This is a genomic window from Microbacterium imperiale (assembly GCF_017876655.1).
GTDB lineage: Bacteria > Actinomycetota > Actinomycetes > Actinomycetales > Microbacteriaceae > Microbacterium > Microbacterium imperiale.
Map to the genome: position 1 here is coordinate 2550489 of NZ_JAGIOK010000001.1, position 225432 is coordinate 2775920.

Genomic DNA, 225432 nt, shown 5'->3' on the forward strand with positions numbered 1-225432 from the left:
CGTGGACGCCGGATGCAGCACGAGCGAGCGCACGTCCCCGAGGTGCGTCATGGGGGTGAACAGGCGCACGGCGTCGGTGAAGGCCGCGGCGGCGGCGCGCCCGCCGGCCAGGGTGAACGAGAACAGCGCACCCTGACCGCGGGGCAGCAAGCGGACGGCGACGTCGTGATCGGGGTGCGAGGGCAGACCGCTGTAATCCACGCCGACGACTTGGGGGCGGCCCTCGAGCCACGCAGCCAGCTGCGCCGCCGTCGCCGACTGGCGCTCGACGCGCAGCGACAGCGTCTCGATGCCCTGCAGCAGCAGGAAGGCGTTGAGGGGCGACGGCGCGGGACCGAAGCGCATCGCGACGCGACGGGCGGCGCTGAGGAAAGCCCGCTCACCGGAGCGCTCGACGAAGGTGCGCCCGTCGGCGCCGCGCTCGCCGGCGATCTGGCGGAACCGTCCGGGCACCGCATCCCAGGGGAAGCGCCCGCCGTCGACGACGACACCGCCGAGGGCCGTGCCGTGCCCAGCGAGGAACTTCGACGCCGAGTGCACGACGATGTCGGCCCCCAGCTCGAGCGGTCGCAGCAGGTACGGCGTCGCGAGCGTCGAGTCGACGATGAGGGGGATGCCGTGGCGGTGGGCGATCGCCGCGACGGCGGGCACATCGAGCACGCCGCCCCGCGGATTCGCGATGGACTCCGCGACGAGGGCCCGGGTGCGCGGTCCGATCGCCGCTTCCCAGGCGTCGGGATCGCGCGGGTCGGCCACGAAGTCCGTCGTGATGCCGAGACGGCCGAGGTCGGAGCGCAGGAGCTCGCGCGTGCCCTCGTAGATGCCCGACGCCGCGACGACGTGGTCGCCCGCCTCGAGGATCGTCAGCAGCGCCGTCGTGGTCGCGGCCTGGCCGCTGCCCACCAGCAGCGCGCCGACGCCGCCCTCGAGGTCGGCGATGCGGCGCTCCGCCGCGGCGGCGGTCGGGTTGCCGACGCGGGTGTAGCTGTAGCCGGTCTCGGGGTCGGCGAAGCGCGCCTCGCCGTCGCCGAGGTCGTCGAACTCGAAGCCCGCGGTCAGGTAGATGGGCGTCGCGCGGGCGCCGTGCGCGTCGAAGCCGCGGGCGCCGGCGTGCAGCTGACGCGTCGCGAAGGCGAGGGGCGCGTCGGGGGTCTCGGGTGCGGACATGGCCGAAACTGTACGGCTCAAGCCGCGCGACACGGGGCGTCGTCGTCACGGAGGGTCACGCGGGCCGGGGCCCCGCGGCATCCGTGTGTCGTCGTGTGTCGTGATGTGTGCTCGCGTTTCCGCGTGTTTCGCCGGGGGAGGACGCCTGCGCGGGCGCTGATGACCATGGGAGCATGTCCCCCCTGGTGAGCGTCGACGACCTCGCCGCCGAGCTGGCGGCCGGGCTGCCGGTGCGTCTGCTCGACGTGCGTTGGCGGCTCGACCGCACCGAGGGGCGGCCCGATTACCTCTCGGGTCACCTGCCGGGCGCGGTCTACGTCGACCTCGAGCGCGAGCTCGCCCGCCCGGGCCGACCGGAACAGGGCCGGCATCCGCTGCCCGTGCGCGCCGACCTCGAAGCCGCGGTCCGTCGCTGGGGTGTGCAGCCGGGCGACCGGCTCGTCGCGTACGACGACAACGACGGCGTCGCCGCCGCGCGGGCCTGGTGGCTGCTGCGGCGGCACGGCCTCGATGTCCGCGTGCTCGACGGCGGTTTCCGTGCGTGGATCGCCTCGGGACGGCGTCTCGAGCGCAGCGACCGAGCCGCGACGAGCGGGCTCATCCGGCTCGGCGAGGCGCGCGGCGGCTGGGCCGACATCGACGAGGCCGCAGTGGCTCCGCGTCGCGGAGTGCTGCTCGACGTCCGTGCGCCGCAGCACTACCGCGGTCAGGTGGCCGGGCTCGACCCCGTGGCGGGCCACATCCCCGGCGCGATCAACCTGCCGACCGTCACGCACATCGGCCCGAACGGGCTGCTCCGCGGCGCGGAGGAGATCCGCGCCGCTCTCGCGACGGTGGGCATCGGGCGCGACACCGAGGTCGTCGTGACGTGCAGCTCGGGCATTGCCTCGGCACACACCGCGCTGGCATTCGCCGTCGCGGACTATCCCCGGGTGCGGGTGTTCGCCGGATCGTGGAGCCAGTGGTCGCGGGACCGGGGCCGCCCCGTCGCGACGGGACCCGCCCCGGCGGCGGCGATCGGGGTGGTCTGAGCGGTCGCTCAGGCCTCGATGGCGGACCGCTCGCTGAGGCGGTGCCAGGTGCGGTTGTGGTAGACGAGGGCGTCGCCGTGGCCGCCCGGCTCGACGTCGCGCTCGACGTGGGACTGCAGCGCGTGGCCGGCGATCACGATCGAGCCGCCCGCGTCCATGCGGGAGACGACGGCGCAGCGCACCCATGCCCGCACGCCCCGGTAGACGGGCTCGCCGGTGGTCAGCCGCGACCAGGCCGTCGTGTCGGCGAAGCGGTCGACGCCGCTCGTAGCCCCGAGCTTGGCGAGCGGCAGGTCTTCGGCATCGAGGAGGTGGACGACGACCGTCTCGGCGTTCGACAGCACGGCCGAGGCCGACGACTGCGCCGACACCGAGAACACGAGCAGGGGCGGGTCGGCGCTCACCGACGACACCGACGTCGCCGTGAGGGCGACGGGACCGTCGCCGGCATCCGCCGTGATGACGGCCACCCCGCCGGGGTGTCCGCGGAACAGGGTCTTGAACTCGTCGGCGGACAGCGAGGCGCCCAGGTGACGAGAGGGGTGCTCTGCGGAGGGGTCGAGGTTCGGCTGCGACATGATCACGACGTTAGTAACCCGCGAGGGCCGCGACATGTTCCGTGACCGCTCGAGACGGCCGATGACGGCATGTGACGGCCGCCTCGAGCGCGAGGTCTCAACCGCCGACGCGGCGCGTCGCGGCATCCAGGCCCTGCGACAGATCGGCGATGAGGTCGGCGACCGTCTCGATGCCGATCGACAGGCGGATGAGGCCGTCGCCGATGCCGAGGCGCTCGCGTTCTTCGGCGGGGAACGACACGTGCGTCGTGGTCGCGGGATGCAGCGCCATCGAGCGGACGTCGCCGATGTTGGTCATGCGGCTGAAGACCTGCAGGGCGTCGACGAACGCCTCGGCGGCGTCGCGGCCGCCCCGCACGGTGAAGGCGAAGACCGAGCCGGCGTGGCCGCCGAAGCGTGCCCGCGCGATGTCGTGGAACGGGTTGTCCGGCAAGCCGGCGAAGTCGACGCTCTCGACCGCCGGGTGCGCGTCCAGCCACTCCGCCACCGCCGCCGCGTTGGCGAGGTGGCGCTCCATGCGCAGCGACAGCGTCTCGATGCCCTGCTGCAGCAGGAACGAGTTCATCGGAGACAGTGCGGCGCCGAGGTCGTTGACGATCCCGAACCGCAGGTACGCCTCGAGCGCGCGCTCGCCGTACGCCTCGACGTACGACGGCTTGCCGCCCGCCCCCGGGTCGGTGAGCCCCGGGAACGCGCGCGACGAGCCCGCCCAGTCGAAGCGGCCGCCGTCGACGATCGCGCCCGACAGTGCGGCGCCGTGACCGGAGAGGAACTTCGTCGACGAGTGGATGACGACGTCGGCGCCGAGCTCGAGCGGACGGATGAGGTACGGGGTCGCGACGGTGTTGTCGACGATCAACGGGATGCCGTGGCGTCGCGCGATCCGTCCGACGGCGACGACGTCGACGAGGTCGTTCTTCGGGTTCGGGATCGTCTCGATGAAGATGGCCTTCGTGTCGGGACCGATCGCCGCGTCCCACTCGGCCTCGTCGCGGGCATCGCGCACGTAGTCGCTCGAGACCCCCAGGCGCGCGAAGGTCCGGTCGAAGAGGATGCGCGTGCCGCTGTAGATGCTCGCGGTCGAGACGATGCGCTCGCCGGCCCCGGCGAGGCCGAGGAGCACCGCGGTGATGGCGGCCTGCCCCGAGCCGACGACGATGGCGCCGGCGCCGCCCTCGAGCGAGGCGATCCTCCGCTCGGCGACCTGGTGGGTCGGGTTGAGGTTGCGCGAGTACAGCTGTCCGTCGTCGGCTCCGGTGAAGCGCGCCTCGGCCTGCGCGAACGAATCGAAGCGGTAGGCCGCGGTGAGGTACACCGGCGTGATCCGGGCCCCGTGGCCCGGCTCGTCGATCTCGCCCGCGTGGACCTGGCGCGTGTCGAATCCGAACCCCTGCCAGTCGTAGCGCGGCGGCAGGATCTCGTGCGTCGGATCGTCGAGCGGCGGGGTCACTCCCTCAGGCTAGGGCGCTGCGGGGGTGGCATCCGATCGGGGCGTCACACGACGACAAACGCCGTGCTCGACACCCGCCGCCGCGTCGCTTAGGGTGGTCGCGTGCGAACCTGTCGCTGTTGCCGCTGAGTGCCCGTCCCGGGCACCCCTCCGACGACCCCGACAGCACCGCGCCTCTGAGCGCGCGGACATCCTGAGGACACCCTCGTGCGTTACGCAGACAACATCGCCGAACTCGTCGGCAACACTCCGCTCGTCCGCCTGAACCGCGTGACCGGCGACATCGCCGCGACCGTGCTGGCGAAGATCGAATACTTCAATCCCGGCAGCTCCTCGAAGGATCGGATCGCGTCGCGCATCATCGACGCCGCCGAACGCGACGGCCTGCTGCGCGCCGGCGGCACGATCGTCGAGCCGACGAGCGGCAACACCGGTGTCGGGCTCGCCCTCGTCGCGCAGCAGCGCGGCTACCGCATGGTGTTCGTCGTGCCCGACAAGTTCGCCGGCGAGAAGGTCGCGGTGCTCAAGGCATACGGCGCCGAGATCGTCATGACGCCGACTAGCGTGCCCCCGGAGCACCCGGACTCGTACTACAGCGTCTCGGATCGCCTGGCGCGCGAGATCCCGGGCGCCTTCAAGCCGAACCAGTTCGACAACGCGAACGGTCCGCGCGCGCACTACGAGACGACGGGCCCTGAGATCTGGCGCGACACCGACGGGCGGGTCACCCACTTCGTCGCGGGCGTCGGCACCGGCGGCACCATCACCGGCACCGGCCGGTACCTGCGCGAGGCTTCGGGCGGAGCGGTGACGATCGTCGGCGCCGACCCGGAGGGGTCGATCTACAGCGGCGACGTCGGCCCCTACCTCGTCGAGGGCGTCGGCGAGGACTTCTGGCCCGGGACCTTCGACCCCGCGGTCGTCGACCGCTACGAGCGCGTCGGCGACCGCGAGTCCTTCGCGATGGCGCGCCGACTCGCTCGCGAGGAGGGGCTGTTCGTCGGCGGATCGTCGGGCATGGCCGTCGTCGCGGCGCTGCGCACGGCTCGCGGGCTCGGCCCCGACGACGTCGTGGTGGTGCTGCTGCCCGATCACGGCCGCGGTTACCTGTCGAAGATCTTCGACGACGACTGGATGCGCGCCCGCGGCTTCGCCGACCTCCTGACCGATCCGTCCGCCACCGACCTGCCCGTCACCGACCCGAGGAACGACGCATGAGCACCCACGATGCCGCCCACGGACTCGCGAGCCTCGCGGTCCACGCCGGCCAGCAGTTCGACCCCACGACCGGCGCCGTCATCCCGCCCGTCCACTTCTCGACCACGTTCGCACAGGACGGCATCGGCGGTCTGCGCGGCGGCTACGAGTACGGCCGGTCGGGCAACCCGACGCGCACGGCCCTGCAGCAGCAGCTCGCGGCGCTCGAGGGTGGGGCCCACGGCTTCTCGTTCGCGTCCGGGCTCGCCGCCGAGGACGTGCTGCTGCGCGTAGCGCTGCAGCCGGGCGACGAGGTGCTGCTCGGCAACGACGTCTACGGCGGCACGCACCGGCTGATCGCCCGCGTGCTCGCCCCGTGGGGCATCGGGCTCCGCGTCGTCGACATGAGCGACCTCGACGCCGTGCGGGCAGCCGTGAACGAGCGCGCGCCCAAGGTGCTGTGGGTCGAGACCCCGTCGAACCCCCTGCTGCGCATCACCGACATCGCGGGCCTCGCCGCGATCGGTCACGAGGCGGGGTCGCTCGTCGTGGTCGACAACACCTTCGCCACGCCCGCCCTGCAGCGACCGCTCGCCCTCGGCGCCGACGTCGTCGTGCACTCGACGACGAAGTATCTCGGCGGGCACTCCGACGTCGTCGGCGGCGCGCTCATCCTCGACGACGACGCGCTGGCCGAGCAGATCGGGTTCCTGCAGTACGCCGCCGGCGCGGTCTCGGGTCCCATGGACGCGTGGCTCACGACGCGCGGCATCAAGACGCTCGACGTGCGGATGCAGCGCCACAGCGAGAACGCCGGGGCCATCGCGGCGTTCCTCGAGGGGCACGACCGCGTTGCCCGGGTGTACTACCCGGGTCTGGCCGCGCACCCGGGGCACGAGCTCGCCGCGCGGCAGATGACGCGCTTCGGCGGCATGCTCTCGCTCGCGCTGGAGTCGGGTGAGGCGGCCCGCCGCTTCGCCGAGTCGACCCACCTGTTCCAGCTCGCCGAGTCGCTGGGCGGCGTCGAGTCGCTCGTGAACTATCCCGACGCCATGACGCACGCGTCGGTCCGCGGCACCGAGGCCGCGGTGCCCGTCGAGGTCGTGCGGCTGTCGGTGGGCATCGAGGACGTCGACGACCTGCTCGCCGACGTCGAGCAGGCGCTGCGCTGACGCGACCCGCTCCGTCGGTCGCGCCCTCGCCCGCTCAGCCGCGTCGGAAGAGGCGACGGCGGCGGGGCGGGTCGGCGCGGGAGTCGGATGCCGCGGCCGCGGCGGCATCCGCTCGTCTCGCCCGCCACGCAGCGATCTCGGCCTCGACGTCGCGCGTCGGGGTGACGACCGGAGGCCCGCCGAGGAGCTGACGCCGCGCCTCGATCACGCGACGGTTGAAGTCCGAGACGTACTCGCGGACGTCCTCCTCGCGCGTGAACGCGTCGGCGCGCTCGGCGAACTCGGCGTGCTCGGTACGCAGCATGAGCGCGGGCGGTCCCAGGCCGGTGAGCTGTTCGGTGCGGATCTTGCGCCGGATCCACCAGTCGGGATCGTGCTCGTCGCCCAGCCCCTCGATGGGCTTGCCGGCGCCGGGCAGGTTGTCGAAGTCGCCCCGTCGGATCGCCTGCTGGATGGACGTCTCGATGTAGGCCGCGCGTTCGCGCGGACCGGGCGGGGTGGCGGGGGCGTCGTCGCTCATGTCGTTCTCCTCCTCCAGGTTACGGTCGGACGCGGACGACGGCGCCGCTGTGCGACGCGAGAGAATGGAGCAATGCCCGCCGCCGATGCCGCTCCCGAGTCGTGGTGGCGGCGCGAGGCGGGCGAGCTCGGGCGCAGCCTGACCCGGTTCGGCCCCGCACCGGGCCCGCGCTGGCATCTGGGGCTGCAGGCCGCGACCGCGATGGCGGTGCCCGTCGTCGTCCTGTCGGCGTTGGGGCGGGAGAGCGTCGCCCTCCTGGCCGCGACGGGAGCCTTCGCGACGCTCTACGGCGGACGCCTCGCGCCGCGCGAGCGGATCGTCGTGGTCCCGATCGTCGCCGCCGTGCTGTGGGTGTGCGCGGCAGCGGGGGTGCTCGCGGGCGTGCTCGGGCCGGTCGTGGTGGCGGCAGGTCTCGTGGTGGTCGCCGTCGCGGCATCCGTCCTCGTCTTCGCGCTCTCGGTGGGGCCGCCGGGGCCGCTGTTCCCGGTCCTCATCTACGGGCTGTCGGCCCACGTGACGGCGCCGTCGGGGTCGCACCGCGGCGTCGATCCGGTGCTGTACCTCGGTGTCGTCGCGGCGTCGCTCGTGTTCGCCTGGGTCGTGACGGCGGTTCCGGCGCTGCGGCCGGGCCATCGCCGCACGCCGCCGCGCCGGCTCTCGGCACTCTTCCCGCGCGTGCACCGTGACGCCGCGACCCGCACGCTCGTCGTGCGGGCTGCCGTCGTCGCGATCGCCGGGACGGCGGCGTCGGTCGTCGTCGATCCCGAGCGCGCGTACTGGATCGTCGGTGCCGCGATCGCCGTGCTGGGGGTGAGTGTGAGTCGCCGCGTGGCGCTCTCGCGCGGCATCCACCGGGCCGTCGGGACCGCCGCGGGCGCGGGCGCCTACCTCGCGGTGGCGTTCGTGCCGCTGCCGGGGATCGTGCTGGGCCTGGTCCTCGGAGCGCTGCAGTTCGTCATCGAGCTCGTCGTCGTGCGGCACTACGCGCTCGCGCTGGTGTTCATCACCCCGCTCGTGCTGCTCATCCTGGGGGCGGCGGGCGGGAGCGGTCCCGAGCTGGCGGTCGAGCGCGTCGTCGACACCGCGGTCGGCGCCGCCCTCGGAACGCTCAGCAGTCTGATCGTGGTCCCGGGCAGGACGCCGCGCGCCGTGCAGTGAGCCGGTGGAGATACCGGGTATGTATATACTCGCGAATTGCATACCCGGTAGGGGAAAGGACAACATGTCGGTGCGATTGAGCCTGCTGGCGATCCTGGATCAGGGCCCGTGCTACGGGTATCAGCTGCGGGCGGAGTTCGACCGTCGCACCGGATCGACGTGGCCGCTCAATGTCGGGCAGATCTACAACACCCTCGATCGCCTGGAGCGCGACGGCCTCGTCGAGAAGGGCGCGGTCGACGAGCAGGGGCACGTGTACTGGCAGATCACGGATGCCGGTCGTGCCGAGGTGTCGTCGTGGCTGCGCTCACCCGTCGAGCGCCCCGCGGGCACGCGCGACGAGCTGGCCATCAAGCTCGCGGTGGCCGCGACGCTGCCGGGGGTCGACGTCGCCGACGTGATCCAGGCGCAGCGTCGCGCCTCGCTCGCCCAGGTGGCGGAGCTGCGCGCCGCGGTCTACCCGGGCGCGGATGCCGACGGCCCCGAGCAGCTCGCCTGGTCACTCGTCGTCGACTCGATGGTCTTCGCGGTCGAGGCGGAACTGCGGTGGCTCGAGCACGTCGAGCGGCGGCTGGAGCAGCGCCCCGAGCGCGCCCTGGGGCTCGAGCTGTCGACCGTCCGGCCCAAGCGCGGCCGGCCTGCTCGCAGCGCTGCGTGAGAGCCGTTCTCAGGCGACTGCCAGGAAACCGCCGCGATCCGCATGAGGGCGCGGATCGCCGCTTCGGGAATCGGGGCTTTTCCGCCCTTTTCGCGGTCATCGTCCAATCCGCATCCGGGGGGCGTCCCGGATAGTCCCACGTGCCGCAACCCTGCGGACGTGATGGAAGGAAGAGACATGCGTACGAACCTGAAGCGAGCAACGTTCTTCGGCACGGCGGGCCTCGGCGTCGCCGCGATCGCCACCGCCGGATTCGCTCTGCCCGCGTCGGCCGACGACAGCACGACCGTCGACTCGTCCACCACCGACACGAACACCTCGACCGACGTGTCGTCGTCGTTCGACGCGCTGTCGACGTTCATCGACGGCGTCCTCGACGCCAACGGCAACGCGGTCGGCGAGAACGCCGCCATCGGCAACCTCGGTCTCGACGGCGGCCTCGTCAACGGCCCGCTCATCAGCGACGTCGGCAACGGCGCGCTCCTGTCGGGCAACGACACCCCGATCGCCTCGGGCAACGAGACGAACGCCCCGATCGGCTCGGGCAACGACACCGCCGTGGACGCTCCGATCGGCTCGGGCAACGAGGTCGGCAACGGCAGCGGCAACGGCAACGAGGTCGGCTCGGGCAACGAGGCCGGCAACGGCAACGAGGCGGGCACCGGCAACCAGGCCGACACCGACCTCGGCAACGGCACCGACGTGGGCACGGGCGACGTCAGCACCGGCGACCTCACGAGCGGCATCGAGAACACCGTCGACAACACGGTCGACAACCTCGTCGGCGACGTCACGTCCGACGTCGACGACCTCGTGGGCGGCATCCTCGGCGACCGCTGATCCACGTCGCGGCGCTCGTCTCCGAGCGTCGCTCCGACTCCGCACGGGCGGCATCGACTACGGTCGGTGCCGCCCGTCGGCGTGCCAGGGGGCGGAGGTCGCCCGCTAGCCTGGCGAGATGAGCGAAGAGGCGCACGGCCGGATGCGCGTGGGCGTGCGGGATGTCGCTGCGGCGGCCGGCGTGTCGACGCAAACCGTCTCGCGCGTGCTCAACGATCATCCGCACATCCGCCCCGAGACGCGTGAGCGCGTCGTCGCCGCGATGGCCGAACTCGGATACCGCGTCAACAACGCCGCCCGCAGTCTCGGGACGGCGACGACGCGCACCATCGGGGTGCTGGCCTCTGACACCGACCTGTTCGGCCCCGCCGCGGGCATCGCCGCGCTCGAGCGCGCGGCCCGATCGGCGGGGAGGTGGATCGCCACGGCGTACGCCGACGGCGTCGACGCCGCGAGCGTCACCGAGGCCGCGGAGCACCTGCTGGCCCAGGGCGTCGACGGCATCGTCCTCGTCGCGCCGCACACCACCGCGATCGAGGCGCTGGGCGTCGCGCGCCCGGGCGTGCCGATCGTGTCGCTCCACGGCGCCGCAACAGTGGCCGGCGGCGCGCAGCGGCAAGCCGAGGGTGCCGCGCTGGCCGTCGAGCACCTCGTCGCGCTCGGACACCGTCGTATCGGGCGGGTGTCGGGTCCGTCGGAATGGCTCGAGGCGATCGCCCGCGACCGCGGCACGGCCGACGCTCTCGCGCGTCACGGCCTGAGCGCAGCGGGCCGGTGGGCGGGGGACTGGTCCGCCGGGTCGGGCGCGGCTCTCGCGGCCCCGGTCGCCGACGCGCTGCGAGGCACCGACCCGCCGACGGCTTTCGTCGTCGCGAACGACCAGATGGCCCTCGGCCTGATGTCGGGTCTCGACGCGCTCGGGGTGTCGGTGCCGGGCGACGTCAGCGTGGTGGGATTCGACGACCACCCGGATGCCGCCTTCTACCGGCCTGCGCTGACGACCGTGCGCCTCGACATCGCGGGCGAGGCGCGGCGATGCGTCGCGGTATTGCTGGGCGAGCCCCGTCCCGCAGACCCGGAGGCGCCGCGCCTCGTGGTCCGATCGTCGACCCGATCGCACTGAGCCGGAGTGCGTCGAGCGGAGGAGTGGTGCTCGACCGGGTGTTACCGGTAACATGATCGCACCGCGGCTCGACCAATGGAGGCATCCGTGACCAACAGCGCCACTCGCGACGACATCGTCGCCGGTCGCACCAGTCTGGGCATCGAGTTCGGCTCGACGCGTATCAAGGCGTGCCTCATCGGGCCCGACCCGACCGACGTCATCGCGACGGGATCTCACGCGTGGGAGAACCGCTTCGAAGACCGGCGGTGGACATACTCCCTCGACGACGTGTGGTCGGGGCTGCAGGCGGCCTACGCCGATCTCGTCGCCGAGGTGCGAGCACGCTACGACGTGACGCCCGAGACCTTCGGGGCGATCGGCGTCTCGGCGATGATGCACGGCTACCTCGCTTTCGACGAGGCCGATGATCTGCTGGTGCCGTTCCGTACGTGGCGCAACACGAGCACGGGTCCGGCCGCGGCCGAGCTCAGCACGCTGCTGGGCATCAACATCCCCCTGCGCTGGTCGATCGCGCACCTGCACCAGGCGGTGCTCGATGCCGAGCCGCACGTCGGCGACATCCGATTCGTCACGACCCTCGCCGGCTACGTCCACAGCCGCCTGACGGGCGAGAAGGTGCTCGGTGTCGGCGACGCGTCGGGCATGTTCCCCATCGACCCCGCGACGCGCGACTACGACCAGCGCCGCGTCGACCTCTTCGACGCCCACGCGGCGGGCCGGCTGCCCGCCGACCTGCGCTCGCTGCTGCCGGCCGTGCGCGTGGCCGGAGAAGCCGCCGGGACGCTGACGTCCGCGGGCGCGGCCCTGCTCGATCCGTCCGGTGTGCTGCGTCCCGGCGTCCCGTTCTGCCCGCCCGAGGGCGATGCGGGAACCGGCATGGTCGCGACCGCCGCGGTCGCCCCGCGCACCGGCAACGTCAGCGCCGGCACGAGCATCTTCGCGATGGTCGTGCTCGAGCGTCCGCTGCAGAGCATGCACCACGAGATCGACGTCGTCACGACCCCCGCGGGCGACCTCGTCGCGATGGTGCACTGCAACAACGGCGCCAGTGAGCTGGCCGCGTGGGCGGGTATGTTCGAGCGGTTCTCGGCCGCCGCGGGCTTCCCGCTCGAGCCCGACGCCGTCTACGAGGCGCTCTTCCGCGAGGCTCTCGCCGCCGAGGCGGACGCCGGCGGGCTGCTGGCCTACAACCACCTGGCCGGTGAACCGATCGCCGGCACCGACGAGGGGCGTCCGCTCTTCGTGCGCACGCCCGACAGTCGCTTCACCCTCGGCAATGCGATCCGCGCGCAGCTGTACGGGGTCTTCGGCACGCTCGCCCTGGGCATGCGCGTGCTCGACGCCGAGGGCGTCGCGCTCGACCGCATGTTCGCGCACGGCGGGATGTTCCGCACCGCCGGCGTCGCGCAGCGATTCCTCGCCGCAGCCCTGGGTGCACCCGTCGCGGTCGGTGAGACCGCCTCGGAGGGCGGGGCCTGGGGCATCGCCGTCCTCGCCGCCTACCTCGGCCACAGCGCCGAGCTCGACCTCGACGCCTACCTGCAGCAGCGCGTGTTCGCTGCGGCATCCGTCGACGTCGCCGAACCCGACGCAGCGGATGCCGCCGGCTTCGCCGCCTACCTCGACCGATACGACGCCGGCCTCGCGATCGAACGCGCCGCCGTCGCCGCCCTCTCGTAACCCGGAAGAAGAAATCATGACCCTCTCCACCTCGCTCGAGCAGTACACCGTCTGGTTCGTCACCGGCAGTCAGAACCTCTACGGCGATGAGACCCTCCGTCAGGTCGCCGAGCAGTCCCAGCAGGTCGTCGCCGGTCTCGCGGGCCTGCCCGTCCGCGTCGAGTGGAAGCCGGTGCTCAAGGACTCCGAGTCGATCCGCCGCCTGGCGCTCGACGCCAACGCCGACGACTCGGTCATCGGCGTCATCGCGTGGATGCACACCTTCAGCCCGGCGAAGATGTGGATCACCGGCCTGGACGCGCTGCGCAAGCCGCTGCTGCACCTGCACACGCAGGCGAACGTCGAGCTGCCCTGGGCCGACATCGACTTCGACTTCATGAACCTCAATCAGGCCGCCCACGGCGACCGCGAGTTCGGCTACATCCAGACGCGTCTCGGCGTTCCCCGCAAGACCGTCGTGGGCCACGTGTCGAACCCCGCCGTGGTGCAGCAGATCGAAGACTGGGAGCGGGCGGCCGCGGGCTGGCAGGCCGTCCGCACCCTCAAGCTCGCCCGGTTCGGTGACAACATGCGCTACGTCGCGGTCACCGAGGGCGACAAGACCGAGGCCGAGCTCCAGTTCGGCGTGCAGGTCAACACCTGGGGCGTCAACGAGCTGGCGGATGCCGTCGCCGCAGCGACCGAGGAACAGATCGACGCCCTCGTGGCCGAATACCTCGACGCGTACGACGTCGCCGACGAGCTGCGGCCCGGGGGCGAGCGCCACCAGTCCCTGCGCGACGGCGCGGCGATCGAGGTCGGCCTGCGCTCGTTCCTCGAGGAGGGCGGCTTCGGTGCCTTCACGACCTCGTTCGAAGACCTCGGTGCACTCACGCAGCTGCCGGGCCTCGCGGTCCAGCGCCTCATGGCCGAGGGTTACGGCTTCGGCGCGGAAGGTGACTGGAAGACGGCCATCCTCGTGCGCGTCGCCAACGTCATGGGCGCGGGTCTCCCCGGCGGCGCGAGCCTCATGGAGGACTACACGTACGACCTCGTTCCCGGCTCCGAGCGCATCCTCGGCGCCCACATGCTCGAGGTCTCGCCGTCGCTGACGACCGCGAAGCCGCGCCTGGAGATCCACCCGCTCGGTATCGGCGGAAAGGACGACCCGGTCCGCCTCGTCTTCACGGCCGACCCCGGACCGGCACTCGTGGTCGCCCTCAGCGACATGCGCGACCGCTTCCGCCTGACGGCGAACGTCGTCGAGAACGTCGAGGCGCCCGACCTGCCCAAGCTGCCGGTCGGCCGCGCGATCTGGAAGCCGGCCCCGGACTTCGCGACGTCGGCCGCGTGCTGGCTCGCCGCCGGCGCTGCGCACCACACCGTCATGACCACCGCGGTCGGCATCGAGGTGTTCCGCGATTTCGCCGAGATCGCCGGCACCGAGCTCGTCGTCATCGACGAGGACACGACGGTGCGAGGATTCCAGAAGGAGCTCCGCTGGAACCAGGCCTATTACCGCCTCGCGCGGGGCCTGTGAGCTCCATCCACCAGAACCGAGAGGGGACGCCCGTGGCGGCATCCGGAACGTCGTACGTGCTGCGCGCGGGCGAGGCAGAGGCGATCATCGCCAGTGTGGGGGCGTCGCTGCGCTCGTATCGGGTCGGCGGACGCGACCTCACCGTGCCCTACGGTGAGGACGAGGTGCGGCCCGGCTACCGCGGGGCGACCCTCGCGCCCTGGCCGAACCGCGTCGTCGACGGCGAGTACGAGGTGGCGGGCACCCGCTACAAGCTGGCGCTCACCGAGCCCCAGCGGCACCACGCTCTGCACGGACTCGTCGCCTGGCTCGACTTCGAGGCGGTGGTCGTGGCCGCCGACCACGTGACCCTCGCGGCGACCGTGGTCGCGCAGACCGCGTACCCCTGGACGCTGCGCGTCGAGACGACTTATCGCCTCGGGGCGGACGGGCTGACCCAGACGGTGCGGGCCACCAACGAGAGCGCGGATGCCGCCCCCTTCGGCACCGGCCCGCATCCGTACCTCGTGGCGGGTTCGTCGCCGCTGGACGAATGGTCGCTCGAGCTGCCCGCCGAGCGCGTCCTCGAGGTCACGCCCGACCGGCTCTCGCCGATCGCGCTGGCCGACGTCGCGGGGTCGGAGCGGTTCGACTTCCGCCGGCCGCGGACGCTCGGCGCCGTCGAGATCGACCACGCGTTCACCGACGTGTCGCGATCGGACTCCGGTGAGGCGACGGTGCGGGTGACCGACCCGAGCGGCACGGGCGTGGCGATCTCGTGGGGCGAGGCGTGCGGCTGGGTGCAGGTGCACACCGCCGACCTGCCGGGAGGTCCCGAGCAGCCGGGTCACCGTGCCGGGCTGGCGGTCGAGCCGATGACGTGCGCTCCGGATGCGTTCAACGCGAGCCGTTACGACTACGACGCGGGGCTGATCTTCATCGAGCCGGGAGGCTCGAGCGAGGCCTCCTGGCGAATCAGCCCGCTGTAAGGCGGGAGCCGGGCGTCAGTGCCCGTGCTCGGTCGAGAAGAGCGGGTGGTCCGAGTGGTCGGGCGCGGCACGCCCGGCCTCGGTAGCGCCCAGGGCGGGCGTGACGAGCCCGGCGACGATGACGCAGCCGGCGATCATGCCGAGGACGCTGGTGCGTTGGACGGTGCGGCCCTCGGCTGAGCCGGCCGGGTGGGCGGCGTCGTCCGCGCCGGAGCGCGCGCGCCGGACGACGAACGCCGAGGCGACGCCGTACGCGAGGTGGAGCAGCACGGCCACGCCGACAGCGTGGACGCTGATGCGCACCGGGTCGACCGCGAGAGCGAGACCCGACGCGACGGTTCCGATCACGGCGATCGCCATGCCGGTGCGCGGAGCGACGAGGCGGCCGCGGGTCAGGGCGGCGACGCCCCAACCCAGGGCGGCCGCCCCGACGACTGCCGCGAGGACACCGACGCCGCGATCAGCGACGCCGGTGCCCTGCGTGATCATGCCCGCGCCCACGCCGAGCTGAAGCAGGCCAGCCCCCCACGCGGCGAGCGTGGGCCAGGAGCGGGTGAGCGCGGCGGTGTTCATCAGGCGACGGCGTGGCGACGGTTGTCGACGGCGCGGTCGGTGCCGAGGCCGACACCCAGCAGCACGAGGGCGCTGGCGAGGTGCAGGAAGTGGTCGGCGGTGTTCAGGGCCAGCACGTTGGCGGCGCTGTCCTGGATGAAGAAGCCGACGATGCCGAGCAGCAGGTAGGCGGCGCCGACCGTGATGTTGACGCTCTTCGCGGCGCGGACGCCCGACAGGCCGCCGATGAGCAGCGCGGCACCGATCAGGAGGTGCGCGATGTTGTGCAGCGGGTTGACCTCGAAGATGCCGAGCAGCAGGCCACCCTCGGTGGCGATGAACTCGACGCCGGCGGTCACGGTGAAGCCGAGGAGGCCGACGAGGATGTAGACGGCGCCGAAGATGATGGCGACGAGGCGGTTCGGTGATGTACGCATGAGGATTCCCTCCCATTGGGCGACGGGTGTCGCGGTGCTGCGGTTGTTCGGTGGAGATCGCAGATCGGTTTGCCCTGCGGCATCCGGTCTGAGGTGTTCGATTTCGGTCGCTCTCTCGGGAGGCTACGGTCAGCGAGTTCACGGCTCACAGGCGTTGTGCTGCGCATGCTGGGGTGGTATGGGAAGTCGCCCTGCTGTGCGGAGAGGGTGCCCCATAGGATTGAGGGGAGGTGAGGAGGGGCAGCGGTGGCCAGCCGTCAAGCGCGCATCAAGAGCTCGGAGATCGTCGCCGAAGGGCTCTACATCGCCTCCGCCGCGACGCGCCTCGCGTTGAAGAACGCGATCCTCGTGCACATCCTCGCCGAGGGGCAGGACTTCGACGCCGACCACTTCCTCGACGACGCCCGGCGTGCGCTCATCGCGCTCGCGGAAGAGGCTGAAGCCGACGCGGAACGCACGAATCGCGAGCGCAAGGCCGCGAGCGGACGCTACAGCGATTCGGGCGGCACGCACGACTACCGCAGCCGCGACGTGGCGAATCTGCGTCGCCGCCGCCGGCAGTCGCTGCGGATCGCGAAGGAGCTGCGCGAGCGCGCCGACGACGAGGGCGAACTCCGCAAGCTCATCGCCGACGCCCGCGAAGCGGCGTGGAGCGAGGTCGCCGGGAACATCGATCGCACCCTGCGCATCGAGGCGGCGCGCCCCGACCTCGAGCCGGACTACGAGCGCATGCGCACAGCGCGGATGCAGGCGCTGCGGATGGTCGATCTGCCGCGTCTGCGGTCGCAGCGGCGCGGGGCCCAGCGGCGCGTCCGCGCCGAAAGAGCATCCGAAACGGATGCCGTCGACGTGATCGATTGACCGGTTGAGGCCTCGATTCGCGCTTCCTGCGGGAGTGGGCTATTCTTGACGACGGCCCACGAGAGATCGCAGGCCCTGCGCCCGTAGCTCAATGGATAGAGCATCTGACTACGGATCAGAAGGTTAGGGGTTCGAGTCCCTTCGGGCGCACACTGTGTTGAGACAGTGAAAAGAAGCCTCCGCTCTGCGGGGGCTTCTTTGTTTCTCCGTCGTACTTGCATCGACTTTGTCGTGGAGGTGCGCTCGGCCGTCGCGTAGCGTGACGATGTGACCGAACGAACCTGGGCCGGAACGCACACCTTCGCCGCTGAAGCGGTGCTCGAGCCCTCAACCATCGTCGAGGCGCAGGAGCTCGTCGCGGGCCATCGCCGCATCCGCTCCTTGGGGACGCGGCACTCCTTCAACGATCTCGCCGACACCGACGGGGTGCTGCTCGCCCTCACCGCGATCGAGCCGGCGATCGAGATCGACGAGGCGGCGCGCACCGTCACCGTCGGTGCCGGCACCCGCTACGCCGTCGTGGCGCGTCACCTCGCCGACCGTGGTTGGGCACTGCACAACATGGGGTCGCTGCCGCACATCTCTGTCGGCGGAGCGACGGCCACGTCGACGCACGGCTCGGGTGACCGCAACGGCTCGCTCGCGACGGCCGTGCGCGCGCTCGAGTTCATCGCGCCGGACGGCTCGCTGCGGCGCGTCGCCGCGGGCGACCCGGACTTCGCGGGCAGCGTCGTGCACCTCGGGGCGCTCGGGCCGGTCACGCGCATCACGCTCGCGATCGAACCGACCTACCGTGTGCGCCAGGACACCTACGTCGGTCTGGCGTGGGACGACCTCTTCGAGCGGTTCGACGAGCTGACGGCATCCGGCTACAGCGTCAGCGTGTTCACGCGGTGGAACACGCCGGACGTCGGCGAGGTCTGGGTCAAGGAGCGCCTCGACGAGTCGTCAGCGCCCGAGATGGCGCCGACGGTGCTCGGCGCACGCCGGGTGTCGGAGAAGGCCGACTCGCCCGCGGCGGACGGGCTCGACAACACGACGGAGCAGGGCGGTGTGCCGGGGGAGTGGTGCGAGCGGCTGCCGCACTTCCGTATCGACGCCACGCCATCGAACGGCGACGAGATCCAGACCGAGTACTGGGTCGCGCGAGAGGTGGCGGTCGAGGCGATCGCGGCCGTGCGGGCGATCGCGGATCGGGTGGAGCCCGCGCTTCTCGTGAGCGAGCTGCGCACGGTGGCTGCCGACGAGCTCTGGCTGTCGCCGGGGTACGGCCGCGACAGCGTGTGCATCCACTTCACATGGAAGAACCGGCCGGATGCCGTCGCCACCGCGATCGGCCACGTCGAACGAGCCCTCGCGCCGTTCGATCCCCGCCCGCACTGGGGCAAGGTCTTCGCGATGCCGGTGGGCGAGTCGCTGCCGCGACTGCACGCCTTCCGCGATCTCGTCGCGCGCATGGACCCCGACCGGAAGTTCTGGGGCCCGTACCTCGGGCGCGTGCTGGGGATCTGAGCGCGGCTCAGGTGAAGGGGCGCGACGCCTCGATGATGCGCGCGACGTCCACGGCGGTGCGCGTCCACGGCGAGATGCGCCCGTCGTGGCGCGGCGGCACGCTCTCGACCACGCGCGCCAGGGCGCGTTCGGCTTCGTCGACCGCCGTCGCGGCGTCGGGGTCTCCGATGGGCCGTGCGACGGCACGGCCGGTCGCGCGCACCGCCTCGGCGAGCTGAGCGCGGCGCGGGGCGGCTTCGTCGCTGAGGGGCAGCGCCGCAACGCCACCGGCCAACTCGAGCGTCTGGCGCACGGTGTTCTCGAGGGCGCGCATCCGTCGGTCGTTCTCCTCTTCGACGCCCCGGCGGCGCCGAGCGAGGGGGTGCGCCTTGCGGCTGCGCGCGGCCTCCCGGACGTCCGCCGAGACCGCGTCGAGGATCTCGGTGAGATAGCGCTGACCCTCGGGGTCGGGCGCTGACCCGTCGGCGATGGCCGTCGCCAGCATGTCGAGCCGGTCGGCGACGGCATCCCGCAGCTGCGAGAGCCGCGTGGACGCTCGCCGCAGGTACAGCGGCGGGACGACCGCGAGGTTCACGGCGATCCCGACGACGACCCCGAACGCCATCGTGACGAGGTACGACACCGAGAACCCGCCGGCATCGTTGGCCCCGAGCAGCAGGACGAAGAGCGCTGCGATCGCGATCCAGTCACGACCGGTGCCGAGCGCGCGGATGCCGCCGATTGCGACGCCCACAGCGACGACGATCGCGACGCCGAGGATGCGCGGGCTCGGCCCGGTGACGATCCACAGGCCACCCAACCCGATCGCGATGCCGATCGCGAGTCCCGCGACGGCCTGTAGGCCGGCCTTCGCGGAGTCGGCGATCGTCGGGTACATGCTGACGAGAACGCCGAGCGGCGCGTAGTAGGAGTACTCGTCGTGGGCGAAGGGTACGAGCGGCGCGAGATACCAGGCGATGGCGGCGGCGAAGGCCGCCTTCGCCGCCAGCAGCAGCCGTGACACGGCGAATGCTTCGCCGCCCGCGGTGCGTGCCGCGATGGCCAGGGAGGCGACTCGAGGATGGGGCGCGTGATTCATCTCGGGCGACGATAGGCGTCGCGTCGGCGCAGGGCACTGCCCTTGACGTCCGCGCTCGGCGTGTTCCCGGGGCGAGACGTAGCCTGACAGGGTGAGCGCATACGTTTCGGCGTTCGAGCTGTTCTCCATCGGAGTAGGACCCTCGAGCTCCCATACCGTCGGACCGCTGCGTGCGGCCCGAGCCTTCGTCGAGCGCCTGAGCGCGTCCGGCCGTCTCGAGGACGTGGCGCGGGTGACGTGCGTGCTCTACGGCTCGCTCGGCGCGACCGGGATCGGGCACGGCACCCCCGACGCGATCGTGGCCGGGCTGCAGGGTCACGCGCCCGAGACCGTCGACCCGGATGCCGTCCGCGCGGCCTGGTCGGCGTGGGTCGATGGCGCGCCGCTGCTGCTGGGCGGACGGCACGCGGTGGCGTTCTCGCGCGCCGATGTCTCGTTCGAGCCCCGTACGCGGCTGCCCCAGCATCCGAACGCGATGACCCTCACCGCCTGGGACAGCATCGGGGCGCCGGTGGCCCGCGAGACGTACTTCTCGGTCGGCGGCGGGTTCATCCGTCGCGAGGGTGAGGTCGAGGGTGAGGGGCTTCGCGCGGCCGCCTGGCCGTTCGCGTTCGGTAGCGCGGCCGAGCTGCTCGAGCTGTGCGAGCGGGAGGAGCTGTCGATTGCGGGGCTCGCGCGGCGCAACGAAGAGGCGCTGCGTCCCGAAAGCGAGGTAGCGGCGGGGCTCGATGCCATCTGGGATGCGATGGCGGGATGCATCGACGCGGGGCTGCACGCCGACGGCACGCTGCCGGGCATGTTGCGCGTGCGGCGCCGAGCCGGCGCGATGCGCGAGCAGCTCGAGGCCGCCGAGTCCGCGGGAGGGCGGGAGCTGCCCGGCGAGTGGCTGGGCGCGTTCGCGCTCGCCGTCAACGAGGAGAACGCCGCGGGCGGGCGCGTCGTCACGGCTCCGACGAACGGGGCTGCCGGCATCCTTCCGGCCGTCGCGATGTACTGGTGGCGGTTCGCGGCGGAGTCGATGCTCGCGCCCGAGGATCTCGACCGTCGGCGCGGAATCCGCAGGTTCCTGCTCACGGCGACCGCGCTCGGCTCGCTGTTCAAGGCGAACGCGTCGATCTCGGGCGCCGAGGGCGGGTGCCAGGCCGAGGTGGGCTCGGCGTGCGCGATGGCGGCGGGGGGATTGACCGCTGTCATGGGCGGCGACAACGCGCAGATCGAGAACGCCGCCGAGATCGCGATGGAGCATCACCTCGGCCTCACGTGCGACCCCGTGGGCGGTCTCGTGCAGATCCCCTGCATCGAGCGGAACGCCATCGCGGCATCCACGGCGGTGACCGCGGCGCGGCTCGCTCTGCGGGGTGACGGACGCCATTACGTGTCGCTGGATGCCGTCGTCGAGACGATGCGGCAGACCGGGATCGACATGTCGCACAAGTACAAGGAGACGAGCGAAGGCGGGCTCGCGGTCAACGTCGTCGAGTGCTGAACGCCGGTGGTGGGTGGAGTGTTCGCCGTGCGAGAACCGTTGGCACTCTCAGGGGTCGAGTGCTAATCTGGATGCAGTTGAGCCGCTAAGGCTCAACTTTCGAGATCTCAACACAGACATTCAGAGAAGGGAAGAACCGATGGCTACGTACGACCCGTTCCGCGACCTCGACCGCATCGCCTCGAGCCTCTTCGACGCGCGCCGCGGTCCGCGCCGCATGCCGATGGACCTCTACCGTGATGGCGACCACTACGTCATGACGGCCGACCTGCCGGGCATCGACCCGGGTTCGGTCGACATCGACGTCGACGGCCAGCTGCTGACGATCCGCGCCGAGCGCACCCTGGCGAGCGGCGACGGGGTGAAGTGGATCACCCGTGAGCGTGAGGCGGCGAGCTTCCTGCGCCAGCTGAACCTCGGCCAGGGTGTCGACACCGAGGGCATCGCCGCGACCTACAACAACGGCGTGCTGACCGTGACGATCCCCGTCAGCGAGAAGGCCAAGCCGCGCAAGGTCGCGGTCACGACCGACTCCGCCGCGCCGGTGGTGCCGATCGAGAACTGAGCGCAGCGCCGACCGCAGCGCAGCCGGTGAACCTGGCGGCGTGACCGACCGGATCGACCGCGCACCGATGGCCGCAGCTCCTCCTCGGGGCTGCGGCCATCGTCGTTCGTGCGGGCTCTGATCCGGCGCGGTCACCGCAGGGTGGGGTATCGGGCCGCGGGGCCACGTCGGGCCGCGCTGACGCGTCGGGCCGCGCTGACGCGTCGGGCCGCCTGGCGCAGACCGATCAGAAGGGTGGCGGATCGTCGGGCGGCGAGCTCAGAAGGGTGGCGGCTCGTCGACGAGGTGGCCGGTTCGCGCGCCCGGTGGTGGGTCGGGTTCGGGTGTGAAGCAGACGGCAGGGATCGGCACGTCTTCGCGGTAGATCCGCCCGCCGGGGGAGGTCCATTCCAGGAGCCCGCCGCCGAGCTGTCTGACTTTCCAGTCGGTGAATTGCTTCATCGAGTGGTGTCTCTGGCAGAGGTGGGCGAGGTTGTAAATGTGGGTATGTCCGCCGAGGGCGTGGTCGATGGTGTGGTCGATCTCGCAGCGGATCGCAGCGCGACGGCATCCGGGGAACCGGCAGTGCTGGTCGCGCGCTTGCAGCAGGCGCCGCATCGAGGCGGTGGACCGATAGGTATCGATCTCGGCCGGGGTGCGGGTGACGGGGTCGATGAAGAGCCGATCCCAGGAGGCGGTCTGCCCGGCGAGTTCGCGGGCCGTGTCGGCGTCGACCAGCCCGGCCCCGACGGCTCCGGCGGGACCGTGGTCGGTTCCGGTGAGGGTGTCTGCGGTGACGACGACCTGCACGCGCGCCCGGATCGCGCCCAGTGGTCCCGGGCCGTCGGTGCCGTAGGTGGGATCGACCACCGGGGCGCCCCCGAGCACCAGATCAGCGAGAGCGTCGGCGCGGAGCTGATCCATGGTCCGCGCATCCGGCTCCTCAGGCTGCCCGGGCGCCGCTGCGTCGCCGAACGCGGCCCCCGCGGCATCCGTCCCGGCGGCTCGGGCGTCCTTCACGGACTGGCCCATCTGCGTGAGCCGGTCGAGCATCCCCGCGGCGATCACGGTCGGCAAGGTCGCGATGAGATCCGACATCCCGTCCGCCCCGGGGAGCACCCGCACGCACCGCCCGGCGGCGGCGTCCCGGTGTCGCTCGGTGAACTCCCGCGGATGCATCCGCTGCGCTAGAGCTCTCAGCGGCTCACGCACCCGCACCGCGATGTCACGCTCGCAGATCTCGATCGCAGCTTCCTCGAACGCCGGTCGAACCTCCGCCGGCACCACGCACCCCGCTTTGACGATCACCTCGACGTGATCCCGGGTGATCCGTCGGGTCTCCCACGCCGTGAACACGGCGGGGTAGTCGTCGACGATGGCCATTGCATGGTCGATGTCGTGCTGCAATCGCCGGTCCGACCGCCCCGCCAGCCCGGCCGCTTCCGCAGCGACCGAGCGCAACTCCATGTCCGAGGCCATGCCCCGCACACCGTCGACGTGCGCAACCCGCAACGCCGACCGGCCGACCTCAGCCAAGGCTCGCACCAGTGCGACATCCCCGGCGTGAGCAGCATCCAACGCCTCAGCGAACGCCCCGAGCGCACCGGCATGAGGACTCAGCCCCACACCGTCACTGCCACCCATCGTTGCCATATGTCGATGATCCCATCGGCCACCGACATCCGAACCGCGATCGAGCGCGTTCGTGCACAACTCGGCACGGCCCGCTGATGGGGAGGAGGCCCTCGTCAGGACGTGCGGCGCAGTTTCGTGGTGAGCTGCTCGAGCTGTTCCAGCTCTTCGGTGCTCAGGACCGACATGCGCTCGGCGATCGACCGCCCGTGCGCCGCGGCGAGTCGGCGGAAAGCCGCCACCCCGTCGGGAGTCGCGGTGATCATCGCACCGCGCCCGTCGGTCGGATCGCCGCACTTGGTGATCAGGCCCCGCGCGACCATGCGGTCCACGAGGCGCGAGACGCTCGGCTGGCTGATCAGCATGTTGGCCGTGACATCGCGCAGTCGTGCCCGGTTGCCGGGTCCACGCGTGACGGTCAGCAGCACGTCGTACTCGGCCTGGCTGAGCTCATCGCTGGCGAAGTCGTTGCTGATGTCGTCGAAGATCTCGTGCTGCGCGCGGAAGAGGCTCTCCCATGCGGCCACGGCACGACGACGATCGCTCATGGCCACAACTTTAACGCCCGCCTAAGCTGGGCGGCATGATGCGGCGCACGCGAAGGGCGCTTGCGAGCGCCACGGCGGTCCTGATGGCGAGCCTTCTGGGGGCGGCTCTGCCCGCGGCGGCATCCGCGGCTCCGCCGGTGCTCTCGTCCGTCTCGGGCGAGACGTCCGACGACCTCGACGCCTTCGAGTTCGACTCGCTGACGGTCGACTACTACCTGGAGCGCGATGCCGACGGCACGGCGCGCATGCGGGTGGTCGAGCGGTTCGTCGCCGATTTCCCCGAGGCGGACCAGAACCGCGGGATGCGCCGCCTGCTCCCCGAGTCGTACAACGGCCAGCCGCTGCACCCGACCCTCGTGTCGGTCACCGACGAGAACGGCGATGCCCGCCCCGTCGAGACCGACAACGACGACGGCACGCTCGGCATCCTCACGCGCGGCGCCGAGTACCTTCACGGCCGCAACACCTTCGTCTTCACCTACGACCTCGAGAACGTCGTGTGGGACTTCGACGACACGGGGCTCGAGTTCTACTGGGACGTCAACGGCACGGACTGGGCGCAGCCCTTCCGGCAGGTCACGGCGACCCTGCACCTCGACCCGCCCTTGGTCGAGAGCCTGTCGGGAAGCCAGTCCTGCTATGTCGGGGCATCGGGTGAGACGCGACGCTGCGCCGACCTGACGGTGTCGGCGGACGGCGCCACCGTCTCCGCATCCAGTCGCGATCTCGCGCCGCACGAGACCCTGACCCTCTCGGTCGGCTTCGACGCGGGTGCGTTCGAGACGTTCGACACCGGGTATCTCGCCTCGCCGTTCGGGTGGCTGCAGGCGGGCTCCCTCGCGGCTCTGGTGGGGGCGACCGGATGGGCGTTGCGCAGCCGCCGGCGCTCGCTCGGCGACGAACCCGGGCGCCCGACGGTCATCGCCGAGTACGAGCCTCCCCATGACATCGATGCGCTCGAGTCGGCCGTGCTGCTCGGCAAAACCTCGGCGGCGATCCCCGCCGAGGTGCTCGAACAGGCGATCCTCGGCTCGATCCGCATCCTCGACGGCGATCCCGGTCGGTGGGGAAAGGGCAAGCTCCGGGCGGAACTCGTCGACCCCGATCGGGCCGACGAGAATGGACGGATGCTGCTGCGCGCCCTCTTCCCGCAGCTGCGGCCGGGCGAGGTCTACAGCTTCGGCTCGTCCGACACGCGGTTGTCGTCGACGGCGCAGGGCATCCTGAAGTCGGCGGGAGAGCGCCTGACGAGCCTCGGCATGTACCGTCCGGTGCGACCCGGCACGCGGGGCTGGCCCATCGCGATCTGGGCCGTCGCGGCGGTGCTCACGATCCTCTTCGGCATCCTCGCGCTCCTCGGCTTCGTCCATCCGGCGCTCCCCGTCATCGGGATCGTCGTGGCGGCATCGTCGTTCTTCGTGGTGCTGATCGCCCTGGCCCGCACCCCGCTCTCGGCGACGGGGGCCGAGACGCGCGATCATCTGCGCGGCGTGGAGCAGTTCATCCGCTGGGCGGAGGCCGACCGCATCCGCGCACTGCAGTCCCCGTCCGGTGCGGAGCGCGTCGCGATCGATACGGATGACCCGCGCCAGATGCTGCGCCTCTACGAACGGCTTCTCCCGTACGCCGTCGTGTTCGGGCAGGAGAAGCAGTGGGCGCAGCACCTCACCGCGCTGTACGCCGCCGCGGGCGTCACCGCGCCGGTCTGGTACGCCGGGACGGGAGGGTTCGACGCGTCGTCGTTCGCTGCCGGGATCGGAACGCTCTCGTCGAGCGCCGCGTCGTCGTCATCGACCTCGGGTGGCTCGAGCGGCGGAGGCGCCGCGGGCGGCGGCGGAGGCGGCGGCGGAGGAGGCGGAGCCTGATCGTCGCAGCGCCCGGGCGCAGTTGAGGGTCCGACCGAGAGGCATTTCGGTCGGACCCTCGTCCCTTTGCACCAAGAGTTTCCTGCAATCACATGCCGGTGGCCGCCACAGCAAAACAGCTACCGTGCGAGCACTCTATAACGACGAGATAACGACGAGCAAGGGTTTTCCGTTATCTCTTCGTGATCATCGGATATCGGTGTCCGCTAGGGGGACGAAGCAGCGATGATGATGGAATGACCACCGAATCAGCCCCCGCCGTCCCGGTTCGCGCGGATCGGCCCGCGCTGCGCGTCGACGCCTGGGAGCCGACGAGGCAGACGCTGCACATGTGGCTGCAGATCGTCGGCAAGACGCGCATGGTCAACGCGGCGCCGCTGAACCACTACTGGCACGTCACGCTGCTGCCGTCGTCGCGGGGTCTGACGACCGGCGTCGTCCCGGCTCCGACCGGGCCGTTCGAGATCGAGTTCGACTTCTGCGACCACGTGCTGAAGCTGCGCACCGTCGATGGCCGGCACCGGACGATCGCCCTCGAGAGCATGACCGTCGCGGACTTCTACGCGCGGTTCATCGCGGCGGCGTCCGAGCTCGGCATCCCCGTCGACATCCACGCCGCCCCGAACGAGGTCGACCCGGCCATCCCGTTCGCCGACGACGTCGAGCACGCCACCTACGTCGGTGAGCACGCCAACGCCTTCTGGCGGCAGCTGAACGACGCGCACACCGAGCTGCAGCACCACCGGGCCGGCTTCACCGGCAAGTCCAGCCCCGTGCACTTCTTCTGGGGTGCACTCGATCTCGCCGTGACGCGCTTCTCGGGCCGCGATGCGCCGACCCACCCCGGCGGCGTTCCGAACTGCCCGGACTACGTCATGGCCGAGAGCTACCGCGCCGAGCTGTGCAGCGCGGGCTTCTGGCCCGGCGGGGGCATCGAGGGCGCGTACTACACCTACGCCTATCCCGCCCCCGACGGGTACCGCGAGGCGCCCGTGCCCGAGGGGGCGCGGTACGACGACGCCCTCGGCGAGTTCCTCCTCCCGTACGAGGTGGTGCGCACCGCCGACGACCCGCACGCCCTCGTGCAGGCCTTCCTCGACGCGACGTTCCGCGCCGCGCGGCATCCGGGCGACGGGTGGGGGAGCGGTGTCGCGGAATGACGCCGTGAACGCTCCTCGAGACCGGGGACCCGGTCCCTTCGTCGTCACGCTCGTCGTCGACCTGCCCATCGCTAAGCCCGACGCCCTCGACGTCATCGCGTTCGTCTCTGACGGGGCGATCGAGAACGCCGGCACGGCCGATCCGCGGGTCGGGCTGGGGCGCGGCACGTGGGCCGAGGTGCAGATCCCGAAGTTCGCCGACCCCCCGCCGCTCGCGGTCGACGTCTGGTCGGAGGTGTCGTGGGATGCCGCCGCGACCGAGGCTGCGCGTCTGGCCGACGCTCTGCGCCGCGTGGGGTGGACGGTGCGCAGTCCGCGCGCCGACGAGGTCTGACGTGGGCGCCGTCCCGCCGCGACTCAGGCCGCGACGGCGAAGAGCCCGGCGATCCCGAGGCCGTAGAGGACGAGCACCGTCAACGAGTCGACGCCCATGCCGATGACCTTCTTCGCGGGCCGGAAGATGAGCCCGACGATGTAGACCAGGGTGAGCAGCGCGCCGAGAGCGGTGAGGTAGATGTCGGCGCCGTTCGCCTGCGGCAGCACCGCCTGGCCCGAGATCAGCGTCGCGACGAGGAACAGCACCGGCAGGAAGGCGTTGCCGCCGAAGATGTCGCTCATCGCGAGGTTGTCGTCGCCCTGGCGGATGGCCTGCAGTCCCGTCGAGATCTCGGGCAGCGCGGTCGCGAGGGCGAGGATGGTCGCTCCGAACAGCACACCCGACAGGCCGATCTCGTCGGCGATGGCATCGCCGGCCCGCTCGAGCACGACGCCCGCGCCGAGGGTAGCGAGGGCTGAGACGACGAAGACGGTGACCACCGCCGCCGTCGACATCGTGTGGTGCGGCGGTCGCGGCTTCGCGCGTCGGTGCCCGGTGGCGTGCGGGGCGCCGTCGGGCGCGACGCCGTTCTCGTGCCACGGCAGGTGGTGGCCGGCCCGCTGCACGAGGAACAGCCCGGCGAGCCACAGAGCCGCGATCAGGACCACGTCGGGGCTCAGCCGCGCGACGATCAGGTCGCCCGGCAGCTGGCTTCCGGCCATCACCACGGTGAGCACGGCGACGACGACGGCCGCCTCGAGGACGAGCACGAGCGACGCCGCCCGATACGTCAGCGGGCGCACGCCCCGTCCGCGCCTGCCGAACGCGTCGAGGATCACCAGCACGACGGTCTGCAGGGCGATGCCACCGAGGATGTTGCCGACGGCGACCTCGAGATTGCCGGATGCCGCCGCGCTCACGGTGATCGCGATCTCGGGCAGGTTGGTGGCGACGGCGAGGATGATGAGGCCGCCGAACGCACTGCCGATGTGCCAGCGCGCGTCGAGCACGTCCGTGGTCTTGGACAGCTGGATGCCGGCGACCCAGACCACCGCCGCGGCAGCGGCGAAGATCAGGACGAGCACGCCGAACGGAAGAGCGGACATCGGGTCAGCGCAGCCAGCTGGAGCGCCCGAAGCGCTCCCACCGCTCGACGACGCGCACGTCGCCATCGGGTGCGGGCTCGAGCACCGTCGTGCCGCCGATGATCACGTGCTCCACACGCGACTCGACCGCGAGCGGGTCGCCCGACCAGATGACGATGTCGCCGTCACGGCCCGGCTCGAGTGCACCGACGCGCTCGTCGAGACGCAGGATCGAGGCCGGGTTCGTCGTGAGCGCTTCGAGGGCGACGGTCGCCGGCAGCCCCTCGCGCACCGCGAGAATGGCCTGCAGGCGGATCTGGTCGATCGGCACGACCGGGTGGTCCGTCGTGATGGCCACCGTGACGCCGGCCTCGGCGATGAGGGCGAGGGCCCCGATCGCCCGGTCGCGCAGCTCGACCTTCGAACGGGACGTCAGCATCGGCCCGAAGATGACGGGGATGTTCTTCTCGGCGAGCACGTCGGCGATCTTGTGACCCTCGGTGCCGTGGTTGACGACCAGGCGATAGCCGAACTCCTCGGCCAGTCGGATGGCCGTGACGATGTCGTCGTGGCGGTGGCTGTGCTGGTCCCACAGCAGCGTGCCGTCGAGCACCTGCGCGAGCGTCTCTTTGCCGAGGTCGCGCTCGAACGGCTCGCCCTTCGCGGCGGCGGCATCCCGTTTCGCCACGTAGTTCTGCGCGGCCACGAACGCTTCGCGCAGGACGGACGCGACGCCCAAGCGCGTCGACGGCGTCTGCTTCTTGTCGCCGTAGACCCGCTTGGGGTTCTCGCCGAGAGCGGACTTGACCGACACGTTCTCGGCGATGACCTGTTCGTCGACGGTCCGGCCGCCCCACGTCTTGATCGCCACCGTGCGGCCGCCGATCGGGTTTCCCGACCCCGGCTTGATGACGACGGAGGTGACCCCGCCGCGCAACGCATCGCGGAATCCGACCTCGTCGATGTCGATGCCGTCCAGGGCGCGGAAGCGCGCACCGTTGGGGTCGGTCATCTCGTTGGTGTCGTTGCCCGACCAGCCCTCGCCGTCCTCGTGGACACCGAGGTGCCCGTGGGCCTCGACGAAGCCGGGCAGCACCCAGCGACCGCCGGCGTCGACGATCTCGGCGCCGTCGGGAACGGCGATGTCACTGTCGCCGACGGCGGTGATGACACCGTCCTCGACGATCACGGTGCCCTGCTCGATGACGGGTGCGGACACGGGAACGATGCGGCCGTTCACGACGGCGAGGATGCGGGCCATGCTTTCGACCCTACGTCGGCGTCGTCGGAGGACGGCGATACACCGGCGGGAATGACGGAGCAACCGTGAAGACAGACGGAGCGTCGGCTGCGTACCGTGACGACACCAGCGAAACAGGAAGGGGAAACCATGAGCCTCAACAACAACATGCCCATCGTCCCGCCGGGAACCGTGGCCGGGGCAGCCGATGACGCCACGCCGACCAAGCAGGTCGACGGCGAAGAGGTCCTCGACGACGACATGGACGACGCGCAGGTCTCGAGCATCAACGCCGACCGCGCCGCGACGCAGACCGACGGGGACTGAACGCCGAGACGCCCGGCCCCGACTCCGCGGAAGCGGAACGGGTGCCGGGCGTCTCGAGCTCGGTCGGCCGGAGCCGGATCAGTACCAGCCCACCGACTGCGAGTGACCCCAGGCGCCGCACGGCGACCCGTAGCGGCCCGAGATGTAACCGAGGCCCCAGCGCACCTGCGTGACCGCGCTGGTCTGCCAGTCGCCGCCGGCCGATGCCATCTTGCTGCCGGGGAGCGCCTGCGGGATGCCGAAAGCGCCGCTGCCGCTGTTGTAGGCCTGGTAGTTCCAGCCCGACTCCTTGTTCCACAGCGAGACGAGGCACGAGAACTGGTCCTGGCCCCAGCCGTAGTCGCCGAGCATGTTGCTGGCGGCCTGCTGCGCGGCACCCGGCGAGTTGTCGCCGGTCGAGGCGACAGCGGAACCGGATGCTGCCGGCGCGGACGACCGCGCGCTGCTCGAGCTCGACGTGGCGGCTGCTTCGGCCTCAGCCTCGGCCTCGGCGGCGGCGGCCGCTTCTGCCTCGGCGCGGGCCGCGGCCTCGGCGGCGGCGGCCTCTTCCGCGGCGATGCGGGCGGCTTCCTCCTCGGCGGCCTTCTGCGCCTTCGCGGCGTCGAGACGGCCGCGCAGATCGGCGGTCTCGGCCTGGACGTCAGCGGTCGCCTCGGTGAGCTTGTCGGTGAGGTCGGGCAGGAGCAGCGTCGGGATCACGTCGGCGTCCTGCAGGCCGGCGATGCGGTCGCGCAGCTGCGCCGTGTCGACGGTGGTGTCGCCGTCGACCGGCAGTGCGGCAGCCGACACATCGGCCGTCACGGTGGCCGCCTCGAGAACCGAGGCCTCCGCCGCGGCGACGGCGTCGGTCGTCGCCTGCTCGATCGCGCTGAGGGGCTTCGCGGGCGAAGCCACGGTGGCGGTCACGAGCGCCGCGCGCTGCATGACGGGCGCGGACGAGGCGGCGATGGGAACCGTCGCGGATGCCGTCGTGCCGACCATCGCGGTGACCCCGAGCGCGACGCCCAGGGTCAGGGCGGCGGGCCGGATGACACGGCGTGCGTTGCGGGGCGTGCGCCGCAGGTCGCGGCGGGTGGGCTGGCTCGACGAAGAAGTCATACGAACAGGGGCAGTCCTTCGATGTTGCGGGCACCGTGGAACAACGGCGGGCGTCGCGGGCAGACGCACAAAACTCCCCGAGTCTGCGCCCCGAGCCTGGACGAGTCCCGGGCGGCACCTGAACGTAACCTGGGAGCCGCGGCGGTCCAGACCCTCGGTGCAGGGCGTTAATCTGGCCCAGAACGCGGGAGTCCGGACGCTGCCCGCACCGCTGCGCCGAGGAGGATCCATGGCCGAGATCGAGAGCTTCACGCTGGACCACACCGCCGTGATCGCGCCCTACGTGCGCCGCATCGGCGTCGAGCACGGCCCCGGCGGCGGCACCATCACCAACTTCGACGTGCGTCTCGTGCAGCCGAACGCGGGGGAGATCCCGACCGCCGGCATCCACACGATCGAGCACATGCTCGCCGGCCTGCTGCGCGACCGCATCGACGGCGTCATCGACATCTCGCCCTTCGGCTGCCGCACCGGCTTCCACCTGCTGATGTGGGGCGAGCCCGAGATCGCCGACGTCGTCGCCGCGATGACCGGCAGCCTGCGGTTCATCGCCGAAGAGGCGGTCGAAGCCGACATTCCCGGCGTCTCGGCTCTCGAGTGCGGCAACTATCGCGACCACTCCCTGCACTCGGCACGCGAGTGGTCGCGGACCGTGCTCGATCAGGGCATCAGCCTCGACGCCTTCGCGCGCGTCGGCGTCTGAGTCCGACCTCGTTCCCGTGGTCTCCGTCCGGCAGCAGCGTGCGGTCCGTGCGACCGCTTCGGCGTCTCTCGCGACGTTCGTCGCGCTGCTGTCGCACGTCGCGGCCGGCGGTCCGCCGCCGTCCGTACTCGGGATCGCCCTGCCCTGGGCGCTTTCGCTGATCGTCTGCCTGGGCCTCGCGGGACGCCGCCTGTCGGTCGTGCGGGTGGGTGCCGCCGTCGCCGCGGCGCAGGCCGTCTTCCACGTGCTCTTCGTGCTCGGTGTCGTGCCGCTCGCGTCGGCGGGGCCGGCCTCCGGGGGCGCGGGACTCGCGGCGCACGCCGGACATATGCCCGTGGCGGCATCCTCTCTCGCGTCGGTTCCCACCTCAGCGGTGGTCGTCCCGGATGCCTCGATGCTCGGCGCGCACGTCATCGCCGCCGTCGTGACCACTCTCGTGCTCCATCGCGGGGAGCTGCTGCTCGTCGGTCTCGGCGAACTCGCCCGACGCGTGGCACGGCGGTTGCGCGCTGCCGGCCGCGACGTCGTGCCGCCGACCGCCGTCTCACCGCGCCGGCGCGGCTTCGCGTCGAGCACCAGTGCGCCGCGACCGCGGCCTCTCATCGCGTCACCGGCGCGCCGCGGCCCGCCCTCACTCCTCGCTCTCTGACGCCCCGGCGCCCGTCGGGGCGTTCCGTCGTGCGCGCATCATACCCGCCGGCACCCCGACACCGAGGAGTCCCATGTCCATCACCGATGCGCGCCCGACGGGCGACGCCGTACCCGACCCCGCCGGAGATGCCGGCGGCACGCCGTCCCACGAGCACGCGCCGCCGCGGCCGAGGCGCCCCTGGCTGATGCCGCTGCTGCTGCGCGTCCACTTCTATGCCGGCATCCTCGTCGGTCCGTTCATCCTCATCGCCGCCGTGAGCGGTGCACTGTACGTCGTCACGCCGCAGATCGAGCGCGTCGTCTACGCCCACGAGCTGCGGGCTCCGGTTTCGGAGACATCGCTCACGCTGGGCGAGCAGGTGCGGATCGCCCAGGACCATATCGGCGATGCCGCGACGCTCGCCGCCGTCCGCCCCGCACCGGGACCCGGCGACACGACGCGGGTGATGTTCGCCCAGGAGGGTCTCGGTCCCAGCGAGACGCGCGCCGTCTTCATCGACCCGGGAACGGGTGAGATCCGCGGCGATCAGACCGTGTACGGCACCAGTGGCGCGCTGCCCCTGCGCACGTGGGTCGATCAGCTGCACCGCAGCCTCAACCTCGGCGAGCCCGGGCGCCTGTACAGCGAACTCGCCGCCTCGTGGCTCGGCGTCGTGGTGCTGGCGGGGCTCGGCCTCTGGATCGCCCGGTTCCGCACCACCCGAGCCAAGCGCGACCTCCTGCGTCCGCGACGCGGCGCGACGGGATACCGCCGGCTCTTCGGCTGGCACGCCTCACTGGGCGTGTGGCTCGTGATCGGTGCCGTGTTCCTGTCGGCCTCGGGTATCACGTGGTCGACGTACGGCGGCGCGAACGTCTCGAGCCTGCGAGCCGCGCTGTCGTGGCAGGCGCCCGCGCTCGAGACCGCCCTGGGGGGCGATGCTGCCGCAGGCGACCCGCATGCCGATCATGGCGTGGTCGCGGCCCCCACTGCCGCGGTCGCGCCCGAGGCGTTCGACGACGTGCTCGCAGTGGCCCGCACCGAGAACGTCGACGTCGGCCTGGTGGAGATCCGTCCCCCCTCGGCCGCCGGGCAGGCCTGGGTCGTGCAGGAGATCCAGCGCAGCTTCCCGACCCAGGTGGACGCGGTGTCGATCGACGGCGAGACGCTCGCGGTGGTCGATCGCGTCGACTTCGCGGACTACCCCGTCATGGCGAAGCTGGCGCGCTGGGCCGTGGACCTCCACATGGGGACGATGTTCGGCCTCGTCAATCAGATCGTGCTGTTCATCGTGGCCTCCGGCATCGCCGCCATGGTGGTGCTGGGCTATGCGATGTGGTGGAAGCGCCGCCCGACCCGCGACGCCGCTCGCGGTGCCGGATCAGCGCCCGCGGAAGCGCTGCCGCAGGCGCCGCTCTGGGGGATCGCGCTGGTGGTCGCCGTCGCGATCGGGGTCGGATTCCTGCTGCCGCTGCTGGGCATCACTCTCGCCGCGTTCGTGATCGGCGACGCCGTCGTTCAGGCCGTGCGCCACCGTCGGCACTCGGTTACGAGACCGCGTCCGACGCGCTAAACTGTGGTCAGACCACATCGGCGGTGGGCTTCGTTCTCGGGGAACTCCCAGAGTAAAGTCGTCGTCGAGTACTTCGGCCACGAACCCGGGGAACAGGAGATCACCATGGCGACCAGCCCCGCCGAGAAGATCGTCGACGCAGTCGGCGGCCCAGGAAACATCGAGAGTCTGACGCACTGCGCGACGCGTCTGCGATTCCAACTGCGCGATTCTTCGAACGTCGATCAGTCGACCGTCGAAGCGATCCCCGGCGTCATGGGCGCCGTCCCGCAGGCCGGGAACCGCTATCAGGTCGTCATCGGCGGCGCGGTGCAGAACGTCTACAACGACATCAACGCCCTGCCCGCGATGAGCGGAGCCGGTGGCGGCGCGGTCGACGAGGACGACGTCGACTCGGTCAAGGCGCGCGAGCGCGCGAAGGGCCCGCGCGGCAAGGTCGCCTGGCTCGACTCGCTCTTCGAGTTCCTCTCCGACTCGTTCCGCCCGATCCTCGGGGCGCTGCTGGGGGCGTCGCTGTTCATCACCTTCATGGCGCTGATGGCGACCCTCGGCGTCATCCCCGCCTGGAACGCCCCCGGCGTGACGCTCGAGCCCTCGTGGCAGTTCGTCAACCTGATGTGGCAGTGCGTCTTCATCTTCCTGCCGCTGATGGTCGCCTACAACGCCGCGAAGAAGGTCGGCGCCGACCCGTGGGTCGGCTTCGCCATCATGGCCGTCGTGATGCTGCCGGGCTTCACCGGCCTCGCCGACCAGGAGGGCGCTCGGCAGCTGACCTTCCTCGGCTCGGACATCACCACGATCCCGGTGTTCGGCCTTCCGCTGACGATCTTCAGCTACGACTCGCAGGTGTTCCCGCCGCTGCTCATGGCGGGCGTGCTCGGCCTGCTCTGGAAGGGTCTGCGCAAGGTCATCCCCGAGAACATCCAGCTGATCTTCGTCCCGTTCCTCGCGATGCTGATCATGATCCCGCTCACCGCGTTCCTGATCGGACCCATCGGCGTCTACGCCGGTGCAGCGCTGGCCAACCTGCTGAGCTCGATCAACACCTTCTCGCCGTTCATCTTCGCGATCGTGATCCCGCTGGCCTACCCGTTCATGGTGCCGCTCGGCCTGCACTGGCCGATCAATGCCATCATGCTGCTGAACATCCAGACCCTCGGCTACGACTTCATCCAGGGCCCCATGGGCGCGTGGAACTTCGCGTGCTTCGGCGCGACCGCCGGTGTGCTCTGGATCGCCTGGCGCGCCCGTGACAAGCAGATGCGCCAGACCGCGACGGGCGCCCTGGCGGCCGGTCTGCTCGGCGGTATCTCCGAGCCCTCGCTGTACGGCATCCACCTGCGGTTCAAGCGCATCTACCCGCGGATGCTGGTCGGCTGCCTCGTCGGCGGTCTCATCATCGGCATCGGCGGTGGCGTGAAGACGCAGGCGTTCGTGTTCACCTCGCTGCTGACGATCCCCGCCTTCGACTCGGTGATCCTCTACGGCATCGCCGTCCTGTCGTCGTTCGTCGTGGCGATGGTCCTCGTCATCATCAGCGACTACCGCACCCCCGAGCAGCGCGCCGAGTTCGAGGCCCAGCGCGACAAGGCCGAGGCGAAGCTCCAGGCTGCGGGCGCTCCGGCCGCCGCCGCGACGTCCGCTGCCGCCGCCGGCTCGGCGACGGAGACTCCGGCCGCGACCTCGCAGGGCACCGCGACCGCGACGCTCGAGAAGCCCGGGGCGACCGATGAGGTCTCGACGGCGATCGAGATCGCCTCGCCGCTCGACGGCACGGCGGTGGCGCTGTCGGAGGTCCCCGACCCCGTCTTCGGCGGCGGTGTGATGGGCCCCGGCGTCGCGATCGAGCCGACCGGCAACACCGTGGTCTCGCCCGGTGCCGGCACGGTCGCCGCGGCGCAGCCCACCGGCCACGCGTTCGGGCTCGAGCTCGACAACGGCGTGGAGCTGCTGATCCACGTCGGCATCGACACCGTCAACCTGAAGGGCGAGGGCTTCGAGGTCCACGTCAAGGCCGGAGACCGCGTCGAGCAGGGCACCCCGCTCGTCACCTTCGACCGCTCGGTCATCGAGAAGGCGGGCTACCCGCTGATCACCCCGGTGATCGTCCTCAACGGCGACGCGTTCGCCACGGTCGACCCGGTGGGCCTGGGCGCCACCACCGCGGGCTCGCCCCTGCTGGTCGTCGAGAAGTAACCCGCTGACGCCGACGCGCCGGCGCCCGCCCCCGAGGTCCTCGGGGTGACGGGCCCGGCGCGTCGGCGTTTCGGCGTGCGGAGGCAGACGGCTTCAGTCGCGTCGGCGCAGCAGCAGGATGCCGTCGGTGCGGTGCGCCGGTTCGGCGTCGGCTGTCGCAGCGGAGCTGCGCTCGCGGATCTCCTCGCGCTCGACCTCCCACACCTGCGGGTCGAGCTCGAGCGCCGCCCGCTCCTGCGCCGGGGTCGCGAAGGGCGGGTGCTCGTGGCCGCCGGGCGCGGTGCCCAGGTGCGACACGACGAGCAGGCGACCCCCGGGCGCGACGTGACGCATCGCGGCCCGCAGCAGGGTGATCCGCGAGAACTCCGGGTCCCAGGAGTGCAGGAAGCTGGCCGTGACGAGGTCGAACGCGCCGAGATCGGCGTCGTCGAGCTCTCCGGCGATGAAGGTCGCCTCGACGGCCGTGTTCCGGGCGGCATCGCGCGCCCGGGCGATCGCCGTCGCCGAGAGATCGACGCCCGTGACCGACCACCCGCATGCCGCGAGCCACAGCGCGTCGCCGCCCTCGCCGCAGCCGAGATCGAGAGCGGTGCCCGCGCGCAGGGCACGGCTCTCCTCCAGCTCGGTGATGACGGACGCGGTGGTCTCGTTCACGCGCCCCGACCACACCCGATCGGTCTCGGCGTACCGCGCCTCCCAGTCGGCGGCATGCCCGCGCCGACGCTCGACCGCGGCGGCCGCGTCAGCCCCCACGAGTGCGCCGTTCACGGCGGCCCCGGCCATCGAGCCGGCCCCCATCGACAGCGGGACGTTGCCCATTGGGGTGACGACGTTGCCCGCGGCCCACACGCGCGGGTGGCTCGTCGCGCCGACGGCGTCGGCGGCGATGAAGGACCCGACCGGCCCCTCCGCGCGAGCGAGGCCGAGGTCGGCGAGGAAGCCGTCGTGGGGCTCGAGGGTGCCGCCGGTGAAGATCGCGTCGATCGCGATCCGCTCGCCATCAGCGGTCACGACGGCGTCGATCTCCGCGCCGTCACCCACGACCTCGACGACGGGCTCGGTCACGATCCGGATGCCGCGCGCGTGCAGGCGCTCGCGCACCTCGTCACCCGGATCGCCGAGCGCGGCCGTGAAGGCGACGATCTCGGGGCTCCACTGCCGCACCAGTTCGATCTGGTGCAGGCTCAGCGGCGAGGTCGCCAGCACGCCGATCCGACGGTCGCGGACCTCCCAGCCGTGGCAGTAGGGGCAGTGCAGCACCGTGCGGCCCCACCGCTCGGCGAGGCCGGGGATCGGTGGCAGGCGGTCCGTCACGCCGGTCGCCGCGATGAGGGCGCGCGTGGTGATGCTCGTGCCGTCCGCGAGGAAGACCTCGAGGCCGCCGTCCACCTCGGCGACGCGGTCGACGTGCGCCGCGCGGAACGCGACGCCGTACGCCTCGGCCTCTTGGCGTCCCCGGCGGCGCAGGTCGGCGGGTGAGAGGCCGTCGAAGCCGACGACGGCGTGCATGTGCTCGGCGAAGCGGTTGCGCGGGCTCGCGGAGTCGAGCACGAGGGTGCGGCGGCGGGCGCGCCCGAGCATCTGGGCGGCGCTCAGGCCCGCGGGCCCGCCACCGACGATGACGACGTCTTGATCGAAGGTCTGCATGGGAACAGCATCCGTGCCGGCGTGCAGGAGTAGCAAACCAGTTTGCGGAAATGGCAAGATGGGGTCATGACAGGTCTCGAACAGATCGGCCCGCGCCTGCGCGCGGCACGGCAGGAGCGCGGTCTCACCCTCGACGAGCTCGCGACGCGCGCGGGCATGTCGGCGAGCACCCTGTCACGGCTCGAATCGGGCAAGCGGCAAGCGAGCCTCGAGCTGCTGCTGCCGCTCACCCGGCAGCTCGGCATCCGCATCGACGACCTCGTCCCCGACGAGCGCCCCGACCCGCGGGTGCGGCGGCCATCGGTCACGCGGCACGGCCACATCGTGGCGCCGCTCACGCGCGAGAGCTCGCCCGTGCAGACCTACAAGGTGACCTTTCCGCCGCTCGACGCGGCCCCGGCCCCGCGGGTGCACGAGGGATTCGAGTGGTTCTACGTGCTGAGCGGCCGGGTGCGGCTGGTGCTCGGCGAGCAGGAGCTCGAGCTCGGGGCGGGCGAGGCGGCGGAGTTCGACACCCGCGTCCCGCACTCCATCAGCGCCCTGGGCTCGCGCCCGGCCGAGCTCATCAGCATCTTCAACTCCGCCGGCGAGCGGATGCACACCCGCGTCGCCGCCGACTGACCCCGCCGCCGCGTCGACTCGACGGAAAGGGCGGATGCCGGAACTCCGACATCCGCCCTTCTCGGCGACTCGATCAGACGCGCCAGGCCTGGCGGTGCGCCTGGTAGTAGGCCAGGAGGGACCGGGTCGAGGCGTCCTGCGCCGCGAGCGCGTCGTCGTCGCCCTCGATCGCCGGGGCGATCTGCAGGGCCAGCTGCTTGCCCAGCTCGACGCCCCACTGGTCGAAGGAGTTGATGCCCCAGATCGTGCCCTGCGTGAACGTGATGTGCTCGTACAGCGCGATCAGCTCGCCGAGCACCGTCGGCGTGAGCGCGGGCGCGAAGATCGACGTCGTGGGCCGGTTGCCGGGGAAGGTCCGCGCGGCGACGAGCGCCCCGGTGGTGCCCTCGGCCTCGACCTCGGCGGCGGTCTTGCCGAAGGCGAGCGCCTTGGTCTGCGCGAGGAAGTTCGCCAGGAACAGGCCGTGCACATCGCGGCCGCCGTCGGTGAGCGGATAGGCCGGGTTGACGAAGGCGATGAAGTCGGCGGGGATCAGCCGCGTGCCCTGGTGGATGAGCTGGTAGAAGGCGTGCTGGCCGTTGGTGCCGGGCTCGCCCCAGAAGACCTCGCCGGTGTCGGAGGTCACGGGGGTGCCGTCCCAGCGGACCGACTTGCCGTTCGACTCCATGGTCAGCTGCTGCAGGTAGGCCGCGAAGCGGTGCAGCTGCTGCGCATAGGGCAGGACGGCGTGCGTCTGGGCGCCGAGGAAGTTCGTGTACCAGACGTTGAGCAGACCCATGAGGACGGGCACGTTCTTCTCGAGCGGGGTGGATGCCACGTGCTCGTCGACCGCGTGGAAACCCGCCAGCAGCTCGCGGAACGCGTCGGGTCCGAGCTCGATGGCCAGCGACAGGCCGATCGCCGAGTCGACGGAATAGCGGCCGCCCACCCAGTCCCAGAAGCCGAACGCGTTGGCGGGGTCGATGCCGAACGCCTCGACCTTGTCGAGGGCCGTCGAGACGGCGACGAAGTGGTGCGCGACGGCATCCGTCTTCTTCGCCTCGCTGTCGTCGATCGCACCGGCCTGCTGCAGGCCCGCCCACAGCCAGTCGCGGGCGAGGCGCGCGTTGGTCAGGGTCTCGAGGGTCGTGAAGGTCTTCGACGCGACGATGAACAGCGTCGTCTCGGGGTCGAGGTCGGCGGTCTTGTTCGCGATGTCGAACGGGTCGATGTTCGAGACGAACCGCGCCTGGATGCCGGCGGTGGCGTAGGGGCGCAGCGCCTCGGAGATCATGACCGGTCCGAGGTCGGAGCCGCCGATGCCGATGTTCACGACGTGCGTGACCTTCTTGCCGGTGACGCCGGTCCACTCGCCGGAGCGCACGCGGTCGGCGAAGGCCGACATCTTCTCGAGCACCTGCTGGACGTCGGCGTCGACCTGCTGGCCGTCCACCACGAGCGCGGGCGTGGCACCGGCCGGGCGGCGCAGCGCGGTGTGCAGCACGGCGCGGTCCTCGGTGGTGTTGATGTGCTCGCCCGCGAGCATCGCGGCGTAGCGCTCGGCGACGCCCGTCTGCTCGGCCAGGCGCACGAGGGCGGCGACGATCTCGTCCGTGACGAGGTTCTTCGACAGGTCGACGTGCAGGTCGGCCAGCGGCAGGCTGAGGCGGTCGACCCGGCCCGGGTCGGCGTCGAACCAGCCGCGCAGGTCGGGGGTGAATCCGTTCTTCAGCGACTCGAGGTCGGCCCAGGCGGCGGTGGAGGTGGCATCGATGGGAGCAGCGGTCACGCTCTCACGCTAGCCGCGGAGCCGTGCCCCCGTCCACGCGACGCGGCGGGAGAAGTCTCGAGCGGCGCCTCGGTCGACTCCTGCGCCGGTTCGGCGGCGATCCGGCCGTCGGCGAGGCGGCAGACGGCGTCGACCGCGCCCAGCTCGGCGAGGTCGTGGGTCACGACGATCACGGCGACGCCCGCGCGCGCCACGGTCGACAGAGCGGATGCCGCCGCTTCGCGCGACGCGGCGTCGAGACCGCTCATCGGCTCGTCGAGCAGCAGCAGGTCGGCGTCCTGCGCGAGTGCCTGTGCCAGGTAGGCCCGCTGACGCTGCCCGCCCGACAGGACTCCGAGCGGGCGGCGGGCGAGGGCGCTGAGTCCGACGGTCTCGATGGCTTCGGCGACGCGGGCGCGGTCACTGCGGCGCAGCGGCAGGAAGGGGCCGCGGTCTCGCCACCGTCCCATCGAGACGAGATCGGTGACCGTGAGCGGCAGCCGCGCGCCGTCGTTCGTCGACTGGGGCACGAGGCCCACGCGTGTGCCCGCGGGTCGCCGCACGGTGCCGGAGGTCGGAGGAAGGAGCCCCGCCGAGACCGCGAGCAGCGTCGACTTCCCCGAGCCGTTGGCCCCGACGACGGCGAGGATCTCGCCGCGAACGGCATCCAGGTCCACGCCGCGCAACGCCTCATGGCCCTCGAACGAGACGCGGATGTCGCGGAGTTCGAGCACGCGGTCATGCGGCGAGGAGGTGGCGGTGGGGGAGGGCATCCCTCGATTATTGCAAATGAAAACGGTTCTCAAAGTCATGTACAGTCGTCGATCGTGTCCCTCCTGCTCGATCCGTTCTCCGTCGCGTTCGTCCAGCGTGCCCTGCTCGGCGGCGCCCTCGTGGCGATCGTCTGCGGCATCGTCGGCACCTGGGTCGTCCTGCGCGGGATGGCGTTCCTCGGCGAGGCGATGGCCCACGGCATGCTGCCCGGCGTCGCCGTGGCGACGCTCACGGGCTTCCCGCCGATGGTCGGGGCAGCGCTGAGCGCGGCCGTCATGTCCGTCGGTGTCGGCGCCCTGCAACGGCGCGGCCGGCTCTCGGCCGACACCAGCATCGGGCTGCTCTTCGTGGCCAGCCTGTCGCTCGGCGTCATCGTCATCTCGGCATCGAGGAGCTTCGCCACCGATGCCTCCGCCATCCTCTTCGGCGAGATCCTCGCCATCGGGACGGGTGATCTCGCGGCCCTCGCTGTGGCGCTGCTCGTCACCGTCGTCGTCGCCACGCTCGGTCACCGCTCGTTCGTCGCGCTCACCGTCGACCCGCGTCAGGCGCAGCTGCTCGGCCTCCGCCCGCGAGCGGCCCATTTCGTGCTGGTCGGGCTCGTGACGCTCGCCGTCGTCTCCGCCTACCAGGCCGTCGGATCGCTCCTGGTCGTCGGGATGCTGCTCGGGCCCGCCGTGGCCGCCGGACGCTGGACCCGCCGGATCGTGCCCACGATGGCGCTCGCCGCCGTCATCGGCACGCTTTCGGTCGCCGTCGGCCTGCTGCTGTCGTGGCATCTGGCGACCGCGGCCGGCGCCACCGTCGCCTTCACCGCAATCTGCTCGGGCGCCCTCTCGACCGGCCTGCACGCCCTGGTCTTCGCCGTGCGCCGTCGCGTCGCCCCCGTCTCCGTCATCCCGAACACCCCGGAAAGGACCGCATGACCCCCCGTGCACCTCTCGCCCTCATCGCCGTGACCGCCGGCGCCCTGCTGCTGGCCGGTTGCCAGGCCACCCCCGCCGCCGACGCCGGCGCGACCCCGGACCCCGACTCGACGGCGCTCGGCGACGGCCACGGCGCGATCGCCGGTGCCCGCGAGCTCGCCGAGCCTGCGCTGCACCTGACGAGCATCGCGGCCGACGGCACCGTTCACCACCTCGACCTGATCGACGAGCAGTCCGAGACGCTCGGGCAGATCGCCCCGGCCGACGCGCTCGACAGCGAGGGGCGCTTCCTCTTCGCCGGTCGCGAGGGCGAGGTGTCGATCGTCGACAGCGGCGTGTGGACGTGGAATCACATCGACCACTTCCACTACTACGAGGCGCCCGCGCGTCTGCTCGGCGAGCTGGAGGGCTCCGGCACGCCGCGCACGGTGACGAGCGACCTGGGTGCCGGCGTCTTCTTCGACGACGGCGAGAGCGGCGGCGAGGCCGTGCTGCTCGACTTCGAGGCGTTGAAGCAGGGCGAGATCGTCGAGAGCTTCCGACTCGAGCTCGACGCGCCCGGGGCATTCGTCGTGCCGCTGCCGCAGGGCGCTCTCGTCGCCGATCCCGTCGCCGGCGAGCTGCGCCACGTCGATGCCGTCGGCGAGGAGCAGGAGACGGTGGCCTGCGTGGAGCCGTCCGGATCGATCGCGACGAACGTCGGCGTCGTCGTCGGGTGCGCCGACGGTGCCGTGCTCGCCCTGACCGACGGCGAGGGCACGACGTTCGAGCGCATCGCCTACCCGGCCGACGCGCCTACTCGCGCGGTGACCTTCTCGGCTCGTGAGGGGCGCCCCACCGTCGCCGGTCGCACCGACGGTTCGCACTTCTGGCTGCTCGACACGCGCAACCGGTCATGGGCCGTGCACGACGCCGGTGAGCCCATCGTCCGTGTCACCGCGGTCGACGACGCCGACGAGACGGTGGTGGCGCTCGCCGCCGACGGCTCCGTCCTCGTCCTCTCGGGCGCGTCCGGCGAGGTCATCGCCCGTAGCGCGCCCCTCGTGGCCGCCTCCCTCGCCGACCCGGCCCTCGCCGGGGGCGTCGACCTGGTCGCCGACCAGCGCCGCACCTACCTCAACGGCCCCGCGGAGCGGACGCTGTTCGAGCTCGATCCGGCCGACGGCGCACGCGTGGCCCGCACGTTCACGACCGAGCACGAGCCGGTCCTGTTCACGGAGACGGGCCGATGAGGCGCGCCGCATCCGTCGTCGCCGTCCTCGTCGCCGGTGTGCTGTCGCTCGCCGCGTGCAGCGGACCCGGCGACGATCGCCCCACCGTCGTCGTGACGACGAACATCCTCGGTGACATCGTCGAGACGCTCGCCGGGGACGAGCTCGAGGTCGTCACCTTCATGCCCCGCGACGCCGATCCGCACTCGTTCGAGCTGTCGGCGCGGGATGCCGCGACGATGCGCGCCGCCGATCTCGTGGTCTCGAACGGTCTCGGCCTCGAGGAGGGGGTGCAGCACCACGTCGACGCGTCGGACGCTGACGGCGTCGCCCAGTTCGTCGCCGGCGACCACGTCGAGGAACTCGGCTACCTCGATTCGGATGCCGTCGACCCGCACTTCTGGACCGACCCCACGCAGACGGCGCGCGTCGTCGAGGCGCTCGCGCCCGTGCTCGCCGAGCTGGCCGGTGGCGACGCGGCCTCGGTGACGGATGCCGCTGCCGCGTACCTCGACGGGCTCGAGGCCGTCGATGCGGACTTCGCCGCGGGACTCGGGGCGATCCCCGCCGAGCACCGGGCTCTCGTGACGAACCATCACGTGTTCGGTTACCTGGCCCGCCGGTACGACGTCCGCATCCTCGGTGCCGCGGTCCCCGGCGGCACGACGCTCGCCGCGCCCAGCGCTTCGGACCTGCAAGAGCTCGTCGATGCGATCGACGCCGCGGGGGTTCAGACGATCTTCGCCGACTCGTCTCAGCCCGACCGGCTCATGCGCGTGCTCGCCGACGAGGCGGGTCGCGATGTGGCGGTCGTCCCGCTGCTGACGGAGTCGCTGGCGCCGATCGGACAACCCGGCGACACCTACCTCGACATGATGCGCGAGAACCTGCAGCGCATCTCCGACGGCCTCACCCGATGAGGCATTTCCCTGGAAAGGAACAACACCCCATGAAGAGAACCCTGCAGATCGGTGCCCTCGTCGGCGCCGCGGCCCTGGTGCTGGCGGGATGCTCGTCGTCGCCGGCGCCGGCATCGAGCCCGTCCGCCGAGGCCACCGCGGCCGCCGAGGGCCCCCGCGTGGCACTCGGCTACGAAGGCGGCGTGCTCGTGCTCGGCGGCGAAGAGCTCGAGGTGCTCGGCGACTTCGAGTCCGAGGACTTCATCCGCCTCAACTCCGCCGGTGACGGTCGTCACGTGATGGTCACGACCTCCGAGGGCTTCCAGCTGCTCGACGTCCAGAAGCCCGAGCTCACCGACCTGCTCGTTCCCGCCGCGACCGCCGGCCACGTGGTCGTCCACGGCGGCAAGACGGTGCTGTACGACGACGCGACGAGCGACACGACGATCTTCGACACGGCCGACCTCGCCGCGCTCGACGGCTCGCTGCCCGACGCGGAGGTGCTGCCGGGCGTGGAGGCGCACCACGGCGTCTCGGTCGAGCTCGAGGACGGCACCCTGCTGACCACGGTCGGCGGCGAGAGCGGCCGTACCGGCATCCGCGTCCTCGACGCCGAGCGCAACGAGATCGGCGTCAACGCCGAGTGCCCCGGTGTGCACGGTGAGGGCACCGCCGAGGGCGAGCGCGTCGTCTTCGGCTGCGAGAACGGTGTCCTCATCTACGCGGACGGCGAGATCACCAAGGTCAGCTCGCCCGACACGTACGGACGCATCGGCAACGCCTACGTCGCCGAGAACAGCCCGCTCGTCGTGATGGACTACAAGGACGACCCCGACGCCGAGGGCTACCTGCTGCGCAACATCGCCCTGGTCGACACCGAGGCCGAGACGCTGACGAAGGTCGCGCTGCCCGACGGCGTCGAGTACACCTTCCGCGGCGTCGCTCGCGGCCCCGCCGGCGAAGCGGTGCTCATCGGCACCGACGGCTCGCTGCACTGGATCGACCCGGCCTCGGGCGAGATCACGAAGTCGCTTCCCGTCATCGACGCGTGGGAGGGTCCGGCCGAGTGGCAGGCTCCGCACCCCGCGGTGAAGGTCGCGGGCGACATCGCCTACGTCACCGACCCGGCCAACAGCCAGCTCGTGGCCGTCGACCTCACCTCGGGCGAGGTCGTCCAGACCGTCGAGCTGCCGCAGGTCCCGAACGAGATCGCCGCGGTCTCCTGACCCCCGCCGCCGCATCCGTCCTCCGCGATCCCGCTTCCCTGCGGATCCCGGAGACGGATGCGGCGGCCTCGCCGTTCCCGGCGCGAGCATGGCCGCATCGCCCGCGTCGGGACCGGCGGCTAGCCTGAACCCGTGCCGGCCGTCACCACTCCGCAGCGGACGTACCGCTACCTGCGGCTGACTCTCGCCGGCGCCCCCGTCGCCCTGCTGCTGGCGGTCGCGTTCGCGATACCGGATGTCGGGGTGCTGCCCACAGTCAGCCATTACTTCTACACCCCCGCCCGCACCGTCTTCTCGGCCTCGCTCGTCGCCGCGGCCGCCTGTCTGCTCGCGCTGTCGGGCCGCGGCCCGGCACGCGTGCTGCTCGACCTCGCTGCGCTGCTCGCCCCGCTCGTCGCCATCGTCCCGACACCGGTCGCGGCGGGCGAGGTGCCCGGGCTCATCGTCGAGTGCGCCGCGCCGTGCGTTCCGTCGCCCTTCGCCGACGACCTCGGCAACGCCCTGCTCACCTACCTCGTCATGGCCGCGATCGTCGTCGTCGTCGGGGTGGTCCTCGCGCTGCGCGGCGACGTGGCGCTGCGGGCGGTCGCTCCCACTCTCGCCATCGCGGTCGTCGTCCTCGCGGCGGTGTCGGGGGTGTGGGCACTGGCTCCCGGGGCCCTCGTCGCGTATGTGCACCTCGTCGCCGCATTCGCCTTCTTCGGACTCATCGCGGCCGTCGCCCTGGTCGAGGCGCTGCGCCCGTCGCCCGAGCATCCGCCGCGCCCGGCGGTGCGTCGCGCCTACCTCGTCATCGCCGTCGCCCTCCCGGTCGACCTGATCGCGACCGTCGCGCTCGGCGCGGGCACCGACGCACCGGTCGTGTTCGTCGGCGAGGTCATCGCCCTGCTGCTGTTCGTCGCGTTCTGGCTGCTGCAGACGGTGCAGAAGTGGTCGGTGCCCGATCCGTCGCTGCGGGGCTGACGGTGTTCCCGACCGGTCTTCTGAGTGTCGGCGGCGAGGTCTAATCTTCGCTGCATGACCGGTGAACCGCTCAGCGCGACGGAGCGAACGCGCATGCGTGCCTTCTTCCAGGTGCTGGGCAACACCCTCGTGGCGAACGTGACCTCGAGCTTCCTGTGGTTCGCCCTCACGTTCTGGGCCTATCTCGAAACCGAGAACGTGCTGGCGACCTCGATCATCGGCGGCTCGTACATGCTGCTGGTCGCCGCCTTCGGCGTCGTGTTCGGCGCGCTCGTGGATCACATGAAGAAGAAGGCCGTGATGGTGCTCTCGAGCGCCATCACCCTCGGCACCTACCTCGGAGCGGGGGCGGTATACCTCGCGTTCCCCGAGTCGCAGCTGATCGATTGGGGCCGGCCCTGGTTCTGGTGCTTCGCCGGGCTGATCCTCATCGGCGGCGTGGTGGAGAACCTCCGCAACATTGCGCTGTCGACGACGGTCACCCTCCTTGTCCCGGCCGATCGTCGCGACCGGGCGAACGGGCTCGTCGGCACCGTGCAGGGCGTCGCCTTCATGGTGACGAGCGTCTTCTCCGGCCTCTCGGTCGGCCTGCTCGGGATGGGATGGACGGTGGTCATCGCCGTCGTGGCGACGGCGGTCGCCCTGACCCACCTGCTGTTCGTGACCATCCCCGAGCGCGGGATCGTGTCGAGCGGCGACACGGCCACACCGGCGCTGACCTTCCGAGGCGTGATCCCCGCCGTGCGGCGGGTGCCAGGGCTGCTCGCCCTCATCCTGTTCACGACCATCAACAATCTGGTCGGCGGCGTCTTCATGGCGCTCATGGACCCCTACGGGCTGACCCTGTTCAGCGTCGAGATCTGGGGCGTCGTCCTGGCGGTGACCGGGACGGGCTTCATCGTGGGCGGCGCGCTCGTCGCGGCGCGCGGTCTGGGTCCCAACCCGGTGCGGACGCTGCTGCTGGTCAACGTCGGTGTCGCAGTGCTCGGCATGACCTTCGCGATTCGCGAGTGGTGGTGGCTGTACGCGCTCGGCATCTTCGTCTTCATGATGATCATGCCGATCGCCGAGGCGGCCGAGCAGACGATCATCCAGCGCGTGGTCCCCTTCCACACGCAAGGACGCGTGTTCGGTTTCGCCGCGTCCGTCGAGTCCGCCGCATCACCGATCTCGGCGTACCTGATCGGCCCCATCGCGCAGTTCGGTCTGATCCCGTTCATGCGCACGGACGCCGGCGAGCGCAGCTTCGGCTGGCTTCTCGGCGGGGGAGAGGCCCGCGGCATCGCGCTCGCGTTCGTCGCCGCGAGCGCCGTGCTGCTCGTTCTCGTCCTCGTGGCGTTCGCGTCGCCGCAGTACCGCCGCCTCTCGCGCGCTTACGCGGAAGCGACACCGCCCGAGCCGGACCGCGACGATGCCGGCGGAGCTGCCCAGACGCAAGAAGGGCCGGCCGACTCAGAATCGTCGACCGGCCCTGTCATCCCTTGCACCAGAGATCACACCGCGCAGTTGGGGGGAACTGCGTGAAACGAAGTTATAACGGACAGATAACGCCCCGCAATCGGAACGGGGTTCTCATCGAACCCGCATAGGGATCTTCCAGCATCAGCGTGAGCTCAGCCGATGCCGGGGCGCAGGCTCACGGAGCCCGCGGACACCCGCACATCGACGCGGTGGGAAGACGTGGAGTCCTCGGTCAGCCCGCTCGTGAAGCTGCCGGCATCCCGCCGCGCTTCGACCGCGTAGCTACCGCGCGGCAGCGTCAGATCGACGGCGCCCGCCTCGGCGTCGACGGTGACGGATGCCGGCGGGGTTCCCGTCAGCGAACCCGACACCCGTCCCGCGCTGAGCGAGACCGCGGCATCCGTCACTCCGTCGAGCTCGATCGACGCCCGTCCGGCCGACACCGTGGTCTCGAGCGTCGTCGCCGAGCCGACCGCGTCGAGCGATCCCGCGTCGACGCGCAGGTCGAGCGCACCGAAGTCGCCCTCGACCCGCATCTGCCCGGCACCGACCTGCAGCTGGGCGTCGACACCGGCGAGGTCCTGGGGCAGCACGAGCGTGGCCCGCGAGGTGTCGCCCCACGTGTTCCAGCCGTTCCACCAGTCGCGGTCGGAGTCCACGACGAGCACGTCGTCGTTGCGGCCGAGCTCCCAGGCCTCGGCGCCCCGTACTCCGGTGACCGTCAGCGTCGCCTCGTCGACGTCGCCGAACGAGATCTCGACGTCGGCGGCCGACGTGTCGACCTCGAGCGCCGTCACGCCGCTCGTCGGGGCGGTCAGCGTCGACGTCTCGACGGCGCCGCTCGAGACGGTGGAGAGGACGCTCGTGCCCATCGCTCCCAGGATCAGCGCTCCGCCGCCCACCGCGGTGAGGATCGCGATGGCCCGTGCGCCGGGGGCGGGTCGCCGTCCGCCGGCGAGGGGTCGGTCGGTCGGCGGCGCGGGCGGGGTCGTCGGCGGGGTGAGTGTCGTGCTCATCGCACTGCTCCGTTCTGCGGCTGCGAGCCGCCGTGTTCGAGGTGGACGAGCGCGGCGAGCACGCGGCGGTTGCCGTGCTCGTCCTGCTCGAGGTCGAGCTTCTGGAAGAGCGAGGTGATGTACTTCTCGACGCTCGCTTCGCTGAGGAACATCGCGGCGGCGATCGCCTGGTTGCTGCGGCCCTCCGCGATCAGCGCGAGCACGGTGCGCTCGCGCTCGGTCAGGCGGGCGAGGCGCTCGTCGCGCGAACGCCGCGTCAGCAGCTGCGCGACGACCTCCGGGTCGAGGACGGTCGCGCCCTGCCCGATGCGCTCGACGGTGGCGACGAACTCCGCGACGTCGGCGACCCGGTCCTTCAGCAGGTACCCGAGCGCCGCCCCGTGCGAGGTGATGAGCTCGCTCGCGTAGCGCTCCTCGACGTACTGGCTGAGCACGAGGATGGGCAGCTCGGGATTCTCGGCGCGCAGGGCGAGCGCGGCGCGGATGCCCTCGTCGGTGAAGGTGGGCGGCAGTCGCACGTCGAGGATGCACAGGTCGGGCCGGCTGTCGGCGACGACCGTTCCCAGGCCGTCGGCGTGCGCGACCGCCGCGACGATGTCGTGACCGGAGTCGGCCAGCAGGCGCACAAGGCCCTCGCGCAGCAGCGCGGAGTCTTCGCAGATCAGGATGCGCACGGGACGCTCACCTCCAGGGCGGTGGGGCCGCCGGCGGGGCTGTCGAGGCGCGTCGTGCCTCCCGCGGCGGTGATGCGGTTGATGATGCCGTCGAGGCCGCCGCCGGCGATGACGCGAGCCCCGCCGACGCCGTTGTCCTCGACGCGCGCCCACAGGGTGTGGTCGTCGCGGTGGCGGACCACGACGCGGCATTCGGCGGCACGCGAGTGCTTCGCGGCGTTGGTCAGCGACTCGGCGATCGCGAAGTAGACGGCGGCCTCGGCGGTGCGGCTGCACCGCTCGTCGACGCGGACGTCGATGCTCACCGGCACGTGAGACCGGGCGGCGAGGGCCGACAACGCCGCATCCAGCCCCCGGTCGTCGAGCACCGAGGCGTGGATGCCGCGGGCGAGCTGGCGCAGCTCGGTGATGGCCGCCTTCGTCGAGGTGTGCGCCTCGGCGAGCAGCTGCTTGGCGGCATCCGGGTCATCGTCGATCTTCTGCTGTGCGAGCCCCAGGGTCATGCCCACCGAGACCAGGCGGGGCTGGACGCCGTCGTGCAGATCGCGCTCGATGCGCGTGCGCTCGACCTCGCTCGCGCGGACGGCGCCCTCGCGCTGCACACCGGCGGTGCGCGCCTCTTCGGCCAGCTGCGCCTCGCGCGAGGGCACGAGGACGGCCCGGACGAGGATGCCGTGCAGCAGGGCGATGCCCACGAGCAGGGCGGCCGAGATCACCACGGTCAGGGCGCCGGCGAGGACCGTTCCCTCGACCGGCACGCGCACCCACGTGTTCGCGATCGTCACGGGGCCGTTGGCGTAGAGCGGGCCGAACAGCAGCGCGACGCCCGCGGCGAGGAACGAGAAGAGCGTGACGGCGATGAGGCCGAGCACGGTCGAGATGGCCGCATGGGCGACACCGCGCCACATCTGTCCGTCGATGAACTGCAGCCAGACGGTGCGCAACCAGCCGCCGAAGCCGGGTCGGCCGCTGCTGCGCAGCGGGAGCGCCGGCAGGCCGAGGTCGTACAGTCCGTCGACGCGGGCGTACTCGAGCCAGCCCAGCAGCCACAGCCCGTAGACGAAGCCCAGCAGCAGCGGCAGGCCGATCCCGATCACGGGCACGAGCCCGAGGCCGGTGGCCATCAGGGTGAGAAGCACGGTGAACGCCGCGACACCGGCGAACCCGACGGCGACGAGTTGGGCCAGCGCGGCGAGTGGACGCAGCAGGCGCACGGAGCGCGAAGGCGGGGCTGGGGAATCGACGGCGGTGGTCATGCCTCCACGCTAGGACCGCCGCCCCTCGACCACAGGCGAGCCGGCCCGAGACTCGCGTTCGGGTTAACCCCCGGCCGGGCGCGCGGGCGGCGTCGAGCGCCGTCGGCCAGGATGGAACGATGAGTTCCCCCGACATCCGCCTCATCGCCGTCGACATGGACGGCACGCTCCTCGACGCGTCGGGACGCATTCCCGACGGCCTGTGGCGCCTGCTGCCGCGGCTGCGCGAACGGGGCATCGCCTTCGCTCCCGCCAGCGGTCGACAGCTCGCGACCCTGCAGCGACAGTTCGCGACGGCACCGGTCGAACTCGACTACATCGCCGAGAACGGGGCCTACGTCGTCCGGGACGGTGTCGAGGTCAGCTCGGATGCCGTCGCGCCCGAGTTCGCGTCGATCGTCATCGACCGGGTTCGCCGACTCGACCACCTCGACGTCGGGCTCGTGGTGTGCGGCAAGCGCTCCGCGTACATCGAGCGCGCCGACGACGCGTTTCACGCCGAGGCCGACAAGTACTACGCCCAGCTCGAGGTCGTCGACGACCTGACAGCGGTCGACGACCAGATCCTCAAGCTCGCGATCTTCGACTTCGCGGTCGCCGAGCACTCGGTGGCGCCCGAGATGCTGGATCTGCGGCAGACGCACCAGGTCGTGGTGTCGGGCCAGCACTGGGTCGACATCATGAACAGCGGCGTGAACAAGGGCCGTGCCCTGGCACGGCTGCAGGATGCGATGGGGATCGGGTCCGAGCAGACGATGGCGTTCGGCGATTACCTCAACGACCTCGAGCTGCTGCAGCAGGCCCGCTGGTCGTACGCCATGGCCGAGGCGCATCCGGATGTCGCCGCCGTCGCGCGCTACCGGGCGCCCTCGCACACCGAGGCCGGGGTGCTGACGGTGATCGAGGAGTTCCTCGCGCGCTGAGCGAGCTCGCGCAACCCCTGCCCGCCCGCATCCCGAGCGGCGTAGCGTGTGGGCATGGTCACGATCCCCACGGTCACGCTCAACGACGGCACCGATTTCCCCGAGCTCGGGCTCGGCACGTACAACCTGCGCGGCGCCGAGGGCGTCGATGCGATGGTCGCCGCGATCGACGCCGGCTACCGGCTGCTCGATTCGGCGGTCACCTACCAGAACGAGACCGAGGTCGGCGAGGCCGTGCGGCGCAGCGGCATCCGGGACGAGCTGATCATCACCACGAAGGTGCCCGGGCGCGACCACGGATTCGACGAGACGATCCGCAGCGCCGAGGGGTCGCTGTCGCGACTGGGCGTGGACCGCATCGACCTGTACCTGGTCCACTGGCCCAACCCCGCGCAGGGAAAGTACGTCGACACCTACCGGGCCATGCTCGCGCTGCGCGACGAGGGTCAGGTGTGCTCGGTGGGCGTGTCGAACTTCACCGAGCCGATGCTCGCGCGCCTGATCGACGAGACCGGGGTCGCGCCCGCGGTGAACCAGGTCGAGATGCACCCCTACTTCCCGCAGGCCGGTCTGCGGGCCTTCCACGCGGCGAACGGCATCCGCACCGAGAGCTGGAGCCCGCTCGCCCGCCGCAGCGAGCTGCTGGCCGAGCCGGTGATCGCCGACATCGCCGCAGCTCACGGCGTCACGGGCACGCAGGTGGTGCTGCGCTGGCACACCCTGCTGTCGTCGACGCCGATCCCGAAGTCCGCCGACCCCGCGCGCCAGCGCCAGAACGCCGACGTGTTCGATTTCGTGCTGACCGGCGAAGAGATCGCCGCCATCTCGGCGCTCGAGCGCGGCCGCCTGTGGGACGGTGACCCCGACACCCACGAGGAGATGTGATCGGAGCGGCCGATAGCGTGGAGGCATGACGACGACGCCGTTCGCATCCCTCGACGACTACTACGCTCTTCCCCGCATCGACGCGGCGGTCACCTCGCCCGATGGTGCGCGGGTCGTGCTGACGGTCGCGACCCTGACGAAGGACCGCACCGGATACGAGCGCTCGCTGTGGGTCGTCCCCGCCGACGGCACCGGAGCGCCGCGGCGTCTCACGCGGTCGACGACCGGCGAATCGGGAGCGGTGTTCACGTCGACCGGCGACCTGCTGTTCGTCTCGGCCCGCCCCGACAACGCCGCCGACGACGACGCCCCCGCGCAGCTGTGGCTGCTTCCCGCGGCCGGCGGCGAGGCCCGCCCGGTGACCCGGCTGGCCGGGGGAGTCGCCGGCGTGGCGACCGCCGCGGACTCCGACCGCATCGTCGTCGCGTCGTCGCTGCTGCCCGAGGCCACGACGATCGAGGCCGACGCCCGGCTGCGCGCCGAGCGGAAGAAGCTGAAGGTCACGGCGATCGTCCACGACACCTACCCGGTGCGGTACTGGGACCACGACCTCGGCCCGCACGAGCCGGCGCTGCTGTCGCTGGACCTGCGCGACCTCGCCGAGGCGCCCGCGGTCGTCGCCACCGCCGATGAAGCCGTCGAGGCCGTGTCGACGGGAGAGTCGGATGTCGCCGACGAGCCGTACCCGGCCGGTCTGCCGCGCCCCCGCATCCTGGTGCGCGGACGGGCGGCGTCCGCGGCGGGCATGGCGCTCACCCCCGACGGCGCGACCCTCGTCGTCGCGCTGCGCGAGCCGCAGGGACGCGACGCCCGCTTCCGTCTCGTCGCGATCGACACCGCCACGGCCGCCCAGCGCATCGTGCGCGACGAGGTCGATGTCGACCTCGAGACGCCCGTCGTCAGCCACGACGGCGCCCACGTCGCCTATGTCCGCACCGAGAAGTCGACTCCCGCGGGACCGGCCGACCAGGAGCTGTGGATCGACGCCCTCGACGGCTCCGACCCGCGACGCCTCGCCGCAGGCTGGGACCGCTGGCCCAGCAGCATCCGCTTCGCCCACGACGACGCGTCGCTCATCGTGACGGCCGATCACGACGGTCGCGGGCCGGTGTTCCGGGTGCCGGTGAACGGCGACCCGGTCGAGCAGCTCACGACCGACGACTTCGCGTACACGAATGTCGAGACGATCGCCGGGTCGAGCGATCTGACCGCGCTGCGCTCGAACTGGATGACGCCGCCGCATCCGGTGCGCGTCTCCGCGTCGGGCGTGACGCCCCTCGCGAGCCCCGCGCCGCTGCCCGCCACCGCGGCCGACATGGTCGAGGTCGAGACCACCGCCGACGACGGCGCTCGGGTGCGCGGCTGGCTCGTCCTGCCCGAGGGAGCGGATGCCGCCGCCCCCGCGCCGCTGCTGCTGTGGGTCCATGGTGGTCCGCTCAACAGCTGGAACGCCTGGAGCTGGCGGTGGAGCCCGCAGCTGGCCGCCGCCCGCGGCTACGCCGTGCTGCTGCCGGACCCCGCCCTGTCGACCGGCTACGGCCTCGACTTCATCGCTCGGGGATGGAACGCCTGGGGCGGCGCGCCGTACACCGATCTCATGGCGCTGACGGATGCCGTCGTCGCTCGCGACGACATCGACCAGACCCGCACGGCGGCGATGGGCGGCTCGTTCGGCGGCTACATGGCCAACTGGATCGCCGGGCACACCGACCGGTTCGACGCCATCGTGACCCACGCGAGCCTGTGGGCGTTCGACCAGTTCGCCGGAACGACCGACTTCGCGCCGTACTGGCAGAGCATCTTCACGCCCGAGGGTGCGATCGAGAACTCGCCGCACCGGTTCGTCCGCGACATCCGCACGCCCATGCTCGTGATCCACGGCGATCGCGACTACCGCGTGCCGATCGGCGAAGGCCTGCGCCTGTGGGCCGACCTCAACGAGCACCACGCCGCCGCGGACGGCACGAGCCCGCACCGGTTCCTGTACTACCCCGACGAGAACCACTGGATCCTCTCGCCCCAGAACGCCCGCGTCTGGTACGAGACGGTGTTCACGTTCCTCGAGGAGAACCTGCCCGCGAACCCGTAGCCGGGCGGCGTCGGAGCTGCGCGGCGTCGGAGGCGGGGTTGCGGGGGAGGCGGGGTTGCGGGGAAGCCTGGTAGGAAGGTTAGGCTTACCTATGCAGGATGCCCCCGCGTCGGCATCCGCTCCACTCGCACCGCACCAGGAGATACGTCACGTGACCCACCCGCTCGCCCGCACCCGTCGTCCCGCCCTCGTCTCGATCGCCCTCGTGGCAGCCCTCGGGCTGGCCGGATGCGCCTCGACCCCGAGCCCCGCCGCGGAGCAGGCCGCGGCCGCACCCACGACCGTCACCGTGACCGACAACCACGGTGAGATCGAGGTGCCGGTCGCGCCCGAGCGCGTCGTCGCCCTCGACAACACCACCTTCCAGACGCTGAGCGACTGGGACATCGAGCTCGTGGCCGCCCCCAAGCCGCTGATGTACGACCTCTGGCCCAACCTCTCGGGGGGCGACGACGTGCTGGATGTGGGACTGCACCGCGAGCCCGACCTCGAGGCGGTCATCTCGGCGCAGCCCGACCTCATCGTCGGCGGATACCGGTTCCGCGAGATCTACGACGACCTGAAGTCCATCCAGCCCGCGACCATCGAGACGAGCCCGCGCGACGGCGAGGAGCAGATCGCCGAGCTCAAGCGGCAGGTCGAGATCCTGGGTCAGGTCTTCGACCGCGAAGAGGATGCCGCCGAGCTGGCCGACGCGCTCGACCGGGCCGTCGCCGACGCGAAGGCCGCGTACAACGGCACCGACACCGTCGTGGGTCTCATCACCTCGGGCGGGAAGATCGCCTTCGCAGCCCCCGGTGAGGGCCGCGGCGTCGGGGCGGTGTTCCCGACCCTGGGTCTGGTTCCCGGCATCGATCGCGGTGCGGAGAACGCGTCGCACGGCGACGACATCAGCGTCGAGGCCATCGCCGCAGCCAACCCCGAGTGGCTCATCGTGCTCGACCGCGACGCGATGTTCGGCGAGGACGGCTACGTCGCGGCGAAGGAGCTCGTCGAAGGCTCCGAGGCGCTGAAGAACGTGCCCGCCGTTCAGAAGGGTCAGGTCGTCTACCTCGACCCGAGCTTCTACCTCGACGAGGGCATCCAGGCTTACACCCAGCTGTACACCGACATCGCGACGGCCTTCGCCGCCGCCGACTGATCACCCGCGGTGCCCCGGCCGCTAGCGCCGGGGCACCGCGCCGCGTCATGACGACCCTCACCGCTCCTTCCCGCCTTCGGCAGCGCCTCGCGCTTCCGGCCGCGGCGCTCGCCGTCGTCGCTCTCGTCGTGTGCTCGCTCTTCGTCGGCGTCTACGACCTGCGCGCCGGCGACCTCGGCGCCGAGATGCTCTGGATCACCCGCGTGCCCCGCACCGTCGCCCTCGTGCTGGCCGGCTGCGCGATGGCCGTCTCGGGGCTCGTGATGCAGCTGCTCACCCAGAACCGTTTCGTCGAGCCCACGACCACGGGCACGACGGAATGGGCCGCCCTCGGGCTGCTCGTCGCGGTGCTGCTCATGCCCGAGTCGCCGCTCATCGTTCGCATGACCTTCGCGAGCGTCGCCGCCTTCGCGGGCACACTGGTGTTCCTGGCGATCCTCCGCCGCATCCGACTGCGTTCGTCGCTCATCGTGCCCCTCATCGGCATCATGCTCGGCGCCGTCGTGTCCTCGTTCACGACGTACCTCGCGGTCAGCACGAACGCGTTGCAGATGCTCGGCACGTGGTTCCTGGGCAGCTTCACCTCGGTCGTACGCGGCCGCTACGAAGTGCTGTGGATCGTGGGTGTCGTCGTCGTCCTCGTCGCGCTGTTCGCCAATCGCCTGACCGCCGCGAGCCTGGGGCAGGACGTCGCGACGACGCTCGGCGTCGACTACGACCGCGTGCTGCTGCTCGGCACCGCGCTGGTGGCCGTCGCGACCGGCGTCACCACCGTCGTCGTCGGCTTCCTGCCGTTCCTCGGCCTCATCGTCCCGAACCTGATCTCGATGTGGCGGGGTGACAATCTGCGCGCCAACCTGCCGTGGGTGTGTCTCGGCGGCGTGGCCATCATCGTCGCGTGCGACATCGTCGGTCGCGTCATCCGGATGCCGTTCGAGGTTCCCGTCTCGATGATCCTGGGCGTCCTCGGCGCCGCCGTGTTCATCACCCTGCTCCTGCGGCAGCGAGCGCATGGCTGACGTCGTCACCGTCGTCCGCGCACCGGCCGCGGACGCCGCCCGACCGCCGCGGGTGTGGCTGCGGTTCGTCGTCCTGGGCGTCGTCGTCGCGGCGGCCGCGGTGCTGCTGCTCACGTGGAGCATCCCGCTCGATCCCGCGCAGCGGGGGTACTGGCTCGCGGTCGAGCTGCGCCTGACGACCGTCGCCACTGTTGCGATCGTCGCGTGCTGCCAGGCCGTGGCGACCGTGCTGTTCCACACCGCGACCGGCAACCGCATCCTCACCCCCTCGATCATGGGATTCGACGCCCTCTACGTCGTGATGCAGACGGCGCTGGTGTTCTTCTTCGGGGGAGCGGCCCTCTCGGCGACCGACGGTCTGGCGAAGGTCGCCTTGCAGAGCGCCCTCATGGTCGGTTTCGCGACGCTGCTGTACGGCTGGCTCTTCGCCGGCAAGCGCGGCAACCTCCACATCATGCTGCTGATCGGCATCGTGCTCGGGGTGGGCTTCGGCTCGCTCTCGAGCGTCATGCAGCGCCTGCTGACCCCGAGCGACTTCGATCTGCTCTCGGCGCGGCTGTTCGGAAATCTGAGCAACTCGAACCCCGAATACCTGCCGTGGGCTGCCGGGATCGTCGGCATCGTCCTCGCGATCGTCTGGCGGCGTCGACGCCGGCTCGACGTGCTGACGCTCGGTCGCGAGACGGCGATCAACCTCGGTCTGGCATACAAGCGCGAGGTCACGGTGCTCCTCGTCCTCGTCGCGGTGCTCATCTCGGTCTCGACCACGCTCGTCGGGCCGCTGACCTTCCTCGGCTTCATCGTCGCGACGCTGGCCTACCAGCTCGCGGGCTCATCGCGCCATGCCGTCATCCTGCCCTTCGCGGTGCTGCTGGGCATGGCGACCCTGCTCGCCGGCTCCTTCGTGATGCGCCACGTGTTCTACGCGGCCGGGATGCTGACGGTGATCATCGAGTTCGCCGGGGGCCTGTTCTTCATCGTCTACCTGTTGCGAAAGGGCTCGCTGTGATCACCCTCACCGACGTCACGAAGACCTACGGCGGACTGCGCGTCCTCGGGCCGGTCGACCTGCACATCCCCGCGGGCGGCGTCACGGCACTCGTCGGTCCGAACGGCGCGGGCAAGTCGACGCTGCTGACGATCGTCGGCCGCCTGACCGAGCCGACCACCGGCACGGTCACCGTCGGCGGCCTCGACGTCGCGCGCACGCCGAGCCGCGACCTCGCGCGGGTCGTCTCGATCCTGCGCCAGGAGAATCACTTCGTCACCCGGCTCACGGTGCGCGACCTCGTCGGATTCGGACGGTTCCCGCACTCGGGCGGGCGCCTCAACGCCCTCGACCGGCGTCACGTCGATGAGGCGCTGCGCTTCCTCGACCTCGACGACCTCGCGCACCGCTACCTCGATCAGCTCTCGGGCGGCCAGCGCCAGCGCGCCTACGTCGCGATGGTCCTCGCACAGGACACCGAGTGCATCCTGCTCGACGAGCCGCTCAACAACCTCGACATGAAGCACGCCGTGGCGATGATGCGCCAGCTGCGGCGGGCGGCCGACGAGCTGGGGAAGACCGTGGTCGTCGTCATCCACGACATCAACTTCGCCGCGGCGTACGCCGATCGCATCGTCGCGCTCACCGGCGGCGCGGTCGCGTGCGCCGGCACACCCGCCGAGATCATGCGGCCCGAAGTGCTCGAGCCGGTGTTCCAGACGCCGATCGAGATCCGCGACGACGGCGCCTACCCGCTCGCGGTCTACTTCCGCTGATCACCGCGGCGACGCGTCAGAGCTGAGCCCCGTCGTCGTCGCGGTCGTATACGCCTTCGTTGCGGCCGCGCCGCGACTCGTACGCGATGAGCCACCCGACCGAGATGGCGGCGGCGAGGACCACGCCGAGCCAGACGTTGTTCATCACGAGCCCGAACAGGATGCCGAGCGCGAACACCAGCGCCGCGCCCAGTGCCCAGTAGGTGTGCCCTCGCTGCCAACCGCGTGTCGCCATGACGGCCAGCCTAGGCCGAACGGCCGTCGTGGTGAGCCTCGATCACCGGTCGCGATGGTCTTCGGGATGCAGCCGAGGGCCGCGCCGGGGCTCGAAGACGCCGCCGGCGTAGATGAGCCGGATGACGCGCTGCCGGTGCCCGCGCCAGGGCTCGAGCAGTTCGAGCATGCCGTCGTCGTCGACCCGTCGTCCCGTCAGGGCGTAGCCCACGGTGTGACACAGGTGGTAGTCGCCCACGCTCACCGCGTCGGGATCGCCGAACGCCCGGATGCGCGTCTCGGCCGACGTCCACGGTCCGACGCCGGGCAAGGACGTCAGGATGCGCTCCCGCTCCTCGCCGTCCGCGGCGGCGACGACGGCTCGCTCGATCGAGGCGCGTCGGCGGGCCGAGGCGACGACCGTGCGCGACTGGGGCGGTTCGAGCCCGGCGCGATGCCAGGCCCAGCTGGGAATCAGGTGCCAGTCGGCCGGGGGAGCGAACATCGGCTGCGGCGTCGGCCCCGGAGCCCGCTCGCCGTGCCAGGTGACGATCGCCCGCCACGCGCCGAAGGCCTGCAGCCCGGTGACCTTCTGCTCGAAGATCGCGCTGGCCAGATCGTCGAACACGAGATCGGTCGCGCCCAGGCGCAGGTCGGGGTGACGATCGTGGATGTCGGCGATGAGCGGATGCCGCGCCCCGTCGAAGCCCTCCGGTTCGTCGTCCGCACCGCAGAGGCGGGGAAGCTGATCGAGCGCCCACGCAGCGCCGGGACCCCACGCGGCGGCGCGGATGCGCGTGCGCCCGATGCGCAGCGCGAGGGTCGCGATGCCCGCGGGTGTGCGGCTCACGCGCCACAGCACGTCGCCGGCGATCGTCATGGTCGGGTCGTGCGCACCGTGCCGCTGGTGACGGACCGCACGCAGAGCGTCGATCGGGACGGCGGGGCGGTACTCGGTCTCGAGCGGGCGCTCCGCGGCCGGACGCGGGTCGCGCGGTGGGGTGGCGCGACGGCGCGGCATCCGTCCCGTCGTCACCGCACTCATGCCGACACCCTACGTCGGAACCACCGACATCCCGCGGCCGCCGGCGTCAGAAGCGATCGGGGGAGGGCGTGCCGTGACCGTAGCGGATGACGACGTCGGCGTGGCGATCGAAGCGGTAGCCCACGCCGCGAACGGTGCGGACGATGTCCTCGTAGCGGCCGAGCTTGGCCCGCAGCCGGCGGACGTGAACGTCGATCGTGCGCTCGCCGGGGGCCTCTTCGTCGCCGCCGTTGTTCCACAGCGACTCGACGAGCTCGGAACGCTCGATCGTGCGGCCCTCGCGCAGCACGAGGTACTGCAGCAGCTCGAACTCCTTGAAGGTGAACGCCGCGGACTCGCCGTCGATGAAGACGCGCTTGCGTGAGATGTCGACCGTCACGCCGCCGGGCACGTGGTCGTCGGCGGGCTCGTCCTGCTTGGTGCGGGCGACGGCGCTGGGCTCGTGCAGCGCCAGGCGGACGACGTCGACGTCGCGTCCGCCTGCTCCCGTCGGCGCGAGCGCGACGGTCGCGTACGTCTCGGCGTGCGGTGCGAGCTCGCCGAGGGTCCGGCGCAGTGCCTCGACGAGCGTCGACAGCGAGACGCCGTCGGCGGCGGCCTTGGCCTCGTCGATGCCGACGTACAGGGCGAAGCCGCGGGGCGCGGTGGAGCCGACCGGTGCTGCGGCGGGGGCGGAGGCCGGCGCAGGGTCGACGGCGCGGAGGTGACGGGCGGGGGCGACGGAGGTCAGAAGAGCGGTGTTCGACATGAGAGGTTCGTCCTCGGAACGTGAACCCGGGCGAGAGGCCGTGGACGGGTTCGGATGTGCGTTGCGTGCGGCCCAGCGGGGGCCGGTGATCGAGCATCCGGATGCGGCGTTGTGGGCCGATGCGCCGGAGTTCGGGGATCCGCGGCCGCGTTCAGAAGCGGCGGAGGATCAGGCGGGGTACACCTGTCAGCGGCACATTCGGCAACACATGACAACACGCTGCGACATCATCATGATGTCAGCGGTTCCGTTCGCCTCCCGGGCGGACAGAGTGCGTGCAAAGTCAGTCATGGGGTCGATTATGACGATGCGTGTCCGCGTGTGTCAAAACACGCCGTGCGGCGGCGTCCTCGGATGACGAAAAGTGACGGAGCGGGCGCCTGCGTGATCGCTTCGAGATGAGGGCCGGGCGACCTTGCCCGCCGGACGCGCGGCGTAGCGTGGGCGCATGAGCGATCTGACCTTCACCAACGAGAAGGATGCCTCCCGCTACGCCCTGCGCCGCGGCGATGATCTCGTCAGCGTCCTCGACTACCGCGACGACGGGCGCACGGTGGCGCTGACGCGTGCGTACACGATCCCCACGTTCCGCGGTCACGGCTACGCGGGCGAGGTCGTCGCGCGGGCGGTGGCCGAGCTCGAGGCCGCGGGTGACCGCACCGTCAGCCCGGTGTGCTGGTACGTCGCGGACTGGTTCGAGGCGAACCCCGACCGTGCCGGCATCCTCGAGCGTCGGTGACCGTGGCCGGGATCGGATGACACATCGCCTCGCGCGCGTCAAGACCGTGCGGCTCGGTCGACGCCGGCCCGAGACTGATCTTCCGACCGATGGAGACTGAGATGAACCGCGATCTACCCGAGGGCGTCGTCGATCCCGATGGCGCCGACCGGACGTCCCTCGCCGCGAGCGAGGCCGAGGACGACGCCGTGCGCACCGCCGACACCCCCGCGGATGCCGCGCCCGCTCCCGACGGCGACGCGCCCAACGGCTTCGTCGAGAGCGCGGAGATCCAGCAGGGTCTCGATCCGGATCTGGTGACCGACGAGCAGGCGGAGGACGAGCGATGAGCGGCGAAGCCGACGAGATCGACACGAGCGTCTCGGACTCCGCGACGCAGGACGCGCCCGAGACCGGCCGCGGCGGTACGCGCTCGACGTCGGCGGGCACCGACGGGGATGTGACGCCGCCGAAGGAGAACACGCCGGTGTCGGCGCCGGGTGTGCAGGACGGTCCGGCGCTCGCGATGCACACCACCGACGACGCCGAGCGGCTCGACGGCTTGAAGGCGCAGTTCCGCGCCGACCTCACGGGGCAGAGCCCGTCGGTCGTCGAGAAGGGCGTGCGGCAGCGGCTCGAGCAGGTGGGTCTGCACCTGGATGACGCCGAGGTCGCGCGGATCGTCGACGACCTCGCTTCCGGCGCCTGACGCGGGGCTGTTGCCGGGCGCGGCGCGCACCTAGGGTGCTGGCATGTGCCGCAACATCGTGCCGCTGAACAATCTCGACCCGGCCGCGACCGACGACGAGTGCCGCGACGCGGCGCTGCAGTTCGTGCGCAAGATCGCGGGGACGACGAAACCCTCACGAGCCAACGAGGAAGCCTTCGCGACCGCTGTCGCCGAGATCGCGGCGGCCACCCGTGTGCTGGTCGATGCGCTCGTGACGACGGCACCGCCCAAACGTCGCGAGGACGAAGCCGCGAAGCGCCAGGCCCGCTCGGCCGACCGGTATGAGGCGATCCGCCGCTTCCAGGAGGAGAAGCGGGCGGCGAGAACGGCCTCCTGACCGGGGAGGACGCTCAGGCGGCGGACGCCACGTGCGGCCTCGCCCCGGCGGTCCGCTCGGCGGCGGCCGCCCGCAGGCGATGACGTCGCTCGATGGCTTGACCGGCGTAGCTCGCGGCCACGATGAGGACCGCGCCGCAGATCCCGAGCGCCCCGATCGCTTCGCCGGCGATGACGACGCCGATGAGCAGCGCCCACACCGGCTCGGTGCCCATCAGGATGCTCGCCCGTGACGCCGAGGTGCGCCGCACCGCCCACAACTGCACGACGAAGGCGAAGACCGAGCAGAAGAGCCCGAGGAAGAGCACGTTCGCCCAGCCGGCGAGATCGAGCGCGGCGATGCCCACGGGCAGGTCGGGTCCCGCGGCGGTGGTGAACACGGCCGCGCAGACCGCCATCTGAACCAGCACCACACCGAGCGTGCCCTCGGTGCGGTGGCGCGTGAGCCGGGCGCTCGCCGTCACGTGCAGCGCCCGGACGACGGCCGCGGCGATGACGAGGCCGTCGCCCGCAGCCGGGGTGCGCAGGCCGCCCTCGGAGACGAGCAGCGCGACGCCGACGACGGCGGCGACCGCGGCGACGAAGTAGGACCGGGGCAGCCACGAGCGCGCCGCGAGGCCCTCCAGGACGGGCGTCAGGACCAGCGCCAGGCTGATGAGCAGTCCGGCATTCGTCGCCGACGTGAGGTGGACGCCCCAGGTCTCGAGGCCGATGACGGCGGCCTGCGAGCAGCCCAGCGCGACGGCGATGATCAGGCCGCGCCCACGGGGAAGGCGCTCCCGGCGGGCGAGGCAGACGACAGCCGTGGCGACCGCGGCGACGAGGAAGCGGAGGGCGACGGCCGTCGGGACCCCCGTCTGCTCGGCGAGGTCCTTCGCGGCGAGGAAGCTCGCGCCCCAGACCGCGGCGACGCCGAGCAGGAGGACGTCGACGATGCGGTCGGGTCGCGGGCGAAGGGGCATGAAGCTAGTGTTCGGAGAGCCGATGCGGAAGAGCAACGGGCACTTTCTTGATCGAGGATTAAGGACGGCTTATGGATCCGGCTCGCCTGCGACTCCTGCGCGAGCTCGGCGACCGGGGCAGCGTCGCGGCCGTGGCCGCCGCGATGCACGTGAGCGCGTCGGCCGTGTCGCAGCAGCTGGCCGCGCTGCAAACGGCGGTCGCGGTCCCGCTGACCGCGAAGCACGGGCGCCGGCTCGTGCTCACCGAGGCGGGGGAGGCGCTCGCGGCTGCGGCGACGCGCGTGGAGCAGGCGCTCGCCGAAGCGCAGGACGCCGTCGCCGCGTACCTCGGCCAGGACGAGCGGCCGGTACGCGTCTCGGCCTTCCACAGCGCCGGGCTCGCCTTCTTCGCGCCGCTCCTCGCCGAGCTGCCCCCGCAGGTGCGGGTCTCGCTCGCGGATGCCGACGTCGCGCAGGACGAGTTCGCCGGCCTCACCGCCGACCACGATCTCGTCATCGCCCATCGGCTCGCTCACGATCCGGAATGGCCGACGCGGCGATTGACGGTCACGCCGCTCGTCGTCGAGCCGCTCGACATCGCCCTGCCGGCTGGCCACCGGCTCGCGGCCGCCCCGGACATCCGGCCCGAGCAGCTGCGCGATGAACGCTGGATCTCGACGCACGAGGGCTTCCCGCTCACGGGCGTGCTCGCCCACCTCGGCGCACTGATCGGTCAGAGCCCCCGCATCGAGCACCGCATCAACGAGTTCTCCGTCGCCGCTCAGGTCGTTCGCGCCGGCGCTGCCCTGGCCGTGATGCCGCGCACGACCGCCGCGCCCCTCGCCGTGGACGGGATGGTCCTGCGCCCCATAGCCGGTTCGCCGTTCGCCCGCCACGTCGACGTCCTCGTCCGTCCGGACGCGCTCGCTCGCGCCGGTGTCCGGACGGTGCTCGCCGCGCTCCGGAAGGTCTCCGCCGACGCGATGGGGCGCGCGAGCGCGGCGTCGGCGCCATGACTCGGGAGCGTCGCATCGTCCGAGCGCAAGCCCGATCCTCGCCTGCTCCGACGGGCATAGCCTGTCATCGATGAGCGACACGGCAAGCATCCCGCTGTCGGCGCACCAGCGGTGGCGGGCCTTCTGGGTCTGCGTGGCCGTGGCAGCGCTGACGATCCTCGACCTGACGAAGGTCAACGTCGCGCTCCCGTCGATCGAGCAGGCGTTCGGGGCCGGCTCGACGGAGCTGCAGCTGATCGTGTCGGGCTACGTCCTGACCTTCGGCCTCACTCTCGTGCCGGCCGGACGCATCGGCGATCAGCGATCCCGACGAGCGCTGTTCCTGATCGGGCTGACGCTGTTCGCGATCACGAGCATCGTGTGCGCCCTCGCCCCCGACACCTCGACGCTGCTGGCAGCCCGTCTCGTGCAGGGCGTCGCGGCCGGCATCCAGATGCCCCAGGTCATCGGTCTCGCGCAGGAGATGTTCCAGGGTGCCGAACGCGGTCGCGCCTTCGGCCTGTTCGGCGCGACGATCGGCATCTCGACCGCCTTCGGGCCGACGCTCGGCGGGCTCATGATCGCTCTCGGCGGGGCGGACGACGGGTGGCGCTACATCTTCTGGATGAACGTCCCGCTCACGATCGCGGTGCTCGCGGGCGTCATCTGGCTGCTGCCGAAGACCCGCGAGTCCCGGCCCGCGCCGCTGCAGCTCGACCCGGTCGGGCTGCTGCTGTTCGGCGTGGTCGTGGTGGCGCTCATGGCGCCGTTCCTCATGACGACGGGGTCTCCCGACGACAACCCGCAGCGGTGGTGGCTGCTGGTCGCGTTCGGCGTCTTCGCGGCCGCGTTCGTGTGGTGGGAGCGGCGGTACGCGGCATCCGGAAAGCACCCGCTCGTCCCGCTCAGCCTGTTCTCGATCTCGTCCTACCGCAACGGCACGCTCATCCAAGCGGTCTACTTCATGGCGCTGCCGGCGATGTTCCTGCTGACGACGCTGTTCCTGCAGCTGGGTGTCGGCCTCGCGCCCGTCTTCGCCGGGATGGTGTCGATCGGCTTCGCGGTGGCCAGCGCCGCGGCGTCGTACGTCGGCGGTCGTATCGTGACCCGTGTCGGACGACCCCTCGTGGTGTGGGGGCTGGCGATCATGCTGACGGCTGTCGTGGCACTCGCGCTCGTCGCCTTCTTCGTGCCGCCGGGCATCGTCGAGCTCGCGATGGCCGCGGTGCTGACGGTCGGAGGCTTCGGCGGCGGGCTCGTGATCTCGCCGAACCAGACGCTCACGCTGGCGGAGATCCCGGTGAAGCAGGGCGGACTGGCCGGCTCGGTGGGCCAGCTCGTGCAGCGCATCGGGACCGCCGTCGGCACGGCCGTGGCGCTGTCGCTGTTCTACTCGACGGTGTACCGAGAAGAGGGGAGCGGCGCGGCGACGCTGGAGGTGTACCACGACGCCTACGCGTTCGGGATGATGTCGGTCGGGCTGTTCCTCTCCATCGCCCTCGTGCTCGGGGTCGTCGACCTCGCATCGCGTCGTCGGCGCGCCCGCAGAGCCTGACTCTCGGCCTTCCCCGCGGGGCGCGCGAGCGATGTCGGAGCCCTCTCCTACCCTCGTTCGTATGCGGATCCTGCACACCTCCGACTGGCACATCGGGCGGACCTTCCACGGTCACTCCACGCTCGACGCGCTGCGCGGCGTGCTCGAGGCGCTCACCGACCAGGTGCGCCGGTACGACGTCGACGTCGTGATCGTCGCGGGCGACGTGTTCGACTCGGCCGCCCCGGCGGCCGGGTGCTACGCGCTGTTGACCGACACCCTGCGCGGCATCGCCGACGCCGGTGCGCAGGTCATCGTCACGAGCGGCAACCACGATTCGGCGGCGCGCCTGGGCTTCCAGGCCGGATTGCTGCGCGACGGCATCCACGTCCTGACCGACCCGGCCGCCGTGGGCACGCCCATCACGATCCCGGATGCCGCGGGCCCGGTGCACTTCTACGGCATCCCGTATCTCGAGCCGGCGCTGTTGCGCCACCTCTGGCCCGAGGCGCGCTCCCAGGCCGCCGTCCTCGACCGGGCGATGGGCCTCGTCCGCGACGACCTCGCCCGACGCGGCGGGCGGTCCGTCGCGGTGGCGCACTGCTTCGCCGCGGGCGTCGAACCGACGCCGCACCTCGAGCGCGACATTCAGCAGGGCGGCCTCGACGTCGTTCCGCTGCAGACCTTCGCGGGGGTCGACTACATGGCGCTCGGGCACATCCACGGACGCCAGCAGCTCGCACCGCACGTTCGGTACGCCGGCGCGCCGCTGCACTACAGCTTCGGCGAAGGCGACAAGCCGCGCGGCTCGTGGCTCGTCGAACTCGATGCCGACGGCTTCGCGGGTGCCGAATGGCTCGAGCTGCCGGTGCCCCGTCGCGTCGTCACGCTGCGTGCGCCGCTGGCCGAGATCCTCGACGACGCGCGTCATGCCGAGCACGAGGACGCCTGGGTGTGCGTCGAGTACACCGACGCTCTGCCCGAGCGAGATCCGATGCGTCGGCTGCAGGCCCGCTTCCCCTTCTGCGCAAAAGTCGTGCACCTGCCCGCCGAGACGGCGGAGCGCGATACGCGCACCTACGTCGAGCGGGTGCGCGCCGCCCGCAGCGACGCCGAGCTCGTCGAGGCGTTCCTCGTCCACGTCCGCGACGGAGCGGGCGCCGACGACCGTGAGCGCGAGCTGCTCGGCGAGGTGCTCGACGAGCGGGTGCGCGTCGAGGCGCTCGCGTGAAACTGCACCGACTCGAACTCACCGGCTTCGGCCCCTTCCGCGACCGGCAGACCGTCGACTTCGACGCGTTCGAGCGCGACGGCGTCTTTCTGATCTCGGGGCGCACCGGCGCGGGCAAGTCCAGCATCCTCGACGGCGTCAGCTTCGCCCTCTATGGGTCGGTGCCGCGCTACGACAACGGCGAACGTCGGCTCCGCAGCGATCACTGCTTCCTCGGCGACCCCACCGAGGTCCGGCTCGAATTCACCGTCGGCGATCGACGCTGGCGCGTCACGCGCGCCCCCGACTACGAACGTCCGGCCAAGCGCGGCGACAAGCTGACGACGGAACCGGCGCGGGCCGAGCTGGACGAGCTCGTCGGCGACGCGTGGATCGGTCGTGCCGCGAAGCCCCGCGAGGTGGCGCTGCTGCTCGACGAGGTGCTGGGGCTGAACGCGCAGCAGTTTCAGCAGGTCATCCTGCTCGCCCAGAACAAGTTCTCGCGATTCCTGCTGGCCAAGAACGACGAGCGTCAGCAGCTGCTGCGCACCCTCTTCGGCACGCGCAGATTCGAGCAGTACAAGGACGACCTCGAGCAGCGTCGTCGTGCCGCCCAGCGCGAGCTCGAGGCCGCCGGCGATCAGACGCGCACGCTGCTCGATCTCGCCGAGGCCGCCGCGAGCGACGACGCCGAGCGCGCCGACGGTGCGCCGGCATCACTCGACCTCGCCGCGCGCCGTGAGGCCGTCGGGCGCGCACGGCAGCGGGCGGACTATCGCGTCGAGCAGACCGCCGAGCTGCGCCAGCAGGCCGATGCCGCCCACGCGCGCGCCGTGGCCGCCCACGCCGAACTGGTCGAGCGGGCTCGGACCCTCGATGACCTCACCGCGGCCCGGGCCCGTCTCGCCCGGCTCGACGACGAGGCGCCTCAGATCACCGAGCTCATACGTCGGGTGGAGCGCGCTCGCGCTGCCGAGGCGCTGCGGGCGACGCTCGAGGCGGCCGAGCGCGCCGCCGAGGCTCTCGCCGCGGCCCGGCTAGCCGCCGCCGACGCCGACGCCGGATGGGTCGAGGCGGGCGGCGACGGCGCAGACGACCTCGCCTCGGTCATCGACGACCTCACGGGCGAGATCGCGCGTTGCTCGGATGCCGCTGAGCGCGAGCATGACCTGAGTCAGGCCTCCGCCCGCGCCGCGGCCCTCGACGAGACGACCAGCCGCCTCGCCGCCGAGTCATCGGCCCTCGACGAACAGCTGGCTCAGGTGCCCGCCGAGCGCGAGCGCATCGACGAGGAGCTCGCGACGACGTCGGCGCAGGGGGCTCGCGTCGACGACCTGCGACTGCGTCGCGACGAGCTGCGGGCGCAGAGCGCGGCCGCTCGCGACGCCGCCGTGCTCGATGACGAGGCCACCGCCGCCGAGGCCCGCTACGTCGAGGTCAGCGAACGAGCTGAACGGGCCGCGGCGACAGTGACCGACCTGCTGCGGCGGCGCTTCGCAGGGCGGGCCGGAGAGCTGGCGAGCGGCCTCGTGGCGGGAGAGCCATGCCCCGTGTGCGGAGGTACCGAGCATCCGCACCCCGCGCCCGCCGCGGACGATCCCGTCAGCGATGACGACCTCGCCGCCGCCGAGGCCGACCGCGATGCCGCGCTGCAGTCCGCGCGCGAGGCCGGCGACCGTGCGCGACGCCTGCGCCTCGACCACGCGGCGGCCGTCGCCCGAGCCGGCGGCCGTTCGGCCGACGACGTCGCCGCCCTGCTCGAGGATGCTGACGCGGCCCTCACGACGGCACACCGGGCCGCGCGTCGCGCCGGCGAGCTCGCCGAACGCCGGTCGGCTCTCGACGAGCTCGACGCCGCGGTGAACACCGAGCGCGAACGGCTGCTCGAAGCGCTGGCAGACGCGCGCGAGCAGGCCGCGGTGGTCACCGCGACGGTCACCCGCCTCGAGGAGGATCTCGTCGCGGCGCGCGGCGGTTACGCCAGCGTCGACGAGCGCCTCGCGGCCGCCACGTCGCGTCGGTCGCTCGCCGTCACGGTGCGCGATGCGCGCGCCGTGGTCGCCGAGCACGAGCGCGGGGCGGCCGAGACCCGCACCGACCTCGACGCGCGGGTCGCGGCATCCGACTTCGCAGACGTGGACGAGGTGCGGGGGGCGCTGCTGCCCGCCGCCGAGCTTGCCGCGCTCGAGAAGCGTCGGTCGCAGTACGAGGCCGACCTCGCAGCAACGCGTGCGCGGCTGCTCGAGCTCGAGCTCGCGGCGGCCGGCGTCGGCGACGAGCGGCCCGACCTCGACGCGTCCGCGGCCGAGGTTCTCCGCGCCGACACCGCGCGCGCGGCGGCGATCGCCGCACACCGCGACGCCGTCAACGCGGCCGACCGACTGGGCGATCTGCTCGACCGTATCGACGCGGCGTTCGCCGCCGTCGCCGAGCAGGCCGAAGAAGCCGCGACGGTGACCCGGCTCGCCGACACCGTGGCCGGTCGGGCCCCGAACACCCGCAAGATGGACCTCGAGACGTTCGTGCTCGCCGCCGAGCTCGAAGAGATCGTCGCGGCGGCCAACCTGCGGCTGCGCGACATGTCATCCGGGCGGTACACCCTGCACCACAGCGACGCCCTGCAGGCGCGCGGAGCGGCATCGGGCCTGTCGCTCGAGGTGCTCGACGCGCACACCGGCCGGCTCCGCTCGCCGCAGTCGCTGTCGGGGGGCGAGACGTTCCTCGCGTCGCTCGCGCTCGCGCTGGGGCTGGCCGAAGTGGTCACCAGCCGCGCCGGCGGCATCCGGCTCGACACCCTCTTCGTCGACGAGGGCTTCGGGTCCCTCGATCCCGAGACCCTCGAGCTCGCGATGCGGACCCTCGACGAACTGCGCTCGGGCGGGCGCACCGTCGGCGTCATCAGCCACGTCGAGGGCATGAAGGAGCAGCTCGCCGCGCAGATCGTCGTCGAGGCCACGCGCGAGGGGCCGAGCATCATCCGCCAGGACGCGCACGGCGCCGACGCCTAGGATGGGCTCGTGAGGACTTTCTGGACCGTCGTCGGAGTGATCGCCGCGATTTTCATCGCCTGGGTGGTCGTCGACGTCGTGCTGCGCCTCGCGGTGTTCGCGGTCAAGCTCGGCCTCGTCGCCGTCGTCGCGCTGGTGGTCTTCCTGCTGCTGCGCCGCGTGTTCACCCGGCGCGGCGGTCAGACTCCGTAGTCCTCACGGATCCGGGCATAGAGGGCGGCGCTGCACGCCGCGACCGCGTCATCCCATCCCGTCGTCGCGCCGTCCTGCGCGTCGTCCGACACGGCCTTGAGGACGCGGATCGGGATGCCGAATCGCTGCGCGACCCAGATGTAGACGAAGGTCTCCATGTCGACCAGCTGCGCACCCAGGGACTGGATGAGGGCGACGGCCTCGGCATCGTCGACGAACACATCGCCGGTCGCGATCGTGACCCCGTCCGTGCCGGTCTCGACCCGCTCCGGCATCGAGAGGTGACGGCCGCGCACACCGGCGAGGTCGAAGACGTCGTGTTGCACGGCGGCACCCACCTCGTAGATGCCCGGTCCGACCGCGCCCGCCACGGCGCCCGCCGTGCCGACCACGACGACCTCGTCGTAGGCCGTGCGGTCGAGCGCGCGCGTCAGCTCGTACGCGGCGAGGAGCTTGCCGGGACCGGTCAGCAGGATGTCGAAGCCGGCGATCTCAGCGGGGAACCCGACGAGCTCGTCGCGGTGGGCGACGACGAGGAGACGCCGCACGGGTCAGGCCCCGCCGCGCGCGAGGATCCCGAGGATGCCCGAGATCAGCAGGTAGGCGCCGATGCCGCCGACCACCAACCAGATGGCGATGCGGGCCGAGGTCGGGCGCTTGTCGTCGCCGTTGTCGAAGCTCATTCGGCCAGCCTAGGCGAGCGGAAGGCGCCCTGCGGCCGGTCGGTTAAGCCCGGGAGGGGAGGGCCGGGGGCCGACCGGCGCTGGGTAGACTCCCGAGCGAGGTCAGACCATCGACAGGCGGGAGCTGGCAGCATGCAGACAGTACTTCTCGACACCCCGGCGGGTATCACGGCGCGGCTCGGCTGGGACCCGGCGATCACGGTGCACCACCGACGCCGGATGATCGCCCGCGAACTCGTCGCCGCCCACCTCGGATGCGAGGAGAAAGAGGTGCTGGTCGAGCGCGAGGCGCCGCGAGGGTTCGGCTATCACACGCGCCTCATCGCCTCGCGCAAGGGAGTCGATGTGCCGCTGGCGATCACCACCGCCAGCTACCGGGCCGCGACCGTTGTGGCCGTGAGCGATCCCGGGCTGCCGATCGGGATCGACATCCGCGACAGCAACCCGGAGCCGGCGGACCTGGTGCGGATGCGCAAGCACTCCCGGCTGTTCTCGACCGGGAACACGCTCGATCTGATCGACCACTGGGTGCACGTCCAGGCCGTGCTCGAGGCCGACGGTCGGGGTGTGCGCGTCGCCCCCGAACAGGTGCGGCTCGACGCCGGTCGTCATCGCGGGTGGATCCCCGATCGCAACATGAAGTACACGCTCGTGGACATCTCGCGCGACGGCTGGCTGATCACGCTCGCCTACGGCACGCTGCCCGGCGCCTGAGCGCGCCGGGTCAGTCGACGAGGTCGGGAAGCGCTGCCCGCAGGTCGGCGAGCCACGTCTCCGCGTTGCCGTCCGAGGGCGCCCGCCAGTCGCCGCGCGGCGAGAGGGACCCCGCGGCCGCGACCTTGGGGCCGTTGGGCAGCGCGCTGCGCTTGAACTGCGCGAACCCGAAGAACCGCTTCAGGAACACCTGCAGCCAGTGGGCGATCTCGGGCAGGTCGTAGGCGTAGCGGCTGTCGCGGGGGAAGCCGACGGGCCAGTCACCGGCATCCGCGTCCGACCAGGCGTGCTGGGCCAGGAAGGCGATCTTCGACGGACGGAATCCGTACCGCAGCACGTGGTGCAGGGCGAAGTCATGCAGCGCGTAGGGGCCGATCGTCGATTCAGTCGACTGCACCTTGCCGTCCTCGCCCGCGGGGACGAGCTCGGGGCTGATCTCGGTGTCGAGCACGGACTGCAGCACCGCCACCGCCTCGTCGGTCAGATTGGTGCCCGTCCCCTCACGGTGCGCGATGACCCAGCGGATGAGGTGCTGCATGAGCGTCTTGGGCACCCCCACGTTCACGGCGTAGTGGCTCATGTGGTCGCCGACGCCGTACGTCGCCCACCCCAGAGCGAGCTCCGACAGGTCGGAGGTGCCGATGACGATGCCGTTCAGGCGGTTCGCGAGCCGGAACAGGAAGTCGGTCCGCACGCCCGCCTGGACGTTCTCGAACGTGACGTCGTACACCGGCTCGCCGGAGGCGTACGGGTGACCGATGCCGCGCAGCAGCTCGTTCGCGGCCGGACGGATGTCGATCGTCTCGATCGTCGCGCCGATCGCTTCGGCCAGGGCCACCGCGTTCGACTTGGTGTGGTCGCTCGTGGCGAACCCGGGCATCGTGTAGGCGAGGATGTCGCTGCGCGGGCGCCCCATCCGATCCATGGCGCGGGCCACGACGAGCAGTGCGTGCGTCGAGTCCAGCCCGCCCGACACCCCGATGACGGGACGCGGACCGCCGATCGCGCGCATGCGCTGCTCGAGGCCCGACACCTGGATGTTGAACGCCTCGTAGCAGTCCTGGTCGAGCCGGGCGGGGTCGTCGGGCACGAAGGGGAAGCGGTCGAGCACGCGGCGCAGGCCGATGTCCTCCGCCGGCGGGTTGAGGAACGTCTCGATCGTGAGGAAGTCGGTTCCGGTGGTGCGACGGTTGTCGTCGAAGGTCCCCTGCCGGTAGCGGTCCTGGCGCACGCGGTCGAGATCGACGTCGGCGACGCTCCGGCGCGGGCCGTCGGGGAAGCGCTCGGTCTCCGCCAGCAGCGATCCGCCCTCGTAGATCATGGTCTGGCCGTCCCACGACACGTCGTTCGTGGACTCCCCGAGGCCGGCGGCGGCATAGGCGTAGACGGCGAGGCAGCGCAACGACTGCGACTGCACGAGAGCACGGCGGTCGTCGGCGCGACCGATCGTGATGGGCGAGCCCGAGAGGTTCAAGAGGACGGTGGCTCCCGCGAGGGCGGCCCGCGACGAGGGCGGGACCGGGACCCACATGTCCTCGCAGACCTCGGCGTGGAGCACGAGTCCGGGCACGTCGCGCACGTCGAAGAGCAGGTTGGTGCCGAAGACGCTCTCGAGCGCCCCGATGCGGATGCTCTCGCCGTCCCACTCCTCGCCGGCCGCGTACCAGCGCCGCTCGTAGAACTCCCGGTACGTCGGCAGGTGCGCCTTGGGCGCGACGCCGAGGATCTCGCCGCGGTGGATGACGACGGCGCAGTTGTACAGCCGGCTGCGGTGGCGCAGCGGCGCCCCCACGACCAGCACGGGCATGAGATCGACGGATGCCGCGACGATGCGCTCGATCGCCGCCTCGACGGCATCCAGCAGGGCGTCCTGCAGCACGAGGTCCTCGATGGCGTAGCCGGTCAGGCACAGCTCGGGGAACAGTGCGACCGCGACAGACTCGGCGTCGCACGCGCGCGCTTCGGCCAGCACGGCCTCGGCGTTGGTCGCGGGATCGGCGATCGCCACGGGGACGGTGCACGCGGCGATGCGGGCGAATCCGTGGGCGTAGGCGCTGGCGAAGGGGAGCGACGTGTTCACCCGGCCCAGTCTGGCACCGGCGCGGGCGGTGTCGCACCCCGCGGTTAGGGTCATTGAACGGAAGGGGATCATGCGATACATCGAGGACGAAGGCCGGATCGTCTGGAGCGCGAGCGACCTGAAAGCGGCTGCCGAGTGCGAGTTCGCCTGGCTGCGGGCGATCGACGCGAAGCTGGGGCGGGTGGCCGCCGTCGACGACCCCGTCGACCTCACCCTCGAGCGCGCCGGTCGTCTCGGCGACCAGCACGAACGGCGGGTCCTCGCCGCCTATCAGCGTGACCTCCCGGGTGCCGTCGCGGTCATTCCCGAGACGCGGTCGTCGGATGCCGCCGGGCTCGCGGCGGCCGTCGACCAGACCCGCGCCGCGCTCTCCTCCGACGCCCGTGTGGTGTACCAGGCGGCCTTCGCCGACACGGACTTCGTCGGGTTCGCCGACTTCCTCGTCCGCGACGCCGACGACCGGTGGATCGTGCAAGACACCAAGCTCGCCCGCCACGCCCGCGTGACGGCGCTCATGCAGCTCGAGGCCTACGCTGTCCAGCTCGACCGCGAAGGCGTCGCGGTCGCCGACGAGGTCGAGCTGCTCCTCGGCGACGGCACGGTCTCGCGCCATGCGCGGGCGGACATCGCGCCGGTCTTCGCGCTGCGCCGGGAGCGGCTGCGGGCACTCATCGCCGACCGGGACGTCACGGCGGGCGCCGCAGGGCAACCGCTGGCCTGGGGCGATGACCGGGGTGAGCTCCGCGTCGTCGCGTGCGGTCGGTGCGCGACCTGCGACCTCGAGGTGGTGGCATCCCGCGACCTGCTGCTGGTGGCCGGGATGCGGCCCATCCAGCGCGAACGCCTGCGCGCGGCCGGCATCGCGACGGTCGACGCGCTCGCGGCGGCGCGCGACGCGCCGCCCCGCATGTCGTGGGACACCTTCGCGGGACTGCGGACGCAGGCGAGCCTGCAGATCTCGAGTCCCGCCGGCGGTGTCTCGAACGAGACCGTCCAGGGCGCCGGGCCCGAGGCCGCGGCATCCGAGGGGGCCGCGCAGCCGCCGGTGCCGACCTTCGAGGTCGTCTTCCCGAAGGCGCTCGGCGCGCTGCCGCGTCCGGACCGCGGCGACATGTTCTTCGACTTCGAGGGCGATCCGCTCTACACCGAGGGCGCATCGCGGCAGTGGGGCATCGACTACCTGTTCGGGTGGGTCGATCTCGACGAGCAGTACTCCGCGCTGTGGGCCCACACCTTCGACGAAGAGAAGCGCGCGTTCGAGACGTTCCTGCAGGTGGTCGCCGCCCAGCGCGCCACGCACCCCGGCATGCACATCTACCACTACGCGCCCTACGAGCCGACGCATCTGCTGGCGATGGCCGCTCGCTACGGGGTGGGCGAGGCCGAGGTCGACCGCCTGCTGCGAGACGGCGTCTTCGTCGATCTCTACCCGATCGTGCGCCGGGCGCTCCGCGTGGGATCGCGGTCGTACTCGATCAAGAAGCTCGAACCGCTCTACATGGGCGAGCGGGTGCGCACGAGCGACGTGCAGAAGGGCGACGACTCGATCGTGCGCTACGTCGAGGCCCGTGCGCTGGCCGACGCGGGCGAGCAGGACGCCGCGGCCGAGATCCTCGCCGACCTCGCCGACTACAACCGGTACGACTGCGTCTCGACCCTGCGGCTGCGCGACTGGCTCGTCGACCGGGCACGTGAGGCGCAGCTGCGCCCGTCGGCCGACGTCGAGCCGGAGGAACGCTCCTACGAGCCCTCGCCCCGCGCGACGACCCTCGGGCGGCTCGCCGAAACGCGTGCCGACGAGGATCCCGCCGGCGACGACGCTCACGCCGCGGTGGCGCTGCGGCTGGGGGCCGCCGCCATCGACTACTACCCGCGCGAGGGCAAGTCGTTCTGGGCCACGCACTTCCTACGCCTGCGCGAGCCGCTGTCGATGTGGGAGGACACGCGTGACGTCATCGCCGTCGCGGCCGACCGCAGTCGGGTCGTGGAGGACTGGAACCGCCCCGAGGGGGCCCGCAGCGACCGACGCCTGCTCGAACTGCGCGGCGAGGTCGCTCCCGGAACGCGGCTCTCGGTCGATTCGTCCCCCTTCGCGCTGTACGAGACGCCAGCGCCCTTCCCGACCGAGCCGCGTCCGCGGTTCATCCACGCCGATCGGCGGGTACGGGTGGTCGAGGTCCTCGACGACGGCGCGATCGTCGAGGAGCTCGCGGCCGGGGGATTCACCTGGTCGGAGCTCCCGATCGCGCTGACCCCCGTCGCGCCTCCGCCCGCCGGCAGTCAGCAGGCGGCCATCGACGCGTGGGCCGACACGGTCATCGCCGCGGCACCCGAGCTGCCCGCCGATCCGGCGACCGACCTGCTCCTACGCCGGCCGCCCCGGACGCACGGGGGAGCGCTGGTCCGCGGCAGCGGTGACGACGTGTCGGACATCACGCGCACCATCCTCGACCTCGACCGCAGCTATCTCGCGGTGCAGGGCCCTCCGGGCACCGGCAAGACCTACGTCGGCTCGCACGTCGTCGCGCGGCTCGTGCTCGAACGCGGCTATCGCGTCGGCGTCGTGGCGCAGTCGCACGCGGTCGTCGAGAACATGCTCGACCGGGTCGCCGCAGCCGGCGTCCCGCGGTCCCAGATCGCCAAGGCCGTCAAGGGCCAGCCGCGCGGCGACGAGGCGTTCACCGTCATCCCCAAGAACGGCGTGGCCGACTTCACCGGGGCGCAGCCCGCGGGATATGTCATCGGCGGCACCGCCTGGGATCTCACCCACGCCGGGCGCATCCCCCGCGGCAGCCTCGATCTTCTGGTGATCGACGAGGCCGGTCAGTTCTCGCTGGCGTCGACGATCGCCGTTTCGGTGGCCGCACCCCGCCTGCTGCTGCTGGGCGACCCGCAGCAGCTGCCGCAGGTGAGCCAGGGCACGCATCCCGAGCCGGTCGACACCTCGGCCCTCGGGTGGATCATGGACGGCGCACACGTCATCCCCGAGGACCGTGGCTTCTTCCTCGCACGCACGCGCCGGATGCGCCCCGAGGTCGCCGAGCCGGTGTCGGTGCTCTCGTACGACGGCAGGCTCGCGGCTCACCCCGAGACCGCCGGGCGCACGCTCGACGGCGTCCCGGCGGGGGTCATCGCGCTCCCGCTCGGACACCGCCGCAACGCCACCGCGTCACCCGAAGAGGCAGAGGTCGTCGTGGGGCTGGTCCGCGACCTCGTCGGCCGCACCTGGACGCCCGATCCCGACGCCGCATCACGTCCGCTCGAGCAGCGCGACATCATCGTCGTCACGCCGTACAACGCGCAGCAGGTGCTGGTCGAAGAGGCACTCGTCGCCGCCGGATACCCCGAGGTGCCGGTGGGCACCGTCGACCGGTTCCAGGGTCAAGAGGCCGCCGTCGCGATCGTGTCGCTCGCGGCATCGTCGGGTCGCGATGCGCCGCGCGGGCTGGAGTTCCTGCTGCTGCAGAACCGCCTCAACGTCGCCGTCTCACGCGCGCAGCACACCGCGTACGTGGTCTACGGCACCGGCATCCTGGACGATCTGCCGCGCACCCCCGACGGCGTCGCGCGGCTGAGCGCGTTCGCCCGGCTCGTGGGGGTCGCCTGAGGCACCGGCTCGGCGCCGGTGCATCCGCGGCGAGCGATCAGTCGACGGTGCCGTACAGGCGGTCGCCGGCGTCGCCGAGGCCGGGCACGATGTAACCACGTTCGTCGAGGCGCTCGTCGAGCGACCCGAGCACGAGCGTCACGTCGCGGTCGCCGACCTGCTTCTCAATCGCCGCGAGGCCCTCGGGCGCGCCGAGGATGCAGATCGCGGTGACGTCCTGCGCTCCCCGCTGGAAGATGAAGTCGATCGCGGCGCCGAGCGAACCGCCGGTCGCCAGCATCGGGTCGAGCACGAAGCACTGGCGGTCGCTGAGGTCTTCGGGCAGCCGCTCGGCGTACGTCGTCGGCTCGAACGTGACCTCGTTGCGCGCCATGCCGAGGAACCCCACCTCGGCGGTCGGGAGCAGCTTGGTCATGCCCTCGAGCATGCCGAGTCCGGCGCGCAGGATCGGGACCACGAGCGGCCGCGGGCGTGCGATCGCCAGACCGGTCGTCGTGGTGACGGGCGTCTCGATCTCGACCTGCTCGGTGCGCACGTTGCGCGTGGCCTCGTAGGCCAGCAGGGTGACGAGCTCCTCGGTGAGCTGGCGGAACACCGGCGACGGGGTGTTCTTGTCGCGCAGCACCGACAGCTTGTGGGTGATCAGGGGGTGGTCGGCGACGTGAACACGCATGTGATGATCCTACGCGGCCCGTCCGCGGTGCCTCGGCCTACGCTGGAGCGGTGACCCTGCCGGCCCCCGCTGACGACGACCGGGCGATGGTGCGCGCGCTCGAGCTCGCGGCGGCCGCGGCGAGCGCCGGCGACATCCCGGTGGGGGCCGTCGTGACGGATGCCGCGGGCGCGGTGATCGGCGAGGGGCGCAACCTGCGCGAGGCGACGGGCGATCCCACCGCGCACGCCGAGGTCGTCGCACTGCGCGCGGCGGCCGTCGCGACCGGTTCGTGGAACCTCACCGGATGCACCTTGACCGTCACGCTCGAGCCGTGCCTCATGTGCGCCGGAGCCGTGCTGCAATCACACGTCTCGCGCCTCGTGTTCGGCGCCTGGGACGACAAGGCCGGGGCCGCGGGCTCGCAGTACGACATCGTCCGCGACCGGCGGCTTCCGGTGCGAGCCGAGGTCGTCGCCGGAGTCCGAGCGGACGAGGCCTCAGCGCTGCTGCGGCGGTTCTTCGCCGCGCACCGCTGAAAGCGGTCAGTCCCAGGAGCTGAGGATGATGGCCTCGGTCGGGGGAGCCGGCGAGATGGGCGTGCCGAGGTAGCCGATCGTCGACAGGATGGCCGTGCGCACCTTGCCCGGCCGCTCGAGGTGCACCGCGTGGCCGACGCCCTCGATGACGACCTCCGTGACCTGACCGCCCGCGTCGCGGTAGCGATCGAGCACGGCACGGGTCTGCGCGACCATCTGCTGGGCGGGTGCCGCCTCGACGCCGGGCCATCCGGGCAGAGCGCCGATCTCGCCCAGGTGACCGGCGTCGGCGAACGAGCCGTCGGCCACGATGACGTCGGCGCCTCCCCGCACCCAGAGGATCGGGGGCGCGTCATAGGGTGCCCCGAGCTCGGCGATGCGCGAGACGTCGAAGTTCCCGGGCGCGAGGGCGTTCTGCACGCCGAGGCGTCCCGCGGCGAAGCCGGGCCAGTTCGGGCTGGGCACGCTGTCGCCCGGGTAGTTCCCCTCGGCCGTCGAGGTCGAGAGCATCGCCTCGACCCACGTGTCCTCGTTCTCGGACTCGTAGTCGGGCGAGACGAACGTGGTCCGGAACGCCCGACGCGGCGAACCCTCGCCGTCGCCGGCGTCGCGGGCCGTCAAGCGCTCGACTAGCGCGGTGCTCACCGCGCCGCCGCCGCAGCCGGCGTCGTCGTCGGTCAGACGCGAGCCGTCGGGACGGGTGCCGCCGAAGCCGTACGGCGAGATCGGCGAGAGCAGGCTGAGGGAGAGGACGCGGTGGTCGAGCGCGTACTGCATGGCGACCGCGGCGCCCAGGCCCCAGCCGACGAGGTGGACCGCGTCGAGCCCCAGCTCTTCGATCGCGGCGCGGACGTCGTCCGAGAAGTCGCGGACACCCCGCGTCGCATCGACGGGCAGGTGCTCGGTGCCGCCGAACCCGCGCAGGTCGATCGCGATCGGGCGGACGTCGCTGGGCAGGTCCTCCATGATCTCCTGCCAGAACAGGCTGGAGCCGGGCGCCGCGTGCAGCAGGACGAGGGTCCGCTCGGCCGGTGTGGCCGGATCGTCGGCCGTGCGCTCGAGGATGTTCACCGCCAAGCGCGACGTCTCGATGGTGCGTGGCGTAATGCCGTCGAAGAGGGGCATGGCGGAATCCTTCGCTCTGCGCGGCGAGCGCTTCCGCGCCCGCGGACGCTTCGACTCTACCCCGCGACCCTCCCCTCCGCTGGGAAACGGCCGGACTTAAGATGGCCGCATGCCCGACGCCGTCGCCCTTCCCCCCATCGCCATCCTCGGAGCCGGATCGATGGGCGGTGCGATCCTCTCAGGCCTCGTCGCATCAGGCGCGGCCGCGGGGGGAGTGACCGTCACCAACCGCTCGGTCGCGAAGGCCGCGGAGCTGGCCGACCTCGCCGGCGTGAGGAGCATCGCGCTCGCCGACAGCCCGTCCGGCAACACGGATGCCGCCGCCGCGGCCGACATCGTCCTCATCGGCGTCAAGCCGGCGATGGTGCCCGACCTCCTGCGCGAGATCGCGCCCGTGCTGCGTCCCCGCACCGTCGTCGTGAGCCTCGCGGCGGGCGTGACGATCGACACCTTCGCGGGGATCCTCGGCGCTCAGCAGCCGGTCATCCGATCGATGCCGAACACCCCCGCCGTCGTCGGGAAGGCCGTCACCGGGCTGGCCGCCGGCCCCGCGGCATCCGCCGACGACATGGCCCTCGTACGTGCGCTGTTCGAGACCTGCGGCGTGGTCGTCGAGGTGCCGGAGGAGCAGATCGACGCCCTCTCGACGATCTCGGGCTCGGGGCCGGCCTACGTCTTCCTGCTCATCGAGCAGCTCACCCGCGCCGCTGTCGGTCACGGGTTCGGCGAGACCGAGGCCCGCCTCATGGCGGAGCAGACGTTCATCGGTGCCGCGGCGCTGCTGGACGCGACGGGCGAGGACCCCGCCGAGCTGCGTCGTCGTGTCACGAGCCCGAAGGGCACGACGGAGCGCGCGATCGCCGTCCTTCAGGACGCGCATCTCGATGAGGTGTTCTCGCGCGCGACGGACGCCGCCCTCGCGCGGGCCCGCGAGCTCGCCGCAGGGTCCTGACTCCTGACGCGATCGCGCGAGAAGGTGACGCGAGCGCCGGTTTCGCGGCACTGATGACGAGCACACGCGTCCCCTTCATCGGGCGGCAGCGAGGGCTCGTCTCACGAGGGTCACGGCACGGTGGCTCCGCACCTGCGAGACCGTGACGCGGACCACGAGCCACCCGGCGGCGGTGTAGGTCGCGTACTTCTCGAGGTCGCGATCCCACTGGCGCTTGCTGGTGCGGTGATGATCGCCCTCCACCTCGATCGCCACACGAGCATCCGGGTAGACGAGCTCGGTGATGCCGAGTAGACGACCGCCGTCGTCGCGGATCTCGACGTCGAGCATCGGCTCGGGCAGTCCCGCTGTCACGAGGTCGAGGCGCAGCTCGGTCTCGGGCGGTGACATCGCCCCCTCGCGGATGTGGGGGAGCGCCGCGCGGAGCTGAGCCGGGGTGCAGAGCCGGCGGTGCGGCATCCGTCCACCGCCCGGGCCTCGCGGGATGGCGACGAGCGCGTCACCCGCGATGATCAGTTCGCGCACGCTCGCCGTCCTGCCGAGCATCGCCCACGCGGACGCGGCGCTGACGACGCGCACACCGTGCAGCTCGCCGATGGTCACGAGGTGGTCCGCCACCTTGATGCCGTGGATGCCGCGTGCGCGCGGTGCCCGACCGGGCGCGACGACGCCGACCTCGAGAGAGTCCGCCGGATGCACGACGGGGCAGCCGTGCAGGACAGCGGCGGTGCGCCCCGCGAAGAACGCTCCCTCGGGGGCGACGCGCGCGTACGCCTGTGCCCTGCGGAGGACGCGTTCCCGTTGCGCGCGGTCGCGGGCGAGCGGTCCGTCGCCGGTGTCTCGCGCTGGAGCGAGACGGGCCCGTACCCCGTGGAAGGGCGCTTCGAGGTCGCGCGCACCGAGACGCCCGCGGGTCACGCCCGCCGCACGCGCCTGAGCGACGCCGAAGACCTCGCCGAGGTCATCGGGCAGGGGCGCAGGCGTTCGCGGCATCCGCCCACTCTGTCGCCTGCCGAGCCCCCCACAGCTCCCAGCCCCCACCCGCCTCTCACAACCCCCTCATGCCCCCCTCCTGGGGAGGAGCCCCCATGCCCCGAACGCGCATGAAGGTGGCGCGACGGCAGGGAATGGCGCTCGCGAACCCGGCATTCGCGCCACCTTCGCGGCGCGGGGCACGCGGGTCAGCGGTCGAGGGAGGCGAAGCGCTCGATGTCGGAGTTGGTGCCCGAGACGATGATCAGGTCGTGGTTGGTCACGACGGTGTTGGCCTCGGCGTAGCGGAACGGCTTGCCGGGACTCTTCACACCCACGACCGTGACGTGGTACTTCGTGCGCACGCCCGATTCGTTGAGGCCGACGCCGCGGATGAACTTCGGCGGGTACATCTTCGCGAGCACGAAGTCGTCGTCGAAGCGGATGAAGTCGAGCATGCGACCGCTGACGAGGTGAGCGACGCGCTCGCCGGCCTCGCGCTCCGGGTACACGACATGGTTCGCGCCGACGCGGGCGAGGATCTTGCCGTGCGACTGCGAGACCGCCTTCGCCCAGATCTGCGGCACCTTCAGGTCGACGAGGTTCGCGGTGATGAGCACGGACGCCTCGATCGAGGATCCGACCGCGACGACCGCCACCTGGAAGTCCTGCGCGCCGATCTGCTTCAGGGCGTCGAGGTTGCGGGCATCGGCCTGCACGGCGTGCGTGACGCGCTCCGACCACTTCTGCACCAGGTCGAGGCTGTCGTCGATGGCCAGCACCTCGCGGTCGAGACGGTCGAGCTCGCCGGCGCAGGCGGCGCCGAAGCGCCCCAGCCCGATGACCAGGACGGGCGCGTCGCTTCGGATCTGCTCAACCAACGATCGGCCTTTCGACGGGGAGGGAGTAAAGCTGGGAACGGGATGTCGCAGCCACCGCCGCAGCGAGAGTCACTGTACCAACGCGCCCCATGAACATCACGAGAGCCATGACGTAGACGGCAGGGTCGGGCAGCTCGGCGGTGAGTCCCGTCGACAATCCGACCGTCGCGAACCCGGAGATGACGTCGAAGAGCACCTGGTCGACCGGGGCCTTGGTGATCTGCGCGATCGTGACGGTTCCCAGCGCCACGATCGTCGCGCTCCAGGCGACGACCGACAGAGCGACGCGCTGCACGTCGCTGGGGATGCGGCGGCCGAAGGCCTGCACCGACGGGCGGCCCTTGGCCTCGGACCACACCGCCAGCGCGAGCACCGCGAGCGTGGTGACCTTGATGCCACCGGCCGTCGAGGCCGACCCGCCGCCGACGAACATGAGCATCGAGCCGACGATGAGCGACGACCCGTGCATCTCGCCGATGTCGATGACCGAGAACCCGCCCGATCGCGTCATGGCCGAGAGGAAGAAGGCTTGGAAGGTCGTGTCCCAGGCCTCCATCGACCCGAACGTCGCCGGGTTGTCGTACTCGAGCAGCAGGAAGACACCCGCGCCGACGAAGAAGAGGACGATCGTCGTGATGATCGTCAGCTTTGCGTGCAGCGACCACGCGCGGACGTGGAAGTGGTGCCGCCACAGCGTGAAGATGACCGGGAAGCCGATGGAGCCGAGGAAGACCCCCGCCATGAGGACCGTCAGCATGACGTAGTCCTGCGCGAACGGCAGCAGGCCCTCGGCGTTGGGGGAGAAGCCGGTGTTCGTGAAGGCCATCGCCGCGTAGTACGGCGCTTCCCACAGGGCCGTCAGCGGGTCGACGCCGCCGATGAGCAGCGAGGGGTAGAGCAGGATCGCCAGACCCGCTTCGATGACGAGGGTCGAGAGGGCGACGGTGCGCAGCAGCGAGCCCACCTCGCCCAGCCGCACGGCCTGGCCTTCGGCAACGGGCCCGCCGTGCGCGCGCAGCGGGTTGGTGTCGCCCGCGGCGATGAGCTTGGCCCGCAGGCCCAGGCGCTTGGAGATGACCAGGCCGAGGATCGACGCGAGCGTCAGAACGCCCATGGCCCCGACGTTGACGCCGATGTAGATGAGCACGTGGCCGAACGGCGACCAGTGCGTCGCCATGTCGACGGTCGCGAGACCGGCGACGCAGATCGTCGACACCGCGGTGAAGAGGGCGTCGGCGAACGGGGTCGCCACGCCGTCCGCGGATGCCGCGGGCAACGAGAACAGCGTCGTGAAGACGAGGATCAGCGTCGAGAAGATCAGGACCGCGAACCGCGAGGGCGACGCCGTGGCCAGATCGCGGCCGGCATCCCACGCCTCACGGCCGAACCCTCTGACGCGGCGCAGGACGATCGCGCCGACGGACTGCTCCGCCATGCGTGTCCTCCCCACGATCAGCGCTTGCTCCGGGCGCCGCCGTAGCTCGGTGCCGATGTCATGGTACTCGGGCGTGCGCGCCGACTAACCTGAAGGCATGGCGGACATCTTCGACGTGATCGCCGACGGTACCCGTCGGGACATCCTGCGTCTCCTCCTCGATCGCGACTCGGACCCCCGCGTCTCGGGGACGAGCGTCTCGCAGATCGTCAACGAGCTGGGAGTGAGCCAGCCGACGATCTCGAAGCACCTGAAGGTCCTGCGCGAAGCCGGGCTCGTCACCGTGCGCGAAGAGGGGCAGCACCGCTACTACAGCCTGTCGCCCGAGCCGCTCGACGTCGTCGACGACTGGCTCGTGCCGTTCCTCACGGCCGAGCCCTACGATGCGGACCCGCCCGTGGCGCTGCCCGAGCCGGCGGTCGCTGCGGCCGAACTGGTGGGGCGCGCCGCGGCATCCGCGAAGCACGCCGTCACCAGCGTGTTCGGCAAGCGACCCGCGCGCTGACGCGGGTCGAGCATCGGCGAGGCAACACCGGTCACGCCGGTTTACAGCCGTCACAGCCGACCCCTAGAGTGTTCGCACCGGGGAAAGGATGACGATGGCCGAGCTGCCCGATGTGCGCTTTCTGACTGTCGCGGAGGTGGCCGAGATCATGCGGGTGTCGAAGATGACGGTCTATCGTCTCGTGCACGCGGGTGAACTGCCCGCCGTCCGGTTCGGACGCAGCTATCGCGTCCCCGAATCCGCCGTGCGCGACGCCGTGCAACGGCCGATCTCCGACGTCGGCTAGACTGATCCGAGGCATTTTTCGCGAGATGCCTGTTCCCGGGCGCACACGAGATGCGTCCAGACCCTGACATAGTGAGGTTTTCCGTGGGTTCTGTCATCAAGAAGCGCCGCAAGCGCATGGCGAAGAAGAAGCACCGCAAGCTGCTTCGCAAGACTCGCCACCAGCGCCGTAACAAGAAGTAAGTCGCGGCGACGTCACTGAGCGCCCCGTTCGGCTCCGGCCGAGGGGCGCTTCGTGCTTTGCGCCGTCCTAGGCTGGACGCGGAGGAATCAGCATGAAATCCATCACCATCGACGACCTGCGCGCCGGCCGCGACGTGCCCCTCATCGACGTGCGCGAGGACCACGAGTTCGCCGCGGGCCGGGTGCCCGGCGCGATCAGCATCCCCATGTCGCAGCTGGGGGAGCGCCTGGGTGAGCTTCCCGACGGCGCGTTCGACGTCATCTGCCAGGCCGGCGGTCGATCGGCTCAGGTCGTCACGGCGCTCGAAGCTCGCGGCTACGACGCGACGAACGTCGAAGGCGGCACCGGCGAGTGGGCCGGGCGCGGCTTCGAGCTCGAGCGCTGAGCACCTCGATGACGACCCTGACGATCGTCTCGAAGCCCGACTGCCACCTCTGCGACGTTGCGCGTGAGATCGTCGACGCCGTCGTCGCCGAGCGCCCAGACGGCGAGGTCGAGGTGCGCGAGCTGTCGATCCTCGACGATGCCGCCCTCTATGAGCAGTGGTGGGAGAAGATCCCCGTCGTCCTGATCGACGACCGCCTGCACGCCCACTGGCGTGTGTCCGCCGATCGGCTGCGCTCGGCGCTGGCCGATTCCGTCACCACGGATGCCGCACCTGCGGCGCCCGCTCGCACCGAGGAGCCCGCATGACCATCCGCCACGTCGTCGCCTGGAAGCTCGCCGCCGAAGACGCCGAGACCCGCGCAGAGCACGCCGCAGAGGTCGCTCGTCGCATTCAGGCCCTCGTCGGCGTCGTGCCGTCGATCCGCTCGCTGAGCATCGGGCCGAACATGGCGTACGCCGACGTCAACGGCGATGTCGCACTGGTCGCCGACTTCGACGACCTTGCGGGGCTCGAGGCGTACCAGGTGCACCCGGCCCACCAGGAGGTCGTCGGCTACGTGCGCAGCGTCGTGGCGAGCCGCATCTCCGTCGACTTCGAGGTCTGATCCGTCTCAGTCGCGACGCTCGGGCGGCTCGCCGACGGTCACGACCGGGATGGCATTGGTGAAGGTGCTCGCGCGGCGCTCGGCTTCCGCACTCCCGGTGAACAAGCCGTCGTTCGTGGGGGTCGGGTCGTGCGTGATGCGGTGGTCGGCGCCCGAACCGGAGGCCGTGGCATCCGTCATCATGACGCGCTGCACCGGGACCGCCTGCGGCATCGTCCGCTGCACCCACGTGACCATCGCCTCGCGCACCAGGCAGCGCAGGTCGAACAGCGTCGGCGCGTCCTTCGCAGTGACGAGTATGCGCACCCGCACGTAGCCCGCGACCGCGTCGGTCACCTGCAGCACCGACGTGCGCCGGTCCCACAACTCCGTCTGTTCGAGGACGCCCCGCAGGTGCGCGCGCATGGCGGTGGGCGAGACGTTCCAGTCGAGGTCCATCTCGACGGCGCCGAGCAGCTCCGAACCGCGCCGCGTCCAGTTCTCGAACGGCGTCGTGGTGAAGTAGGTGCACGGCAGCACGAGGCGGCGGTCGTCCCAGAGGTCGAGCACGACGTAGCTCAGGGTGATCTCACCGACTCGGCCCCACTCGCCGTCGGCGACCACGACGTCGTCGACGCGGAGGGCATCGCTGAAGACGATCTGCAGGCCGGCGAAGACGTTGCCCAGCACCGACTGGGCGGCCAGGCCCGCGACCACCGAGGCGATACCGGCCGAGGCGAGGACGCTGGCTCCCACGGCGCGGACCGAATCGAAGGTCAGCAGCACCGCTCCGATGCCGATCACGATGATGATCGCGACCGCCAGACGGCGCACGATCAGCATCTGCGTGCGGATGCGGCGGGCGACGCGGTTGTCGGGGACGTCGATGCGGTACCGCCCGAGCGCGACATCGGTGACGACGATGACCAGCGACGCGAGCAGCCACGTGCTCGCGCCGATGATCAGGATCGTCAGCAGCTGCCCGATGATGGCACGCCACTGCTCGTCCGGGTACGCGGCGGACACCGCCGCCCAGAGCACGATCGCGAGCAGCAGGACGCGGAACGGCGTGCGCGAGCGGCGGCTGAGGACCTCGGGCCACCGATGCCGTCGTCCGGCGATCCGCAGCGCGATGGCCGCGACCACCGCGATCACGGCGGCGCCGGTCAGGCCCACCAGCACGGCGATGCCGAACTCCATCCAGCCGTCCCACATACGTGTTGCTCCTCTCGTCGGCGGAGAAGCCACGATACGGGCGCCGACCGGCGGTGCCTGAACGGTTGCCGGGTGCGCGGGGTCGTGTGTTACGGGGCCAGGCGCGTGGGACCGCGGAAGAGGTAGGTGACCTCGCGGATGGACGATTCGCCGAGCAGCAGCATCAGCACGCGGGCCAGGCCCATGCCGAACCCGCCGTGCGGCGGGGCGCCGTAACGGAAGAAGTCGAGGTAGAAGTCGAGGTGCTCGGGCTCGAGGCCCTTCTCCTTGGCCTGCTCGATGAGGACGTCGACGCGGTGCTCGCGCTGCGCGCCCGTCGTGATCTCGACGCCGTTGAAGAGCAGGTCGTACGACTTCGTCAGCCCGGTCTCTTCATCGCGCATGTGGTAGAACGCGCGGATCTCGGGGTGGTAGTCGGTGATGAACACGAACTGATGGCCGTGCTGCTCGCGCACGTGCGCGGAGATCTGGCGCTCGCCCTCGGGGTCGAGGTCGCCGTCGGTGCGGGGGATGTCGTATCCGCGGGCCGCGACGATCTCGCGGGCCTCCGCCAGCGGGATGCGGGGGAACGGGACCGACGGCACCTCGACCTCGACGCCGAACAGCTCGGCGATCTCGGCGCCGTGCTTGTCCTTGACGGCCTGGAAGGCGAACTGCAGCAGCTCCTCCTGCATGGCCGCGACGTCCTCGTGCGAGTCGATCCACGAGATCTCGGCGTCGATCGAGGTGAACTCGGTCGCGTGGCGCGAGGTGAACGACGGGTCGGCGCGGAAGACGTCTCCGATCTCGAAGATCTTGCCGAAGCCGGCCGACTGGGCCATCTGCTTGAAGAACTGCGGGCTCTGCGCGAGGTAGGCCGTCTTGTCCTCGAAGTAGGGCACCTCGAACAGCTCGGCGGCGGACTCGGATGCCGAGGCCATGAGCTTCGGCGAGTGGATCTCGATGTAGTCGCGCTCGATCCAGTAGGTGCGCATCGCGTGCTCGAGCGTCGTCTGCACGCGGAAGATGAGGTTGTTGCGGCGCTGACGCAGGTCGAGGAAGCGCCAGTCCATGCGCTTGTCGAGGCCGGAGTCGGCGGCGATCGGCGTCTCGGGCAGAGCGGCCGCGGCGATGTCGAGGTCGCCGATCTTGATCTCGACGCCGCCGAGCTTGACGCGCTCGTCGTGCTTGAGCTGGCCGGTGGCGGTGAGGAAGGTGCCCGTCGACAGGTTCGAGATGAGGTCGGTGAGGGCCAGCGCGGCGGCATCCTGCTCGCTGCCGTCCTCGGCGGGACGGGTGGCCGGGTTCACCAGCTGCACCGCACCCGTCTCATCGCGCAGGATGACGAACTGCACCTTCTTCTGATCGCGGACGGTCTCGACCCATCCGGAGACCGACACGGGGCCGTCGGGGCGGGCCTGCAGCTGCTGGACGAGAACGCGTTCACTCACGAGGGGAGAGTCTACGCGTCCAGCCATCTCCGACGTCCCGGCCCTAGGCTGTCGGCGGGGCCCGGCCGGGCGACCGTTCACCGAGCGCGAGGGCACCGATGACCGACTTGATCCTGGCCGCGTCCGAGCAGGGCGGCTCGTGGCTGACGACCCTCGCCGACTGGACGGTGTCGCTGATGGACACCATCGGTCCCGCCGGCGCGGCGATCGCGGTGGGCATGGACAACCTCTTCCCCCCGATCCCGAGCGAGGTCGTGCTGCCGATGGCGGGTCTCGCGGCTTCGCGGGGCTCGTTCACCCTGGCCGAGGCGATCCTGTGGACGACGTTCGGCTCGGTGTTCGGCGCCTACATCCTGTACTTCCTCGGGCGCTGGCTCGGCGCGGAGCGGCTGCGCCGCATCGCCGACCGGATGCCGCTGGTCAAGGGCGACGACGTCGTCCGTTCGGTCCACTGGTTCGAGAAGCACGGCTCGATCGCGGTCTTCTTCGGACGCATGGTGCCCCTCTTCCGCAGCCTCATCTCGATCCCCGCGGGCGTCTCGCGCATGCACTGGTGGAAGTTCGGCCTGCTGACGACGGCGGGCAGTCTCATCTGGAACTCGATCTTCGTCATGGCCGGCTTCCTGCTGGGGGAGAACTGGCACATCGTCGAGCAGTACGCCGAGATCTTCCAGATGGTCGTGATCGTCGTCATCGTGATCGCGGTCGCGTGGTTCGTCTTCGTGCGCGTGCGGGCGCTGCTGCGCGAGCGCCGCGACGGCGGAGCGGAGCGCTCAGGGTCCGCATAGGGGCGGGCGCCGTAGACTGGAGACCGTGCCTGCAGTCCGCCTCCATCTCGTGCGCCATGGGGAGGTCCACAACCCCGGACGCGTGCTCTACGGCCGGCTTCCCGGCTTCGGGCTGAGCGAAGACGGACGCCGCATGACCCGCGCAGCGGCGGAGCACGTGCGTTCGCTCGACCGGCCCGTCACCGGTCTGGTCTCCTCTCCGCTGCAGCGCACGCGCGAGTCGTCCGAGCCGTTCACCGAGGTGTTCGGGCTCGAGCCCGTGCTCGACGAGCGTGTGATCGAGCCGCACAACGTCTTCGAGGGGCGGCGCATGAAGCACGCCCTCGTCAACCCCTTCAACTGGCGGCACCTGCGCACGCCGGCGACCCCGAGCTGGGGAGAGCCGTACCTCGACATCGTGGCGCGCATGGATGCCGCGATGCGCGACCTCTGGCACGCGACCGGCTCGGGCGACGCGGTGATCGTGTCGCACCAGCTGCCGATCTGGATCACGCACCTCGCCGTCGCGGGCGAGCCGCTGCGACACGACCCGCGGCGTCGCCGGTGCGCGCTGTCGAGCGTGACGAGCTTCGAGCTCGAAGGCGACGCCTGGCGCGAGGTCGCGTACGCCGAGCCCGCATCGACCGCGGGCGCCGTCGATGTAGGAGCCGTCTGATGAAGCGCCGCGTCATGGCCGCCGTCCTCGCCCTCGGGCTCGCCGCGGGTCTCGCCGCGTGCACGAGCCCGAACGACGACCTCGCGGGCCAGTACCGCGAGGGCGACAACAAGGGCTTCATCTCCGGCGACGGCACCGTCACCGAGATCCCCGCGGCCGACCGGGGCGAGCCGCTCGAGTTCTCCGGCACCGCCGTGGACGGCTCGACGATCTCGAGCGCCGACTACGCCGGCCGGGTGCTCGTGCTGAACTTCTGGTACGCCCAGTGCGGCCCGTGCCGCGCCGAGGCACCCCTGCTCGAGCAGGTCTACACCGACACCCAGGCGGTCGGCGCGGACTTCCTCGGCATCAACATCTACGACGGTCCCGAGCAGGCCGGCTCGTTCGAGCAGACCTACGGCATCAGCTACCCGTCGCTGCTCATGCAGGGCGACGGCGACCTCAAGCTCGCGCTCGCGGCATCCGCATCGGTGCAGGCCGCGCCGACGACGCTCGTGCTCGACACGGAGGGGCGCGTGTCGGCCCGCATCGTCGGACAGCTGCGCGACGCCGGCATCCTGCGCACGCTCGTCGAGGACGCCGCGTCCGCGGGGGTGTCGTGAACCCGGGCGAGATCGTCTTCGGGGGAGCGCTGTGGCTCGCGGTGCCCATCGCGGTGCTCGCGGGCCTGGTGTCGTTCCTCTCGCCCTGTGTGCTGCCCCTCGTGCCCGGCTACCTCGGCTTCCTCGGCAGCGCGGTCACGCCGCGCGAGCCGGCCGTGGCCGCCGGCAGGCGCGAGGGTGAGCAGTCGGTCGCGCAGGCGGCATCCGGCTCCGACGGCTCGGCGCGCGTCGCTGTCGACGCTCCGGCGCCGGCTCCGGCGGGGCCCGGTCGCGGACGGCTGCTGCTGGGCGTCGGCCTGTTCATCGCGGGCTTCACCGTCGTCTTCCTCGCCATGGGCGTCTTCGCCGGCACGATCGGGCGCGTCTTCTTCGAGTACCAGGACGTCATCACACGCGTCCTGGGCGCCGTGGTCATCGTGCTCGGTCTCGTGTTCGTCGGCCTGTTCGGCTTCGCCCAGCGCATCTACCGGCCCCAGCTGCGTCAGAACCTCGGGATCGCCGGCGCGCCGCTGCTCGGGATCGCGATGGGCATCGGCTGGGCGCCGTGCATCGGCCCGACCCTCGCCGCGATCCTCTCCATCGCCCTGAGCCAAGCAGACCCGGCGCGCGCGGGCGTGCTCGCCGTGGCGTACTCGCTGGGGCTCGGCATCCCCTTCGTCCTGCTCGCGCTGGGTGCGAGCTGGGCGACCCGCTCGGTGGCGTTCGTCCGTCGGCACATCCGCATCGTCAACATCGCCGGAGGCGCGCTGCTCGTCGTCCTCGGCGTGCTGATGGTCACGGGTGTGTGGACCGCCATCATGTCCGTCTTCCAAGGAGTGGTGGCCGGTGTCCCGACCTTCCTCTGACCAGGCCGACCCGTCGGCGCCGCTGCGACCGGGCGATCACTCGGACGCCTCTGACGACCGGGGCGACGACGGCGACCGCGCGATCGTGCAGCCGCAGCTCGGCGTCGTCGGCTGGCTGCGATGGGGCTGGCGACAGCTCACGAGCATGCGCACGGCGCTCGTGCTGCTGCTCCTGCTCGCGATCGCGGCGATCCCCGGGTCGATCGTGCCGCAGCGCGGCGCCGACCCCAACGGCGTGACGCAGTGGCGGGCCGACAACCCCGACCTGTACCCGATCCTCGACGCGCTGCAGATGTTCGACGTGTACACGTCGGTGTGGTTCTCGGCGATCTACATCCTGCTGTTCGTCTCGCTCATCGGCTGCGTCATCCCGCGCACGAAGCACCACTGGCAGGCCCTGAAGTCCCGCCCGCCGCGCACGCCGGCGCGGCTGTCGCGCCTGGCCGACCACCGCAGTGTCGGGGTGCGTCTGAACGACGACGAGGATGCCGCGGCCGCCGCCTCTGCGGTCATCGACGAGGCGCAGCGCCAGTTGCGCAAGTCGGGGTACCGCGTCGAGCGCTACGACGCCGGGGGAGCGGCATCCGTCTCGGCCGAGCGCGGGTACCTGCGCGAGACCGGCAACCTCGTCTTTCACGGTGCGCTCGTGGGCGTGCTGCTGTCGGTCGGCATCGGCGGCGGCATGACCTACACCGGACAGACCGTCATCGTCGAGGGCGACACGTTCGTCAACTCGCTCGGGCTCGGCTACACCTCGTTCAACCCGGGGCGCTTCGTCGACACCGACCAGATGCCGCCGTACTCGCTGACCCTCGACCGGTTCGACGTCTCGTACGGCGAGTTCACGGGCGAGCCCGGTCATGGCATGGCGGGCGACTTCCGGGCGCACCTGACCGTCGCCGAGCCGGGTCAGCAGCCGCGCGACGGCGAGGTGCGGGTCAACCACCCGTACGAGATCGAGGGCGACCGCATCTACCTCATGGGCAACGGGTACGCGCCGACCATCACGGTCCGCAACGCCGACGGCGACGTCGTCTTCAGCGAAGACGTGCCGTTCCTGCCCCAGGACAACAACATGACCTCGCAGGGTGTCGTGAAGGTCGCCGACGGGATGCCGGAGCAGCTGGGCCTGGTCGGCTTCTTCTACCCGACCGCCGCGACGCTCGCCTCGGGCGCGATCGGCTCGGCGTACGGCGACCTGACCAACCCCCTCATGACCTTCTGGGTCTACCAGGGCGACCTCGGCATCGACGACGGCACCCCGCGCTCGGTGTACACCCTCGACCCGACCGGCATGGAGCAGATCGCCGGCGGCGATTCGGGCCTGTCGTCGCTCGAGCTCGAGCCGGGCCAGACGGTCGATCTGCCGAACGGCCTGGGGACCGTGACGTTCGAGGACGGGCGGGCCGCCGGAGCCGAAGAGGCCGTCAAGCGCTACGTCTCGCTGTCGATCCACCGCGACGTCGGCGCGCCGTTCGTGCTCGTGTTCGCGATCCTCGCGACGCTCGGCCTGCTCGCGGGACTGTTCGTGCCGCGGCGACGGCTGTGGGTCAAGGCCACTCCGACCGACGGTGCGCTCCGCGTCGAGTACGCCGGCCTCGCGCGCGGCGAGGACCCCGCCATCGCGCAGGCGGTCGCCGACCTGTCGCGCGGGCACCTCGCCGCCCTGGACCGCGACGAGGTCGCGCTGCCGCCCGAGCCCGAGCGCCCCCGCCGCCCCCGCCCCGCCCGCGCGCAAGCGCCCGACGTAGACTGAGGACCATGCCCGAAGACCTGTCGCTGGATGCCGTTTCGGTCCTGCTCGTGTGGACGGCCGTGGCCGTCTACGCCCTGGCCTTCATCGCGTACGCCGTCGACCTGGCGCGCCGGTCCGACCTCGCGCTGAAGGCGAAGGACGCCGCGCCGGCGACCGTCGCCGCCCCCGCCCTCGTGGGTGCGGGAGCGCCGACGATCCGCGAGATCCGCGCCGCCGAGGCGGAGGCCGAGCTCGCGCTCAACGCGCGTCCGGCCGAGCGCCCGCGGCTGCTCTGGGCCCGCATCGGCACGACCCTGACCTGGCTCGGCTTCCTGCTGCACGTCGCGGCCACCGTGCTGCGCGGGATCGCCGCGGAGCGCGTGCCGTGGTCGAACATGTACGAGTTCGCCATGACGGGAACCGTGCTCGTCGTCGCCGTCTACCTCGTCGTGCTGTTCCGCTACGACCTGCGCTTCCTCGGGACGTTCATCACCGGCCTGGTCGTGGTGCTGCTGGGCGGAGCTGCGACGAGCTTCTACGTCGTCGTGGTGCCTCTGGCCGACCCGCTGAAGTCGGTGTGGCTCGTCATCCACGTGTTCGTCGCCTCGCTCGCGTCGGCCTTCCTCGCGCTCGCCTTCGCCCTGTCGGTCGTGCAGCTGATGCAGGCGCGGCGCGAGGCGCGGGCGATCGCCCGCGTGGGCGCCGAGGCCGGTGAGGCGGCATCCGCTTCGCGTCGCGGTGAGGGGGCGCGGTTCCTGCGGACGCTGCCGAGCGCCGACGCGCTCGAGTCGCTCGCGTACCGCTTCGCGATCATCGGCTTCATCTTCTGGACCTTCACCCTCATCGCCGGCGCGATCTGGGCCAACGACGCATGGGGTCGCTACTGGGGCTTCGACACGAAGGAAGTCTGGACGTTCGTCATCTGGGTCCTGTACGCCGGATACATCCACGCGCGCGCGACCCGCGGCTGGCGCGGCAACCGCAGTGCGTGGCTGTCGATCGTCGGTTTCTCGGCAGTGCTGTTCAACTTCATCATCGTCAACCAGTTCTTCAAGGGCCTGCACGCCTACAGCGGCCTGAGCTGAGGCGCGGGCCGGGGCCCGGGGGCTCGGGCCGCAGGGGCTTGGGCGGCAGGGGCTTGGTCTGCTTGGCAGCTGTTGCCCCTTGACCTCGCGCGAAGCGGCGGGATCTGCCATCTGAGGCGCGCTGGAGTGCGCGAGGCCGCGTTCACCTGGCAGCATCCGCCCCGTCTTCTTGCGCGAAGCGGCGTCACCTGCCGATTGAAGCCCGCGGCGCCGCGCAAGGCCGAGTTCACCTGGCAGCTATTGCCCTTTCTCCTCGCGCGAAGCGGCGTCACCTGCCATCTGAAGCCCGTCGCGTCCGCGGCCCGGCTTCGCCTGGCCCCGCGCGCCCCTTTCCCTCGCGTGAAGCGGCGCCAACTCCCAACTGAGGCCCGCCGTGATCCGGCTCGCGCGCCGACGGTGTACGGCCGACCTGGCAGCGTCCGCCCTTTCCCCTCGCGCGAAGCTGCGGGATCTGCAAACTAGCCCGCGACCTCGCGCGAGGCAGAGTTCGACTGGCAGCTGTTGCCCCTTCCCTCGCTCGAGGAGGCGGGATCTGCCAACCGAGGCGCACCGCACGCGCGAGGCTGCGTTCACCTGGCAGCGTCCGCCCATCTCCTTCGCGCGAAGCGGTGGCAACTGCCAACTCGAGGCTGCTGCACGCGCGGCCCCCGCTTCGCCTGGCAGCATCCGCCCCGTCTTCTCGCGCGAATGGGCGCGACCTGCCAACTCGGGCCCTCCGTATGAGCGGCCTGGCTTGGCTTGGCAGCATCGGCCCGTCCTCTCGCGTGAAGGGGCGTGACCTGCCAACTCAGGCCTTCCTCTCGCGTGAATGAACGTCACCTGCCAACTCAGGCCCGCCGCATCCGCGGCCTCGGCTTCGCCTGGCAGCATCGGCCCGTCCTCTCGCGTGAAGGGGCGTCACCTGCCAACTCAAGCCCGCCGCACCCGCGGCCTCGGCTTCACCTGGCAGCATCGGCCCCTTCCTCTCGCGCGAAGGGGCGCTGGCCGCCAACCGAACGCTCCACGCCAAGCACGACCCGCGCCGCGCCCGGATACAGCTCCGCCCCCGCCTCCATGAGAAGGCGGGGGCGGAACGGAGGGGACTCAGGCGGTGGCGGGGCGGCGCAGGAGGGCGCGCACCGAGGTGGTGCGGGCGCGCGCGGTGACGAGCACCGTGACGATCAGCGACAGCACGAGCCACACGATCAGGCCTCCGACCGCGGCAGCCGCGCCGTCGGTCGAGGTCAGCACGGCGAGCAGTCCCTGATAGGCGGATGCCGTCGGCAGCAGGCCCGCGATCTCGGACAGCACACCGGGAACCGTCGACACGACTCCGGTCGCCACCGCGAGCACGGCGCCGCCCGCCGCCACCCACCGGCCCGCGCCGCCGAGGACGGCCACGAGCGCCTGGTTGATCGCCGCGAAGGCGACGCCCGCGAGGGCGGAGAGCCCTGCGAAGGCGGCCCACGTCCACGGGTCGTACGAGGCCGCGAGCTGCACGACCACGGCGACGAGGACGCCCTGCACGAGGCCGACGACGGCGGCCGGGGCGAAGGCGCGCAGCGCCAGCACGAACGAGGGACGCCGCGAGGTCAGCGCGGCGCGGGGCACCGCCTGCAGGGCGATGAACGATGCGATGGCGCCGAGCCACAGGGCCAGACCCGTCAGCAGCGGGATGGCCGATGCGCCGAAGAGCTCGGAGCCGAGTCCCTCGGCCTCGACGGGCGCCGCGACGACGCTCGCCAGGTCGGTGGCCTGCTGGTCGGTGTACGAGGGGATCTGCTCGACCGCGGTACCCAGGCCGTCCGCGAGCGAGCGCGAGCCGCCGGCGAGGTCGGCGGTGCCGGTGCGCAGCTCGCCGGTGCCGTCCGCCAGTTCCCGGATGCCGGTGGCGAGCGACTGCGTGCCGGTCGCGAGCTGTCCGGCGCCGTCGGCGAGCTGCGTCGCGCCGTCCGCGAGCGCAGCGGCTCCCGCCGCCGACTGACCCGCGCCGTCCGCGACCTGGCTCACGCCGCCCGCGAGCGCCTCGGCGTTGTCAGCGATCGTCCGCAGCTGGCCGGCGATCTCCTGCGGCGCCTGTGCCGCGAACTGGTCGAGCCCGCCGGAGGTGTACCCCGCGCCGGTTGCGGCCGTGACCGCGGAGGTCGCGGCGGTGCCGAGGTCCGCCGCGGCAGTGCCCAGGCTCGTGCAGAACGCCGGGCTCGCGCCGCTCTCGATGCAGGTCGCCGCGAGCTGCCCGATCGTCTGGGCGGCTGCCCCCGTCTGTCGCGCCGCGTCGGCGGATGACTTCGCGGCGCCCTGCGCCAGCCGGGTCAGCTCGGCGGGAACGAGCCCGTCGCGCTCGATCTGCGCAGCGCCGTCGCGCACGCCCGCCGCGAGCTGCTGCGCTCCGGTCGCCGCGTCGCGCGCGCCGCTGCCGAGGGCGCCGAGGCCGGTCGCGAGCTGTCCCGCGCCGTCCGCGAGGTCGGCGGCGCCGGAGCTGAGCGCGCCGGCTCCCGCGGGCAGCTGCGCCGCACCGTCGGCGGCTGCCTGGGCGCCGTCGTCCAGCTGCGCGACGCCGTCGGCGAGCTGAGCCGAGCCGTCGGCGAGCTCCCCGGCACCGGTCGCGGCGTCGCCGAGCTGATCGCCGAGGGTCGTGAACCCGAGGAAGACGTTCTCGAGGTACACCGTCGACAGCTGCGAGCCCATCATCGAGGTCGCCGCCTGCGTGATCTGCGCGGTGATGGCGTCGTCGACGACGAGGCTGTCGGGAGCCGTCTCGACGCGGATCGTCGCCTTCTCGGGCGTTCCGCCGGGGGCGGTCGAGGTCGCCGCCGCGGAGAAGCCGCTCGGGATCGTCACGATCGCGTCGTAGGTGCCGTCTGCGAGGCCCGCGGTCGCGTCGTCGTCGTTCGAGATCACCCAGGTGAGGTTGCTCGGCACGTCGTCGGAGCCTTCGACCAGACCCGCGGTGAGCTGTCGGCCCAGGGGTGCGAGCTGCCCGTTGACCTCGACCGGCTCGTCGTTGTTCACGATCGCGGCGCTCATGTTGTCGAGCCGCTCGACCGGGTTGTACAGCGCGGCGACGAGGACGCCGCCGACGAGCACCGGAAGCAGGATGACGCCGAGGATCGTGAGCCACGTGATCGGCTTGCGCGTCCGTGCGCGCTCGAGGGGGAGAGTCATGACGGGATCACCTCGGGGGTCGGGTGCGACGGATCGGGCTCGGGGGCGGAGGGCGCCCGTCCGGTCAGGGGGAGGGAATGCGGCGCCGCGCGGCGAGCATCGGCGAGGATGTCGAGCACGGCGTGCTCACGCCGGGCGACGGCGACCACGGTGAGCGCCCCGGCGCCGGCGTGGCGCTCGTCGAGCTCGGATGCCGCATCGCGCAGCACCGCGGCGGCTTGGTCGCGGTCGCTGCCGGTCAGAGCGTCGAGGCCCTCGACGACGAGGATCGCTGTGCCGCCCGCGACGGCTGCACGCAGCTCGCCGATCGGGTCGGCCGCCCCGTCGAGCAGAGCCAGGCCGACGTGGGCGCGCACCCAGGCGGCTCGTTCGGGCAGCAGGTGACCGCCGACGCGGAGTCGGCCGTCGTCGATCCGCAGCCGCCCCGACACCGCGTGCGCGAAGGCCCGGCCGACGCGGGGGTCGACGTGGGTTGCCACGAGCGACTCGCCGGGCTCGACACGGAAGGTCGCCGCCGAGAGGATCGATGCCGTCGCGTCGTGGTCGGCGTAGAGGGTGACGTCCTCGCCGACGAGCGCGGCCGAGGTGTTGCGCTCCGGCCAGTCGCGCAGCGACAGCTCGCGCTCGACCGCCTCGCCCTCGATGTCGAAGTGAGGGAGGATGCGGTCGAGCCAGCGCGGCATCCACCACGCCTTCTCGCCGAGCAGGGCCATGACGGCCGGCACCAGCGTCATCCGGATGAGGAACGCGTCGACGGCGATGCCGACGGCCAGCCCGAGCGCGATCGGCTTGATCGACGAGTCGCCCTCGGGGACGAACGCCGCGAAGACGGCGAACATGATCACGGCGGCGGCGGTGACGACGCGAGCCGACGAGGTGAAGCCCGAGCGCACCGCGCCGACGGCGGTGAGGCGATCGGCGCGGCCGCCGCGGGCTCGACGCCCGTGGACGTAGTCCTCACGCATCCGCGAGACGAGGAAGACCTCGTAGTCCATCGCGAGCCCGAACAGCACGCCCATGAGGATGATCGGCATGAAGCTGATCACCGGTCCCTCGCGGGTGACGTGCAGCAGGTCGGCGAACCAGCCCCACTCGAAGACCGCCGCGACGGCGCCGAAGGCCGCCAGCACCGACAGGAGGTAGCCCAGGGCCGCCTTGATCGGCACCCAGATGGAGCGGAAGACGATCGTCAGGAGGATGAGCGAGAGCCCGACGACGAACACGCCGAAGGGAAGGAGCGCTTCGCCGAGGCGGTCGGAGATGTCGATGCCGACGGCCGTGAAGCCGGTGACCTTGAGATCGACGCCGTACTCGTCGAGCAGGCGGTCGTGCTGGGCGCGCAGTTCGCGCACGAGGTCGGCGGTCTCGGGGGAGTCCGGCGCCGTCTCGGGCACGATCTGCACGAGTCCAGTGTCGGCGGTCTCGTTGGGCGTCGCGAGCGCGACCTCCTTGACGCCGGGGATCTGCGCGATGTCGTCGCCGATGTCCTGCATGAGGGTCAGCGGGTCGGTCGAGGTGACGATCGTCCCGGTCATGATGAGCGGCCCGTTGGCACCGGCGCCGAAGTGCTCCGCGGTGAGGTCGTACGCCTGACGCGCTTCGCTCGAGGGCGGCTGCACGCCCGCGTTGGGCAGAGCGAGGGTCAGGCTGGCCGCGGGGATCGCGACGACGCCGAGGCCGGCGACGACGGCGATCGTCGTGACGAGCGGATGCCGCGTGACCCCGCGCACCCAGCGTTCCGAGAACGACCGGCGGGGCCGGGCAGCGGCGCGGCGTGCGCGCCCGGGACGGCGGCGCCAGCCCGCGACGCGCGCGCCGACGAAGCCGAGGAGGGCGGGGGTGAGCGTGACGGCGACCACCACGGCGATCGCGACCGCGACCGCGGCGGCGATGCCCATGGTCGTGAGGAACGGAATGCCGGCGAAGCCGAGGCCGATGAGCGCGATGAGTACCGTGATGCCGGCGAACGCGACCGACGACCCGGCCGTGCCGGTCGAGCGGGCGGCGGATTCCTCGGGGTCCATCCCCGCGCGCACCTGGTCTTGGTGCCGGGCCGCGATGAAGAGCGAGTAGTCGATGCCGACGGCCAGGCCCAGCATGACCGACAGCAGCGGCGTCGTCGCCGACACCGAGGTGAACTGGGTCGCGACGAAGATCAGGGCCGTCGCGAGGGCGACCCCGATGAGGGCGCTGACGAGGGGGAACCACGACACCGCGAACGAGCGGAACGTGACGATGAGCACGAACAGCGCGATCAGGACGCCGACGACCTCGACGATCGACAGGGCGGGGATCGAGGCCGAGAACAGGTCGCCGCCGAGGGCGATCTGCGTTCCGTCGGGAAGCTCGTCGCGCAGGCCGTCCGACACCGCCGTCAGCGAGTCCTTCGTCTCGGCGCTGACCGCCGTCGCCTCGCCGTCGAACTGCACCCGCACGATGGCGGCCCGCTCGTCCTCCGACACGAGACCCGAGACCATCTCGTCGAACGGATCGGTGACCGCCAGCACGTCATCGCTCAGGTCGCCGAAGTCGCTCACGGCGCCGGCGATGGCATCCGAGAACGGCTGCTCGCGCACGCTCTGGCCGTCCGGTGCCACGATCACCAGCTGCGCGCTCGTGCCGCTGGCCTGAGGGAACGTGCGGTTCAGCAGCTCGAGGCCCTCTTGAGCCTCGGTGCCGGGGATCGTGAAGGAGTTATCGGTGCCCTTGTTCAGCAGCAGCGCTCCGCCGCCGGCGATCACGAGGATGAGCAGCCACGACACGAGCACGCGCCACGGGTGCCGGAACGACCAGCGTCCGAGGGTGAAGAGGAGTGTGGACACGGGCGCTCCTGATCGTGCGATTCGTCGGTGGATGTTCGATACAGCGCTGTATCCGATACACCAATGTATCCTAGGTTCATCGCTCGGCGGCCTGTCTGTACGAACGATGTGAACATGAGGAGCACCATGCACGCGGACGAACGCCCCGCCACCCGCAGTCGCGAGAACACCCGCGCCCGGCTGCTGGATGCCGCGGCTGAGGTGTTCGCCGAAGTCGGTCTCGATGCGGCCTCGGTCGAGGCGGTGTGCGAGCGCGCCGGATTCACCCGCGGTGCGTTCTACTCCAACTTCGCGTCGAAGGACGAGCTGTTCCTCGCGCTCGTCGAGCGCTCGTCGAGCGAGAAGCTCGATCGCGTCGCCGATCGCGTGCGCTCCCTCGACCGCACCGCCGCCCCCGACCCGTCGTCGCTCGTGCCCGAGGTCGTCGGCGTCTCGCTGGCCGGCATGGAGCCGCGACTGGTGTCCGAGCTGCGGGCCCAGGCGATCCGCGACGAACGGATGGCCGCGGCCTACCTGCAGCTGCAGGACGGGATCGTCGAGCGAGTTCGCGGCATCATCGAGGACATCCGCGGCGTGTACGAGCTGCGGTTCCGCATCCCCACGGCCGAGGTCGCGCGGCTCATGGTCGACCTGGCCGACGCGACGTGCGAGCGGGCGGCGATCGAGCGGGTCGGCGAGCCCGAGACCACGCGGCAGCTGCACGAGCGCATCGAGCTGCTGGCGACCGCGCTGATCACCGACTAGGGGCGCGGCTCAGCGCGCCGCGGCGAGGATGCCGTGGCAGCGCTCGAGCCGCTCGAGCCACCACCGTCGCCGCTCGGGAGCTGCGCTCACGGCGGCGATCGCGTCGGGATCGCCGACCGGCCGCGCCGTCGGCAGGGCGCCGGCCACCGGGCGCAGCGCGGGCACCGCGACATCCGCGGTGAAGAGCGACGCGGTGCCCAGCCCGCAGTCGTACTCGAGCTCGGGCAGGCTCGCGGCGAGGGCCGCACCCGTCGACAGTCCGATGCTCGTGTCGAGGGCGCTCGAGACGACGGCGGGAAGTCCGGCTTCGGCGACGACCGCGAGCGCGCGGCGCACACCGCCGAGCGGCTGGGCCTTGATGACCAGCAGATCGGCGGCGCCGGCGCGCGCCACCGCGAGCGGGTCGTCCGCCTTGCGCACGCTCTCGTCCGCGGCGATCGGGATGCCCATGTAGCGCACCCGCCGCCGCAGCTCCGCCAGCTCCTCGACACTCGCGCAGGGCTGCTCGGCGTACTCGAGGTCGAACTCGGCCAGCGCGTGCAGCGCGTGCTCGGCCTCGTCGAGGTTCCACCCGCCGTTGGCGTCGATGCGCACCCGTCCCTCGGGGCCCATCGCCTCGCGCACGGCCCGCACGCGCGCGACATCGTCGGCCAGGACCTGCCCGCGTTCGGCGACCTTGACCTTCGCGGTGCGGCACCCGTCGTACCGTGCGAGCACGTCGGCGACGCGGTCGGCGGCGACGGCGGGCACGGTCGCGTTCACCGGCACCCGGTCACGACGCGGCTGCGGGCGCGGCATCCATCCGTCCTCGACGGCCGCGGCGAGCCACACGGATGCCTCGGCGTCGTCGTACTCGGTGAAGGGCGAGAACTCCGTCCAGCCGGCGGGGCCTTCGATGAGCATCGCCTCGCGCACGTCGACGCCGCGGAAGCGCGTCGCGAGCGGCAGCGCGACGACGTGCGCCCGCTCGACCAGGTCGGCCAACGGCGGCAGGGGGAGGGAGCGGGCTTCCACACGCTCATCCTGCCACCGGCGCATAGGCTGGCGGCATGGTCTCGGAACTGTTCGATCCCGCGGAATGGTCGCTCGCCCCCGGTGCGGAGGGGTACACCGACATCACCGCGCACGTCTCGCGCGACGGGCGCATCGCCCGCATCGCGTTCGACCGTCCCGAGGTGCGCAACGCCTTCCGCCCGCACACGGTCGACGAGCTCTACCGTGCCCTCGACACGGCGCGCCGGGACCCGCGCATCGGCGTCGTGCTGCTGACGGGCAACGGGCCGAGCGCGAAGGACGGCGGGTGGGCGTTCTGCTCGGGCGGCGACCAGCGCATCCGCGGACGCGACGGCTACAAGTACAGCGACGACGAGACCGCCGTCGCCGACCCCGCCCGCGCCGGCCGGCTCCACATCCTCGAGGTGCAGCGGCTCATCCGCTTCATGCCCAAGGTCGTCATCGCCGTCATCCCGGGGTGGGCGGCCGGGGGCGGGCACTCGCTCCACATCGTGTGCGACCTGTCGATCGCCTCGGCCGAGCACGGGCGCTTCAAGCAGACCGATGCCGACGTCGGCTCGTTCGACGCGGGCTACGGCTCGGCCTACATGGCGCGCCAGGTCGGCCAGAAGGTCGCCCGCGAGGTCTTCTTCCTCGCCGAGGAGTACTCGGCCCAGCGCGCCTACGAGATGGGCGCGGTCAACCGCGTCGTGCCGCACGCCGAGCTCGAGCGCGAGGCGATCGCGATGGCACGGACCATCCTCGGAAAGTCGCCCACGGCCATCCGGATGCTGAAGTTCGCTTTCAACGCGATCGACGACGGCATGGTGGGCCAGCAGGTCTTCGCGGGCGAGGCCACGCGCCTGGCCTACGGCACGGACGAGGCGGTCGAGGGGCGCGACGCGTTCCTGCAGAAGCGCGACCCCGACTGGTCGCCGTACCCGTACCACTTCTGACGTGCCCGCCCTCGTTCCCGTCAGCGGCGAGCCGCGCGAGGTGCTGCGCGCGCTGCGCCGCACGCTCGACGGCGCCGGCCCCGCCCTCGCGCTCGGCTCGGGGTCCGATGTCACCCCCGCGGCCGAGGCTCCGGCCGGAACCGCGGCCGTCGTGACGACCTCGGGGTCGACCGGTGTTCCCAAGAGCGTCGTGCTCAGCCGCTCGGCCCTCATCGCCAGCGCCACCGCGACCGCGGAGCGCATCGGCGAGGGGCGGTGGCTGCTCGCCCTCGCGCCGTCGTACGTCGCCGGCCTGCAGGTGCTCGTGCGCGGCCTGCTCGCCGGTCACGAGCCGGCGATCCTGTCGGGGTCGTTCTCACCCGCCGCCTTCGCCGCCGTCACGGCTTCGCTGCACTCGAGCATCGGCGGCGAGCGCGTCCCGGTCTACACCTCGCTCGTGCCCACCCAGGTGGCCGACCTGCTCGAGGCGGCTGAGACGGATGCCGCTGTCGCGTCGTCCCTGCGGGCGTACGAGGCGATCCTCGTGGGCGGGCAGGCGCTGCCGGCGGCGCTGCGCGAGCGTGCCGCGGACGCGGGTGCCCGGCTCGTGCGCACGTACGGCTCGACCGAGACCAGCGGCGGCTGCGTCTACGACGGCGTGCCCCTGCCCGGCGTCTCGGCGCGGGTCGTGGCCGGCGAGGTGCAGCTGAGCGGACCGATGCTCGCCGAGGGCTACCTCGGCGAGCCGCAGCGCACGGCCGACACGTTCGTCGTCGACGGCGGTCGCCGGTGGTACCGCACGGGCGACGCGGGCGAGCTGCGCGATGGGGAGCTGCGCGTCACCGGTCGCATCGACAACGTCATCGTCTCGGGCGGCGTCAACGTCTCGCTCGACCGCGTCGAGTCCGCGGTGCGGGAGCTGCCCGGCCTCGACGCCGCGGTGGTCGTGCCCGTCGCCGACGACCGGTGGGGGCAGGCATCCGTCGTGGTTGTCGCGCGCGGCGCGCTCGCGTCCGCCGGGATCGACGCGGATGCCGCTCTCGCTGCCGTCCGCGCCGCGGTCGCCGATCGAATCGGCAAGCCCGCTCGGCCCGCACGCGTCGTGGCGCTCGAGCGGATGCCGCTGCTGACGAGCGGCAAACCCGACCGCGAGACCGTGCGTCGTATGCTCGCGATCTAGGATGAACCCTCGTGGCTCGATCGTCTCGCTCCCCGAAAACGCCCCGTCCCGCGCCTCGCGGCGGCAATCCCGCCAAGCGGGGCCTGGTGGCGGCGCCGCCGCCGCGCACGGCGACGGCCCGTGACTGGATCGGCGCCGCGCGCCTGCGCACCCTTCCGCTGGCCGTGACTCCCGTGCTCATCGGCACGGGCGCCGCGATGCTCGTCGACCGCCAGCTGCACTGGGTCATCGCGCTGTGCTGCCTCGTCGTGGCCGTCGCGCTGCAGATCGGCGTGAACTACGCCAACGACTACAGCGACGGCATCCGGGGGACCGACGACGTCCGGGTGGGGCCGGCCCGTCTGACCGGTGGTCGCCTCGCGCGGCCGCGCACCGTCCTGACGGTCGCGCTCGCGTTCTTCGCGCTCGCTGCGATCGCGGGCATCGCGATCGTCGTGCGCACCGGCCACTGGTGGATGCTGCTGGTGGGCGCTCTCTGCGTCGTGGCGGCGTGGTTCTACACCGGCGGCAAGCGCCCGTACGGATACGCGGGCCTCGGCGAGCTGTTCGTCTTCGTCTTCTTCGGCCTCGTGGCGACCGTCGGGACGACGTTCGTGCAGGCCGGTTCGGTGCCGCAGGAGAGCTGGTTCGGCGCGGTGGGCGCGGGCCTGCTCGCATGTGCGGTGCTGCTGGCGAACAACCTGCGCGACATCGATCAGGACCGCATCGCCGGCAAGCGCACGCTGACGGTCCGCATCGGCCGCACGGCCACGCGCATCGTGTTCACGGTCTTCGTGCTCGCGCCGTTCGCGATCGCGGTGCTGCTGGCGCTGGTGTACCCCATCGCGTGGCTCAGCCTGTTCGCGCTGCTGTCGGCGCTGTCGGCGATCCTCATCGTGTGGACCTACCGGCAGCCCCGTGAGCTCGTCGTCGCGCTGGCGCTGACCTCGCTCACGTCGGTGGCGTACGGCGCGTTCCTGTTCTGGGCCTTCGTCGGCTGAGTCAGGACGCGGCGTCCTCCGCCTCGGCGTCCGCGACCTCGCCGGAGCGGCGCCGCGTGCGACGGTCGGCGAGGCTCGTGGCGACGTCGTCGAGCGGGCGGCGCAGGAAGAGCATCGACAGGCTGAGCCCGATGAGGGCGGCGAAGATCGCCGACAGCCAGTAGTACTCGCGCATGACAGGGAACAGCATCATCAGGCTGAACGGGACGATGAAGGCGAGCAGCCGCAGGATCGAGTAGACGACGGCCGATCGGGCATTCATCGCTCCAGTCTACGGGCGAGATCCGAGCGGGCGCCCGGGTCCCGCGGGTCGGCGGGCGCCTAGGATGGGGGAATGGCGCGGCTCCTGCTCATCGGTGTGCTACTGGCACTCGCCTTCTGGGTGTACAGCATCGTGGACTGCGCGCTGCAGGACCCCACCCGCCATCGCGGGGTGAGCAAGCCGGTGTGGATCCTCATCGTGATCCTCCTGCCCGTGCTGGGCGGCATCCTGTGGTTCGTCGTCGGTCGCGCTCGTCGTGCCGCGACCCCGACTCGCCGCGCGCCCGATGACGACCCCGAGTTCCTCGGCCGCATCGGCTCGGTGCGCGACCAGGACGAGCGCATCCGCCGCCTGGAGGAGGAGCTCGCTGCTCTCGATGCCGAGGCCGACGACCCGCGCGACACCCCGCCGGCGCCGTCGGCGAGCGACGACGACGCCGAGGGGCCGGCCGGCTCCCGCGGCCCGCGCGCCTGAGATGACAGGCTCGGACGGCGCCGCGGTCGAACGCGCCCCCGCGACCGATGCCGCCGCGGCACTCCTCGGCGCGCTCGTGGCGCGCGGCGTGCGCCACGTCGTGCTCAGTCCCGGCTCGCGGTCGCAGGCGCTGGCCCTCGTCGCGGCCGAGCTCGAGCGGCGCGGGCTCATCCGGCTGCACGTGCGCATCGACGAGCGCGTCGCCGGGTTCACGGCGCTCGGGATCGGCCGCGAGAGCGGTTCTCCTGCCGCCGTGATCTGCACGTCGGGCACCGCGGTGGCGAACCTGCTGCCCGCGGTGCTCGAAGCGCACCATTCCGGCGTGCCGCTGCTGCTGCTCACCGCCGACCGTCCGCCCGAGCTGCGCGGGATCGGCGCGAATCAGGCCACGCGGCAGCCCGGGATGTTCTCGGGGTTCGTGCGGTTCGAGCTCGATGTCGCCACCCCCGGCGACGTCGACCCGGACGGGAACGGCCCGGAGGCGGGGGAGCTGCGGGCGCTCGCCGCGGACGCCGTGACGGCCGCTCGCGGAACGGCCTCGCGGCCGGCCGGTCCGGTGCACCTGAACCTGCCCTACCGCAATCCGCTGTCGGGCGCGCTGCCGCCGTGGCTGGCCGACGCGGCCGAGGCGACCGAGACCGACGCAGCACTCGACACGTTCGACGACGCCGCCTCGGGCGCGCACTACCAGGGAGGCGGCGGCATCGGCGAGGCGGAGGAGTCGCCCGTCGACGATGCGCCGGTGGTGCTGGCGCGCGGGCCGCGGACGATCGTCGTCGCGGGAGCCGACGCCGGGCCCGGTGCCGAAGAGGTCGCACACCTCGGCGCGTGGCCGCTCATCGCCGAGATCGTCAGCGGCGCACGGTTCGGCCGCAATCTCGTGCACGGCTACCGCTCCGTGCTCGGTCATCCCGAGCTGGTGGACGCGATCGAGCGCGTCGTCGTGTTCGGACATCCCACCCTCAGCCGCGAGGTCGTCGCACTGCTCTCGCGCCGCGACGTCGCGGTGATCGCGGTGACCGGGCCCGGCGAAGCTCTCAACCTGAACGGCGAGACGGTGGCGGCACCCGCGGTGGTCGTGGCCGACGGCGAGCCCGACCGCGCGTGGCTCGGCGCCTGGATGCGGGCATCGCGGGCGGCATCCGTCGACCTGAGTCCCGCCGCCCCCGACGTCGACGGACTCGCGTCAGCCGTCCCGCAGGAGCGCCTCGGCGCGATCTCGGCCGAGGTCGCGGTGCTGCGCGCCCCGGTCGACCGGGGCGCCCTCGTCGACGCGGTCTGGCGCGCGAGCTGGCCGCACGACCGTCTGGTCTTCGCGTCATCGCGGCTGGTGCGCGTGGCTGACAGCGTGCTCGGCGGCAAGAAGGTTCCCGTCCACGCCAACCGCGGACTCGCCGGCATCGACGGGATCGTCGCGACCGGCATCGGCGTCGCGCTCGCGAGCCAGGACGGCAGTGCAGCGGGCGTCACCCGCGTGCTCGCCGGCGACCTGTCGCTGCTCCACGACGTCGGCGCGCTGCTGCTGCCGGGAGCCGAGCACGAGCCCCGGATCCAGGTCATCGTGGGCAACGACGGCGGCGGCACGATCTTCGACGGCCTCGAAGTCGCCGACACCGCTCCGCGCGAGGCGGCCGACCGGGTGCTGCTCACCCCCCACGAGACACGTCTCGAGCAGCTCGCGCTGGCCTACGGGTGGGAGTACCGACGCGTCACGACCCGCTCGGCGCTCGACCAGGCGCTGACCTCGCCCGTCGGCGGGCGGCAACTCATCGAGGTGCCGTTGACGCGCTGACGCCGACCTCGGCGGGCCTCAGCGCGCGGCGTCACGCCAGGGCGTCGACGATCGGGCGGAACTTCACCCGGGTCTCGAGCATCTCCGACTCCGGGTCGCTCGCGCTGACGATCCCCGCGCCCGCATACGCGGTGAACGGAATCGGGGCGGCGGCGTCGGCGTCGTCGTCGTCGTCGAGATGGAACTGCGCACAGCGCAGCGCGATGGCCCACTCGCCGTCGCCGTTCGCGTCGATCCAGCCGACGGGGCCGGCGTAGCGGCCTCGGTCGAAGGGCTCGAGCCGCCGGATCACGTCGAGGGCCGCAGCCGTGGGCGTCCCCGCGACGGCGGCGGTGGGGTGCAGCGCCGCGACGAGGTCGAGCGCGGACGCCTCGGCGTCGAGGCGTCCCTCGACGTCCGTCGCGAGATGCCAGACGTTCGGCAGCTTGAGCATGAACGGCTGCTCGCCGGCCACGAGCGACGATGTCGACGGTCGCAGCGCCTCGAGCACGCTGCGGACGGCGTAGCCGTGCTCGTCGAGGTCCTTCGAGCTGGTGGCGAGGCTGAGGGATGCCGCGGTGTCGGCGTCGGCGTCGGCGCCGCGGGCGATCGTGCCGGCGAGCACGCGGGCCGTCACGGTGCCGCCCGAGACCGTCACGAGCGTCTCGGGGCTCGCGCCGATGAGGCCGTCGACGGCGAAGCCCCACGTGTCGGGGTAGCCCGAGCCGAGCGCCCGGACGAGCCGGCGCAGGTCGGCGTCCGCGGGGACGGTGCCGGCGAGATCCCGAGCGAGGACGACCTTGCCGACCTCACCGGCGGCGATGGCGTCGATGCCCGCCCGCACCGCTTGCTGGTACCCGTCGGGGGTCAGCGCACCCGGGCCGACGGTGGCCGACCAGTGCGGTCCGTACCCGACCACCTCGGGCAGCTCCGGGCGGGGCGCTTCGGGCTCTGCAGAGATGGCGGTGACCCACGATCGCGAACCGCGCCGCCCGACGACGACGCGGGGGACCGTGAAGCTCACCGGAGCGGATGCTGTGCGCCGGCGCGCGTCGGGTCGCGGATCGAACGGCAGCGCGCCGAAGGCCACGAGTCCGGTGCCCGGGAGCCCCACGGGATCGTCGATGCGGGCCGACTCGACCACCCCGCGCCACCAGCGGGCGATGTCTCGGGCGTCTCCCGTACCGTCGGCGGGTGCGAACGTCAGCGCGCGTCCCCGCGCGGCGAGGGCGTCGCCGCGGCGCGACCAGACGAGGGGATCGTGCGGGTCGGTGAAGGCGAGGACGTCGTCCACGGCGTCGATCTCGCGGGTGACCACGCGCAGCCGGACGGCGGGCGCAGAATCGTTCACCAGACCAGCCTAGACTCGGCGGGTGATGCTCCGCCCCGCCCCCGGAACCCCGGTGACCTTCCGCTGGCGCAAGTGGAACGGCGGAACGCACTGGGTGCACGCCTGCGTGTACCTCGGCAGCGACGAGCACGGGGAGTGGTTCGGCCAGCGGCCGGGCGACCGCAGCAGCCGTCCGGGTCGCGACTTCGTCGCCGAGCACGCGTGCGTCATGCTGCTGCCGCCGTCGGGGGAGTGGGTGCTGACGATGAACGCACCGCCGCATCCGACCCGCGTCTACATCGATCTCGCGTGGGACGCCCGGTGGGACGAGGGGGCCGACCCGACCGGCATCGACATGGACCTCGACGTGGTCGATTCGGCGACCCGCGGCATCTGGATCGACGATCGCGACGAGTGGGACGAGCACCGCGTCGCGTTCGGCTATCCGGCCGACATCGTGGCGCGTCTGGAAGCGCGCGCGGTCGAGCTCGAGGCGGATGTCACGGCCCACCGCGCTCCTTTCGACGACGCGTCGGTGCAGCGGTGGCTGGGCGTCCTCGGGCAGCTTCCCGCGCCTAGACTCGACCCGTGAGCAGCGAGCCCAACCGCGCCGATCTCGGCAAGGACCCGTCCCGCGTGAGCGGCATGTTCGATCAGGTCGCCGGCGCGTACGACCGCACCAACGACATCCTCAGCCTCGGCCAGGACCGGCTGTGGCGGATCGCGGCGACGCGGGCCATCGCGCCCCAGCGCGGTGAGCGGATCCTCGACCTCGCCGCCGGCACGGGCGCGAGCTCGGTGTCGCTCGCGCGCAGCGGGGCCGAGGTGGTGGCTGCGGACTTCTCACCCGGGATGATCGCCGAGGGCATCCGCCGCTACGGAGCCCAGGCGCCCGGTGGCGGCATCCCGAATCTGTCGTTCGTCGAGGCGGACGCGACGCAGCTGCCCTTCGCCGACGCCGAGTTCGACGTCGTGACCATCTCGTTCGGACTGCGCAACGTCAACGACCCGCGCCGGGCGCTGGCCGAGATGCTGCGGGTGACCAAGCCGGGCGGCCGCCTGCTCATCAGCGAGTTCTCGCACCCGCCGTCCCGGGCCTTCGCCGGGCTCTACCGGTTCTACAACGACCGCGTCCTGCCGGTGGTCGCGCGCTGGGTGAGCTCGAACGCCGAAGCGTACGACTACCTCAACGAGTCGATCCGCGACTGGCCGGACCAGCGCACGCTCGCCGGCTGGATCGGCGAAGCGGGATGGACGGATGTCGCCCACCGCGACCTCTCGTTCGGGATCGTCGCGCTGCATCGCGCTGTCAAGCCCGCTGCCTGAACCGGGCCGCGGCGGATCGGTGCCCCCGGGCGGCCGGTAGGCTGGCCTCGTGACATCGAGCCCCTCCGCGCCGCGGCTGGCGAAGCACCTCGGCATGACCGAGCGCATCTTCGCCGGTCCCCGGACCCGCAAGCTGCTCGCGACGGTCGAGGCGGGCCTCGTGCGCGTCGAGGAACGTCTCGGTGACGAGCTCACCGTCAGCGACGCGCTGGTCGACGCGAAGACCCGTTATCTGTACGAGGCGGGCGGCAAGCGGCTGCGTCCGATGCTCGCCCTGCTCACCGCCCAGCTCGGCGACGGCGCCACCGACGACGTCCTCGCGGGAGCGGCCGCGCTCGAACTGACGCACCTGGGCTCGCTCTACCACGACGACGTCATGGACGGCGCCGACAAGCGTCGCGGAGTCCCGAGCGCTCACGCGGTCTGGGGCAACAACGTCGCGATCCTGACGGGAGACCTGCTCTTCTCTCGGGCGAGCCAGCTGATGGCGCGCATCGGCGAGCGGGCCATCCGCCTGCAGGCCGACACCTTCGAGCGGCTGGTCCTGGGCCAGATGCACGAGACCATCGGCGCGCAGCCCGGCGACGACCCGGTCGAGTTCTACATCCAGGTGCTCGCCGACAAGACCGGATCGCTCATCGCCGCGGCCGCACAGGTCGGCGTGCTGTTCTCGAACGGTCCCGAAGAGCTCGCCGCCCCGCTGTTGACCTTCGGCGAGAAGGCCGGCGTCGCCTTCCAGCTGCTCGACGACGTCATCGACCTCTCGGCCGACCCCGAGGCGACCGGCAAGGTGCCCGGCACCGATCTGCGCGCCGGCGTTCCGACGATGCCGTACCTGCTGCTGACGCGGGCCACCGACGACGCGTCCCGCGCCCTCGCGCAGACCATCGACGACGGCGTCTCGGCGATCGCCGAGGGCGCGGACCCCGCGATCCTCGACGAGCCGTTGGCTCGCCTGCGCGACCACGACGTCACCGCCCAGACCCGGCGGCTCGCTGAGCAGTGGGCCGACGACGCCGTGGCGGCACTCGAGCCGCTCCCCGCCGGAGCCGTGCGCGACGCCCTGACCCGGTTCGCCGAGGTCGTCGTCGACCGCGCGAGCTGATTCGCCCCAGTGCGCCCGCGTTCGGGCGCGACCAGGAACGAGGAACACCCATGACCAAGCTCAGGCTGGCCATCGTCGGCGCCGGACCCGCCGGCATCTACGCTGCGGATCTGCTGCTGAAGGCGGAGCGCAAGTTCGACGTCTCGATCGACCTGTTCGACCACCTCCCGGCCCCCTACGGCCTCGTGCGCTACGGCGTCGCCCCCGACCACCCGCGCATCAAGGGCATCATCAACGCGCTGCGCGATGTGATCGACAGCGGCCAGATCCGGATGTTCGGCAACGTGCGCTTCGGTGAGGACATCACCCTCGACGACCTCAAGCACCACTACAACGCCGTCATCTTCGCGACCGGCGCGATCCGCGACGCCGAGCTCGACATCCCCGGCATCGACGCGGAGGGCTCGTACGGTGCCGCGGACTTCGTCAGCTGGTACGACGGACACCCCGACTTCCCGCGCGAGTGGCCGCTGGACGCAGCATCCGTCGGTGTCATCGGCAACGGCAACGTCGCGCTCGATGTCGCACGCGTGCTGGCCAAGCACGCCGACGACATGCTCGTGACCGAGATCCCCGACAACGTCTACCAGGGGCTGCGCGCATCCGCCGTGACCGATGTGCACATCTTCGGCCGCCGCGGTCCGGCGCAGGTGAAGTTCACCCCGCTCGAACTGCGCGAGCTGGGCGAGCTGCGCGACGTCGACCTCGTCGTCTACGACGAGGACTTCGACTACGACGAGGGCTCGAAGGCGGCCATCGCCTCGAACAAGCAGGTCATGGTGATCGACCGGGTGCTGCAGTCGTGGCGTCAGCGTCCGAGTGCGAACGGCGCCGGCGGCGAAGCGTCGCGCCGCCTGCACCTGCACTTCTACGCCAAGCCGGTCGAGGTGAAGACGGATGCCGCCGGCCGCGTGGCCGCGCTCGTGTATGAGCGGACGCGCCCGAACGACGAGGGCGGCGTCGAGGGCACCGGCGAGCTGCGCGAGATCGCGCTGCAGGGGCTGTACCGCGCCGTGGGCTACTTCGGCTCGCCGCTGCCGGGGGTGCCGTTCGATGCGACGCACGGCGTCATCCCGAACCAAGAGGGCCAGGTGCTGCACGAGGAATCGAACGAGCGCGTGCCCGGCGTCTACGCCACGGGGTGGATCAAGCGCGGACCCGTCGGTCTCATCGGTCACACGAAGTCGGACGCGATGGAGACCGTGCGCCACGTCATCAACGACCAGGGGTCGTGGTGGCAGCCCGTCGACCCCTCCGAGCAGGGCGTGATCGACTTGCTGACGCAGCGCGGTGTCGCCTGGACCGACCTCGACGGGTGGCACCGTCTCGACCAGCACGAGATCGCGCTCGGCGCCCCGGCGGAACGCGCGCGCGTGAAGGTCGTCGACCGTGACGAAATGGTCGCGATCTCGCGCGCCGAGTGACGTTTGACACCGTACAATCTGTGAGACGGCAGACTCCTGCCGCGTGACGGAGACGATCCAGCGATGCCCTTTCGCAGCAAGCAGACCCTCGACGCGTGGATCGAAGAGTTCCAGCAGTTCGGCTACTCGCTCGCTGTGAAGGTCATTCCCCAGGACGGCAGCTCCGGTCGTGACACCGGCCTCGTGGGCATCACGATGATGAACGCGCAGACCGTCACCTACATCGAGCCCGACGTACCCGGCGGCAACAAGTGGCGCATCACGTTCGAGCCGCGCGAGACCGAGCTGCGCCTCGACGCCGGCGGCGCGCTGCGACTGTCGACCGAGCTGGCGATGGTGTCGGCGCTGTGCGCCTTCCTCGAGACGAAGTCCAACGCGTTCTTCGGCGACGACCTCTCGGAGGAGTCCGACGCCGTCTCGGCCCACTGACCTCGGCCTCTGACCGGGGCCGCTGATCCCGGCCTCGAGTGGCCGATGTACTACAGCGCCCGAACACGGCGCAAGGCATGGCCGCGCAGCGGTCGTCCACGTCAGGATGGACTCACGCCCGAGGCCGCCGCGCCGTCGGGTTGCGACGACACGGACGAGGAGGCCCGATGCGCACTTCCCGGGTCCTGGCAGCCGCGTCGGTGGTCGCTCTCGCCGCGACCCTCGGCGCCTGCGCCCCCGATGACGGGGTGCCCACGCTCACCTGGTACATCAACCCCGACGACGGCGGGCAGGCGAAGATTGCCGCGGCGTGTACGGATGCCGCCGACGGCGCCTACCGCATCCAGACCTCGCTCCTGCCCCGTGATGCCGCGTCGCAGCGCGAGCAGCTCGCCCGGCGCCTGGCCGCCGGTGACCGATCGCTCGACATCATGAGTCTCGACCCACCGTTCATCCCCGAGCTGGCCGAGCCCGGGTTCCTCGACGAGGTCCCCGAGCAGTTGCAGAACACCGACGGCATCGTGCAGGGCGCCGTCGACTCGGCGAGCTGGGACGGCGAGCTGGTCACGGTCCCGTTCTGGGCCAACACGCAGTTGCTCTGGTATCGGCAGTCGGTCGTCGAGGCCGCCGGTCTCGACATGTCGCAGCCGGTCACGTGGGACGAGATCATGACGGTCGCCGAAGAGCAGGACCTGCGCCTCGGCGTCCAGGGCGCGCTGGCCGAGTCCCTCACGGTGTGGATCAACGCCCTCGTCGCCTCGTCCGGCGGCACCATCCTCGAGAACCCCGAGGCCCCTGCCGACGAGCTGCGCCTCGGGCTCGACAGCGACGCCGGTCGAGCCGCGGCCGACATTATCGGGCGCATCGGCTCTGAGGGGCTGGGCGGGCCGGGTCTGCCCACGGCCGACGAGAACGCCAACATGAACCTGTTCCAGGGGGAGCAGGGCTCGTTCATGGTGAACTGGCCCTTCGTCTGGCCCGCGATGACCGGAGCCGACCCCGAGATCGCCGACGACCTGGGATGGGCGGTCTACCCACGCGTCGACGCCGACACCCCGGCGGCACCGCCGGTCGGCGGCATCAACCTCGGCGTCGGGGCGTTCAGCGAGAACCCCGACCTCGCCTGGCAGGCCGTCGAGTGCATCGTGCAGCCGGCGAATCAGGCCGAGTACTTCGTCACGAACGGCAATCCGCCCTCCAACGCCGCGGCCTACGACGACCCGCGCGTGCAGGAGGAGTTCCCGATGGCCGACACCATCCGCGAGTCGCTCGAGCTGGGCGTCCCGCGGCCGCAGACGCCGTACTACAACGAAGTGTCGATCGGTCTGCAGCGCACCTGGCACCCGCCGAGCGCCGTGACCCCCGATTCGACGCCACGGACCTCGAGCGAGTTCATCCTCGCCGTGCTGCGAGGGGAGCGTCTGCTGTGAGCGCCACCGCACCTGCCCGGAAGACCCGTCGCTCAGCGCGGGCGCGCGCCGAGGGGCGCCTCGGCTGGATCCTCGCGGGACCGGCCTTCGTCATCATGCTGCTGGTCACGCTGTACCCGATCGGGCAGGCGCTGTTCGACTCGCTGTTCAGCCTCCGCCTGACCGCGCCGGACGAGCGGTCCTTCGTGTTCTTCGACAACTACCGCGTCGTCCTCGGCGACCCGACGTTCTGGCGCTCCATGGGCGTGACCCTCTTCATCACCGTCGTCACGGTGCTGCTCGAGCTCGTCCTCGGGTTCCTGCTGGCGCTCGTGATGCACCGCGCCATCAAGAGGCTGCGGGGCCTCGCGCGCACCGCGATCCTCGTGCCCTACGGCATCATCACCGTCGTCGCGGCCTTCGCGTGGTTCTACGCGTTCGACATCAACTCCGGCGGGTACGTCAACAACTGGCTGAGCTGGATCCCGGGCTTCGACCCCGAGCTCAACTGGTTCGCCGAGCAGGGCACGTCGCTCGTCGTCATCGTCCTGTCCGAGGTGTGGAAGACCACGCCGTTCATCTCGCTGCTGCTGCTGTCGGGCCTGGCGCAGGTGCCGGGCGACCTCGAGGAGGCCGCCAAGGTCGACGGCGCCACCAACTGGGAGGTCATGCGCCGCGTCATCCTGCCGAACATGAAAGCGGCGATCATGGTCGCCGTGCTGTTCCGCACCCTCGAGGCGTTCCGCATCTTCGACAACATCTACATCATGACCGGCGGTGCCAATGACACCGAGGCGTTGTCGTTGCTGGCGTACAACACCTCGATCGGACGCCTCGAGATCGGACTCGGCTCGGCCATCTCGGTGCTGCTGTTCCTCAGCGTCCTCATCATCGCGGCGATCTTCATCAAGGGCTTCAAAGTCGATCTGGCGACGGGACGGAACTCCTGATGCGTACGATGACCTGGCCTCAGCGGATCGGGTGGGCGGCGATCATCGTCGCGGTGCTCGTCTGGTCGCTCTTCCCCGTTTTCTCGATCCTCATGACGTCGTTCAAGACGCCGTCGGGGCTGTTCTCGGGAACGCTGCTGCCGCAGGAGTGGACGCTCGACAACTACGCCGAGATCCTGGCCCCGGGCGGGGGAGCGCAAGACCTCTTCCTGCCGGCGCTGCGCAACTCGGTCGGCATCTCGCTCATCGCGACCTTCATCGCGGTCGTCCTGGCCACGCTGTGCGCCTACGCGATCGCGCGGCTGGACTTCCGCGGCAAGCGGATCATCCTGGTGACGGCGCTCGCCGTGTCGGTCTTCCCGATCGTGTCGATCGTGACGCCGCTGTTCAACCTGTGGCGCGTCATCGGGCTCTACGACACCTGGCTCGGGCTCATCATCCCGTACCTGTCGCTGACGCTGCCCATCGCGATCTGGACGCTCGCGGCGTTCTTCCGGCAGATCCCCTGGGAGCTCGAGCAGGCCGCCCAGGTCGACGGCGCGACGCCGTTCGAGGCCTTCCGCAAGACCGTCGTGCCCCTCGCGGCGCCCGGGGTGTTCACGACGGCGATCATCGCCTTCTTCATCGCCTGGAACGATTTCGTCTACGGCATCTCGCTCACCTCGACGAGCGCCGCCCGACCGGTGCCGGCGGCGCTGTCGTTCTTCACCGGCGCGTCGCAGTTCGAGCAGCCCACGGGCGCCATCTCAGCGGCCGCCATCATCGTGACGATCCCGATCGTCGTGGTCGTCGTCATCTTCCAGCGCCGGATCGTCTCCGGCCTCACGCAGGGCGCGGTGAAGGGATGACCTGCCGCATCCCGGTCACCGACCGTCTCATCCCGAAGGGAACGTCATGGCATCCATCACGCTGAAGAACATCGTGAAGACCTACGACGACGGCTTCACCGCCGTGAAGGGCGTCGACCTCGACATCGCCGACGGCGAGTTCGTCATCCTCGTCGGCCCGTCCGGCTGCGGCAAGTCGACGCTGCTGCGGATGATCGTGGGACTCGAGGACATCACGAGCGGTGAGATGCTGATCGACGGCGACCTCGTCAACGACAAGGCGCCGAAGGACCGCGACCTCGCGATGGTCTTCCAGAACTACGCGCTGTACCCGCATCTCACCGTCTACGAGAACATCGCCTTCCCCATGCGGCTGAAGTCGAGCGACGTGCCCGAGAACGAGATCGACGAGCGCGTGCGTCGCGCCTCGCGTCTGCTCGAGCTCGACGAGCACCTCGACCGCAAGCCCGCCAACCTGTCGGGCGGGCAGCGCCAGCGCGTCGCGATGGGGCGGGCGATCGTCCGCAACGCGCAGGCGTTCCTCTTCGACGAGCCGCTGTCGAACCTCGACGCCAAGCTGCGTGGGCAGATGCGCACCGAGATCGCCCGCCTGCAGCGCTCGCTCGCCACGACGACGGTCTACGTCACGCACGATCAGACCGAGGCGATGACCCTCGGCGACCGCGTGGCAGTGCTGCGCCGGGGCGAGCTGCAGCAGGTGGCGAGCCCGCGCGGCCTGTACGAGCAGCCGGTGAACCTTTTCGTCGCCGGGTTCATCGGCTCGCCGCCGATGAACTTCCTGCACGGCACGGTCGAGGGCGACACCCTCAAGCTGCCGATGTTCGACGTCCCGCTCGACGACCGGCTGCGCCGCGCGATCGGCGACCGCGAGCTCGTCATCGTCGGCGTCCGCCCGGATGCATTCGAGGATGCCGACTCGTCCGACCGTCCGCTCGATGGCGGGGTGCGCGCCGAGGTCGACATCGAGATGACCGAGTGGCTCGGCGAGGTGCTCTACGCCTACGTGCCGTTCGAGGTGGAGCGGTCGGTGCACGAGAAGCTCACCGAGCTCGACCGCGACCTCGACGGCGAGGGGCTGCGCACCGAGCTGGTCGTGGCCCTCGACTCGCTCAGCCGCATCCGCGCCGGAGACCCGGCCACCCTGTGGTTCTCGCCCGACTCGTTGCACGTGTTCGACCCCGAGACCGGCGTTAACCTCACGCGCGACGAGCAGCGAGCCCAGGCCCTCGAGGACGACGCGCGCGAGCAGCGACAGCGCGCCCTGCAGCGGGCCAAGGACCGCGAGGCGCGACGCTCGGACGCCTCCGACGCCAGCTCAGCGGCCTGACGCGACGCCGCTCGGGCTGCGAGACTGACGGCATGGAGCGGCGCGACGAGGTGACCTGGGAGCCCGACCTGCTGGGCCCCGGGTTCGAGCAGGCGACTCTGCCGCTCGGCGCCGACGACGAGGGGGATGTCGTCGCGACGGTTGTGCGGGCGATGCCGCATCCGGGCCTGCGGCTGTTCGGGCCGTGGCGCGACGTCGACGTGCTGTACGTCCACGGCTGGTCGGACTACTTCTTCCAGACAGACCTCGCGCGGATCTTCACCGATCGCGGCGCCCGCTTCTACGCCCTCGACCTGCGTAAGTACGGGCGCAGCATCCGGCCCGGGCAGGCGCGCGGATACGTCACGTCCCTCGACGTGTACGACGAGGACATCGCGGCCGCTCTGGCCGCGATGGACACCGAGCGCCAGGGGAGACGCCTCGTGCTGCTCGGGCACAGCACGGGAGGCCTGACCCTGACGCTGTGGGCCGCCCGCCACCCGGGACGCGCGGCCGCCGTCATCCTGAACAGTCCCTGGCTCGAGTTCCAGCTCGGACCGCTGGGGCGCCAAGCCGTCGCGCCGCTCGTCGAGGTGCGGGCGCGGTTCGACCCGCGCGGTGCGCATCCGGCCGTCGACTTCGGCTTCTACACCGCCGCCCAGCGGAGGCTCGGCACCCTGCCGCCGGCTCCGGACGGTTGGCGCCCCGCGCGGGGGTTCCCGACCCATCCGGCCTGGCTCGCCGCGATCATCGCGGGCCATGCCCGCATCGCCGCGGGCGTCGACGTGGGATGCCCGACCCTCGTGCTGCTCTCGGCGCGGTCGACCTCGCCCCTGCGCTGGAACGACGCGATGACCTCGACCGACTCGGTGCTCGTCGTCGACGACATCGCCCGCGCCGCGACCCGGATCGCCGCGACCGTCACCATCGCGCGGATCGACGGCGCGATCCACGACGTGTTTCTCTCGGCCGAGCCGGCACGCGCGGAGGCGGGCGCCGCTCTCGTGTCGTTCCTAACCGGGCTCGCGCGCTGAGGGCGGCGGGGCTGGCGGCAGAGCGAGGAGCGCCTACAGGCCGTCCCGATGCTCGCGTCCCGTCGCCCACAGCTCGAAATCATCGGGATCGGGCACGGCGCGGATCCCGGAGCTGAGGGCTCCCGAGAGGTCCTTCGTGAGCTCGCATTGGAACTCCGTCGGAGTGGTCCCCTGCGGGTCGGACAACGGAACGACGACATACCAGGCGTCGTCCGGACGCAGAGCCGACCGGGCGTCGTCCCAATGGATCGTCACCCGCGCCAGGACGCTCTCGAAGTCCTGGTAGATCTGCCCGGATGCGGCGACGCAGGCCTCAGCGAGAGTTCGCGTATCGACTTCCACACCGGGCCCGGAGCCGGGCGATGGGAGCGAGGCACCGAGCGTCGGAGTGCTCTTCGGTGTGGGCGCCGTCTGCGTCGGAGTCGCGGTGGGGGTATCCGAGCTGACCGGAGTCGCGACGACCGACTCTCCTCCGGCCGAGCAACCGGTCACAGCCAGCACGCACGTCACCGCGGCGGCGAGGAGGGTCCATCTGCGCATGGACCACACATTATCGCTCCGCAGACTGCCGCCGAGACGCGGCGCGTAGCCCGCCCGCGTCAGCGGTAGTTGACGAACTGGAGGTCGACGTCGAGGTCGGCGGCCTTCAGCATCCGCTGCACTTCCTGCAGGTCGTCGCGCGACTTCGACTGCACGCGCAGCTCGTCGCCCTGGATCTGCGATTTGACCGACTTGGGGCCCTCGTCGCGGATCATCTTGCTGATCTTCTTGGCGTCCTCCGACGAGATGCCTTCCTTCAGCGTCGAGACGATCCGGTACTCGCGGCCCGACGCGGTCGGCTCACCCGAGTCGAGGCTCTTGAGGGAGATGCCGCGCTTGATGAGCTTGGTCTGGAAGACGTCGAGCACGGCCTTCGCGCGCTCCTCGGAGTTCGCCTTGATGAGGATCGACTCGCCCGACCACTCGATCGACGCATCGGTGCCCTTGAAGTCGTACCGCTGCTCGACCTCCTTGCGGGCCTGATTGAGCGCGTTGTCTGCCTCTTGGCGATCGATCTTGCTGACGATGTCGAACGAGGAATCTGCCATGCCGAGAGTCTAGCGGCGCGGGCCCGATCGACCGGGTCCGGGACAGCGGAGCCCGGTGTCGGAGTGCTTCGTAGACTTGGATTCATGCAGGCACTGACTGAGGACCAGGTCCGCTCCACGTTCGTCAACGCCGTTCCCGACGAGGTGCGGCAGCTCGCTCTCCCGCATGATTTCCCGATCGTCGAGTGGGACCATCTCGACTTCCTCGCCTGGCCCGATCCGCGCACGCGCGGACGCGCCTACGTCGTGGCCGAGCTCGACGGTGCCCCGACGGGTGTCGTGCTGCGCCGCGCCGACGGACGCAGCGCGGCTCGCGCGGCGATGTGCAACATCTGCCACACGATGCAGCCCGGCGATCAGGTGGCCTTGTTCACCGCACGCAAGGCGGGGGATGCCGGCGAGCGCGGCGATGCGGTCGGCACGTATCTGTGCGCCGACCTCGGCTGCCACGAGAACGTGCGCATCGCCGCGCCGCTCGCGCCGAGCGAGATCCGCGCGAGCGTCGACCGGCGGATCGACGGCACGCGGCATCGTGCCGAGGCGTTCGTCGAGCGGATCGTGAGCGACGAGGCCTGACGCGGCGGCATCCCGGTCCGCCCCGGACGGTGGTTCGGAGCACTGCTTCACCGGGGGTAATATGGGTTCTCGCGCCTCTGCTCGACTGGATAAGCCGGGCAGGTGCGCACTGGCGAGTTACCCAAGCGGCCAAAGGGATCTGACTGTAAATCAGACTGCATTGCATTCGGGGGTTCGAATCCCTCACTCGCCACTTTCGAAGAAGGGCCCCCGTTCAGCGGGGGCCCTTCTCGTTTCGCTGACGCGCGGCGATCGGCGTCAGCAGAGCGTCGACACCGTGCTCCGGCAGATGCCGGAGCTCGCCGCACTGACCAGGATCGTTCGATGCTCGTCGTCGCTGTTCTCGAGCGTCTGCAGAGCCAGAATGAAGCCCATTCCTCACCCCCTCGGTTTCATCGCGCCGGATCGACCGGCGGGCTCGAGCACCGGGGGGAGCAGGAACGGCATGACAGAGCGGTCATCGCCGAAGCCGGATGCCGCGACGAGGGCGGCGAGCACGCCTGCCGAGCCCGTCGCGAGGTCGCACGACGCACGCACGAGGCCGTCGCCCGCGAATCGAGGGCCGGCCGGGCCGGGAAGCGCATGCAGCGGCATCCGTGACAGGTGATGTTCGAGCGCGCGATCGGTGTCGGCGGTGGCGTGACCGGTGCTCTCGAGCGCCCGCAGGAAGAGCACGAGCCCCGCGCGACCCTGGAACAGTCCCGACTGCACGACGAAGGGGGCGGATGCCGCGGCCGCGATGCCGCCGAGGATCCGGCGAAGCGCGTCGTCGCCGGGCTCGTGCACGAGGTACTGCGCGAGGACGAGGCCGATGCCTGCCGACCCATGCGCGAGGTAGGGCATCATCCGCCATCCCTCGTCGACCTGCAGGGCGCCGCTGTCGTCTCGCCTCAGGGAACGCAGATCGACCTCCAGTGCCCGGCGCACCGTGTCGAGGAAGCGCCTGTCACCGGTGCGCTCGTACACACGCAGAGCGAGGAGGGCGGTTCCCGTCGCCGCGCCCATGAGCCCGCCGCGGCCCCGCGCCACCGTCGTGGGCGGGTCGACCTTCCGCCAGTGATCGGCGAGCTGCTCGACGATCGTCACGGCGCGTTCGACGGCGTCGTCGTCGCCGACGCCGTGATCTCCGGCGCCGTCGAGAAGAGCGAGGGCGATCCCGGGCAGTCCCGAGAACAGGTCCGGCCCCGAGCCGGACAGGTCGGCGCCACGCAGGCGCTCGCGGAGCCTCACCGCTTCGTCGAGCAGGCCCAGGCGTCGACATGCCCACAGCGCGCCGGCGGCGCCGTCCATCAGGCCCAGGCGTGCGGGGTGATCGTCGGTCGCCGCGAGCGCTCGTCGCATCCACTCCTCGAACGCCGGCGGGAGCGCGACCCCCGCCGCGTCGAGCGCGACGGCGACGCCCAGGGCCCCGTGGGCGAGTGCGAACGCCGGCTGGGAGAACTGCCGCGGATCGCCGGGCCACAGACGGTCGGGGCGTGCGGGCGTCGCATCGGCGATCAGCTGCGCGGCGATGCGCTGGGCGGATGCGGCCGGGTCGGGCTCCACGCCGCTGCGGGCGAGCATGCGGCGCGGAGCCGCCGATCCACGCCGCAGCTCGCCGGTGACCCGCGCTGCCCAAGAGTCGGGCAGGTCGAACACCGCCGCCGCCTCAGCGACGAGCTCCTTCGCTTTCGTCGGGGCCACGCCGAGCAACGGCGTCAGCGGAACGAAGACGTACAGCTCGATGGCTGCGCACGCGTACAGGTCACGCTTCACCGGATCCGTTTCGCCCGCCGCGGCGAATCCCACCGCCCCGAGCACGGCTTTCTCGCTCGCGTTCGTCGGCAGCGACATCTCGAGGTCGACAAGTCCCACAGACCCGTCCTCGCCGACGATCACGTTGGCGGGGTGCAGGTCGCCGTGGGTGCGTCCCGTCCCGTGCAGATTCGCCACTTCGGCCCGCAAAGAGCCGAGCACCCGCAGCATCCGATCGCGGTAGGCGTCGCGAGCCGCGCGCGACGAGACCGCCGCCAGCAGCGGGCTCGGCGACGCGACGAGCCGGTCGAGCGCGGAGCCGGGCAGCTTCTCGAGCGCGAGGAAGCGGTGGCCGTGCGCTTCGAACGTCGCGTGGACGGCGGGCACGCGCACGCGGTGCGACACGGCGCGCAGCGCGCCCTCCTCGTCACGCAGTCGGGCGACGGCATCCCGGCCATCGGCGGTCCAGCCCGCGAACGGTCGCGCCTCTTTGACGATGACCGGCGTGCCGTCGAGCACGCCCGTGTAGACGCCGCCGGCGTTCGAGTAGTGGAGCGCCCCGGTGATCTCGGGGAAGGCCGCCGGAGGGTCCGTGCCGAGCGCATCCAGCTGTCGCTGCAGGAAGGGCGGCAGCACCACCCACGGCGGTACGTGGAACCCCGCCTCGCGGCGGTCTGCGACCCAGCTACCCGTTCGAGGGTCGCGCACCGCGGGCACCGGTCGTCCGTCGACGATCGCCTCCCGCGCGGTGAAGGCACCGTATCGGACGTACAGCGGGCCACGGTTCCACCGCAGGTCCGACAGGATGTAGGGCCCGGGCTCGCCCCCGAGCACCGCATCGAGCGTCACGAGGCAGTGCTCGAGGGCGTCGAGCGAATCCGGGTACAGCGTGATGAACTTGCCGGCGCTCGAACGATCGGCGTCCTTGGCGAGCACGGCGTCGAGCGCGCGCTCGTCGCTCAGGTGCTTGAACGGCATGCCTGCCCGGTGGCAGTGCTCCGAGACGATCGCGAGCACGCGTCGGGCACGGCCGGGCAGCGCGCTGACGTGCACCTTCCAGCCCTGCTCGCCGAGGCGGTGCCCGTCGGGGATCCACACGAACCATGGATGCCGCCGCCTGCGGCGCCATGCGCCCCACGAGACCGAGGCAGACGGCGCGTACCGCCGCTGCGCGTCGCCGGTGTCGGCGGCATCCGCGGCGGGGGAGTCGTAGAACAGCGGATCCCGCGCCGCGAACCGTGCGTGAATCGGATCCATCTGCTTCCCCCTGCGCCTCGAACGGTCGGCGCAGGCTCATCCTCGGGCGCGTCGCGCCCGATCGTGTTCGCCAATGCCGGCACGAAGAGGCCGCGGACGAGAACGAGAGCCGCGGCGGGAGGCGAGGTCGAGCTGCGGGACGGGCTCAGAATCCGCGCCGATGTTTCATCCGAATGGATGAAGCGGGCGGGTCAGATCCGGTTGCGTGCTCCCCAGAGCGCGAGTTGGGTGCGGTCGGCGAGGTCGAGCTTCTTGAGCGCGGAGTGCAGTTGGGAGCGGACCGTGTGCACCGAGACCTGGAGCGTTTCGGCGATGCCCTCGTTGCTCGTGACGCCCCCGGCGAGCACGGAGATCACGCGGCGCTCGGCGGATGTCAGCAGGGCGCTGCCTTCGGGGTCGGCGGGGACGCCGCCCCGGCGGACGAACTCGCGCAGGAGCGGAGCGGTCACCCGCGACGACACGAGTGCTTCACCGCGCGCGGCCGCGTAGATGGCGCCGACGAGCTGATCGGAGTCGTGGCTTTTGAGCAGGTACCCGACGGCGCCGGAGTCGAGCGCTTCGCTGACGTAGCCGTCGACGGCGTAGCTGGTCATCACGATGACGGCGATCGGAGGATGCCCGTCGTCGGGCCGGGCGAGCACGCGGGTGGCGGCCAAGCCCGACATCTGCGGCATCTGGATGTCCATCAGCACGACGTCGGCCCGTTCGGCCCGGGCGACGTGAACGGCGTCGACGCCGTTGGACACCTCCCCGGCCACGAGGATGCCGGGGGCTCCTTCGAGCTGCAGGCGCAGGCCACGGCGGACGGCACGATTGTCGTCGGCGATGAGGACGCGGATGCGCTCGCTCGGACGATTCATGCCGTTCTCCTTGTCAGGCGACCGGGTCGATCGGGATCGCGATCCGCACGTCCCATCCGCCTGTCGGCGTCGGCCCTGCGAACAGTGTGCCTCGCAGCAGCTCGATGCGTTCGCGCATGCCGCGCAGTCCCCAGCCGAGGTCGAGGCCGGGAACGGGGGTCGAATCGCGCCCGGGCGCCTCGTTGCCGATCCGCACCACGAGATCGTCCGGACCGGCCGACACCGTGACGGTCACGGGAGCTCCCGGCGCGTGCTTGGCTGCGTTGGTGAGCGCTTCCTGCAGCGCACGGTACGCGGTGGTCGAGACGACGGCGGGCAGGTCGGTCACGGGACCGGACGCGGTGAACGACACCGGCATCCCGCGCTGCGACCAGAACTCCACGAGCTCCGCCGCGCGGCGCAGGTCGCGCGTGGTCTCGGTGGGGGCGGTCGCGTCCGCATGCAGGTCGCTCAGGGCACCCGAGAGGCTCGCGGCGGCGAACCTGCCCTCGTTGCGCACCTCTCCCACCAGCCGAATCGCCTCTTCGGGCCGAGCGGGGGCGAGCGAGATCGCCGCGTCGGCGAGCGTCACCAGGCCGGCGAGGTGCTGGCCGGCGACATCGTGCAGTTCCTGCGCGATGCGCGCACGCTCGCGTTCGCGTGCGTCGGTCACGCGCGCGTCGTGCTCCTGGCGGGCGAGCTCCGCCTGCTCGCGGGCGAGCGTGACCCGTCGCACCTGCGCTCCCCACCAGATACCGAGAGCCGTGGCGCCGAGCACGGGAGCTGTGAAGTTGAAGAACTGATTCGCCGTGTAGCTCACCGACTCGCCGAGATCGCCGACGTAGAACGCGGCCCAGACCACGAGGGTGCCCATGGCGACCACGACGACGAGAACGCCGCACACGATCGCCCAGGTCGGGGAGACGCGGCTCGCCAGCAGGAACTGTGCGAGCGCCACCACGAGATACATGCCCACGAGCCAGTTCGGGATGGCGAATGCGATGAGCAGCGCGAGGTACACCGCGACGGTCGCGGCGACGGCCGTCCGCGGCCACCGGTCGCTCAGCAGCAGCGCCGCGGCCTGCACGACGCATCCGGCCGTGAGGGTGGCGAACAGCAGCGGCAGCGGAATCTCCCAGGGCCAGTCCTCGAAACCGTCGATCAGGGCCGTGATCGGAGTCGCCAGCACCTGCAGCGTCGTCATCACCGAGACGATCACGACGAAGATGGCCGCCGCGCGACGGGTGCGGAAGAAGGTCCGCGTGGCGGACGCGTCGAATCCGACGCCGGGTTCTCGGGGTGGTTTCACCTCAGCATCCTCTCAGCAGCCGCGGCCCTCGCCCGACGGCGGGGTCGGGAACGACCCCGCGCGGACAACGAGCGCGTGCCAGGATGAGAGCATCCACGCGGAAGGATCACCGTCGATGACCCAGCCCATCACGTCTCCGGAATCGAACAAGCTGCTGCGCGCCGCGATCTGGGTGGCCATCGGAGCGCTGATCGCCGCGGCCCTCGTCTGCGTCGTCTGGGTGCTCGTCGGTTCGGGCACCGGCATCGTCGCGCGTGCCTTCCTCACGGTGCTGCTGCTCGCCGGGTTCGCCGGCATCGCGATCCTCGAGTCCCACCTCGCCTCACGGCGCCCCGCCTGGTTCTCGCTGACGAGCATGGTCGTCTGGGTGGTCGCGCTGCTCGTCGGTGCCGTCATGATCTGGCTGCCGCGCCCGGTCGAGGACTTCGGATGGGGCTACGAACGCTTCCTGCGCTTCTTGCTCATCGTGCTCATCCTGCAGCTCGCGTTGCTGCATCTGCGACTGTTCACCAAGGCGTACGCGCGCAACCCGACGACGTTCCTGTCGATCGTCACGTACGTCACGATCGCCTTCGTGGCGATCGTCGCCGTCATGCTGATCGTCCCCCTGATCGTCGAGGACCACTTCACCTTCCTGCCGATCTACTGGCGGGTCGTCGTGGCGCTGACGATCCTCGCGGCCGTGGGCACGGCGCTCGTGCCGCTCGTCAACGCGCTGCTGATGCCACGCCCGCGCAAGCCCGCCGCCCCGGCGTGGCCCACCTACGCGGACGGCCGCACGCCGCTCCCCGCTCTCCCCGACGGGTCGCCGGACTGGCAGGCGTACTACACGGGTCGCCCGACCTACCCGCAGGGGTACGCGCCTCCCCGGATCCAGAGCCCGCAGCAGCCCGCGGCGCAGGGGTACCAGGGGTACCCGCCGCCCCCGCCGCTTCCGAACCAGCCCCCGGCACCGCGCTGACCCGCGGGGCGCCGTGCGGGCGCCCGACCCCGTAGCGTGGAGGCATGGTGGACACTCGAGAGCTCGCTGACCTGGCCATCGACATCGCGCGCGAGGCCGGTGAGCTCGCGCGACGTCGACGCGGCGAGGGCGTCGCGATCGCGGCCACCAAGTCGGCGCTGGCCGACATCGTCACCGAGGCCGACCGCGAGGTCGAGCTGCTGATCCGCGACCGCATCGCCACCGCGCGGCCCGATGACGGCTTCCTCGGCGAGGAGTCCGGCGCCGAGCGCGGTGCGAGCGGATTGACGTGGGTCGTCGACCCGATCGACGGCACCGTGAACTACGCCTACGGCATCCCGCATTACGCCGTGAGCATCGCCGTCGTCGAGGGCGAGCCCGACCCGCAGGCCTGGGACGCCCTCGTCGGCGTCGTCTACTCACCCGCTGTCGATGAGCTGTTCCAGGCTCGCGCGGGCGAGGGGGCGTGGCTCGCCGCGCATCGCTTGCAGGTGTTGGAGCCGACGGATGCCGGTGCGCTGCTGGCGACCGGCTTCGGGTACGACCCCGCCACGCACGCCGGCGACCTGGCCCGCCTCGGGCGGATCATGCCGGTCGCCCGCGACATCCGTCGTGCCGGAGCGGCATCGCTCGATCTGGCCTATGTCGCCGCCGGACGACTCGACGGGTACGTCGAGCGCGGACTGCAGCCCTGGGACCACGCCGCGGGTGCGCTGCTCGTGCGCGAAGCCGGTGGTGAAGTGACGGGCATGCCGGGCGAGCGTCCCGGGCGCACGATGACCATCGCCGCGTCGCCGGCCCTGCACAGCCGGTTGGCCGAGCGGGTTTTCCACGAATCCTGACGCGTGGATCGCATTCTCAGCCGCAACTCGTTAGTGTTTACCTGTTCGTTATCTTCGTTACCCGAGCGAAGGGGCACGAACGACACCCGGTTTGTATCCGTCGTGCTTCGAGCGCGCGCTATTTCCGAGAGCCTGCGATTTGACTTCTGAGACCGCTCCCACCGAGGCCGCGACTTCGCGTCCCTCGACCGGGGAACCCTCCCTCGGAGCGCCGAACGGCCTCACCCGAGCGCAGTGGCGTCGGCTGATGGCCGAGGCCGAGCTGGCCGCGAAGGTCGCCGCCGCCCCCGCGGCGGAGGTGGCGAACACCGAGCCCGTCGAGCCCGAGCCCCACCCCGAGCCTGCCGCTCCCGCCGCGGAGGTCGTCGAAGAAGAGCTGGTTCTGACGGTCGTCGACAGTGACGCCCACGCCGGTCCTCAGCTCGTGACCCCGTCTCGCCGCCGCCGCGAGCGTGCGCAGACCGCCGAAGCGGCGTCCGCCCCGGGCGAGTGCTTCGGTCCGGCCGCGGTCGAGTCCGACGAGCCGCACGCGGATGCCGCCGACGAGTCCGGCATCCCGCCGGCCGCTCCGCTGCCCGACGACCGCGTCGTCGACGAGTTCGAGTTCGCCGCGCGACTGTTCTCCTTCACGGCGCAGACGCCGGTCCAGGTCGCCGCCGAGGCCATCGTCGAGCAGGAGGCGCGCGAGGTCGCGACCCCCCGCCGGCGACTGCGCAACGTGGGCAAGCGCATGGCCGCGGCATCCGTCTCGATGACGGCCGTCGCCGCTGTCGGCCTGCTCGCGGTGGGGCTGACGAGCCCGGCCGCCGTGGTCTTCGCGTCCGGCGACACCGGCCACGACATCACGGCCGAGACGGCTCGTCCCGCCGCAAGCGTCGAGCCCGAAGAGATCCAGGCTTTCGTCTCCTCCTCGGCCACGGGCGTGACCTTCGATCGCAGCGACGCGTTCGACGTCACCTCGGTGTCGGAGATCGCCGCCGATTCCGGCGTGACCAACTTCGCCGGCACGTGGGTCAACGACCCGAACGCCGAGATCCAGTGGCCCTTCCCGGTCGGCGTTCCGATCTCGGCCGCCTTCGGGTCGGTGTCATACCTGTCGGAGTTCTCGCGCCCCCACCGCGGCGTCGACCTGACCCCGGGTGCCGGTGCCGACATCCACGCCGTCGCCGGCGGAACCGTCCGCATCGCGACCGAGGCCGGCGGCGACTACGGCGTGACCGTCGTCATCGACCACACCATCAACGGCGAGCTCGTCTCGACCCGGTACGGGCACATGCAGTACGGCTCGCTCAAGGTGAAGGTCGGCCAGACGGTCGAGCCCGGGCAGGTCATCGGCAAGGTCGGCAGCACCGGCAAGTCGACCGGCGCGCACCTCCACCTCGAGGTGCTGCTGGGCGGAACCACGCAGGTCGATCCCATCGCTTGGCTGCAGGAGCACACCGGCAGCTGACCTGATTCGATCAGAGGTCGCCGAGATGGTATCCTCTTCTAGTTGCCCGCTTGCGGGCAGCACGCCCCGATAGCTCAGTGGCAGAGCACTTCCATGGTAAGGAAGGGGTCGTCAGTTCAATCCTGACTCGGGGCTCGCAGCATCTCTCGGCTCACGCCGGATGCCGTGTGGCGGGGTAGCTCAGTTGGTGAGAGCGCACGACTCATAATCGTGAGGTCGCGGGTTCAAGCCCCGCTCCCGCTACAGAAGCAAACCCCCGGTTCCGCCGGGGGTTTGTCGTTTGCGGAGTGTGTTCCGGGCAAAGAGGCGCCCGGGGCCCCTCCAGAGCCCCGGGCGCATGTCGGGCGCGAGACGAGGACGATCTCACTCGCGGCCGCGGGTCGAGCAGGCCCGCCCTGCTCCCCAGCAGCGCTGGTGCGCACCCGACGCGATCATTGTGCCGCTCGTGGCACGACGCGCCGTTGAGGGCGTTGGGCGGCGGGGTGACAACAAAATGCCTGGTCCGTAGGCAGTACCGTGGCGTTGGACGCGATGGGAGAGCGACCGACGAGGCCCAAAACGCCGCCGGGATTTCATCCGAACGGATGACGCCGCGGTGCGGCATCCGTCATGCCCCCACAACAGGAACGCCCCGACATCCGGGGATGCGGGGCGTTCTGCGATCCGGGGGAGATCGTCGACTGCTGGCTTCGACGCTACGGGCTTTCGCCACCCCCGTCGAGTCGGTACTTCGGGGGACAAGACGGCCGCTCGCGACGGATCGGCGCGGGGTCAGCGACGGTGGAAAGGACAGCGCCCACCCTCACCGGTGCCGCGCACGCGCCCACCCGAGGCGGGCTTGGTCGGAAGGCGACGGCGGTTCACGTCGAGGCCCTCGCCGAGGATCGTGACACCCGGAGTGCTCAGTGCGGCGATCGCCGTCGCCAGGCCCGCGATCGCGAGCTTCTCGCCGGGGCAGCGGTGCCCCGTGGCCGGATCGGCGCCGCCGTGGGGGATGAAGGCGGGCAGCGCCTCGTAGTCGTCGACGCCGACGAACCGCTCGGGATCGAACGACTCCGCGTGCTGCCAGGACGCGTCGTCCGTATTCGTGCCGAGGATGTCGAGCACGACGCGACCGCCGGCTGCGACGGTCTGCCCGTCGAGTTCCACATCGGCCACGGCGCGGCCCGGCAGCATCGGGACGAACGGTGCCGTCCGGCGGATCTCCTGGGCGAAAGCCACGGCGAGCGGCCCGTCGACGAGCGTCCCGCGATCGGCGGTCTCGGCTGCGATGCGCTCGCGCCACTCGGGTCGATCGTGCAGCTCCTTCGCCGCGAACGCGACGAACCGCGCGACGGCGATCATCGGGCGCATGCTGTTCTGCAGCTCGATGCCGGCCAGTCGCGCCGACAGCAGCACGCCTCCGCGGTCGCGGTGCCACGCCCATTCCTTCAGCGCGGTGCCGTCGGCGGGGTCGAGGTCGCCGTCGCGGACAGCCTCGATGAGGTGCTGAGCGTGCCGGTCCGACCAGCTCCGGTTCAGCCATGCGAGCGCGTACTCGGGGGAGTAGGGCACGCCGAAGCCGTTCACGATCTGCGCCAGACGCGCCGCCCAGCGGGTCTTCGCGTCCGCGGTCCCGGGCAGCCCCGCCCAGCGCATGACGGCTCGACCGAAGGCGCCGACGGCCGCGTCGTAGGCCGACCGCTCGCCGCCCGCGCCCCAGGCGTCGAGCTCGACCTGCCACTCGTGCTCGAGCAGCGGACGCAGGCGCTCGACCTGCGCATCCTCGTATGCGACATCGAGGAACGTCGCCTTGCGGTGACGGTGCTCGTCGCCGTCGAGGCTGTGCACCGAGCCGTGACCGAACAGCGTCTCCTGCACGATCCCGGGCATGGCGCCGTGTCGACGGATGCGACTCTCGTCGTAGAACAGCTCCACGCCCTCCGCGCCTCGGACGAAAATCGTCGGGTCGCCGAGAAGTCCCATCGGGGCCGATCGGGCGCCCGGGCGCACGCGCTTCCAGATGCGTTCCCCGAAGCCATAGCCGCGCAGCAGGATCTTGGGCGAGTCGTCTCGTAGCGTGCGGGCGGCAGCGGTGATCGAGGACGTCATGCCCTCTACGGTCGCACGGGGCTGCACCGGGGCCGAGGGGGAGGCGGATCGATGCGGCGTGTGCTAGCCGTTGTCGGCCGGGTCGAGGGCACCGGCATCCCACCGCCGCGCGGCGCGCTTGAGGACGATGGACTCCGCCAGCAGCACCCCGCCGACGACCGCGGCGCCGAGCGCCACGAGGAGCAGCGCGGGCACGAGATCGGGGCCGGGAGCCTGGATGCTGCCGCCTTCCTGCCACGGCCAGAGGGCGCGCAGCGATCCGATCATCAGGCCCGTCATCGCCGCGAGCACGACGCGCCGGCGGTGCGTCAGCAGCCACTGCAGTACCGAGACGAAGAGCCCCAGCCCGATCATCGCGCCCAGGACGAACACGCCGAGGTACGCGAGGTCGCGGTCGTTGACGGCGGCGAGAGTCGGCGCGTACATGCCGACGGCGAGCAGCACGAACGATCCCGAGACTCCGGGGACGACGAGCGCGCAGACGGCGAAGGCGGCCGCGAGTGCGACCACCGGCAGCGGCGGCTCGAGGGGATCGACCTGCGGCAGGCTCGTCAGTGCGAGGCCGGCGATCGCGCCGAGCGCGGCCACGCCGTACTCCCGCGGACGCCAGCGACCGCCCACCATGCGAATGGGCACGACGAGCGACGCGAGGATGAGGCCGGCGAACAGCGCGCGCGACGCGACGGGCTCGGCCTCGATGAGCGGGGCCAGCACGGCCGAGGCGACGAGCACCGCGACGATCATCCCGATGCCGACCGGCAGCACCACCGACCAGCGGACGGCGCTCAGCTCGCGGCGGGCTCGCGCGAGTCCGCGTCCCCGCACACCGTCGGCGACCGTCGCGGCGACGCCGCGCGCGAGGTGCCCCGCCGAGTCGATGAGCGTCTCGTAGACACCGACGATCAGCGCGACCGTGCCGCCGCTCACCCCGGGGATGATCTCGACGGTGCCGATGAGGGCGCCGCGACCGGTGTCGAGCAGCATGCGGGCGAAAGGCACGGGTGACCTCCGAGTGAAGCGAACGGAGTGATTCACGCTACCGACCTCCACCCGGGTGAACCCCGAGAGCGGGCGTTCACCCGGGGCCAGACGCGCTCGAGTCGGGCTGGGGTGGGTTGGTTGGCAGTTGGTGCCCCCTCCGGGTGCGGCGAGGGGGCGGGACCTGTCAGGTGAGGGTCTGGCGGGCACTCACGCTCGCGTTACCGTGCGTTCCGAGCACTCGCAAGTGGCTCGACGGAATCGACGGCGCCGCCGAGGGTGGAGTCATGTCCAACGCATTCAACGACGACCTCGCCCGTCCCGCCGCAGCCGAGGATGCCGGCATCCAGCCCTTGCGCGACGGCGATGCGACCAGCGAGGCCGACCCGTCGCTCGACCCGGCCCAGCAGGAATGGGACCGCACCGACGCGATCGATGAGGCGCTCGACGCGGGCGTCGACCCGGCCGACCTCGACGTCGCGACCGCGACGGGCGACGACCCGGCGCACCTCGTCGACGACACCGACGAGATCCCGGCCACCGACCAGCCCTCGAGCGGTCTGCAGCCCGAGTCCCAGGGCGATGACCCGATCGTGGCGGAGCTCGGCGAGGACGGCGAGGGCGACCTGTCCGACGAGGATCTGTGACCGGGATCGAGACCTACGCGCCGATCGGCGACGGTCGCACCGTCGCGCTGATCGGACTCGACGGCAGCGTCGACTGGCTGCCGCTGCCGGAGCTGACGAACACTCCGATCTTCGCGCGCCTGCTCGATCGCGACACCGGCGGCTGCCTCGAGCTCGCGCCGGTCGAGCAGTTCGAGACGACGCGCCGCTACGTGCCCGACACCAACGTCCTCGAGACGACATTCACCACCGCGGCCGGATCGGTGCGGGTCACCGACGCCATGGTGTCGGGCGTGGCCGGACGGATGCCGTGGGCCGAGCTCGCCCGCCGCATCGATGGTCTCGACGGCGAGGTCGAGATGGCGTGGCGCATCCATCCGGGCACGTCGCTGACCACGGCGGCGCCGTGGGTCGAGCGCACGCAGCACGGCGACGTCGTCCGCAGCGGCAAGACGGCGTTCGTCGTGGTGGGCTTCGACCACGGTCCCGACGAGCCCGATCCCGACGGCACCCGCGGCCCCCGCCTGACGGGCTCGTTCACGACGCAGCCGGGGTCGCGTCACCTCATCGCCCTGGCCGCGACGCACGACGAGCCGTTGCACCTGCCCGATCCGCACAAGGTCGACATCGGCATCGACCGCACGATCGACAACTGGCGCCACTGGTCCGAGGTGTTCTCGTACGAGGGGCCGTGGGCCGAGCGCATCCAGCGCAGCGCTCTGGCGCTGAAGCTCCTGATCTTCAGTCCGACCGGCGCGATCGCTGCCGCAGCGACGACCTCGCTGCCCGAGAACCCCGAGGGCGGCAAGAACTGGGACTACCGCTTCGCCTGGGTGCGCGACCTCGCCTACACCGCTCATGCCCTCGTCCGTTTCGGCCTGCGCGAAGAGACGCATGCCGCGCTGTCGTGGATGCTGCGCACGATCCGCGAGCACGGCCCCGAGCTGCACGTCATGTACACCCTCGACGGCGGCCTCGTCCCGGATGCCCGCGAGCATCCCGTGCCGGGGTGGCGCGGCATCCCTCCCGTCGTGACGGGGAACCCCGCGCGGCAACAGCTGCAGCTGGGTGTCTACGGCGACCTGATGGCGATCTGCCGCACCTACGTCGATGCCGGCAACGTCCTCGACATCGGCACGGGACGGATGCTCGCCGGGCTCGCCGATCGCACGTGCGATCTGTGGCGCAACCCCGACTCGGGCATGTGGGAGCTCCCCGAGCAGCGGCACTACACGTCGTCGAAGATGGGGTGCTGGAAGGCGCTCGACGATGCCGTCGCGCTCGCCGAGTCGGGAGCGATCCCCGGCAGCGCCGAGCGCTGGAAGGCCGAGCGCGAGCGCATCCGGCTCTGGATCGACGAGAACTGCTGGTCCGACGAGCGCGCCGCCTACGTCTTCTACGCCGGATCGGACGAGCTCGACGCGTCCGTGCTGCTGCATGCTCCCACCGGATTCGACCGCGGCGAGCGGATGTCGTCGACGATCGACGCCCTCACCGCCTTGCTCGGCGCGGGGCCCCTGCTCTACCGCTACAGCGGGGTCGATCGCGAGGAGAAGACGTTCGTGGCGTGCGCCTTCTGGCGCGCCGAGGCCCTCGCGTGCGTCGGCCGCCACGACGAGGCGCTGGAGCTCGTCGACCAGCTCGTCGCCTCGGCCAACGACGTCGGCATCTACGCCGAGATGATCGACGCCGAGGACGGCACCGCCTGGGGCAACACGCCGCAGGCGCTGAGTCACCTCGCGTTCATCGCGACCGTGCTGACCATCCGAGACGTCGTCCCCGAGGAGGCTCTCCGTGACCGATGACAACGTGACCGATGAGAACGTGACGGTGTTCCGCGACACGCGCGCTGTGCTCGTCGAGAGTATCTGGTGGGACGAGCGCACCGACGAAGTGGTCTGGGTCGACATCACCGCCGGCCTGCTGCACCGCGGCCGGCTCGATGGCGCGGTGGACGGCAGCGACGACCGGGTCGTCGAGCTGCCGCCGCCTGTCTCGGCGGTGCAGCCCGCCCGCGGCGGGGGGTACGTCGCGGCGCTGAAGGACCGCGTCGTCCTGCTCGACGCCGACGGGCGCCTCGAGCGCGAGCTCGCGCCGCTGCACCATCGTCACGACGGCATGCGGCTGAACGAGGGCAAGGTCGACCCCTTCGGGCGGCTGATCGTCGGCGGCATGGAGCTGACCACCGACGACCCCGACGCGACCGTGTGGTCGGTGGGGATCGCGGGAGACGTGCGCGCGCTCGTCGGCGGGTTCGGCGTCGCGAACGGGATGGAATGGTCCGACGATGCGCGGACCATGTACGTCACCGACACCGCGACGTCGACGGTCTACCGCGGCTCCTACGGGGCCGAGGGCGATCTCGGCGAGCTCGAGCCGTTCCTCGTCGGCCGGCCGAGCGACGGGCTCACGCGTGCCGACGACGGATCGTTCGTCTCGGCCTTCTACGGCGAGGGAACGATCGGACGATGGGATGCCGCGGGCGACCTCGTCGGCGAGATCGCGCTGCCCGCACCCAACCTCACGTCCGTCGCATTCGTCGGGCCGCAGCACGACGTCCTCCTCGTCGGCTCGGCGCGGGAGAACCTGACCGAGGAGCAGCTGCAGCAGCATCCGCTCTCGGGGGGGATCTTCCGGCTCTCGCTCGGCGTCGCCGGACGCGGCGTCCACACTTTCGGCCAGTCGCCCACCGACTGAGCCGCGCACGACCACCCCCAGGAAGACCAACGGAAGGAGACACCATGTCCCGCGATCAGTACACCTTCGTCAACCCCGCCGAGCTGTACTCGGACATCGAGCCCGAGAAGCAGCACATGGAGGAGCCCGGCCTCGACGCCGACCTCACGCCGAAGGCCGACCTCGGTGAGGAGAGCTACCGCGGCAGCGGCCGGCTCACGGGGCGCAAGGCCCTCATCACCGGCGGCGACTCCGGCATCGGTGCGGCCACGGCCATCGCGTTCGCGCGCGAAGGCGCCGATGTCGCCATCTCGTACCTGCCCCAGGAGGAGGAGGACGCCCAGCGCATCGCCGGGATCCTGAAGGAAGCGGGTGTCACGGTGGCTCAGCTTCCGGGCGACCTGCGCGACCCCGAGTACTGCCGGTCGCTCGTGGCCGACACCGTGTCGGCGCTCGGCGGCATCGACATCCTGGTGAACAACGGCGGCAAGCAGATCTTCCAGGAGTCGCTCGCCGACCTGACCGACGAGCAGTTCGACGACACGTTCAAGACGAACGTCTACGCGATGTTCTGGATCACCAAGGCGGCGCTGCCGCACCTGCCCGCGGGCGCGTCGATCATCAACACCACGTCGATCCAGGCTTACTCGCCGTCCGAGACGCTCGTGGACTACGCCTCGACGAAGGCCACGATCAACACCTTCACCAAGGCCCTCGCGCAGCAGCTGGCGCCGCAGGGCATCCGTGTCAACGCGGTCGCCCCCGGCCCCATCTGGACGCCGCTGCAGCCGAGCGACGGCCAGCCGCAGGAGAAGATCGCGAGCTTCGGCGAGGAGACCCCGCTCGGACGCATGGGCCAGCCCGCGGAGCTCGCGCCGGCATACGTGTTCCTCGCGTCGCCCGAGTCGAGCTACGTCGCCGGTGAGACGCTCAACGTCAACGGCGGCATGCCCACGCCCTGACGCCGACGAACGCCCCCGGAGCCGCGCGCCGCGCTCCGGGGGCGTTCCTCGACGCGATTGATTGTGCACAACCTAATCGTGTACGGTCGAAGCATGGAACCCACGCAGCACATGGTGTGCTTCTCGCTGTACGCGGCGTCGCGTGCCACGACGAAGGCCTACGCCGCGCTGCTCGAGCCGCACGGGCTGACCTATCCGCAGTACCTCGTGCTCGTGCTGCTGTGGAGCCGCGACGGCCGCAGCGTGCGCGACCTCGGTGACGCGCTCGACCTCGACTCGGGCACGCTGTCGCCGCTGCTGCGGCGCATGGACCGCGACGGTCTCGTCGAACGGACCCGCACCGCCGACGACGAGCGCGTCGTCACCGTGTCGCTCACCGACCGCGGGCGACAGCTGCGCGCCGACCTGGCGCACGTGCCGACCTGCATCGCATCCGGCATGGGAGTCACCCTCGATGGCGCGCGCGAACTGATCGCCGCACTCACCGATCTCGCCGACGGCATGCGCGACACCGCCGCCGACGCGCGGACGGCACCCGCCGCCCGGTCCACCCCCGAGAAGAAGAAGGAGCACGCATGAGCGCCCTCTACACCGCCGAAGCCCTGTCGACCGGAGCCGGCCGCAACGGCCACGTCCGCAGCACCGACGGCCGCGTCGACCTCGACATGGCCGTCCCGAAGGAGATGGGCGGATCGGGCAACGGCTCGAACCCCGAGCAGCTGTTCGCGGCCGGGTACGCCGCCTGCTTCCACTCCGCACTGCAGATGGTCGCGCGCACGAAGAAGGTCGACGTCACCGACTCCGCCGTCGGCGGCCAGGTGCAGATCCACCCCACGGATGCCGGCGGCTTCTCGCTCTCGGTCGTTCTCGAGGTCGTCCTGCCGGGCGTCGACCGCGACGTCGCCCAGGAGCTGGCGGATGCCGCTCACCAGGTGTGCCCGTACTCCAACGCGACCCGCGGCAACATCCCCGTCGAGATCACGGTCTCCGAGGACTGAGCCCCGAGCCCTCGTCCCCGTGTCGAGCGCTCAGATGCGCACGATGCGGGGACGCTGGCGCACCTCGCGGTGCAGCCGCTCCATCTTCGCGTCGAGCTCGGACGCCGTCTGCGCGGCATCCTTGAGCTCCGTGAGCAGTTCCGCCGGCACGTTCGAGGCGAACTTGTAGTAGATCTTGTGCTCGAGGCTCGCCCAGAAGTCCATCGCGATGGTGCGGAACTGGACCTCGACGGGCACCATGAGCCGGCCCGTCGAGAGGAAGACCGGCACCTGCACGATCGCGTGCAGACTCTTGTAGCCGTTGGGCTTCGGCTCGGCGATGTAGTCCTTCACGAGCAGGACCTCGACGTCGTCCTGGGCGGTGAGCAGGTCGAACAGGCGGTAGGCGTCCTGCGTGAAGCTGCACGTCACCCGCACACCCGCGATGTCGGTGATGCTCTCGCGGATCGCCGAGAACTCCGGCTCGACGCCCTTGCGCACCACCTTCTCGACGATGCTGTCGGGCGACTTCAGCCGGCTCGAGAGGTGCTCGATCGGGTTGTAGTCGTGCAGCTGTTGGAACTCATCGCGCAGGATCTGCAGCTTGGTCTCGATCTCCTGCATGCCGAACCGGTACTCGAGCAGGAACTGCTGGAACTCGTCCCGGAGGCTGCGCAGCTCCTGCGGTGAGAAGTTCTGCAGCCCGTCGGTGACGGAGAGCGGGGGAACGGCGCTGCCGGTCGTCATGAGTGAGACGGTAGCGACATCGGGTCAGCGGTCGCTGTGAGCGCGCTCGCCGTTCGCCGGGGGCGCAACCTCGACCCCGTGCGTGTCGGAGCCCGGCGTTAGCATGAACCGTCCGACCCGCTTCGCCCAGGGAGAACCCATGCTCGGCAAGCTCCTGATCCGCTATCTGCGCACCTATCGGCTGCTGCTCCTGGGCGTGCTGGTCTTCCAGTTCGCCTCGGCCATGGCGTCCCTCTACCTGCCGCGGCTGAACGCCGACATCATCGACAACGGCGTCGCCCGCGGCGACACGGCCTACATCTGGTCGCGCGGCGCGATCATGCTCCTCATCGCCCTCGGCCAGATCGTCGCCGCCGTCATCGCCACCCTGTGCGCCGCCCGCGCCGCGATGGCGGCCGGTCGCGACATCCGCCGCGACGTGTTCCAGAAGGTCAGCGGCTTCTCAGAGCGCGAGGTCTCGCGGTTCGGGCCGGGAACCCTGATCACGCGCAACACCAACGACGTCCAGCAGGTGCAGATGCTCGCGATGATGGGGGCGACGATGCTCGTCACCGCGCCCATGCTCGCCATCGGCGGCATCATCATGGCGCTGCAGCAGGATGTCGGACTCAGCTGGCTCATCGGCGTCTCGGTGCCGCTGCTGCTCGTGATCGCGGGCGTCATCATCAGCCGCATGGTGCCCCTGTTCCGGCAGTTCCAGACGCGTCTCGACAACGTCAACCGCATCATGCGCGAACAGCTGACCGGTGTCCGGGTCGTCCGCGCCTTCGTGCGCGAGCGCATCGAAGAGGAGCGCTTCCGCGGCGCCAACACCGACATCATGATCGTCGGGCGCAAGGTCGGCTCGCTATTCGTCCTGATGTTCCCGCTCGCGATGCTCGTGCTGAACGTGACCGTCGTCGGGGTCATCTGGTTCGGCGGCATCCAGGTCGATCAGGGCAACGTGCAGATCGGCACCCTCTTCGCCTTCATGCAGTACGTCGGCCAGATCCTCATGGGCGTCCTGATGGCCACCTTCATGACGATCATGATCCCGCGCGCAGCCGTCTCCGCCGACCGCATCGGCGAGGTGCTCGCGTCGCACGACGCGCTCGAGCGCCCGGCCGAGCCGGTGACGACGTTCACCGACCCCGGCGCGATCGTCTTCGACGACGTCTCGTTCACCTACCCCGGCGCCGACTCCGCCGTGCTCCAGGGCATCTCGTTCCGGGCGGCGCCGGGCGAGACGGTCGCCGTCGTCGGCTCGACCGGGTCGGGCAAGACGACGCTCGTCTCTCTCATCCCGCGGCTGTTCGACGTCACCGGCGGCGCGGTGCGCGTCGCGGGCGTCGACGTCCGGCGAGCCGACCTCGACCAGCTGTGGGCGGGCATCGGCTACGTCCCGCAGCGGGCGTTCCTGTTCACGGGGACGGTCGCGTCCAACCTCCGCTTCGGCCGCGAGGACGCGACCGACGACGAGCTGTGGCGCGCTCTCGAGATCGCTCAGGCCCGGGACTTCGTCGCCGAGATGGAAGGCGGGCTCGACGCGCGGATCGCCCAGGGCGGCACGAACGTGTCGGGCGGTCAGCGGCAGCGGCTCGCGATCGCACGAGCGATCGTCCGGCGCCCCGACGTCCTCGTGTTCGACGACTCGTTCTCGGCGCTCGACCTCGCCACCGACGCACGCCTGCGCGAGGCGCTCTGGCGCGAACTGCCCGACGTGACCAAGATCGTCGTCGCCCAGCGCATCTCGACGGTCACCGGCGCCGACCGCATCCTGGTCCTGGACGACGGCAGGATGGCGGGCCTCGGCACCCACGCGGAGCTGTTGCAGTCCAACGACACATATCGCGAGATCGTGCAGTCGCAGCTGGGAGTGGACGCGTGAGCGCGACGGAACAGAACCTGACCGACGAAGAGAAGCTCGAGCTCGAGCTCGCGGAGCAGGCGCGGCAGAACTCCGGCGACTGGGACAGCGTTGCGCCGGGCAAGGCCGAGAAGTTCGGACCGAGCTTCCTGCGCATGATCGGCCTGCTGCGGCCCTACGCCGCGGTGTTCGCACTGATGACGGTGCTCGGTGCCCTCGGCGTGCTGCTCGCAGTCCTCGCGCCGCGCGTGCTCGGCGACGCGACCAACCTCATCTTCGAGGGGGTCGTGTCCAAGAACCTCGGCGAGCAGTTCCCGGCCGGGACGAGCCAGGAGGATGTCGTCGCGGCCCTCAACGCCGTCGGGCAGACCGACATCGCCAACATCGTCGGCGCGATGCAGAACTTCCAGGTCGGCGCCGGCGTCGATTTCGACCGACTCAAGTGGGTCGTGGTGGCCGTCCTGGCGATCTACGTCGGCTCGGCGGTGCTCACCTGGCTGCAGGGCTTCGTGATCAACATCATCATGGTGCGCACGATGTGGCGCTTGCGCGAGTCGGTCGAGGCGAAGATCAACCGCCTGCCGCTGTCGTACTTCGACCGCGTGCAGCGCGGCGAACTGATCTCGCGGGTGACCAACGACATCGACAACATCACCCAGACGATGCAGCAGTCGCTCTCGACAGCCCTCACCAGTGTGCTGACCGTCGTCGGCGTGCTGTTCATGATGTTCTCCATCTCGTGGCAGCTCGCCCTCGTCGCGCTCGTGTCGCTGCCGCTCATGGCGGTCATCTTCGGCGTCATCGGGCCGCGGTCGCAGAAGGCGTTCGCCACGCAGTGGCGCAAGGTCGGCCGTCTCAACGCCCGCGTCGAGGAGTCCTTCTCGGGGCACGCCCTCGTGCGGGTCTACGGGCGCGAGCGCGACGCGCGCGAGAAGTTCGAGGCCGAGAACGACGAGCTGTTCGAAGCGGCCTTCAAGGCGCAGTTCCTGTCGGGCCTGATCATGCCCGGGATGATGTTCATCGGGAACCTCTCGTATGTCGGCATCGCCGTCCTCGGCGGCCTGATGGTCGCTTCCGGTCAGCTGCGTCTGGGCGATGTGCAGGCCTTCATCCAGTACTCGCAGCAGTTCACCCAGCCCCTCTCCGAGCTCGGCGGCATGGCGGCCGTCGTGCAGTCGGGCACCGCCTCGGCGGAGCGGGTGTTCCAGCTGCTCGACGAGGACGAGCAGGACCCCGACGACCCCGAGGCTCAGGTGGCCTCGGGTGGGCGCGGCGTGATCGAGTTCGACCACGTGCGCTTCGCCTACTCGCCCGACAAGCCGCTGATCCGAGACCTCTCGTTCCGCGTCGAGCCCGGACAGACGGTGGCGATCGTCGGACCGACGGGTGCGGGCAAGACGACCCTCGTCAACCTGCTCATGCGCTTCTACGAGCTCGACGGCGGACGCATCCTGCTCGACGGCCAGGACATCTCCGAGCTCTCCCGCGACGACGTCCGTTCGCGCACCGGCATGGTGCTGCAGGACCCGTGGCTGTTCGCCGGCACGATCCGCGAGAACATCCGATACGGTCGCGAGAGCGCGACCGATGAGGAGATCGTGGATGCCGCCGTCGCGACGCGGGTCGATCGCTTCGTGCACTCGCTCCCCGACGGCTACGACACGGTGCTCGATGAGGACGCGGCCAACGTCTCGGCGGGGGAGAAGCAGCTCATCACGATCGCCCGGGCCTTCGTCGCTCAGCCGGCCGTGCTCATCCTCGACGAGGCGACCAGCTCGGTGGACACCCGTACCGAGCTTCTGCTGCAGCAGGCGATGTCGGCGCTGCGCGAAGGACGCACCTCGTTCGTCATCGCGCACCGGCTGTCGACGATCCGCGACGCCGACCTCATCCTCGTGATGGAGCACGGCGACATCGTCGAGAAGGGCACGCACGATGAGCTGATCGCGGCGCAGGGTGCGTATTGGCGGCTCTACCGGTCGCAGTTCGAACGGGCGGCCTCCGAGTCGGAGGGCCCCGTCGAGTCCGCAGCGGATGCCGCCGACGCGATCCCGGCCGACGGATAGGGTGAGGTGGCGGCACGCCGCCCGATGTGGAATGAGGCAGAGTTGAGCAGTTCGACGCCCCCCGGCTGGTACGACGACGGTCACGGCGCGCTCCGGTGGTGGGACGGCGAGCAGTGGACCGAGCACACGCATCCGCTGCCTCAGCCGGACGGGAACCCCTCCGCGGCCGAGGCGTCGTCGCCGGCTGAGCCTCCGGTCGTGACCGAGGCCTCCCTCGTCGAGAGCCAGCAGCCCACGGCGTCGGCCGACACCGCGACGCCGACGGATGCCCTGCCCCCCGTGCCGCAGGCGCCCACCGGCCCCGCCCCCGTCTTCGAGGACGACCGGTCCGCGCATCCGGCGATCGCGTCTGTCTCGGCGCACCCGGGGCCGGTTCCGCCGCACCCCGGCCCGGTGCCCCCGCACCCCGGAGCGGTGCCGCCGTACGCCGGCGCGGGCCCAGCACAGCACGGCACCGGGGAAGCGCCGCAGCGGAAGTCGAAGCTGTGGATCGTCTTCGTCGTGCTCGGCGCCCTGCTGCTGGGTCTGATCATCCTCGCCGCGGTGTTCATCCCGCGCTTCGTCGCGGACCTGCTCGACCCGACGGGTGGACGCCCGGGCGACGGTGGCATCGCGCAGGACGCCGATATGCGGGCAGCCGAGCAGGTCGTCGCGGACTACGACGACGCCTGGGACGACATCGACTGCACGGCCTATCAAGCCACCCTCACGCCGGCCTACCTCACCGCCTACGGTTACGCCGACTGCGCCGATTTCGATCAGGCGGCGACCGTGTTCAACGAGTCCGTCGACGATTACGAGGTGAACGTCATCTCGAGCACGCGCGAGGGCGACACCATCTACGTCGAGACCGTCGAGAGCTTCGTGCAGGTGCTCGACGAGGCGGGCCTTCCGCTCGAGAACCCCGTGCCCGGCAGCTTCTCCTATTCGTACACGCTCGTGTCCGACGGTTCCGGCTGGCTCATCGACGACTTCGTCGAGTCGCAGCCGTGATGGTCGCGGACAAGGTGCGGCGCAGCCCGCGGTTCTATCTCGCGTGCGTCGGCGTCGGTCTCGCCGCCGGTCTGCTCTCCGGGCTCTTCGGTGTCGGCGGCGGCACCGTCATCGTGCCGCTGCTCGTCCTGCTGCTCGGCTTCGATCAGCGTCTCGCCGCCGGCACCTCGCTCGCGGCGATCGTCCCGACGGCCTCCGTCGGCGTCATCTCGTACGCGCTCACCGGTTCGGTCGCCTGGATCCCGGCGATCATCCTCGCTGTCGGCGCCGTCATCGGCGCGCAGATCGGGAGCTGGCTGCTCGCGAAGATCCCGCAGAACGCTCTCCGCTGGGGCTTCGTCGGCTTCCTGGTCGTCGTCGTGGTCATGCTGTTCATCGTCGTCCCCTCGCGAGACGCCGTGCTCGAGCTCACGTGGCTCACCGGACTGGGTCTCGGCGGACTCGGGCTGTTCACCGGCGTCATGGCCGGACTCCTGGGGGTCGGCGGTGGCGTGATCGTCGTGCCGGCGCTGATGTTCCTCTTCGGCACGAGCGACCTCATCGCGAAGGGCACGTCGCTGCTGATGATGATCCCGACCGCCCTCTCCGGCACGATCGGCAACGTGCGCCGTCGCAACGTCGATCTGTTGGCGGCGCTCGTCGTGGGACTCGCGGCCTGCACGACCACCGCGTTGGGGGCCTGGATCGCCACCCTGCTCAACCCGATGGTCGCCAACATCCTCTTCGCGGCGTTCCTGACGTTCATCGCCGCGCAGATGGCCTGGCGGGCGATCAAGGTCCACCGCACGCGTCGCGCCGCCGCGCGCGAGCCGCGTGCGGCACAGGGCCGCCGGTAGAATCGGAGCGTGTCCGTCAATCCCGATCTGGTCGAGCGCGCCTTCGCGCCGACCGCTCCCTACCTCGTGGGTCGCGAGAAGGTGCGCGAGTTCGCTCGCGCGGTCTTCGCGACCGATCCGCAGCACACCGATCCCGAGGCTGCTCGCGCCCTCGGCTACGCAGACGTTGTCGCGCCGCCGACCTTCGCGATGGTCATCCAGGACCTCACGCTGCAGCAGCTGCTCGGTGAGCCTGACTCGGGTATCGCGCTCGAGCGCACCGTCCACGCGGAGCAGCGGTTCCGGTACAGCCGGCCGATCGTCGCGGGCGACGAGCTGACAGCTCAGTTGAAGGTCACCGGTATCCGGGCGTTCGGCAAGGGCGCGATGGTCACGAGCGAGGCGGAGATCGTCGACGCGGATGCCGCGCACGTCGTCACCGCGATCTCCGTCCTGCTCGTGGGAGGGGAGGACGCATGAGCGCGCTCGACGTCGGAACCGTCGTCGCCGAACGTACGGTCGAACTCACCCGCGAATCCCTCGTCCGCTACGCCGGCGCGTCGGGCGACTTCAACCCCATCCACTACCGCGACGACGTCGCCGAGCGCGTCGGTCTGCCGGGCGTCCTCGCACACGGCATGCTCACCATGGGTCTCGCGGTCGAGACGATCGTCGAGTGGCTCGGCGACAGCGGTCGCATCGTCGAGTACGGGGTGCGCTTCACGCGGCCCGTCGTCGTCGACGCCGGGCACGGCGCCACCCTGACGATCACGGCGACCGTCGGTGCCGTCGATGACGAGACCGCCCGCATCGACCTCACGGTGAAGCACGACGCGACCGTCGTGCTCGGCAAGGCGCAGGTGCGCGTGCGGACGGCTGTCTGATCGTGGCGGAGGTCGCACCTCGGCCGCTGGCCGAACTCACCACGCTGCGCGCCGGCGCTGTTCCGGCGCGCATGGTCGAGGCGCACACGACCGACGAGCTCGTCGCGGTGCTGCGCGAGTTGTGGGCGGACGGCGAGCCCTGGCTCGTCGTGGGCGGCGGTTCGAACCTCCTGGTCGGCGATGATCCGTTCGACGGAACGGTCGTCGTCGTCCGCACGTCGGGCATCGAGGAACTGCCGTCGCCGAACCCGGGGCACACCCGACTGCGCGTGCAGGCGGGCCACTCCTGGGACGACCTCGTCGAATACGCGGTGGCGGCCGGCCTGAGCGGGATCGCGGCGATGTCCGGCATCCCCGGCACGGCCGGAGCCGCGCCCGTGCAGAACATCGGCGCGTACGGCCAGGAGGTCGTGCAGACGCTGGTCGAGGTCGAGCTGCTCGACGAGGCCACCGGCGAGGTCAGCGTCGTGCCGGCATCCGAGCTCGGTCTCGGCTTCCGCACCTCAGTGCTCAAGCACCACCACGGGTCGGTCGCCGCGCGGCCGGCCGTCATCCTCTCGATCACGCTCGAGCTCGCGCAGGTCGGGCACGGCGAGTTCGCCGTCCGCGGTCCGCAGCTGCGGGGAGCGCTGGGGCTCGACCCCGACGCCACCGTGACTCTGCGCTGGGTGCGCGAGACCGTGTTGGCGGTACGTGCGAGCAAGGGGATGGTGCTCGACGACGCCGACCCCGACACCTGGAGCGCGGGATCGTTCTTCCAGAACGCGGTCGTCACGGCAGCGTTCGCCCGCAGCCTCCCGCCCGAGTGCCCGCGCTGGCCCGTCGCCCCGGACCCCGTCGCGGACCGCATCATTCCGCTGAACGAGTACTACGGCGTCGACCCGACGGACGAGGTCGCGGAGCCGCACGTGAAGGTCAGCGCGGCCTGGCTGATCGAGCACGCCGGGATCGGCAAGGGCTTCGCGCTGCCCGGCTCGCGGGCCGGCCTGTCGACCAAGCACGCGCTGGCACTGACCAACCGCGGTGGCGCGAGCGCTGAGCAGCTCGCCGCCCTCGCCCGCTTCGTGCAGCAGCGTGTGCAGTCCGAGTTCGGGCTCATCCTGCAGCCCGAGCCCGTCCTCGTCGGCGTCGACCTCTGATCCCCGCCCCCTCCGGCGTCGAGTCGACGGAGAGGGCAGGGGAAGGGATCAGGAGAAGAGGCGCTGGAGGCGGCGGATGCCTTCGAGCAGCTGATCGTCGCCGAGCGCGTAGGACAAGCGCAGGTAGCCCGACGGGCCGAACGCCTCGCCGGGGACGACCGCGACCTCGGCCTGATCGAGGATCAGGTCGGCCAGCTCGAGCGAGGTCGTCGCCTCGGTGCCGCCCCACGTGCGTCCGAGCAGGCCGGTGACGTCGGGGTAGACGTAGAACGCGCCGAGCGGGGTGGGCACCGTCACGCCGGGGATCTTGCTGAGCTCGTCCACGATCAGGCGGCGTCGGCGGTCGAAGGCGAGACGCATCTGCTCGGCCTCGTCCTGGGGGCCGGTGATCGCCGCGAGGGCGGCGCGCTGCGCGACGTTGTTGACGTTCGAGCTGAGGTGCGACTGCAGGTTGCCGGCGAGCTTCATGGCGTCGGTCGGGCCGATCATCCAGCCCACGCGCCATCCGGTCATCGCGTAGGTCTTCGCGACGCCGTTGACGAGGATGGTCTGGCCGGCGAGCTCGGGCACGGCCTCGACGATCGACACCGCGCGGGCGCCGTCGTAGACGAGGTTCTGGTAGATCTCGTCGCTGATGACCCAGATGCCGTGCTCGAGGGCCCACTGGCCGATCGCGGCGGTCTCCTCGGGCGTGTAGACGGCGCCGGTCGGGTTCGACGGCGAGACGAACACGAGCACCGTCGTGCGCTCGGTGCGCGCGGCCTCGAGCTGCTCGACGGTGACCTTGTACTCCTGGTCCGCACCGGCGAAGACCTCGACCGGGATGCCGTCCGCGAGGGCGATGGCCTCGGGGTAGGTCGTCCAGTAGGGCGCGGGCAGCAGCACCTCGTCGCCGGGGTTCACGACGGTCTGGAACGCCTGGTAGACGGCCTGCTTGCCGCCGTTCGTGACGATGACCTGCGCCGGCTTCACCTCGAGGCCCGAGTCGCGCAGGGTCTTCGCGGCGATCGCTTCGCGCAGGGCGGGGAGTCCGACCGCGGGCGTGTAGCGGTAGTTCGCCGGGTCGGCGAGGGCCTGCTGTGCGGCATCCACGATGAACTGCGGGGTCGAGAAATCGGGCTCGCCCGCCGCGTACGAGATGACGGGGCGGCCGGCCGCCTGCAGGGCCTTCGCCTTGGCGTCGACCTTGAGGGTCGCCGACTCGGCGATGGCGGAGAGCTTGCGGGAGAGCGGTGCGCGTTCGGTCACCCTCCGAGCGTAGCGGCGGTGTCCACCGAATGGTGGATGCCTCCTCGCCCGGACGGCCGCTGTCGGGCGAGGCCTGAAGCGGGCACGGTGGAGTCATGACCACGAGAACCTCCGCGCCGACCATCGTGCGCGGCTTGACCAAGAGATACGGCGACGTCACGGCCGTCGACGACGTGAGCTTCGAGGTTCCGGCGGGCGGCGTCTTCGCGTTCCTCGGCACGAACGGGGCGGGCAAGTCCACGACGATCGGTGCCCTCACGACGGTGATCGAACCGGATGCCGGTGCCCTCACGGTCGCCGGACACGACGTGCGGACCGCCGGCGATGCCGTCCGGCGCGCGATCGGCGTCGTCTTCCAGGACTCCCTGCTCGACGAGGCGCTGACGGTGCGCGAGAACCTCACGGTGCGCGCGCGGCCCTACCTCGGCACGGCGGGCGGGATCCGCGAGCGCATCGAGCATCTGGCGGGGATCATCGATCTCGGCGAGTTCATCGATCGGCGCTACGGCCGGCTCTCGGGCGGCCAGCGCCGCCGCGCCGACATCGCCCGCGCGCTGCTGCACGATCCCGAGATCGTGTTCCTCGACGAGCCGACGACCGGTCTCGACCCCGCGAGCCGTCAGATGGTCTGGCGGACGATCCACGAGCTGCGTGAGCGGTCCGGTCTGACGGTCTTCCTGACGACCCACTACCTCGAGGAGACCGAGCAGGCCGACCGCGTGTGCATCATCGAGCGCGGTCGCATCGTGGCCGAAGGCGCCCCCGCCGAGCTGCGGGCCCGCTACAGCTCGAGCGTCCTGTCGCTCGTGACCGCCGCGGGCGACGAGCGCATCGCCGTGTCGGACGCCGCCGAAGCGCGACGCATCCTGGCCGAGCGCGGCGACGCGGTGCTCGACTTCGAGTTCCGGCACGGGCGCATGGACGACGTGTTCCTGGCGCTCACGGGCCGCCCCGTCGATGAGGCGGGTGCGCGGTGAGAACGATCCAGGCGTACGTCGGGCGCAACCTGCGCCTGTTCTACCGCGACCCGCTGGGTGTGTTCTTCTCGCTCACCGGCGCGCTCGTGGTGTTCCTGCTCTACGCCCTGTTCCTCGGGCAGATGCAGGTCGACTCGCTCGCGCAGACGCCCGGGCTGGATGCCGACGCGGCCCGCGACTTCGTGGACTCGTGGATGTTCGCGGGGGTCGTGGCGGTGGCCGCGGTCACGACGCCGCTCGGGGCGCTGTCGACGTTCGTCGAGGATGCCGCGACGGGCCGGTTCCGCGACTTCCTCGTGTCGCCGGTGCGCCGGGCGCAGCTCGTGCTCGGATACCTGGGCTCGGCCTTCGTCATCGGGCTGCTGACGACGCTGGTCGTGCTGGCCGTCGCGCTGGCATACCTCGGGTTCACGGGGCGCGTGCTGCCCGACGCGGGGCAGATCGCCCGCATCGTCGGCTGGACGGCGCTGTCGGTCGCGGCGTACACGGCGCTGTGGGCGTTCGTCGTGTCTTTCCTGCGGACAACGGGGGCGTACTCCGGGCTGTCGACACTCGTGGGCACGCTCACCGGCTTCGTGGCCGGCGCGTACATCCCCGTCGGCGCCTTTCCCGACGCGGTGCGCGACGCGGTGGGCGTCCTTCCCTTCGCGCAATCGGCCATGCTCGTACGACGCGAGTTCGCCCTCGATCCCCTCGAAGAGCTGGCGGGCTCGTCGCCGGCGGCGGTCGAGGAGCTCAGCCGCATGTACGGCATCGAGCTGCAGCTCGCCGGCGGCGTCGTGCCGGTCTGGGTCGCGGCGGTCGTGCTCGCCGTCGTCGCCGTCGCGTTCACGGTGCTCGCAGCGGCCCGCATCCGATCCCGCATCCGGTAGCGGCAGGATGGGGATCATGATCCGGCGCAGGTGGGTGGATGTCGCGGTGGGCGCCGTCATGGTGCTCGGCCTCGTCATCGTCGCGCTCGCCGAGACCGGGGCGCGGCTGCCGTGGGCGGTGGCGGGTCTGGCGCTGCTCGTGGTGGCATATCTCGCGGGGCGCCCGGCGATCGGGCTCGAGCGCCCGGCACGCTTCGCCGGCTTCCTGATCCTCGCGGTCGCGGCGGTCGTCGTCATGACCGCCGCGGAGCCGTCGCTCGCGACGATGCAGGTCATCGTCTACCCGCTCGTCTGGATCCTGGGGCCGAGCCGGCGCTGGGGAGTGGCCGGCTCGGTCGCCGTCGGAGCCGCCGTGCTCGCCGGCTACACCGCGGGTCTGGGGTTCTCCGCCGAGGTCTTGCGCGAGGCCGGGCTCGTGGCGGCGCTGTCGGTGGCCTTCTCGGTCGCGATGGGGTGGTGGATCAGCGCGATCGCGGCCTACGGCGACGAGCGCAGCCGGCTCCTCACCGAGCTCACGCATGCGCAGGAGCAGGTCGAGGCACTCAGCCGCGACGCCGGTGCGGCGCACGAGCGCGAGCGCCTCGCCCGCGAGATCCACGACACGCTGGCCCAGACGCTGGCGGGCCTGGTCATCCTGGCGGAGCAGGCGCGCCGGCGCGCGCACGCCGGCGACGCCGGTGCCGCCGCCTCGACCCTCACGCACCTCGAGTCGGTGGCCCGCGAAGCGCTCGATGAGACCCGGGCCATCGTCGCGCGCACAGCCGCCGTGCCGGGAGACCAGGCGCTCGAGGCCGCCGTGGAGCGCCTCGTCGACAGGTTCCGCCTCGACACGGGGCTGCAGATCGCGCTGACGGTGTCCGAGAGCGGCGAGCCGCTCGACCGCGATGCTCAGGTGGTGATCCTCCGCTGCCTGCAGGAGGGCCTCGCGAACGTGCGCAAGCACGCCGCTGCCGCGCGGGTCACGGTCGCCGTCGACCGCGACCCCGAGGGTGGGGTGCGCGTGAGGATCCGCGACGACGGGCGGGGCTTCGACACGGCGTCGCCGCGGCTCGGCTACGGACTCGACGGGATGGCCGAGCGCGTCTCGCTGGCCGGCGGGAGCGTCGCCGTCACCTCGACCGCGGGCGCCGGCACCGCCCTGACCGTGACCCTGCCGGCGACGGCCCGACCCATCGGGAGTGCGACATGATTCGCCTGCTCATCGCCGACGATCATCCCGTGGTGCGCGCGGGGCTCGCCGGCCTGCTCTCCGACGAGCCGGGCTTCGACGTCGTCGGTGAGGCGGCGGACGGGGGCGAGGCGACCGCCCTCGCCGCCGAGCTGCGGCCCGACGTGGTGCTGATGGACCTGCGGATGCCGCGCATCGACGGTGTCGCCGCGACGTCGCGCATCGTCGCCGCGCGGGGTGACGCCGCCGTGCCGCGCGTACTGATCCTCACGACCTACGAGAGCGACGACCAGATCCTCGCCGCCATCGAGGCCGGCGCGAGCGGATATCTGCTCAAGGCGGCGCCGCGGGAAGAGATCGTCGCGGGCATCCGCTCCGTCGCGGCGGGGCAGTCCGCCCTCTCGCCGTCCGTCGCGGTGCGTCTGGTGGAACGGATGCGGCACCCCGAGCCGGCGGCATCCGCTCTCACTCCGCGCGAGATCGACGTGCTGCGTCTCGTGGCGGCCGGTCATGGCAACAAGCGGATCGCGGTGGAACTCGGTATCGGCGAGTCGACCGTCAAGACCCACCTGCTGCGCGTCTACGACAAGCTCGGGGTCGACAGCCGGACGCGCGCCGTGACCCTGGCCCTCGAACGCGGCGTGCTGGGCGGCGGGGGATCGGCCGAGCGGTGATCGGCGGCCGGCCGCTCAGTCGACGGCGTTCCAGCGCACCCGATCGGGCTCGGCGTCCAGACCGGCCAGCAGCGCGGCGGCGTCGGCGACGGGGAAGGTCGTGACCAGAGCCACGCGCTCGGGATCGACGTTCTCGGGATCATTGCTCACGCCGATGCGCGCATAGACCAGCGCCGCCGGGCCGCTCGCGGCTGAGAGCGCGACGCGGAAGCTGCCGTCCCGTTCGTCACAGCGCACCGGCGCGGTCTCGAGCAGCGCGAGAGCGGCTGCCGTCACCCGCGCGAGCAACGTCGGACCGGGCGGCCAGGGCAGGAACGCCTCGTCGTCGAGACCCAAGGCGGTGGCGAGGTCGCCGCCGAGCCACCGTTCGCGTTTGAGGCCGTACGGGGTGGGGGTCGTCGACAGCAGGTAACCGTAGACGTGCAGCAAGCCGGCGTTGCCGATGGGCCAATCCGCCGTGAGCCCGGCGTCCCGGTGCAGTCGCTCGAAGACGGCGCGGGTGAGCACCGGCGCACCGACGTTCTCGTCGACGATGGTCGACCGCGCCCAGCGCGAGAACAGGCCGGATGCCGCATCGGCCGCGATCGACCGGGGGAGCCAGGGGACGGCTGCCCACGCCGCCTCGAGACGCCCGGCGTTCGCCGCCGCAGCGGCGGCATCGAGGCGATGGATGCCGTTCACTCGGCGTTCATCGGCTGTGGGATCTCTGTCCATGCGACCACCTCACGATGGACGAAGCGTCCACTCAGAAAGTCCGACTCGTGCCGAACCGCCCCCTCATCATCTTCGATTTCGACGGAACCGTCGCCCTCGGCGACGGCCCCGTGCTCGCCTACGCGCGAGCCGCCGCAGCGGCCGCGGCCGAGCCCGAGCGGTTCCTCGCCCGTGTCGACGCGGGTCTGCGACCCCGGGCCGCGACCGCTGAGCAGCCGCTCGACGCCTACGACGTCATCCGGGTCGCCGCGGTGGAGGCCGGGCTCGAACCCGACGCGCTCTCCCGCGCCTATCTGTCGAGCCGTTCCCTGCTCGGCACGTCGGAGGCGCCCGTCGAAGCACCCGTCGGGCTCGCCGCGGTGGCCGCCGCGCTCGAGGCCGATTGCGTTCTCGTCACCAATGCGCCCGCGATCCGGATCGCCGAGACCCTCGCAGCGCTCGGCCTCGGCGGCGCCTTCGCGCGGATCGTGACCGACGCGGGCAAGCCCGCCGGGCTCGACCGCCTGCTCGACGAGCCCGACGTGTCGGGTCGTCGCGTGCTGGCCGTCGGCGACATCTGGCGCAACGACCTCGAGCCCGCACATCGCCGCGGGCACGACACGGCGCTCGTGGGCCCCTGGTCCGACCCCGAGGCGACGCCGACGTTCCGCGCCGCCACCCTGACCGACCTGCTCCCGCGCATCGAGGCGTGGGCGGCGGCATCCGTCTCCTGATCCCGAACACCCACTCTCACCCCTCACACCCGAAGGACATCACCATGCGCACCACCCGCCTCTTCGCGGCCGCCGCCGTCACGGCCGTCGCCGCGATCGCCCTCGCCGGCTGCGCCGGCTCGCCCGCCGCCGGCGACACCCCCGCCGCAGCGGAAGACCCGAGCTCGCTCGTGCTCGCGCTCGTGCCCTCGCAGGACCAGAACGGCCTCGTCGAGACGGCCGCACCGCTGACGGACTACCTCACCGACGAGCTCGGTATCGAGGTCACCGGTGTCGTCTCGAAGGACTACCAGGCCGCCGTCGAGGCGATGGGCGCCGGCCAGGCGCAGATCGGGTTCCTGCCCTCGCTGCAGCTGTGGCAGGCCAACGACATGTACGACGCCGAGGTGGTGCTCCAGACCGAGCGCAACGGCAACATCAGCTACCCCGCGCAGTTCATGACCAACAACCCCGACAAGTACTGCGACGACGCCCCGGTCGAGCGCGACGGGATGCTGTTCTGCAACGGCGCCGACGCCATGACGGGGCCCGCCGGCCTCGACTCGATCACCAAGGTCGAGGGCGCCAAGGTCGCCGTGCTCGGCCCCGGCTCGCCCGCGGGCTACATCTACCCGATCCTGGCCCTGCAGGAGGCCGGCCTCGACACCGACAGCGACATCGAGCAGCTGCCCGTCACCGCCAACGACGCCTCCGTGCTCGCGGTCTACAACGGCGACGCCGAGGTCGGCTTCAGCTTCTGGGACGCCCGCACCATCGTGCAAAAGGACACCCCGGATGTCGGCCAGAAGGTCGTCGTGTTCGCAATGACCGAGGAGATCCCGAACGACGGCGTCGCCCTGAGTGCCGACCTGTCGCCCGAGCTGCGCGAGCGCATCGCCACGGCGCTCGAGGACTTCTCGAACACCCCCGAGGGCTCGGAGGTGCTGCAGAGCATCTACTCCATCACGAAGCTCGCCCCGGCCGACCCGGAGTCCCTCGACGTCGTCGCGCGCGCCGCGCAGGCTCTCGGACTGCAGTGATCGAGGCCACCGCAGGCGATGCCGGGGCTGCGGCCCCGGCATCGCCGTCCTCGATCCGGCTGCGCGACGTCACGGTGCGCTACCCGAACGGCACCGTGGGCCTGCGCGGCGTCTCGCTCGACATCCCCGCCGGCGAGATGGTCGCGGTGGTCGGGCTGTCGGGCTCGGGCAAGTCGACGCTCATCCGCACGATCAACGGGCTCGTGCCCATCACCTCGGGCTCGCTCTCGGTCGGCGACGTGCGGGTCGACGCTGCCCGCGGCCGTGAGCTGCGGCGGCTGCGCGGCGACATCGGCATGGTCTTCCAGGGCTTCAACCTCGCCGGGCGCACGAGCGTCATGAACAACGTGCTCGTCGGTCGTCTCGCGCACACGCCGGTCTGGCGCACCCTGGTCGGTGCCTACCGCGCCGACGACCGACGCCTCGCCTTCGAAGCGCTCGACCGCGTCGGCATGCTGGCGCGCGTGTGGGACCGCGCCTCGGCGCTGTCGGGCGGTCAGCAGCAGCGGGTCGCGATCGCCCGCGCTCTCGCCCAGCAGCCGCGCATCGTCCTCGCCGACGAGCCCGTCGCGAGCCTCGACCCGCCGACCGCGCACGGCGTGATGAAAGACCTGCAGCGCGTCAACGTCGACCTCGGCATCACGGTGCTGGTCAACCTGCATCTGCTCGATCTCGCACGCGCGTACGGTGTGCGCCTCATCGGGATGCGCGGGGGAGAGGTCGTCTACGACGGGACGGCGGCGGATGCCACCGACGCCGACTTCGCCGGCATCTACGGGCGCTCGCTGACGGCCGAGGACCGGCTGGACGCGTGAACGGCACGAGCACGGCTGCCCCCGCGCAGCTCCCGGTGCCGGCACGTCCGCCCGGTCGCGCCGTCCCCTGGATCGTCGCGGCGATCGTGGCCGCCATCACCGTCGTGACCTGTCTGCCGGGCATCGGCGTCGGCTTCGACCTGTCGGGCATCGTCCGCAACTGGCAGCACGGCGCCGACAAGATCCTCGGTCTGCTGCAGCCCGACTGGTCGTTCTTCCCGCGGACGGTCGCGCCGCTGCTCGAGACGCTGCAGATGGCCGTCATCGGCACCGTCGTCGGCGCCGCCCTGTCGCTGCCGCTCAGCTTCTGGGCGGCGCGGCCGACGAACCCGAACCGGTGGGCCCGGGGTGCCGTGCGCGCCGCCTTGAACATCGTGCGCAGCGTGCCCGATCTGCTGTCGGCGGCGATCCTCGTCGCCCTGGTGGGCGTCGGCGCCCTGCCCGGCATCCTCGCCCTCGTGCTCTTCAACGTCGGCATCGTCGTGAAGCTCGTGTCGGAGTCGATCGACGCGATGGACACCGGCCCGCTCGAGGCGGGACGCGCGGCCGGGGGCACGCAGCTGCAGATCAACCGAGCGCTCGCGCTGCCCGACACCTGGCCCGCCTACGCTGCGCAGACGCTCTACGTGCTCGAGCTCAACGTGCGGGCCTCGACGGTGCTGGGGCTCGTCGGCGCGGGCGGCATGGGGCTCATCATCGACGCCGTGCGCACCTTCTACCGGTACGACCAGCTGTCGCTCATCATCCTCGAGATCCTCGTCGTCGTGCTCGTCATCGACGCCGCGAGTTCCGCTCTCCGCCGGAGGCTCACGTGACCGCTCCCGTCCTCTCGCGCGCGCCCCGGACCGCCGTCCCGGCGACGCCCCACCGCCCGCGCCGCCCCGCGCGCTGGGTGATCGGTGCGACGGTGACCGTCGTCGTCGTCCTGGCGTTCTGGTCGGTCGACATCACCTGGGCGCGCCTGGCCGATCTGCCGTCCGAGCTGGTGCGCTACGGCTGGCTCATGTTCTCGTCGCCGACGTGGGAGAAGCTGCCCGACGCGCTGTGGCAGACCTGGCAGAGCGTGCAGATGGCGTGGGTGGGCACCGTCCTCGGCATCCTCATCGCGACGCCGCTCAGCCTCATCGCCGCGCGCGGCTTCGGTCACGCCTGGCTGCGGGCTGTGCTGCGTTTCGTGTTCTCAACGATCCGCGCGGTGCCCGAGATCATCTTCGCGATCATCATCCTCTCCATGACGGGGCTGACCCCGCTGACGGGCGCGCTCGCGCTCGCGATCAACGGCGTCGGCACGCTCGGCAAGTGGGGCTACGAGGCGGTCGAGGCCGTGCCGCCGGGCCCGATCGAAGCGGCTCGCGCGGCCGGCGGCAGTCCCGTGCAGGTGCTGCGGTGGGGGGTGTGGCCGCAGGCCACCCCGGTGTTCCTGTCGTTCTGGCTGTACCGCTTCGAGATCAACGTCCGCTCATCGGCCGTGCTGGGTCTCATCGGCGTCGGCGGCATCGGCGACATGCTGACGACGTACACCCAGTACCGTGAGTGGTCGACGGTGGGGATGCTGCTGATCGTGGTCATCGCGGTGACGATGGCGATCGACGGGATCTCGGGCCGCATCCGCCGACGGATCATGGAGGGCGCACGTGTCCGGTAACGCCCCGCCCACGGTTCGCATCCAGGCGCTGCGCAACAGCATGCAGCCGACCGAGCGGCGCGTCGCCGACGCGATCCTCGACGCACCCGACGAGGTCGTCGAGCTCACGGCCCAGCAGCTCGCCGACCGTGCCGGCGTCGCGCGCTCGTCGGTCGTGCGGGCCTGTCAGGCGTTCGGGTTCCGCGGCTACCCGCAGCTGCGAGTCGCGCTCGCCGCCGAGCTCGGCTCGGGCGCCCCGGCCGTCACCGACCACGGCGGCGGTGTGCTCGGGCGCCTGCGTACGGCGATCGACCGGGCGGCCGCGGCGCTGCCGGCCTCGACGAGCTTGCTCGACGCCGAGGGGCTCGAACGGGCCCGCGACGCCGTCGTCGGCGCCGGCCGCCTGCTCGTCGTGGCGAACGGGCTCTCGTCACCGATCGCGAGCGACCTCGCGATGCGGCTGACGGCGGCGGGGCGACCGGCCGAGGTCATCGCCGACGCGATCGCCCAGCAGATCTCGGCGCGCCAGCTCGGGTCGCGCGACGTGTGCGTCGTCGTCAGCGGATCCGGTGCGAACGAGGCGAGCCTGCGGGCCGCGTCGGCGGCCGCCCGCGGAGGAGCGGCGGTCGTCGCGATCACCTCGTTCGCGGCATCCCCTCTGGTCGATCTGGCCACGCACGCGCTGGTGATCGCGCCGGCGGGCACGAGCTTCCGCGACGAGCTCGAGCACACCTCGCGCGCGGCGCATGCGCTGTTCGTCGAGGCGTTCGTCGACGAGGTCGCGTCGCGGATGCCCGAGGCCGGTGGCGCGGTGCGGGCGCAGGTGCTCGAGATCCTCTCCGACAACCTCGGCGAGGCCGCACTCGACCGCTGACGGTCAGCTCGACAGGCGCAGGGCCGCCCACACCGCCGCGCGTTCGGGGAACGACGACAGGTCGCGCCCGAGCAGCTGCTGCGCGAGCGCGATCCGGGCGCGGATGGTGTGCCGGTGCAGGCCGAGAGCCCGGGCCGTCGCCTCGTGCGCGCCGTCGTGCTCGAGCCAGGCGACGAGTGTCGCGGTCAGCGCGGTGCCGTGGCGGGCGTCGTGGCCGCGCAGGCGCTCGAGCTCGGCGCCCGCCCGTGCCCGCGCGGCCGGCGTCGCGAGGTCGCCGAGCAGGTCGCCGGGAGCGTCGGCGATGTCGGTCGCGGTGCCGGGGCGGCCGCGGTCGCGGGCCAGGCGCGCGCGCTCGCGGGCCGCGACCAGGTCGGCGTCGGTCGCCGCGTCGGCGACGCCGAGGCGCCACGTCAGGCGCGAAGCGATGTCGTCGAGCAGCGGGCGGTCGGATGCCGCCGCCACGAGCAGCACGCCGTCGTCGTCGCGGCCGTAGAACAGCCGCCCGTTCGTGGCGAGGGTGTCGAGCAGCTCGCGGGCGCCCGTCGGCGCGGTGCTGTCGGCCAGCGCGACGACGTAGGGGGCGGATGGGTGACCGCCCCAGGCATCCGCGGCGACGTCCCGGACGAGCTCGGGACGGCCGCCGACGAGCAGGTCGACCAGTGCCGCGCGCAACCGGCTCCAGGCACCCGCCGTCATCCGCCGTTGCTCCAGGGCGAGCCCGGTCGTCGCGACGACCGCGGTCACGACCGCACGGGCCTCCTGGTCGAGGTCGACGCCCGCCGTGGCGAGGACGCCGCGACGCCCGCCGGAGCCGAGGGTCTGCAGAGTCACGGCCGTGCCGTGCAGACGCATCGCGGCGCCGGTCCCGCCGCCGCGGCGGAGGAGGGCGGCCGCTTCCGCGTCCACGGCCGCGCGCAGGCCCGCGTCCGCGGCGACCTCCGCGGGCCCATGCGCGTGCGACAGCGCACCGGAGGCGTCGTACAGCCCGACCCATGCTCCGAGCTGACGGGCCAGCTCGGCCAGCGTCGCGTCGAAGCCGTCGGGGCGCAGCGCCGCGAGCGCGAGGGCGCGCTGCGCGTCGAGCGCCCAGCTGCGCCGGGCGTAAGCCTGCGCCGCGATCGCCTCGGCGGCGGCTCGCGCGACGGCGATGAACGGCGTCCGATAGGGCACCTCGAACAACGGGATGCCGTCGCGCTCGCACGCGTCGCGCAACGGATCGGGGATGCCGTCGCGCACGACCTCGGTGCCGAAGCCCAGGCCGCGCACGCCGCGGGCGCGCAGACGCGCGACGTAGTCGTCGGCGCGGTCGATGCCGCCGTCGACGACGAACTGCGTGCCCGTCGTCAGCAGGACGACGTCCTCCGACAGGAACGGCGTGGGATCGGCGAGGTCGGAGCTGTGGACCCAGCGCACACCGGCGTCGAGCGCCGCGTCATCGGCTGCCGTCGCCAGGTGGAGATCGAGCTCGCGCCGGGCGAGCAGTGCGCGCAGCGTTGGGGCGGGTGCCGCGGTGAGCGCCGGGACGGGCGGCAGAGCAGAGGACATCGGCATCCTGTACGAACGGGCGATAAGAGGTGCGCTCACTGTACACGGCGGCGAGTGCGCGCGCGGCGGCCCGCGACTTACTGTCGCGGAATGAGCACCACGACCTCCACGCCGACCATCCCCCTCGGCGGCCCGACCCTCCCGCAGGAGCGTCGCGTCGTCACCGCGATCCCCGGGCCGCGCTCCGAGGAGCTGCTGGCGCGCAAAGCGGCGGCGGTGCCGGCGGGCGTCGGACACACCGCTCCGATCCATGCCGTGGCGGCCGGCGGTGGCGTCGTGGTCGACGCGGACGGCAACTCGCTCATCGACCTCGGGTCGGGCATCGCGGTGACCTCGGTCGGGAACGCGCACCCCGCTGTCGTCGCGGCGGTGCAGGCCCAGGTGGCGCAGTTCACCCACACCTGCTTCATGATCTCCCCGTACGAGTCGTACGTCGCCGTCGCCGAGGCCCTGAACCGGCTGACCCCGGGTGACCACGAGAAGAAGACGGCGCTGTTCAACTCCGGCGCCGAAGCGGTCGAGAACGCGGTGAAGATCGCACGCAAGGCCACGGGACGCTCGGCCGTCGTCGCGTTCGACCACGGCTACCACGGACGCACCAATCTGACGATGGCGCTGACGGCGAAGTCGATGCCCTACAAGAGCGGATTCGGGCCGTTCGCGCCCGAGGTCTACCGGGCGCCCCTGTCGTACCCGTTCCGCGACGGCCTCTCGGGTGCCGACGCCGCGGCGCGGTCGATCTCGCTGATCGAGAAGCAGATCGGCGCCGACAACCTCGCCGCCGTCATCATCGAGCCGATCCAGGGCGAAGGGGGCTTCATCGTCCCCGCAGACGGCTTCCTGCCCGCGATCGCCGACTGGTGCCGCGAGCATGGCGTCGTCTTCATCGCCGATGAGGTGCAGACCGGATTCGCCCGCACCGGCGCGATGTTCGCCAGCGAGCACTTCGGCATCGTGCCCGACCTCATCACGACCGCGAAGGGCATCGCCGCGGGCCTGCCGCTCGCCGCGGTCACCGGGCGCGCCGAGATCATGGACGCCTCGCACCCCGGCGGTCTCGGCGGCACCTACGGCGGCAACCCGGTGGCCTGCGCCGCCGCCCTCGCCGCGATCGACGCATTCGAGAATGACGGGCTCATCGAGCGGGCGCAGCAGCTCGGCCAACGCCTCACGGCACGGCTCGAGGCCCTGCGCGCGGCCGACCCGCGCGTCGGCGATGTACGCGGGCACGGCGCCATGATCGCCGCCGAGTTCGTCGACCCGGCGACGGGTGCGCCCGATGCCGCCCTGACCTCGGCCGTCGCGAAGGCGTGCATCGCACAGGGCGTGATCGTGCTCACGTGCGGCACCTACGGCAACGTCATCCGCTTCCTGCCGCCGCTGTCGATCACCGACGAACTGCTCGACGACGGGCTCGATGTCGTCGCGGCCGCGCTCGCGGCGGCCTGATCGGCCCACGGAAACCCAGCATCGGAACGAAGGAGTCGCAATGAGTGAGATCACCCGGGACGTCGCGATCGTCGGGGCCGGCGCCGCCGGCCTGACGGCCGCGAACGACCTGCGAAAGGCGGGCCTCTCGGTCGTCGTGCTCGAAGCGCGCGAACGCGTCGGCGGTCGCCTGTGGACCGAGGAGATCGACGGCGCGATGCTCGAGCTCGGCGGGCAGTGGGTCTCGCCCGACCAGCACGCGCTGATCGAGACGCTGGCCGACCTCGGGCTCGAGACCTACGAGCGCTACCGCGACGGCGACAGCGTGTACGTCGGTCCGAACGGTGAAGCTCGGCGGTTCCGGGGAGAGATGTTCCCGGTGGCCCCCGAGACCGAGCGCGTGATCGACGAGATCACCGAGCGCCTCGACGCCATGGTCGCCGAGATCGACCCCGACCGGCCCTGGGCGCACGAGCGCGCCGCCGAGTGGGATGCGATCTCGTGGGACGCATGGCTGCGGCAGCAGACCGATGACGACGAGGCGGTGCGCAACCTCGCGTTCGCCACCGGGTCGGCGATGCTCACGAAGCCGACGCACTCCTTCTCGCTGCTGCAGTCGCTGCTCATGGCCGCCTCGGCGGGGTCGTACTCGCACCTGGTCGACGCCGACTTCATCCTCGACAAGCGCGTCGTCGGCGGCCTGCAGCAGGTTCCGCTGCGTCTGGCCGAGCGACTGGGCGAGGACGTCCTGCTGAACCAGCCGGTGCGCACGATCGAGTACACGGATGCCGGTGCCGTCCTGCGCACCGACGAGGTCACGGTGCGCGCCCGCCGCGTCGTGCTGGCCGTGGCCCCCGTGCTCTACAACCGCATCACCTTCGTGCCGCCGCTGCCGCGGCTCAAGCACCAGATGCACCAGCACTTCTCGATGGGGTTCGTCATCAAGGTGCACGCCGTCTACGATCGCCCGTTCTGGCGCGAGCAGGGGCTGTCGGGCACCGCCTTCAGCCCGTACGAGCTCTCGCACGAGGCATACGACAACACGAACCACGAGGACGAGCGGGGCACGCTCGTCGCGTTCGTGTCGGACCGCACCGCCGACGACCTGTTCCGCCTCTCCGCCGACGAGCGCCGCGAGCGGATCCTCGAGTCGCTCTCGCACTACTACGGCCCCCAGGCGAAGGAGCCGATCGTCTACTACGAGAGCGACTGGGGCAGCGAGGAATGGACCCGCGGCGCGTACGCGGCCAGCTTCGACCTCGGCGGCCTCACCCGCTACGGCGCCGACCAGCTCGAGCTGGTCGACCCGCTCCACGTCGCCTGCAGCGACCTCGCGGGCCTGGGCTACCAGCACGTCGACGGGGCGATCCGCATGGGTCACCGCGTCGCCGACGAGATCCTCGCGGCGGAGCGGGCATGAGCGCGCCCGCCCCCGGCGACCGCATCGTCGTCGGCTACACGGCGACCAAGGCCGGGCGTGACGCGGTCGCGTTCGCGAGCCGCCTGGCCGCGGCATCCGGCGCCGCGCTGCACCTCGTGCTCGTCCTCCCCGCGCAGAAGCCGGGGATCGTGCCGCCCGACGCCGGGTACGAGCGGCTCGTGCGCGAGCAGGCGGCCGGTTGGCTGCGCGACGGTGCCGCGACGGTGCCCGAGAGCATCCCGCACCGCGCGCACGTGCGCTACGGCGAGTCGGTCGCGGCCGGTCTCGTCGACACGGCGGACGAGCTCGGCGCCTCGCTGATCGTCATCGGTGCCGCAGACGGCGGCAACCGCGGGCGCCATCGCCTCGGCACGACCGCGACCGAGCTGGTGCACTCCTCCGATGTGCCGGTGGCTCTCGTCCCGCGAGGCGCGCGTCGCATCACGCACGAGACCGGCATCACCCGGCTCACCGCGGCGGTGGGGGAGCGCGAGGGGACGCAGCTGCTGGTCGAGGAGACGATCCGGCTCGCCGGGTCGACGGGCGTGCCGGTGCGGCTGCTCTCGCTCGTCGCGCTCGACCTGCCCGCCGGTCTCGACACGGGTGCGATCCGCACCGTGGGCGACACCCACGCGCAGGAGGTGCTGGACGAGGTGCGGTCGGCCCTTCCCGCCGACGCCGAGGTGACGGCGACCGTCGCCGCCGGCGACGGGATCGAGGATGCCGCTGCCCAGCTCGAGTGGGAGGCCGGCGAGATCGTCCTCGTAGGCTCCAGCAGACTCGCGCAGCCGCGGCGGCTCTTCCTCGGGTCGACGGCGGCCCGGATGCTGCGCGTCGTGACCGCCCCCATGATCGTGGTGCCCCGCACCCGCAGCGAACGCGAAGGAGCGAGCGCATGACCAGAGCAGAAGCGTCCCAGGTGCCCGCGGGTGACCCCGTCACGGGAGGCATCTCCCGCAAGGGGTTGAGCGCCGGGACGGTGGGCCTGCTCGGCGCTGTCGTCATCGGCATCTCGTGCATCGCCCCGGCCTACACGTTCACAGCGGCCGTCGGGCCGACGGCATCCGTCGTGGGACTCCAGGTGCCGGCGATCGTGCTCGTCGGGTTCATCCCGATGCTGCTCGTGGCGTTCGGCTACCGCGAGCTCAACAACCGGATGCCCGACTCGGGGACGAGCTTCACATGGGCCACCCGGGCGTTCGGTCCGTGGGTCGGCTGGATGGCGGGGTGGGGTCTGGTCGCGGCGACGATCCTCGTGCTGTCGAACCTCGCGGGCGTCGCCGTAGACTTCCTCTTCCTGTTGATCGCCCAGCTGACCGGGCAGGAGGCGATCGCCGACCTCGCCGCCGTCACGTGGATCAACGTGCTCGTGTGCGTGCTGTTCGTCGCAGCCGCGACCTTCGTGTCCTATCGCGACATGCAGACGACGCAGAAGCTGCAGTACGGCCTCGTCGCCTTCCAGGTGCTCGTGCTCGTCTTCTTCGCCGGCGCCGCGATCGTCGAGTCGTTGTCGGGCAACGCGTTCGACGCGACATCCTTCGACTGGTCGTGGTTCAACCCGTTCGCCGTGCCCTCGTTCAGCGCCTTCGCCGCCGGCCTCTCGCTGTCGATCTTCATCTTCTGGGGGTGGGATGTCACCCTGACGATGAATGAGGAGACGAAGGATCCCGAGCGCACGCCGGGGCGCGCCGCGACGATCACGGTCGTCATGATCGTCGCCCTCTACCTGCTGCTCTCGATCGCGATGATCATGTTCGCCGGCGTCGGAACCGGTGACCTGGGGCTCGGTAACGAGGACATCCAGGAGAACGTCTTCTTCCACCTGTCCGGTCCGATCCTCGGGCCGCTGGCCTTCCTCGTGTCACTCGCGGTGCTGACCAGCTCGGCCTCGTCGCTGCAGTCGACGATCGTCGGCCCGGCCCGCACCCTGCTCGCGATGGGTCACTACGGGGCATTGCCCGAGAAGTTCGCGAAGGTCAGTCCGCGCTTCTTCACCCCCGGGTACGCGACCGTCGTCTCGGCCGTCGTCGCCTCCGGGTTCTACGTCGTGATGCGCATCGTCAGCGAGAACGTCCTCTGGGACACGATCCTCGCCCTGGGCATGATGATCTGCTTCTACTACGGGCTCACCGCCTTCGCCTGCGTCTGGTATTTCCGCCGGCAGTGGTTCGACTCGACCCGCAACGTCTTCTTCACCTTCCTGTTCCCGCTGATCGGCGGCGTGATCCTCGCCGTGCTGTTCGTGACGACGCTGATCGACACGATGGACCCCGCGTACGGCAGCGGCTCGCAGATCGGGGGCATCGGACTGGTGTTCATCCTCGGGGTGGGCGTCATCCTCATCGGCGTCGCCGTGATGGTGTGGCAGGCCGTGACGCGCCCGGCATTCTTCCGGGGAGAGACACTGACCAAGGACGCGCCGGTGAGCCGGCGCCGGAGAGGAGTGACGCGATGACGCACGAGGACGAGACCCGGCTGCTCGCGGGGCTGCAGCGCGGCCTGTTCATCGGCGGCGAATGGGTGGATGCCGAGGGCGGCGCGACTTTCGCCGTCACCGACCCGGCGACCGGACGCACGCTCGTCGAGATCGCCGACGCGTCGCCCGCCGACGGCATCCGTGCCCTCGACGCCGCGGTCGCTGCCCAGGAGGACTGGGCCGCCACGCCGCCGCGCACCCGCAGCGACATCCTTCGCCGCGCGTTCGACCTCGTCCAGGAGCGCCGCGAAGACCTGGCGCTGCTCATGACCCTCGAGATGGGCAAGCCCCTGGCCGAGGCGCGCGGCGAAGTCACGTACGGCGGCGAGTTCCTGCGGTGGTTCAGCGAGGAGGCGGTGCGCATCTCCGGGCGCTACGGGCTGAACCCCGAGGGCACGGGGCGGATGGTCGTCTCGCAGCGCCCGGTGGGCCCGTCGTTCTTCATCACGCCCTGGAACTTCCCGCTGGCGATGGCCACACGCAAGATCGCGCCGGCGCTCGCGGCGGGGTGCACCGTCGTCATCAAGCCGGCGGCGCTCACCCCGCTGACGACGGTGCTGTTCGTGCAGCTGCTCGAAGAGGCCGGGCTTCCGGCGGGCGTCGTGAACGTCGTCAACGCGACGCGCTCGAGCGAGGTCGCCGCGCCGATCATCGCCGATCCCCGGTTGCGCAAGCTCTCGTTCACGGGGTCGACGCCGGTCGGGCGCAAGCTCATCGAGCAGGCCGCCGAAGGCGTGCTGCGGGTGTCGATGGAGCTCGGCGGCAACGCGCCCTTCGTCGTGTTCGACGACGCCGACCTCGACAAGGCGGTGGACGGTGCGATGCTGGCGAAGTTCCGCAACATCGGGCAGGCGTGCACGGCGGCCAACCGCTTCATCGTGCACGAGTCGGTCGCCGACGAGTTCGCCGATCGCCTGACGGAGCGGGTCGCCGCGATGAAGGTCGGCCGGGGCACGGAGGACGGCGTGCAGATCGGGCCACTGATCGACGACCGCGCCGTCGCGAAGACGCGCGATCTCGTCGACGACGCCGTCTCGCGGGGCGCGACCCTGCGCACGGGCGGGTCGGCGATCGAGGGCGAGGGCAGCTTCTTCGAGCCGACCGTCGTCACCGAGGTCGTCGCGGGCAGCGACATCCTGCGCGAGGAGATCTTCGGCCCGGTGCTCGCCATCGCGACGTTCTCGGACGAGGACGAAGCGGTGCGGCTCGCCAATGACACCGAGTACGGGCTCGTCTCGTACGTCTTCACCCAGGACCTGGCGCGCGGACACCGGATGATCGATCGGCTCGAGACGGGCATGATGGGCCTGAACGTCGGGGTCGTGTCGAACGCCGCGGCGCCCTTCGGCGGCGTCAAGCAGTCCGGCGTCGGACGTGAGGGAGGGCTCGAGGGCATCCACGAGTACCTCTCGACGAAGTACACCCTGATCCCGGCCGACTGACCCGCGACGACCGTTGACATCGACGAGCGTTGAAGAAGGAGAACAGATGAGCACGTATGCCGTGACCAATCCCGCGACGGGCGAGACGCTCGCGACCTACGACCCCGCGACGGACGCCGACGTCCAGCAGGCCATCACCGTCGCCGACGCCGCGTATCGCGACTGGGCGCGGGTCGTCGCCCCCGCTGAGCGGGCGGACCGTCTGCGCCGCGTGGCCGAGCTGCACCGCGAGCGCCGCGACGAGCTCGCCGCGATCATCGTGCGCGAGATGGGCAAGCCGCTGGCGGCCGCCGAGGGCGAGGTCGACTTCGCCGCCGACATCACCGCCTACTACGCGGACCACGTCGACCAGATCACCGGTGACACGCCCATTCCGATCGAGGGCGAGGGCGCTGCGGTCATCCGGCGCAGCCCGCTGGGTGTGCTGCTGGGCATCATGCCCTGGAACTTCCCGTACTACCAGGTGGCGCGATTCGCGGCTCCGAACATCGCGGTGGGCAACACGATCCTGCTCAAGCACGCGCCGCAGTGCCCCGAGTCGGCTGCCGCGATCGCCGACATCTACCGCGACGCCGGCTTCCCGGAGGGCGTGTACACCAACCTGTACATCAGCAACGAGCAGGCCGCCGACGTCATCGCCGACCCGCGCGTGCAGGGGGTGTCGGTGACGGGGTCGGAGCGCGCCGGTTCGGCCGTGGCCGAGGTCGCCGGCCGTCACCTCAAGAAGGTGGCGCTCGAGCTGGGCGGGTCGGACCCGTTCATCCTGCTGTCGACGGATGACCTGGATGCCGCGGTGTCGGCCGCCGCCGAGGCGCGTCTGGACAACGTCGGGCAGTCCTGCAACGGCGCGAAGCGCTTCATCGTCGTGGACGAGCTCTACGACGCGTTCGTCGAGAAGTTCGCATCGGCGCTCGCCGGGGCGAAGGTCGGCGACCCGTTCGCCGAGGACACGGTGCTCGGACCGCTGTCGTCGCTCGCGGCGGCGGAGCGTCTGGCTGAGCAGGTCGACCGCGCTGCCCGCCAGGGTGCGACCGTGGTCACCGGCGGACAGCGCGACGGCGCCTTCTATCCGGGCACGGTGCTCACCGGCGTGACCGCCGACATGGACGCCTACCGCGAGGAGTTCTTCGGGCCCGTCGGGGTCGTCTACCGCGTCGCCGACGAAGCCGAGGCGATCGAGCTCGCGAACGACACGCCGTTCGGACTCGGCTCGTATGTGTTCACGACAGACGCCGAGCAGGCAGCCCGGGTCGCGGACGCGATCGAGGCCGGCATGGTCTACATCAACGTCGTGCTCGCCGACGAGGCGGGTCTGCCCTTCGGCGGAGTCAAGCGCAGCGGCACGTCACGGGAACTCGGGCTGCTCGCGGCCGACGAGTTCGTCAACAAGAAGCTCATCCGTACGGGCGCCTGATCACGTGCGAGTCCAGCGGAGGGGGCGTCGGCGGTGCTGGCGCCCCCTCCGCCGCGCGGCCCTCAACCGCGCGCGGCTTCGCGCGGTGGGGTCAGAACGGTGGCGGCGCTCCGCGTGACTCGTGCCGCGCTGGCCGGGCGCCGGTTCCCGCCCCGGGCGGTGGGCCGGATTCGGGTGTGAAGCAGACCGCAGGAACCGGCACGTCTTCGCGGTAGATTCGCCCGCCCGGTGATGTCCATTCGAGGACCCCGCCGCCGAGTTGCCGGACGTTCCAGTCGGTGAATTGCTTCATCGAGTGGTGTCGCTGGCAGAGGTGGGCGAGGTTGTAGATGTGCGTATGCCCGCCGAGGGCGTGGTCGATGGTGTGGTCGATCTCGCAGCGAATCGCAGCGCGACGGCATCCGGGGAATCGGCAGTGCTGATCGCGGGCTTGCAGGAGGCGTCGCATCGAGGCGGTGGGCCGATAGGTATCGATCTCGACCGGAGTGCGGGTGACGGGGTCGATGAAGAGCCGATCCCACGAGGTCGTTTGCCCGGCGAGCTCGCGGGCCGTGTCAGCATCGACGAGCCCGGTGCCGACCGCTTCGGCGGGACCGTGGTCGGTTCCGGTGAGGGTGTCTGCGGTGACGACGACCTGCACGCGCGCCCGGATCGCGCCTAACGGGCCAGGAGCGTCGGTGCCGTAGGTTGGGTCGACCGCCGGCGCACCCGCAAGGACGAGGTCAGCCAGCGCATCGGCGCGAAGCTGATCCATGGTCCGCGCATCCGGCTCCTCAGGCTGCCCGGGCGCCGCTGCGCCGCCGAACGCGGCTCCCGCACCCCGGGCGTCCCTCACCGACTGGCCCATCTGCGTCAGCCGGTCCAGCATCCCCGCGGCGATCACCGTGGGCAAGGTCGCGATCAAATCCGACATCCCGTCCGCCCCAGGAAGCACCCGCACACACCGCCCCGCGGCGGCGTCCCGGTGTCGCTGCGTGAACTCCCGCGGATGCATCCGCTCCGCCAAAACCCTCAGCGGCTCCTTCACCCGTGCCGCGATGTCCCGCTCGCAGATCTCGATCGCGGCTTCCGCGAACGCGCCTCGAACCTCAGCCGGCACCACCGTCCCGGCTTTGACGATCACCTCCACGTGATCGCGGGTGATCCGCCGGGTCTCCCACGCCGCGAACACGGCGGGGTAGTCGTCGACGATGGTCATCGCGTGGTCGATGTCGTGCTGCAACCGCCGATCCGACCGCCCCGCCAAACCCGCCGCCTCCGCAGCGACCGACCGCAACTCCATGTCCGAAGCCATGCCCCGCACACCGTCGACGTGCGCGACCCGCAACGCCGACCGCCCGATCTCAGCGAGGGCTCGCACCAATGAGACATCGACAGCATGCGCCGCATCGAGCACCTGCGCATAGGCACCGAGCGCACCGGCGTGAGGACTCAGTCCCACCCCGTCACTGCCGCACGTCCTTGCCATATGTCCATGATGCCGGGGGCCACCGACATCCGAGCCTCCGCCTGCCGCTCTCGTGGACAACGCGCGCGGCAGTGCTGGTGGGGAGGAGTGCCGGACCGTCGCGACCGCCGCCGTTCGCGACCGTCCTGCGCATGACGTACACTGGGAGGAGCAGTCGAAATCTGCATTCTTTCGCCATGCCCGAGCAAGTGTGACGGTATGCCAACGGAAGAGTGCGGGTCGACCTCGGGATCCTCGGATCTCTAGGGCGGTAGCTCAATTGGCAGAGCAGCGGTCTCCAAAACCGCAGGTTGCAGGTTCGATTCCTGTCCGCCCTGCGCGTCGGCGTCAGCCGGCTCACGGAAGGTATCAGGTGGGTTCGATGGTCCAAGAGGGTGGCGAAGTCGTCGCCGCAGGTGGCGCGCCCCGCGAGAAGAAGCCCAACGTCTTCGCGCGGATCATCATCTTCATCCGCCAGGTGTTCGCCGAACTCCGCAAGGTCGTCACGCCGACCCGCCAGGAGCTCGTGAAGTTCACGGCAGTGGTCCTCGGCTTCGTCGTCGTCATGATGGCGCTCGTGTACGGCCTCGACGTCCTGTTCGTCTGGATCACGACCGTCGTCTTCGGCGTCCCGCGCTGATCGACGGGCCCGGCCCGCACGACCCGCGAATGCCTGCTCAGCAGGCATCCCGACAATCGATGGAAGAGAACGCAGTGTCAGAACGCATCCCCGACGACGTCGACTGGGCCACGGCCGCCGAGCAGTCCAGCGAGGACGATGAGGCCCAGGAGGGCAACGTGCTCGCGGGTCAGGAGCGCTCCTCCGACGCCGCCGAGCACGCCGCCGTCCACGTGGTGGACGACGAGACTGACGAGGACGACCTCGACCTCGATGGCATCGAGATCAACGACCCCGAGGCGGACGCCGTGGTGAACGACGCCCTCGAGATCGACGAGACCGCTGAGGCCGAGGCCGCCGCCGAGGTGCTCACCGACTCGCTGGAGGAGGAGCGCGCCGAGCAGGCCGCCGACGCCGCCGACGAGGTCGAGCCGTACGACGGGCCCGAGCCCGAGGTCGAGGTCTCGGACGAGACCGTCGACTACCTCTCCGAGTTCGAGGCCGCCGCCGGCATCGAGATCACCGTCGGCGACGACGAGGACCCGTACGAGGCGTTCCGCTCCGAGCTGCGCATGCTGCCGGGCAAGTGGTACGTCATCCACTCGTACGCCGGATTCGAGCGCAAGGTGAAGGCCAACATCGAGCAGCGCAAGTCGACGCTCGAGGTCGAAGAGGACATCTACCAGGTCGAGGTCCCGATGGAGGACGTCGTCGAGATCAAGAACGGTCAGCGCAAGATGGTCACGCGCGTCCGGATCCCCGGCTACGTGCTCGTCCGCATGGAGCTCACCGAAGACACCTGGTCGGTCGTCCGCCACACTCCCGGCGTCACGGGCTTCGTGGGCAACGCCCACAACCCCACGCCGCTGCGCTTCGACGAGGCCTTCAACATGCTGAAGTCGCTCGTCGAGGTCAAGGAGGCCGCTCCCGCCAAGGCCGGCGCCGCCAAGGGTGCTGCCGCACCGGTCCGCAGCGTCGTCACCGAGGTCGACTTCGAGATCGGCGAGACGATCACGATCAAGGAGGGCTCGTTCGCCGGCCTTCCCGGTTCGATCAGCGAGATCAAGCCCGAGAGCGGCAAGCTCACGGTGCTCGTGTCGCTCTTCGAGCGCGAGACGCCGGTCGAGCTCTCGTTCGACCAGGTCACCAAGCAGTAACGCGACCCGCGTCGCGAAGCGCCTCACGGTCCGCCGTGGGGCGCTTCGCCGTTTCGAGTTGTGTGCGCTCCACCCACTCGCGGGCCGGGACAGGTCGGCGCGGGATGCGGTAAGCTTGGGGGGTTTGCGGGCGCTGATGCGCGCGCGAAACGCACCGCCGCTCGGAGAGGCCGAGCGTGCGGGAGAGGGATGCCGCCCGGCATCCGCTCGACGAAAGGAAAACGAATGGCACCGAAGAAGAAGGTGACCGGCCTGATCAAGCTTCAGATCAAGGCTGGAGCCGCCAACCCGGCGCCGCCGATCGGCCCCGCGCTCGGTCAGCATGGCGTCAACATCATGGAGTTCTGCAAGGCGTACAACGCCGCGACCGAGTCGCAGCGCGGCAACGTCATCCCCGTGGAGATCACCGTCTACGAGGACCGCAGCTTCACCTTCATCCTGAAGACCCCGCCCGCCGCGGAGCTCATCAAGAAGGCCGCCGGCGTCGCCAAGGGCTCGCCGACGCCCCACACGACCAAGGTCGCGAAGCTCACCAAGGACCAGGTCCGTGAGATCGCCGAGGCCAAGATGCCCGACCTGAACGCCAACGACATCGAGGCCGCCTCGCTGATCATCGCTGGCACCGCCCGTTCCATGGGCATCACGGTCGAGAGCTGAGGGGGAGACGACAATGGCTAAGTCCAAGGTTTACGAAGCAGCCGCGGCGAAGATCGACCGCGACAAGTTCTACAGCTCCACCGAGGCGGTCGCCCTCGCGAAGGACACCGGGTCGAAGAAGTTCGACTCGACCGTCGAGGTCGCGCTGAAGCTCGCCGTCGACCCGCGCAAGGCGGACCAGATGGTCCGCGGCACGGTCATCCTGCCCCACGGCACGGGTAAGACCGCTCGCGTCATCGTCTTCGCGACGGGCCCGGCGGCAGAGGCAGCCATCGCTGCTGGTGCCGACGAGGTCGGTGGCGCCGAGCTCATCGAGAAGGTCGCCGGCGGCTGGACCGCTTTCGACTCCGCCGTCTCGACCCCCGAGCTCATGGGCCAGGTCGGTCGTCTGGGTAAGGTCCTGGGTCCCCGCGGCCTCATGCCGAACCCCAAGACCGGCACCGTGACCCCCAACCCGGCCAAGGCCGTCGAGGAGATCAAGGGCGGAAAGATCGAGTTCCGCGTCGACAAGCACGCCAACGTGCACTTCGTCGTCGGCAAGGCCTCGTTCTCGGCCGAGCAGCTCGAGGAGAACTTCAACGCGGCGGTCGAAGAGATCGTCCGCCTGAAGCCCTCCAGCGCGAAGGGCCGTTACATCCAGAAGGGCGCCGTGTCGACCACGTTCGGCCCCGGCATCCCGCTGGACGTCAACGCGCTCGTCTGATCGCAGCTTCAGCGAACGGGGTTCCGCCTTCGGGCGGGGCCCCGTTCGTCGTTCCGGCGCGGTGATCGCCCGCGCGCCGCGCCCCCGTGCGCGATAACGTCGGGGCATGACGCGCGACCTCCGCCACCTCCTCGGGATCGACCTCCCCATCGTGCTGGGACCGTTCGGCGGGCTGTCGTCGCCCGACCTCACCGCGCTCGTCAGCGACGCCGGTGCCCTCGGCTCGTTTGGCCTGTACGGGTACGACGGCGTGCGCATCCGCGAGACGGCGGCGCAGCTGCGCGAGCGCACCGCCGGGCCGTTCGCGCTGAACATCTGGTTGCCGCTCGGCGACGAGGTCTCGCCGAGCGACGTCGACATCTCGCCCGTGCGCGCCGCTCTGCGGCCTCTGTACGAGGCGGCCGGCGCGGCGCTGCCCGAGACGCCCGCGCGGTTCGTCCCTCCGCTCGACGAGCAGCTGGCGGCTGTCTGGGATGCCGCACCCGCGGTGCTCAGCGTCGTCTACGGCGTCCCCGCGCCCGAGGTCGTCGCCGAGGCCCATCGCCGCGGCATCCGGGTGATCGGAACCGCGACGTCCGTCGCCGAGGCGGTGGCGCTCGCGGCGGGGGGAGTGGATGCCGTCGTCGCGAGCGGAGCGGAGGCGGCGGGACACCGCGTCTCGTTCCTCGCGTCCCCCGAGCGCTCCCTGGTGGGCACGTTCGCCCTGGTGCCGCAGGTCGTGGACGCCGTCGATGTGCCCGTGATCGCCGCGGGCGGGATCGCCGACCGCCGCGGGGTAGCAGCCGCCTTCGCGCTCGGTGCGGCCGGAGTGCAGGTCGGCACCGCCTTCCTGCGGACGCGGCAGTCGGCCGCCTCGGCCGGGCACCGGCTCGCGATCGCCCGCGCACGCGACACCGACACGGTCCTGACGCGGGCCATGAGCGGTCGGCTCGCGCGCGGCATCCCCAATCGCGCCGTGCGCGACATCGAGACGGGCGGCGTCATCGCGCCGTTCCCGGCGCAGAACTGGCTCACGGGGGTGTTCCGGGCGGCGGCGGGCGGCGATCCCGAGCTGTCGTCGCTGTGGGCAGGGCAAGCCGCCGCGCTGGCGACGCGCGAGGACGCCGCCGAGGTCCTCGCGGAGCTCGCGGCGGGGTTCCCGCGTTGAGCTCGCGGCGGGGCTGCCGCGCTGAGCTCGAGGTCGCGGCGGCAATCAGGCGGTGTCGCGCACCTCGAACCCGGACGCACCCGTCGGATCGACCTCGCTGACGGTCGATCGATCGACGCGGGCTCCGGGTGGACCTCCGGCCATCCAGGCCAGGACCTCGTCGACGGCGGCATCCGACCCCTCGAGGACCGCCTCGACCGACCCGTCGGTACGATTACGCACCCAGCCGGAGACGTGCGCGCGGTCGGCCACGCCGTGCAACGAGTAGCGGTAGCCGACGCCCTGCACGCGGCCGTCGACGATCACGTGAACGCTGCGCATGACCCCATCCTGCCTCACGGCCAGACGAGGCTCACCGCGATCACGATCATCACGACGGCCACGAGCGCGTCGAGCACGCGCCACGCGCGCGGCGTTGCGAGCACCCGGCTGAGCAGGCGCGCCCCGAACGCGAGCGCGAAGAACCAGACCACGCTGGCGATCACCGCCCCGACGGCGAACCACGCCCGATCGTCGCCGTGGGTAGCGGCGATGCTGCCGAGCAGGAAGACCGTGTCGAGGTAGACGTGCGGGTTGAGCCACGTCAGAGCCAGGCAGGTGAGGACGACGCCCGCCCGGCGCGCGGGTCTGCCTCCCGGGGCCGGCGCCTGCGCGTCGAGGACTTCGCCGCTCGGGCGCAGCGCGCGGCGCGCGGCGAGCAGGCCGTAGCCGAGCAGGAACGCCGCTCCCGCCCAGCGCACGACCGGGACCAGCCACGGCACGTTCTGCAGGACGATCCCGAGCCCCGCCACACCGGCGACGATCAGAACGGCGTCCGAGACCGCGCAGATCACCGCGACGAGCAGGACGTGCTCGCGGCGAATGCCCTGACGCAGGACGAACAGGTTCTGCGCGCCGATCGCGACGATGAGCGACAGACCGAGGCCGAATCCGGCGAGCGAGGCGGTGAGCATGTCTCGACGGTAGGGTCCGCGGACGATACAGTCCAGTTCATGATTCTTCATCACCGTAAGCACCGCTGAAGATGCGCATCCCGGTCGAACTGGTCGAGACCCTGATCATCGCGCTCGACGAGGGCAGCCTCGATGCGGCGGCGCGCCGGTTGCACGTGACGCCCTCCGCTGTGAGCCAGCGCATCCGAGCGCTGGAACGCATCGCGGGACAGGTGCTGCTCGTGCGGTCGAAGCCGGTCCGAGCCACCGATGCGGCGCACGCGTTCGTCCGATACGCCCGGCAGCTCGCCCTGCTCGAGCAGGACGCGCTCTCCGACATCGCACCCTCCGTCGCGACGGTGCCCCTCGCCGTGAACGCAGACTCACTCGCCACCTGGTTCCTGCCGCCGCTGGCACGTCTGGCCGAGACGCACGAGGTGGTCTTCGACCTGCACCGCGACGATCAGGACTACACCGCCGAGCTGCTCGAGAGCGGGACGGTCATGGGGGCGGTGACCTCGCGCGAGGATCCGATCGCCGGATGCCGCGTCAGCGCCCTCGGCGCCCTGCGCTACGAGGCCGTCGCGGCCCCCGCGTTCACCCGACGCTGGTTCGAAGGAGGGACGGATGCCGCTGCCCTCGCCGTCGCTCCGGTCGTGGACTTCGATCGTCGCGACGACCTGCAGACCCGCTGGCTGCGCGAATCGGGCATCGATCCGGCGCTGCCGCCGCGCCACCGGGTGCCGGCGTCGCAGGACTTCGCCGCCGCGGTCCTGCTCGGCCTTGGCTGGGCCCTGCTGCCCACGCTGCAGTCCTCGGCTCACGTCGACGACCGCGCCCTCGTTCGGCTGGGCGGACCCGACGTCGTCGTGCCGCTGTTCTGGCAGCAGTGGAACCTGCGGTCACCGCTGTTGGATGCCGTCGCCGACGAGGTCGTCGCCGAAGCTCACCGTGTGCTCGAGCCGGACGAGCTCAGGCGTCGCCGATCGTGAGGACGACCTTGCCGCGAGCGTGGCCCCGTTCGACCTCCGCGTGCGCGGCGGCGACCTCGCCGAGGTCGTGGACGCTGTCGACGAAGACCTGGATGGCACCCGAATCGAGCAGACGCGCGAGCGTCGCGAGGACCGTGCCGTCGGGAATGACCTTGTACCCCGTCGCGCGGACGCCCGCCGCGGCCGCCGCCTCGGCGTAGCCGGGCCACGCGCCCGTCGGCACCATGACGTACAGGCCGCCGGGCCGCAGCACCTCGAGGGAGCGCGAGCCGGTGTCGTCGTGCACATTGCCCACGAGATCGATGACCACGTCCATCTCGCCCACGACGTCTTCGAAGCGCGTCGTCGCGTAGTCGATCGCGCCCGAGGCGCCGAGCTCGCGCAACCAGGGGAGATTGCGCTCGGAGCCCGTCGTCGTCACCTGAGCGCCGAAGTACGCCGCCAGCTGCACGGCGAAGTGGCCCACACCTCCCGAGCCGGCGTGGATCAGCATCCGCTGCCCCTCGTGCGCATGAGCGGTCTCGACGACCACGCCCCACGCCGTCAGCGCGGCGAGGGGGACCCCCGCGGCCTCGGCGTGCGAGAGGCTCGCCGGCTTGCGCGCGACCGACATCGACGGCACGACGGCGTACTCGGCATAGCTGCCGCCCGACCGCGGGAACGGCAGCATGCCGAACACCTCGGTGCCGGGCTGCAGCTCGTGCGTCTCGTAGGGGCTTGCGACGACGACGCCGCTGAAGTCGAAACCGAGAGTGCTCGGCCACCGGTCGATCAGGCCGGAGACCCCGCGGCCGGCGCGTGTCTTGGCGTCGATCGGGTTGACGCCGGCGGCCATGATCCGCACGAGCACCTCGCTCAGCGCGGGCGTCGGCACCGCGATATCCGCGACGCGCATCACGTCGGGTGCTCCCGGCTCGTCGAAGACGACGGCGCGCATGCTGGACGGCGGCGGCTCGGAAGCCGCGACCGGGTGGGGGGATGTCGCTGTGCGCAGCGGCCGGAATCTCATCCGTCGCTCCTTCCTCACACCGCCGTCGTCGGCAGCGGTGATGCTCGGTCGACCTCAGTCAATCGTGACATTGTCTCGACCGTGTTACGAAGCGGTCACCGCGGAGAGAAGCTCAGTCGGGCGCCTCGGCGGACGACAGCGCATGGAGCAGACGGGTGAGCTCGCGGATGTCGTCGACCTGCCACGACTCCAGCGCCGCGAGCAGCGAGTTCTCGCTCGGCGCGCGCACGGCCCGCAGGCGCTCGAGCCCCTCGGCCGTCGCCGAGAGCAGGCTCGACCGCCCGTCCGCGGGGTCGGGAGTGCGGCGGATGAGGCCGAGCTCCTCGAGTTCGCGCACGGCCCGGCTGATCTGACCCTTGTCGGAGTGCAACGTCTCGGCGAGGGCGGAGAGGGTGCTCTCGCCGCGACGCGCGATGGTCGTGAAGACCTTGTACGACCCCGGCATGAGGCCGGGACTGAGGCGGTTCGCGTTCTCGGTGAAGAGGCGTCGCACGTGGGTGAAGAGCTCGCCGAACTCGGTCTCGAGCGCGCGGACGGCCGCGGTGCGCTCGTCGAGGTCGGGGGAGTCGCCGCTTCCGACGGCGACCGCGGCGAGGGCGCCCCGGTCTCCGTCGGAAGCCGGCGTGGTCGTCATGCCGATCACCCTATCGAGCCGAGCGAGAGCCGTCGGCCGGCTCGTCGGCCTGCGTCGCCACGGTGCCGGTGGCGGTGAGCGAGTTCATGCCCTCGGTCACCGAGACCGTCGCGAAGTCGGCCTCGGACGCCTGCAGGCGCTCGCTCGTCGTCATGGTGTTCAGCGGCTTGTTGGGCAGGAACACGATCGCGAGCAGGCTGAGGACGGCGAACGGGACGGCGATGAGGAAGGACCGCGAGATGCCGGTCGCGTAGATGTCCTCGAACACGACGCGCAGCGCCTCGGGCATCGCCGACACCTGGGGCAGCGTGCCCGACTGCAGCTGCGCCGCCCAGGTCTGCGCCTGGTCGCCGAGCGACAGCAGGGCGGCCTGGATGTCGGCGGTGCGGTCGCTGACGAGCGTCGTGACCTGCGATGCCAGCGCGGCGCCCATGACCGAGACGCCGATCGTTCCGCCGAGGCTCCGGAAGAACGTGACGCCGGAGCTCGCGACGCCGATCTCGGTCGGACGCGACGTGTTCTGGACGACGAGCACGAGGTTCTGCATCGTCATGCCGATACCGGCGCCGAGCATGGCCATGTAGATGGACACGAGCGTGAAATCGGTGTCGTAGTGGATCGTCGACAGCAGGCTCGACCCGCCGATCAGGAGGATGGCGCCGACGATGAGGAACGACTTCCAGCGACCCGTGCGGGTGATGAGGGCGCCGACGCCGATGGATGCCACGAGCAGTCCCGCGATCATCGGGATGGTCATGAGGCCCGCCTCGGTCGGGGTCGCGCCGCGCGCCAGCTGCATGTACTGGCTGAGGAAGACCGACGCGCCGAACATCGCGATGCCGGTGGCGATCGAGGCGATGACCGACAGCGTGAAGGTCAGGTTGCGGAAGAGCGTGAGGGGAACGAGCGGCTCGCGCACCTTGAGCTCGGTGACGACGAACAGGATGGCGCCGATGACGGCACCGCCGACCATGAGCAGCGTCTCGATGCTCATCCACTCGAACGAGTCGCCGGCGAGCGTCACCCAGATCAGCAGCAGCGACACGGAGGCCGACAGCAGGACGATGCCGAGGTAGTCGATGCGCGTCTGCTTGCGGGGATGCGCGGGGATGTGGAGCGTCTGCTGCACCATCACCAGGGCGGCGACGGCGACCGGCAGTGCGACGAAGAAGTTCCAGCGCCATCCCCAGGCGTCGGTGATGACACCACCGAGGAGCGGACCGCCGATCGTCGCGACCGCCATCACGGCGCCGAACAGACCCATGTACCGGCCGCGCTCGCGCGGGCTGATGATGTCGGCCATGAGAACCTGGCTGAGCGCCGCGAGACCGCCCGCGCCGATGCCCTGAACGGCACGGAACGCGATGAGCATCTCGGGGGTCTGCGAGAAGCCCGCGGCGGCGGTCGCCAGCACGAAGATGACGATCGCCAGCTGGTAGAGGACCTTGCGGTTGGTGAGGTCGGCGAGCTTGCCCCAGATGGGGGTCGAGATCGCCGTTGTCAGCAGGGTCGCCGTGACGACCCAGGTGAACGCGGTCTGCGTGCCCTCGAGGTCGTGGATGATGACCGGCAGCGACGTCGAGACGACGGTCGAGGCCAGCATCGACACGAACATGCCGAGGAGCAGACCCGAGAGGGCTTCGAGCACGCCGCGACGCGACATGCTCTTCCCCTCGTGGTGGGTGGATGCGGGAGCGGACATGGGTCCTCCTGGAGATCGGACGGACGCGGCGGCGCTGGCGCGGGATCGTCGTGGGACGGATTCTTCGATAGCCGGTGACGGCGTAACTGGTTGATCAAAGTCAACCGTTGAGATTGGTCAACTATATGGTCAATCGTTGAGGTGCGTCAACTATTCCCGACAGTGCCCGTGGACCGTCAGGATGGAGACATGTTCAGCGTGGAGTTGCTTCCGAGCGACGACGTCGACGCCGCCGTGCGCGACGATTGGCAGCGACTCATCGATGCCGGCCTGCCGAGCGCCGGCCGGCATCCGTCCGAGACGAATCGCCCGCACGTGACCGTGGCAGTGCGCGATGACCTGCCCGATGGCGCCGTCAGCCGCCTCGCCGTGCTGGGCGAGCGCCTGCCGCCGGTGTGCCGACTCGGGGGAGCAGTGGTGTTCCCGGCGCGCGACCGGTTCGTGCTGGCTCGCCCGATCGTGATGACGGCCGCCCTGATGCGCTTCCACGCGGACGTGGTCGGCCTCATCGGGGCACCGCCCGAGGACTACGCGGTCACGGCGCAGGACCGCTGGACGCCACACGTCACGCTCGCGCGGCGGATGACGTCGGAGCAGGTCGGCCAGGCGCTGGCGGTCGTCGGTGCGGCATCCCTCGACGGTCGGTTCTCGGGCCTGCGACTCTGGGATGCCGAGCAGAAGCTCGTCACCGTGCTGCGCTGACCGTGCCGTCCGGGCGCACGATCGGGGTGGTCAGTCCGCGAGGGCGAGCGCGCGGAACGGCTCGCGCGGCGCTGCAGCCGGGACGCGCGGCGCTTCGGCGGCCCGGCGCTGCATCGTGCGCCGGTACAGCTCGTCGATCAGCTCGGTGGCGAGGTTCACCAGCAGGCGGATCTCGCGCTCGTCGCGATCGACCCAGGCGCAGCGGGGCTCGTCGTCGATCGGGACGAACCCGTCGTGCTGCTCCCACACCACGAGCGTCCGCTCGGCGCCGAGGACGTGCTGCTGCCACCAGACCTGACGCAGGTAGGTGCGGGGGATCGAGCGCCAGCTCTTGTTCGTGGTCTTGATCTCGGCCAGGACGACGCGGCCGTCGGCATCGAGGCCGACGCCGTCGGGCGTGGCGAGGTGCCGCTTCTCGACGACGGCGTGGAAGAGCGCCGACGAGGGTTGGATGCCGTGCGTCGCGGCGACCCACGCGGCGATCTCGGGCTCGCGGCGCCGGCCGTGGTCGGTGTAGGCGTTGCCCGAGAAGCCCGAGCCCATGAGCTTCGCGTCGGCGGCGCGGGCGATCGCCTTCGGGCTCGTCAGGGCCGCGACGTCCGTCGCTGTGATGCCGCGCGAGCGCGCCCGGATCCACGCGACGCGGTCGCGGGAGTCCGCGACGATGCGAGCAGCGAGTTCGGGATTCACGTCCTCGACCCTAACCCGGGTCGAAGTCACATTCGGCGGAACGCGCCGCGGATGCGTGTCCACAGCGGGTCCGCCTCCGCGGCAGCGTTCACCAATCGCATGACACCGCCCATGAGGCAGACCGCGACAGCCGCGAGGAGGACTCCTGCGACGAGGGATCCGGGAACGAGGTTCGGCGAGCCGGCAGGCGTGGGATACGCGACGACGGACAGGGCGAGAATCGCGGCGAGTCCGGTGAGGGCCGATGCGGCGATGCGGGCGAGGACCGGCGGCTCGAGGTTCACTGTGCGGGCCGTCACCCACCCGCCGGCCGTAGGTCGCGCCGATCCGTTACGGAAGCGCTCTCGAGTCCACCAGCCCAGGGCGCGCAGCAGGCGCCGTCCCGAGACGTGCAGCGCGACGAGGACCCCGAGACCCGAGAGGCCGACCGGAACACCGATCGCCGCGAGGATGACGTCGGACGGCATCAGCCGGGCGCCGCTGGCGGGGATCATGACGGTAGCGAGCACCCCGAACAGCGCGAGGGCGAGTCCGAGGAGTCCCACGAGCAGCCGGGACCAACGCCGGTAGTCGTCACCCAGGACGCGGACGGGGTTCACCTCCAGCGACGACTCCGGCCGGTCCGACGGAACGCGCAGCACGGACGCCGAGCTCGACTGGACGAAACCAAAGGTCATGCCGTCGATTCTGAGGGCAGCTCGTCGATCGGCCGAACGGGTTTCCTCCCGTCGGGCAGGATGCGCGTGGTCGTGAGCGCGAACGCCGTGTGCAGGGCCAGGGCGGATTTGTCGGGTGCTCAGGGGTGGGGTATGGTGAGGGGTAAGCCAAAGACCGCTGGTCATCGGTGTGCGCGTGAGCGCACTCGTGATCGAAGCTCTGCACTGCAGGGGCCCGCGCAGGTGACACTGAACTTCTCCTTCGGGAACCGAGCTCCGTGCCTCTGCGCCGGAGCTTTTGTCATGTCTGAGCTGGTCGAGGCCGGCGCTCCGCCACCGCGGCGCGTCAGGCACACATCAAGGAGTGACCATGGTGCAGAAGGACGCATCGGTCGCCGAGCTCACGAAGTCATTCGAGGACTCGACTGCCGTTCTGCTGACCGAGTACCGCGGTCTGACGGTCGCCCAGCTCAAGCAGCTGCGCAACGACATCCGTCAGGACGCGAACTACGCCGTGGTGAAGAACACGCTGACCAAGATCGCCGCGAACAACGCGGGGATCACGTCGCTCGACGAGGACCTCAAGGGCCCCTCGGCTGTGGCGTTCGTGCACGGCGACTTCGTCGCCACCGCCAAGGCTCTGCGTGACTTCGCCAAGGCCAACCCGCTCCTCGTCATCAAGGGCGGCATCTTCGAGGGCAACGCCCTCACCGCCGACGAGGTCAACAAGTACGCCTCGCTCGAGAGCCGCGAGGTTCTGCTGGCCAAGGCCGCGGGCATGATGAAGGCGACGATGGGCAAGGCTGCCGCCACCATCGACGCGCTTCGCGAAAAGCTGGAGACCGCCGACGCCGCGTGAGCGACAGGCGAGCTCTTACACCAACCCCATCTATCTAGGAGATACATCATGGCGAAGCTTTCCACCGAGGAGCTGCTCGAGCAGTTCGCCGGCCTGACCCTCGTCGAGCTCAGCGACTTCGTGAAGGCGTTCGAGGAGAAGTTCGACGTCACCGCTGCTGCCCCCGTCGCCGTTGCCGGCGCCGCTGGTGGCGCTGGTGCCGCTGAGGCCGAGGAGGAGAAGGACTCGTTCGACGTCATCCTCGAGGCTGCCGGCGACAAGAAGATCCAGGTCATCAAGACGGTCCGCGAGCTCACCTCGCTGGGCCTCGGCGAGGCCAAGGCTGTCGTCGACGGCGCTCCCAAGGCCGTCCTCGAGGGCGCGAACAAGGAGACCGCCGAGAAGGCGAAGGCCGCTCTCGAAGAGGCCGGCGCGACGGTCACCCTCAAGTAATTCCCCGCTCTCACTCGAGAGCAGCACGATGGCCCCGGATGCTGCATCCGGGGCCATCGTCGTATGCGCGAGGCGTCAGTCCCGACGCGACAGCGAAGAGTCGCGGACCGCGACCGAGCTGTGCCCTGTCACGTTCGCCGTCGTCCCGCGCACGACCATCCGCGGTTTGACGCGCAGGGTGACCGTCTCGGCCTCAGGGTCGTCGATGTGGCGGAGCAGCAGCTCGACGGCAGCCCGACCCTGCTCGTGCGGAACCTGCCGCAGCGTCGTGAGCGCGAACATCTCGGCGTTGACGTGGTCGTCGATGCCCACGACGCTGAGCGACGAGGGAACGAGGATGCCGAGGCGCCGAGCCGCGATTATCGCCCCGATCGCGACTTCGTCGCACGCGGCCACGATGCCGGTCGGGCGAGCGGACGGGTCGCTGAGCAGGTCGACGGCCGCAGCGTATCCCGCGGGCATCGACAGCTCCGCAGGTGCCCGCGAGATCTCGGCGGCCAGGCCCGCTCGCCGCATCTCGGACTCGTAGCCCGCGTATCGCTCCGACTCCACGTGCGGCCATCGCGTTTCGTCCGTGCCGCCGAGGAAGGCGATGCGACGATGGCCGAGCTCGACGAGGTGCGCCGTGGCGAGGGCGGTCGCATGCGCGTCGTCGAGGGTGACGACGCTCGTGGCACCCTCGGCGCCGATCACGCTGACGACGGGCTTGCCGAGGGCGAGCAGCGCGTCGAGCTCGCTCGCGGCGGGTTCGAGTCCGACGGCGATGACGCCGTCGAAGCGCCGGCGGGCCAGGTAGTCCTCGAAGACGCGGCGGCGAGTGGCCGTGCCCGGGCGCGCGTCGTACAGTGTCAGGTCGAGGCCGTGCTCGAGCAGCGCGGCCTGGATGCCCTCGAGCACCTCGCCGAAGAACCACCGGCTGACGTGCGGCATGACGACGCCGATGGTCTGCGTCCGCCCCGTGGCCAGGCTCATCGCCGACGAGTGCGCGACGTACGACAGCTCGCGCGCGGCGGCCGCCACCCGCTCGCGGGTCTCGTCGGAGACGTAACCGCGACCGGTCAGGGCACGACTCGCCGTCGCCTTCGACACCCCGGCTCGGGTGGCGACGTCGGCGATGGTGCTCATGGGACCTCCTCGTCCTTCGGGGAAGACCTGCCGGGTTCTCCATCGGAAGCGTAGCGTTTTCACGGCGATCGAGGAACCGGTTCCACGTCGATTCCGTGTGAGCGCTCCCACGGAATCCGAGGGCACGGCGTCGATGGTTGTCATTCCGTGATAATCAGGCGGTTGTGCCCGCCTGTTGTGGCCAGTAGGTTGTCCTGGAATCGGTTCCCCAATGGATGCGGACAAGGCTCCTCTGGGTGGACGATGATCCCGATAGAGGAGAAGTACATGGCATTGTCACAGCGATACCGCGTTCTCGCCCCCGTCGCTCTGATGGGCGCGGCAGCACTGGTGCTGGCCGGATGCGCCGAAGGCGGCGCGGAAGGCGACGGCGGCGGCGACGCGAAGACGACCGTTCGCATCTCGGGCGGCATCACCGGCGGTGAGGCCGACGCGCTGAACGAGTCGTTCGCTCAGTTCACCGAGGACACCGGCATCAAGGTGGAGTACACCGGCGACAAGGCGTTCGAGGGCAACATCGTCACCAAGGTGACCGGTGGCGACGCCCCCGACATCGCCATCGTCCCGCAGCCCGGTCTGCTCAAGACGCTCGTCGAGACCGGCAAGGTGCTGCCTGCACCCGAGGCCGTCGAGACCGCCGTCGACGAGAACTGGTCCGCCGACTGGAAGCAGTACGGCACGTTCGACGACACCTTCTACGCGGCCCCGATGCTCGCGAACCTGAAGGGCTACGTCTGGTACTCCCCGAAGCAGTTCGCGGAGTGGGGTGTCGAGGTCCCGAAGACGTGGGACGAGATGATCGCCCTCACCGACAAGATCGTCGAGACCACCGGCGGCCCCGCATGGTGCGCCGGCTTCGCATCCGACGCCGCGTCGGGCTGGCCGGGCACCGACTGGGTCGAGGACCTCGTCCTGCGCCAGTCCGGCCCCGAGGTCTACGACCAGTGGGTCGCGGGCGAAGTGAAGTTCACCGACCCCGAGATCAAGGAGGCGTTCGACGCCGTCGGCTCGATCCTGCTGAACCCGGAGTACGTCAACGCCGGCTACGGCGACGTCAAGAGCATCAACTCGACGGCGTTCGGCGACGTGGCTGCGGCCGTGGCGAGCGGCGACTGCGCCCTGACCCACCAGGCATCCTTCCTCTCGGCGAACTTCCTCGACGTGCAGACAGCCGAGGGTGAGACCCCCGAGGTCGCTCCCGACGGCGACGTCTACGCGTTCCTGACCCCCGGCTACACCGAGGGCGAGCTCCAGGTCGAGGGCGGCGGCGAGTTCGTCGCGGCATTCTCGGACGACGAGTCGACGCAGCAGGTGCTCGAGTTCATGGCCTCGCCCGAGTTCGCCGACGCTCGCGTCGAGCTGGGCGGCGTCATCTCGGCGAACAAGAACGCCGACCCCTCCCTCGCTTCGAGCGAGTTCCTCCAAGAGGCGATGACGACGCTGCAGGACGAGACCACGGTCTTCCGCTTCGACGCGTCCGACCTGATGCCCTCCACGGTGGGCTCGGGCTCGTTCTGGAAGGGCATGGTCGACTGGATCGACGGCAAGGACACCGAGACGGTCCTGTCCGACATCCAGGCCGGTTACGAGAACTGATCGTCGCCTGACGATCGGTTGAGCCGAGCGGGGCCGGGCTGCACAAGCCCGGCCCCGCTCCTCCCGTCCGTACTGCTCGGGTACGCCGCTGTACTCAGAAGGGGATCCACATGTCGCAGACGACCGTCGACAGGCCCGTCGACACCGAAACTCCCACCACCGTCCATGCCGCCGACCCGAAAGGCCGATCGATCACCCGGATCGTCGTCGCCGCCGGGTTCGCCCTGATCGTCGCCGTCCTGCTGCTGCTGATCTTCACCGGATCCAGCGAGGAGTCGTCGCGCATCACGATCGGGTTCTCGCTCAACAGCTTCTTCCTGTGGCTGGGCGCGATGAACCCGCTCGTCCAGATCCCGGTGATCCTCGCCGTGTTCGGCCTCGTCGTCGGCATCATCCTCGTGCTGATCGAGTACGCACCGCGACCGGGCCGGGGGTACTTCATCATGCGGCTGGTCGCATGCCTCGTGATCCCGGTGCTCGCGTTCCTGCTGCTCCGCCCGTACGCCAACGCGGTCCTCTACGTCGTGGCGATCGCGCTGCTCGTGGGCGCGCTGCTCTTCTTCGCCGACTTCCGGTCGCGTCAGGGCGCGGGCTACCTGTTCCAGCTGATCCTGTTCATGGCGCCCGCCAGCATCATGCTCGCGCTCGGGCTGATCTACCCGGCGATCGCCACGATCTTCAAGTCGTTCTACGACAAGACGGGCGACGAGTTCGTCGGGTTGGAGAACTACTTCTGGGTCTTCACCAACCCGACCGGCACCGCCTCGGTGGTCAACACGATCCTGTGGGCACTGCTGGCTCCGACCATCTCGGTCGCGATCGGACTGGCGTACGCGGTGTTCATCGACCGCGCCCGCGGCGAGAAGGTTCTGAAGGTCCTCGTCTTCATGCCGGTCGCGATCTCGTTCGTCGGCGCCGGCATCATCTGGAAGTTCATGTACGACGCCCGCCAGGGCGAGCAGGTCGGTCTGCTCAACGCGATCGTCACGGCGTTCGGCGGCGACCCGGTGCAGTGGCTCGCCATCAAGCCCGTCGTCAACACCCTCATGCTCCTGGTGGTCTTCATCTGGACGCAGACGGGCTTCGCCATGGTGATCCTCTCGGCGGCGATCAAGGCCGTTCCGACCGAGCAGCTCGAGGCGGCTCAGCTCGACGGGACGAACGCCTGGCAGCGCTTCCGCAACGTCACCGTTCCCGGCATCCGCTCGTCGCTGATCGTCGTGCTGACGACCATCACGATCGCTTCGCTGAAGGTGTACGACATCGTCGCCGTCATGACCGGCGGACGCGATGACACGACCGTCCTCGGCTTCGAGATGGTCAACCAGCAGCAGCGGTTTCAGAGCTACGGACACTCGTCCGCCCTCGCCGTCGTGCTGTTCCTGTTCGTCCTGCCGCTGATCATCTACAACGCCCGATCGATGGCCAAGCAGAGGGAGATCCGCTGATGACCGTTGCAGCCCCGGCCGCGCCCGTCGACACCCGCACCAAGCGCCAGGTGGCGCGCGACACCCGCCGCAACGAGGCGATCGCCCACAAGAAGCTGACGTCGAAGGGCGCGACCATCGCGGCCGTCATCATCGCCGTCTTCTGGACGATCCCCACGTTCGGTCTGTTCGTGACGTCGTTCCGCCCCGGCGCCGACACGCAGTCCACGGGATGGTGGACCGTCTTCACCAACCCCGAATTCACCCTCGAGAACTATGCCGAGGCGCTGACCTCGGGCGGCACATCGACGACGCTCGCGTCGGCCTTCGTGAACTCTCTCGCGATCACCATCCCCGCGACGGTGTTCCCGATCGTGATGGCCGCGCTCGCGGCCTACGCCTTCGCGTGGATCAACTTCAAGGGCCGCAGCGCGCTGTTCGTCTTCGTCTTCGCGCTGCAGATCGTTCCGCTGCAGATGGCGCTCGTGCCGCTGCTCAGCCTGTTCTCGGAGGGGCTGACGATCAACGACGTGCCGATCTTCCCAGGGTTCGGCCTGAACGAGGTGCAGTACAGCTTCGCTCGGGTGTGGATCGCCCACGCGATCTTCGCACTGCCGCTCGCGACGTTCATGCTGCACAACTTCATCGCCGAGATCCCCGGCGAGATCATCGAGGCGGCGCGTGTGGACGGCGCCGGCCACGGCCAGGTGTTCTTCCGCATCATCATCCCGCTGGCCGCACCCGCCATCGCGTCCTTCGCGATCTTCCAGTTCCTCTGGGTTTGGAACGACCTGCTCGTGGCGACGATCTTCGCCTCGCCGGGAGCGCTGCCGATCACCCAGGCGCTGAACTCGCTGTCGGGAACGTGGGGCAACCGTTGGTTCCTCCAGTCGGCGGGAACCTTCATCTCGATCATCGTGCCGCTGATCGTGTTCTTCGCGCTGCAGCGCTTCTTCGTCCGCGGCCTGCTGGCGGGAGCGACCAAGGGCTGAATCCGACGAACGGATGCCGCTGGGGTGCGGGGGCTGTCAGCCTCCGCACCCCAGCCGCGTCTGGATCGAACGCATGAGGTCGATCTCGGCGCTCTGGGTCTGAACGATGCCGCCCGCGACCTGGACGGCACGCGGGTCGCTACCGAGGTCGACGAGGGCCTCGGCCATGGGAACGGCGCCCTCGTGGTGGCGGATCATGAGCTCGAGGAAGAGGCAGTCGGCCGCAGTGCCGGTTGCCTCGTCGAGCTGAGTGAGCTCGGCCGGAGTGGCCATGCCCATCGCGGCGCGCAGTTCGTCATCCGACAGCGGCTCGTCCGCGGTGCCGTGCGCGTGCTCGGGGGCGCTCTGCATCCACTGCATGAGCGGCGCCGCCGAGCGCTGCGGAAGCCCCCACTGGACGAGCCAGTCGTAGAACTCGCCGCGCTGACCCGCCTGCGCCGTCGCGATGTCGAACGACAGGGTGCGGATGCCGTCGTCGTCGGTCTTGCGATAGATGGTCATCGCCATCTCGATCGCCTGCGTGTGATGCACCTGCATGTCGCGGGCGAAACCCGCCTCGGGGGATGAGTCGCCCGGCACCGGCGCGGACGTGCCGAAGGCCGTGAACCGGCCCACCGCGAACGCCGCGCCGGCTACGGCCAGCACGATCAGCAGGACGCCCCACCAGCGCAGGCCGGCGGGCGGGCGATCCGTCACGCCTTGCCGGGCCCGTCGATCGCGCCCGAGCAGATGGCGTTGGGCTCGGGAGCGTTCTGGCTGCGCCAGTACTCCGTGAAGAACTCCTCGATGCGCTCGTCGTCTGCCGAGTCGACCTTCAGCTGCGCGTTCCAGGCGCTGACGGCGATCGGGGTGTCCATGCCGGGGTAGGGCGAGAGCAGCGCGTAGGTGCTGGGCATGTAGCCCTGCAGGGTCTCGACCTCGGCCTCCGAGACGACCTCGGGGTCGTAGGTGATCCAGATCGCGCCGTGCTCGAGCGAGTGGACGGCGTTCTCGTTCGCCTGCGGCTCGGTGTAGACGCCGCAGTTGAGCCAGATCGGGTTGTGCTCGCCGCCGGCGGGCGGGGTCTGCTCGTAGGTGACCGCGCCCTCGACGTGGGTCGTGACGTGCTCGAACGTCTCGACGCCCTCGATCTCGCGGCCGGTGCTGTTGCCCGCCTGGTAGGTGACCGGTTTCGGAGCGAAGATCACGGATGCCGCGATGAGACCGATGACCGCGATCGCGGCGGTCGAGCCTACGACCCACCACACGAGCTTGCTGCGACGGCGCTGGGCGAGCTGCTTCTGATACTCGGCCAGCTTCGCCTGCTTCTGCTGCTCGCGCTGCTGCTTGACGGTCAGGTTGATCTTGGCCTGGGCGGCGGGATTGCCGCTCGTGCGCTTGTCGGCGGACGGAGTCATGCTGTGACCTCGGTTCGGGGGCAAGGGGGAGCGCGGGGCAGCGCGTCCTCAGACTATGCACGTGAATGGTGAATCGGCTGAGAAGCGGGTACATCGATGAACCGGCAACGCGTTACGATTGCAGGTCGCTCTCTCCACGCTATTGCCTCGAAACGAAGAAGACGTGCCCGAAACTCACTCGAATCCTCCCGCTGCGTCCCCGACTCCGACCGGTTCGGTTCCCACCTCGACCGGTTCCCGCCGCACCTCGACCGGCTCCATCCGCACCTCGACCGGCTCCATCCGCACCTCGACCGGCGCGATCCGCACGCTCGGCTCGAACCCCGCGACGGCGCCGATCATGCTTCACCCCGGTGATGCCATCCCCACCGCGCGCCGGGTGATCTACATCATCCTGCTGGGCGCCCTCACCGCGCTCGGACCGTTCACGATCGACCTCTACCTGCCGGCCTTCCCGGCGCTCGAGGCCGACTTCCAGACGAGCGCCGCCGCGATTCAGCTCACCCTGACGGGCACGATGGTGGGCTTCGCCCTCGGACAGCTCGTCGTCGGCCCCCTCAGCGACAAGCTCGGCCGCCGTGTCCCGCTGCTGTGCGTCACCGCGCTGCACGTGCTCTCGAGCACCGCCGCCGCGATCGCCCCGACCCTCGAGCTGCTGAGCGCTGCTCGCGTGTTCATGGGCATCGGTGCCGCGGCCGGTGGCGTCGTCGCGATGGCGATCGTGCGCGACCTATTCGGCGGTCGCCGCCTCGTCGTCATGCTGAGCCGCCTCGCGCTGGTCTCGGGCGTCGCCCCCGTCGCCGCGCCGCTGGTCGGCTCGGGGCTGCTCACGGTCATGCCGTGGCGCGGCATCTTCGTCGTGCTCGCGGCCTACGGCGCCGTCATGCTCATCGCCTCGCTGTTCCTCGTCCCCGAGACGCTCCCCAAGGCCCGGCGCCGCGACAGCGGGTCGGCCACGGTGTGGCAGCGGTACCGCAGCGTGCTCAGCGACCGCATCTTCATCGGCGTGCTGATCATCGGCGGCATGACCTTCAGCGGACTCTTCTCGTACCTGTCGTCGTCGTCGTTCCTGTTCCAGCAGACCTACGGCTTCGACCCGCAGCAGTACGGCGTCCTGTTCGCGGTCAACTCGCTGGGCGTCGTCCTCGGTGTCCAGACCGCGTCCCGCCTGGCGGCGCGGTTCGGCCCGCAGTGGGTCATGGCGATCTCGACGGCCGTCCTCGTCGTCGCCGGGGCGAGCATCATCGTCACCGACCAGCTCGGCCTCGGGCTGTGGGGCACCGTCGTGCCGCTGTTCTTCTTCATCACCGCCTGCGGGTTCACCTTCCCGTGCGTGCAGGTGCTCGCCCTCGACCGGCACGGGCGTGCCGCAGGCACGGCGGCATCCCTCATCGGCGCGGTCAACTTCGGTGTCGCCGGATTCATCTCGCCGCTGGCGGCGTGGATCTCGGGCGACGCGGGCATCACCCCCACGTCGATGGCGTCGGTCATGGCCGCCTGCGCCGTCATCGCGGTGCTGTCGCTGTGGCTGGTCGTCCGGCCGCGCACGGTGCCGCAGCTCTCTCCCTGATCGAAGCGCCCCGCGCAAGGGGACACCGGGGATCGGTCGGCGTCGGCACAATGGGTCGATGCATGCGCCACCATCGAGCGAATCCGCGACCGATCCCCGCCGACTCTGGCCCCGCCGTGCGATCAGCGGCGGCATCCTGCTGCTGGGCGGCGGACTGCTCGGCTGGTGGCTCTTCCTGCAGCTGGGTCAGCCGTTCGACGTCGATCGCTGGTGGAACGAGTGGCTGCCGGCCGACCCCGGCCCGGTGGGATTGGTGTTCGGGCTGGTGATGAACCGCATCGGCGGCACCTGGGTGGGGGTGTTCGCGATCCCCATCGCCACGGCGATCGCGCTCGTTCTGCTGCGCAGGCCCTGGGCCGCGGGGTACTTCGTCGTGGCATCGGCCCTCAGTGCCCTCGCCGTGCAACTGATCAAGGGCCTCGTCGACCGCTCGCGACCCGAGGACATCCTCGTCACCACCGACGCCGGCTCGTACCCCTCCGGTCATACGGCGAACGCCGCGACGATCGCCGTCGTCGCGTTCATCGTGTTCCCGCGGGTGTGGGTGCTGGTCGCGGGCGTCGTGTGGACGGTGCTGATGGGGCTCAGTCGCACGGTCGTTCATGCCCACTGGGCGTCGGATACGTTCGGCGGCATGCTGATCGGTGCCGGGGTCGCCCTGATCGTCGCGGCGATGTTCACCGCGCAGCTCGAGCGGGAACGGACCGCTCTGTTGCAGCGGCGGAGCTAGGCTCGCCGGCATGAGCGCCTCGCCCGACGATCCGGCCGTCCCCTCCAACCCCGCGGTGGCGGCCGCCGAGTTGGCGCGGCTGCGCGCCGAAGCGGATGCCGCCGAGGCGGCGCTCGTCGCCGCACGAGCCCGCGCTGCGCTCGCGGCAGCGGAGGCGGCGGCCGCTCGCGCAGCAGCCGGATCCGCTCCGGCTCCCGCCGCTAAGCCGGCCTCTGGCGCCGAACCCGCGCCGGCTGCCGAGCCGATCCCTGCCGCGGAGCCGACCCCCGCCGCCGAGTCCGGCCGTGCTGCCGTCGAGCCGTCGACCACGGCCGATCCCGCGGTTCCGGGTCCGCTCGACGCGGCGCAGATCGACGCGATCCGGCAGGGGTACGCGTTCGCGGGAGCGGCCCTCGAGCTCGGTGCGCTGCTCAACGACGAGCCGCTGCCGGCGGCGCCGGTGCGGATCCCGCTCGCGATGACCAACCGCCACGGCCTCATCGCGGGGGCCACCGGCACCGGCAAGACGCGCACCCTGCAGGTGCTCGTCGAGCAGTTCGCCGCGCACGGGGTGCCGGTGTTCGCGGCGGACATCAAGGGTGATCTGTCGGGCCTGGCGACACCGGGGGAGTCCAGCGAGAGGCTCCTCGCCCGCACGAGCGCGATCGGGCAGGAGTGGGCGCCGCGCTCGTTCGCGACCGAGTTCCTCGCGCTCGGCGGACGGGGAACCGGCACGCCCATCCGAGCGACGGTGTCGGGCTTCGGCCCGCTGCTGCTCAGCCGCGTCCTCGGGCTCAACGCGACGCAGGAATCGAGTCTGGGCCTCGTCTTCCACTACGCCGACAGCAACGGTCTGGCTCTCGTCGACCTCTCCGACCTGCGCGCGGTGCTGACCTACCTGACCAGCGACGACGGCAAGGCCGAGCTGGCCGAGCTCGGCGGCCTGTCGAAGGCGACGGTCGGCGTCATCCTCCGCGAGCTCATCGCCTTCGCCGATGCCGGCGCCGACGTGTTCTTCGGCGAGCCCGAGTTCGACGTCCGCGACCTGATGCGCACCGCCGCGTCGGGCGAGGGGGTCATCAGCCTGCTCGAGGTGCCCGGCGTCGCCGACCGGCCCGTGCTGTACTCGACCTTCCTCATGTACCTGCTCGCCGAGCTGTTCGAGCTGCTGCCCGAGGTGGGTGACGTCGACAAGCCCGAACTGGTCTTCTTCTTCGACGAGGCCCATCTGCTCTTCCGTGACGCCTCGAAGGACTTCGTCGCCGCCGTCGTGCAGACCGTCCGGCTCATCCGATCGAAGGGAGTCGGCGTCTTCTTCGTGACGCAGACGCCGAAGGATGTGCCGGCCGACATCCTCGCCCAGCTCGGCTCACGTGTGCAGCACGCGCTGCGGGCTTTCACCCCCGACGACGCGAGAGCGCTGCGGGCGAGTGTCGGAACCTATCCGCGATCGGGCTATGACCTCGAGCGCGTGCTCCAGGAGCTCGGCACGGGCGAAGCGATCGTCACCGTCATGAATGAGCGGGGCGCTCCGACCCCGGTCGCGTGGACCCGTCTGCGGGCACCCCAGGCCTCGATGGCGCCCGCGGCTGCGGCGGATGTCGACGCCCTGGTGTCGGCGTCCCAGCTGCGACCGCGCTACGCCGAGGCGATCGACCGCGAGTCCGCGCGCGAGATCCTCACCGCCCGCATGAACGCCGCGCAGGCCGCCCTGGATGCGGCCGAGGCCGAGGCTGCACGCCGGAAGGCGGAACAGGACGCCGCCAAGCTGCGGGCGAAGGCCGACGCGGCGTACGCCAAGCAGCTCGCCGCCATCCGCAAGCAGGCGGCCGCCGACGAGGCGAGAGAGCGTCGCGATCACGAGCGAATGCTGCGCAGTCTGACGACGAACACGCGGTCGCGCCGCCGGACGCCGGCAGAGCAGATCCTCGGCTCGCGCGCCGGCCAGGATCTGCTCACCGGCGTCATCCGCGGCATCTTCGGCACGGGCCGGCGGTGAGCCGGCGCCCCCTCACGGGCGGATGATGTCGAGCGGCATCGTCGAGGTGTCGATGCGCGGATCGTCGTCCTGACGCGCGACGATGGCCTCGGCCTCGGCCCGCGATTCCACCGTCGGCATCGAACCGAGCAGAGGGCGCTGTGCGGTCTCGCGCATCGAGAAGAGCGCGACGGCCGCGAGCGCCGAGAAGAACATGATGTAGAAGGCCGGCATGTAGGTGTTGCCCGTCCACTCGATCAGCGCCTGGCTGAACAGGGGCGTGGTGCCGCCGAAGAGCGACACGGCGAGGTTGTAGGCGATCCCCATCGCGCCGAAGCGGGTGGCGGTGGGGAACAGCGCCGGCAGCGCGCTCGCCGAGATCGCCACGAACAGCGCGACGGGCACGGCGATGATGCCGAGCGCGATGAACACCGCCCACAGCTCGCCGATCTGCATGATGGCGAAGGCGGGAACCGTCAGCACGAGCGAGGCGACGATCGCGCACGCGTAGACGCGCCGCCGGCCGAAGCGGTCGCTGAGGCGCCCGACGAAGGGCAGGGTGGCCGACATCACCACCAGCACGGGTACGGTTGCGACGGCGGCCGACAGGTTCGACAGGCCGACCTCGGTCTCGAGGTAGGTGGGCATGTAGCTCGTCAGCGCGTACCCCGCGGTGTTGGTGGCCGCGACGATCGCGACGGCGATCAGGATGGTGCGCCAGTGGTGGCGGATGATGCCGCCGATGCCGTGCCGCGCGAACGGATCGTCCGCACCGTCGAGAGCGGCCGACGAGCTCTCCTGCTCGAAGGCGGGCGTCTCGGGGATGCGCAGGCGGAACCAGATCGCGACGATGCCCAGCGGGATGGCCACGAGGAACGGGATGCGCCAGCCGCCGTCGACCATGGCGTCGGGTCCCCACAGGCCCTCGGCGATCACCGTGGTCAGCGCCACGACCGTCGCACCGGCGGCGAAGCCGACGTACGAGCCGACGTCGAGCCACGATGCCCAGAAGCCGCGCGAGCGGTCGGGGGAGAACTCGGTGACGTAGGTCGAGGCCCCCGCGTACTCCCCGCCGGTCGAGAAGCCCTGCACCATCTTGAGCAGGTAGAGGGGGACGACGGCCCAGATGCCGATCTGCGCCGAGGTGGGCAGCAGGCCGATGAGCGCCGTCGCGGTGGCCATCATCGCCATCGTCAGGAACAGCACCCGCTGGCGCCCGATCCGGTCGCCCAGGGGTCCGAGCACGATCCCCCCGAGCGGCCGCACGAGGAACGACACGGCGAACCCGAGCAGGGTCACCAGCAGACCCCACGGGTCGGGGATGTCTTCGGCGAAGACGACGGTGAGCGTGACCGCCAGGTAGCCGTAGATGCCGAAGTCGAACCACTCCATGAAGTTGCCCACGACGGTGCCCGAGATCGCGGTGCGGACCTTCGTGCGCTCGACGACGATGACGTCGTCGACCTCGAGGCGTCGACGGGCGGGGCGCTTCGTGCGCGTGCGTGACATGTTCGGTTCTCCTCCGGCAGCGTCGCCGGCTCGGGTCGCCGAACGACTGTCCTTCGCTCACGGGACTGTAGTCGGGTCCGCCGCCCTGCGGCCAAGCCGGTTGCGCACGTTGCGATCCCGTGCCGCCGCCGCTATCGCGCGCGTGGGTCGCTGCCGAGGCCCGCGGGCCGTCGTGTCAAGTCGTGTCGGCGGGGCGATGCCGCGCCGTAGCGTCGGACCATGAGCGAGCTGACCGCACCCACCGGACGCGAACCCGAACTGCAGGCCCAGCCCCGGGACGACGGTTCGGCGCCGCGGGCCCTCGTCCTCGGTGCGACGGGATACATCGGCGGGCGCCTCGTGCCCCGTCTCGTCGCCGCCGGGTACCGTGTGCGCGTCCTCGCGCGGGTACCGGAGCGCGTGGCCAGCTTCCCCTGGGGCGCGGACGTCGAGGTCGTGTCCGGATCGGCGGATGACCCGGATGCCGTCGCCGCGGCGGTCGACGATGTCGACGTGCTCTACTACCTCATCCACGCGATGGGCGCCGGCGCCGGCTTCGAGGCCGCCGACGAACGGGCCGCTCGAACCGTCGCCCGGGCCGCGGCCGCGGCATCCGTCCGTCGCATCGTCTACCTCGGCGGCCTGCACCCCGCCGACGGCGAGCTGTCGCCGCACCTGCGCTCGCGCGTGCAGGTCGGTGAGATCCTGCTCGCATCCGGCGTGCCGACACTCGTGCTGCAGGCGGGCGTCGTGATCGGCTCGGGGTCGGCGTCGTTCGAGATGGTGCGCCACCTCACCGACGTGCTGCCCTACATGCCCGCGCCGCGGTGGGTGCGCAACCGCATCCAGCCGATCGCCGTGCGCGACGTGCTGCACTACCTGCTGGGCGCGGCCCGCGTGGATCCTGAGCTCAACCGCGCCGTCGACATCGGCGGACCCGACGTGCTGCGGTACGGCCAGATGATGAACGGGTACGCGCTCGAGGCGGGCCTGCGCCAGCGCGCCATCGCCGCGCTGCCGGTGCTCACTCCGGGCCTCGCGTCGCACTGGGTCAACCTCGTCACGCCGGTGCCGCGCTCGATCGCGCGTCCGCTGATCGCCTCGCTGCAGAACGAGTGCGTCATGGACGACCACGACATCGACGCCATCATCCCGCCCCCCGAGGGCGGACTGACCCCGTACCGCCGGGCCGTCCAGCTGGCCTTGGGGCGCGTCGACGCCGACGAGGTCGAGACGAGTTGGCAGGACGCCGACGTCCTCGGCGCTCCGAGCGACCCCCTGCCGAGCGACCCGGAATGGGCGGGCCGGACGGTGTTCACCGACGAGCGCAGTTCCGATACGACCGCCTCGCCGGAACGGCTGTGGGCCGTCATCGCGGGCATCGGCGGCACGAACGGCTGGTACTCCGCCCGGGCGCTCTGGGAAATCCGCGGCTGGATGGACCGCCTCGTCGGCGGTATCGGGCTCGCGCGCGGCCGCCGCAGCCGGGGCACGGTGCGCGTCGGCGACGCGATCGACTTCTGGCGCGTCGAGGCGGTCGAGGAAGGCCGGCTGCTGCGGCTGCGCGCCGAGATGCGGGTGCCCGGTGAAGCGTGGCTCGAGCTGAAGGCGGTGCCGCGTGAGGGCGGAGCGCGCTACGAGCAGCGCGCCGTCTTCTTCCCGCGCGGGCTCGCGGGGCGGCTGTACTGGCTCGGAGTGCTGCCCTTCCACGGCCTGATTTTCACCGCCATGGCCACCCGCATCACCGAGATGGCCGAGGGTCGCGCGCCGACGGCGACGGCGGATGCCGAGGGTGCCCGGTCGGCGCGCGATGTGGCCACCGCGGCGGCGCCGGACTCTATGGTGGGCTCATGAGCCATCGCGCCGTCGTCGTCACCGTCTCGGATCGTTCCGCGCGAGGTGAGCGCGACGACACGGCCGGCCCGGTCGCCGTCGAGGCGCTGCGGGCGGCGGGCTTCGACTGCGACGACCCCACGATCGTCACCGACGGTGCCGCTGTCGTCGCGCGCACGCTGCGCGACGCCATCGACGCGGGCGCGCGCCTGATCGTCACCACCGGAGGCACCGGGGTGTCACCGCGGGACGAGACCCCCGAGGGCACCGCGGAGGTCGTCGAGCGCACGCTGCCGGGCATCCCCGAGGAGTTGCGTCGCCGCGGCGTCGCCGAGACGCCGACCGCCGTCCTGTCCCGCGGCATCGCGGGCGTCGCCGGATCGGCGCTGATCGTCAACCTGCCCGGGTCGCCGCGCGCGGTGGCATCCGGGATCGGGTTGATCGTCGAGGTCGCCGGCCACGTCATCGCGCAGCTCGAGGGACGAGACCACCGATGACCGGGGTGCGCATCGCCCGCATCACCGCGGAGCCGCTCGACGTCGCCGCGCACCTCGCCGCCGTCGAGTCGCCCGCGATCGGCGCCGTGACCAGCTTCGTCGGAACGGTCCGCGACCACGATCCGGATGCCACGGGCGCCGTCGCCCAGCTCAACTACGAAGCCCACCCCGACGCCGAGCCCACCCTGCGACGCATCGCCGAGGCCGTGCTGGGCGACCGCGCCGGCGACGTCGCCGTCAGCCACCGCATCGGCCGACTGGACGTGGGTGACGCCGCGGTCGTCATCGCCGTGGGCACAGCGCACCGCGCCGACGCCTTCGACGTGTGCCGCGAGCTCATCGAGGCGATCAAGCGCGAGCTGCCGATCTGGAAGCAGCAGATCGAGAGCGACGGCACCGCGTCATGGAAGGGCATCGGCGGCTGATTCCACCGCGCAGCTCCGACCGCGCGGGTCACCCGCCCGCGAAGGGCGGCAGCACGTCCACGACGACGTCGGCGCCGAGGGCCGCGTCATCGTCGACCCGCGACCCGTCGACGAGGACGGCGCACCGCGCCAGGATCGCCCCGAGCGCGGGTCGCTCCTGCACCAGCGCGGCGCGCAGAGCGCCGAGGGTCGGCTCGTCGCGCACCTCGTCGGCGGTGCCCGCGCGCTCGGCGGCGGCGGCGAAGTAGCGGACGCGCGCCATCAGCGGTCCTCGCCGGGGCGACGCCAGTCGCCGCTGCGTCCGCCGGACTTCGCGACGATCCGCACCGCGTCGATGGCCGTCCCCTTGTCGAGGCCCTTCACCATGTCGACCACGGCGAGGCCGGCGACCGACACCGCCGTCAGCGCTTCCATCTCGACACCGGTGCGGTCGGCGGTGCGCACGGTCGCCTCGATCTCGACACCGGCGTCGGTGATCTCGAGGTCGACGACGACGCCGTGCACGCCGATCACGTGCGCGAGCGGCAGCAGTTCGGGGGTCCGCTTGGCCGCCTGGATGCCGGCGATGCGGGCGACTGCCAGAACGTCGCCCTTCGGCACGGCGCCGTCGCGCAGCGTCGCGACGACAGCGGGGCTGCATCGGACGAGGCCGCGGGCGGTCGCGGCGCGCACCGTCGGCTGTTTCGCCGTGACGTCGACCATTCGGGCGTGTCCGGCGTCGTCGAGATGCGTGAAGGTCATGAGGTCATCCTCCCAGCAGGAGCACGTCGACGAGGTCGCCCGGTGAGACCTCCGAGACTTCGGCGGGAACGATCGCGTACGCCTCGGCCCGCGCGAGCCCGCCGGCCAGGTGCGAACCCGAACCGCCGCCGGTGGCAGGCCCGACGGTCCAGCGGGCGGGATCGGTGCGGTCGATCGCCGCGGGCAGGTACTGCCGGCGACCCGGTGGCGTGCGCCATGCCGCGCCCGCGGGAAGACGCAGTCCGGGTCGCTGCAGCGCCGTCCGCCCCTGCAGCGCGAGCAGGGCGGGCCGGACGAACACCTCGAACGACACGGCGGCGCTGACGGGATTGCCCGGCAGCCCGAACACCATCGTTCCCGACGGGAGGACGCCGAACGCCTGCGGCTTGCCCGGCTGCATCGCCACGCGCGAGAAGCGCAGCGCATCACCCAGCTCGGTCTTCACCACCTCGTAGGCGCCGGCGCTGACACCGCCGGAGGTGATGAGCACGTCGGCCCGGTCGTCGCCCACGGCGATCCGCTCGAGCACGCGGCGCAGCCCCGGGCCGTCGTCGTCGACGCGCTCGCGCACCACGACCGAGCCGCCCGCTGCTCGCACCAGTGCCTGGAGCAGCAGCCCGTTCGACTCGGGGATCTGACCGTGCGCTCGCGGCATCCCGGGCTCGACCAGTTCGCTGCCCGTCGACACGATCGCCACTCGCGGCCGCTGCGAGACGGTGACGCGGGGGACGTCCGCGGCCGCCGCGGCGGCGAGCTGCAGGGGGCCGAGCAGGACGCCGGGCTCGAGCACGCGATCACCGGGCCGCAGATCATCGTGGGCGCGGCGGATGAAGACGCCGCGTCGCGCGGGAGCGCGCAGGACGCGGACGACCCGCAGGGAGTCCTCGAGTCCGCCGGCGGTGTCTTCGAACGGCACGATGGCGTCCGCGTCGGTCGGCACGGGAGCGCCGGTCATGATGCGGGCGGCCTGCCCGCGACCCAGCGGCGGGTCATCGGACCCGCCGGCCGGCAGGTCGGCGACGACGGTCAGCTCGATCGGCTGCGCCTCGGATGCGGCGCTCACATCGTCGAAGCGCACCGCGAAGCCGTCCATGGCCGAGTTGTCGAACGCGGGGATGCCGCCGTGCGCGCGCACCGGGTCGCGCAGCGTCAGCCCGTCGGCATCAGCCAGATCGACGGTGCGAGTCGGCAGCGGATGCACGGCCGCGAGGATGTCGGCGAGGTGCTCCTCGACCGAGCGCAGGCCACCGCCGGGCGACACGCTCATCGCGACCACGCTGCCAGACCGCCGGCGAGCACGACGGCGTCGACGCCGCGCGCCCGCAGCGCGTCGGCGGCCCGGTGCGCCCGCATCCCGCGGGCGCAGACCACGACCGCGCGGTCGCCTCCGAAGCGTTCGGGGCGCTCGAGCAGGTCGCCGAGCGGGATGAGGACGGCACCGGTGAGCGTGCCCGCGGCCGTCTCGGACGGCTCGCGCACGTCGAGGACGACCGCCCCGGCCGCCTGGGCGGCGAGGAGCCCGTCGAGGTCGGTCTCGGGCGCCGGCGCGGCGGCAGGGATCGGCGACGCGTCCGTGGCGCGCGCGGGTCGCAGCGGCACCTCGCGCTGCGTCGCCCACAGGGCATCGACGAGGACCACCCGTCCGAGCAGGGGAGCTCCGACGCCGGTGATCAGCTTGATCGCCTCGGTCGCGAGCATGCCGCCGACGGTCAGGCACAGCGATCCCAGCACACCGACCTCGGCGCACGTGGGCGGTTCGCCGGCGCTGCCCGGCGGGTAGAGGTCGGCCAGGCGCACGGCATCCGTGCCCGCCGGCGGACGCGACCAGAACACCGTGACCTGGGCGTGGAACTCCTGGATCACGCCCCACACCAGCGGCACACCGAGCTCGTCGCAGGCGGCGGCCACCGCCGTGCGGGTGGCGAACGTGTCGGTGCCGTCGACCACGAGGTCGCATCCGGCCAGCAGGTCGGCCGCGGAGCTCGCGTCCAGGCGCTCGCGCCGCACGTCCACGCGGATGTCGGGCGAGAGCGCGACGGCCGCTCGCGCCGCGGAGGTCGCCTTGGGCGTACCGACATCCTCGGTGCGGTGGATCACCTGACGCTGGAGATTCGAGAACTCCACCACGTCGTCGTCGATCACGGTGATGCGGCCGACGCCCGCGGCGGCCAGACCGAGGATGACGGGTGAGCCCAGTCCGCCCGCGCCGACGACCGCGACGTGCGCGGCGGCGAGCCGGCGCTGCCCCTCGTCGCCGAGCCCGGCGAGGACGCTGTGTCGCGCGGTTCGCTCGCGCTCGCGCTCCGAGAGCGGGCCGGTGGGGGACACGAGGGGCGGGAGAGCCATGGCATCAGGCTAGACGCGGCCGGCGCCGACCGGCTCGGGATCACGGAATTCCGCGTTGAGTGCCGCGGATGCGGTGATATCGGCCCAGCGGGGACGCAGGTGCGGGTATGTTCAGCTGCGTGACGGACTATCGCATCTCCGAGGCAGCGCGCTTGCTGGGCGTCAGCGACGACACCGTGCGCCGCTGGACCGAGAACGGGACGCTGCCGAGCACGGACGAGAGCCCTCGGCGCATCCCGGGCGATGCGCTCGCCGCTCACGCGGTCGCCCTGGCCGACGCGGCATCCGATCCGCTCGACCAGCTCTCGAGCGCGCGGAACCGGTTCGTCGGGCTGGTCACCCGCGTGCAGATCGACGGGCTCATGGCGCAGGTCGACGTGCAGTCGGGGCCCCACCGGGTCGTGTCGCTCATGACGGCGGAGGCCGCCCGCGAGCTCGCTCTCGAACCGGGCTCGCTCGCCGTGGCCGTGGTCAAAGCGACGACGGTCGTCATCGAGACGCCGAAGGGATGAGGGCGACGATGCGTCGACGCGTCCGGATCGTCGCGGGACTGACCGGGCTCGCGCTGGCTCTCGCCGGCTGCGGTATCTCGAGCGGCGACGACGGTGCCGTCGTACCCGGGGAAAGCGCGGACGCCGTCGCCGGCCAGGTCACGGTGTTCGCCGCGGCGTCGCTGAGCGCCGCGTTCGACGAGATCGCCGCGGATGTGGAGGCGGCGTACCCGGGCGTCGAGGTCGAGCCCATCCGCTATGACGGGTCGTCGACGCTCGCGACGCAACTCGTCGAGGGCGCGCGCGCCGATGTCTTCGCGTCGGCGGACGAGGCGAACATGCAGAGAGTCATCGACGCGGGCCTCGCCGCTTCGCCGCGCGTATTCGCGACGAACCGCCTCACGCTCGTCGTGCCCGTCGGCAACCCGGGTGATGTGACGGGCCTGGCCGACCTCGCCGACCCCGACCTCGCCGTGGTGCTGTGCGCCGCCGAGGTTCCGTGCGGAGCGGCATCCGGGCAGCTGACGCAGGCCGCCGGCGTGACGCCGCGCGTCGACAGCTACGAGCAGAACGTCACGGCGGTGCTGACGAAGATCGCCACCGGCGAGGCCGACGCGGGTCTGGTGTACGTGACGGATGCCGCCGCCTCGGACGACGTCGAGACGGTGCCGACCGCCGGTGCCGACGGCGTCGTCAACCGGTACCCCATCGTGGCGCTGGACGACGCGCGATCGCCGGCGGCCGCCGCCTTCGTCGGCCATGTCCTCTCGCCCGCCGGCCGCGCGGTGCTCGAGCGGTGGGGATTCGGCGCCCCGTGAGCACCGGGGGCAACGTGAGTACGGCGAGCGGCTCGGCGTTCGTGCCGCGCATCCTGCTCCTGCCGGCGGTGCTCGCCGTGGCGCTGCTCGTCGTGCCGCTTATCGCGCTCGTCGGCCGGCTCGACCCGGCGACGCTGTGGGCCGACGTCACCTCGCCCGCGGCGATGTCTGCGCTCGCGCTCTCGCTGCAGACTGCGACGGTCGCGACCGTGGCGTGCGCCGTGCTCGGGATTCCGCTCGCGCTGGTCATCGCCCGAGCGGGAGCGCGGACGGCCGCGGTGCTGCGCGCCGTGGTGACGGTTCCCCTCGTGCTGCCTCCGATGGTCGGTGGCGTCGCGCTGCTGTTCCTCTTCGGCCGCAACGGGTGGCTCGGGGTCGCGCTCGAGACGGTCGGCATCCGCATCCCGTTCACGACCGCCGCGGTGATCCTCGCCCAGACGTTCGTCGCCCTGCCCTTCCTCGTGCTCGCGCTCGAGGGGGCGCTGCGCGCCACGGGGGTGCGGTACGAGCAGGCGGCCGCGGCGCTCGGCGCGGGTCGCTGGCGCATCCTGTGGCGCATCACGCTGCCGCTGGCCACGCCGGGACTCGTCGCCGGCGTCGTGCTGTGCTTCGCGCGGGCGCTCGGCGAGTTCGGCGCGACCGCGCTGTTCGCGGGCAACGCGCCGGGGGTCACGCAGACCATGCCCCTCGCGATCTACACGGCGTTCAACGGCGCCGGCGTGTCGCAGGGAACCGCCGTCGCGCTCTCGATGCTGCTGCTCGTGACCGCGGTCGCGGTGCTGCTGCTCGTCCGCGGCTGGCGTCCCGGGAGCACCCGGTGACGGCGGCGCTCACTGCCGACATCGGCGTGCGACGCCGCGGCCTGACGGTGTCGGCGGCCCTCACCGCGGCACCCGGCGAGATCGTGGCCGTGATGGGACCGAGCGGCGCGGGCAAGACGACCATCCTCGAGGCGATCGCGGGGCTGACCCCCCTCGACGCCGGCTCGGTGCGCATCGGCGACGAGGTGGTCTCCGCCCCCGGCCACCAGGTCGCACCCCGACGACGCGGCACCGTGCTGCTGCGCCAGGACCCGTGCCTGTTCCCCCACCTCAGCGCGCGCGACAACGTCGCGTTCGGCCTGCGCTCACGCGGAGAGTCGGCACGGCGGGCGCGCACTGCGGCCGAGGACTGGCTCGCGCGCGTCGGGCTCGCCGGTGCCGGCGACCGGGCCCCGCGGGAGCTGTCGGGCGGGCAGCAGCAGCGCGTCGCCCTCGCGCGAGCCCTCGCGGCGGAGCCTCGCGTCGTGCTGCTCGACGAACCCCTCACGGCCCTCGACCCCGCGACCGCCGCGACGCTGCGGACGGTGCTGGCGGATCAGCTGCGGGCGGCCGGGACGACGACGGTGCTCGTCACCCACGATGCGCTCGATGCCGCCGCGGCGGCCGATCGTCTCGTGCTGCTGGAGAACGGGGAAGTGTCGCAGCGCGGCGATGTGCGCGCGGTGCTGCGGGCGCCCGCCACGGCGTTCGGCGCGGCCATCGCGGGGCTCAATCGTGTCGTGGGGCGCGTCGAGGGAGGCGTCTGGCGGTCGGGTGCCCTGCGCATCGCCCAACGAGCGGACGCCGGCGGCGCCTCTATCGCGCTGTTCCGCCCGAGCGCCGTCGCCGTCGCACCCGGGGAGGGTGGGATCGGCCTCGCCGACGCGATCACCTGGGAGGCGACGGTCCAGCGACTCGAGCCCACGGTCGGCGGTATGCGGGTGTTCGTCGCCGACCCGGCGCTCGCCGTCGACGTCGGAGTGGAGCACGCGGCGGAGCTGCGGTCCGGCAGCCGCGTCGTGCTCAGCCTCGCGGCATCCGCCATCGCGTGGGCCTGATTCGTCTCACGCAGCGGTGCGCTGCGGTGGCACGATGAGGGGATGCTCCATCTCCGCCGCGTGCGGCCCGGCGACGTCGCCGCGCTCGCCGACATCTGCCTGCGCACCGCCGACCACGGCGCCGATGCGACGGGACTGCTCGACGACGACGAGATCTGGGGCGCGGTGTTCGCCGTGCCGTACGCGCAGCGGCATCCCGAGTTCGCGTTCGTCGTCGCGGACGACGACGAGCAGCCGCACGGGTACGTCGTCGCGGCCCCGGACACCGACGATTTCGAAGCGTGGTTCCGGGATGCCTGGTGGCCGCGATTCGCCGATCGGTGGCCGCAGCCGGCGGCCGACGACACCTCGCGTCAGGCGGGGATCCTCCGGTACGCCTACGCTCGGCGCCCCGGCGCCGCGCCGCACGCCGCCCGCTACCCGGCTCACCTGCACATCGACCTGCTGCCGTCGGCGCAGGGGCACGGCTGGGGAAGGCGCCTGATGCAGCGTGTGTTCGACGAACTGCGGGCCGCGGGGGTCCCCGGGCTGCACTTGGGCGCCTCGGCCCGGAACACCGGCGCGCTCGCCTTCTACGACCGCCTCGGGCTGGAGCGCCTGCCCTCGGGACCGGGCGGCCAGGACTTCGGGATCGACCTCACCGTCCGCTGAGGCGCGACCGGCTCAGCCCGTGACGATCCGGCCGTCGACGATCCGCACCGTACGGTCGACGAGCTCGGCGGGCACTCGCACGTGCGAGATCAGCACCACCGCCCGTTCGTCGTCGACCGCAGCGAGCATGTCGCGCAGGAGCGCATCGGATGCCGCGGGGTCGACCCCCGCCGTCGGCTCGTCGAGCACGAGCACGGGGAAGCCGTGCAGCAGAGCCCGCGCCAGCGCGATGCGCTGAGCCTGACCGCCCGAGACGAGCGAGCCCTGTTCGCCCACGCGCGCGTCGAGCCCGCCCCGCTCGCGCAGCCACGGGCCCAGGCCGACGCGGTCGAGCACGGCCTCGAGCTCGGCGTCGCTGGCGGTGTCGCGCGCGAAGAGCAGGTTCTGACGGATGTCTTCGTCGAACAGCATCGGCTGCTGCTCGCACAGGCCGACGGTGAGGCGGACGTCGTCGGGGGCGAGGTCGCGGACGTCGGTGCGGCCGATGCGGTAGCTGCCGTCGACATCGAGGAACCGCACGAGCGCGTGAGCGAGCGTCGACTTGCCGGCACCGCTCGACCCGACCACGAGCACCCGTTCGCCGGGGCGCACGTCGAAATCGAGGTCCGAGAGCGCCGGACTCGCCGCGCCGGGCCACGACACCGAGACCCCGCGCAGGTGCAGACCGTCGCCCAGCGCCGGAGCGGTGCCGGTCGGTACGACGGCGCTCGACACGAGTCCGGCAGGGATGTCGCTGGGCACGGTATCGGCGATGCGTTCGGCGGACGCGCGCACCTGGCGCCATGACGCCGCCGCGAGCGGCACCGTCGTGAACACCTCGAACACCGCCATCGGAACCAGGACCGCGACCGCGAGCCAGGGTCCGCCGAGGGTGGCGACATCGGGCGCGGTCACTGCGACGGCGAGGATCGAGGCGGCTCCCGCGGCCAGCGACACGATCGCCGTGCTGCCGGCCTGGGCGCCGGCGCGGCGGACGACGGCGCGTCGCAGATCGCGGTCGGCAGCCTCGATCCGCTCACGGCTGGTCGCCTCGGCGCCGAAGGCGAGCAGCACGTCGAGGCTGCCCAGGTGGTCGGCGACGGCATCGGCCAGCCGCGCCCGCAACGGCGCGATGGTGCGCTCGGCGCGTGCTCCGGCGAGCCAGCCCCACCCGGTGGCCGCGGCAGCGGCGACGGCGAGGCAGCCGAGCAGCGTCAGCGCCGCCGGCCACGACACCGTCGCGACGAACACCACCGAGGCCAGTGCGACGGTCGCCGAGGCCACGAGCGGCTCGACGACGCGCAGCGGGAGGTTCTGCAGGTCGTCGACGTCGTCGACGAGCGCCGACAGCGCCGAGCCGCGTCGCACGCGCCCCAGGCCGTCGGGGGCGAGCGGGATCAGGCGGCGCACGAGGTCGGTGCGGGTCGTCGCGAGCTGTCGCAGCGCCGCATCGTGGGACGTCAGGCGCTCGAGGTAGCGGAACACGGCGCGCGCGATCGCGAAGGCGCGTACCCCGACGACGGCGGCCATGACGTACATGACGGCCGGCTGCTCGCTCGCGCGGACGATGAGCCAGGCGCTGCAGGCGAGCAGAGCCACCGCGGCGGCTTCGGTCGCGAAACCGGTCGCCAGCGCGGGCCAGAACCTCCGGGCCGGGGGCAGGGCGCCGCGCAGCACTTCACGCGTGGTCGTCACGCCGCCACCTCCTGCGCCGCGCGGACGGTCACCATCGTGTCGGCGATCACGCGCGCCGACGCGCGGTGCGAGATGAGCAGCACCGTCGCGCCGTCGTCGGCCAACCGGCGCAGGCTCTGCCAGAGCGCGGCCTCGGTCTCGGCGTCGAGCGCGGCGCTGGGTTCGTCGAGGGCGATGACGGATGCGGCGCCGGTGAGGTGCCGGTAGAGGGCGCGCGCGACGGCGATGCGCTGAGCCTGCCCGCCCGACAGGCCGGAGCCCCGGACGCCGAGTTCCCGGCCGGGGTCGATGTCGCCGGCGCCCGCGAGCTCCTGCGCCCGGCGGAGCAGGCGGCGCCCGCGTTCGGACGCGACCGCGTCGGCGGGTGAGCCGAGTGCGACGTTCTCGGCGACGGTGCCGGCGATGAGCCCCGGCTCCTGACCGGCCCACGCCAGCCACGTCGCGGCCGGGCGCGGGGCGGCGCCGTCGACCGAGAGCTCGCCCTCGAAGTCCGCGACGCCGCGCAGGGCGGCGAAGACGCTCGACTTGCCGGCGCCGCTCGGGCCGGCCAGCAGTGTGACGGTGCCCGGCACCGCGGTGAACGTCACAGGCTCCAGCAGCAGATCGCCGCGCCGCACCCGCAGGTCGGTCGCGCGGACGATGCCACCACCCGCGCTGCCGGCAGCGGGGGAAGGTCCGGCTGCGGCGGCGCCCGGCGCGTCCGCGGGCAGAGCGCGGGCGGCATCCAGGACGTCGAAGACGTCGTCGGTCGCGGCGACGCCCTCGGCGGCGGCGTGGAACTGCACGCCGACCTGACGCAGCGGCAGATAGGCCTCGGGTGCGAGGAGCAGGACGAACAGGCCGACGGCCAGGGCGAGCGAGCCGTCGATGAGGCGGAAGCCGATCGAGACGGCCACGATGGCGACGGAGATCGAGGCGAGGAACTCCAGCGCGAACCCCGACAGGAACGACACCCGCAGCACCCGCATCGTCTCGACCCGGTAGGTCTCGGTGACGCGCTCGATCGAGGTCGCGGCGCGGTGCTGCCGGCCGAAGACGGTCAGCGTCGACAGGCCGCGGACGGTGTCGGCGAAGCGCGCCGCGAGCTGGCGCAGCGTTCGCCACTGCGCGCGCTGGACCGCTCGGGTGGCCAGCCCGATGAGCACCATGAACAGCGGGATGAGCGGCATCGTCAGCAGCACGGTGAGACCCGAGATCCAGTCGCTCCACCAGATGACGGCGATGAGCACCGGAGTGGCGATCGCGGTAAGGACGAGCTGCGGCAGGTACCGGCCGAAGTAGGCGTCGAGCGCGTCGAGGCCGCGCCCGGCGGTCACCGCCAACTGCGCGGAGTTGCGGGACGCGAGCCACCCGGGACCCAGCCGCCCCACGGCGGCGGTCAGCGCCGCGCGCAGCTCGCTTCGCACCCGCGCGGCCGCCCGCGCCGACAGCGCCTCGCGCAGCCACAGCAGTCCGGCCCGCGCGGCCACGACCCCGCCGAGGGCGGCGAGCACGCCGGCCAGCTCGGCCGCCGGCATCCCGCCGACGGCGCCCACGATCGCGCGGGTGAGCAGCCACGCGAACGCGACCACGACGACCGTTTGCCCCAGCCCGATCACGCCGATCACGACGAAGAACGCGCGCGAGGTCCGCGCGTACCGCAGCAGGCGCGGATCGACGGGCCGGCCGCTCGCGCGCGCGGGTTCGTCGCGCTGGTCCATGCTCACCCTTCGATCCTGCCTTACCCCGATGACCGGACGCCCCGGCCCCGCGGCGTCAGTGGGCGACGAGTTCGGCCTCTTCGATGCGCGCCCGCGTGACGCGCTTGCGGAACACCCAGTACGTCCAGCCCTGGTAGAGCAGGACGAGGGGCAGGAAGATGACCGCCGCCCAGGTCATAATCGTGAGCGTGTAGTCGGTCGACGACGCGTTCTCGATCGTGAGGTTCCAGGCGGGGTCGGTCGAGGACGGCATGACGTTGGGGAACAGCGAGAACCACAGGGTGAGCACCGCGAACATCACGGTGCCGGCGCCGGCGGTGAAGGCCCAGCCCTCGCGGCCGCTGACGTTCGCCGCGATCGCGGCGATGAGCATGAGGGCCGCCACCACGGCGGCGACCACGACCAGGGGAAGCAGGGGAGCCTCGGCGCCCATCGCCGAGACGACCGTCCAGGCGAGGAAGAACGCGGCGGCGACGAGCGTCATCAGTCCCGACTTCGTGGCCAGTCGGCGGGCCTGCTCGCGCACATCGCCGTCGGTCTTGAGGGCGACGAAGTACACGCCGTGGGTGAAGAAGAGCAGCAGCGTGACGACGCCGCCGAGTAGGCCATAGGGGTTCAGCAGCGTCAGCAGGGTGCCGGTGAACTCCTTGTCGGCGTCGATCGGCACGCCCTGCACGATGTTCGCGACCGCGACGCCCCACAGGAACGCCGGCAGCGCCGAGCCCCACACGATCATCAGGTCGAACCGCTTGCGCCACGTGGGATCGTCGCGCTGGTGGCGGTACTCGAACGACACCCCGCGCAGGATGAGCGCGATCAGGATCAGCAGCAGCGGCAGGTAGAAGCCGCTGAAGAGCGTGGCGTACCACTCCGGGAAGGCGGCGAAGAGGCACGCGCCGGCGACGATGACCCAGGTCTCGTTGAGGTCCCAGACGGGGCCGATCGTGTTGATGATCTGCCGGCGCGAGACGTTGTCCTTGCCGAGGAAGGGCAAGGACATGCCGACGCCGAAGTCGAAGCCGTCGAGGACGAAGTAGCCCACGAAGAGGACGCCGACGATGAAGAACCAGACGTATGCGAGATCCATGGCGTGCTCCTCAGTAGACGGTGGTCTGGGTGTGCGAGGTCGAGACCGCCTCGGCCTCGGGGGAGCCCGGCTCGGGCAGCGGGTCGGGACCCTTCTGCGCGGCCTTGCGGATCAGGCCGAACTCCACCACCGCGAGGGCGGCGTAGATCAGCGTGAACGCGATGAGCGAGATCAGCACCGTCCACCCGGGGACGTTGGGCGAGACGCCGTCCTCGGTGAGCATGAGGCTGAAGACGATCCAGGGCTGGCGGCCCATCTCGGTGAAGACCCAGCCGACGAGGCTGCCCAGCAGGGGCAGGGGAGCCGACCAGATGGCGACCTTCCACATCCACGGCGCGACGGGGCGCGTCGCCTTCTTGCGGGTGACCCAGAGACCGGCCACCGAGATGAGCGTCGCGATGCCGCCCAGGCCGATCATCCAGCGGAACGACCAGTAGGTGACCCAGACGATGGGGCGGTAGTCCACGCCCGCGCCGAAGGTCTCGGTGTACTGGGCCTGCAGGTCGTTCAGGCCCTCGACGCAGCCGTCGAAGCTGTGGGTCGACAGGAACGACAGCAGATAGGGCACGCGCAGTGACCAGATCTCTTCCGTGCCGTCGGGGGTTCCGATGGAGAAGATCGAGAACGACGCGTCGGCGCCGCACGCGGTGTTGAACATCGCCTCGGCCGCCGCCATCTTCATGGGCTGCGTCGCGACCATGACGAGGCTCAGCTGGTCGCCCGAGATCGCGACGCCGATGAACGAGACGATCATGCCCCACATGCCGAACCGCAGGGCCGGGCGCATCGTCTCGAGGTGCTGGGCCCGCGAGATGTGCCACGCGGCCACGGCGATCACGACGGCAGCGGCGAACATCCATGCCGCGAAGATGGTGTGGGGGAAGGCGGCGAGCACGATCGGATTCGTCAGGACCGCACCGAAGTCGATCAGCTCGGCCCGTCCGCCGTCGGCGGCGATCTGGTAGCCGACGGGATTCTGCATGAAGGCGTTCGCCGCGAGGATGAAGTACGCCGACAGGGTGGACCCGAGCACCACCATCCAGATCGAGAACAGATGCAGCGCCTTGGGCAGCTTGTCCCAGCCGAAGATCCACAGGCCGATGAAGGTGGCCTCGAAGAAGAAGGCGAGCAGGCCCTCGAAGGCGAGCGGTGCTCCGAAGACGTCACCGACGAAGCGCGAGTACGCCGACCAGTTCATCCCGAACTGGAACTCCTGCACGATGCCGGTGACCACGCCCATCGCGAAGTTGATGAGGAAGATCTTGCCGAACAGGCGGGTCAGGTGCAGCCACTTCACGTTGCCGGTGCGGTGCCACACGGTCTGGAAGATCGCGACGACGAGCGCCATGCCGAGCGTCAGCGGAACGAACAGGTAGTGGTACAGCGTCGTGAGTCCGAACTGCCAGCGGGCCAGCAGGAGCGGATCGAGGAAGTCCATCGGGCGGTGCCTTTCGGGAGGCGAGGGTTTCGACAGGCTGAAGGTATCGAGCGGGTTTTCTCCCGGTGAAGGGGACCGCCGGGAATAATGCTAAGCGTGGTCAGACCACAATGCAAGAAGTTGTCAGACCACGCCCGCGCGGTCGGGTCGCGCCCAAGCGGCCCTCGGGGTGTCGCCCGACGTCTACGCTCGGACCATGCCGGAGCCGCTCGTCGACCGATTCGCCCGGGTCCATCGCGACCTGCGGGTCTCGCTGACCGATCGCTGCTCGCTGCGCTGCACGTACTGCATGCCCGAGCAGGGGAACGAGTGGCTCGCCCGGCAGAGCATCCTCACGGTCGACGAGATCGTCGAGGTGGCGACCGTCGCCGCGGCCGCCGGCGTCACGACCTTCCGTCTCACCGGCGGTGAGCCCCTCCTGCGCACCGACATCGTCGACATCGTCCGCCGCCTGTCGGCGCTGCGCGCCCCCTCGGGGCCCGCGCAGATCGCGATGACGACCAACGGCATCCGGCTGCCCGACGTGCTGCCCGACCTCGTCGCCGCGGGCCTGAAGCGGCTGAACATCTCGCTCGACACGATCGACCGCGACCGCTTCGCCCGCCTCACCCGACGCGACCGGCTGAGCGATGTGCTCGACGGGGTTCGAGCCGCTCGCGACTCCGGCCTGCGCCCGCTGAAGATCAATGCGGTCGCGATGCGGGGGGTCAACGACGACGAGCTCGCCGACCTGGTGGCGTTCGCCGTCGCGAACGACGCCGAGATGCGCTTCATCGAGCAGATGCCGTTGGATGCCGGGCACACGTGGGACCGGTCGACGATGGTCACGCGCGAGGAGATCCTCGAGGCGCTGTCGCAGCGGTGGGAGCTCGCGCCGGTGCCGGGTCGCGGCGGCGCGCCCGCCGAGCAGTGGCGACTCGACGGCGGCCCCCACGTCGTGGGCGTCATCGCGTCGGTGACGGCGCCGTTCTGCGGCGCCTGCGACCGGATGCGGCTGACCGCCGACGGTCAGCTGCGCAACTGCCTCTTCTCGAACGACGAGTACGACCTGCTGCCGGTGCTGCGCTCGGGCGAGCCGGGGCCGGACCGGAGCGACGAGATCGACCGCGTGCTGCGCAACTGCGTCGCCGGTAAGCGGGCCGGCCACGCCATCGACGACCCGGGTTTCCTCCAGCCCGCTCGCGGCATGAACGCGATCGGCGGCTGACTCACGGGACGGAGCGGGCTGGTGCGCGGTGCGCTCGCGGAGCGAGGAGGCCTGCGAGCACGCCGAGCGCTCCGGCGGCGACGAAGGTGGTCAGGGGACCGACGACCGGTAGCGTCGCCCCGACGGCCGTCGCCCCGACGGCCTGCCCGATCATGAAGACGACGAACAGGGCGGCCGTCCCGGCGGCGGCGCGATCGGCGTCGATTCGGGTCGTCCATCCGATGAGCGCTCCGGATGCCGCGATGTAGCCCCAGCCGAACAGTGCGCATGCGGCGGCGGCGGCGACGGGCTCGCCGGGGAAGGCACCCAGCGCGGCCGTTCCTCCCGCCGCGATCGCGGTCGAGATCAGCCACATCCGGCCCGGCGGGGTTCGTCTCGTGAGCGGGGCAGTCGCGATGACTGCGGCACCGCCGCATCCCACCCAGACCCAGGCGAGCACCGAGGCGGAGGGTGAGGCGCCGGCATCCACCATGACCACGCGCCCGTAGTTCCACACCGCCGCCGCGCCGATCCCGAACAGCGCGGCGGCCGCGACGGGCCGGCGATGCCCTCGCCACCACGGCATCGGCGGCAGCCGGCGGGCGGGGGTGGTCGAGGCGTCGGCAGGGCGGGCGAGGGCGAGGACCGCGAGCCCGGCACCGAGGGTCGCGACCGCCGCGATCAGCCAAGCCACGCGCCAGTCGGGCGTCAGGGCGAGGGCGATGAGGCCCGCTGCGACGAGTCCCGGTCCGGTTCCCGCGTTGACTATCGCCTGCGCGGAGTCGGAGTCATGGCCGTTGAAGGCGGCGTGCACGATGCGCACCATCGCCGGCGAGGCCAGGCCGGCACCGGCCGAGCTCACCGTCGCCGACGCGGCGAGGACGACGACGTCGGGGGCCAGCGCGATGCCGACGGCGCCCCCGCCCGCTGTGAGGAGCGCGAGGACGACGAGCAGCCGCGGCCGGGTGGCGCCGAGGGCGAAACCCAGCAGAGCCGCGCCGCCGTAGACGAGCGATGCCGCCGCCGAGATCATGCCCGCCGTCGCGGTGTCGAAATCGACGTCCGCGCTCATGTCGGGCAGGTGCAGCCCGAACGCCAGGCGCACGAGGCCGTACGTCGCGGCGATGAGGGCGGTTCCGGCCGCCACGAGAGCGAGGCGACGAAACAAAAACGATCGTTTCACTTTACCGAGCATAGAGTGCTGGCATGGGATTGCGGCCGACGACCGAGGTGCGCATCCTCGACGCGGCCGAAGATCTGTTCTTCACCCGGGGGATCGCGGCCACCCCGATCGACGTCGTCACCGCGCGCGCCGGGGTGTCCGCGGCCACGCTGTATCGCGGCTATCCGAGCAAAGAGGCGCTGCTGGCCGCCGCGTTGGAGCGTCGGCAACGCTCGTGGCGACGGGCCTGGGATGCCGCCGTCGACCGCCACAGCGACGCGGAGGGGCGCCTGCTGGCGATCTTCGACGCGCTCGAGGTGTTCCGCGATCAACCACGCGGCTCGCGCTGGTGCGCCTTCCTCGGAGCGGCGGCGGAATACCCCGACGCGCCGCCCGAGATCGCGTCGGCCGTGCGCGATGACACCGAGGGGATGCGCGCGCGCCTGACCGAGCTGGCCGTTCCGCTCGTGGGCGATGCCGCGGCCGAGCTGGCCGAGCGACTGCTCATCGTCGTCAGCGGCGACCTCGCGATGCGCTTGCGCGAGCCGGGCTATGGCTCAGCCCGCGCCCGCGCCACGGCCGCCGCCCTTGTGAGCGCCATGCGATCCGATCAGGACGCCGGCCGCGACCGGTGACGCGGCTCAGTCGTGCGTGGTCGCGGCGTGCAGCAGCTGGATGATGCACACCGACGGGTCGCACGACGAGCGCATGCCGTCGACGGCGAGCGGGCCACCGGCCTCGGTGAGCACGCCCTGCAGCAGGCTCAAGTGCACGCTGCACAGCACTTCGCGGTGCGACGCCTGCGCCTCGGCGTGTGCGCACGGGGTGAGGTCGACGGTGAGGGCGCTCTCGTCGATGATCGGGTCGAACCCCTCGTCCTCGAGCTCCTCGACGAGGGCGTCGATCTGGTGCAGCGCCTCGGTCTCGAGCGCGTCCGGGACGTCGATGGTGAGCACGCGGCGCATCAGGTCGCCACGCTGGGCGGCGTCGCGGACCTTGCGCCGCTGGATCGCGCTGCGGGTCGCGTCGCCGTCCGCGGCACTGTAGAGCACCCGCGGACGTCCGCGGGTCGTCCGGTGCTCCTTCTCGGCGACGATGAAGCCGTCGGAGATGAGCCGGGCGAGGTGCTCGCGGATGGTGTTGGGGTGCAGTCCCGTCGCCTCCTGCAGTTCGAGGATCGTCCGGCGCGGCTGCTCCTGGATCAGGTGCAGGATCTCCACGCGGGAGTAGCTCGAGATGGCGCTGTATCCGACCGTCGCGGTGCTCATGAGACCCATTAAACACGGAAAACCCCCTGTGGTCATACCACAGCGGTACTTTTGTGGGATGTTGCCGGTAACGGACGCCGGCAGCGGCACGACGTTCGCAGAAACCGACGAACCTCGGACGCCCGCGACAGCAGGCATCCGAGGCGCGCGGGTTCTCGCCGCTACCGCACCGTCACCGTGATCGGGGCGCTGGTCGTCACCCCTGCCGCATTGCGGAACTCGACGACATAGCGGTAGGTGCCGGGTGCTCTGCCCGACACCGGCAGGGTGGCCGACTGGGCAGCGGGGCTCGCGGCGGCCAGCTCTCCCGCGGCGACCTCGACGTCGTTCTCGAGGAATCGGTAGGACGTCGCGTTCGTGCCCCACCACAGGTCGGCGCGCACCGTGTACGACCCGCTGCCCTTCCGGTTGTCGTGCGAGAGCACGGGTCGTGCGGGTGCCGCATCGGTCACCGTCACGGTGAGCGGCTTCGTCGCTGTGGTGCCGCGCGAGTTCACGAGCTCTCCGGTGAAGCGGTAGGTGCCGTTGGGAAGCCCCGCGATGTCGACGACCGCCTGCTGGGCGCTCGGCCCGCTCGTCATCGTCAGCGGCACCGACCCCACGAGCTCGCCGTCGCGGAACAGCTTGAACAGCGAGCCGTTCTGGCCCCACCAGAGGTTCATCGTGACGCGGAAGGTGCCGTCCTTCAGCCCGGTGTCCCAGCCCTCGTCCGAGCTGAGCACCGCCACGCCCGGCGCCGTGCGGGCGTCGTCGGCGGGGACCTCGGGCAGCCGCAGCGCGGCGCCGGCACGTTCGCCCTCGCGGCCGAAACCGACCGCCTGCACCGAGACGTCGTATTCGGCGCCGGCCGTGAGACCGGTCAGCTCGCACGAGGTCACGTCCGCCGCTACCTCGCACGCCGGCTCGGCTGCGTCGCCGACGAAGACCCGGAACGCGTCGTAGCGCGTGCCCGCGCCGGCCGGAGCCTGCCACGAGACCGTCGCGGTCGTCGTCGAGGTGGCTTCAGCGGTCACCTCGCCCGGCGCGGCCGGCGCGGAGGCATCGGCCACCGCGATCCAGCTGAGGACCGGATCGGCCGTTCCGGAACCGCGGGCGGCGCGGAACTCGATCACCGTCTCGTCCGCCAGCGAGAACGCGATCGTCGAGGTGCCCTGCGGCGACGCGCTCGACAGGTTCACGGGATCTCCGGCGATGCGCTCGCCGTCGATCTCGACGGTCGGCGCGACCTGGCGCGTGACGCCCCACCATTCCTGGTAGCCGCTCGTGAGCTCGTAGTCGCCGGCGGGCAGGGTGAAGGCGTAGTCGACCGAGCCGCCCGCGCTCGCCCACCAGCCGGTGGTGCGGGTCTTGTCGTACGACCCCGCCCCGCGCGCCTTCAGCCCGACGTGACCGTCGCCCGATCCGATCGGGTTGCGCAGTCCCCAGCCGGTGTCGTCCGAGAAGACGCCGTCGGGGATGTCGTTGCGCACGAGGTCGCCGCGCACCGCTTCCACCGCGTCGAACGCGGGCGAGAGCCCCGGCTTCTCGGCGTCCTCGGCGCCCTGCGTCGCGGCCGCATCGACGAAGTAGACGACTCCGCTCGGCACGACCTCGAGCTGCAGCGTCACCGGCGTCTGGCCGGCGCGTCCGCTCACGGGAACCGTCGCGTAGGCCTGATCCGTCGCGGGGGCATCGTCCTGCCACTGCACTGCGACGTCCTGCGTCGCTCCGCTGCGCGTCGCGAGCTTCACCGTCTCAGGCAGGTCGGCCTCCTCGCCGGCGAGGACCGCCACGCGGTAGTCGGGCAGCGCGAGGTAGGCCACCTCGACGAGGGCATCGAGCGCCGAGCGCAGCGCTGCCGCAGCGGCATCCACCTGCTCCTGCGACGCCGTCGGGTCGTCGTGCACGGCCTTCGCCGCGACGCCCTGATCGCGCAGCGCCTGCCACGTCTCGGGGGTGTAGGCCTGACGCGGGGCGGTGGTCGCCTCGGCCAGCAGAGCGGCGAGCGCCGTCCGGTCGGCCGTCTCGGCGTGGTCGGCGATGCCGATCCAGCTCAGCGCCGGTGCCTCGGTGCCGCCGGCGCCCGAGATGCGGACGGTGACCTCGGTGGCGGCGTCGAGCGCGAACCCGCCGCGCAGCACCGTCGACGTGCCGATGCTGCCGTTGGCGAACGTGTGCGTGCCGATCGCGACGCTCTTCTGCTCGCCGCCCGCGGTGAACTCCACCGTGCCGGTGACGACGCGGCTGCGGCCGGTACCCGGGTTCCACCACTCGGTGTGGCCTGTCGCGATGTCGTACTCTCCCGCGTCCAGCGTGAAGCGGTAGACGAGGGGGGTCGCGGCGCCCGAGCTGTACCACCCGGTCTCGCGCGTCTTGTCGTAGGGCTGCAGGCCCAGCCGGCCCTTGGCGCTGGCCGAGCCGACGCGGCCCCAGCCCGCTGCCGCGGAGTATGCGGCGTCGGGGCTGGCGTTGCGGAGCGTGTCACCGGCGGCCGCCGCGATGGCCGGGTGCACGGGCGCGTCGGCGGGTGCGTTGGCATCGACGAAGTACCGGATGCCGCTCGGCACGACCTCGACGTAGGTGCTGACCGGCAGCGAGGGGTTGTCGCGGAAGACTCCGTCGACCTTGACCATGGCGTACGGCGTCGCGAACTGGGCCGGGGTCGTGGCCCAGGTGACCGGAGCGTCGATCTCGCCGCCCGCCTCGCTGCGCGCGCGCAGGGTCTCGGGCAGTGCGGGAACCGTGGCGGGAGCCGCCGTCAGGCGCGGCAGGGCATCGAGCACCGCGACGGGACGCAGCTCGGGGTCGGTCGTGCCGCCGGTCGAGCCGCCGACGAGCAGGTCGACGCTGTCGAGGCTGAACGTCCCCGACACCACCTGCACGCGGACCGTGTGCGGTCCGTCCTCGAGCCCGCGGAACCAGGCCGAGGTCTGGCGGTTGCCGACTGCCGCGACGTTGACGGTGCGCGCCGGCTGGTCGTCGATCGTGATCGAGAGCACCGACGTGCCCGTCGCGCCGTTGAGGTTGAACCCGGTGCCGTTCAGATCGAACCCGAACGAGCGCCCGGCCGCGATGACGTGCTGCGTGCGGTTGAAGTGCGCGTAGCCGGCCTGCGTGAACGAGAAGCCCTGCGGGTACGAGATGCGTGCGTCGGCGTCGTCGACCTTCACGGCGTGCCACGACAGTCCGTCGAGGGGAGTCACGGCCAGGTCGTCGAACTGCGTGTTGTAGTAGCCGCTGACGAGCGAGATCCGGCCGGCCATCGTCGGGTTCGTCGTCGTGTCGGCGTACACTCCGAGCTGCTCGCCGTCGAGGCGGACCGAGATGACGTTCTCGCGCGCCTCGACCTCGAGGGTGTGCCACGCGTCGGCGTCGAACATGAAGACCGTGCCCGAGGCGACGTTCTGGCCGAGCTTGCGCAGCTCCCAGGTGCCGTCGGCGTGAACGCGAGCGGTGTAGGTCGCGAGATCGGCGCCGGTGCCCTCCGTGGTCGTCTGCCGGACGCCGAGCCCGGCGAAGTTGTCGAGCGCGGCATCGCGCACGACGCCGTCGAGACGGAAGTCGATCTTCGCGGTGTAGTTCGTCCAGCTGTGGTCGCCTAGGACCGTGGACGGGGTCGTCGTCGACGGGTTCCGCTGCGAACCGTCGCCCCACACGTTCCAGGTGTAGCCGCGGTTGTCGGCATGGATCGCCTGATGCATGACGTTGCCGTCGTCGGTTCCGATCACCTCGAATGCGCCGTTCTGGTCGGCGGTGTAGCGGGGTGAGCCGCCGCGTCGCGTGACGTAGTCCATGGGCACGCCGTTGACGTCCTGGATCTCGTACCCCGCGTACTCGAAGTCGTCGGTGTAGGGGAGGGGCAGGACGTCGTCGGTCGCCGTGGCGGCGTACTGGCCGCTTTCGTAGTCGGCGGCGGAGTCATGGATGCCGCGCTGCTGGGTCGACAGCGTCAGGATCGAGTACGGCTGCACCTGGGCGCGGTAGACGTCGTACTCGACGCCGTCCTTCGTCTCGGTGCGGACGGGCACGACCTTGCCGGTGTTCTGGAACCAGTCCGCGTCGACCGCGTCACCGGCATCCGGGCCCGTCGTCTCCCACACGTAGAGCGGGGTGTCGGCGTCGGTGTCGAGGTTCGCGACCTTCACCTCGAAGTTGCGCACCGTGCGTGTGTTGTTCGCGTGCACCTGGCTGAACTCCAGCGCATCGCCGGCGGCTACGTCGGCCGCCGGGGTGCGCAGCGTCAGGGCCGTGCGCGTGGAGGTGTCGACGACGGTGCCGCCGTCGCCCTTCTGGCCGTCGCCGCCCGAGGCGCCCTCGATGTACTCCCACCCTTCGCCGATGAACTGCGTGAAGTGGCGCACCAGCGTGATGCCGACGCCGCCCTCGTAATAGCCCGACCAGGGGTCGGACGCGCGGATGAGGTGCTTCGGCGAGTACTGCGAGCCCTCGTACAGAGCGCTCACGGCCGGCTGGAAGAGGAAGGTGGTCATGTGGCCCGGGTCGGCGCCGGAGCCGCTCCAACGGTAGGCGTTGATGAACCGGTCGGCGATGTCGACGGCACCGACCGTGCCGCCGATACCGCCGCGGGCGGGGTCGGCCTGCGCGCGGTACTCGGGGTCGATCATCGGGGCGACGCCCTCGGAGTACAGCACCTCCATGCCGAACTCCTTGTTCAGGCGGGTCAGTGCCGGGTCGCCGGCGATGTCGTAGTGGTAGCCGATCGCGTCGACCTGCTCGAGCGCCTCGGGGCTCGCGAGCACCGCGCGTGAGACCTGGCCGACGTTCCGGTACGAGTCGAGCGCGACGATCTTGATCTTCGAGTAGTCGTAGCGGGCGCCCTCGGCCGCGGCATCCGCCTCCAGCCGCTTCGCGAAGTCGACCGTCCAGGCGAGCTCCGCGTTGATGTAGTTCGCGTGCACCTCGTTCTGCGACGGGCTGAGGTAGTCGAACTCGACGCCGTAGGTGTCGTAGGCGGCGTCGATCGTCTCCTTGTACCACTGGTAGCGCAGGTCGGGCTGAGCCTTCGTCCACGAGGGCTCACCCCAGCGCAGCGCTTCGACCTCGATGTCCGGGTTGATCGTCTTCGCGTCAGCGATGAAGTGGAACCCGGCGCCGCGCAGCACGTTGGCCGGTTCGTCGGCCGAGCGCTTGGTCGCCGGCTCGGTGCCCGACGAGGTGTTGTTGTCGGCACCGAGCTCGACCTTGATGTGCTTCAGTCCGGCGCCTTCCACCGGGTCGAACAGCATCCGCAGGATGCGCCAGTAGACGTCGGGATGCTCCTCCTTGTAGTCCAGCAGCAGGTTCGAGGTGTTGTTGCACGACACCGAGCCGAAGCCGCCGAACGTGTTGAAGGGCGCGCCGTCGGCGGCGCGCTCGACGTCCTCGCCGTCGACGAGCATCTCGGCCCACTCGGCCACGTCGTCGTACGTGAGGGTGGGAAGCTCGTCGGCCGTGGCCGCGGTGCGCGCGGACGTGGCGGCGGGGGATGCGGCGCTCGCCGCGGTTGCCGGGACGACCAGGCCGGTCGTCGCGATGAGGGCGACGGCGACGGGCGCGAACGCCCGAGCCCATGACATCTTTGCCATTCGGTGGATTCCTCGTCGGTGAAGGTCCAGTGGGGGTGCTCCGAGGGAATCACCGCGGCTCGCGCGGAGCGAGTGATCCGATCCGAAACGAACACACTCGAACGCCAACGATCGTTAGGGTGGGGCTGTGGATCAGCCAGCGTCGGCCGGGTTCGCGGTGTCGCGCCGCGAGCGGATCCTCGATGAGCTTCGCCACGCGGGATCCGTCCGCGTCGCCGACCTCGCGCGACGGTTCGGGGTCGCCGAGCTCACCATCCGCCGCGACATCGGCTACCTCGCCGACCGCGGCCTGCTCACGCGCGTCCACGGCGGCGCCACGCTGCGCAGCCGGCTCGACACCACGGTGCCGCGCGTCGCCGGCGGCATCCGTCCGCCGCTGTTCCGCGTGGGGATGGTCGTTCCGTCGCTGACGTACTACTGGCCGCAGATCGTCATCGGCGCGCGTGCAGCGGCGACCGACGGCGGGGTGCAGCTCGTCCTGCGTGGCGCCAGTTACTCCGTGGACGACCAGCGCCGGCAGATCTCCTCACTGCTCGACTCGGGCAACCTGCACGGACTCATCGTCGCGCCCGAGACGGTCGGGGCCGACGGCTCCGCGCTGCTGCATTGGCTCGACGCCCTGCCGCTGCCGGTGGTGCTCTGCGAGCGCAGCGTGCCCTCGCACCTCGCGCTCACCCGGCTCGAGTGGGTCACGACCGACCACGTCTTCGGTGGCTCCCTCGCCGCGGCGCACCTCTCCGCGCGGGGGCATGTGCGCGTCGGCTTCGTGACGTCGGCGGGCTCGCCCACCTCGCCGCGACTGCGTCAGGGGTGGCGGCGAGCCGTCGAGAACGACGGACTCGTCTCGACGATCGACCGCGACATCTCCCTCGACGAGCTCGACGCGCCCGCGCGGGAGCGAGCAGTCGCTGACCTGCTCGCCGAGTGCCGCGGAACCGGCACGACGGCGCTGCTCGTGCACTCCGACCCGCAAGCCGTGCTCGTCCAGCAGCAGGCGCGCGACCTCGGTTGGTCGATGCCCGACGACCTCGCGATCATCGCCTACGACGACGAGGTGGCCGCGAGCGCGGAGCCGGCCATCACGGCCCTGCGCCCGGCGAAGCAGCACATCGGTCGGCTCGCCGTCGAAGCCCTCACCGCGCGCCTCATCGACGGCGCCAAGCGGCCCGTGCAGCGCACGCACGTACTGCCCTCGCTGCACGCCCGCGAGTCCACAGCCGTCGACCGCCGCCGGTGAGAGTAGCGCCGGCGGCGGTCGAAGATGCGGATCTCGGATGCAGGCGGCTCAGGCCTCCGGCGTCCAGGTCGACACGCGGGTGAGCTCGGCGACCTCGTCGGCCGTGAGCTCGAGGCGTCCGCCCTCGAGCAGCGCGGGAACCTGCTCGAGCCGCGACGCGCTCGCGATCGGCGCGACGACGGTCGGCTGGGCGCGCAGCCATGCGAGAGCGGTGGCGGCGATCGACGCACCGTGGGCGTCACCGATGCGCTCGAGCGTGTCGATGATCTGCAGGCCCTGCGGCGTCGCGTACACGGCGGCACCCTCGGCGCGCGGGGAGTCGTGCCCTGCGGCATCCGTCGACCGGTACTTGCCGGTCAGGAAGCCCTTCGCCAGCGCGAAGTACGGCACGAGGCCGAGGTTCTCGCGCTGCGCGAGCGGAGCGATCGACTCCTCGACGTCGTTGCGGTGCACGAGGTTGTAGTGCGGCTGGATCGCGACGGGGCGGGCGACTCCGGTCTCGTCGGCGATGCGCAGCCACTCCTGGATGCGTTCGGCGCTGTAGTTCGACACCGCGACGTGGCGCACGAGACCGTCCGAGACCAGCTGGCCGAATGCGCCCACGGTCTCGTCGAGCGGCGTCTCCTCGTCGTCGAAGTGCGCGTAGTACAGGTCGATCGCGTCGACGCCGAGACGCTTGAGCGACGCCTCCGCCGCGGCGCGGACGTTCGCGGCGGAGAGGCCACGGAAGTCGGGGTGCTGGCTCACCTTCGTGGCCACAACGACCTCCGGGCGGCTGCGAGCCGCTAGCCACTCGCCGATGATCGTCTCGCTCTCGCCGCCGCTGTGGCCCGGCGCCCACGCGCTGTACGAGTCTGCGGTGTCGACGAAGTTGCCACCGCCCTCGACGAACGCGTCGAGGATCGCGAACGAGGCGTCGCGGTCGGCCGTCCAGCCGAAGACATTGCCGCCCAGTGCGAGGGGGAAGACGGAGAGGTCGCTGTTTCCGATCGTGGTCATGCGGGGTGCAAGCGCGCTGGCGGCCCGAGTATTCCGCGCCGGTGCGCGGTAACTCCTCAGAACCGGGCTGATCCGGAGCCGAATCAGCCTGCGGTGGCCGGAGGAGGGGCAGATCTGAGGAGTTACGGCGACGGAAGCAATCCGTCGGGGCGCAGACCGCTCGGCGCTAGGGTGACCGGTGATGGAGCGAGGGACTGAGATCGAGGAGTTCTGGCAGGAATGCCGGAGGTCGGTCGCGGGACTGCCAGAATCGGCGCCGCCCGCGTGGAGCTTCGGTCGTCACCCCGCTGAGGCGGAAGCCCTGCTGGCGCTCGTGCTCGCGGGCGTGAAGACGGCGACCTCTTCCGCCCTCGTCGAGTACGAGCGGGAGCGAGAGCCGATCCCGCGGGCCGGCGATCTGGGGATCGTGCTCGATGGTTCTGGGCATCCTTCCGTCCTGTTGCGAACCACCGCCGTCGCCATCGTGCCGTTCGCTCAGGTGCCGGCGAGCCACGCGTTCGATGAGGGCGAGGGCGATCGTTCGCTCGCGTCATGGCGCGAGATCCACCGCGACTTCTGGGGAGGCTACCTGCGCAACGGCGGGCGCTTCGACGACGGCATGCTCGTCGTGTGCGAGCGCTTCGAGGTGCTCCATCGCCGCTCGAGCTGATCGCGCACGGCGCCGTAACTCCTCAGAACCGGGCTGATCGGGAGCTGTACCAGCCTGCGGTGGCCGGACGACGCGCGAGTTTGAGGAGTTACGGCGACGAGGCGCGACGCCCGCGCCGCGGCACGGCCGGAACGCCGAAGGCGGGGCCGGCATTGCCGACCCCGCCTTCGCGGTGGATGAGCGGTGGCTCAGCGCTTGCGCGCGGACCCGCGGCGCGTGACGGCGACGTAGATGCCGAGCACGATGATGGCGCCGATGATCGAACCGATGATGCCGGAGGGCTGCAGGAAGCCGCCTTCCGGGCTGTGGTTGAAGATCAGGAACCCGAGGAAGCCGCCGACGAACGAGCCGACGATGCCGAGCACGATGGTCATCAGGATGCCGATGTTCTGCTTGCCGGGGATGACGGCGCGAGCGATGAAGCCGGCGATCAGTCCGACGAGGATGAGGCCGAGGATCGTCCAGAGCATGGTGCTTCTCTTTCTTCCGTGGAGCACGTGAGGTGCCGGCACCCGTTCGGGCGCCGAGGAGAGACACTAGCCAGCCTGAAACTCGACCCCGCACGCTCTTGAGCTCACGGCGCCGGGCCGCTACCCTCAGCGGGCCGTCGCGGTCTGAGGCTGCCAGCCCAGCGCCGGGGCGACGTACTTCGCGAACGACTCGACGATCCGGAGGTTGAACTCGACGCCCAGCTGCGACGGGATCGTCAGCATCAGGGTGTCGGCGCTCTGCACGGCGGCATCCTGCAGGAGCTGCTCGACGAGCACGTCGGGCGCCGCGGCGTAGGTCTTGCCGAAGGTCGAGCGCATGCCGTCGATGTAGCCGATGCCGTCCTGCTCGTTGCTGCCGCCGAAGTACAGCTCGTCTTCCGCTGTCGTGATCGGGAAGATGCTGCGGCTGACCGACGTGCGGGGCTCACCGGGATGCCCGGCCTCGCGCCACGCGGCGCGGAACGCGTCGAGCTGCTGCCCCTGCAGGATGTCGAACGGGGTGCCGTCGGCCTGGGTGAGCAGGGTCGACGACATGAGGTTGACGCCCATGCGCCCCGCCCACTCGGCGGAGTCGGTGTTGCCGGCGCCCCACCAGATGCGCGAGCGCAAGCCGGGGGAGTGAGGCTCGATCCGCTGCATCCCGCTGCCGCCGCCGAAGGGGCTGTTCGGGTCGCGCTCGGCGAGGCCCTCGCCCTCGATGGCGCGGAGGAACGTGTCGAAATGCTGGCGGGCGATGTCGGCGCCGCGCGGGTCCTGCGACCCGGTGTAGCCGAACGCCTCGTAGCCGCGCACCACGGTCTCGGGTGACCCGCGGCTCACGCCGAGTGCCAGTCGGCCGTCGGAGATCAGGTCGACGGCGGCCGCTTCTTCGGCGAGGTAGAGCGGGTTCTCGTAACGCATGTCGATGACGCCGGTGCCGATCTCGACGTTCTTCGTCGTGGCGGCGATGGCGGCCAGAAGCGGCATGGGCGACGCCTGCTGTCGCGCGAAGTGGTGCACGCGGAAGTACACGCCGACGGCTCCGAGGTCATCCATGCCCTGCGCCAGGTCGATCGCCTGCCGCATCGAATCGCCCGCCGTGAGCTCGCGCCCGCCGCCGAGAGGACCGTAGTGACCGAACGAGAGAGTGCCGAAACGCTGCATGTCAAGCCGCAACGACGAGACCCCCGCGCTCATTCCCGCGTGCGTAGGCTGGGCGAAACCGACCCCGGGAGGTGTCATGGTCCAGGTCCGCGTCCTGGGGGTCGCTCTCGATCCCGCCCAGCAGCACGTGATCCTTCTCAAGCCCGTCGATGACCTCTCGGACCGTGTGCTCCCGGTGTGGATCGGGTCGCAGGAGGCGACATCCATCCTCGTGGCCGTCGAGGGCGTCGCTCCACCGCGTCCGCTCGCGCACGACCTGATGGTGCGCCTGCTGGATGCCACCGACGCCACTGTCGACCGGGTCGAGGTCACCCGCATCGACGACGGCACCTTCTACGCCGAGATCACCGTGACCGCGCTGACGGGCTCACGGGTCATCGACGCGCGTCCCTCCGACGCGATCGCCCTCGCCTCGCGCGCCGGCGCCCCGATCTTCGTCGCCGACGACGTGCTCGCCGAAGCCGGCATCCCCGACACGGTCAGTGAAGCGCCCGAGGGTGCCGAGACACCCGAGGCCGCCGAGCAGCGGGTCGCCGAGTTCCGCGAATTCCTCGACGACATCGACCCCGACGACTTCCGCGGCTGAGTCCGCCCTCCGAACCCCATCCCCCGACGAAAGGAATACCCATGCCCCGCATCCTGATCATCGGCGGCCACGGCAAGGTCGCGCAGCGCCTCGAGCCGATCCTCGCCGAGCGCGGTGACACGGTGACCGCGGTCATCCGCAATCGCGACCACGAGGCGGATGTCGCCGCGACCGGCGCAACGCCCCTCGTCGCCGACATCGAGTCGTTCGACACCGAGCAGCTGACCAATCTCGTCAGCGGAAATGACGTCGTGGTCTGGTCGGCCGGCGCCGGCGGGGGAGACGCCGCCCGCACGTGGACTGTCGACCGCGACGCCGCGATCCGCTCCATCGACGCGGCGGTCGCCGCCGGTGTGAAGCGCTACGTCATGGTGTCGTACTTCGGTGCTGGCCCCGATCACGGCGTGCCCGAGGACGATTCCTTCTACGCTTACGCCGAGGCGAAGGCCGAAGCCGACGCCCACCTGCGCGAGAGCGGTCTGGACTGGACGATCGTCGCGCCGAGCGCCCTCACGCTCGACGAGCCCACCGGGAAGATCACGGTGGGCGGCTCGGGCGAGGAGTCGGTTCCCCGGGGCGACGTCGCGTCGGTCATCGCGGCGGTGCTCACCGAGCCGGCCACGGTCGGCCGCATGATCGAGTTCACGGGCGGCGACACCCCCATCGCCGACGCCATCGCAGCCGGCTGAGGTCCGTCGCGGCAGGAGGTCTCCCGCCCGGCGCGGGCGTAACTCCTCAGATTCCCGCATCCGCCCCGCCGTCCGCCCCGGTTTGCCGGGGTCGGTCGGCGGGGCGGATGCGTTTTTGAGGAGTTACGCCGCCGCTACGCTGAGGCGATGACCCCGCGTGAACTGTCCGGCGGCGCCGTGCTGCGCGCCGTGCGCCCCGGAGACGAGGACGGCGTCCTCGACTGCATCCGTGCGCTGGCCCTGTACGAGCGCGAGCCCGACGCGGTCGAGAACACCGCCGATGCGCTGCGGCAGACCCTCTTCGGCGACGAGCCCCGCGCGTTCTGCCACGTCGTGGAGCGCGAGGGCCGGATCGTCGGCATCGCGATCTGGTTCCTCACCTACTCGACCTGGACCGGGCGCCACGGCATCTGGCTCGAAGACCTGTACGTCGACGAGGCCGAGCGCGGCCGCGGCTACGGCAAGCAGCTCATCGCCTCGCTCGCGGCGGTGTGCGTCGAGCGCGGCTATTCGCGGCTCGAGTGGACGGTGCTGGACTGGAACGCTCCCTCGATCGCCTTCTACCGCTCGATCGGTGCCCAGCCGATGGACGAGTGGACGACCCAGCGCCTGACCGGAGAGGCCCTCGAGGCGCTTGCGGGCTGATCGCCTGACGCGCGCTGCCGGCGACGTCAAGCCCGGCGCCGCGGGTCTTCCGCGCTTCTAGGCTGAGAGCATGGCAGAACAGATCCACGTCCCGAACGTGTCCCTCAACTCCGGCTTCGAGATCCCGCAGCTGGGCTACGGCGTCTTCAAGGTCGACCCCGCCGAGACCGAGCGTCTCGTCACCGAGGCCTTCGAGGTCGGCTACCGCCACATCGACACCGCCGCGATCTACGGCAACGAAGAGGGTGTCGGCCGGGCCATCGCGGCCAGCGGCATCCCGCGTGACGAGCTGTTCATCACCACGAAGCTCTGGAACGACCGTCAGGGCGGCGATGAGCCCCGCAAGGCCCTGTCCGAGAGCCTCGAGAAGCTCGGGCTCGACCACGTCGACCTGTACCTCGTGCACTGGCCGGCCCCGGACAACGGCAACTACGTCAACGCCTGGCAGAAGCTCGTCGAGCTGCGCGACGCCGGCCACACCCGCTCGATCGGCGTGTCGAATCACCTCGTCGAGCACCTCGAGAAGATCCACGCCGAGACCGGCGAGCTGCCCGCGGTCAACCAGATCGAGCTGCACCCGGCCTACCAGCAGAAGGATGTCGTCGACTGGGCGACCGACAAGGGCGTGCGCATCGAGTCGTGGGGGCCCCTCGGCCAGGGCAAGTACGACCTGTTCGGCGCCGAGCCCGTCGCCGAGGCGGCCGCGGCGCACGGCAAGAGCCCGGCGCAGGTCGTGCTGCGCTGGCACCTGCAGCGCGGGTTCATCGTCTTCCCGAAGACGGTGAGCCGCGAGCGCATGGTCGAGAACGCCTCGCTGTTCGACTTCGAGCTCACCACCGCACAGGTCGACGCCATCTCGGCCCTCGACCCGGGCGACGGCTCGGGCCGGGTGAGCGCGCACCCCTCCGAGGTGAACTGAACGCAACGCGGTTTCGGGCGCGGTTCTCGGCGTCGCGCGCAGGTGATTCTGCGCCGGATGCCGGGAACCGCGCCCGACGCGCGTCCGGTGCGGTGTTTCGTAGGCTGGGGCAGTGGCATCCGTCCTGAACGTCTCCGCCTACCTGTTCACGCACATCGCCGATCCGGCCGAGCTGCGTGTCGTACTGCGCGATCGTGCGGAGGCGGCGGCGCTGCGCGGGACCATCCTGCTGGCGGAGGAGGGCATCAACCTCTTCCTCGCGGGCGCCGCCGACGCGGTGCGCGGGTTCGTCGATGAACTGCGCGCCGATGAGCGCTTCGCCGCGCTGACGACGAAGGAGAGCTGGTCGGACGATCAGCCCTTCGGCCGGATGCTCGTCAAGGTCAAGCGCGAGATCATCCGGATGGATCGACCGGCGATCCGCCCCGAGGCCGGCCGCGCCCCCGCCGTCGCCCCGGCGCAGCTGCGCCGCTGGCTCGATCAGGGGCACGACGACACGGGCCGCGAGGTGGTGCTGCTCGACACGCGCAACGCGTTCGAGGTCGACTACGGCACGTTCGACGGCGCCGTCGACTGGCGGATCGAGCGATTCACGCAGTTCCCCGGCGCGGCCGCCGCGCATCGCGACGAGTTCGCGGGCAAGACCGTCGTCAGCTTCTGCACGGGCGGCATCCGCTGCGAGAAGGCCGCGATCGTGCTGCGCGAAGAAGGGGTCGAGGCGTACCAGCTCGAGGGCGGCATCCTGGGGTACTTCGAGCACGAGGGCGGCGCGCACTGGAACGGCGAGTGCTTCGTCTTCGACGAGCGCGAGGCGCTGACCCCCGACCTCACGGCTCGGGGCTGACATGGCCCGGATCGTGGTGCTGACGGGAGCGGGCATCTCGGCCGAGTCGGGCATCCGCACGTTCCGCGCGGTCGACGGGCTGTGGGAGGACCACCGGATCGAGGATGTCGCGACGCCCGAAGGGTTCGCAGCGAACCGAGCGCTCGTGCAGACCTTCTACGACGAGCGCAGGCGCATCGCGCGCGCCGCCCAGCCGAACGCCGCGCACCGCGCCCTCGCGGAACTCGAGGCGCGGCATCCCGGTGAGGTCGCGGTCGTGACGCAGAACATCGACGACCTGCACGAGCGCGCGGGGTCCCGCCGGGTGCTGCACATCCACGGACGCCTCGACCGGGCGCGGTGCGAGCGCTGCGGGACGCGGATGCC

Annotated in this window: 217 protein-coding genes and 5 tRNA genes (2 of these 222 running past the window's edge); 148 read left to right on the forward strand and 74 right to left on the reverse strand. The window is 71.4% G+C overall.

Going from position 1 to position 225432, the window contains the following annotated elements:
• On the reverse strand, positions 1 to 1167 hold the 5' portion of the coding sequence (locus tag JOF37_RS12335; RefSeq protein WP_210007086.1) for an O-acetylhomoserine aminocarboxypropyltransferase/cysteine synthase family protein. The gene continues 192 nt to the left of window position 1, outside the view; the window shows 1167 of its 1359 coding nt (coding positions 1-1167); the start codon lies at positions 1165 to 1167; its stop codon lies off the left edge, out of view.
• 173 nt (positions 1168 to 1340) lie between these two features.
• Here JOF37_RS12335 and JOF37_RS12340 point away from each other — a divergent pair, with 173 nt between their 5' ends.
• Complete coding sequence (locus JOF37_RS12340; protein ID WP_210007087.1) at positions 1341 to 2198, forward strand: sulfurtransferase; 858 nt, start codon at positions 1341 to 1343, stop codon at positions 2196 to 2198.
• An 8-nt stretch (positions 2199 to 2206) separates the two neighbouring features.
• Here JOF37_RS12340 and JOF37_RS12345 read toward each other — a convergent pair whose 3' ends face one another.
• Together JOF37_RS12345 and JOF37_RS12350 are read right to left on the reverse strand one after the other, a co-directional pair.
• Positions 2207 to 2776, reverse strand: coding sequence for a flavin reductase family protein (locus JOF37_RS12345; protein WP_210007088.1), 570 nt, complete (start codon positions 2774 to 2776; stop codon positions 2207 to 2209).
• 97 nt (positions 2777 to 2873) lie between these two features.
• On the reverse strand, positions 2874 to 4193 hold the full coding sequence (locus JOF37_RS12350; RefSeq protein ID WP_210007801.1) for an O-acetylhomoserine aminocarboxypropyltransferase/cysteine synthase family protein: 1320 nt from the start codon (positions 4191 to 4193) through the stop codon (positions 2874 to 2876).
• A 240-nt stretch (positions 4194 to 4433) separates the two neighbouring features.
• Here JOF37_RS12350 and JOF37_RS12355 point away from each other — a divergent pair, with 240 nt between their 5' ends.
• Positions 4434 to 5444 (forward strand): pyridoxal-phosphate dependent enzyme, encoded by a 1011-nt coding sequence (locus JOF37_RS12355; RefSeq protein ID WP_210007089.1) that lies wholly within the window; start codon positions 4434 to 4436, stop codon positions 5442 to 5444.
• On the forward strand, positions 5441 to 6595 hold the full coding sequence (locus JOF37_RS12360) for a cystathionine gamma-synthase (RefSeq protein WP_210007090.1): 1155 nt from the start codon (positions 5441 to 5443) through the stop codon (positions 6593 to 6595). The genes JOF37_RS12355 and JOF37_RS12360 overlap by 4 nt, the downstream gene beginning before the upstream one ends.
• A gap of 34 nt (positions 6596 to 6629) precedes the next feature.
• On the opposite strand, the gene JOF37_RS12365 is transcribed toward JOF37_RS12360, so the two are convergent.
• On the reverse strand, positions 6630 to 7115 hold the full coding sequence (locus JOF37_RS12365; RefSeq protein ID WP_210007091.1) for a DnaJ family domain-containing protein: 486 nt from the start codon (positions 7113 to 7115) through the stop codon (positions 6630 to 6632).
• 72 nt (positions 7116 to 7187) lie between these two features.
• Here JOF37_RS12365 and JOF37_RS12370 point away from each other — a divergent pair, with 72 nt between their 5' ends.
• From JOF37_RS12370 to JOF37_RS12400, 7 genes are all read left to right on the forward strand, one after another.
• A complete protein-coding gene (locus tag JOF37_RS12370; protein WP_210007092.1) occupies positions 7188 to 8273 on the forward strand; it encodes an FUSC family protein in 1086 nt (361 codons plus the stop codon).
• 64 nt (positions 8274 to 8337) lie between these two features.
• Positions 8338 to 8931 (forward strand): PadR family transcriptional regulator, encoded by a 594-nt coding sequence (locus JOF37_RS12375; protein ID WP_210007093.1) that lies wholly within the window; start codon positions 8338 to 8340, stop codon positions 8929 to 8931.
• 177 nt (positions 8932 to 9108) lie between these two features.
• Positions 9109 to 9771 (forward strand): hypothetical protein, encoded by a 663-nt coding sequence (locus tag JOF37_RS12380; RefSeq protein WP_210007094.1) that lies wholly within the window; start codon positions 9109 to 9111, stop codon positions 9769 to 9771.
• 118 nt (positions 9772 to 9889) lie between these two features.
• Positions 9890 to 10894 carry a LacI family DNA-binding transcriptional regulator gene (locus tag JOF37_RS12385; RefSeq protein WP_210007095.1) on the forward strand — a complete coding sequence of 335 codons (1005 nt, stop codon included), beginning with the start codon at positions 9890 to 9892 and terminating at the stop codon, positions 10892 to 10894.
• 75 nt (positions 10895 to 10969) lie between these two features.
• The gene (locus JOF37_RS12390) at positions 10970 to 12577 is read left to right on the forward strand and encodes a xylulokinase (protein ID WP_210007096.1); all 1608 of its coding nucleotides are present in this window, start codon (positions 10970 to 10972) and stop codon (positions 12575 to 12577) included.
• Between the two features lie 16 nt (positions 12578 to 12593).
• Positions 12594 to 14096, forward strand: coding sequence for an L-arabinose isomerase (gene araA, locus JOF37_RS12395; RefSeq protein ID WP_245338161.1), 1503 nt, complete (start codon positions 12594 to 12596; stop codon positions 14094 to 14096).
• Between the two features lie 32 nt (positions 14097 to 14128).
• Positions 14129 to 15064: an aldose 1-epimerase family protein gene (locus tag JOF37_RS12400; protein ID WP_271175080.1), complete on the forward strand. Its 936-nt coding sequence runs from the start codon at positions 14129 to 14131 to the stop codon at positions 15062 to 15064.
• A 15-nt stretch (positions 15065 to 15079) separates the two neighbouring features.
• Here JOF37_RS12400 and JOF37_RS12405 read toward each other — a convergent pair whose 3' ends face one another.
• Together JOF37_RS12405 and JOF37_RS12410 are read right to left on the reverse strand one after the other, a co-directional pair.
• A complete protein-coding gene (locus JOF37_RS12405) occupies positions 15080 to 15637 on the reverse strand; it encodes a hypothetical protein (protein ID WP_210007097.1) in 558 nt (185 codons plus the stop codon).
• Entirely contained in the window at positions 15637 to 16053 is a 417-nt protein-coding gene (locus JOF37_RS12410) for a DUF4383 domain-containing protein (RefSeq protein WP_210007098.1), read from the reverse strand. Before JOF37_RS12410 ends, JOF37_RS12405 begins: the two co-directional genes overlap by 1 nt.
• A 246-nt stretch (positions 16054 to 16299) precedes the next feature.
• On the opposite strand from JOF37_RS12410, the gene JOF37_RS12415 reads away from it, so the two are divergent.
• The 3 genes from JOF37_RS12415 (at position 16300) to JOF37_RS15805 (ending at position 18426) form a co-directional block, all read left to right on the forward strand.
• Positions 16300 to 16914, forward strand: a complete 615-nt coding sequence (locus JOF37_RS12415) for an asparagine synthase (RefSeq protein ID WP_210007099.1) — start codon at positions 16300 to 16302, stop codon at positions 16912 to 16914.
• A gap of 77 nt (positions 16915 to 16991) precedes the next feature.
• Positions 16992 to 17064, forward strand: a tRNA-Arg gene (locus tag JOF37_RS12420).
• 117 nt (positions 17065 to 17181) lie between these two features.
• Positions 17182 to 18426 carry an FAD-binding protein gene (locus JOF37_RS15805; RefSeq protein ID WP_210007100.1) on the forward strand — a complete coding sequence of 415 codons (1245 nt, stop codon included), beginning with the start codon at positions 17182 to 17184 and terminating at the stop codon, positions 18424 to 18426.
• A gap of 7 nt (positions 18427 to 18433) precedes the next feature.
• Here the strand turns inward: JOF37_RS15805 and JOF37_RS12430 are convergent, their stop codons facing one another.
• A complete protein-coding gene (locus tag JOF37_RS12430) occupies positions 18434 to 19504 on the reverse strand; it encodes an FUSC family protein (protein ID WP_210007101.1) in 1071 nt (356 codons plus the stop codon).
• A gap of 91 nt (positions 19505 to 19595) precedes the next feature.
• On the opposite strand from JOF37_RS12430, the gene JOF37_RS12435 reads away from it, so the two are divergent.
• Together JOF37_RS12435 and JOF37_RS12440 are read left to right on the forward strand one after the other, a co-directional pair.
• Positions 19596 to 20990, forward strand: a complete 1395-nt coding sequence (locus tag JOF37_RS12435) for an L-serine ammonia-lyase (protein WP_210007102.1) — start codon at positions 19596 to 19598, stop codon at positions 20988 to 20990.
• 139 nt (positions 20991 to 21129) lie between these two features.
• Complete coding sequence (locus tag JOF37_RS12440; RefSeq protein ID WP_210007103.1) at positions 21130 to 21555, forward strand: Hsp20/alpha crystallin family protein; 426 nt, start codon at positions 21130 to 21132, stop codon at positions 21553 to 21555.
• Positions 21556 to 21813: 258 nt separating this feature from the next.
• On the opposite strand, the gene JOF37_RS12445 is transcribed toward JOF37_RS12440, so the two are convergent.
• Entirely contained in the window at positions 21814 to 23187 is a 1374-nt protein-coding gene (locus tag JOF37_RS12445; protein WP_245338162.1) for an HNH endonuclease signature motif containing protein, read from the reverse strand.
• 95 nt (positions 23188 to 23282) lie between these two features.
• Positions 23283 to 23714 carry a MarR family winged helix-turn-helix transcriptional regulator gene (locus tag JOF37_RS12450; protein WP_210007104.1) on the reverse strand — a complete coding sequence of 144 codons (432 nt, stop codon included), beginning with the start codon at positions 23712 to 23714 and terminating at the stop codon, positions 23283 to 23285.
• An 83-nt stretch (positions 23715 to 23797) separates the two neighbouring features.
• On the opposite strand from JOF37_RS12450, the gene JOF37_RS12455 reads away from it, so the two are divergent.
• The 3 genes from JOF37_RS12455 (at position 23798) to JOF37_RS12465 (ending at position 27073) form a co-directional block, all read left to right on the forward strand.
• Positions 23798 to 25579, forward strand: coding sequence for a DUF2207 domain-containing protein (locus tag JOF37_RS12455; RefSeq protein WP_210007105.1), 1782 nt, complete (start codon positions 23798 to 23800; stop codon positions 25577 to 25579).
• Positions 25580 to 25815: 236 nt separating this feature from the next.
• Complete coding sequence (locus JOF37_RS12460) at positions 25816 to 26739, forward strand: DUF5996 family protein (RefSeq protein WP_210007106.1); 924 nt, start codon at positions 25816 to 25818, stop codon at positions 26737 to 26739.
• Between the two features lie 4 nt (positions 26740 to 26743).
• Entirely contained in the window at positions 26744 to 27073 is a 330-nt protein-coding gene (locus tag JOF37_RS12465) for a hypothetical protein (protein ID WP_210007107.1), read from the forward strand.
• A 23-nt stretch (positions 27074 to 27096) separates the two neighbouring features.
• Here JOF37_RS12465 and JOF37_RS12470 read toward each other — a convergent pair whose 3' ends face one another.
• Both JOF37_RS12470 and JOF37_RS12475 read right to left on the reverse strand, forming a co-directional pair.
• Complete coding sequence (locus JOF37_RS12470; protein WP_210007108.1) at positions 27097 to 28161, reverse strand: sodium:calcium antiporter; 1065 nt, start codon at positions 28159 to 28161, stop codon at positions 27097 to 27099.
• A 4-nt stretch (positions 28162 to 28165) separates the two neighbouring features.
• A complete protein-coding gene (locus JOF37_RS12475) occupies positions 28166 to 29401 on the reverse strand; it encodes an amidohydrolase (RefSeq protein ID WP_210007109.1) in 1236 nt (411 codons plus the stop codon).
• 129 nt (positions 29402 to 29530) lie between these two features.
• Here JOF37_RS12475 and JOF37_RS12480 point away from each other — a divergent pair, with 129 nt between their 5' ends.
• Positions 29531 to 29707 carry a hypothetical protein gene (locus JOF37_RS12480; protein WP_210007110.1) on the forward strand — a complete coding sequence of 59 codons (177 nt, stop codon included), beginning with the start codon at positions 29531 to 29533 and terminating at the stop codon, positions 29705 to 29707.
• 78 nt (positions 29708 to 29785) lie between these two features.
• Here JOF37_RS12480 and JOF37_RS12485 read toward each other — a convergent pair whose 3' ends face one another.
• Entirely contained in the window at positions 29786 to 30805 is a 1020-nt protein-coding gene (locus JOF37_RS12485) for an aggregation-promoting factor C-terminal-like domain-containing protein (RefSeq protein WP_210007111.1), read from the reverse strand.
• A gap of 229 nt (positions 30806 to 31034) precedes the next feature.
• Between JOF37_RS12485 and JOF37_RS12490 the strand changes: the two genes are divergently transcribed.
• The 4 genes from JOF37_RS12490 to JOF37_RS12505 all read left to right on the forward strand — a co-directional run bounded on the left by JOF37_RS12490 (position 31035) and on the right by JOF37_RS12505 (position 35908).
• Positions 31035 to 31508, forward strand: a complete 474-nt coding sequence (locus tag JOF37_RS12490; protein WP_210007112.1) for an S-ribosylhomocysteine lyase — start codon at positions 31035 to 31037, stop codon at positions 31506 to 31508.
• 16 nt (positions 31509 to 31524) lie between these two features.
• The gene (locus tag JOF37_RS12495; RefSeq protein WP_210007113.1) at positions 31525 to 32157 is read left to right on the forward strand and encodes a hypothetical protein; all 633 of its coding nucleotides are present in this window, start codon (positions 31525 to 31527) and stop codon (positions 32155 to 32157) included.
• Between the two features lie 73 nt (positions 32158 to 32230).
• The gene (locus tag JOF37_RS12500; protein ID WP_210007114.1) at positions 32231 to 33712 is read left to right on the forward strand and encodes a PepSY-associated TM helix domain-containing protein; all 1482 of its coding nucleotides are present in this window, start codon (positions 32231 to 32233) and stop codon (positions 33710 to 33712) included.
• Positions 33713 to 33817: 105 nt separating this feature from the next.
• Complete coding sequence (locus JOF37_RS12505; RefSeq protein ID WP_210007115.1) at positions 33818 to 35908, forward strand: glucose PTS transporter subunit IIA; 2091 nt, start codon at positions 33818 to 33820, stop codon at positions 35906 to 35908.
• 93 nt (positions 35909 to 36001) lie between these two features.
• On the opposite strand, the gene JOF37_RS12510 is transcribed toward JOF37_RS12505, so the two are convergent.
• Complete coding sequence (locus tag JOF37_RS12510; RefSeq protein ID WP_210007116.1) at positions 36002 to 37555, reverse strand: bifunctional NAD(P)/FAD-dependent oxidoreductase/class I SAM-dependent methyltransferase; 1554 nt, start codon at positions 37553 to 37555, stop codon at positions 36002 to 36004.
• 66 nt (positions 37556 to 37621) lie between these two features.
• On the opposite strand from JOF37_RS12510, the gene JOF37_RS12515 reads away from it, so the two are divergent.
• Complete coding sequence (locus JOF37_RS12515; RefSeq protein ID WP_210007117.1) at positions 37622 to 38176, forward strand: helix-turn-helix domain-containing protein; 555 nt, start codon at positions 37622 to 37624, stop codon at positions 38174 to 38176.
• Between the two features lie 73 nt (positions 38177 to 38249).
• On the opposite strand, the gene pgi is transcribed toward JOF37_RS12515, so the two are convergent.
• Entirely contained in the window at positions 38250 to 39944 is a 1695-nt protein-coding gene (pgi, locus tag JOF37_RS12520) for a glucose-6-phosphate isomerase (protein WP_210007118.1), read from the reverse strand.
• Positions 39941 to 40696, reverse strand: a complete 756-nt coding sequence (gene aztA / locus JOF37_RS12525) for a zinc ABC transporter ATP-binding protein AztA (RefSeq protein WP_210007119.1) — start codon at positions 40694 to 40696, stop codon at positions 39941 to 39943. Before aztA ends, pgi begins: the two co-directional genes overlap by 4 nt.
• 54 nt (positions 40697 to 40750) lie before the next feature.
• On the opposite strand from aztA, the gene aztB reads away from it, so the two are divergent.
• From aztB to JOF37_RS12555, 6 genes are all read left to right on the forward strand, one after another.
• A complete protein-coding gene (aztB, locus tag JOF37_RS12530; protein ID WP_210007120.1) occupies positions 40751 to 41623 on the forward strand; it encodes a zinc ABC transporter permease AztB in 873 nt (290 codons plus the stop codon).
• Positions 41620 to 42855, forward strand: a complete 1236-nt coding sequence (locus tag JOF37_RS12535) for a hypothetical protein (protein WP_210007121.1) — start codon at positions 41620 to 41622, stop codon at positions 42853 to 42855. Before aztB ends, JOF37_RS12535 begins: the two co-directional genes overlap by 4 nt.
• Complete coding sequence (locus tag JOF37_RS12540) at positions 42852 to 43754, forward strand: metal ABC transporter substrate-binding protein (protein ID WP_210007122.1); 903 nt, start codon at positions 42852 to 42854, stop codon at positions 43752 to 43754. The genes JOF37_RS12535 and JOF37_RS12540 overlap by 4 nt, the downstream gene beginning before the upstream one ends.
• Before the next feature lie 29 nt (positions 43755 to 43783).
• The gene (gene aztD, locus JOF37_RS12545; protein ID WP_210007123.1) at positions 43784 to 44959 is read left to right on the forward strand and encodes a zinc metallochaperone AztD; all 1176 of its coding nucleotides are present in this window, start codon (positions 43784 to 43786) and stop codon (positions 44957 to 44959) included.
• 132 nt (positions 44960 to 45091) lie between these two features.
• Complete coding sequence (locus JOF37_RS12550; protein WP_210007124.1) at positions 45092 to 45922, forward strand: hypothetical protein; 831 nt, start codon at positions 45092 to 45094, stop codon at positions 45920 to 45922.
• A 54-nt stretch (positions 45923 to 45976) separates the two neighbouring features.
• A complete protein-coding gene (locus JOF37_RS12555) occupies positions 45977 to 47446 on the forward strand; it encodes an MFS transporter (protein ID WP_271175081.1) in 1470 nt (489 codons plus the stop codon).
• A gap of 89 nt (positions 47447 to 47535) precedes the next feature.
• Here the strand turns inward: JOF37_RS12555 and JOF37_RS12560 are convergent, their stop codons facing one another.
• From JOF37_RS12560 to JOF37_RS12570, 3 genes are read right to left on the reverse strand one after another with little or no spacing between them, the layout of a single operon-like run.
• The gene (locus tag JOF37_RS12560; protein ID WP_210007125.1) at positions 47536 to 48399 is read right to left on the reverse strand and encodes a DUF4097 family beta strand repeat-containing protein; all 864 of its coding nucleotides are present in this window, start codon (positions 48397 to 48399) and stop codon (positions 47536 to 47538) included.
• Positions 48396 to 49073 (reverse strand): response regulator, encoded by a 678-nt coding sequence (locus JOF37_RS12565; RefSeq protein WP_210007126.1) that lies wholly within the window; start codon positions 49071 to 49073, stop codon positions 48396 to 48398. The genes JOF37_RS12560 and JOF37_RS12565 overlap by 4 nt, the downstream gene beginning before the upstream one ends.
• On the reverse strand, positions 49061 to 50329 hold the full coding sequence (locus JOF37_RS12570; protein ID WP_210007127.1) for a sensor histidine kinase: 1269 nt from the start codon (positions 50327 to 50329) through the stop codon (positions 49061 to 49063). The genes JOF37_RS12565 and JOF37_RS12570 overlap by 13 nt, the downstream gene beginning before the upstream one ends.
• 119 nt (positions 50330 to 50448) lie before the next feature.
• Here JOF37_RS12570 and JOF37_RS12575 point away from each other — a divergent pair, with 119 nt between their 5' ends.
• From JOF37_RS12575 to JOF37_RS12605, 7 genes are all read left to right on the forward strand, one after another.
• On the forward strand, positions 50449 to 51252 hold the full coding sequence (locus JOF37_RS12575; protein ID WP_210007128.1) for a Cof-type HAD-IIB family hydrolase: 804 nt from the start codon (positions 50449 to 50451) through the stop codon (positions 51250 to 51252).
• A 54-nt stretch (positions 51253 to 51306) separates the two neighbouring features.
• Positions 51307 to 52137, forward strand: a complete 831-nt coding sequence (locus JOF37_RS12580) for an aldo/keto reductase (RefSeq protein WP_210007129.1) — start codon at positions 51307 to 51309, stop codon at positions 52135 to 52137.
• A 25-nt stretch (positions 52138 to 52162) separates the two neighbouring features.
• Positions 52163 to 54226: a S9 family peptidase gene (locus JOF37_RS12585; protein WP_210007130.1), complete on the forward strand. Its 2064-nt coding sequence runs from the start codon at positions 52163 to 52165 to the stop codon at positions 54224 to 54226.
• Between the two features lie 91 nt (positions 54227 to 54317).
• Complete coding sequence (locus tag JOF37_RS12590) at positions 54318 to 55367, forward strand: siderophore ABC transporter substrate-binding protein (protein ID WP_210007131.1); 1050 nt, start codon at positions 54318 to 54320, stop codon at positions 55365 to 55367.
• A 47-nt stretch (positions 55368 to 55414) separates the two neighbouring features.
• Positions 55415 to 56386, forward strand: a complete 972-nt coding sequence (locus tag JOF37_RS12595; RefSeq protein ID WP_210007132.1) for an ABC transporter permease — start codon at positions 55415 to 55417, stop codon at positions 56384 to 56386.
• Positions 56379 to 57395, forward strand: a complete 1017-nt coding sequence (locus JOF37_RS12600) for an iron chelate uptake ABC transporter family permease subunit (protein WP_210007133.1) — start codon at positions 56379 to 56381, stop codon at positions 57393 to 57395. The genes JOF37_RS12595 and JOF37_RS12600 overlap by 8 nt, the downstream gene beginning before the upstream one ends.
• Positions 57392 to 58150, forward strand: a complete 759-nt coding sequence (locus JOF37_RS12605) for an iron ABC transporter ATP-binding protein (RefSeq protein WP_210007134.1) — start codon at positions 57392 to 57394, stop codon at positions 58148 to 58150. Before JOF37_RS12600 ends, JOF37_RS12605 begins: the two co-directional genes overlap by 4 nt.
• Positions 58151 to 58166: 16 nt before the next feature.
• Here JOF37_RS12605 and JOF37_RS12610 read toward each other — a convergent pair whose 3' ends face one another.
• Genes JOF37_RS12610 through JOF37_RS12620 form a run of 3 tightly spaced genes read right to left on the reverse strand, consistent with a single transcriptional unit; the run spans position 58167 to position 60156 of the window.
• Positions 58167 to 58385 carry a hypothetical protein gene (locus JOF37_RS12610; RefSeq protein ID WP_210007135.1) on the reverse strand — a complete coding sequence of 73 codons (219 nt, stop codon included), beginning with the start codon at positions 58383 to 58385 and terminating at the stop codon, positions 58167 to 58169.
• A 42-nt stretch (positions 58386 to 58427) separates the two neighbouring features.
• Positions 58428 to 59408 (reverse strand): DNA-3-methyladenine glycosylase family protein, encoded by a 981-nt coding sequence (locus tag JOF37_RS12615; protein WP_245338163.1) that lies wholly within the window; start codon positions 59406 to 59408, stop codon positions 58428 to 58430.
• A gap of 46 nt (positions 59409 to 59454) precedes the next feature.
• Positions 59455 to 60156: a winged helix-turn-helix domain-containing protein gene (locus JOF37_RS12620; protein ID WP_210007136.1), complete on the reverse strand. Its 702-nt coding sequence runs from the start codon at positions 60154 to 60156 to the stop codon at positions 59455 to 59457.
• A gap of 448 nt (positions 60157 to 60604) precedes the next feature.
• Here JOF37_RS12620 and JOF37_RS12625 point away from each other — a divergent pair, with 448 nt between their 5' ends.
• The 4 genes from JOF37_RS12625 (at position 60605) to JOF37_RS12640 (ending at position 61941) form a co-directional block, all read left to right on the forward strand.
• Positions 60605 to 60895, forward strand: coding sequence for a GNAT family N-acetyltransferase (locus JOF37_RS12625; RefSeq protein ID WP_210007137.1), 291 nt, complete (start codon positions 60605 to 60607; stop codon positions 60893 to 60895).
• Between the two features lie 89 nt (positions 60896 to 60984).
• The gene (locus JOF37_RS12630; protein ID WP_210007138.1) at positions 60985 to 61224 is read left to right on the forward strand and encodes a hypothetical protein; all 240 of its coding nucleotides are present in this window, start codon (positions 60985 to 60987) and stop codon (positions 61222 to 61224) included.
• Positions 61221 to 61583, forward strand: a complete 363-nt coding sequence (locus JOF37_RS15600; protein WP_245338164.1) for a hypothetical protein — start codon at positions 61221 to 61223, stop codon at positions 61581 to 61583. The genes JOF37_RS12630 and JOF37_RS15600 overlap by 4 nt, the downstream gene beginning before the upstream one ends.
• Positions 61584 to 61626: 43 nt before the next feature.
• On the forward strand, positions 61627 to 61941 hold the full coding sequence (locus JOF37_RS12640) for a DUF2277 domain-containing protein (protein WP_210007139.1): 315 nt from the start codon (positions 61627 to 61629) through the stop codon (positions 61939 to 61941).
• 13 nt (positions 61942 to 61954) lie between these two features.
• Here the strand turns inward: JOF37_RS12640 and JOF37_RS12645 are convergent, their stop codons facing one another.
• Positions 61955 to 62902: a DMT family transporter gene (locus tag JOF37_RS12645; protein ID WP_210007140.1), complete on the reverse strand. Its 948-nt coding sequence runs from the start codon at positions 62900 to 62902 to the stop codon at positions 61955 to 61957.
• Positions 62903 to 62973: 71 nt separating this feature from the next.
• Here JOF37_RS12645 and JOF37_RS12650 point away from each other — a divergent pair, with 71 nt between their 5' ends.
• The 5 genes from JOF37_RS12650 to JOF37_RS12670 all read left to right on the forward strand — a co-directional run bounded on the left by JOF37_RS12650 (position 62974) and on the right by JOF37_RS12670 (position 69820).
• Complete coding sequence (locus JOF37_RS12650) at positions 62974 to 63897, forward strand: LysR family transcriptional regulator (RefSeq protein WP_210007141.1); 924 nt, start codon at positions 62974 to 62976, stop codon at positions 63895 to 63897.
• Positions 63898 to 63967: 70 nt separating this feature from the next.
• On the forward strand, positions 63968 to 65431 hold the full coding sequence (locus JOF37_RS12655; RefSeq protein WP_210007142.1) for an MFS transporter: 1464 nt from the start codon (positions 63968 to 63970) through the stop codon (positions 65429 to 65431).
• Positions 65432 to 65492: 61 nt separating this feature from the next.
• Positions 65493 to 66641, forward strand: coding sequence for an exonuclease SbcCD subunit D (locus JOF37_RS12660; protein ID WP_210007143.1), 1149 nt, complete (start codon positions 65493 to 65495; stop codon positions 66639 to 66641).
• A complete protein-coding gene (locus JOF37_RS12665; protein ID WP_210007144.1) occupies positions 66638 to 69628 on the forward strand; it encodes an AAA family ATPase in 2991 nt (996 codons plus the stop codon). The genes JOF37_RS12660 and JOF37_RS12665 overlap by 4 nt, the downstream gene beginning before the upstream one ends.
• 9 nt (positions 69629 to 69637) lie before the next feature.
• Positions 69638 to 69820, forward strand: a complete 183-nt coding sequence (locus tag JOF37_RS12670) for a hypothetical protein (protein WP_210007145.1) — start codon at positions 69638 to 69640, stop codon at positions 69818 to 69820.
• Here the strand turns inward: JOF37_RS12670 and JOF37_RS12675 are convergent.
• Entirely contained in the window at positions 69808 to 70368 is a 561-nt protein-coding gene (locus JOF37_RS12675) for a phosphorylase family protein (RefSeq protein ID WP_210007146.1), read from the reverse strand. The two genes, JOF37_RS12670 and JOF37_RS12675, sit on opposite strands and share 13 nt — an antisense overlap.
• A gap of 3 nt (positions 70369 to 70371) precedes the next feature.
• Positions 70372 to 70503: a hypothetical protein gene (locus tag JOF37_RS15710; protein ID WP_271175082.1), complete on the reverse strand. Its 132-nt coding sequence runs from the start codon at positions 70501 to 70503 to the stop codon at positions 70372 to 70374.
• 132 nt (positions 70504 to 70635) lie between these two features.
• On the opposite strand from JOF37_RS15710, the gene JOF37_RS12680 reads away from it, so the two are divergent.
• Complete coding sequence (locus JOF37_RS12680) at positions 70636 to 71217, forward strand: hypothetical protein (protein ID WP_210007147.1); 582 nt, start codon at positions 70636 to 70638, stop codon at positions 71215 to 71217.
• Between the two features lie 10 nt (positions 71218 to 71227).
• Here JOF37_RS12680 and JOF37_RS12685 read toward each other — a convergent pair whose 3' ends face one another.
• Positions 71228 to 73297: an NAD(+) synthase gene (locus tag JOF37_RS12685; RefSeq protein ID WP_210007148.1), complete on the reverse strand. Its 2070-nt coding sequence runs from the start codon at positions 73295 to 73297 to the stop codon at positions 71228 to 71230.
• 70 nt (positions 73298 to 73367) lie between these two features.
• On the opposite strand from JOF37_RS12685, the gene JOF37_RS12690 reads away from it, so the two are divergent.
• On the forward strand, positions 73368 to 76904 hold the full coding sequence (locus JOF37_RS12690) for a TM0106 family RecB-like putative nuclease (RefSeq protein ID WP_210007149.1): 3537 nt from the start codon (positions 73368 to 73370) through the stop codon (positions 76902 to 76904).
• Between the two features lie 37 nt (positions 76905 to 76941).
• Here the strand turns inward: JOF37_RS12690 and upp are convergent, their stop codons facing one another.
• Positions 76942 to 77577 carry a uracil phosphoribosyltransferase gene (gene upp, locus JOF37_RS12695; protein WP_210007150.1) on the reverse strand — a complete coding sequence of 212 codons (636 nt, stop codon included), beginning with the start codon at positions 77575 to 77577 and terminating at the stop codon, positions 76942 to 76944.
• 50 nt (positions 77578 to 77627) lie between these two features.
• Here upp and JOF37_RS12700 point away from each other — a divergent pair, with 50 nt between their 5' ends.
• Positions 77628 to 78095: a nucleoside deaminase gene (locus JOF37_RS12700; protein WP_271175083.1), complete on the forward strand. Its 468-nt coding sequence runs from the start codon at positions 77628 to 77630 to the stop codon at positions 78093 to 78095.
• A gap of 6 nt (positions 78096 to 78101) precedes the next feature.
• On the opposite strand, the gene JOF37_RS12705 is transcribed toward JOF37_RS12700, so the two are convergent.
• Complete coding sequence (locus JOF37_RS12705; protein WP_210007151.1) at positions 78102 to 79220, reverse strand: alpha/beta fold hydrolase; 1119 nt, start codon at positions 79218 to 79220, stop codon at positions 78102 to 78104.
• 109 nt (positions 79221 to 79329) lie between these two features.
• Between JOF37_RS12705 and proC the strand changes: the two genes are divergently transcribed.
• Positions 79330 to 80172 carry a pyrroline-5-carboxylate reductase gene (gene proC, locus JOF37_RS12710; protein WP_210007152.1) on the forward strand — a complete coding sequence of 281 codons (843 nt, stop codon included), beginning with the start codon at positions 79330 to 79332 and terminating at the stop codon, positions 80170 to 80172.
• Positions 80173 to 80247: 75 nt separating this feature from the next.
• Here the strand turns inward: proC and JOF37_RS12715 are convergent, their stop codons facing one another.
• The 3 genes from JOF37_RS12715 to JOF37_RS12725 all read right to left on the reverse strand — a co-directional run bounded on the left by JOF37_RS12715 (position 80248) and on the right by JOF37_RS12725 (position 83460).
• A complete protein-coding gene (locus JOF37_RS12715; RefSeq protein WP_210007153.1) occupies positions 80248 to 81165 on the reverse strand; it encodes a putative endonuclease domain-containing protein in 918 nt (305 codons plus the stop codon).
• A gap of 188 nt (positions 81166 to 81353) precedes the next feature.
• A complete protein-coding gene (locus tag JOF37_RS12720) occupies positions 81354 to 82025 on the reverse strand; it encodes a potassium channel family protein (RefSeq protein WP_210007154.1) in 672 nt (223 codons plus the stop codon).
• Complete coding sequence (locus JOF37_RS12725) at positions 82018 to 83460, reverse strand: TrkH family potassium uptake protein (RefSeq protein WP_210007155.1); 1443 nt, start codon at positions 83458 to 83460, stop codon at positions 82018 to 82020. Before JOF37_RS12725 ends, JOF37_RS12720 begins: the two co-directional genes overlap by 8 nt.
• 97 nt (positions 83461 to 83557) lie before the next feature.
• On the opposite strand from JOF37_RS12725, the gene JOF37_RS12730 reads away from it, so the two are divergent.
• The 6 genes from JOF37_RS12730 to JOF37_RS12755 all read left to right on the forward strand — a co-directional run bounded on the left by JOF37_RS12730 (position 83558) and on the right by JOF37_RS12755 (position 85426).
• Positions 83558 to 83965 carry an ArsR/SmtB family transcription factor gene (locus JOF37_RS12730; protein WP_210007156.1) on the forward strand — a complete coding sequence of 136 codons (408 nt, stop codon included), beginning with the start codon at positions 83558 to 83560 and terminating at the stop codon, positions 83963 to 83965.
• Positions 83966 to 84059: 94 nt separating this feature from the next.
• A complete protein-coding gene (locus JOF37_RS12735) occupies positions 84060 to 84251 on the forward strand; it encodes a helix-turn-helix domain-containing protein (RefSeq protein WP_210007157.1) in 192 nt (63 codons plus the stop codon).
• Between the two features lie 83 nt (positions 84252 to 84334).
• The gene (locus JOF37_RS12740) at positions 84335 to 84433 is read left to right on the forward strand and encodes a 30S ribosomal protein bS22 (RefSeq protein WP_003792170.1); all 99 of its coding nucleotides are present in this window, start codon (positions 84335 to 84337) and stop codon (positions 84431 to 84433) included.
• A gap of 92 nt (positions 84434 to 84525) precedes the next feature.
• Positions 84526 to 84819, forward strand: a complete 294-nt coding sequence (locus JOF37_RS12745; RefSeq protein WP_210007158.1) for a rhodanese-like domain-containing protein — start codon at positions 84526 to 84528, stop codon at positions 84817 to 84819.
• Positions 84820 to 84827: 8 nt separating this feature from the next.
• Entirely contained in the window at positions 84828 to 85127 is a 300-nt protein-coding gene (locus JOF37_RS12750) for a glutaredoxin family protein (RefSeq protein WP_210007159.1), read from the forward strand.
• Positions 85124 to 85426: a Dabb family protein gene (locus tag JOF37_RS12755; protein ID WP_210007160.1), complete on the forward strand. Its 303-nt coding sequence runs from the start codon at positions 85124 to 85126 to the stop codon at positions 85424 to 85426. The genes JOF37_RS12750 and JOF37_RS12755 overlap by 4 nt, the downstream gene beginning before the upstream one ends.
• A gap of 6 nt (positions 85427 to 85432) precedes the next feature.
• Here the strand turns inward: JOF37_RS12755 and JOF37_RS12760 are convergent, their stop codons facing one another.
• A complete protein-coding gene (locus JOF37_RS12760; protein WP_210007161.1) occupies positions 85433 to 86620 on the reverse strand; it encodes a mechanosensitive ion channel family protein in 1188 nt (395 codons plus the stop codon).
• 89 nt (positions 86621 to 86709) lie between these two features.
• The gene (aspS, locus tag JOF37_RS12765; RefSeq protein ID WP_210007162.1) at positions 86710 to 88050 is read right to left on the reverse strand and encodes an aspartate--tRNA(Asn) ligase; all 1341 of its coding nucleotides are present in this window, start codon (positions 88048 to 88050) and stop codon (positions 86710 to 86712) included.
• 98 nt (positions 88051 to 88148) lie between these two features.
• Between aspS and JOF37_RS12770 the strand changes: the two genes are divergently transcribed.
• Genes JOF37_RS12770 through ccsB form a run of 6 tightly spaced genes read left to right on the forward strand, consistent with a single transcriptional unit; the run spans position 88149 to position 93760 of the window.
• Positions 88149 to 88838 (forward strand): DedA family protein, encoded by a 690-nt coding sequence (locus JOF37_RS12770; protein WP_210007163.1) that lies wholly within the window; start codon positions 88149 to 88151, stop codon positions 88836 to 88838.
• Positions 88839 to 88863: 25 nt separating this feature from the next.
• A complete protein-coding gene (locus JOF37_RS12775; RefSeq protein WP_210007164.1) occupies positions 88864 to 89493 on the forward strand; it encodes a histidine phosphatase family protein in 630 nt (209 codons plus the stop codon).
• Positions 89493 to 90095 (forward strand): TlpA family protein disulfide reductase, encoded by a 603-nt coding sequence (locus tag JOF37_RS12780; protein ID WP_210007165.1) that lies wholly within the window; start codon positions 89493 to 89495, stop codon positions 90093 to 90095. The genes JOF37_RS12775 and JOF37_RS12780 overlap by 1 nt, the downstream gene beginning before the upstream one ends.
• Entirely contained in the window at positions 90092 to 90940 is an 849-nt protein-coding gene (locus JOF37_RS12785; RefSeq protein ID WP_210007166.1) for a cytochrome c biogenesis CcdA family protein, read from the forward strand. Before JOF37_RS12780 ends, JOF37_RS12785 begins: the two co-directional genes overlap by 4 nt.
• Complete coding sequence (gene resB / locus JOF37_RS12790; RefSeq protein ID WP_210007167.1) at positions 90921 to 92696, forward strand: cytochrome c biogenesis protein ResB; 1776 nt, start codon at positions 90921 to 90923, stop codon at positions 92694 to 92696. Before JOF37_RS12785 ends, resB begins: the two co-directional genes overlap by 20 nt.
• Positions 92697 to 92701: 5 nt before the next feature.
• Positions 92702 to 93760 carry a c-type cytochrome biogenesis protein CcsB gene (gene ccsB / locus JOF37_RS12795; RefSeq protein ID WP_210007168.1) on the forward strand — a complete coding sequence of 353 codons (1059 nt, stop codon included), beginning with the start codon at positions 92702 to 92704 and terminating at the stop codon, positions 93758 to 93760.
• 1083 nt (positions 93761 to 94843) lie between these two features.
• Here the strand turns inward: ccsB and JOF37_RS12800 are convergent.
• Both JOF37_RS12800 and JOF37_RS12805 read right to left on the reverse strand, forming a co-directional pair.
• Complete coding sequence (locus JOF37_RS12800; RefSeq protein ID WP_210007169.1) at positions 94844 to 96904, reverse strand: YhgE/Pip domain-containing protein; 2061 nt, start codon at positions 96902 to 96904, stop codon at positions 94844 to 94846.
• Positions 96901 to 99726 carry an MMPL family transporter gene (locus JOF37_RS12805; protein WP_210007170.1) on the reverse strand — a complete coding sequence of 942 codons (2826 nt, stop codon included), beginning with the start codon at positions 99724 to 99726 and terminating at the stop codon, positions 96901 to 96903. The genes JOF37_RS12800 and JOF37_RS12805 overlap by 4 nt, the downstream gene beginning before the upstream one ends.
• Before the next feature lie 114 nt (positions 99727 to 99840).
• Between JOF37_RS12805 and JOF37_RS12810 the strand changes: the two genes are divergently transcribed.
• On the forward strand, positions 99841 to 100470 hold the full coding sequence (locus tag JOF37_RS12810; RefSeq protein WP_210007171.1) for a TetR/AcrR family transcriptional regulator: 630 nt from the start codon (positions 99841 to 99843) through the stop codon (positions 100468 to 100470).
• Between the two features lie 9 nt (positions 100471 to 100479).
• Here JOF37_RS12810 and JOF37_RS12815 read toward each other — a convergent pair whose 3' ends face one another.
• Entirely contained in the window at positions 100480 to 101484 is a 1005-nt protein-coding gene (locus JOF37_RS12815) for an o-succinylbenzoate synthase (RefSeq protein WP_271175085.1), read from the reverse strand.
• 35 nt (positions 101485 to 101519) lie between these two features.
• Between JOF37_RS12815 and JOF37_RS12820 the strand changes: the two genes are divergently transcribed.
• The 3 genes from JOF37_RS12820 to JOF37_RS12830 are packed head-to-tail and all read left to right on the forward strand — an operon-like array spanning position 101520 to position 104558.
• Complete coding sequence (locus tag JOF37_RS12820) at positions 101520 to 102419, forward strand: 1,4-dihydroxy-2-naphthoyl-CoA synthase (protein ID WP_210007173.1); 900 nt, start codon at positions 101520 to 101522, stop codon at positions 102417 to 102419.
• Position 102420: 1 nt separating this feature from the next.
• On the forward strand, positions 102421 to 103578 hold the full coding sequence (locus JOF37_RS12825; RefSeq protein ID WP_210007174.1) for an AMP-binding protein: 1158 nt from the start codon (positions 102421 to 102423) through the stop codon (positions 103576 to 103578).
• An 11-nt stretch (positions 103579 to 103589) separates the two neighbouring features.
• Positions 103590 to 104558, forward strand: a complete 969-nt coding sequence (locus JOF37_RS12830; RefSeq protein WP_210007175.1) for a 1,4-dihydroxy-2-naphthoate polyprenyltransferase — start codon at positions 103590 to 103592, stop codon at positions 104556 to 104558.
• Between the two features lies 1 nt (position 104559).
• Here JOF37_RS12830 and JOF37_RS12835 read toward each other — a convergent pair whose 3' ends face one another.
• Entirely contained in the window at positions 104560 to 104820 is a 261-nt protein-coding gene (locus JOF37_RS12835; RefSeq protein WP_210007176.1) for a DUF4229 domain-containing protein, read from the reverse strand.
• A gap of 72 nt (positions 104821 to 104892) precedes the next feature.
• Here JOF37_RS12835 and JOF37_RS12840 point away from each other — a divergent pair, with 72 nt between their 5' ends.
• The gene (locus JOF37_RS12840) at positions 104893 to 105294 is read left to right on the forward strand and encodes a PLD nuclease N-terminal domain-containing protein (protein WP_210007177.1); all 402 of its coding nucleotides are present in this window, start codon (positions 104893 to 104895) and stop codon (positions 105292 to 105294) included.
• 1 nt (position 105295) lies between these two features.
• Positions 105296 to 107086 (forward strand): 2-succinyl-5-enolpyruvyl-6-hydroxy-3-cyclohexene-1-carboxylic-acid synthase, encoded by a 1791-nt coding sequence (gene menD, locus JOF37_RS12845; protein ID WP_210007178.1) that lies wholly within the window; start codon positions 105296 to 105298, stop codon positions 107084 to 107086.
• 31 nt (positions 107087 to 107117) lie between these two features.
• On the opposite strand, the gene JOF37_RS12850 is transcribed toward menD, so the two are convergent.
• A complete protein-coding gene (locus JOF37_RS12850; protein ID WP_210007179.1) occupies positions 107118 to 108416 on the reverse strand; it encodes an isochorismate synthase in 1299 nt (432 codons plus the stop codon).
• A gap of 25 nt (positions 108417 to 108441) precedes the next feature.
• On the opposite strand from JOF37_RS12850, the gene JOF37_RS12855 reads away from it, so the two are divergent.
• The 10 genes from JOF37_RS12855 to JOF37_RS12900 all read left to right on the forward strand — a co-directional run bounded on the left by JOF37_RS12855 (position 108442) and on the right by JOF37_RS12900 (position 118226).
• Positions 108442 to 108987, forward strand: a complete 546-nt coding sequence (locus JOF37_RS12855) for a DUF402 domain-containing protein (protein WP_245338752.1) — start codon at positions 108442 to 108444, stop codon at positions 108985 to 108987.
• Entirely contained in the window at positions 108984 to 109721 is a 738-nt protein-coding gene (locus tag JOF37_RS12860) for a class I SAM-dependent methyltransferase (RefSeq protein WP_271175086.1), read from the forward strand. The genes JOF37_RS12855 and JOF37_RS12860 overlap by 4 nt, the downstream gene beginning before the upstream one ends.
• A 49-nt stretch (positions 109722 to 109770) precedes the next feature.
• The gene (locus JOF37_RS12865; RefSeq protein WP_271175087.1) at positions 109771 to 110826 is read left to right on the forward strand and encodes a polyprenyl synthetase family protein; all 1056 of its coding nucleotides are present in this window, start codon (positions 109771 to 109773) and stop codon (positions 110824 to 110826) included.
• A gap of 50 nt (positions 110827 to 110876) precedes the next feature.
• Positions 110877 to 112250, forward strand: coding sequence for an FAD-dependent oxidoreductase (locus JOF37_RS12870; RefSeq protein WP_210007181.1), 1374 nt, complete (start codon positions 110877 to 110879; stop codon positions 112248 to 112250).
• A gap of 63 nt (positions 112251 to 112313) precedes the next feature.
• Positions 112314 to 112679, forward strand: a complete 366-nt coding sequence (locus JOF37_RS12875; protein WP_210007182.1) for a hypothetical protein — start codon at positions 112314 to 112316, stop codon at positions 112677 to 112679.
• Between the two features lie 167 nt (positions 112680 to 112846).
• Positions 112847 to 114109: an extracellular solute-binding protein gene (locus tag JOF37_RS12880; RefSeq protein WP_210007183.1), complete on the forward strand. Its 1263-nt coding sequence runs from the start codon at positions 112847 to 112849 to the stop codon at positions 114107 to 114109.
• A complete protein-coding gene (locus JOF37_RS12885; protein ID WP_210007184.1) occupies positions 114106 to 115038 on the forward strand; it encodes a carbohydrate ABC transporter permease in 933 nt (310 codons plus the stop codon). Before JOF37_RS12880 ends, JOF37_RS12885 begins: the two co-directional genes overlap by 4 nt.
• Positions 115039 to 115046: 8 nt before the next feature.
• On the forward strand, positions 115047 to 115886 hold the full coding sequence (locus JOF37_RS12890) for a carbohydrate ABC transporter permease (protein WP_372445487.1): 840 nt from the start codon (positions 115047 to 115049) through the stop codon (positions 115884 to 115886).
• A gap of 46 nt (positions 115887 to 115932) precedes the next feature.
• Complete coding sequence (locus JOF37_RS12895; RefSeq protein WP_210007186.1) at positions 115933 to 117213, forward strand: ABC transporter ATP-binding protein; 1281 nt, start codon at positions 115933 to 115935, stop codon at positions 117211 to 117213.
• A 32-nt stretch (positions 117214 to 117245) separates the two neighbouring features.
• Complete coding sequence (locus tag JOF37_RS12900; protein ID WP_210007187.1) at positions 117246 to 118226, forward strand: alpha/beta hydrolase; 981 nt, start codon at positions 117246 to 117248, stop codon at positions 118224 to 118226.
• A gap of 33 nt (positions 118227 to 118259) precedes the next feature.
• On the opposite strand, the gene JOF37_RS12905 is transcribed toward JOF37_RS12900, so the two are convergent.
• Both JOF37_RS12905 and JOF37_RS12910 read right to left on the reverse strand, forming a co-directional pair.
• Entirely contained in the window at positions 118260 to 118766 is a 507-nt protein-coding gene (locus tag JOF37_RS12905) for a hypothetical protein (RefSeq protein WP_210007188.1), read from the reverse strand.
• A 59-nt stretch (positions 118767 to 118825) separates the two neighbouring features.
• Entirely contained in the window at positions 118826 to 119314 is a 489-nt protein-coding gene (locus tag JOF37_RS12910) for a YajQ family cyclic di-GMP-binding protein (RefSeq protein ID WP_071918434.1), read from the reverse strand.
• Positions 119315 to 119398: 84 nt separating this feature from the next.
• Between JOF37_RS12910 and JOF37_RS12915 the strand changes: the two genes are divergently transcribed.
• A complete protein-coding gene (locus JOF37_RS12915) occupies positions 119399 to 119890 on the forward strand; it encodes an FBP domain-containing protein (protein ID WP_210007189.1) in 492 nt (163 codons plus the stop codon).
• Positions 119891 to 120001: 111 nt separating this feature from the next.
• Positions 120002 to 120083 (forward strand) — tRNA-Tyr (locus JOF37_RS12920).
• Between the two features lie 185 nt (positions 120084 to 120268).
• On the opposite strand, the gene lanKC is transcribed toward JOF37_RS12920, so the two are convergent.
• The 3 genes from lanKC to JOF37_RS12935 form a co-directional block, all read right to left on the reverse strand.
• Positions 120269 to 122881 (reverse strand): class III lanthionine synthetase LanKC, encoded by a 2613-nt coding sequence (lanKC, locus tag JOF37_RS12925; protein WP_210007190.1) that lies wholly within the window; start codon positions 122879 to 122881, stop codon positions 120269 to 120271.
• Positions 122882 to 123072: 191 nt separating this feature from the next.
• Complete coding sequence (locus JOF37_RS12930; protein ID WP_210007191.1) at positions 123073 to 123741, reverse strand: response regulator transcription factor; 669 nt, start codon at positions 123739 to 123741, stop codon at positions 123073 to 123075.
• A gap of 13 nt (positions 123742 to 123754) precedes the next feature.
• Positions 123755 to 125029, reverse strand: a complete 1275-nt coding sequence (locus tag JOF37_RS12935; RefSeq protein ID WP_210007192.1) for a sensor histidine kinase — start codon at positions 125027 to 125029, stop codon at positions 123755 to 123757.
• Between the two features lie 115 nt (positions 125030 to 125144).
• On the opposite strand from JOF37_RS12935, the gene JOF37_RS12940 reads away from it, so the two are divergent.
• The 5 genes from JOF37_RS12940 to JOF37_RS12960 all read left to right on the forward strand — a co-directional run bounded on the left by JOF37_RS12940 (position 125145) and on the right by JOF37_RS12960 (position 128525).
• A complete protein-coding gene (locus tag JOF37_RS12940; RefSeq protein WP_210007193.1) occupies positions 125145 to 125990 on the forward strand; it encodes a hypothetical protein in 846 nt (281 codons plus the stop codon).
• A gap of 44 nt (positions 125991 to 126034) precedes the next feature.
• Positions 126035 to 126832, forward strand: coding sequence for an inositol monophosphatase family protein (locus JOF37_RS12945; RefSeq protein WP_210007194.1), 798 nt, complete (start codon positions 126035 to 126037; stop codon positions 126830 to 126832).
• Positions 126833 to 126971: 139 nt separating this feature from the next.
• Positions 126972 to 128282: a peptidoglycan DD-metalloendopeptidase family protein gene (locus tag JOF37_RS12950; RefSeq protein WP_245338166.1), complete on the forward strand. Its 1311-nt coding sequence runs from the start codon at positions 126972 to 126974 to the stop codon at positions 128280 to 128282.
• A gap of 63 nt (positions 128283 to 128345) precedes the next feature.
• A tRNA-Thr gene (locus JOF37_RS12955) sits at positions 128346 to 128417 on the forward strand.
• A 34-nt stretch (positions 128418 to 128451) separates the two neighbouring features.
• Positions 128452 to 128525 (forward strand) — tRNA-Met (locus JOF37_RS12960).
• Positions 128526 to 129053: 528 nt separating this feature from the next.
• On the opposite strand, the gene JOF37_RS12965 is transcribed toward JOF37_RS12960, so the two are convergent.
• Both JOF37_RS12965 and JOF37_RS12970 read right to left on the reverse strand, forming a co-directional pair.
• Positions 129054 to 130373 carry a cytochrome P450 gene (locus JOF37_RS12965; RefSeq protein WP_210007195.1) on the reverse strand — a complete coding sequence of 440 codons (1320 nt, stop codon included), beginning with the start codon at positions 130371 to 130373 and terminating at the stop codon, positions 129054 to 129056.
• Between the two features lie 63 nt (positions 130374 to 130436).
• Positions 130437 to 131372, reverse strand: a complete 936-nt coding sequence (locus JOF37_RS12970; RefSeq protein WP_271175088.1) for a DUF368 domain-containing protein — start codon at positions 131370 to 131372, stop codon at positions 130437 to 130439.
• Between the two features lie 266 nt (positions 131373 to 131638).
• Between JOF37_RS12970 and JOF37_RS12975 the strand changes: the two genes are divergently transcribed.
• The 6 genes from JOF37_RS12975 (at position 131639) to JOF37_RS13000 (ending at position 136613) form a co-directional block, all read left to right on the forward strand.
• The gene (locus JOF37_RS12975) at positions 131639 to 131998 is read left to right on the forward strand and encodes a sugar ABC transporter ATPase (RefSeq protein WP_210007196.1); all 360 of its coding nucleotides are present in this window, start codon (positions 131639 to 131641) and stop codon (positions 131996 to 131998) included.
• Complete coding sequence (locus JOF37_RS12980; RefSeq protein WP_210007197.1) at positions 131995 to 133782, forward strand: glycoside hydrolase family 15 protein; 1788 nt, start codon at positions 131995 to 131997, stop codon at positions 133780 to 133782. The genes JOF37_RS12975 and JOF37_RS12980 overlap by 4 nt, the downstream gene beginning before the upstream one ends.
• On the forward strand, positions 133772 to 134674 hold the full coding sequence (locus tag JOF37_RS12985) for an SMP-30/gluconolactonase/LRE family protein (protein WP_271175089.1): 903 nt from the start codon (positions 133772 to 133774) through the stop codon (positions 134672 to 134674). Before JOF37_RS12980 ends, JOF37_RS12985 begins: the two co-directional genes overlap by 11 nt.
• Before the next feature lie 44 nt (positions 134675 to 134718).
• Entirely contained in the window at positions 134719 to 135615 is an 897-nt protein-coding gene (locus JOF37_RS12990) for an SDR family oxidoreductase (protein ID WP_210007198.1), read from the forward strand.
• Positions 135616 to 135708: 93 nt separating this feature from the next.
• The gene (locus JOF37_RS12995) at positions 135709 to 136194 is read left to right on the forward strand and encodes a MarR family winged helix-turn-helix transcriptional regulator (protein WP_245338167.1); all 486 of its coding nucleotides are present in this window, start codon (positions 135709 to 135711) and stop codon (positions 136192 to 136194) included.
• Positions 136191 to 136613: an organic hydroperoxide resistance protein gene (locus JOF37_RS13000; RefSeq protein WP_210007199.1), complete on the forward strand. Its 423-nt coding sequence runs from the start codon at positions 136191 to 136193 to the stop codon at positions 136611 to 136613. Before JOF37_RS12995 ends, JOF37_RS13000 begins: the two co-directional genes overlap by 4 nt.
• Positions 136614 to 136643: 30 nt before the next feature.
• Here the strand turns inward: JOF37_RS13000 and JOF37_RS13005 are convergent, their stop codons facing one another.
• Complete coding sequence (locus JOF37_RS13005) at positions 136644 to 137339, reverse strand: GTP pyrophosphokinase (RefSeq protein ID WP_210007200.1); 696 nt, start codon at positions 137337 to 137339, stop codon at positions 136644 to 136646.
• Positions 137340 to 137478: 139 nt separating this feature from the next.
• Here JOF37_RS13005 and JOF37_RS13010 point away from each other — a divergent pair, with 139 nt between their 5' ends.
• From JOF37_RS13010 to JOF37_RS13040, 7 genes are read left to right on the forward strand one after another with little or no spacing between them, the layout of a single operon-like run.
• Positions 137479 to 139206: an ABC transporter ATP-binding protein gene (locus tag JOF37_RS13010; protein WP_210007201.1), complete on the forward strand. Its 1728-nt coding sequence runs from the start codon at positions 137479 to 137481 to the stop codon at positions 139204 to 139206.
• Complete coding sequence (locus JOF37_RS13015) at positions 139203 to 141251, forward strand: ABC transporter ATP-binding protein (protein ID WP_210007202.1); 2049 nt, start codon at positions 139203 to 139205, stop codon at positions 141249 to 141251. The genes JOF37_RS13010 and JOF37_RS13015 overlap by 4 nt, the downstream gene beginning before the upstream one ends.
• 42 nt (positions 141252 to 141293) lie before the next feature.
• On the forward strand, positions 141294 to 142244 hold the full coding sequence (locus tag JOF37_RS13020) for a DUF2510 domain-containing protein (RefSeq protein WP_210007203.1): 951 nt from the start codon (positions 141294 to 141296) through the stop codon (positions 142242 to 142244).
• On the forward strand, positions 142244 to 143080 hold the full coding sequence (locus JOF37_RS13025; RefSeq protein WP_210007815.1) for a sulfite exporter TauE/SafE family protein: 837 nt from the start codon (positions 142244 to 142246) through the stop codon (positions 143078 to 143080). The genes JOF37_RS13020 and JOF37_RS13025 overlap by 1 nt, the downstream gene beginning before the upstream one ends.
• A gap of 9 nt (positions 143081 to 143089) precedes the next feature.
• A complete protein-coding gene (locus tag JOF37_RS13030; RefSeq protein WP_210007204.1) occupies positions 143090 to 143539 on the forward strand; it encodes an FAS1-like dehydratase domain-containing protein in 450 nt (149 codons plus the stop codon).
• Complete coding sequence (locus JOF37_RS13035) at positions 143536 to 143943, forward strand: MaoC/PaaZ C-terminal domain-containing protein (RefSeq protein ID WP_210007205.1); 408 nt, start codon at positions 143536 to 143538, stop codon at positions 143941 to 143943. The genes JOF37_RS13030 and JOF37_RS13035 overlap by 4 nt, the downstream gene beginning before the upstream one ends.
• A gap of 2 nt (positions 143944 to 143945) precedes the next feature.
• Positions 143946 to 145082 carry a UDP-N-acetylmuramate dehydrogenase gene (locus JOF37_RS13040; RefSeq protein ID WP_210007206.1) on the forward strand — a complete coding sequence of 379 codons (1137 nt, stop codon included), beginning with the start codon at positions 143946 to 143948 and terminating at the stop codon, positions 145080 to 145082.
• Between the two features lie 48 nt (positions 145083 to 145130).
• On the opposite strand, the gene JOF37_RS13045 is transcribed toward JOF37_RS13040, so the two are convergent.
• The gene (locus JOF37_RS13045) at positions 145131 to 146330 is read right to left on the reverse strand and encodes a pyridoxal phosphate-dependent aminotransferase (RefSeq protein ID WP_210007207.1); all 1200 of its coding nucleotides are present in this window, start codon (positions 146328 to 146330) and stop codon (positions 145131 to 145133) included.
• 95 nt (positions 146331 to 146425) lie between these two features.
• Here JOF37_RS13045 and JOF37_RS13050 point away from each other — a divergent pair, with 95 nt between their 5' ends.
• From JOF37_RS13050 to JOF37_RS13065, 4 genes are read left to right on the forward strand one after another with little or no spacing between them, the layout of a single operon-like run.
• Entirely contained in the window at positions 146426 to 147307 is an 882-nt protein-coding gene (locus JOF37_RS13050; RefSeq protein ID WP_210007208.1) for an ABC transporter ATP-binding protein, read from the forward strand.
• Complete coding sequence (locus tag JOF37_RS13055; RefSeq protein WP_210007209.1) at positions 147304 to 148179, forward strand: ABC transporter permease; 876 nt, start codon at positions 147304 to 147306, stop codon at positions 148177 to 148179. The genes JOF37_RS13050 and JOF37_RS13055 overlap by 4 nt, the downstream gene beginning before the upstream one ends.
• A 16-nt stretch (positions 148180 to 148195) precedes the next feature.
• Positions 148196 to 149368, forward strand: a complete 1173-nt coding sequence (locus tag JOF37_RS13060) for a sensor histidine kinase (RefSeq protein WP_210007210.1) — start codon at positions 148196 to 148198, stop codon at positions 149366 to 149368.
• A complete protein-coding gene (locus tag JOF37_RS13065) occupies positions 149365 to 150021 on the forward strand; it encodes a response regulator (protein ID WP_210007211.1) in 657 nt (218 codons plus the stop codon). The genes JOF37_RS13060 and JOF37_RS13065 overlap by 4 nt, the downstream gene beginning before the upstream one ends.
• 15 nt (positions 150022 to 150036) lie before the next feature.
• On the opposite strand, the gene JOF37_RS13070 is transcribed toward JOF37_RS13065, so the two are convergent.
• A complete protein-coding gene (locus JOF37_RS13070) occupies positions 150037 to 150702 on the reverse strand; it encodes an amino acid deaminase (protein ID WP_271175090.1) in 666 nt (221 codons plus the stop codon).
• A gap of 80 nt (positions 150703 to 150782) precedes the next feature.
• Between JOF37_RS13070 and JOF37_RS13075 the strand changes: the two genes are divergently transcribed.
• The 6 genes from JOF37_RS13075 to JOF37_RS13100 are packed head-to-tail and all read left to right on the forward strand — an operon-like array spanning position 150783 to position 155780.
• Entirely contained in the window at positions 150783 to 151448 is a 666-nt protein-coding gene (locus JOF37_RS13075) for an HAD family hydrolase (RefSeq protein WP_210007213.1), read from the forward strand.
• A gap of 44 nt (positions 151449 to 151492) precedes the next feature.
• Positions 151493 to 152467, forward strand: a complete 975-nt coding sequence (locus JOF37_RS13080; protein WP_210007214.1) for a phosphate/phosphite/phosphonate ABC transporter substrate-binding protein — start codon at positions 151493 to 151495, stop codon at positions 152465 to 152467.
• Positions 152464 to 153282 (forward strand): phosphonate ABC transporter ATP-binding protein, encoded by an 819-nt coding sequence (phnC, locus tag JOF37_RS13085; RefSeq protein ID WP_271175091.1) that lies wholly within the window; start codon positions 152464 to 152466, stop codon positions 153280 to 153282. Before JOF37_RS13080 ends, phnC begins: the two co-directional genes overlap by 4 nt.
• Positions 153279 to 154097 carry a phosphonate ABC transporter, permease protein PhnE gene (gene phnE / locus JOF37_RS13090; RefSeq protein ID WP_210007215.1) on the forward strand — a complete coding sequence of 273 codons (819 nt, stop codon included), beginning with the start codon at positions 153279 to 153281 and terminating at the stop codon, positions 154095 to 154097. Before phnC ends, phnE (JOF37_RS13090) begins: the two co-directional genes overlap by 4 nt.
• Entirely contained in the window at positions 154094 to 154927 is an 834-nt protein-coding gene (gene phnE / locus JOF37_RS13095; protein ID WP_210007216.1) for a phosphonate ABC transporter, permease protein PhnE, read from the forward strand. Before phnE (JOF37_RS13090) ends, phnE (JOF37_RS13095) begins: the two co-directional genes overlap by 4 nt.
• Positions 154917 to 155780, forward strand: coding sequence for a MurR/RpiR family transcriptional regulator (locus JOF37_RS13100; RefSeq protein WP_210007217.1), 864 nt, complete (start codon positions 154917 to 154919; stop codon positions 155778 to 155780). Before phnE (JOF37_RS13095) ends, JOF37_RS13100 begins: the two co-directional genes overlap by 11 nt.
• 3 nt (positions 155781 to 155783) lie before the next feature.
• Here the strand turns inward: JOF37_RS13100 and JOF37_RS13105 are convergent, their stop codons facing one another.
• On the reverse strand, positions 155784 to 157325 hold the full coding sequence (locus JOF37_RS13105) for a PucR family transcriptional regulator (protein ID WP_210007218.1): 1542 nt from the start codon (positions 157323 to 157325) through the stop codon (positions 155784 to 155786).
• A gap of 90 nt (positions 157326 to 157415) precedes the next feature.
• On the opposite strand from JOF37_RS13105, the gene gabT reads away from it, so the two are divergent.
• From gabT to JOF37_RS13135, 6 genes are read left to right on the forward strand one after another with little or no spacing between them, the layout of a single operon-like run.
• A complete protein-coding gene (gabT, locus tag JOF37_RS13110) occupies positions 157416 to 158774 on the forward strand; it encodes a 4-aminobutyrate--2-oxoglutarate transaminase (protein WP_210007219.1) in 1359 nt (452 codons plus the stop codon).
• A 40-nt stretch (positions 158775 to 158814) separates the two neighbouring features.
• Complete coding sequence (locus tag JOF37_RS13115) at positions 158815 to 160173, forward strand: flavin monoamine oxidase family protein (RefSeq protein WP_210007220.1); 1359 nt, start codon at positions 158815 to 158817, stop codon at positions 160171 to 160173.
• On the forward strand, positions 160170 to 161072 hold the full coding sequence (locus JOF37_RS13120) for a universal stress protein (RefSeq protein WP_210007221.1): 903 nt from the start codon (positions 160170 to 160172) through the stop codon (positions 161070 to 161072). The genes JOF37_RS13115 and JOF37_RS13120 overlap by 4 nt, the downstream gene beginning before the upstream one ends.
• Positions 161069 to 162628: an APC family permease gene (locus JOF37_RS13125; RefSeq protein WP_210007222.1), complete on the forward strand. Its 1560-nt coding sequence runs from the start codon at positions 161069 to 161071 to the stop codon at positions 162626 to 162628. The genes JOF37_RS13120 and JOF37_RS13125 overlap by 4 nt, the downstream gene beginning before the upstream one ends.
• Positions 162625 to 164091 carry an NAD-dependent succinate-semialdehyde dehydrogenase gene (locus tag JOF37_RS13130; protein ID WP_210007223.1) on the forward strand — a complete coding sequence of 489 codons (1467 nt, stop codon included), beginning with the start codon at positions 162625 to 162627 and terminating at the stop codon, positions 164089 to 164091. The genes JOF37_RS13125 and JOF37_RS13130 overlap by 4 nt, the downstream gene beginning before the upstream one ends.
• 46 nt (positions 164092 to 164137) lie before the next feature.
• Positions 164138 to 165505 (forward strand): NAD-dependent succinate-semialdehyde dehydrogenase, encoded by a 1368-nt coding sequence (locus tag JOF37_RS13135; protein WP_210007224.1) that lies wholly within the window; start codon positions 164138 to 164140, stop codon positions 165503 to 165505.
• A 91-nt stretch (positions 165506 to 165596) separates the two neighbouring features.
• Here the strand turns inward: JOF37_RS13135 and JOF37_RS13140 are convergent, their stop codons facing one another.
• Positions 165597 to 166973, reverse strand: a complete 1377-nt coding sequence (locus JOF37_RS13140) for an HNH endonuclease signature motif containing protein (protein ID WP_210007225.1) — start codon at positions 166971 to 166973, stop codon at positions 165597 to 165599.
• A 244-nt stretch (positions 166974 to 167217) separates the two neighbouring features.
• Between JOF37_RS13140 and JOF37_RS13145 the strand changes: the two genes are divergently transcribed.
• The 6 genes from JOF37_RS13145 to JOF37_RS13170 all read left to right on the forward strand — a co-directional run bounded on the left by JOF37_RS13145 (position 167218) and on the right by JOF37_RS13170 (position 171235).
• A tRNA-Trp gene (locus tag JOF37_RS13145) sits at positions 167218 to 167290 on the forward strand.
• Between the two features lie 44 nt (positions 167291 to 167334).
• Positions 167335 to 167592, forward strand: coding sequence for a preprotein translocase subunit SecE (secE, locus tag JOF37_RS13150; protein WP_210007226.1), 258 nt, complete (start codon positions 167335 to 167337; stop codon positions 167590 to 167592).
• 74 nt (positions 167593 to 167666) lie between these two features.
• On the forward strand, positions 167667 to 168728 hold the full coding sequence (nusG, locus tag JOF37_RS13155; protein WP_210007227.1) for a transcription termination/antitermination protein NusG: 1062 nt from the start codon (positions 167667 to 167669) through the stop codon (positions 168726 to 168728).
• Positions 168729 to 168953: 225 nt separating this feature from the next.
• The gene (rplK, locus tag JOF37_RS13160) at positions 168954 to 169385 is read left to right on the forward strand and encodes a 50S ribosomal protein L11 (protein WP_091500090.1); all 432 of its coding nucleotides are present in this window, start codon (positions 168954 to 168956) and stop codon (positions 169383 to 169385) included.
• A 13-nt stretch (positions 169386 to 169398) separates the two neighbouring features.
• Positions 169399 to 170088, forward strand: coding sequence for a 50S ribosomal protein L1 (rplA, locus tag JOF37_RS13165; protein WP_112616874.1), 690 nt, complete (start codon positions 169399 to 169401; stop codon positions 170086 to 170088).
• A gap of 106 nt (positions 170089 to 170194) precedes the next feature.
• Positions 170195 to 171235 carry an NAD(P)H-dependent flavin oxidoreductase gene (locus JOF37_RS13170; RefSeq protein ID WP_210007228.1) on the forward strand — a complete coding sequence of 347 codons (1041 nt, stop codon included), beginning with the start codon at positions 170195 to 170197 and terminating at the stop codon, positions 171233 to 171235.
• Between the two features lie 45 nt (positions 171236 to 171280).
• Here JOF37_RS13170 and JOF37_RS13175 read toward each other — a convergent pair whose 3' ends face one another.
• Together JOF37_RS13175 and JOF37_RS13180 are read right to left on the reverse strand one after the other, a co-directional pair.
• Positions 171281 to 171556, reverse strand: a complete 276-nt coding sequence (locus JOF37_RS13175) for an acylphosphatase (RefSeq protein WP_210007229.1) — start codon at positions 171554 to 171556, stop codon at positions 171281 to 171283.
• Between the two features lie 14 nt (positions 171557 to 171570).
• Complete coding sequence (locus JOF37_RS13180; RefSeq protein ID WP_210007230.1) at positions 171571 to 172188, reverse strand: LysE/ArgO family amino acid transporter; 618 nt, start codon at positions 172186 to 172188, stop codon at positions 171571 to 171573.
• Positions 172189 to 172259: 71 nt separating this feature from the next.
• Here JOF37_RS13180 and JOF37_RS13185 point away from each other — a divergent pair, with 71 nt between their 5' ends.
• Complete coding sequence (locus JOF37_RS13185; protein WP_210007231.1) at positions 172260 to 173159, forward strand: LysR family transcriptional regulator ArgP; 900 nt, start codon at positions 172260 to 172262, stop codon at positions 173157 to 173159.
• On the opposite strand, the gene JOF37_RS13190 is transcribed toward JOF37_RS13185, so the two are convergent.
• The 3 genes from JOF37_RS13190 to JOF37_RS13200 form a co-directional block, all read right to left on the reverse strand.
• Complete coding sequence (locus JOF37_RS13190) at positions 173140 to 174168, reverse strand: NADP-dependent oxidoreductase (RefSeq protein ID WP_210007232.1); 1029 nt, start codon at positions 174166 to 174168, stop codon at positions 173140 to 173142. The genes JOF37_RS13185 and JOF37_RS13190 overlap by 20 nt on opposite strands.
• A 112-nt stretch (positions 174169 to 174280) precedes the next feature.
• On the reverse strand, positions 174281 to 174802 hold the full coding sequence (locus JOF37_RS13195) for a MarR family winged helix-turn-helix transcriptional regulator (protein ID WP_210007233.1): 522 nt from the start codon (positions 174800 to 174802) through the stop codon (positions 174281 to 174283).
• Between the two features lie 10 nt (positions 174803 to 174812).
• Positions 174813 to 176504 carry an MDR family MFS transporter gene (locus JOF37_RS13200; RefSeq protein ID WP_245338169.1) on the reverse strand — a complete coding sequence of 564 codons (1692 nt, stop codon included), beginning with the start codon at positions 176502 to 176504 and terminating at the stop codon, positions 174813 to 174815.
• 189 nt (positions 176505 to 176693) lie between these two features.
• On the opposite strand from JOF37_RS13200, the gene JOF37_RS13205 reads away from it, so the two are divergent.
• Positions 176694 to 177206, forward strand: coding sequence for a 2'-5' RNA ligase family protein (locus JOF37_RS13205; protein ID WP_210007234.1), 513 nt, complete (start codon positions 176694 to 176696; stop codon positions 177204 to 177206).
• Between the two features lie 30 nt (positions 177207 to 177236).
• Here JOF37_RS13205 and JOF37_RS13210 read toward each other — a convergent pair whose 3' ends face one another.
• Both JOF37_RS13210 and JOF37_RS13215 read right to left on the reverse strand, forming a co-directional pair.
• On the reverse strand, positions 177237 to 177896 hold the full coding sequence (locus JOF37_RS13210; protein WP_210007235.1) for a YqaJ viral recombinase family protein: 660 nt from the start codon (positions 177894 to 177896) through the stop codon (positions 177237 to 177239).
• A gap of 26 nt (positions 177897 to 177922) precedes the next feature.
• Positions 177923 to 178573: a hypothetical protein gene (locus tag JOF37_RS13215; protein WP_210007236.1), complete on the reverse strand. Its 651-nt coding sequence runs from the start codon at positions 178571 to 178573 to the stop codon at positions 177923 to 177925.
• 349 nt (positions 178574 to 178922) lie between these two features.
• On the opposite strand from JOF37_RS13215, the gene rplJ reads away from it, so the two are divergent.
• Positions 178923 to 179411 (forward strand): 50S ribosomal protein L10, encoded by a 489-nt coding sequence (rplJ, locus tag JOF37_RS13220; protein ID WP_210007237.1) that lies wholly within the window; start codon positions 178923 to 178925, stop codon positions 179409 to 179411.
• A 48-nt stretch (positions 179412 to 179459) separates the two neighbouring features.
• Complete coding sequence (rplL, locus tag JOF37_RS13225) at positions 179460 to 179843, forward strand: 50S ribosomal protein L7/L12 (RefSeq protein WP_094262145.1); 384 nt, start codon at positions 179460 to 179462, stop codon at positions 179841 to 179843.
• Between the two features lie 75 nt (positions 179844 to 179918).
• Here rplL and JOF37_RS13230 read toward each other — a convergent pair whose 3' ends face one another.
• Positions 179919 to 180968, reverse strand: coding sequence for a LacI family DNA-binding transcriptional regulator (locus JOF37_RS13230; protein ID WP_210007238.1), 1050 nt, complete (start codon positions 180966 to 180968; stop codon positions 179919 to 179921).
• A gap of 267 nt (positions 180969 to 181235) precedes the next feature.
• On the opposite strand from JOF37_RS13230, the gene JOF37_RS13235 reads away from it, so the two are divergent.
• The 3 genes from JOF37_RS13235 to JOF37_RS13245 all read left to right on the forward strand — a co-directional run bounded on the left by JOF37_RS13235 (position 181236) and on the right by JOF37_RS13245 (position 184983).
• Positions 181236 to 182564 (forward strand): ABC transporter substrate-binding protein, encoded by a 1329-nt coding sequence (locus JOF37_RS13235; RefSeq protein WP_210007239.1) that lies wholly within the window; start codon positions 181236 to 181238, stop codon positions 182562 to 182564.
• A gap of 110 nt (positions 182565 to 182674) precedes the next feature.
• Positions 182675 to 184012, forward strand: a complete 1338-nt coding sequence (locus JOF37_RS13240; RefSeq protein ID WP_210007240.1) for a carbohydrate ABC transporter permease — start codon at positions 182675 to 182677, stop codon at positions 184010 to 184012.
• Complete coding sequence (locus tag JOF37_RS13245; RefSeq protein WP_210007241.1) at positions 184012 to 184983, forward strand: carbohydrate ABC transporter permease; 972 nt, start codon at positions 184012 to 184014, stop codon at positions 184981 to 184983. Before JOF37_RS13240 ends, JOF37_RS13245 begins: the two co-directional genes overlap by 1 nt.
• 36 nt (positions 184984 to 185019) lie before the next feature.
• Here JOF37_RS13245 and JOF37_RS13250 read toward each other — a convergent pair whose 3' ends face one another.
• Complete coding sequence (locus JOF37_RS13250; RefSeq protein ID WP_210007242.1) at positions 185020 to 185679, reverse strand: DUF305 domain-containing protein; 660 nt, start codon at positions 185677 to 185679, stop codon at positions 185020 to 185022.
• Positions 185676 to 186380, reverse strand: a complete 705-nt coding sequence (locus JOF37_RS13255) for a thioredoxin-like domain-containing protein (protein WP_210007243.1) — start codon at positions 186378 to 186380, stop codon at positions 185676 to 185678. The genes JOF37_RS13250 and JOF37_RS13255 overlap by 4 nt, the downstream gene beginning before the upstream one ends.
• A gap of 340 nt (positions 186381 to 186720) precedes the next feature.
• Here JOF37_RS13255 and JOF37_RS13260 point away from each other — a divergent pair, with 340 nt between their 5' ends.
• The 3 genes from JOF37_RS13260 to JOF37_RS13270 are packed head-to-tail and all read left to right on the forward strand — an operon-like array spanning position 186721 to position 190658.
• Positions 186721 to 187950: a multidrug effflux MFS transporter gene (locus tag JOF37_RS13260; RefSeq protein WP_210007818.1), complete on the forward strand. Its 1230-nt coding sequence runs from the start codon at positions 186721 to 186723 to the stop codon at positions 187948 to 187950.
• Between the two features lie 58 nt (positions 187951 to 188008).
• Positions 188009 to 188680 (forward strand): phosphatase PAP2 family protein, encoded by a 672-nt coding sequence (locus JOF37_RS13265; protein WP_210007244.1) that lies wholly within the window; start codon positions 188009 to 188011, stop codon positions 188678 to 188680.
• A gap of 10 nt (positions 188681 to 188690) precedes the next feature.
• Positions 188691 to 190658: a helicase HerA-like domain-containing protein gene (locus JOF37_RS13270; RefSeq protein WP_210007245.1), complete on the forward strand. Its 1968-nt coding sequence runs from the start codon at positions 188691 to 188693 to the stop codon at positions 190656 to 190658.
• A 12-nt stretch (positions 190659 to 190670) separates the two neighbouring features.
• Here the strand turns inward: JOF37_RS13270 and JOF37_RS13275 are convergent, their stop codons facing one another.
• Complete coding sequence (locus JOF37_RS13275; protein ID WP_210007246.1) at positions 190671 to 192146, reverse strand: MFS transporter; 1476 nt, start codon at positions 192144 to 192146, stop codon at positions 190671 to 190673.
• Between the two features lie 219 nt (positions 192147 to 192365).
• Here JOF37_RS13275 and JOF37_RS13280 point away from each other — a divergent pair, with 219 nt between their 5' ends.
• The 3 genes from JOF37_RS13280 to JOF37_RS13290 are packed head-to-tail and all read left to right on the forward strand — an operon-like array spanning position 192366 to position 194880.
• Positions 192366 to 193979: an SDR family oxidoreductase gene (locus JOF37_RS13280; protein WP_210007247.1), complete on the forward strand. Its 1614-nt coding sequence runs from the start codon at positions 192366 to 192368 to the stop codon at positions 193977 to 193979.
• Positions 193976 to 194455 carry a MogA/MoaB family molybdenum cofactor biosynthesis protein gene (locus JOF37_RS13285; protein ID WP_210007248.1) on the forward strand — a complete coding sequence of 160 codons (480 nt, stop codon included), beginning with the start codon at positions 193976 to 193978 and terminating at the stop codon, positions 194453 to 194455. The genes JOF37_RS13280 and JOF37_RS13285 overlap by 4 nt, the downstream gene beginning before the upstream one ends.
• The gene (locus JOF37_RS13290; RefSeq protein ID WP_210007249.1) at positions 194452 to 194880 is read left to right on the forward strand and encodes a molybdenum cofactor biosynthesis protein MoaE; all 429 of its coding nucleotides are present in this window, start codon (positions 194452 to 194454) and stop codon (positions 194878 to 194880) included. Before JOF37_RS13285 ends, JOF37_RS13290 begins: the two co-directional genes overlap by 4 nt.
• Before the next feature lie 28 nt (positions 194881 to 194908).
• Here JOF37_RS13290 and JOF37_RS13295 read toward each other — a convergent pair whose 3' ends face one another.
• From JOF37_RS13295 to JOF37_RS13310, 4 genes are read right to left on the reverse strand one after another with little or no spacing between them, the layout of a single operon-like run.
• Positions 194909 to 195142: a MoaD/ThiS family protein gene (locus JOF37_RS13295; RefSeq protein ID WP_210007250.1), complete on the reverse strand. Its 234-nt coding sequence runs from the start codon at positions 195140 to 195142 to the stop codon at positions 194909 to 194911.
• Positions 195142 to 195621 (reverse strand): cyclic pyranopterin monophosphate synthase MoaC, encoded by a 480-nt coding sequence (gene moaC, locus JOF37_RS13300; protein WP_210007251.1) that lies wholly within the window; start codon positions 195619 to 195621, stop codon positions 195142 to 195144. Before moaC ends, JOF37_RS13295 begins: the two co-directional genes overlap by 1 nt.
• 4 nt (positions 195622 to 195625) lie before the next feature.
• Entirely contained in the window at positions 195626 to 196888 is a 1263-nt protein-coding gene (locus JOF37_RS13305) for a molybdopterin molybdotransferase MoeA (protein WP_210007252.1), read from the reverse strand.
• Positions 196885 to 197967, reverse strand: coding sequence for a ThiF family adenylyltransferase (locus tag JOF37_RS13310; RefSeq protein WP_210007253.1), 1083 nt, complete (start codon positions 197965 to 197967; stop codon positions 196885 to 196887). Before JOF37_RS13310 ends, JOF37_RS13305 begins: the two co-directional genes overlap by 4 nt.
• Before the next feature lie 119 nt (positions 197968 to 198086).
• Here JOF37_RS13310 and JOF37_RS13315 point away from each other — a divergent pair, with 119 nt between their 5' ends.
• Genes JOF37_RS13315 through JOF37_RS13335 form a run of 5 tightly spaced genes read left to right on the forward strand, consistent with a single transcriptional unit; the run spans position 198087 to position 201785 of the window.
• Positions 198087 to 198479, forward strand: a complete 393-nt coding sequence (locus JOF37_RS13315; RefSeq protein WP_210007254.1) for a TOBE domain-containing protein — start codon at positions 198087 to 198089, stop codon at positions 198477 to 198479.
• Positions 198480 to 198487: 8 nt separating this feature from the next.
• Complete coding sequence (gene modA, locus JOF37_RS13320) at positions 198488 to 199276, forward strand: molybdate ABC transporter substrate-binding protein (RefSeq protein WP_210007255.1); 789 nt, start codon at positions 198488 to 198490, stop codon at positions 199274 to 199276.
• A 14-nt stretch (positions 199277 to 199290) separates the two neighbouring features.
• Positions 199291 to 200097, forward strand: a complete 807-nt coding sequence (locus tag JOF37_RS13325; protein ID WP_271175094.1) for an ABC transporter permease — start codon at positions 199291 to 199293, stop codon at positions 200095 to 200097.
• Complete coding sequence (locus JOF37_RS13330) at positions 200094 to 201134, forward strand: sulfate/molybdate ABC transporter ATP-binding protein (protein WP_210007257.1); 1041 nt, start codon at positions 200094 to 200096, stop codon at positions 201132 to 201134. Before JOF37_RS13325 ends, JOF37_RS13330 begins: the two co-directional genes overlap by 4 nt.
• 42 nt (positions 201135 to 201176) lie before the next feature.
• Positions 201177 to 201785, forward strand: a complete 609-nt coding sequence (locus tag JOF37_RS13335) for a GNAT family N-acetyltransferase (protein ID WP_210007258.1) — start codon at positions 201177 to 201179, stop codon at positions 201783 to 201785.
• Positions 201786 to 201797: 12 nt separating this feature from the next.
• Here JOF37_RS13335 and cydC read toward each other — a convergent pair whose 3' ends face one another.
• From cydC to JOF37_RS13355, 4 genes are read right to left on the reverse strand one after another with little or no spacing between them, the layout of a single operon-like run.
• Positions 201798 to 203459: a thiol reductant ABC exporter subunit CydC gene (cydC, locus tag JOF37_RS13340; RefSeq protein WP_210007259.1), complete on the reverse strand. Its 1662-nt coding sequence runs from the start codon at positions 203457 to 203459 to the stop codon at positions 201798 to 201800.
• On the reverse strand, positions 203456 to 205159 hold the full coding sequence (gene cydD / locus JOF37_RS13345) for a thiol reductant ABC exporter subunit CydD (RefSeq protein WP_210007819.1): 1704 nt from the start codon (positions 205157 to 205159) through the stop codon (positions 203456 to 203458). Before cydD ends, cydC begins: the two co-directional genes overlap by 4 nt.
• A 55-nt stretch (positions 205160 to 205214) precedes the next feature.
• Positions 205215 to 206246 carry a cytochrome d ubiquinol oxidase subunit II gene (gene cydB, locus JOF37_RS13350; protein ID WP_210007260.1) on the reverse strand — a complete coding sequence of 344 codons (1032 nt, stop codon included), beginning with the start codon at positions 206244 to 206246 and terminating at the stop codon, positions 205215 to 205217.
• A 10-nt stretch (positions 206247 to 206256) separates the two neighbouring features.
• A complete protein-coding gene (locus tag JOF37_RS13355) occupies positions 206257 to 207684 on the reverse strand; it encodes a cytochrome ubiquinol oxidase subunit I (RefSeq protein ID WP_210007261.1) in 1428 nt (475 codons plus the stop codon).
• Between the two features lie 196 nt (positions 207685 to 207880).
• On the opposite strand from JOF37_RS13355, the gene moaA reads away from it, so the two are divergent.
• A complete protein-coding gene (moaA, locus tag JOF37_RS13360) occupies positions 207881 to 208891 on the forward strand; it encodes a GTP 3',8-cyclase MoaA (RefSeq protein ID WP_210007262.1) in 1011 nt (336 codons plus the stop codon).
• Between the two features lies 1 nt (position 208892).
• Here the strand turns inward: moaA and JOF37_RS13365 are convergent, their stop codons facing one another.
• Positions 208893 to 210017, reverse strand: coding sequence for an MFS transporter (locus JOF37_RS13365; RefSeq protein ID WP_210007263.1), 1125 nt, complete (start codon positions 210015 to 210017; stop codon positions 208893 to 208895).
• 59 nt (positions 210018 to 210076) lie between these two features.
• Here JOF37_RS13365 and JOF37_RS13370 point away from each other — a divergent pair, with 59 nt between their 5' ends.
• Positions 210077 to 210667, forward strand: coding sequence for a TetR/AcrR family transcriptional regulator (locus JOF37_RS13370; protein ID WP_210007264.1), 591 nt, complete (start codon positions 210077 to 210079; stop codon positions 210665 to 210667).
• 6 nt (positions 210668 to 210673) lie between these two features.
• Here the strand turns inward: JOF37_RS13370 and JOF37_RS13375 are convergent, their stop codons facing one another.
• Positions 210674 to 211300, reverse strand: a complete 627-nt coding sequence (locus JOF37_RS13375; protein ID WP_210007265.1) for a helix-turn-helix transcriptional regulator — start codon at positions 211298 to 211300, stop codon at positions 210674 to 210676.
• A 161-nt stretch (positions 211301 to 211461) separates the two neighbouring features.
• On the reverse strand, positions 211462 to 216864 hold the full coding sequence (locus JOF37_RS13380; RefSeq protein WP_210007266.1) for a fibronectin type III domain-containing protein: 5403 nt from the start codon (positions 216862 to 216864) through the stop codon (positions 211462 to 211464).
• 127 nt (positions 216865 to 216991) lie between these two features.
• Between JOF37_RS13380 and JOF37_RS13385 the strand changes: the two genes are divergently transcribed.
• On the forward strand, positions 216992 to 218101 hold the full coding sequence (locus JOF37_RS13385; protein WP_210007267.1) for a substrate-binding domain-containing protein: 1110 nt from the start codon (positions 216992 to 216994) through the stop codon (positions 218099 to 218101).
• A gap of 48 nt (positions 218102 to 218149) precedes the next feature.
• Here the strand turns inward: JOF37_RS13385 and JOF37_RS13390 are convergent, their stop codons facing one another.
• Entirely contained in the window at positions 218150 to 219100 is a 951-nt protein-coding gene (locus tag JOF37_RS13390; RefSeq protein ID WP_210007268.1) for an aldo/keto reductase, read from the reverse strand.
• 181 nt (positions 219101 to 219281) lie between these two features.
• Between JOF37_RS13390 and JOF37_RS13395 the strand changes: the two genes are divergently transcribed.
• The gene (locus tag JOF37_RS13395) at positions 219282 to 219749 is read left to right on the forward strand and encodes an ASCH domain-containing protein (protein WP_210007269.1); all 468 of its coding nucleotides are present in this window, start codon (positions 219282 to 219284) and stop codon (positions 219747 to 219749) included.
• A 188-nt stretch (positions 219750 to 219937) separates the two neighbouring features.
• Here JOF37_RS13395 and JOF37_RS13400 read toward each other — a convergent pair whose 3' ends face one another.
• Positions 219938 to 220219: a GlsB/YeaQ/YmgE family stress response membrane protein gene (locus tag JOF37_RS13400; RefSeq protein ID WP_210007270.1), complete on the reverse strand. Its 282-nt coding sequence runs from the start codon at positions 220217 to 220219 to the stop codon at positions 219938 to 219940.
• A gap of 126 nt (positions 220220 to 220345) precedes the next feature.
• Positions 220346 to 221383 (reverse strand): LLM class flavin-dependent oxidoreductase, encoded by a 1038-nt coding sequence (locus JOF37_RS13405; RefSeq protein ID WP_210007820.1) that lies wholly within the window; start codon positions 221381 to 221383, stop codon positions 220346 to 220348.
• A gap of 76 nt (positions 221384 to 221459) precedes the next feature.
• Here JOF37_RS13405 and JOF37_RS13410 point away from each other — a divergent pair, with 76 nt between their 5' ends.
• The 6 genes from JOF37_RS13410 to JOF37_RS13435 form a co-directional block, all read left to right on the forward strand.
• Positions 221460 to 221969, forward strand: coding sequence for a bifunctional nuclease family protein (locus JOF37_RS13410; protein ID WP_210007271.1), 510 nt, complete (start codon positions 221460 to 221462; stop codon positions 221967 to 221969).
• Between the two features lie 41 nt (positions 221970 to 222010).
• A complete protein-coding gene (locus tag JOF37_RS13415) occupies positions 222011 to 222658 on the forward strand; it encodes an SDR family oxidoreductase (protein ID WP_210007272.1) in 648 nt (215 codons plus the stop codon).
• Between the two features lie 147 nt (positions 222659 to 222805).
• The gene (locus JOF37_RS13420; RefSeq protein ID WP_210007273.1) at positions 222806 to 223303 is read left to right on the forward strand and encodes a GNAT family N-acetyltransferase; all 498 of its coding nucleotides are present in this window, start codon (positions 222806 to 222808) and stop codon (positions 223301 to 223303) included.
• Positions 223304 to 223373: 70 nt separating this feature from the next.
• Positions 223374 to 224222 carry an aldo/keto reductase gene (locus tag JOF37_RS13425; protein WP_245338171.1) on the forward strand — a complete coding sequence of 283 codons (849 nt, stop codon included), beginning with the start codon at positions 223374 to 223376 and terminating at the stop codon, positions 224220 to 224222.
• Positions 224223 to 224334: 112 nt separating this feature from the next.
• Positions 224335 to 225066: a sulfurtransferase gene (locus JOF37_RS13430; protein ID WP_210007274.1), complete on the forward strand. Its 732-nt coding sequence runs from the start codon at positions 224335 to 224337 to the stop codon at positions 225064 to 225066.
• A gap of 1 nt (position 225067) precedes the next feature.
• A protein-coding gene (locus tag JOF37_RS13435; protein ID WP_210007275.1) for an NAD-dependent deacylase crosses the window boundary here: on the forward strand, positions 225068 to 225432 show its 5' portion. Its footprint extends 319 nt past the window's final position; 365 of the gene's 684 nt are visible here — the first part of the coding sequence; its start codon is at positions 225068 to 225070; the stop codon falls past the right edge of the window.

Bases quoted from the DNA above. Each gene is read 5' to 3' on its own strand.
- JOF37_RS12340 (WP_210007087.1), top strand. From the start codon at position 1,341: ATGTCCCCCCTGGTGAGCGTCGACGACCTCGCCGCCGAGCTGGCGGCC.
- JOF37_RS12345 (WP_210007088.1), bottom strand. From the start codon at position 2,776: ATGTCGCAGCCGAACCTCGACCCCTCCGCAGAGCACCCCTCTCGTCAC.
- JOF37_RS12360 (WP_210007090.1), top strand. From the start codon at position 5,441: ATGAGCACCCACGATGCCGCCCACGGACTCGCGAGCCTCGCGGTCCAC.
- JOF37_RS12365 (WP_210007091.1), bottom strand. From the start codon at position 7,115: ATGAGCGACGACGCCCCCGCCACCCCGCCCGGTCCGCGCGAACGCGCG.
- JOF37_RS12370 (WP_210007092.1), top strand. From the start codon at position 7,188: ATGCCCGCCGCCGATGCCGCTCCCGAGTCGTGGTGGCGGCGCGAGGCG.
- JOF37_RS12375 (WP_210007093.1), top strand. From the start codon at position 8,338: ATGTCGGTGCGATTGAGCCTGCTGGCGATCCTGGATCAGGGCCCGTGC.
- JOF37_RS12380 (WP_210007094.1), top strand. From the start codon at position 9,109: ATGCGTACGAACCTGAAGCGAGCAACGTTCTTCGGCACGGCGGGCCTC.
- JOF37_RS12385 (WP_210007095.1), top strand. From the start codon at position 9,890: ATGAGCGAAGAGGCGCACGGCCGGATGCGCGTGGGCGTGCGGGATGTC.
- JOF37_RS12390 (WP_210007096.1), top strand. From the start codon at position 10,970: ATGGAGGCATCCGTGACCAACAGCGCCACTCGCGACGACATCGTCGCC.
- araA (WP_245338161.1), top strand. From the start codon at position 12,594: ATGACCCTCTCCACCTCGCTCGAGCAGTACACCGTCTGGTTCGTCACC.
- JOF37_RS12405 (WP_210007097.1), bottom strand. From the start codon at position 15,637: ATGAACACCGCCGCGCTCACCCGCTCCTGGCCCACGCTCGCCGCGTGG.
- JOF37_RS12410 (WP_210007098.1), bottom strand. From the start codon at position 16,053: ATGCGTACATCACCGAACCGCCTCGTCGCCATCATCTTCGGCGCCGTC.
- JOF37_RS12430 (WP_210007101.1), bottom strand. From the start codon at position 19,504: ATGAATCACGCGCCCCATCCTCGAGTCGCCTCCCTGGCCATCGCGGCA.
- JOF37_RS12440 (WP_210007103.1), top strand. From the start codon at position 21,130: ATGGCTACGTACGACCCGTTCCGCGACCTCGACCGCATCGCCTCGAGC.
- JOF37_RS12445 (WP_245338162.1), bottom strand. From the start codon at position 23,187: ATGGCAACGATGGGTGGCAGTGACGGTGTGGGGCTGAGTCCTCATGCC.
- JOF37_RS12450 (WP_210007104.1), bottom strand. From the start codon at position 23,714: ATGAGCGATCGTCGTCGTGCCGTGGCCGCATGGGAGAGCCTCTTCCGC.
- JOF37_RS12455 (WP_210007105.1), top strand. From the start codon at position 23,798: ATGGCGAGCCTTCTGGGGGCGGCTCTGCCCGCGGCGGCATCCGCGGCT.
- JOF37_RS12460 (WP_210007106.1), top strand. From the start codon at position 25,816: ATGACCACCGAATCAGCCCCCGCCGTCCCGGTTCGCGCGGATCGGCCC.
- JOF37_RS12470 (WP_210007108.1), bottom strand. From the start codon at position 28,161: ATGTCCGCTCTTCCGTTCGGCGTGCTCGTCCTGATCTTCGCCGCTGCC.
- JOF37_RS12475 (WP_210007109.1), bottom strand. From the start codon at position 29,401: ATGGCCCGCATCCTCGCCGTCGTGAACGGCCGCATCGTTCCCGTGTCC.
- JOF37_RS12480 (WP_210007110.1), top strand. From the start codon at position 29,531: ATGAGCCTCAACAACAACATGCCCATCGTCCCGCCGGGAACCGTGGCC.
- JOF37_RS12485 (WP_210007111.1), bottom strand. From the start codon at position 30,805: ATGACTTCTTCGTCGAGCCAGCCCACCCGCCGCGACCTGCGGCGCACG.
- JOF37_RS12490 (WP_210007112.1), top strand. From the start codon at position 31,035: ATGGCCGAGATCGAGAGCTTCACGCTGGACCACACCGCCGTGATCGCG.
- JOF37_RS12500 (WP_210007114.1), top strand. From the start codon at position 32,231: ATGTCCATCACCGATGCGCGCCCGACGGGCGACGCCGTACCCGACCCC.
- JOF37_RS12505 (WP_210007115.1), top strand. From the start codon at position 33,818: ATGGCGACCAGCCCCGCCGAGAAGATCGTCGACGCAGTCGGCGGCCCA.
- JOF37_RS12510 (WP_210007116.1), bottom strand. From the start codon at position 37,555: ATGCAGACCTTCGATCAAGACGTCGTCATCGTCGGTGGCGGGCCCGCG.
- JOF37_RS12515 (WP_210007117.1), top strand. From the start codon at position 37,622: ATGACAGGTCTCGAACAGATCGGCCCGCGCCTGCGCGCGGCACGGCAG.
- aztA (WP_210007119.1), bottom strand. From the start codon at position 40,696: ATGCCCTCCCCCACCGCCACCTCCTCGCCGCATGACCGCGTGCTCGAA.
- JOF37_RS12535 (WP_210007121.1), top strand. From the start codon at position 41,620: ATGACCCCCCGTGCACCTCTCGCCCTCATCGCCGTGACCGCCGGCGCC.
- JOF37_RS12540 (WP_210007122.1), top strand. From the start codon at position 42,852: ATGAGGCGCGCCGCATCCGTCGTCGCCGTCCTCGTCGCCGGTGTGCTG.
- aztD (WP_210007123.1), top strand. From the start codon at position 43,784: ATGAAGAGAACCCTGCAGATCGGTGCCCTCGTCGGCGCCGCGGCCCTG.
- JOF37_RS12555 (WP_271175081.1), top strand. From the start codon at position 45,977: ATGACCGGTGAACCGCTCAGCGCGACGGAGCGAACGCGCATGCGTGCC.
- JOF37_RS12560 (WP_210007125.1), bottom strand. From the start codon at position 48,399: ATGAGCACGACACTCACCCCGCCGACGACCCCGCCCGCGCCGCCGACC.
- JOF37_RS12570 (WP_210007127.1), bottom strand. From the start codon at position 50,329: ATGACCACCGCCGTCGATTCCCCAGCCCCGCCTTCGCGCTCCGTGCGC.
- JOF37_RS12575 (WP_210007128.1), top strand. From the start codon at position 50,449: ATGAGTTCCCCCGACATCCGCCTCATCGCCGTCGACATGGACGGCACG.
- JOF37_RS12580 (WP_210007129.1), top strand. From the start codon at position 51,307: ATGGTCACGATCCCCACGGTCACGCTCAACGACGGCACCGATTTCCCC.
- JOF37_RS12585 (WP_210007130.1), top strand. From the start codon at position 52,163: ATGACGACGACGCCGTTCGCATCCCTCGACGACTACTACGCTCTTCCC.
- JOF37_RS12590 (WP_210007131.1), top strand. From the start codon at position 54,318: ATGCAGGATGCCCCCGCGTCGGCATCCGCTCCACTCGCACCGCACCAG.
- JOF37_RS12595 (WP_210007132.1), top strand. From the start codon at position 55,415: ATGACGACCCTCACCGCTCCTTCCCGCCTTCGGCAGCGCCTCGCGCTT.
- JOF37_RS12600 (WP_210007133.1), top strand. From the start codon at position 56,379: ATGGCTGACGTCGTCACCGTCGTCCGCGCACCGGCCGCGGACGCCGCC.
- JOF37_RS12610 (WP_210007135.1), bottom strand. From the start codon at position 58,385: ATGGCGACACGCGGTTGGCAGCGAGGGCACACCTACTGGGCACTGGGC.
- JOF37_RS12615 (WP_245338163.1), bottom strand. From the start codon at position 59,408: ATGAGTGCGGTGACGACGGGACGGATGCCGCGCCGTCGCGCCACCCCA.
- JOF37_RS12620 (WP_210007136.1), bottom strand. From the start codon at position 60,156: ATGTCGAACACCGCTCTTCTGACCTCCGTCGCCCCCGCCCGTCACCTC.
- JOF37_RS12625 (WP_210007137.1), top strand. From the start codon at position 60,605: ATGAGCGATCTGACCTTCACCAACGAGAAGGATGCCTCCCGCTACGCC.
- JOF37_RS12630 (WP_210007138.1), top strand. From the start codon at position 60,985: ATGGAGACTGAGATGAACCGCGATCTACCCGAGGGCGTCGTCGATCCC.
- JOF37_RS15600 (WP_245338164.1), top strand. From the start codon at position 61,221: ATGAGCGGCGAAGCCGACGAGATCGACACGAGCGTCTCGGACTCCGCG.
- JOF37_RS12640 (WP_210007139.1), top strand. From the start codon at position 61,627: ATGTGCCGCAACATCGTGCCGCTGAACAATCTCGACCCGGCCGCGACC.
- JOF37_RS12645 (WP_210007140.1), bottom strand. From the start codon at position 62,902: ATGCCCCTTCGCCCGCGACCCGACCGCATCGTCGACGTCCTCCTGCTC.
- JOF37_RS12650 (WP_210007141.1), top strand. From the start codon at position 62,974: ATGGATCCGGCTCGCCTGCGACTCCTGCGCGAGCTCGGCGACCGGGGC.
- JOF37_RS12655 (WP_210007142.1), top strand. From the start codon at position 63,968: ATGAGCGACACGGCAAGCATCCCGCTGTCGGCGCACCAGCGGTGGCGG.
- JOF37_RS12660 (WP_210007143.1), top strand. From the start codon at position 65,493: ATGCGGATCCTGCACACCTCCGACTGGCACATCGGGCGGACCTTCCAC.
- JOF37_RS15710 (WP_271175082.1), bottom strand. From the start codon at position 70,503: ATGAGCTTCGACAACGGCGACGACAAGCGCCCGACCTCGGCCCGCATC.
- JOF37_RS12680 (WP_210007147.1), top strand. From the start codon at position 70,636: ATGCAGACAGTACTTCTCGACACCCCGGCGGGTATCACGGCGCGGCTC.
- JOF37_RS12690 (WP_210007149.1), top strand. From the start codon at position 73,368: ATGCGATACATCGAGGACGAAGGCCGGATCGTCTGGAGCGCGAGCGAC.
- upp (WP_210007150.1), bottom strand. From the start codon at position 77,577: ATGCGTGTTCACGTCGCCGACCACCCCCTGATCACCCACAAGCTGTCG.
- JOF37_RS12705 (WP_210007151.1), bottom strand. From the start codon at position 79,220: ATGCCCCTCTTCGACGGCATTACGCCACGCACCATCGAGACGTCGCGC.
- proC (WP_210007152.1), top strand. From the start codon at position 79,330: ATGCCCGACGCCGTCGCCCTTCCCCCCATCGCCATCCTCGGAGCCGGA.
- JOF37_RS12715 (WP_210007153.1), bottom strand. From the start codon at position 81,165: ATGCCGCGAACGCCTGCGCCCCTGCCCGATGACCTCGGCGAGGTCTTC.
- JOF37_RS12725 (WP_210007155.1), bottom strand. From the start codon at position 83,460: ATGGCGGAGCAGTCCGTCGGCGCGATCGTCCTGCGCCGCGTCAGAGGG.
- JOF37_RS12730 (WP_210007156.1), top strand. From the start codon at position 83,558: ATGGCGGACATCTTCGACGTGATCGCCGACGGTACCCGTCGGGACATC.
- JOF37_RS12735 (WP_210007157.1), top strand. From the start codon at position 84,060: ATGGCCGAGCTGCCCGATGTGCGCTTTCTGACTGTCGCGGAGGTGGCC.
- JOF37_RS12745 (WP_210007158.1), top strand. From the start codon at position 84,526: ATGAAATCCATCACCATCGACGACCTGCGCGCCGGCCGCGACGTGCCC.
- JOF37_RS12750 (WP_210007159.1), top strand. From the start codon at position 84,828: ATGACGACCCTGACGATCGTCTCGAAGCCCGACTGCCACCTCTGCGAC.
- JOF37_RS12755 (WP_210007160.1), top strand. From the start codon at position 85,124: ATGACCATCCGCCACGTCGTCGCCTGGAAGCTCGCCGCCGAAGACGCC.
- JOF37_RS12760 (WP_210007161.1), bottom strand. From the start codon at position 86,620: ATGTGGGACGGCTGGATGGAGTTCGGCATCGCCGTGCTGGTGGGCCTG.
- JOF37_RS12770 (WP_210007163.1), top strand. From the start codon at position 88,149: ATGACCGACTTGATCCTGGCCGCGTCCGAGCAGGGCGGCTCGTGGCTG.
- JOF37_RS12780 (WP_210007165.1), top strand. From the start codon at position 89,493: ATGAAGCGCCGCGTCATGGCCGCCGTCCTCGCCCTCGGGCTCGCCGCG.
- ccsB (WP_210007168.1), top strand. From the start codon at position 92,702: ATGCCCGAAGACCTGTCGCTGGATGCCGTTTCGGTCCTGCTCGTGTGG.
- JOF37_RS12800 (WP_210007169.1), bottom strand. From the start codon at position 96,904: ATGACTCTCCCCCTCGAGCGCGCACGGACGCGCAAGCCGATCACGTGG.
- JOF37_RS12810 (WP_210007171.1), top strand. From the start codon at position 99,841: ATGAGGAGCACCATGCACGCGGACGAACGCCCCGCCACCCGCAGTCGC.
- JOF37_RS12820 (WP_210007173.1), top strand. From the start codon at position 101,520: ATGGTCTCGGAACTGTTCGATCCCGCGGAATGGTCGCTCGCCCCCGGT.
- JOF37_RS12835 (WP_210007176.1), bottom strand. From the start codon at position 104,820: ATGAATGCCCGATCGGCCGTCGTCTACTCGATCCTGCGGCTGCTCGCC.
- JOF37_RS12840 (WP_210007177.1), top strand. From the start codon at position 104,893: ATGGCGCGGCTCCTGCTCATCGGTGTGCTACTGGCACTCGCCTTCTGG.
- menD (WP_210007178.1), top strand. From the start codon at position 105,296: ATGACAGGCTCGGACGGCGCCGCGGTCGAACGCGCCCCCGCGACCGAT.
- JOF37_RS12855 (WP_245338752.1), top strand. From the start codon at position 108,442: ATGCTCCGCCCCGCCCCCGGAACCCCGGTGACCTTCCGCTGGCGCAAG.
- JOF37_RS12870 (WP_210007181.1), top strand. From the start codon at position 110,877: ATGACCAAGCTCAGGCTGGCCATCGTCGGCGCCGGACCCGCCGGCATC.
- JOF37_RS12875 (WP_210007182.1), top strand. From the start codon at position 112,314: ATGCCCTTTCGCAGCAAGCAGACCCTCGACGCGTGGATCGAAGAGTTC.
- JOF37_RS12880 (WP_210007183.1), top strand. From the start codon at position 112,847: ATGCGCACTTCCCGGGTCCTGGCAGCCGCGTCGGTGGTCGCTCTCGCC.
- JOF37_RS12890 (WP_372445487.1), top strand. From the start codon at position 115,047: ATGACCTGGCCTCAGCGGATCGGGTGGGCGGCGATCATCGTCGCGGTG.
- JOF37_RS12895 (WP_210007186.1), top strand. From the start codon at position 115,933: ATGGCATCCATCACGCTGAAGAACATCGTGAAGACCTACGACGACGGC.
- JOF37_RS12900 (WP_210007187.1), top strand. From the start codon at position 117,246: ATGGAGCGGCGCGACGAGGTGACCTGGGAGCCCGACCTGCTGGGCCCC.
- JOF37_RS12905 (WP_210007188.1), bottom strand. From the start codon at position 118,766: ATGCGCAGATGGACCCTCCTCGCCGCCGCGGTGACGTGCGTGCTGGCT.
- JOF37_RS12910 (WP_071918434.1), bottom strand. From the start codon at position 119,314: ATGGCAGATTCCTCGTTCGACATCGTCAGCAAGATCGATCGCCAAGAG.
- JOF37_RS12915 (WP_210007189.1), top strand. From the start codon at position 119,399: ATGCAGGCACTGACTGAGGACCAGGTCCGCTCCACGTTCGTCAACGCC.
- lanKC (WP_210007190.1), bottom strand. From the start codon at position 122,881: ATGGATCCGATTCACGCACGGTTCGCGGCGCGGGATCCGCTGTTCTAC.
- JOF37_RS12930 (WP_210007191.1), bottom strand. From the start codon at position 123,741: ATGAATCGTCCGAGCGAGCGCATCCGCGTCCTCATCGCCGACGACAAT.
- JOF37_RS12940 (WP_210007193.1), top strand. From the start codon at position 125,145: ATGACCCAGCCCATCACGTCTCCGGAATCGAACAAGCTGCTGCGCGCC.
- JOF37_RS12945 (WP_210007194.1), top strand. From the start codon at position 126,035: ATGGTGGACACTCGAGAGCTCGCTGACCTGGCCATCGACATCGCGCGC.
- JOF37_RS12965 (WP_210007195.1), bottom strand. From the start codon at position 130,373: ATGACGTCCTCGATCACCGCTGCCGCCCGCACGCTACGAGACGACTCG.
- JOF37_RS12975 (WP_210007196.1), top strand. From the start codon at position 131,639: ATGTCCAACGCATTCAACGACGACCTCGCCCGTCCCGCCGCAGCCGAG.
- JOF37_RS12990 (WP_210007198.1), top strand. From the start codon at position 134,719: ATGTCCCGCGATCAGTACACCTTCGTCAACCCCGCCGAGCTGTACTCG.
- JOF37_RS12995 (WP_245338167.1), top strand. From the start codon at position 135,709: ATGGAACCCACGCAGCACATGGTGTGCTTCTCGCTGTACGCGGCGTCG.
- JOF37_RS13000 (WP_210007199.1), top strand. From the start codon at position 136,191: ATGAGCGCCCTCTACACCGCCGAAGCCCTGTCGACCGGAGCCGGCCGC.
- JOF37_RS13005 (WP_210007200.1), bottom strand. From the start codon at position 137,339: ATGACGACCGGCAGCGCCGTTCCCCCGCTCTCCGTCACCGACGGGCTG.
- JOF37_RS13010 (WP_210007201.1), top strand. From the start codon at position 137,479: ATGCTCGGCAAGCTCCTGATCCGCTATCTGCGCACCTATCGGCTGCTG.
- JOF37_RS13025 (WP_210007815.1), top strand. From the start codon at position 142,244: ATGGTCGCGGACAAGGTGCGGCGCAGCCCGCGGTTCTATCTCGCGTGC.
- JOF37_RS13035 (WP_210007205.1), top strand. From the start codon at position 143,536: ATGAGCGCGCTCGACGTCGGAACCGTCGTCGCCGAACGTACGGTCGAA.
- JOF37_RS13050 (WP_210007208.1), top strand. From the start codon at position 146,426: ATGACCACGAGAACCTCCGCGCCGACCATCGTGCGCGGCTTGACCAAG.
- JOF37_RS13060 (WP_210007210.1), top strand. From the start codon at position 148,196: ATGATCCGGCGCAGGTGGGTGGATGTCGCGGTGGGCGCCGTCATGGTG.
- JOF37_RS13065 (WP_210007211.1), top strand. From the start codon at position 149,365: ATGATTCGCCTGCTCATCGCCGACGATCATCCCGTGGTGCGCGCGGGG.
- JOF37_RS13080 (WP_210007214.1), top strand. From the start codon at position 151,493: ATGCGCACCACCCGCCTCTTCGCGGCCGCCGCCGTCACGGCCGTCGCC.
- JOF37_RS13105 (WP_210007218.1), bottom strand. From the start codon at position 157,325: ATGTCCTCTGCTCTGCCGCCCGTCCCGGCGCTCACCGCGGCACCCGCC.
- gabT (WP_210007219.1), top strand. From the start codon at position 157,416: ATGAGCACCACGACCTCCACGCCGACCATCCCCCTCGGCGGCCCGACC.
- JOF37_RS13115 (WP_210007220.1), top strand. From the start codon at position 158,815: ATGAGTGAGATCACCCGGGACGTCGCGATCGTCGGGGCCGGCGCCGCC.
- JOF37_RS13120 (WP_210007221.1), top strand. From the start codon at position 160,170: ATGAGCGCGCCCGCCCCCGGCGACCGCATCGTCGTCGGCTACACGGCG.
- JOF37_RS13125 (WP_210007222.1), top strand. From the start codon at position 161,069: ATGACCAGAGCAGAAGCGTCCCAGGTGCCCGCGGGTGACCCCGTCACG.
- JOF37_RS13130 (WP_210007223.1), top strand. From the start codon at position 162,625: ATGACGCACGAGGACGAGACCCGGCTGCTCGCGGGGCTGCAGCGCGGC.
- JOF37_RS13135 (WP_210007224.1), top strand. From the start codon at position 164,138: ATGAGCACGTATGCCGTGACCAATCCCGCGACGGGCGAGACGCTCGCG.
- JOF37_RS13140 (WP_210007225.1), bottom strand. From the start codon at position 166,973: ATGGCAAGGACGTGCGGCAGTGACGGGGTGGGACTGAGTCCTCACGCC.
- secE (WP_210007226.1), top strand. From the start codon at position 167,335: ATGGTCCAAGAGGGTGGCGAAGTCGTCGCCGCAGGTGGCGCGCCCCGC.
- rplK (WP_091500090.1), top strand. From the start codon at position 168,954: ATGGCACCGAAGAAGAAGGTGACCGGCCTGATCAAGCTTCAGATCAAG.
- rplA (WP_112616874.1), top strand. From the start codon at position 169,399: ATGGCTAAGTCCAAGGTTTACGAAGCAGCCGCGGCGAAGATCGACCGC.
- JOF37_RS13170 (WP_210007228.1), top strand. From the start codon at position 170,195: ATGACGCGCGACCTCCGCCACCTCCTCGGGATCGACCTCCCCATCGTG.
- JOF37_RS13175 (WP_210007229.1), bottom strand. From the start codon at position 171,556: ATGCGCAGCGTTCACGTGATCGTCGACGGCCGCGTGCAGGGCGTCGGC.
- JOF37_RS13180 (WP_210007230.1), bottom strand. From the start codon at position 172,188: ATGCTCACCGCCTCGCTCGCCGGATTCGGCCTCGGTCTGTCGCTCATC.
- JOF37_RS13185 (WP_210007231.1), top strand. From the start codon at position 172,260: ATGCGCATCCCGGTCGAACTGGTCGAGACCCTGATCATCGCGCTCGAC.
- JOF37_RS13190 (WP_210007232.1), bottom strand. From the start codon at position 174,168: ATGAGATTCCGGCCGCTGCGCACAGCGACATCCCCCCACCCGGTCGCG.
- JOF37_RS13195 (WP_210007233.1), bottom strand. From the start codon at position 174,802: ATGACGACCACGCCGGCTTCCGACGGAGACCGGGGCGCCCTCGCCGCG.
- JOF37_RS13200 (WP_245338169.1), bottom strand. From the start codon at position 176,504: ATGTCCGCTCCCGCATCCACCCACCACGAGGGGAAGAGCATGTCGCGT.
- JOF37_RS13205 (WP_210007234.1), top strand. From the start codon at position 176,694: ATGTTCAGCGTGGAGTTGCTTCCGAGCGACGACGTCGACGCCGCCGTG.
- JOF37_RS13215 (WP_210007236.1), bottom strand. From the start codon at position 178,573: ATGACCTTTGGTTTCGTCCAGTCGAGCTCGGCGTCCGTGCTGCGCGTT.
- rplJ (WP_210007237.1), top strand. From the start codon at position 178,923: ATGGTGCAGAAGGACGCATCGGTCGCCGAGCTCACGAAGTCATTCGAG.
- rplL (WP_094262145.1), top strand. From the start codon at position 179,460: ATGGCGAAGCTTTCCACCGAGGAGCTGCTCGAGCAGTTCGCCGGCCTG.
- JOF37_RS13230 (WP_210007238.1), bottom strand. From the start codon at position 180,968: ATGAGCACCATCGCCGACGTCGCCACCCGAGCCGGGGTGTCGAAGGCG.
- JOF37_RS13235 (WP_210007239.1), top strand. From the start codon at position 181,236: ATGGCATTGTCACAGCGATACCGCGTTCTCGCCCCCGTCGCTCTGATG.
- JOF37_RS13240 (WP_210007240.1), top strand. From the start codon at position 182,675: ATGTCGCAGACGACCGTCGACAGGCCCGTCGACACCGAAACTCCCACC.
- JOF37_RS13245 (WP_210007241.1), top strand. From the start codon at position 184,012: ATGACCGTTGCAGCCCCGGCCGCGCCCGTCGACACCCGCACCAAGCGC.
- JOF37_RS13255 (WP_210007243.1), bottom strand. From the start codon at position 186,380: ATGACTCCGTCCGCCGACAAGCGCACGAGCGGCAATCCCGCCGCCCAG.
- JOF37_RS13260 (WP_210007818.1), top strand. From the start codon at position 186,721: ATGCTTCACCCCGGTGATGCCATCCCCACCGCGCGCCGGGTGATCTAC.
- JOF37_RS13265 (WP_210007244.1), top strand. From the start codon at position 188,009: ATGCATGCGCCACCATCGAGCGAATCCGCGACCGATCCCCGCCGACTC.
- JOF37_RS13270 (WP_210007245.1), top strand. From the start codon at position 188,691: ATGAGCGCCTCGCCCGACGATCCGGCCGTCCCCTCCAACCCCGCGGTG.
- JOF37_RS13275 (WP_210007246.1), bottom strand. From the start codon at position 192,146: ATGTCACGCACGCGCACGAAGCGCCCCGCCCGTCGACGCCTCGAGGTC.
- JOF37_RS13280 (WP_210007247.1), top strand. From the start codon at position 192,366: ATGAGCGAGCTGACCGCACCCACCGGACGCGAACCCGAACTGCAGGCC.
- JOF37_RS13285 (WP_210007248.1), top strand. From the start codon at position 193,976: ATGAGCCATCGCGCCGTCGTCGTCACCGTCTCGGATCGTTCCGCGCGA.
- JOF37_RS13290 (WP_210007249.1), top strand. From the start codon at position 194,452: ATGACCGGGGTGCGCATCGCCCGCATCACCGCGGAGCCGCTCGACGTC.
- JOF37_RS13295 (WP_210007250.1), bottom strand. From the start codon at position 195,142: ATGGCGCGCGTCCGCTACTTCGCCGCCGCCGCCGAGCGCGCGGGCACC.
- moaC (WP_210007251.1), bottom strand. From the start codon at position 195,621: ATGACCTTCACGCATCTCGACGACGCCGGACACGCCCGAATGGTCGAC.
- JOF37_RS13305 (WP_210007252.1), bottom strand. From the start codon at position 196,888: ATGAGCGTGTCGCCCGGCGGTGGCCTGCGCTCGGTCGAGGAGCACCTC.
- JOF37_RS13310 (WP_210007253.1), bottom strand. From the start codon at position 197,967: ATGGCTCTCCCGCCCCTCGTGTCCCCCACCGGCCCGCTCTCGGAGCGC.
- modA (WP_210007255.1), top strand. From the start codon at position 198,488: ATGCGTCGACGCGTCCGGATCGTCGCGGGACTGACCGGGCTCGCGCTG.
- JOF37_RS13335 (WP_210007258.1), top strand. From the start codon at position 201,177: ATGCTCCATCTCCGCCGCGTGCGGCCCGGCGACGTCGCCGCGCTCGCC.
- cydD (WP_210007819.1), bottom strand. From the start codon at position 205,159: ATGGACCAGCGCGACGAACCCGCGCGCGCGAGCGGCCGGCCCGTCGAT.
- cydB (WP_210007260.1), bottom strand. From the start codon at position 206,246: ATGGATCTCGCATACGTCTGGTTCTTCATCGTCGGCGTCCTCTTCGTG.
- JOF37_RS13355 (WP_210007261.1), bottom strand. From the start codon at position 207,684: ATGGACTTCCTCGATCCGCTCCTGCTGGCCCGCTGGCAGTTCGGACTC.
- moaA (WP_210007262.1), top strand. From the start codon at position 207,881: ATGCCGGAGCCGCTCGTCGACCGATTCGCCCGGGTCCATCGCGACCTG.
- JOF37_RS13370 (WP_210007264.1), top strand. From the start codon at position 210,077: ATGGGATTGCGGCCGACGACCGAGGTGCGCATCCTCGACGCGGCCGAA.
- JOF37_RS13375 (WP_210007265.1), bottom strand. From the start codon at position 211,300: ATGAGCACCGCGACGGTCGGATACAGCGCCATCTCGAGCTACTCCCGC.
- JOF37_RS13380 (WP_210007266.1), bottom strand. From the start codon at position 216,864: ATGGCAAAGATGTCATGGGCTCGGGCGTTCGCGCCCGTCGCCGTCGCC.
- JOF37_RS13390 (WP_210007268.1), bottom strand. From the start codon at position 219,100: ATGACCACGATCGGAAACAGCGACCTCTCCGTCTTCCCCCTCGCACTG.
- JOF37_RS13395 (WP_210007269.1), top strand. From the start codon at position 219,282: ATGGAGCGAGGGACTGAGATCGAGGAGTTCTGGCAGGAATGCCGGAGG.
- JOF37_RS13400 (WP_210007270.1), bottom strand. From the start codon at position 220,219: ATGCTCTGGACGATCCTCGGCCTCATCCTCGTCGGACTGATCGCCGGC.
- JOF37_RS13405 (WP_210007820.1), bottom strand. From the start codon at position 221,383: ATGCAGCGTTTCGGCACTCTCTCGTTCGGTCACTACGGTCCTCTCGGC.
- JOF37_RS13410 (WP_210007271.1), top strand. From the start codon at position 221,460: ATGGTCCAGGTCCGCGTCCTGGGGGTCGCTCTCGATCCCGCCCAGCAG.
- JOF37_RS13415 (WP_210007272.1), top strand. From the start codon at position 222,011: ATGCCCCGCATCCTGATCATCGGCGGCCACGGCAAGGTCGCGCAGCGC.
- JOF37_RS13420 (WP_210007273.1), top strand. From the start codon at position 222,806: ATGACCCCGCGTGAACTGTCCGGCGGCGCCGTGCTGCGCGCCGTGCGC.
- JOF37_RS13425 (WP_245338171.1), top strand. From the start codon at position 223,374: ATGGCAGAACAGATCCACGTCCCGAACGTGTCCCTCAACTCCGGCTTC.